Raw genomic sequence first — 226,235 nt, 5'->3', positions numbered from 1 at the left:
TCGCGGACAGCCGGGGGGACGATCCAGGCGGAAAACGGTCGGGTGACACCTCCGCCGACGGTCCGCCATCATCACAGTGACCCGCTGCGGGGCCTACCCACGGTGTACGGTGGCGCCGTCCGGCAGGTCCATCCCTGTCGGGGCGGTTTGCCGCCCGCGAAACCCGAAACGCGGACGGCGCGTTACGTTGGACATCCGGGCCGCCGGGTTCCGGCGGGTCGAACACGGCCCGAATCGGGCGCCGAACGGGTCGCGAGCAGGAGTGAGGTCGGGGAGAGACGTGCCGAGCAACGCTGGAACCACCCGTCTGGTCATCGTCGAGTCACCGGCGAAGGCCAAGACGATCTCGGGCTACCTCGGCCCGGGGTACGTCGTGGAGGCCAGCTTCGGGCATGTCCGCGACCTGCCGCGCAACGCCGCCGACGTGCCGGCCAAGTTCAAGGGCGAGCCGTGGGCCCGGCTCGGGGTGGACGTCGACAACGGCTTCCACGCGCTCTACGTGGTCTCCGCCGACCGTAAGCAGCAGATCAGCAAGCTGGTGAAGCTGGCCAAGGAGGTCGACGAGATCTTCCTGGCGACGGACGAGGACCGCGAGGGCGAGGCCATCGCCTGGCACCTGGTCGAGACGCTGAAGCCCAAGGTGCCGGTCAAGCGGATGGTCTTCCACGAGATCACCAAGCCGGCCATCCAGGCCGCGGTGGCCAACCCGCGCGAGATCGACCGCGACCTGGTCGACGCCCAGGAGGCCCGGCGCATCCTCGACCGCCTCTACGGCTACGAGGTCTCGCCCGTGCTGTGGAAGAAGGTCATGCCGAGGCTCTCGGCGGGCCGGGTGCAGTCCGTGGCGACGCGGATCGTGGTCGAGCGGGAGCGCCAGCGGATGGCCTTCCGCACCGCCGAATACTGGGACATCCTGGCCACCCTCGCCGTGCGGAACGCCGGCGAGGGCCCGCGGACGTTCAACGCCACCCTGATAGCGCTGAACGGCGACCGGATCGCCACCGGCAAGGACTTCGAGCCGACCACCGGCCGGGTCCGGGCCGGCGCGGGCGTGGTCCACCTGGACGAGGGAGGTGCCCGGGGCCTGGCGGCCCGGCTGGAAGGCCGGCCCTTCACGGTCACCCGGGTGGAGGAGAAGCCCTACCGGCGCCGCCCGTACGCGCCGTTCATCACCTCCACGCTCCAGCAGGAGGCGGCCCGCAAGCTCCGGTTCTCGTCCCAGCAGACGATGCGCACCGCGCAGCGGCTCTACGAGAACGGCTACATCACCTATATGCGTACCGACTCGGTGAACCTGTCGGAGACCGCCATCGCGGCGGCCCGCCGGCAGATTATCGAGCTCTACGGCGAGCGCAGCGTGCCGCCGGAGCCGCGCCGCTACACCGGCAAGGTGAAGAACGCGCAGGAGGCGCACGAGGCGATCCGCCCGGCGGGGGACAACTTCCGCACCCCGGGCGAGGTGGCCAAGGAGTTGTCCGCCGAGGAGTTCAAGCTCTACGAGCTGATCTGGCGGCGCACCATCGCCTCGCAGATGACCGACGCCGTCGGGTCCAGCGTCTCGGTCCGCATCCGGGCGATCTCCTCGACGAGCGAGGAGGTCGACTTCGGCGCCACCGGCAAGACCATCACCGATCCGGGCTTCCTGCGGGCGTACGTCGAGTCGAGCGACGACGAGAACGCCGAGGCCGAGGACGCCGAGCGGCGCCTGCCGACCCTGGTCAAGGACCAGCCGCTGACCGCCGAGGAGCTGGCCGCGCAGGGGCACCACACCCAGCCGCCGTCCCGCTACACCGAGGCGTCGCTGGTCAAGGCGCTGGAGGAGCTGGGCATCGGCCGCCCCTCCACGTACGCCTCGATCATGCAGACCATCCAGGACCGCGGATACGTGAACAAGCGCGGCCAGGCGATGATCCCGACGTTCCTGGCGTTCGCGGTGATCGGGCTGATGGAGCGGCACTACCCGCGCCTGATCGACTACGACTTCACCGCCAGCATGGAGAACGAGCTGGACGAGATCGCCGGCGGTGACCACGCCGCCGTCGACTTCCTCACCTCCTTCTACTTCGGCAGCACCAACGGCACCGGCGACCAGACCATCGCGCACGCGGGCGGGCTGAAGAAGCTGGTCACCGAGAACCTCAGCGAGATCGACGCGCGCAGCGTCAACTCCATCCCGCTCTTCACCGACGACGAGGGCCGCGAGGTGGTGGTCCGGGTCGGCCGCTACGGCCCGTACCTCCAGCGGGCGGTGCCCGGCGAGCAGCCCGCGCCCCCGGCCGAGGGCGAGGAGGGCGGCACCCAGGGCGACCGGGCGCCGATCCCGGAGGGCCTGGCTCCGGACGAGCTGACCCCGGAGAAGGTCCACGAGCTGTTCCTCGGCGGTGGGGGCGAGCGCAAGCTCGGCGACGACCCGGCCACCGGCGAGCCGATCCTGCTGAAGTCCGGCCGGTTCGGTCCGTACGTGGCCAGCGGCGAGCGCAAGTCGTCGCTGCTGCGCTCGCAGTCGCCCGACTCGCTCACGTTCGACGAGGCGTTGAAGCTGCTCAGCCTGCCCCGGCTGGTCGGCGTCGCCCCCGACGGCGTCGAGGTCTTCGCCAACAACGGCCGCTACGGCCCGTACGTCAAGCGGGGCGAGGAGTTCCGGTCGCTGGACTCCGAGGACAAGATGTTCACCGTCACGCTGGACGAGGCGCTGGCCCTGCTGGCCGCACCGAAGACGCGCCAGCGGCGGGCCGCCGCGCCGCCGCTGCGGGAGATGGGCGTCGACCCGCTGACCGAGAAGCCCCTGGTGATCAAGGACGGCCGGTTCGGCCCGTACGTGACCGACGGCGAGACGAACGCGTCGCTGCGGCGGGCGCAGACTCCCGAGGCGCTGACCATCGAAGAGGCGTCCGAGATGCTCGCCGAGAAGCGGGCGAAGGGCCCGGCACCGCGCAAGAAGGCGGCGGCGAAGAAGGCCCCGGCCAAGAAGGCCACGGCGACGAAGAAGGCGACGGCGACCAAGAAGACCGCGGCGGCGACGAAGTCCACCGCGGCCAAGAAGACCACCACCGCCAAGGCCACCCCGGCGAAGAAGGCCGCCCCCCGCAAGGCGGCCGCGGAGTAACCCTGTCGGGGCGGGGCGCACGGCCGGTGTCACCCGGCTGGCGCTCCGCCCGGCGGTCAGTCGCCCGGCTGCGCCTTCTGCCGCTCCTCGCGGCCCTTCTCCCAACGCTCCGCGGCGGCGCTCATCTCGTCCTGGACGAAGAGGAAGAAGTCCCGCAACTCGGCGAGTCGCGCGCCGGCCGACGAGGTCTCGTCGCCGACCGCCACCACGCCCTCGTGCACCACGTCGGCGAACCTCGTGTAGATCCCGCTCCGGATCATCGAGGTGTACGTGCTGGACCGGGCGGCCTTGTAGAGGTCCCGGCGGGATCCGGGGGCCGGCTCGCGTACGGCCATGCCGACGTGGATCAGGTAGCGCACCGCCCCGGAGACGGCGGCTGGGCTGACCCCGAGCCGATCGCTGATCTGCGCCGCGGTCAGCCCGGGCTCCTCGGCGACCATCAACGCCGCGAGCACGCGCGACGGCATGCGGGGCACCCCCATGTCGCTGAAGGTGAGAGCGAAGTGCTCGATGAAGCGTCGTACCGCTTCCTCGTCGCGTTGGCCTGCGGATTGCATCTGCTTATCTTTCACTGCTTCGTGACCGGCGGCGCGGCCGGCGTCGAGCCGGTCGCGCCGCGAACGGGGCCGCCCGTCGGATTCACGCGGCCAGGTTACGTCGGCGGAAGAGGGCCAGCCCCGCCACGCCGAGCGCCAGCGCGACGGCGGTCATGAGCACGATCGGCGCCGCCGTGGCATCGGCCGGTACAGCCGGGATGTGGCTGAACGGCGAGAGTTCCCGCACCGCCTCGGGCACGCCGAGCAGCGCCCCGTACGGGCCGGTGACGAAGCTGAGGGCGAAGCCGAACCAGGTCAGCCCGACCGAGACGCGGGGCAGGAGCCCGAAGAGCGTCAGGGCGAGCCCGGCCAGGACCAGCGCGGCGGGCAGTTGCAGGTACGCCGTGCCGGCCAGCTGCCCGATCTGCCCGCTGAGATCGTGGACGCTCGCGCCATAGACCAGCCCGATCGAGAGCGCGGCGAGCCCGAGCATCGCCACGGCTCCGGCGGTGGCGACCACGACATGACTGCCCAGCCAGGTCAGCCGGCCGGTCGCGGTGGCGAGCACCACCTCGGCCCGCCCGCTCGCCTCCTCGACTCTCGCCCGCAGTAGCGCCTGGACCAGATAGCCGGCGACCAGCGCGCCGATGGTCGCCATCATCGCGGCGAAGAAGGCGTCCATCACCTCGTGCCCGCCGCCACCGGCGAGGTCGTTGAGCGTCCCCGTGACGTTCTCGTTCACGGCCAGCTGATCCTTCACCGCGTTGGCTATCGACCCGATGATCAGGCCGAACACGGTGATCGTCACCGCCCAGCCGAGGACCGTGCCGCGTTGCAGCCGCCAGGCCAGGCCGAGCGGGCTGAGCAGCGCGGAGGACGCCCGCGTCGGTCCGGGGCGGTCCGCGAACAGGCCCATGCCGACGTCACGGCGCGCGGTCAGCGCGAAGGACACCGCTGTCATGACCGCGAAGAGCGCGAGCGGGAGCGTGAGTACCCACCACCGGTCGCCGGCGTAGGGCCGTACCTGCATGGTCCAGCCGATCGGGGAGAGCCAGGCGGGCCAGGCGCTCGTCATCGTGTAACCGTCCGGCCGTACCTCGCCGAACGCGTCGGCGAGGCCACGGACCAGGTAGGCCGCGCCGACCGCCGTGGCGGCGATCCCGTTGGCGGCGCGCGCGCCCTGGGTCAGTTGCGCGGCGGCGGCCGCGATCGCCGCGAAGGCGATGCCGGCGCTCCCGACCGCGGCGCCGGCGGCGAACGAGCTGGCGGCCGACTCGCCGTTCCCGGCGAAGGCGAGCCCGATCAGCGCGGCGAGCGCGATGTTGGCGCCGACCACGACGGCCAGGGCGGCGGTCAGGGTGGCGTGCCGGCCGACCGCCGTCGCGCCGATCATCTCGGCGCGTCCGGTCTCCTCGTTCTGGCGTGTGTGCCGGACAACGGCGAAGGTGCTCATGAAGCCCGCCATCAGCGCCAGGAACGCCAGGATTCCGAAGACTGTCATCTGGCCGTCGCTGGTGCCGGTGGGGGCGGCCCGGAACATCAGCAGCCCGGGCGTGTCGACGGCGACGCGCAGGACGGCGAGCCGGTCGGCCTCGGTCGGATACTGCGTGTCGATCGCCGAGCTGGCGAACGCCCCGAGTGCGACGGTGCTCAGGATCCAGACCGGCAGCTGTACGCGGTCGCGCCGCAGCGCGAGGCGGGTCAGTCGGGTGGCGCCGGTGAAGGAACCGCTCATCGCGCGCTCACCAGCTCGTCACCGTAGTGCCGCAGGAAGAGCTCCTCCAGCGATGGCGGGGCGCTGGAGAGCGCACGCACGTCGAACTGGGTCAGATACTCCAGCACATGGTTCAGCTCGGCGCTGTCCACCGAGAAGGTCGCGTGGGTGGCCACCCCGTCGACGTCGTGTACGCCGTGCAGGTCGGCAAGCCCGGCGACCGGACGTGTGGTCTCCACCGTGACCGTGGTGCGGGTCAGGTGTCGCAGCTGGGCGAGGGTGCCACTCTCCACCGTGCGGCCCTGCCGGACGATGCTCACCCGGTCACAGAGCGCCTCCACCTCGGAGAAGAGGTGGCTGGACAGCAGAACCGTCCGGCCCTGCCGCTTCACCTCGCGTACGCACTCCTGGAAGGCCGCCTCCATCAGCGGGTCCAGCCCCGAGGTCGGCTCGTCGAGGATGTAGAGCTCGACGTCGGAGGCGAAGGCGGCGACGATCGCGACCTTCTGCCGGTTCCCCTTCGAGTACGTCCGCGCCCGCTTGGACGGATCGAGCTGGAACCGCTGGATCAGCTCCTCCCTGCGGCGCTTGTCCAGGCCGCCCCGGAGCGACCCGAAGAGGTCGATCGCCTCCCCACCGGTCAGGTTCGGCCACAGGTTCACGTCGCCCGGCACGTACGCCAGCCGTCGGTGCAGGGCCACGGGCTCCCGCCACGGATCTCCGCCGAGCAGGTTGACCGCGCCCGCGTCCGCCCGCAGCAGCCCGAGCAGGACCCGGATGGTCGTGGATTTCCCGGCGCCGTTCGGGCCCAGGAAACCGTGCACCTCGCCGACGTCGACCTGCAGGTCCAGTCCGTCGAGCGCACTCACCCGGCCGAAGGTCTTCACCAGGCCGGCCACCGAGATAGCACTAGTCATGGCCCGAACGCTACGCCCGCTTCACAGAATCGTGAAGTCTGTGAAGCGTATAAAACGCGTTAAGAATTCGACGCCGTCGGACGGGTGCGTTGGCGATTCGGATGGGCCCGCGGCCGGCTCGTCCCGACCCGACGTCAGTGGCCGAGGACGTGGGTCAGATGGGGATTCGTGAAGACCCGGTCGGGGTCGAGGCGGTCGCGGACGGCGAGGAAGTCCGCCCAGCGGGGGTACACCGGGGCGAGCGTCGCCGCGTCGCGCCAGTGCAGCTTGCCCCAGTGCGGCCGGCCGCCCAGCCCGGCGGCGACCTGCTCGAACGCGGTGAAGTACGGCTCGTACGGCATGCCGACGTACTGGTGGACGGCGAGGTAGACGGAGTCCCGCCCGTACCCGTGCGAGAGCCAGATGTCGTCGGCGGCGGTGAAGCGCACCTCGACCGGGAAGAGCACCTTGAACGGCAGGCCGTCCACGATCCGCCGGAGCGCGTCCAGCGCCTCGGGGAGTGCCGCGCGCGGCAGCCCGTACTCCATCTCGACGAAGCGGACCCGGCGCGGGGTGCAGAAGACCTGGTCGGAGCGGCCGGTGTAGCGGCGTTCGGTGAGCGCCCGCGCGGAGACCGCGCTGATGCGCGGGGCGAGCGCGGGCACCGCCCGGCCGAGCCGGCAGGCGCCGGCGAAGACGGTGTTGGACAGGAACTCGTCGTCCAGCCAGCCACGAAGCCGGGACAGCGGGCGGTCGTCGGCGGGCACCCGGTCGTTGGTCTTGACCTGCACCCGGCTGGTGTACGGGAACCAGTAGAACTCGACGTGGTCGTGCGCCTCGATCAGCTCCGGCAGCTCGCCCAGCACCGCGTCCAGCGGCGCCGGCCGCTCGTGCGCGTGCAGCACGAACGCGTCCGCGCAGCGCAGCGTCACGTCGACCAGCGCGCCGAGCGCGCCGAGGGAGACCCGGGCGGCGGCGAAGACGTCCGGCCGCTCGTCGGCGGAGCAGTGCAGCACCTCGCCGGTGCCGGTGACCAGGGTGAGCGCCTCGACGAAGGTGGCCAGGCAGCCATACCCGGCCCCGGTGCCGTGGGTGCCGGTGGAGATCGCGCCGGCGACGGTCTGCGCGTCGATGTCGCCGAGGTTGGGCAGGGCGAGGCCGTGCCGCATGAGCACGTCGTTGAGCGCGTGCAGGGTCATGCCGGCCGGTACGGTGACGAGCCTGCGCTCCGCGTCGACGCGTACGGCGGTGTCCAGCGCGGCCAGTTCCATGCGCGCGTCCTCCGCGAGCGCGATGGCCGTGAAGGAGTGCCCGCTGCCGGCCACCCGGATCCGACCACCGGCGGCCCGGGCGGCCCGGACGGCCTCGGTGACGTCGGCGAGGGAGCGGGGACGCAGGATGGTGGTGGCGGTGCCACGCTGGTTACCGGCCCAGTTCGTCCAGGGGGCGGTGGGAGGTGCGGTGCCGACCATGGCGCTCCTCGATATGAATATGAACTGACTTCATATCAGGAACGTTGTCGCTGGTAAATACCGCAACTGAGTCCCGCTCGTTGTACCGGTAGTCACGAACTCGTGACGTGCAGATATGTTCATCCGTCGAAGGGGGGTGGCGCCGAGTGTCCACACCAGCCGCCACGACCGGGCCTCTGCGCCGGGTACCGGTGCAGGGTCGAAGTGTCGCGCGTGTCCAGCGAATGCTGGACGCCTGTGCCGAACTCGTCGACGAGGTGGGGTACGAGGGACTGACCACAACCTTGCTCGCCGAGCGTGCCGAGGTGGCGATCGGGTCGGTCTACCAGTTCTTTCCGGACAAGCGGGCGATCGTGCAGGCGTTGACCCTGCGCACGATGGAGTCCTACCTCCAGCGCCTCGACGAGCGGTTCGCCTCCGACGACCTGACCCACTGGTGGGACGGCGTCGACGCGGGCATCGACGAGTACATCACGATGCACCGCACCGTCCCGGGATTCCGTACCCTGCACTTCGGCGACGTGGTCGACCTGCACCTGCTCGATGAGCAGCGGGACAACAACGGGGTGATCGCGGACCAGCTGGCCCGCGTGCTCACCGAGCGCTTCGGGCTGACCGACGTCCCCGAGCTCCGGTTCCACCTGGAGATCGCGGTGGAGGTGGCCGACGCGCTGATCAAGCTCGCGTTCCGCCGCAAGCCGGACGGCGACGATCGGGTGCTGGCCGAGGCGAAGGCGTTGATCCGGGACTACCTGCACCGCCAGGTCGACGCCCCGGCCGACGCCCGACAGGCCGGCTGAGCCCGGCCCGCCGGCACGGTGCGGTGGCGGCGGTAGGTCAAGGCCCGGGGTGCGCCGGGCGGCGAAGCTGGGCCCGGAGGTGCGCCGGGCCGGAATGCGGGGCCCGGGGGTGCGCCGGGCGTGCGGTACCAGGGCCCGGGTGCGCCGGGCGACACCACAGCGCAAGGCGCCTCCCGGGGTGCGCCGGGCGGACGAGTCGTGCGCCGGGCCGGCGGCTCATCGGCCGGTCCGGCGGATCGTGCGCCCGCCCGGCGGGTCATGGGCCGGTCCGGCGGATCGTGCGCCCGCCCGGCGGGTCATGGGCCGGTCCGGCGGTCATGGGCCCGCCCGGCGGCTTCCGGGCCGGGCCGACCCGGCCAGCCGCACGGTCAGAGGAACGCGTTCCCCTCGCCCCGATAGGTGGGCACGGTCGCCACGACCGTGTCCCCGTCGACCAGGTGCAGCTCGTTGACGTGCTCGCACAGCTCGCCGGCCTTGGCGTGCCGGAACCACACCCGGTCGCCGACCCGCAGCGTCGCCGCCGCCGCGCCGGCCAGCGGGGTCTGCACCTCGCCGGCCCCCTCGGTGCCGATCAGGGAGAGCCCGGCCGGCAGGACCGGCCGGGGCAGTCGGCTGGCCGCCGCCTGACCGGAGGCGATCCAGCCGCCGCCGAGCACGGTCGCCAGGTCCGGCGTCGGCCGGCGCACCACCGAGCAGGCGAAGTACGCCGCCGGGGTCGGGCGCCAGGCGCGGTACGCGTCGAAGAGCGTCGGGCCGTACAGGCCTGATCCCGCGGTGACCTCGGTGACCGCGGGATCGGCGCTGGTCGCGGCCACGCTGCCTGTGCCGCCGCCGTTGACGAACTCCAGGTCGGCGTGCTCGCGGACGGCCGCCACCGCCGCGCCCCGGCGGGCCAGTAGCTCCCGGTACGAGCCGCGCTGCGCCAGCCGGATCGCCTGGCCGAGCACCGCTCCCGCCCGCCCGGGCGGCGCGTCGCCGAGGCCGGCGATCTGTGCCTCGTACGCCATCAGGCCGACCAGCCGGAAGCCGGCGCGCCCGGCGACGGCGGCGGCGAGCGCGCCGGCGGCCCGGGCGCTGTGCACCGGCGATCGGCGGACCCCGACGTGCACCCGCCCGCCGAGTGGTCGCCAGGACGCGTCCAGGTCGAGGCAGACCCGCAGCTCGGGCCGCTGGTCGGGAGCGCGTACGGCGTCGACCAGGTCGAGCTGGTCGACGCCGTCGATCATCAGCGTGACCGCCGCGGCGAGGGCTGGGTCGGCGCTCAGCTCGGCGAGCGCTCCCCGGTCCGCGGTGGGGTACGCCACCAGCACGTCGTCGGTCACTCCGGCCCGGACCAGCCAGATCGCCTCGGGCAGGGTGAAGGCCATCACGCCTCGCCAGCCCGGCCGGCGCAGTGCCCGGCTGATCAGCTCCCGGCTGCGGACCGACTTGCTCGCGAGCCGGACCGGCTTGCCGGCGGCGAGCCCGGTCAGCGCGATCGCGTTGGCATCGAAGGCGGTCAGGTCGACGACGGCGTACGGCGGGTCGAGGTGGTCGGTTGCCCGATCCAGGCGGTCGCGAAGTTTGTCGCTTTCGGTGGCCACGTGTGCACGCTAACTGTCCGGCGGTCAATGCGAAATACCCTCGCGTCTGCCCGGGTGCGGTGGGTGGTCCCGGCGGCCTAGGCTCGACGAGCAGGAGAATGTCGCGGGTGGGGTGGCTCCCCACCGGGTCTAGAGTGTTGCACCGGGGATGCCCAGCGATGGGCCGGCACGTGGAGGTACGGCCATCGAAAGCCAGAACAACGGCGAGTCGCCCGGCGTGTCGCCGTCCGGCGGCCAGCCCGGCGAGTCGGCGGGTCAGATCGGGAGCACCGCGGCCCCGGTCGGCAGCGCCGCGGGGCAGTTCAACAGCGCCACGGCCCAGTCCGGCAGTGGATCCGGCCAGCCGTCCGCGGCGACCCAGACCGACCGCTCCGGCTACAGCGCCATCCGTTCGGTGCTGCGGATCCGCCCGTTCCGCCGGCTCTGGATCGTGCTCGGCGCCGCCTCCTTCGGTGACTGGCTCGGCCTGCTCGCCACCTCCGTCTTCGCCGCCGCCCAGGTGCAGGGCAGCACCGCCAAGGGCGCGGCCTTCGGCCTCGTGATCGCCATCCGGCTGCTGCCGGCGCTGGTGCTCGGCCCGATCGCCGGCGTCTTCGCCGACCGGTTCGACCGGCGCTGGACGATGGTCATCTGCGATGTGCTGCGCTTCGTGCTCTTCGCCTCGATCCCGCTGGTCGCGCTGCTCGGCGCCCAGGGCGGGGTCGTCGTCGGCTGGGCCACCATCGCCACCTTCCTGATCGAGTCGATCACCCTGCTCTGGATCCCGGCCAAGGAGGCCGCGGTCCCCAACCTGATCCCGCGCGCCCGGCTGGAGACGGCCAACCAGCTCACCCTGATCACCACGTACGGCCTGACCCCGGTGCTCGCCGCGCTGGCCATCGCGGTGCTTGACCGCAGCGTCCGGGCGGCCACCGGCGGTGAGGTGCCCGGCTGGGCCGAACCGGCGCAACTGGCGCTGTGGTTCAACTCCTTCTCCCGGCTGGCTACCGCCGTCGTGGTGGCGTTCGGCATCAAGGAGATCAGCCAGACCCGGGCCACGGGGCACGAACGCGCCGAGCAGAGCATGACCCGGCAGTTCGCCGAGGGGTGGCGGTTCATCTCCCAGACCCCGCTGGTCCGAGGCCTGGTGCTCGGCATCTTCGGCGCGTTCGCGGGTGGCGGCATCGTGATCGGCACCGCCCGGTTCTTCGCCAACTCGCTCGGCGCCGGTGACGCCGCCTTCTTCCTGCTCTTCGGCGCCATCTTCATCGGCCTGGCCCTGGGCATCGGGCTCGGCCCGATGATCGTCAAGGAGATGTCCCGGCGTCGCTGGTTCGGGATGAGCATCGTGCTGGCCAGCGCGGCCGTGATGACCCTCGCCTTCGCCATCCACCTGTCGATGGCGATCCTCGGCGCGGTCCTGGTCGGTGCCGGCGCCGGGATGGCCTTCCTGGCCGGCACCACGCTGCTCGGCGGCGAGATCGCCGACGAGGTCCGCGGCCGGGTCTTCGCGGTGGTGCAGATCGGCACCCGGCTGGTGCTGATCCTGGCGATCGCGCTGAGCAGCCTCCTCGCCGGTGTCGGCGGCTCCCGCAAGCTGGAGATCGCCGACCTCGGGATCTCGATCTCGTCCACCCGACTGCTGCTGCTCGCCGCCGGCGCGGCCGGCATCTTCGCCGGCATCAGCGCGTTCGGTCAGATGGACGACAAGAAGGGCGTCCCGGTCCTCGCCGACCTCTGGGGCTCGATCCGGGGCCGCCCGCTCATGCCCGCCGAGCCGTTCGTCTCCAACGGCCTCTTCGTGGTGTTCGAGGGTGGCGAGGGCGCGGGGAAGTCGACCCAGCTGGCCGCGCTCGCCGAGCAGCTGCGCGGGCAGGGCCGGGACGTGGTGGTCACCCGCGAGCCGGGCGCCACCACGGTGGGCGAGCGGATCCGGTCACTGGTGCTCGAGGACTCCGGCGCCGAGGCGCCCTCGCCGCGGGCCGAGGCGCTGCTCTACGCCGCCGACCGCGCCCACCACGTGGCCACCGTGGTCCGCCCGGCGCTGGTCCGCGGCGCCGTGGTGATCAGCGACCGGTACGTCGACTCGTCCCTGGCGTACCAGGGCGCCGGTCGCACGCTCCCGGTGGACGAGGTCTCCTGGCTCTCCTCCTGGGCGACCGGCGGGCTCAAGCCCGACCTCGTGGTGCTGCTCGACATCGAACCGCAGACCGGCCTGTCCCGGGCCGCCGCCCGCAACCAGGCCGCCGACCGGCTGGAGGCCGAGTCGGTCGCCTTCCACGAGCGCGTCCGGTACGCCTTCCTCGACCTCGCCGCCGCCGACCCGAAGCGCTACCTGGTGCTCGACGCCTCCCGCCCGGTGGCGGAGCTCTCCGAGCTGGTGGCTCGGCGGGTCGACGATCTGCTCGGCGACCCGGCCGGGATCGTGCACCCACGGCCGGCGCAGGGGCCGGACACGTCGGTGCAGCCGGAGTTATCCGAATCGGAGCTCGTGACGATGGAGAAGCGCCCCTGATGCCGGACGTCTTCGCCGACCTGGTCGGCCAGGACGAGGCGGTCGCCACGCTCCGCCGGGCCGCCGCGGCGGCGGCCGCCGTGCTGCGGCAGGCCGCCGCCGACCGCGCGACCGCGCTCCTCCCGGTCGGCGCGGGCGACGAAGGCACAGCGGGTGACGACGGCACGCCGGCCGGGCCGGCCGGCGACGGAACGCCGGACGCCGGGGCGACCGGCCGCGCGCCCGACCCGGGTGCCGGGATGACCCACGCCTGGATCTTCACCGGTCCGCCCGGCTCCGGGCGCTCGGTGGCGGCGCGCGCCTTCGCCGCCTCCCTCCAGTGCGCGTACGGCACGGGCTGCGGCGAGTGCCCCGGCTGCCACACCACCCTGGCCGGCACCCACGCCGACGTGCGGCTGGTGGTGCCGGAGGGACTCTCCATCGGGGTCGGCGAGATGCGGGCGCTGGTGCTCCGCGCCGCCAGCACCCCGTCCGGCGGGCGCTGGCAGGTGGTGGTGATCGAGGACGCCGACCGGCTCACCGAGGCGGCCGGCAACGCGCTGCTCAAGGCGATCGAGGAGCCGCCACCGCGCACGGTCTTCCTGCTCTGCGCCCCGTCCACCCACCCCGACGACGTCTCGGTGACGGTCCGGTCGCGCTGCCGGGTCGTACCGCTGCGGCAGCCGCCGGCCACCGCGGTGGCCGAGGTGCTGGTCCGCCGGGACGGCGTGGCGCCCGACGTGGCACAGTGGGCGGCGGCGGCCGCCCAGGGGCACGTCGGTCGGGCCCGGCGGCTGGCCCGTGACCCCGAGGCCCGCAAGCGGCGGGACGCGGTGCTCGCGGTGCCGCGCCGACTGACCGGCGTGGGCGCGGCGTTCGACGCGGCCTCCGCGCTGATCGAGGCGGCCGAGGCGGAAGCCGAGGCGTCCGTGACGGAGGCCGACGCCGCCGAGCGGGCGGCGCTGGAGACGGCGCTCGGCGCCGGCGGCACCGGCCGGGGCGCCGCAGGTGCCATCCGCGGCGCGGCCGGGCAGCTCAAGGACCTGGAGAAGCGGCAGAAGTCGCGGGCGACCCGGGCCCAGCGGGACGCGCTGGACCGGGCTCTGGTCGACCTCGCCGGTTTCTACCGGGACGCGCTCACCATGGCGCTGCGTGCCCCGGTCGCGCCGGTGCACATCGACACCGCCGCGCTGGCCGGCGCCGGCGCGCAGAAGTGGGACGCCGAGGGTGCGCTGCGCCGGCTGGAGGCAGTGCTGGAGTGCCGCACCGCGATCGAGGCGAACGTGAAGCCCCGGATCGCCGTCGAGGCGATGATGCTCGCCCTCTGGCGGGGCTGACTCCACCCCGGGCATCGCCCCGGCCGATGCGTGCCTGACCGACAGCCCGGCCGATGCGTGCCTGACCGACAGTCCGGCCGGTGCGTGCCTGGGCGTCGCGCCGGCCCATGGTGCCTGGGCGTCGCGCCGCCCGGTGCTTGCCCGCCCGAAGCGTGCCCACGCGGTCCCGCCCGCCGGACCGCTCATCCACAGGCATCGACAGCTCCGATTGCCGTGCGGTACGGTCCGGGAATGCCGTGGTGACGGCGACGACACGCCCAGTGATGGTGAGTCCCGGGAGGAGTCCGCCGATGCCACGGGGGGAGATCGACGAGGCCTGGATCGAGGAGGCGGTGCGGCGTTACCGCCGGATCGAGTCCCTCCAGGCCGAGTTCGACCAGGCGGTGTCGACGGTGGAGGTCACCGTGCGGTCGCCCGACGGCCTGGTCGAGGTCGTCGTGACGGCCGGGGGCCGGATCACCGACGTCCGCTTCCTCGGCCCCCTGCACGCCCGCAACCCCCGCAACGTGGCCGGTTCGGTGCAGGCCGCGGTCACCGCCGCCGCCGACGCGGCCGTGTGGGCCCGGGAGAAGCTGCACAACGAGACCTTCACCGCCTACCGACCGCTCGCGGGAGCCTGACATGGACACCCTGCGCGCCCTCACCGCCCGCCTCGACCAGGCGAGCGCCACCCTCACGACCCTCTCCCACACGGTCACCGCGAGCGACCCGGCGCAGGCCGCGTTCGGCGTCGACGCGCTCGGGCGTCCGGGTGAGGTCGGCCGGGCCCTGCACCGGCAGTGGGCGGCCGCCACCGACCACCGGTCGCGGGAGGCCCGCGCGGCCGCCGGCCGGCTCAGCGCCGTCGCCGCCGCAGTCCGCGAGGCGGCCGACGGCTACGCCGACAGCGACCGGGCGGCCGGGCTGCGGCTCGCCGGGGAGGCGTGATGGACGCGCTGGACCGGCTCGCCGAGCCCGGCCTCGACCTGCTGCGTCGCGTCGACACCCTGCTCGCCGCCGGCGCCCCGGAGTCGCACCGGGTCTGGCCGCTGCTGCGCCGGATGCAGGTGCTCCCCGGTGAGGCGGTGCGCACCTTTCTCGACCTGCGTCCCGTGCCGCTGGCGGGCGCGGGGCACGCGGTGCGCCGGCTGGTCCGTGGCTACGACGACGTCTCGGCCGCGCTGACCGACCAGGTGCTCTGGTCCGGTCCGGCCGCCGAGGCGTACGGGCAGGCCCGGGCGGCGCTGCTGCACCACCTGGACGAGGGCCCGGAGAGCCTGGTCGGCCGGCTGGAGTCCACCGCCGGCTACGCCGACGCGCTGGCCGACTGGGTGGAGGGCAGCCGCCTCGCGCTGGCCCGGGCGCTCACCGAGGTGCTCCGCTCCGCCGAGGCGGTCGCGGTGGTCGCCGCGACCTCGATGGTGACCGGTGCGGCGTCCCGCTCCGGGCCGGCCGGTCCGGGCGTCGGCGAGGCGGCCGAGATCGCCGCCCGGGTGCTGGCCGTGCTCTGCGTCGCGTACGACGGGGCCGAAACTCTGCTGCGTGAGTGGGCGCCCAGCCTCGCCGAGTCGACCTGGCGGCCGCCGGTGGCCGGCCGCTCCCGCGACGACACCCCGACCCGGGTCGGCTGGTAGCGGTCCACCAGGCCCAGGGGCCGGACAGCCGACGGCGTCGCGCTCGAGCGCCCGGCCGAACCGGGCACCGGCAGCGACGCCGTGGCTTCCCCCTGCACCCCCCGCAGGTCTGCCTCCACTCAACGCCTCCGCCGGTCGTTTGTCGCCCGCGCCAGCCCGGATTCAGCCGTCCGGGCGAGGGGCAACGGCACGACGGGTTGGCCGGCGGGTCGGTCGAGTCGACCGTCGTGGATGGCTGCACGGTGTAGTCGTCCGGCGACGCCCGGCCCGCCTCCGGCCGCCGGTCCGTCGTAGGGTGGGGGCATGGGCATGCTCTGTGCGGTCAGCTTCAACCGGTACGGGCGCCTCTACTACCTCGACCCCGGCGAGCTGCGTCCGCAGGTCGGCGACCGGGTGCTGGTGCCCACGGACGACGGGCCCGAGGTGGCGGAGTGCGTCTGGGCCGCGCAGTGGGTCACCGAGGAGACCGACGGCTTCCCCAAGCTGGCCGGTCTGGCCGGCGAGGAGGACCTGCGCCGCGACGAGGCGCTGCGCCGGCGTAAGGCCGAGGCGAAGGTGGCCGCGAAGAAGCTGATCCGGGCGCACGGCCTGCCGATGAAGGTGGTGGCCGTCGACCACGTGCTCGGCTCCGGCGAGAGCAGCGGCGGTGGTGAGCGGACGACGGTCTACTTCACCGCCCCGCACCGCGTGGACTTCCGGTCGCTGGTCCGTGACCTCGGCGCCACCCTGCACTGCCGCGTCGAGCTGCGTCAGCTCTCCGCCCGCGATTCGGCCCGAGTGCAGGGCGGCATCGGTTCCTGCGGTCGGGACCTCTGCTGCGCCACGTTCCTCACCGACTTCGAGCCGGTGACCATCCGGATGGCGAAGGACCAGGATCTGCCGCTCAACCCCCTGCGCATCTCCGGGGCGTGCGGCCGACTGATGTGCTGCCTGAAGTACGAGCATCCTTTGTACTCCAGGTTCCAGGAGTCCGCCCCGGCGATCGGCGCCCGCGTCACCACGCCGGGAGGGGAGGGCCGCGTGGTCGGCCACAGCGTCCCGAGGGACGCGGTGACCGTCCGCCTGGACGCCGACGGCTCGCGCTCCATGTGCTCCCGCGCCGACGTCTGCGGCTCCCGCCGCGCCTACGAAAGCCGTGACCAATCAGGTCCGGAGGGCGCAGCGCGTTGATCGACGTGCCTCGTCGCTCACGGCTGTGATCCCGCCTCAGATGACCGAGCAGCCGTGCGGGACAGCATTTGTCTCACCCTTGCTCGTTATCATCCAGCGATGGGCATGAGGAACTATCTGATTGAAGGCGTCTCCGGCACCGGCAAGACTTCGGTTTGCAAAGAGTTGCAGCGGCGCGGCTATCATGCCATCAATGGTGACCGAGAACTGGCTTATCAAGGTGACCCGGAGACTGGTGAGCCGTCGGACGGTCTCAAGCACGAGCACCACATCTGGCACGTGGATGACGTGAGAGCTCTGGTCGCCAACCACGACGAGCCGGTGACCTTCTTCTGCGGGGGTTCACGGAACTTTCACAAGTTCATCGATTTGTTTGATGGCGTCTTTGTCCTTGACGTCGACCTGCACACCTTGAATGGGCGACTTGACGGGCGACCGCAAGACGAGTGGGGCGGAAGACCGGCGGAACGCGAACTCATCGCCCGATTGCATCGAACGAAGGAAGACATTCCGAGAAGCGGTACCGTAATCGACGCCACGGCACCTCTCGCGAGCGTCGTCGACGAAATCCTTAATCGAGTAATGCTGTCTCCGAGCAAGTAAGAGCACCCGCTCTACCAGCGGTTCCAGGAGTCCGCGCCGGCGATCGGCACCCGGGTCTCTAGCCCGGAGGGTGACGGCCGGGTGGTCGGCCACAGTGTGCCCCGCGACTCGGTCACCGTGCGGCTGGACGCCGACGGCTCCCGTTGCTCCTGCTCCCGGGCCTCCGTCTGCGGCCCCCGCCAAGCCCACGACCAGCACTACAACGCCTGACCCCCTTCGCAGGCGCCCGCCCTCACCGGCCCTCCGCGTTGATCATGAAGTTGTTGCCCTCCGCGTCGGCGTGTCGGGGCAACAACTTCATGATCAACGCGGAGAGGGCGGGTCAGGTGAGGGTGATCGGGGGTTCGGCCAGGCGCGGGGTCAGTGGGGTTTTCGGGGTCAGCCAGGAGGCGGTGGGCGTCTGGTCGGGGTTGACCTGCCAGTCCCGGGCCACCCGGTCGACCGCCACCGGGTAGACGGTCAGCGTGCCGTCCGGGTCGATGCGCATCCGGAGGAAGGACTTCGCGTCCTCGATGCCCTGGCCGGCGAAGAGTTCGTTGACGTTCACCCCGAACGCGCCGGCGATCATCAGGTACGCCGCCACCAGTTGACTCGCCACCAGCCCACTCACCGGGCCGTAGAGCACCGCGGCGGCGGCCACCGGCAGCGGCCACGGCCAGTCGTAGAACGGCAGGTGCAGCCAGGCCCAGGTGCCGGCCGCGCCCAGCCCGACGTGGGCCAGCCCGTGCCCGACGCCGAGGATCCAGTGCCGGGCGTGCCGCTTCCCGCCGGCGCTGGGCGGCTTGGCGAAGAAGGCGGCGCCGAGCAGCGTCACCACCAGCATCACCACTAGCGGGACGCTGAACAGCCGCTGCTCGGTGGTGCCCACCCGGTTCGCCGCCACCCCGGCCATGGCCAGCATCAGCAGGGTGTGCAGGGTGCCGAGCAGGGTGGCGAAGCCCGGGTTGCGCAGCGGCAGCCGGGGGAAGATCCCCCAGCCGTAGCGCCGGGAGCGGGCCGCGTCCGGATAGCGGGCCACCAGGTCGTACGGCCGGGTGAGGCTGGACCGCCGGGCGAGGGTGTCCTTCGGAGGCACCTCGATCCGCTCCGGGAGCTTGTGCGTCGGATACAGGTAGGCGCCACCGCCCCCGCATGTGATGAGCTGCCGCTCGTCGCCGGCGTACCGGGCGTAGTGGTGCAGGTCGCCGGAGACCAGCAGCCGGACCTGCGCCCCGGTCGGCGAGATGATCGTACGGATGAAGTAGTCGATCGAGTCGTACGCCGTGGGGTGGTCGACCGCCTTGACCCACGTCGGCGCCGGCACCGCCAGGATCACCCTGCTCTGCGGGCCCAGCTTCCGCGCCACGGTGTCGAAGTAGGCGAGCTGCGGATCGTCCAGGTACGAGCCGGACTGGTCGTCCAGGCCGAGCAGCCACCAGTCGGCGGGCAGCTCGACGGCGAAGTAGGAGCGGGACTGGCCGGTGCCCCAGCCGCCGAAGTGCCGGTCCCGGGACCGGACGAAGAGCCGCAGGAAGGCGGTCAGGCCGTCGTACCAGTCGTGGTTGCCCGGCACCGCGAACAGGGTGGGACGTTCGGGCGGGGCGACCGGCAGCGCCGCCTGGTACGGCCCCTTGCACCGGTCCTCGTACGCCTCGTAGGCCGCCGACGGGTAGACCTGGTCGCCCCCCATCACCAGGGTCTGCGCCCGGGGCAGGCGGTGGCCGTCGACCTCCAGCTCGCGCTGGGCCAACAGGTACGCGACCGAGTAGGTGGAGTTGAAGCCGTCGCCCAGGTCGGCCACGTAGTCCAGCCAGAGCCCACCGTCCGGCCCGACCTGCCGCTCGATCCGGGCGTCGAGGGAGTTCTGCAGCTCCCGCTTGTCCAGGTACGCCCCGAAGAGCATCGCCAGCAGCGTACGGAGACCGGTGCTGATCAGCAGGAGCGGCGCGAGCCACGGCACCGGCTTGCGCGGGGTGAAGCCCAGCTCCAGCGGATCCGTGGTCCGCGGCCGGCGGGCCGCCCGGTGGCCGGCCGGCTCGCTGGCGGCCCCGGCGCCCGGGCCGGTCGAGGGCTCGCCGGCGGTGGGGCCGCTCGGGGATCCCGCGGCGCTGCCGGCGGTAGGGTCGCTCGCGCTGCTCTCGGCGGCGGAGCCGTCCGCGGCCGGGAAGTCCTCCGGGTCGCGGGCCGGGTCGTCGGGGCGGGGGTGGTCGTCGCTCACGCGCCGCAGCGTAGTCCCGACCCGCCGTGAATGCTGTCCGGCGACCGACCGGATCGCACCCGATGTCCGGCTTGCCGAGGGCGGCCCGGGCGGGGGTATCCGGTTCGGCCGTAGCCGGGGCGTGCCGTACACTTGGCGATCGTTGCCGCCTTAGCTCAGTCGGCTAGAGCGACGCACTCGTAATGCGTAGGTCGACGGTTCGATTCCGTCAGGCGGCTCGGTACAGAAGCCCAGGTCATCGGCCTGGGCTTCGCCGTTTCCCAAGGTCGACAACCTCGCCGCCAACCGTGCCAGTCCGCAAATAGTCCGCATCCCGCGCCGCGACCGCCTCGTCCAGCCGGTTGGCAACAGCGTCCAGGTCGTCACCGAACAGCCCCGCGTACACGTCCAGCGTCATCGACGCCGAGGCGTGCCCAAGCATCCGCTGCACCGCCTTGACGTTCGCACCCGCCGCCACGGCCAGACTCGCGGCCGTGTGCCGCAGATCGTGAGGAGTCAGCCCGGCCAGCCCGACCGACGCCGCTGCCGGCGCGAAGACTCGCGACCGGAAGTTGGTGTTGCGCAGCGGCCCGCCGGCTGGCGCGGTGAACACCAGCTCGTCCCGGCGCTTGCCGGCCACGTGCGCGGCCAGCTCGTCGACGAGGAAGCGCGGGATCGGCACCGAACGGCGCTGATGGTTCTTCGGCGTGCCCTCGACCAGCTCTCCGCCAACCTCGGCGAACGCCACGGCGACCGTCACCCGACGCCGCAGGAGGTCCAGCCGCGACACCCGCAGCGCTGACGCCTCACCCCACCGCAGCCCGGTGTAGGCGAGGGCCCGCACCAGCAACCTATAGCGCCCGCACGCCTCCGCGAGCCTCGCCACCTGGTCGTGGTCGAGAAACACCGGCTCCTCCCGAACCACCCGAGGCAGCCGCACGCCCTCCGACCCAGGCAGAGCCGAGCAGACCAGGGCCAGGGCGACAAGGTCGTTCGTCCGGTAGGGCGCTCCACCTTGTCGCCCTGGCCCTGGCCCGCTCCACGGTGTGTGGGTCGGCGGCAGACGGGATGGCAGCGAGTAAGCGGCGTGGCGGCGCGCGAGAATCGGCGGATGGAAGATCTCCTGCGGTTCCTTCATGCCCGCTACGAGGCGGACAACCATGCTTATGCCGAGGTGGCCCACCGGTTCGGCGGTGAAGCTCTGCTCGACAGCCACCTGCCGATGCTCGACCTGGTCGAGATGCTGGCACGGGAGTACGAGGCGATGGACCCCTCTGACGAGCGTTTCGCTGGTCTCGCGTACGCGGTCCGAGTGCTGGCGCAGTCCTACTACGAGCACCCCGACTACCGACAGGAGTGGCGCGTGTAGCGGTGCCGAAGGGCGATGTCAGTTGGGCCTAATCGCGGGACGAGTGTGGGCGTGCCGACCAGCGGGTCAGTCCGCATCCAGTCCGCAAGAGGTCGGTGGATTGCGGGGGAGCGGTGAAAGATGCCGAGAAGCGTCTTCGCTGGTAGCTGCACATGCGGGCAGGTTGCAGACCCGCCTACCTTGATCTCGTAATGCGTAGGTCGACGGTTCGATTCCGTCAGGCGGCTCGGTACAGAAGCCCAGGTCACCGGCCTGGGCTTCGCCGTTTTCCAAGGTCGACAAACTCGCCGCCAGCAGTGCCAGTCCTTAGATAGTCCTTGTCCCGCGCTGTGACCGCCTCGTCTAGCCGGTTGGCGACCGCGTCCAGGTCGTCACCGAACAGTCCCGCGTACACGTCAAGGCGGCGCCGGCCTGGCCCCGGCCTGCTGGCGACCTCCGGCCGGCATCGGCCGGGCCGGCCGGCCATGCCTGGGGACGACCAGGACTACAAGACCTCGGGGCTCCGCCCCGAACCCCGGCCCTCCTCAGAGATCAGCCGCGCGGATCACCTCGCCGGGCACCACAAGGGCTACCAGCTTCACCGGACGGGGACGAAGGTCGTACGTCCGGCAGGGCGCTCCACCTTGTCCCCGTCCGGGGAAGCCGGAAGATCTACGACTGCCCGAGGAGGAGATCAGGTCCCAGCGGCAAGCGGCGCTGTAGCCAGGTGACGATGAGTTCGTCGAAACCCGCAGCCCTCTCGGCAGGGGTGTAGCGACCCTGCTTGACCTGCGCGGGTCCCTTGCCCGTGTAGACGCGAATGTTGTGGTCAGCACCGGGAAAGACCACCATCGCGTGATCGGTATGGCCAGCGTCCTTGAGGGTGTTGCTGATGGCGCGCACGCTCGCCTCTACCGGCACCAGCAGGTCATCTGCGCCGAAGATTGCCAGCAGCGGGCAATTTAGAGCTGCCAGTGCAGGGGCAGGGTCGTAGTCCGCGATGCCCGCGATGAATGCGATGGACCGGGGTGTTGTTCCAGCGAGTAGCGGATACCAGGGGGCGGCATGCCAGTGCGCTTGCGCGGCGTGCACTCGCGCGGGGTCGTCGCCTGACTGAACCCGCTGGACCTGGTCGCGTAGCAGAACAAGCGCCTGCTGGATGTCCGCGCTGCTGAAGCCCTCCGCCGCGAGTTGGTGGCGGAGCCGGTACTCCTCCTGAGCTCGCGCGTTCACGCCCGGACCTGACACCGTCACCACCGCCGCTATCCTGTCGTCGGCTGACGCCGCGAGTTGAGCCACCCAGCCTCCCTGGCTGCCGCCGATCAGCGCGACCGCACCGGATAGCACGTCCTCGCGGCTTCTCACCGCCCGGACCGCAGCCACAGTCTCCTCAGCGCGGTCGGCCATGGTCTGACGGGTCCAATCGCCCGTTGAGTCTCCAGAACCGGGCTTGTCATAGGCGAGGCTCGCAAAGCCGGCGGCGGCAAGCCTCGTCTGCCACGGCCCCTGGTTGCGACCACCCGGACCAGAACCTTCGACGAAGACCACTGCCGGGCACGGACCCGGCCATGGCGGCCGGACGAAATCGCCGATCAGCTCGTTCCCGTCGTCCTCGAACGACAGCTCCGCAGTCACCGGCTCGAACAACACCCCGTCAACCGTACGAGGTGCCTGCTACCCCATCCGTAGCCTCGTTGTACAGCCAACCATGCAGCCAAGCCGGCCGAAAAGCAGGAGTGGCGAGCGACGGAAGCCGACAAGTCGAGCAGGTCAGCGGCAGCGGCCGACACCAGCCGACAACAGTATTGATCTTTGCAAGGCAGGGAAGTGCGGGCGTGCCGTCGCGTGCCCGATGGGACGGGACCTGAGGGTCAACGGCGGTCAGCTCCTGGACGTGGCGGCCGGCATGGCGGCGCAGGTCAAGCCAGGTCGGCGCTCCGCGAGTGTCGGCCGTGTCCACACTTCCTAAACCGTGTAGCGAGCCCTACAACGAGTCGCTCCATGCGGGGCCGGATGGGGAGTGCACGCACTGATCTACCCAGCAGGCATCGATGTCGCCCTGCCCCCATTCGGTGCCGGGGCAACCGGCGCTGCTGCAGTGCGTTGTTTCGTCGTCATCAAGGGTCACCGTGCCGTTGCATCGGCGAGGGATCGGGGTTCCATCGACAGATCGCCCCCCAGCCACCTCCGCGAGTTGCCTGGCCTGATCCTATAGATCGAAAGGACAGCGCCTCTGCCAAGACCCCCGCAGTCCTCATCCAGTCCTCAAGACGCCGAATCGCCATCATCGCCAGTGAGAGATGTCGGAAGGTAGATCCGCAGCTCAATCAACATTTGACCAGGTAGGCGACATGGGCAACCTGAACTCGTAGGGCATCGTCTCTATCGATGAGGATTTGCGTCGCCGCCCGCAAACTCCGCCACACGACCAGGCGTCGCCGATGGTCTGACCAGGACCCCGGTGCGACGGGGAACTTTCGAGGACCTGCTGCGCCGCGGGTTCTTCCGGCGGGGACGGGCCGCCCGGTTCCACCGGGGCCTGCGCGGTTGGACCCGCCTTCTCGCCGAGCCTGCTCGGGCTACCGCTTCCGCCTGACCGGCAGAAATCTCCAGTACTCGGTACTACCGCCTAGCGGTACTCAGTGCTACCGTATACCAGTACCCGGTGCTACTAGATACCGGATTGGGGGCTGCGGTGGAGGATCTGACCGAGATGCTGAAGGGCACGCTTGAGGGCTGCGTGCTCGAAATCATCGGCCGTGAGGAGACCTACGGCTACGCCATCACGCGCCGCCTGAACGAACTCGGTTTCGCCGACGTCATCGACGGCACGGTGTACACCATCCTGCTGCGCCTGGAGCGCAACAGGCTCGTCCAGGTGTCGAAGCGGCCGTCCGAGGTGGGTCCGCCGCGCAAGTTCTACACGCTCAACGACGCCGGGCGCGAGGAGCTCGCGACGTTCTGGACGAAATGGCAGTACGTCTCCTCACGGATCGACAAACTTAAGGAGGGCGGGGCATGAGCTTCTGGGAGACCATCACGGGCAGCGATCTGACCCGGGAGTGGAAGGCGTTCGAAGGCCGGGCGCAGGCGTTGCCGGCCGACTATCAGGCCGCGTGGGGACAGATCGTGGCTCACCTCTTCCCGTACGGGAGCTTCACGGGCCGCAACCTGACCCCGATCGCCGAGGCCGCTCTCGGGTTGCTCGAGGAAGCCGCGGCCGACGGGCAGCGCATTGACGAGGTGCTCGGCGACGACATTGCCGGCTTCTCGACGGCACTGGCCGGCGGGGCGGGGGCCCGCGATTACCGCGACCGGTGGCGGGAGCAGTTGAACCGGAATGTCGCACGCAAACTGGCCCGGCTAGGAGGCTGACGTGAGCATCCAGGACATCATCGAGGGCAAGAAGCAGTGGCGGGCGCACGTCGCCCGGGTCAAGGCTCTCCCGCCCGACTATCGGATCGTCTACCAGGAGATGCAGCGCTACCTGTTCAAGGTCGGGCCGACCGACCTGCTCGACGGGGGTCTGCTCCCTGGAATCGTCGACTTCTTCGAGGAGGGCGTCGCAGCCGGCAAGGGCGTTCTGGAAGTCACGGGCACTGACGTCGCCGCCTTCTGCGATGACCTGATCAAGGACTCGCGCACCTACGCCGACGTCTATCAGGAGTCGCTCACCCGATAGCTCCAGCGTTGCGTGTACGTATAGGTGTGCGTATAGTCAGGTCATGCCCAACAAGACCATCTACGTGTCCGACGACGACCTGCCGCTTTTTCAGCGCGCCCAGGAGCTCGCCGGCGGCACCCTGTCGGCGGCCATCGCCGCCGCACTGCGTCGCTACGTCGAGGTCGAGGAGGGCCGGCAGCAGGGATACGACGATGTCGTCGTGCGCGTCGGGCCCGGGCTCGGCCGCAAACAGCGGTTCTCCGGCGTGCTGCTGGCCGAGATGGAGCGGACCGGCAACGAGCGCGACGAGACCTATCGGGTCTACCGCACCCGCAGCGAGAAGTACGTCGTTCACCTCGAGCGGTCCGAGGCGCAGGTGAACACCGGACCGAACGCCGAGAAGTACCGCACCGGCTGGCGCGCCTGGGTCGGTGACTGGAGCGCCAACCAATCCTGGACACGCATTCCCGCCGACTCCAGCCTGCGCATCGCCGACGACCTCGACGCGCTGCGCGGAATCATCCCGACCGAGCTTTACGAGCTGGTTCTCGACGCCGTCCACGAGCCGACGATCGAGGACCTCGACATCTGATCCACGCCTGACCAACCACGGACGAGCCGCCGGCTCGCCCGTCGATCACACACGTCCCGCATCACGGACGGAGCCGACGGCGGCCCGCCCGGCGATGACCCCTGCCCAAGCACAGGAGGCGGCACATGGCAACAGCCAGCCCGGCGATCCGGGTCAACGGATTGCGCAAGTCCTACAAGGAACTACCCGTCCTCAAGGGCGTCGATTTCGAGGTGGCGCGCGGCAGCATCTTCGCGCTGCTCGGGTCGAACGGCGCCGGCAAGACCACGATCGTGCGCATCCTGTCCACCCTGCTCAAGCCGGACGGCGGCACGGCAAGCGTCCACGGGTTCGACGTCGGGTCCGAGCCGCTGCGGGTGCGCGAATCGATCAGCCTGACCGGGCAGTTCGCCGCCGTCGACGAGATCCTCACCGGCCGGGAGAACCTGGTCATGGTCGGCCGGCTCCGCCGGGTCGGCAACCCCCGCGAGACCGCGGACCAGCTGCTCGAGCGGTTCGGGCTAGCCGACGCCGGCAGGCGCCGGGTCGGGACGTACTCGGGAGGCATGCGCCGGCGGCTCGACATCGCCATGAGCCTCATCGGTGACCCTCCGATCATCTTCCTCGACGAGCCGACCACCGGCCTCGACCCAGAGGGCCGCATCGAGGTATGGAACGAGATTCAGAAGCTCGCCGGCGGTGGGACGACGGTGCTGTTGACCACGCAGTACCTGGAAGAGGCCGAGAAGCTCGCCGACCGGATCGCGATCCTGCACGAGGGCACGATCATCGTCTCCGGCACCCTGGCCGACCTCCGGAAACTGCTGCCGCCGGCCAAGGTCGAGTACGTGGAACGGCAGCCCACTCTCGAGGAAGTGTTCCTCTCCGTCGTCGGAAAGCAGGCCTGACCATGACCACCCACGTTCTCAGTGACACCGGCGTGATGCTCGACCGCTCGATCAAGCACGTCACCCGCAGTCTCGACACCATCATCACCGTTACGATCATGCCCATCGCGTTCCTACTGTTGTTCCGATATGTGTTCGGCGGCGCGATCCAGGCCAACACCGACAACTACGTCAACTATCTGATGCCCGGCATCCTGCTGATCGCGATTGCCAGCGGCATCTCGTACACGGGATTCCGGCTGTTCATGGACATGAAGAGCGGCATCTTCGAGCGGTTCCACTCGATGCCGATCGCCCGGTCATCTGTGCTGTGGGGCCATGTGCTGACCTCTCTGGTGTCCAACAGCATGTCCGTGGCGGTCATCATCGGAGTCGGGCTGGTGATCGGCTTCCGCTCCTCCGCCGGGCTGCTGGCCTGGCTCGCCGTGGCGGGCATACTCACGCTGTTCACCCTCGCCCTGACCTGGCTCGCAGTGATCCCCGGCTTGACCGCGTCCACCCCGGACGGGGCGTCCGCCTTCTCGTATCCGCTCATCTTCCTGCCGTTCATCAGCTCGGCGTTCGTCCCCACCGAGACGATGCCCGGCCCGGTGCGAGCCTTTGCCGAGAACCAGCCGGTCACCGCCATCGTCAACGCCATCCGAGCACTGTTCGAGCAACAGCCGGTCGGCAATGACATCTGGATCGCGCTCGCCTGGTGCGCCGGAATCCTGGTCATCGCCTACGCGTTCGCGATGGCCGCCTACCGCCGCAAGATCGCCTGAACCGACCGGCCATGCACAACCCCCACCAAGGATGCGTCTGGTGGGGGTCGTGCATGGCCTGCAACGGGTCAACGGTGCCCTCCAAAAACCTGGCTCCGGTCACCGATCGCCGGTAAACGGATCAATGGGCCAGGTCGCCGGGTCCTCGCCGCCTGTCCAGTCGCACTCGGCGACGATCCGTCGGACCAGCGTGGGGTCGTAGCGGCCGGAGGCGGTCAGCGACAGCACGCCGTCGCCCTGGTCGGCTGCCACCTCCATGATGTGGGCGCCGCCGTCTCCGGGATGCTCCACGACCCGGGCCGGCCGGCCGCCGATTGTTTCGTTGGCGTCGGTGACTGGGCCGGACTCGGTGGTGAACAGGATATGGAACGTTCCGTTGCTCACGCTCAGCATGCTGGTGGCCGTGGTGCCTCTGAACACCACTGAACAGCTCTCCGGCTTCATCGTGGCGGGCAGCGAGCGCAGCCGGTACGGCGCCACACACCGGTAGGTGCGATCCAGCCGTACGCTGGCCGCGACCGTCAACGCATCGGTCTTGTCTCGCGCCCCCGCAACCTGTAGCCAGAGGCCGTTGGCGGCCCGCCAGCGCAGCACGGCGGACCGGCGGTCGTCGATCTTGTCGAGGGCGAACGTGCCGGATCGCCCGGCGACGCGGACGGCTTCGCGGTCACCGGCCAGCGGTTCCCAATCCTTCGTGTCGGCCCCGACCCGCACCACGAGCTCTCGTTGCTCACCGTTGTCGTCGACGCCGAAGAATGCGAGACGTTCCTGTCGCTCTTCGACCAGCTGCTGGTATTGGGCGTCAATGACCGGGAACGGCAACTGGGCCAAGCTGAGGTGCAGCAGCAGCGGCCGGCCGACTTCATCCGCCGAGTCGATCGCCGTAGCGGCACCGGCAGCGAGCGGCGGTGTCGGCAACACTGCCCTCGGCGAAGTACTTCTCGAGGGCGCGGACGGCGTCGGCTTCGCGGTCGGCGTCGGCTTCGCCGTCGGCGTCGGCACGCTCGGCCACGACCCCGGCCCCACCCCCGAGCCGGCGCTCGGGCTCAGCGCCGCCGTCAGCGACAGCACCACCGCCGCAGCGACGGCCGGCAGACCCGCCGCGCTCGCCGCGATACCGAACCGGCGCCGCCGGCGGTAGCGGACGCCCGCCGTGCGAGCCCCGGCGAGGAGCCGCTCGACGTGCACGTCCTCATCGGCGACACGGGCCAACGTCTCATGCAGCGCTCGATCCAGGTCAGTCATCGCGTTCCCTCCTTGGTGTACAGCGCCACATCAGCACCCACTTTGCCCCGCAACGTGGCAAGCGCCCGTTTCACCTGCGTACGCACGGTCACCGTCGAACAACCGAGCAACCCCGCTATCGACACATCGTCAAGGTCCTCGTAGTAGCGCAGTACCACCGCGGCCCGTTGCTTGGCGGGCAACTGCCGGACGTAACCCCACAAGACGTCGCGCTCGACAACCTCTGATTCAAGATCCACCTGGCTGGCGGAATCGCCGGTGTCCACCATGACGATCTCGCGGCTCGACAGTCGCCGCCAGCGCGTGATCGAAGCGTTGACCAGCATCCGCCGCAGGTACGCCTCCGGGTTCACAGTCGAGATGTGATTCCAGCGCGCGAACGCCCGCGCCAGCACCTCCTGGACCAGGTCCTCACCGCGATGCCGGTCGCCGGTCAACAGTCGCGCCAGACGCACCAGCGCTGCACCCCGCGCCCGCACGTAGTCGTCGAACTCCAAAACCTGTGCCACCCTCCCCGCCAAGCTGCGTACCCACACCCGGATATACGACCCCGGCACCAGCCTCTGTTGCACGGCACAGCACCCCAACCTGAGCGTTGGAACGGTTGGCGCGACTGGCCGACGATCTGGGGCAGCCGATAGTCGTGGTGCTGGCCCGGAGAGCAACCAGAACGCGACCGCAGAAGCTCGGCCACGATGGGGAGACGAAGCGTCTCCGATGCCTGGCCGTGAGAGCCATTGGCGCTGCGGAGGCGGCTAATCCATCGCCGGATGCGGTCGGCTTGGCTGGCTAGCCGGCTCCGGAATGAACTGATCAGTGACCGCCAGGCCGGCGTCCTGAGAGTCTCCAGGTCCGGGGCCACGACCGGCTCGATGCCAGGCGCGCACACGCCGTAGATCTGCGGCGCGATCACGTCGGTGAGGATGTGGTCGAAGTGGAGCGAGCCCTCGAATCCGAGCCAGACCACGCTGTCTCCCGCAGCGCACGCAATGAATCAGATAGGCGTGGAGGTCGGCCGGCAGTTCATCGAGGACAAGATCGTATTCGGTGACGCGGGAGTACGGAAACGAATCCGGATCGTCCCGCTCGAGCGGATACCGCTGCACCTCGACCGGCGCCATGCCGCCGAAGTCGAAGTTCGGCGACACCGCCGGAGTGCCCGGAACGAAGACGCTCACGACCGGCTGTGCGGCGAACCGCAGCCCGGATGCCAGATCAGCAACCACAGATGCCCCTCAGCTTCAGATCCTCGCCGCCCCACCAGGAGCCGACGCCCAGGCCGGCCGTGCCCAGTAGCACGGCGCTGAGCAGCATCGTGACACGCCGTAGCCGATGACCCACCGCACGAGAAGCGCGCAAGCCCGTCGTCAGGGCCGACGGCGCGCGAAAAGGAGGCCTCCGGGGACGCTTTGATCCAGGTCGGTCAGCATCTGCGTCTCGACCGCGAACCCGGCGTCGCGCAGCGAGGCCGCCATCTGGTCGGGCCGGCGACGATGGACGTGCACGTTCATCGGGTGGCCACCGTATCCCTGTGTCTTCAGCCGCGATCCGTCGCCGACATGAAAGCCGAGCAGCAGCAGCCCGCCGGCTCGCAACGCGCGCCAGAAGTGACCGAGGACCGTGGGCACCGCGTCGTCGGGGACGTGGATCAGCGACCACCAGGCGAGCAGACCGGCGACCGAGGAATCGGCGAGGTCCAGGTCGGTCATCGAGCCCACGTCGAACCGCAGGCCTGTGTGGTCGCGCCGTGCCACGTCGACCATCGCGGGTGAGAGGTCGATGCCGAAGGCGTCTACGCCCAAGGTGTGCAGGTGGGCGGTGACGTGTCCCGGTCCGCAGCCCACGTCCGCCACCGGCCCGCCGCCGGCGGCGTGGATCAGGTCGGCGAACAACGCCAGGCTCCCGCGCAGGTACGGCTCGTTGGCGAGAGCCTCGCGCACCTGTGCGGCGTAGCTGGCCGCGACCGTGTCGTAGGAGACCCGGGTGTCCGCCAACCAACCTTGGTCGGTCATTCCAGCCACGGTAAACGACTGAAGAGGATGCTCACCGGGCTTGATCGACCGGGGCGGAAGCCGTCGGGGAAAAACTGGTGGTGTCGCGGCTGTCGCCATTCATACACGGGGGTGTTTAGGTCGTCGGCGCGGGCCGTCAGGCCCGCGCCGGATCCGTGACCAGCAGCGGATTCGACCCGGTCATCTGGTCGAGCACCTGCCGGGTGCTCGCCTGCTGCATGCGTGTCTTCTCCTCGGGGGTGACCCCGACCGCCTGGTAGAAGGTCACCTTTCCATTGGGGGTGTCGATGGTGTCCAACTGCGGGTCGACGGTGAACGCGAAGACGGTCAGTCCCGTGTCCGGTCCGTCGGTGTGCGGATGCCCGGTGACCGGTTGCCGCAGGTCCATCCGGTGCCCGTCCTCGACGAGCACGCCCTGGCCGTTGATGAAGTTGGCGAGGTGGTTCAGCACGGTGAACGGCCAACCGGGCGCCTCGTCCTCGCTGCCCCGCACCACTCGCAGGGTCAGCTCGAAGCCCCAACCCGACCACTCCCGGTCGTCGTCGGGCCCCGGCGTGTACAGCTCGCTCAGCCCGTACGTCACGTAGTGCCAGTGCCCGGCGGCCGGATAGGACGAGCATCCCTGCAGATTGGCGCTGAACGCCGCCGGCGGTAGGTAGCCGACGTGGCGCGGTTCCACCCCCGGATACAGCAGGCTCAGCGCCGCGTCGATCGCATCCCAGCCGGGTGCCGCGTGCTCGTCCTCGACGTCATGGGTCACCCCGTCATCCTGCCGAACGCCGCCGCTCTGGGCGCACCCCGGCCGGCAGGAATCAACCTGTCATCACGACAGTCTGCCGAACTTGCCGGCGACGGCGTGGTCGGTGTCGGTCACCTCTCCCGTCTCCAGGAGTTGCTTGAGCCGGCGCAGGTTCGCGGCCACCTCGGTGGCGGGCGGCTTCCCGATCAGGATCAGCGCGGCGTGGCCCAGCCTGCCGAGGGGCGTGGTCAGCACCTCGTGCACCTCGGTCCGGGTGGGGCCGGATCCAGGAGCGAAGTGGACCGCCCACTCGGTTCTCATCCCGGGTGCGGTGCGCGTCTCGTAGCGGATCAGCTCGTTCGTGCGCTCCTCGGTCAGCCTCACCGTGGACCGCAGCCGGACGCCGAGCGGACCCTCGATCGTCCACCGGTACGTCGCCGGGCCGGTCCGCTCCACACCCAGGACGTCTCCCAGGAAGCGGGGCAGGTTCTCCAGGTCACGGTAGAAGCTGAAGACGTCCGCCACGGGGCGCTCGATGGTCACTCGCGCCTCGACCGCGTTGTCGCGGTGGCGGGATGCTGCGTCGCTCATCGCTGTCTCCGGCAGGTTCTCGCAGTCCCAGGCATCCCGGCGCGCTTGCCCGACTGCCGGTTCGCTAAACCTTGCGCCGAAGCGGGCGCGGGACAGCCGCGCTCATCGTCCGCGCCCCGATTCCTGTCGGTGCCGCTGGCTAACCTGCCGCCGTGACTAACACCGTGGACGCTGTCGGCGCGATGCCGACCATCGCCGACGAGGCGCGGTTCTGGGCCCTCGTCGAGGCCGCGTGGCAGCGGCTCGGCGACGAGCCGGCCGCGCTGCGCCGCCTCCTGATCGACCGCGACCCGATGGTCGACCCGGAGGCCGACGACGCGAGGCTGTACGCCCTCGACGACTGGCTCGACCCGTTCCTCGCCAACCTTCGCGACCTGACCGACGGCCTGTCCAGCGTCGAGCTGACCGACCTCGACCGGGTGGTGGAGCGGAAGCTCTACGACATCGACCGGGCCGACATCCAGGAGGTGACCGACGGCTCGGACGACGGCTTCCTCTACGCCCGTGGGTTCATCGTCGCGGTCGGTGAGCAGTTCTACGCGGCGGTCAAGGCCGACCCGGCCATGGCGGTGCTGGACGCCGACTGCGAGGAGATGTGCTACTTCTTCGCGCACCTGCACGAGGAGCGGTTCGGCGGTTGGCCGGAGACGGGCTCCGCGATCTCCCGCGAGTCGGTCAGCAACCCGGTGGGCTGGCCGGAGTGAGCCGTCGGCGGTGGCGGCCTCCGACCGCGGCGCCGAACAAGCAGGCCGGTGGCGAGATCGGCCGGCTCCCGGTCGGTCAGCGCGGTCGGTCAGCGCCCGGCCTCCGCGTCAGCGCCCCGCCTCCGCGTCGGCGCCCCGCCTCCGCCTCAGCGCCGGCCTCACGCTCAGCGCCCGGCCTCTGCCTCAGCGCCCCGCCTCCGCGTCAGCGGTCGGCGTCCAGCGACGAGGTGTCGCGGCCGTACTCCCGCTCGACCGTCGCCACGCGGACCCGGTAGTCCGCGTACCAGACCTCGCGGCCGCGCCGTTGGGCGACCAGGTGCGCCGCGACCCGCTTCCAACCCTGCGCCGCCGACTGGTCCGACCAGTACGACACGGTGATCCCGACGTCCTCGCGGGCGGACTCGATCCCGAGGAAGCTGGGCTGCCCCCTCGCCAGCTCCTCCATCGACGCGGCCATCACCGCGTACCCGTTGTCTCCGGGCGTGCGGACGGACGTGAAGATCACCGCGACGTACGGCGGCTCCAGCGTGTCGGCGAAGGGGTGGCTCGACATGCGCCTCAGGATGGCACACCTGACATCCGGAGCCGCTGGTGGTCGTGCCGGGCGGCAGAGCTGAGCGGGAGATCAATCGAGGTGCGGCGCGCGGCGCCCCGGCGTCAGAATGCCTCGTGATCGTCGACCACTGGCCCCTGCTGGGGCTGCGCGTGCGCACCGACCGGCTCGAGTTGCGGCTGCCGACCCAGGAGGAGCTCGCCGACCTGGCCGACCTGGCCGTACGCGGCATCCACCGGCCGGACGAACGGCCCTTCCTGACCCCCTGGACGGACCTGCCGCCACGGGAGTTGGGGCGGAAAGTGGTGCAGTGGCAGTGGCAGACCCGCGGACAGTGGACGCCGCAGGAGTGGACGCTGCAACTGACGGTCTTCGAGCACGACCGGCCGGTGGGTGTGCAGCAGATGCATGGGCGGAATTTCGCCGTGCTCCGCGAGGTGCGCAGCGCGTCCTGGCTCGGTCTGGAGCACCAGGGACGTGGCATCGGCCGGGAGATGCGCGCGGCGATGCTGCATCTGGCCTTCGCGGATCTCGACGCCGAGCACGCCGTCACCGAATCGTTCACCGACAACCCGGCCCCGCTGGCGATCTCCCGCGGGCTGGGCTACCGGCCGGACGGGATCAGCCGCGACGCGGTGCAGGGCGAGGTGCGGGTCTCGCAGCGGTTGCGTCTGACGCGGCAGGACTGGCTGGCGACCGATCGACTGCCGGTGACCGTCGAAGGGCTGGACGCCTGTCGGGAGCTGTTCGGGCTCGGCCCGACCGGCCAGCCGTAGCCGGCGGGCCGCCTCTGGAGCGCACCACGGCGCCAGCCGGCGGGCGGCCTCCGGAGCGCACCACGGCGCCAGCCGGCGGGCGTGCCGGGCCTACCGGTCAGCCGACGAGAAGGGCTGTCGGAGCGAGCCACGCCCGACCGACGGGTGTCCCGCGGCGCGGGGCGACGCGCGCCGCGGACACGGCCCCGCCGTGGTACGCGGGCGTCACCGGGTGCGCCCGCGCGGGGCCGTGCCGCGACGTCGTGCGTCCGCTCCGCGCCCCGGGTGGTCAGGCGGTTGTCGGACTGTTCATGGCCGCCACGAAGACGAGGATGAACCCGAGCACGCCGAGGATCGTGAAGATGTAGCTCAGCACGAGGCCCGCGGTGGCGAGGCCGTCGCCCTGCTCGCCGGTGCGCCGGATCTGCTTCTTCGCGACGTGGCCGAGCACGATCCCGACCGGGGAGAAGACGAATGCGAAGACCAGCGACAGGATCGCCATGACGTTGGTGCCGCCGGCCTGGGGCGCACTGGATGTCGGCCGGTCGTGCTCGGTGTACGACGGTTGACTCATCGGTCCCTCCCTGAATGTCTGCTGGGAGCCTCCTGATGTCCACCGTGGCTGATCGGCAAACATGGATCTCGATGCGCCTCGGCGACGGTCGCGGAGGCGCGCACGGTCACCCGTCGGCGGGCTCGGGCAGGTCGCGCAGACGGCGGACGGGCGAGAAGAGCACCCAGAGCACCCCGGCCAGCGCACCGACCGTGGCGATCCAGAGCGCCTCGCGTACGCCGAGGGCGGCACCGAGCGCCCCGCCGAGCAGCGCCCCGATCGGCCGGATGCCGTAGTTGATGGTGCGCCGGACACCGGTGGCCCGCGCCAGCATGGACTCCGGGGTGAGCGCGGTCTGCACCGAGCCGGTCACGATGTCGAGCATCATCACCCCGATCGCGCAGAGGAACTCGGCGGCGAAGAGCATCCCGAGGACCATCGGCGTCGGCCCGCCCGCCAGCGGGACGAGCAGCAGGGGAGCCGGGAAGAGCACGAACCCGGCGATCAGGATCGGTCCGATGCCGAACCGGCGGGTCAGCCGCCCGGTGACCGCCGCGCCGAGCAGACCGCCCACCGCGCCCCCACCGAGCACCGCGCCGAGCAGGCCGGGTGAGAGGTGCAGGTCCCGCGTGGCGTAGAGCACGAAGAGCGCGGCGAACATGAAGTTGAACAGGTTGACCGTGGTCGTGCCAAGCACGATCGCGCGCATCATCGGCGTCCGGGCGATGAAGCGCAGCCCGGCCGCGATCCCCAGACCGCGGCCGCGGGCCGGCGCCGGCTCCGTCGGGCGGATCCGCCCCAGGAAGTACGCGGACACGAGGTACGACACCGCGTCGACGACCAGGGCGATCGGCGCGGTGACCAACTGCACCAGGACACCACCGATGCTCGGCCCGGCCACCAGGGCCATCGCCCGACTGCCGTTGATGAGGGTGTTCGCGTCGACGTAGTCGGGCCGATCCACCAGGGACACGAAGAGCGGACCGCGGGCGACCTCGAACAGCACCGCGAGCGTGCCCATCGCGAAGGCCACCGCGTAGAGCTGGGGCAGCGTGAGCAGGTCCAGCAGGTATGCGGCCGGGACCGTGGCCAGCAGCAGCGCCCGGCCGAGGTCGCTGAGGATCATGAGGCGCCGCTTGTGGTGGAGCCGGTCCGCCCAGGCGCCCGCGACCAGTGAGAAGAGCAGGTTCGGCGCGAGCGCGGCGGCGGTGAGATAGCCCATCTGGGCGGGCCCGGCGTCGGTGATGAGCACGGCCAGCAGTGGCAGGGCCAGCGTGGAGATCTCGTCGCCGAAGTACGAGACGGTCTGCGCGGACCAGTACCGGCGGAACATCGCCCCGCGCAGGAGCCGGGGCAGCCAGCCGCCACGGACCGGCACACCGGCGGTGGCGGTCGGGGTGCCGGTGGGGGTCCCCACGGTCTCTTGCGCGCCGGCGGCGGCCCGGACGGTGTCCTGAACTCCGGCGGCGGCGCCGGTGCCCTCCTGGACCGCGGCGCCGGGGATGGCGGGCGCGGTGGGGGCGGCGACCGGAGGGCCGGGCACGTCACCGCTCATCGGGGGCCACCCCGTCCGGCCGTGCCGCCCTCGCCGGTGGCTGCGTCGCCGCCGGCAGCGGGTCCGACCGCCGTGCCATCGTCGGCAGCGGAGCCGATGGGTGCGCCGTGGCCGGTGGCGGGGCCGGTGGGTGTGCCGTCGTCGGCAGCAGGGCTGGTGTGCGCAGCGGGTCCGGGCGCCACGTCGCCGCCGGCGGTGGCGCCGGTTCTGACCGGTGAGAGCACGGCGAGTTGGATGAGGCTCACCCGGCGCCAGCCGGCCGGTCGTCGGGACGGGTCGGTGATCCGGTCGTCGTACTCGGCGAGCAGGGCGTCGAGCCGGGTCTGCAGCTCGGCCATCTCCTCGGCGGTGACGTAGAGCGACTGGTCGCCGAAGCCGGTGACGGCCCGCCAGGCCGCCGGTTCGTCGGGGCGTCGGGCGAGGGACTCCTGCGCCAGGCGGGTGTAGAGCGCGAGCTGAGCGCCGCTCAGTTCGTCGGTGGCCGCCCGCAGCTGCGGGTCGTCCGAGTCGTCGTCCCAGGAGGTGGCGAGCGCGGTGGCACGCCAGGGTCGCTCCCGGGCGTCGGCGCCGGGCGCCCGCTCGGCGAGGCCGTACTTGGCGAGCTGGCGAAGGTGGAAGGAGCAGCTGGGCACGCTCTCGCCGAGCTGCTCGGCCGCCCGGGTGGCGGTCATCGGGCCCTGGGTGCGCAGCAGCCCGATCAGGGCCATCCGCAGCGGGTGGGCGTAGCCGCGCAGCGCCTTCGGATCGGTCAGTTTCATCCGGGGCAGCGTCATACGCTAAAGCTATCTTTATAAAGACACCTTTAGCAAGTCGCGACCCCCCGCGATCTTGCACTTCCTGCCCCGGCATTTCGGGATGAATGCCGCGTTTGAGGGGCCGAAAGTGCAAGATCGCGGGGACTGTGCAGGGGTCAGGCGTAGATGGTTTTGATGTAGTCGGGGCCGTAGTGGCGTTCCAGGTCGGCCAGGCTCTCGGCGGGCGCCTCCACCTCCTTGATCAGGCGCGCCCGGGACGGCAGGGCGTCCGGCTGCCAGGTCTCCGGCCTCCACAGCTCGGAGCGGAGGAACGCCTTGGCGCAGTGGTAGAAGATCTGCTCGATCTCCACCACTACGGCGAGCACCGGGCGGTGTCCCTTGACGACCAGGTCGTCGAACCAGGGAGCGTCCCGGACCAGCCGGGCCCGCCCGTTGATCCGCAGCGTGTCGGTGCGGCCGGGGATCATGAAGATCAGCCCGACGTGCGGGTTCTCGAGGATGTTGCGGTAGCCGTCCGCCCGCCGGTTGCCCGGTCGCTCCGGGACCGCGATGGTCCGCTCGTCGAGCACCAGGGCGAACCCGGGCGGGTCGCCCTTCGGCGAGACGTCGCAGCTGCCGTCCGCGCCGGCGGTGGCCACCAGGCAGAACGGTGACGCGGCCAGCCACTCGCGGTCCCGCTCGTGCAGTCGGGTGCGCTCCTTGTTGGCGGCCCGCGCGTGCGGCGTGCCGAGCAACTCGCGCAGCTCCTCTGCCGAAGTGATCTCCACCGTCACGTGATCCTCCCCGGGGCGTTGACCGTTGTGGGCGGACCACCGCGCCGTGGCCCCGCCCGCCAGCCTAGGAGAGCGTGACCAGCGCGAGGTTTGCCCCTCGGGGCGGGGGGTACCGCCTCACCCGACGCGGCGCACCGACCAGTGGAGGCCGGAGATGGAGAGCCGACTCAAGGTGCTGGGCCATCCCGTCCATCCGATGCTGGTGATGTTCCCGGTCGGCCTGCTGGTCACCGCGGTCCTCTTCGACGTGGCCGACACCGTCGGCGGGCCTGACGTGCTCGGCGAGGTCGCGTACTGGAACATCGCCGTCGGTCTGGTCGGCGGCCTGCTCGCCGCGGTCGCCGGCGCGTTCGACCTGCTCGCCATCCCGGCCGGCACCCGCGCCAAGCGGGTGGCGCTCACCCACGCCGCCGCGAACCTGGCGGTGATCCTCCTCTTCGCGGCGGTCTGGGCGGTCCGGCTCAACGCCGAGTCCCGGGCCGCCGGCGGCGCGCTGATCGCCATCGAGGTGGTCGCCCTGGCCATCCTGGGGGTGAGCGCCTGGCTCGGCGGCGAGTTGGTCGACCGGCTCGGGGTGGGCGTCGACGCCGACGCCGGTCTGGACGCGCCCAGCTCACTGCGGCCCCCCGCGGCCGCGCAGCGGATCGGAGAGGTGCGATGAGGGAGGCATGGGCATGAGTGACCAGGGCGGCGGCGGGTTCGGCCGGAGCTGGCGGGGCCGGCAACAGGGTTGGGACCCCATGGGCGAACTCCAGTCGCTGCGCTCGGAGCTGCGCCGGCTGGTCGGCTCCCGGTCCGGCCCGCCCGAGGTGGAGCTGACCGAGACCCCCGACGGCTGGGAGGTGGTCGTCCGGCTGCCCGGGGTGGCGCCGGAGGAGGTGGCCGTCGAGCTCGACGACCGGGAGCTCTGCGTACGGGCCCGCTCCGAGGCGGAGGTCAACGCCGACCACGGCATCGCGGGCGGCTTCGAGACCCGTGGCTTCGAGTACCGGGTCGACCTGCCGTCCCGCGTGGACCCCACCGCGATCGACGCCGTGATGGACCACGGCCTGCTCCGCGTCCGGCTGCCCCGGGCTCCCAGGCCCACGCCGCGCACCATCACCGTCGGCCGTTCCGGGCCGCGCACCGGCGCCGTCAACGGTGGTACGCCGATGCCGGTCGATCCCGCCGCGGACCGGGAACTGCACCACCCGGATACCACGGCCGGCGAGATCGACCGGCCGTAGCGGAACCGCGTGGTCGCCCCGTCCCTGCTCGGCCCGCTCGCCGAGCGCGTGCCCGATGTCGCCCGCATCGCCGTCCTGCGCGCGAACGCGCTCGGCGACTTCATCTTCGTCCTGCCGGCGCTGGACGCGCTGCGCGCCGCGTACCCGGAGGCGGAGATCGTGCTGCTCGGCGCGCCGTGGCACGCGAAGCTCTGGCGCGACCGGCCCGGCCCGGTGGACCGGGTGTTGGTGGTGCCGCCGGCGGACGGCATCCGCCAGCCGGAGCCGGGCGAGCCGGCGGCGGCGATGGACGACTTCCTGGCCGCGGCCCGCCAGGAACGCTTCGACCTGGCGGTGCAGCTGCACGGCGGCGGCGCCAACTCCAACCCGCTGATCGCCAAGCTCGGTGCCCGGGTCACCGCCGGGGTGCGCGCCGAGGACGCGCCGCCGCTGGACCGGTGGCTCCGGTACGTCTACTACCAGCACGAGGTGATCCGCTACCTGGAGGTGGTGGCGTTGCTCGGCGCGCCGGCCACCACCATCGTGCCCACGCTGGCCGTGACCGACGCCGACCGGGCCGAGGCGGCCGAGGTGCTCGGGCCGGCGCAGCGGCCGCGGGTGGCGCTGCACCCGGGCGCGACCGACACCCGCCGGCGCTGGCCCGCCGAGCGATTCGGTGCGGTCGCCCGCGAGCTGGCCGGCGACGGGTACGAGGTGCTGGTCACCGGCACGGCGGCCGAGCAGGAGGTGGTGGACCGGGTGGTCGCGGCGGCCGGGGTGCCGGTCCGACCGCAGGTCGGCACGCTCAGCCTCGGCGGGCTGGCCGGCTGCTTCGCCGGGTGCGCGCTGGTGGTCTCCAACGACACCGGCCCGCTCCACCTGGCCGCGGCGGTCGGCGCCTCGACCGTCGGCATCTTCTGGGTCGGCAACCTGATCAACACCGCGAGCCCGCTGCGCGGCCGGCACCGGCCGATCACCTCGTGGACGGTGCACTGCCCGGTCTGCGGGGTGGACTGCACGCCGGGCATCTACCCGCACCGGCCCGGCGACGGCGAGTGCCCGCACCGGGACTCGTTCGTCACCGACGTGCCGGTGGCCGAGGTCCTGGAGGCCGCGCGGGAGCTGCTGCACCCGGAGCCCGGGGCGCCCTGACCGGGCTCACGCCGGCCGGACGCGCCGCGCCCTGACCGGGCTCACGCCCTGATCCAACTCACGCCGGCTGGGGCGCGTCCTCGTCGGCGAGCACGACCTCCCACGCCTCCACCTCCCGCTCGGTGACGGTGGTCGGCGACTCCAGGTGGTATGCCCCGCTGGGCAGCACCCCTGCGCCACCGTGGCGGGCCAGCACGGCGAGCTGGGCGGCGACGTCCTCGCCCTGGTGCTTCTCCTGCACCCGGCGCCAGAAGTCGAAGCCGCCCGAGTCGATCAGCTTCGCCCGGTCGTAGAGCACGCAGCCGCCGATCCAGGAGACCTTGTACGCCCGCCAGGCGCCGGCCGGCAGGGCCAGCTTCCCGCTGACGTGCAGCAGGTTCGCCGCGGAGTGGATCCGTGCCCGGTCCCACTCCGGGCTGCCCGGCCGGACCCGCTCCGGGACCGGCTGGCCGATCCACTCCTCGTAGTGCCCGTGCGTCTCCGGCCGTACGTCGTCGAGGTAGGACAGGCCGTGCACGGCGTTGCCCACGAACCCGCAGCCCAGCTCGCCGATAGCGGTCACCAGCCGGCGCAGCGTCCCGGGCTCCAGCCAGACGTCGTCGTCCAGGCAGAGCACGTACCGGGCGGTCGAGGCGGCCAGCAGGTACGCGCGGTGCTCCGCCAGCCCGCGTCGGGGCAGGCGGCGGGTGAGCAGCACCGGGTGTCCCCGGTGCCGCAGCGCCCGGACCATGGTGGCCGCGGCCGGGTGGGCGAACGCGGGCTCCACGTCGGACTGGTCGCTGACCACCACCCCGAAGCCGGGTACGCCCTCCTGGGCGGCCAGCCCGGAGAGGGTGACCGCCAGCTCGGCGGGGCGGTTGCGGGTCGGGATCAGCACGTCGACCTGCCGGTCGGCGCGGAACCGCTCCGGGGCGTCCGGGTCGAGCGGCCGGTTCACGACTGCCTGCTGGTCAGCGACGGGTCGGTCTCCCGCTCCTGGCTGTGCGCCCGGATCCGCTCGATGATCTGGGAGGTGGACCGGTCCGGCACGTACCCGAGGGTGCGGACCTGACCGCCCAACCGACGGACCAGCGGGGCCTCCGGCACCATCTCCGGCGGGTAGTCGCCGCCCTTGACGTAGACGTCCGGGCGGACGGTCTCGATCAGCCCGGCGGGCGAGTCCTCCTCGAAGACGACCACATGGTCCACGCAGGAGAGCGCGGCCAGCAGCGCCGCGCGGTCCTCCACCGGGTTCACCGGGCGGTCCGGCCCCTTCAGCCGGCGGACGCTGCCGTCCGAGTTCACCGCGACCACCAGCAGGTCGCCGAGCGTACGGGCCTGCTCCAGGTAGCGCACGTGGCCGCGGTGCAGCACGTCGAAGCAACCGTTGGTGAAGACGACGGTCCGCCCGGCGCGCCGGTGCTCGTCGACGACCGCCTCCAGCTCGTCCACGCCGACCACGCCCGGGCGCCCGGCGTCCTCCACCGGGAGGTCCAGGGCCGCGAGCAGGTCCTCGCGCCGGCAGACGCAGGTGCCGGTGTCCGAGACGGTGATGGTCGCGGCCAGCTGGGCGAGCTGGGCGGCGGTGGGCAGCGGCGCGTCGGCGGCCAGCGCCAGCGTCATCGCCGCCAGGTACGCGTCCCCGGCCCCCACCGCGTGGCTGGCCGGCACCGGGGTGCTGTGGCTGCGCCGCGGCTCGCCGTCGGCTCCGCCGACGACCGCGCCCTCGGTGTCCAGGGTCACCGCCACCACGTCCGCGCCGGTGTGCGCGCGCAGCTCGGCCAGGCGCGACTCGGCCAGCACCGCCCGGTCGACGCCCTCGCCGGCCTCGGTGTTCACCGTGACGCCGGTGCCGGTCACGCTCAGCCCGTCGCCGGTCATCGCCACCCGGCCCTCGCCGGGGGTGGGTTCGCCGGTCGGCCCCACCCGGTCCGTCCGAGCCGTGGCCGGGTCAACGCCGTCGTGCCGTCCGAGGTCCGACCAGTCGGCCGGCCGCGCCGGGCCGTCGGCCTCCGGGCCGTGCGAACGTGGCCGAGCGCCGGGCGCGGCGCCGACGGTCAGCTCGGACGGGCCGTCGGCCGGGTCGTCGTCCGGGTGGTCGAGGTGCAGTTCGGCGCCGCCGCCCGGGCGGGCGGTGCTGGTGGCGCGGGAGAGCAGGCGGGTCGCCTCGGCGAAGCTCGGGGTCACCACGGTGGGGGCGAGGCCGTGCCAGTCGGCGAGGTCGTGCGCGTCCAACGCGACGGTGGCGTAGCGATCCCGCTGGCTGACCAGCCAGGCGCGGACCGGCGCGGGCAGCGCGCCGAGGCCGTAGTCGCAGACCACCAGCGTCGGTGCCTCCCCGCCGGCGGCGGCGCGCAGCTCCTCGGTCGCGCAGCCCAGCGCGGTGAGCAGCCGGGCCACCCCCTCCGGGTCCAGCGCGTCGTCGGGTTCGCCGGAGTCCTCCCGGAGCAGGATCTGGTTCCCGGCCAGCATCCGCCGCTTCACCGGCGTGGGGCGGCCGGGCTGGTTGACCGTGCGGTCCCAGACTCCCGCCCGGTCCAGACAGTCGTGCAGTTCGTCGCCGGCCACGTCGGCGCCGACCGGGGCGACCAGCACGGCCCGCCCGCCGAGCGCGGCGATGTTGACCGCGGTGTTCGCCGCGCCGCCGGCCGCGGAGATCCGCCGACGGAGGGTGAGGACCGGCGCGGGCGCCTCCCGGCAGAGCCGGTCGGACTCCGCGAACCGCCAGTCGTCGAGCATGGCGTCGCCGACGACCAGGACGGGGCGTTCCCGCCAGCTGTCCACGACCGTGGCGAGCCGGCGCTGTTCCGCTGCTGCTCCTGCCATGCCTCCCCGGATCCCCCTGGCCGGTGGGGTCAAACCTGGCCGTCGGGGTCGACCTCCATCGATCCTTCGGCTACGGGCGGGCGGTGGTCGGCCTCACCGTCCGCGCTGTTTCGCCGGGGCCGTCCCGGGAAGGAATCGGACATACCCCGGAGAGGAGATGCATCGAGATGGCAACGACGACACTTCAGGGCAAGCGGATCGCCTTCCTGGCCGCCGACGGCGTGGAGGAGGTCGAGTACGTCAAGCCGCGGGAGGCGGTGGAGAGCGCCGGCGCGACGGTCGAGCTGGTCTCGCTGAAGCCCGGCCAGATCCAGTCCTTCAACCACCTCGACCCGTCCAAGCCGTACGACGTGGACGTGACGGCGGCCGACGCGGACGCCGGCGGCTACGACGCGCTGGTGCTGCCGGGCGGGGTGGCGAACCCCGACTTCCTGCGCGCCGATCCGGACGCGGTCCGCTTCGTCCGGACGTTCTTCGACGCCGGCAAGCCGGTCGGGGTGATCTGCCACGGACCGTGGACGCTGATCGAGGCCGACGTGGTGCGCGGCCGGCGGATCACCTCCTGGCCCAGCCTGCGCACGGACCTCACCAACGCCGGCGCGACCTGGGTCGACGAGGAGTGCGTGACCGACAACGGCCTGGTCAGCAGCCGCAAGCCGGCCGACCTCCCGGCCTTCTGTGCCAAGATCGTCGAAGAGTTCGCGGAGGGCGCGCACTGAGGCGCCCGGCCACAGCATCCCGTTGATCATGAGGTCTGCGGCGGAGTCGATCTCCGATTCCGCCGCAGACCTCATGATCAACACGTCGGAGTGCGGGGAGTTCGGCTGGGCGGGGCATGTTCTTCGTGGGTCGGGAAAGAGGGCGTGATGACCACGGAAGCTCACGCCGCCCCGGTGCTGAACAGCCGGCAGATCCGCCTGCTCATGCTCGGCCTGATGACCGGCATGCTGCTGGCGGCCCTCGACCAGACCATCGTCGGTACGGCCCTGCCGACCATCGTCGGCGAGCTGGGCGGCATCAACCACTACTCGTGGGTGGTGACCGCGTACCTGCTGGCCTCGACGGCGTCGACCCCGCTGTACGGCAAGATGGCCGACCTCTACGGCCGCCGCCCGGTCTTCCTCTTCTCGATCGGGACGTTCCTGGTGGGCTCGCTGCTGGCCGGGTTGTCGCAGAACATGACCCAGCTGATCGTCACCCGCGGCATCCAGGGTCTGGGCGCCGGTGGCCTGATGACGCTGGCGTTCACCATCATCTCGGACGTGGTCTCACCGCGGGAGCGCGGTCGCTACCAGGGCCTCTTCGGCGCGGTCTTCGGCATCTCCTCGGTGGCCGGCCCGCTGGTGGGTGGGTACTTCGCGGAGACCAACTGGCGGTGGATCTTCTACATCAACGTGCCGCTGGCCATCCTGGCGATCATCGTCTGCTACCACGTGATGCGGCTAATCCCGTTCGAGCGCCGCAACCACGCCATCGACTGGCTCGGCGCGGGGCTGCTGGTGGCCGGGGTGAGCACCCTGCTGCTGGCGCTGAGCTGGGCCGGCACCGAGTACGCCTGGACCTCCGGCGTGATCCTCGGGCTGTTCGCGGCCGGCGTGGTGCTGGGCGTGCTCTTCCTGATGCAGGAGTCCCGGGTCGCGGAGCCGATCCTGCCGCTGCGGCTGTTCCGGAACCGGACGTTCACGCTGGCCAACCTGGCCGGTTTCGTGCTCGGCCTGGTGATGTTCGGGTCGATCATCTTCATCCCGCTCTACCTGCAGATCGTCAAGGGCGCCTCGCCGACCAAGAGCGGTCTGCTGATGCTGCCGATGATGGCCGGCATCATCCTCACCTCGATCGTCACCGGCCAGGCGATGAGCCGGATCGGCCGGTACAAGTGGTTCCCGGTGGCCGGCTCCGCGGTCCTGCTCGCCGGCATGTTCCTCTTCACCCAGCTGCACGTGGACAGTTCGCTCTGGACGGCGTTCGGCTACATGGTGGTGATCGGCGTCGGGCTGGGTCTCTGCATGCAGTCGCTGATCCTCGCCGTACAGAACGCCGTGTCGGTCCGGGACCTGGGCGCAAGCACGTCCTCGGCGACGTTCTTCCGGTCGCTCGGCGGATCGTTCGGCGTCGCCATTCTCGGCGCGGTGCTCTCCTCCCGGCTCGCCACCGAACTGGGCGACCGGCTGCCGCCAGCGATCGCCCAGCTGCCGCCGCCGCAGCAGGCCGCCGTCGCGGCGAGTGGCGGCGCGAACATCTCGATCAACGACCCGGCGACCATCATGGCCCTGCCCGGGCCGGTGCGGGCTGCGATCCAGGCCTCGTTCGTGGAGGGGCTGCACCGGGTCTTCCTCACCGCCGGCCTGATCGCCATCGCGGCCGTGCTGGTCACGCTCGTGATGCCGAACGCCCAGCTGCGCGGCACCGGGCCGCAGGGCGCCACCGGCGGCGCGGACCCGCTCGGCGGCCAGGCCCCGGCCCCGGGTGGCAAGCCGCTGACCCGCGAGTCGAAGGAGGAGGCCGCCGCCGACATGGAGGCCAAGTCCCAGACGATGATCTGACGGCCTCTTCAACCCGGGTGATCAAGAGGTTTGCGCCAGGATCCGCCGGGCGGCTGACGCAAACCTCTTGATCAGCGGGACGGTTCCGAGGTCACTTCAGGATCAGCCGGTTGGTCTGCTCGAAGACGTCGAGGTCGGCCAGGGTCTCGGTGACCGAGGTCGAGAGCGGGGCCGGGAGCTGGTCGCGGTGAAAGAAGGCCGCGTCGGTGGTCTCGTCGGTAACCCGGGCCAGCGTGCCGTCCCACTCCTCGACCCGGAACGCGGTCGTGAAGATCTGGTACGTGTGGCCGTACATGTTGGTGTGGGTGCGGTCCGGGCCGGTGTAGAGGGCGAACGCGCTGACCCGCAGCGCCCGCAGCCCGGTCTCCTCGCGTACCTCCCGCACCGCGCAGTCGGCGATCGACTCGCCCAGCTCCATGGCGCCGGCCGGCATCGCCCACTGGCCGTTGTCCGAGCGCCGGATCAGCAGCACACGCCCGGCGTTGTCCCGCACCACCGCCCGGGCCCCGACGAACATCAGCGTCCGGTCCCCGGCGAGCGCGCGCAGCTGCCCCACGTACGAGTCCGCCCAGGAGATACTCACCCGGACAATTTACGAGGCACGGCCGGGCCCGGACGGGTTTCCGGGGTTCCCAATGTGTGACCGGCGACACTAACTTGTCACCCATGCGTAGCACGATGATGGACGCCCCCCTCCAGGTCGCCCGGATCCTCGAACACGGCGCCACCGTGCACGGCAGCGCCGAGGTGGTCACGTGGACCGGCGCCGAACCCCGTCGAATGACGTACGCCGAGGTCGGGCGGGCCGCGGCCCGACTGGCCCACGGTCTGCGCGCCGAGTGCGGCGTGACCGGCGACGAACGCGTCGCCACCTTCATGTGGAACAACAACGAGCATCTGGTGGCCTACTTCGCGGTGCCCAGCATGGGTGCCGTGCTGCATACCCTCAACCTCCGGCTCTTCCCGGACCAGGTCGCCTACATCGCCAACCACGCCGACGACCGGGTGGTGCTGGTCGACACCACGCTGATCCCGTTGCTGGCCCGGGTGATCGGCCAGATGACGACCGTGCGGCACGTGGTGGTGGTCGGCGGCGGGGACCCAGCACCGCTGGTCGAGGCGGCCGGCGACCGGATCACCGTCCACACCTGGGACGCGCTGCTCGCCGACCGCCCCGAGACGTACGAGTGGCCCGAGGTGGACGAGCGCGACGCCGCCGCGCTCTGCTACACGTCCGGGACCACCGGCAACCCCAAGGGCGTGGCCTACTCGCACCGGTCGATCTACCTGCACTCGCTGCAGGTCTGCATGCCGGAGGGCTTCGGGCTCGGGCCGACGGACCGCGAGCTGGCGATCGTGCCGATGTTCCACGCGATGTCCTGGGGGCTGCCGTTCGCGGCCTTCCTCTCCGGTGCGTCGCTGATCATGCCGGACCGGTTCCTGCAGGCCGCGCCGATCGCCGAGATGATCGCCGCCCTGCGACCCACCCTGGCCGGGGCGGTGCCGACGATCTGGACCGACCTGCTGGCCTATTTGGACGGTCACGACGTCGACACCTCCTCGCTCAAGGAGGTCATCGTGGGCGGCTCCGCCTGCCCACCGGCCCTGATGCACGCGTTCGCCGAGCGGCACGACATCCAGGTCATCCACGCGTGGGGCATGACGGAGATGTCCCCGCTCGGCTCGGTGTCCCGTCCGCCCTCCGGCGCGACCGGCGACGAGGCCTGGCGCTACCGCTACACGCAGGGCCGCGTGCCGGCCGGGGTCGAGGCGCGGATCGTCGGGCCGTCGGCCGAGCCGCTGCCCGCCGACGGCACGTCCGTGGGCGAGCTGGAGGTCCGCGGCCCGTGGGTGACCGCACGCTACATCGGCGACGAGACGCCCGACGAGGAGAAGTTCCGCGACGGTTGGCTGCGCACCGGCGACGTGGGCACCCTCTCCCCGGACGGCTACATCACGCTCACCGACCGAGCGAAGGACGTCATCAAGTCCGGCGGCGAGTGGATCTCGTCGGTGGAGTTGGAGAACGCGCTGATGGGGCACCCGGCGGTGCTGGAGGCCTGCGTGGTCGGCGTGCCGGACGAGCGCTGGGACGAGCGGCCGCTGGCGACGGTGGTGGTCCGCGAGGGCGCCACGGTCACGGCCGAGGAGCTTCGTGAGTTCCTGTCCGCGTCGGTGGCCCGCTGGCAGTTGCCCGAGCGGTGGGCCTTCATCGACGCGGTCCCGAAGACCAGCGTGGGTAAGTTCGACAAGAAGGTCGTCCGATCGCGGTACGCCGAGGGAGAACTCACCGTCCGGGAGCTGACCGCGCCGTAACGTTTTCCCGCAGGCAGTCGCCTGTAGGGGCAGGAGGCGCTCCGGAAAGACCTTCCTCCCCAGGGGCGGCCCCGGCGTTCGCACCGCGCCGGGGCCGCCCGTTCCATGCGGGGCGACCCGCAATGCCATTATTGCGAGAGTTGTTCGCCTACGTCCCGATGACGGGGAAATATCCCGGCGACCGATCCGAATCCGCCCAGATCAGGCGGCGTGGCGGACCCGTCACTGGCCGCTCGCGCTGATCAGCACCTTCCCCACCACCGAGTTCTCCACCGCCTGGTGGGCTGCCGCCGCCGCGGAGAGCGGATGGTGGTGCAGCGGCAGGCCGGCGTCCTCGCCGACCCGGATGCCACCCTGGGCGGCCGCGGCGCCGACGTCCACGAGCGCCTGCCCCTTGGCCGCCTTCGGCTCGGTGTAGACCAGAACGAACTGCCAGCGCGCGTTCGGGGTCATCAGACTCCGGACGGGCAGGGTCACCTCGGGTCCGTCGTCGTCGGCGTAGACGGAGACCGCGCCGCCGTGGTGCAGCACCTGCACGTCGACCGCCGCGTTCGTCGCCGGGGCGACCTCCACGATCGTGTGCACCCCGTCGGGCGCGATCTTGCGGACCTCCTCGACCACATCCTGCTCCCGATAGTTGATCACGAAGGAGGCGCCGGCAGCCGCCGCGAGCTGGGCCTTCTCCGCGCTGCTCACCGTGGCGATGACGGTGGCCTCGCCCCACCGGGCGAGCTGGATCGCCGCGTTGCCCACCGCGCCCGCCCCGCCCTGGACCAGCACCGTGTGGTCGGTCAGCCCACCGGCGTGCAGCGAGTCGGGCATGAACTCGCCGGCGGTCAGGCACCGGTGCGCGGTGAGGAACGGGATGCCGAGGCAGGCGCCCAGGTCGAACGAGGCGTCACCGAGGCGTACGGCGTGGCGGACCGGGACGACCGTGTACTCGGCGGTGGTGCCCCACGGGCGCTGCCAGGCGGCCTCCCAGATCCACACCCGTTCGCCGATCAACTCCTGGTCCACGCCCTCGCCGACCGACTCGATGACCCCGGCGCCGTCCTGGCCGGGGATCTGCCAGTCGGCCGGCATCGGGCCGCGCCGGCGGGACTTCACGTCCGTCGGGTTCACCCCGGAGACCGCCACCCGGACCAGCACCTCGCCGCGCCCCGGCTCGGGGACGGGCCGGTCGACCACCTGGAGCACCGACGGGTCGCCGGTGCGCTCGTACACGATCGCCTTCATCGCCGCCTCCTCGCTCCCGCACCCGTCGGCCGGCCTGGGTGCCGCGCCTGCGGTACCCGACCGATCCGGGGTCATGCCGAATCGTCACGGCCTCGCAAACCGTACATCCGGGCAGGGTCGGGATGGGAGAGGACCAGTCGGACGGGCCGGTCAGCCGAGCCGCTCTACGATCTCCGGGGTCAGGTCGTCGATCGCACGGAGGGTCACCGAGGCGAGCCCGGCGGCGTCCGGGTCCAGGGGGTACGACCCGTGCGGCACCGCCACCACCCGCATCCCGGCGGCGGCCGCCGAGCGCACCCCGTTGGACGAGTCCTCCACCGCGGCACAGCGCGCCGGGTCGACGCCCATCCGCTCCGCCACCGCGAGGTAGACGTCCGGCGCCGGCTTGCCCCGGGCCGTCTCCTCGGTGGAGAGCGTCGCGCCGAACACGTCGGTCAGCCCGGTCGCGGCGAGCGTCGCGGCGATCAGCCGGGTGGGCGAGGAGCTGGCCAGCCCCAGCGGCCACCGGGCGGCCATCCGGCGCACCACCTGGTCGGCGTCGTCGATCAGCGGTACGTGGGCCGCGTACCGCTGGGTCATCTCGTCGACCACCTCGCGGGCGACCTGGTCCGCGGTGAGCGTGACACCCAGCTCGTCGCTCAGGTAGCGGGCCCACTCGGCGGTGCTCATCCCCATCAGCCGGCGCTGGCTGTCGGGTTGCCAGGTCCCGCCGTGCGCCGCCACGTACGCCCGCCGGACCTCCTCCCAGACCGGCTCGGAGTCCACGATCACGCCGTCGAGGTCGAAGATCACCGCATCCACCACATGCCCATCCTGCCCGATCTGTCGGGCGCTGGTCGGACGGTCGGACGGTGGCGGGCGGTCGGTCGACGCGGCGCGGCGCCGCGCGCGGCAGCGCTGGGCGGTCGGGCGGCGTGGGGCGGCCGGTCTGGGCGGGACGGCGGTCGGGCGGCGGTGTCAGGCCTCGAGCGTGGGCAGGCCGATGGGGCTGTCCACCGGGATCACGGTGTGGCCGGCGCGGGCGATCGGGTCGAGCAACTCGCGCAGCCGGTCGGTGCGGTCCGGGCCGAGCGCCCGCCACGGCCGGGCCGCCGCCTCGTCGGTGGCGTCCTCGACCGCCTGGAAACCGGTCCGGCCCCGCTCGGTGGGCTCCCCGTCGCGGTCGAGCCAGTCGCGGCTCTGCAGGCGCTCCCGGGCGGCGCCCCACTGCGCCTCGTCCCAGCCCCTCCCGAGCAGGTTGTGCGCGGACATGCCCGCCGCGACCCGCCAGGCGAGCGTCTCGACCGGGTCGAGGTCGGCGGCGACCAGCGCGGCGACGTGCCCGTCGCCGCGGTGCTCGCGCAGCGTGGTGGCGGCCTGCCAGAGCCGGGCCAGCGGGTACTCGCCGAGCGGCAGCGCGGCGTTGGCGGCGCCCAGCACCCGGCCGGCGGTCTCCACCGAGCCGGCCGCCGCCTCCAGCAGATCGGCCGCCTCGACCAGGTGCGACTCGGGCAGCTCGTAGGTCAGCTCGGCCAGCGCCTGCACCGCGCCGGTGAGCCGGGCCCGCAGCGCCTCCTGCGGGGTGGCCAGCCGCCAGACGGCCGGCAATGCCCGGGTCACCATCGGCGGGGCGAAGTTGAAGAAGGCGGCGATGACCGGGGCCGCGTCGATCGGGCCGAGCGGGGCGGTGCGGCCGGCGAAGTAACCCCGCCAGTAGCCGCGCAGCCCGGCGGCCTCGTACGCGGCCCGGGCACGGGGGTGGAAGTAGGTGACGGCGTGCACCGGCTCGTAGTGCGTCCACATCAGCCGGGCGGTCCGCCCGGGGCCGTCGAGCGCCGTCACGTGCACCTCCGCGCGTCGGGTACGGGTTCACCCTGGACGGTCCGGCCGTCCAGGGTGACCACGAACCTATCGGGAGTGTGTGACGACTCGGAAGCCCTCTGTGGTCAACCGCACCGCCAACAGGTGAAGCGGGTTACTGCGCGGCGAGCACGTCCACCACGAAGCGCAGCGGACCCGCCGGCCGGCCGCCCTCGCCGCTGTCGCCGTACGCCAGGTCGGCCGGGATGTCGAGCTGCACCCGGCTGCCCACGGTCACGCCGACGAGGCCCTGGTCCCAGCCCTTGATGACCTGCCCGACACCGATCGGGAAGCTGACCGGCTGACCGCTGTTCCAGGACGCGTCGAACTCCTTGCCGTCCTTGTAGAACACGCCCACGTAGTTGGTGCTGATCGTCTGGCCGGCCTTCACCGCCGGGCCGGTGCCCTTGATCAGCGGGGTGACGGTCAGCTTCTTCAGGTCGCCGGTGCCCGCCTTGACCGTCGGCTTGGTGGCCAGCGCCGGGTCGGCGCCCTCCGGCAGCTGCGGAGCCGGCGGCGCGGTGGGCGCCGCGGCGGGGTCGTCCACCGCGGCGGACGCCGAGGGAGCGCCGGCCTGCGGGGCCGCGTCGTCGTCGTTGCGCTGCGCCACGATCACGAAGACGGTGACCAGGACCGCCACCACGGCGAGGCCGGCGAGCCCGCCCGCCCACGCCTGCCGGCGGCGCTTCGCCTCGGCCGCCTTCTGGGCCGCCAGTTGGGCGGCCAGCCGGCGCTCCGACTTGGTCCGGTTCTGCGTACGCTCGCTCACGGCGTCGACTCCCTGCTGCGAAGGTGTGGCCGGCACGGTGCCGGGGGGAAAGTCGACGCACACGGTACCCGCCCGGACGCCCGCCGTGCCCTCCCCGGAACGGTGTGGATCACCGGCCGGGCACGGTCAGCGCGGGGCCGCCTCGTCCGGCACCACCATGAAGTCGGTCACGAACGAGGTGACCCGCCCGTCGGCGGCCCGGCCGATCCAGGTCCCGTAGCAGCCGTCGCCCCACCCCGAGGTGACCGTGACCACGTTCGCGCCGGTCGCCTCGTCCAGGACCGCGGTGATCAGCCCCGGCACCGGGTCCGCCGGCAGCTCGGCCGGGATGAAGACCTCCTCCACCTGCTCGTAGTCCCAGCCCTCCAGCACACTCAGCGCCGCCGGGTCGGCCAGCGTGCCGGTGCCGGCGTCCACCCCGTAGCCGAAGTAGTCGTCCGCGCCGAGGGACGACGCGTCCTGGTCGCCGACGACGGCCAGCTCCCAGCGGACCGCCGGCTCGTCGTGCACCACCAGCTCCAGCGCGGCCACCCGCCGGTCCACCTCCGCGCCGTCGCGGGTCACCACGGCCACCCAGGCCCGGGCGGGGTGCCGCCCCGGCGGCACGGTGACCGTGAACGGGTCGGCCTCCGGGCAGACCAGCGGGTCGCAGCCGACCACCTGGCCGGTCGGCAGGACGATCTCGCCCACCGGGTGCGCCTCGATGACGTACGCGCCGTGCTCGTCGGTGAAGCGGGCGCCGGGCGTCAGCAGCCGGTCCAGGTCAGGGGTGTACGGCATGGGGGTCTCCTCCGGTGGTGGCCGGCGGAGCGTACCCGGCGGGGGCGACGGTCCCGGACCGCGCCGCGCCCCCTCGGGCACCCGGCGCGACGACCCCGCTCGCCTACCCCTCGACGTGGCGGCCCAGTGCCTGCCGCAGGTGGTTCTTGGGCCGGGACCCGACGAGCGACCCGACCAGCTCACCGCGCCGGAACACCAGCAGGGTGGGCAGCGACAGGACCCGGTAGCGGCGGGTGGTCTCCGGGTTCTCGTCGGAGTTCAGTGTGACGATGGTCAGCCGCCCGGCGAACTCCTCGGCCAGCTCGGCGAGGCTGCGGGAGATGGCGTGGCACGGCGGGCACCACTCGGCCCAGACGTCGACCACCACGGGCCGGTCGGCGGCCAGCACGGTGCCGGCGAAGGAGTCGTCGGTGACGGTGGTCAGGGTCGCGTGCGCAACCTCAGGCATGTTTCCTCCCGGTGGGCGATGGCGTGCGAGAGCTGGTCGCGCAGCTCCTGCCGGACCGCGTGTAGCCGGTCGATGCCGGCGTCGACCTCGGCGAGCTTGCGGCGCAGCACGGCGACCGAATCCGGACAGACGTGCCCGGAGGCATTGCCGGCCCGCAGGCAGGCCACGAACGGACGGATGTCGTCCAGCCCGAACCCCACCGCGAGCAGGGCCCGAATTTCGCGTACGACGGGCAGCTCGGCCTCGTCGTACACCCGGTAGCCGTTCGCCGAGCGCGCCGCGCGGACCAACCCGTGCGTCTCGTAGTAGCGCAACGCCCGGGTGCTCGTGCCGGCGCGTTCCGCCAGTTCGCCGATCAGCATCGGACCTCCCTCGCCGCTGGCGTCGCGGTCGACGCTAGACCTTGCCGCCGACGTCAAGGCAAACCCCGGACCGGCCGGGAGGCCGGTGGGGCGGCGGGCGCCTGCGGCGCGGGAGCGGGTCAGGCGGTCTTGCGGGGGGCCTTCTTCGGCGCGGCCTTCTTGGTGGCGGTCTTCTTCGCGGCCTCGCCGGTCTTCTTCGGGGCCGCCTTCTTGGCCGCCGCCTTCTTCGGCGCGGCCTTCTTCTCGGCGGCCTTCTTGGCCGGGGCCTTCGCCGCCTTCTTCTGTGCGGCGGCCTTCTGCGCCGAACGGGCCGACGAGATCGGCGTCGGCTCGCCGGCCCCGGCGCCACGCGCCGGCTGCTCGCCGCGCGCCGCCCGGGCCCGGTCCACGGACGCCTTCAGCGCGGCCATCAGGTCCACGGCCGCCGCCGGGGCCTCCTCGACCTCCTCCGGCTGGACCACCTCGCGGCCCTCGACCTTGGCGTCGATGACCTCCTGCAACGCCGCGCGGTAGTCGTCGGTGAACGCGTCCGGCTCGAAGTCGCCGGCCATCGAGTCGATCAGCGAACTGGCCATCGCCAGCTCCGGGGGGCGGACCTTCAGGTCCTCGTCCAGGAAACCGAAGTCCGGGGTACGCACCTCGTCCGGCCAGAGCATCGTGTTGAGCAGCAGCACCCCCTCGCGGACCCGCAGGGTGGCGAGCTGCTCCCGCTGGCGCAGCGCCACCTTCACGATGGCCACCCGCTCGGAGTCGGTGAGCGCGTCCCGCAGCAGCACGTACGGCTTGGTCGCCGAGCCGTCCGGCTCCAGGAAGTACGCCTTGTTGTAGAGGATCGGGTCGACCTGCTCGGCCGGGACGAACTCCAGCACGTCGATCGCATGCGAGGTGCTCAGCGGCAGCTCGGCGAAATCCTCGTCGGTGAGGATCACCATCTCGCCGCCGCCGATGTCGTACCCCTTGGCGATGTCGTCGTAGGTGACCTCCTCGCCACAGATCGAGCAGGTGCGCTTGTAGCGGATCCGCCCACCGTCCTCCCGGTGGACCTGGTGGAACCGGATGTCCTTCTCCTCCGTGGCGGAGTAGAGCTTGACCGCGATCGAGACCAGCCCGAACGAGACCGCTCCCTTCCAGATGGCGCGCATGTCGGCTCCTCTCCCCGGTACAGCCCAGGATCGCAAATGATCGAAGCGGGCGCGAGGACTTCCGCGGCGAACTACAGTCGAAAGGTGCCCGGCGCACCCCTGAAGCCGATGCTCGCGATGACCGGGCAGCTCCCGGCGGGTTCCGGCTGGGCGTACGAGTTCAAGTGGGACGGGGTCCGCGCGCTCGCCGACATCTCCGGCGGCCGGCAGCACCTGTACGCCCGCTCCGGCGTGGAGATCACCATCGCGTACCCGGAACTGGCGACCCTGCGTGACCAGGTGGGCGACGCGCTGCTCGACGGCGAGGTGGTGCTGCTCGGCGAGACCGGGCAGCCCTCGTTCACCGCCCTGGCCGAACGGATGCACGTCCGGGACCGGAACAAGGCGGCCCGGCTGGCGGCCGTGATGCCGGTGACGTACATGATCTTCGACCTGCTCCGGCTCGACGGCGAGGACCTGACCGGCCTGCCGTACGAGCGCCGCCGGGAGGCCCTCGACGGCCTGGCCCTGGGCGGTGCCCGGTGGGCGGTTCCGCCGGTCTTCTCCGACGGCCCCGCCACCTACCAGGCGGCCGGCGAGCACGGCCTGGAGGGCGTGATGGCCAAGCGGGCCGCCTCGACCTACCGGCCAGGTGTGCGCTCGCCGGACTGGGTGAAGGTCAAGCTGGAGGTGACCGGCGACTTCGTCGTCGGCGGCTGGCGGCCGGGCGCGCGCCGGATCGGCGGGCTGCTGGTCGGGGTGCCCCGCCCGGACGGCCGGCTCACCTTCCGCGGCCGGGTCGGCGGCGGCATCGGCGCGGCCATCGAGCGGCAGCTCCTCGCCGAGCTGGAGCCGCTGCGTACGTCCGGCTCGCCGTTCGCCGACGACGTGCCGCGCGAGGATGCCCGGGGCGCGATCTGGGTAACCCCCCGGGTCGTGGTGGAGGTGAAGTACGGCCAGCGCACCCCCGACGGGCGGCTACGGTTCCCGCGGGTGCTCCGGCTGCGACCGGACAAACCCCCCGAGGAGGTCGACGATGCCGGCTGACCGGTTGCGGGTGGACGTCGAAGGACGTTCGCTCGAGGTGTCCAACCTGGACAAGGTGCTCTTCCCGGCGGCCGGGTTCACCAAGGGTGAGGTGATCGACTACTACACCCGGATCGCGCCGGTGCTCCTGCCGCACCTGCGGGGCCGGCCGCTGACCCGGATCCGGTTCCCGAACGGGGTGGACGGCAACTCGTTCTTCGAGAAGAACAAGCCGGCGGCGACGCCGGACTGGGTACGGACGGAGACGCTGCCCGCGCCGGGGTCGAGCAAGGGGCGGGAGACCATCGACTACGTGGTCTGCGACGACCTGCCCACCCTGGTCTGGCTGGCGAACCTCGCCGCGTTGGAGCTGCACACGCCGCAGTGGAAGGTCGGCGAACACCCGGACATGCTGGTGGTCGACCTGGATCCGGGCGCGCCGGCGGCACTGAAGCAGTGCTGCCAGGTGGCGCTGTTGATGCGGGACCGGCTCGCCGAGGACGGCATCGACAGCTACCCGAAGACCTCCGGCAAGAAGGGCATGCAGTTGGCCTGCCCGGTCGCCGGCACCCAGTCCTCCGACGACGTGTCCGCGTACGCGCGGCGAATCGCCCAGGAGCTGGAACGGGCGCACCCGAAGCTGATCGTGTCGAAGATGGCGAAGAACCTGCGCCCCGGCAAGGTCTTCATCGACTGGAGCCAGAACAACGCCGCGAAGACGACCGTGGCGCCATACTCGCTGCGGGCGCAGGCGGTGCCGTCGGTGTCGACGCCGTTGACGTGGGACGAGGTCGAGGCGGGCGCGGCGGGCAAGCGGCCGGCGACGAAGCCCTACACCGCCGACGAGGTGCTCAAGCGGATGGACAAGCAGGGCGACCTGCTCGCCCCGGTGCTCGACGGCGGCCCCGAACTACCGGCAGCCTGAGCGCCGGTTGCAGCCATTGGCCCTTCGGGCGGGCGCCTCGGGCGGGCTCATCCGGGCGGGCGCCTCGGGGCGGCATCGGGTGCGCGTCGGCGAGCCAACGCGGTCACGCAGCGTGGTGTTCGCCCGTGAATACGCAACGTCACTGCCAATGGCCGCCACCTCGACTGCCGTTCGCTCCCTTTGCTCTGCACCCGCATACGCACCACCGCTCTGAGCTGCTGATATCTGATTGGCGTCGATGGCCCGATGATCGATGGGCGTGACCCACCGTCACTGGTGCGTATCGAGGTGCAGAGCAAAGCGTCCCGAGGTGGGTTGCGGCGGCCCGATGGGTCGTCACACTAGGTGACGCGGCGGCGGAGGGTGGCGGGGTGGCCCAGTGCGCGGAGGCGCGGGGGGTGCGGTGCTGTGTGACGGGGCGGGTGCAGGGGCGCGTTGACGCGGGTACGCAGGCAAGGCGCAGGGAGGCAGACAAGGCACGCAAGCAAGGCAGGGAGGCGGCAAGGCGCAGGGAGGCAGGCACGGCACGCAGGTAAGCACGGCACGCAGGTAAGGCACGGCACGCAGGGAGGTGGGGTCGCAGGGGTCTATGGACGCCGGGGTGACGCGCGGCCGGGTTGGGGCGGTCGAATCCGGTTGACGTTGGGGCCGGGCCTCGCGCCTACTGACTCACCGGGACGCGGCCGACGGGGTCGCGACGTGTGGGACGAGGACGACGGTGGACCCGACGATGCTCACCTGGAAGCCGTTCGGCGAGGAGCACCTGCCGGCCCTGACCGGGCTGGCTCAAGCGTGTCTTGCGGCCGACGGGGGGCTGCCGCTGTTCGTCCGGCCGCCGCTGCTGCGGGCGCGGCTGCTCCAGGCTCGTACCCTCGGCGCCTGGCAAGGCGATGAGCTGGTTGCGGCCGTCGGTGTGGGCGCCGACCGCCGACCGGTCTCGGCGACCGGTCTCGTGCACCCGGAGTGGCGCGGGCGGGGCCTCGGCGAGCGACTGCTGAGCTGGGCGGACGAGCAGGCCGGCGGCGAGGACCTGCTGGTGACCACCGAGACGTGGAGCCCGGGCGGGGAGGCCCTGTTCGCTGCGCGCGGCCTCGACCGGACGTTCCTGGAGTGGGTGCTGCGGCACGACCTCGACGCCGTTCCAGAGATCCCGCCGCCGGGCGGGGTGCGTGCTGAGCCGGTGACCTGGGAGGTCGGCCCCGAGCTGTTCGAGACGTACCGTGCGTCGTTCGCCGACCGACCCGGCTTCCGTGCCCCGGAGGCCGAGGAGTGGCTGGGCGAGCTGCGTGAGGACGACGAGTACCGCCCGGACCTGTCGATGCTGGCCCGCGGCCCGGACGGGCGTCCCGTCGGGTTCCTCAACGTCCTCGGCACGTGGATCGACCAGGTGGGCGTGTTCCCGGAGTGGCGGGGCCGGCGGGTCGGGGCCTACCTGGTGGCGACGGCGCTGCGGGCGCTGGCCGCCGAGAAGGCCGGCGCGGCCTGGCTCTGCGTCAACGACGACAACCCGGCCGCCACGCTCTACCGGCGGCTGGGCTTCACCGACGCCGGCCGCCGCGCCCGCTACCTGCGCAGCCGCCCGTGAGCGCCGTCGATCATGCACGTGTGGTGCCTCACGAGGCGGGCATACCGGGGCTGGGCGGGCGCCACAACTGCATGATCGACGAAGGCCCGGCATCCACCTCACCGTGGATGCCGGGCCTCGCGGCGGCTCCGGCCGACCGCTGCCGGGGCCGCCCTACGGGTCAGCCGCGCCCGAAGACCTTCCGGCTGGACCCGAGCCGCAGGAACACCGACTCGCCGGTGGCGTCCTGGACCGCGTCGTTGTCGGTGACCGCGTACACCTGGCCGTTGCCGGCCACGGTCAGACCCTCGAGCTTCTCCTGGGTCCAGCCGTTGTTCTCCCGCAGCGCGGGCAGCACGTCGACCGCGAGCCGCTTCGGCAGGACGCGCAGCGGGCCGGGGCCCGCAGCGGCGTCCGGCAGCGGCACGGTGTAGACCCGCTTCAGCGTGGCCGCCGGGCCGTTCAGCTTGTCCCGCTCGATCACCGCGAGCCGGTCGCCGACCACGGTGATCTCGGAGAGGCCGATCCAGTCACCGGCCACAGTGGTGCTGCCCAGCTGGTAGCCGAACCAGCTCCAGGTGCCCGCCGCGACGTCGTACCGGCCCAGCCGGGCGATCCCGGCCGGGTCGGTGGCCACCTCGCGCTGCACGGCCACCCAGACGACCTCGCGGCCGTACCGGTCGGTCGTGGCGGTGACGCCCTCCAGGCCCTGCTTGGCGAGCCCGCCGGCGACGTCCGCCGGCAGCGGCACGACCTGCTTGGTCACCCCGTTGGCGTCGAGGCGGACCAGCTTGTTCTCCGGACCGGAGGCACCCTCGACGGCCAGCCAGAAACCTCCCTGCGGACGAGCGAAGATGCCCTCGGCGTCGTAGCCGACCGGCTGGCCGGCGGCGTCGCGCACCGGCAGGGCGCCGCTGATCACGGCCGGGGTCCGCTTGGCGTCGATGGTGAAGATCCGAGTCTGGCTGTACGCGGCGTCGGTGACGCTGTACAGCTGGTCCGGCTTGCCCGGAACGGCGCTCAGCGCACCGAGCGCGCCCCAGCCGATCGGGGTGCCCTGCTTGTCGGACGCGGACACGATGCTCGGCGAGGCCGGCGCGTCCTTGCCCAGCCGGTAGAGCGAGACCGAGGCCCGGACGTTGACCGAGGCGTCGTCCTCCTCGCTGGAGATGGCGAACAGCCCGCGGGACGGAATGGGCAGCAGCCCCTCCGGCCCGTTGGTGGAGGGCAGCACCTGCTTGAACACCGGCTTCGTGGGGTTGCTCAGGTCGTAGACGGCGACGAAGTTGCTGCGCTCCGAGCCGACGAAGCCGTACCGCACGCCGTCGTACTCGGCGACGGCGACGCCCTCCGGCTCGGTGCCCTTCTTGCCGGCGCGGTCCTCGTTGTGCAGGCCGTACGTCACGGCCAGGCGCTCGAACGTGTTGCCGGCGTCCCAGGCCAGCGTGCCGTAACGGCTGTCGAAGACCGACCAGCCGCGGCTGCCGCCCCGCCAGTCTCCCTCGTTGGCGGTCGCGAGGTACCGGTCGTCGACCCAGGCCACCGCATCCGGCTCGCGCGGCACGTCGCTGATCGAACCGGTGAGGTCGATGACCCCGTCCTTCTTGGTGTCGATCCCGCTGATCGAGGCGGTCCCGGCGCCGAACACCTTCGTGATCCGGCCGGTCGGCAGGTCGATCAGGGCGACGCCGTTGTTCTCCTGGAGGGTCACCGCGAGCTGGTTGCGGCTGTTGATGGAGACGTACTCCGGCTCCGGGTCGGTCGGCTCGGCGAGGCCGGCCGCGACCAGCGCGGGCAGCGCGGTGCCGTCGGCGGCGGTCAGCGGCACCGGCCGCAGCCGCCAGTTCGCCGGCGACTTGCCGCCCAGGTCGACGATCTGCACGAACCCGGCGGGGAGCTGGGGCAGGTCGCCCTCCTCGCCACCGGGCGGGGTCGCCTCCTCGTCGCGCTCGTTCTCGATGGCGATCGCGGCGTACCGCTGGTCCTTGCTGATCGCGATCGAGTCGGGCTGGCCGCCGAGGTCGTAGCTCGCGACCCGCTTGCGGGTGGCCAGCTCGATCACATCCAGCCGGCCGGACGGCTCGGTGTAGCTGCGGCTGGTGTTGACGACCACCAGCACGTACCGGCCGACCACGGCCACCGAGGTGGGCTCGTCCTCGGCTTCGCCGAGCTGGGCGAGGGAGAGGGTGCCGAGGCCACGGGGCTTGTCGGCGTTGGAGATGTCGAGGAAACCGATCCGGCGGGACAGCGCGTCGGTGTAGATCAACGTACGGCCGTCGGGGCTGACCGCCGAGATCTCGGCGACCGTCGCGGTCGCCGGCTCCTCATCGGCCGGTCGGTTCTGGAAGACCGGGTACGTGGCGACCCGGTCGAAGGCGAGCGGCTTGCCCGGGTGGTGGTGGTGTCCACCGGCGGTCGCCGAGGTGGCGCCGGTCAGGCTGGCAGCCGCGACACCGGCTGCGGTGAGCGCGGTGAAGGTTCTTCTGAATGTCAAGGACGTCCTCCGTCTGGTCGGGGCCCGGTCGGAGGCTGACACCTGCGGGGGATCATCAGCTTGCGCGGACGTGAACACCCGACGAAGGCCGCCGCAGTCGCCACACCGCGCCGCCGATCAGGGCGACGGTGATCACGCTGATCGCGACGTCGCCGACCAGGGACGCCGCCGGCGACGCGGCGGCGTAGGGCGGCACGAGGTACGCGAACGCGGCGGCGGTGACCAGGCTCGCCGTGCCGGCGGCGACCACATGCCACTGTCCCCACCCGGCGCGGGAGGACCAGAACGCGACCAACCCTCCGGCGGTGGCGGCGAACGCCAGCGCGATGCCCACCCCGGCCCAGCCGGGCGCGAGGTCGACGCCGAAGTGGGCGGCCACGACCACCAGGGCCACCCAGATCGGGCGCGGCGCGGTCGGGTCGTTCGGGCGCGGTCGCGAACGCCGCCAGCGGGGCAGTAGGGCCACCGCGACGAGGGCGAGGATCAGCGCGGCGGCGAAGCCCAGCTGAAGCGGGCTGGCCAGGAAACCCTTCCGACCGCCATCGTCGGAGAAGATGAGCAGACTGCCCGCCAGCCAGAGCAGCGTGACCACGACCAGGCCCGGCCGGCCGAGCCAGGGCCGCAGCCGGCGAGCCTTCCCGAGGTACGACTCGACGAGCACGATCGGCGCGCAGATGCTCAGCACGATGTGGTTGCCCACGTAGTCGAACGCCTGCCGGAGGCTGAACCCGAGCCCCGGGACCAGTGTCGCCGCGGCGGCTGCCTGGGTGTCGGCGTACTCCGTGTCGTCCAGAAAGTCGGGGTTGAACAGCGACTGGTCGACGATCCCGGCCTGGAACACCCCGAACGCGGCGGCGAGCAGCACGATCGCCGGCCAGCCCGCGCCGAGCCGCCGGGCGGTCTCCCGGATCAGGATCGCGGCCCCGCCGTACATCGGGCCGAGGATGAGCAGCACCAGTGGTACCTCGGCGAGGGTGAAGCCGCCCCAGGCGCACTCGGCGGCCCAGGGCGCGAGGAAGAGGAGCGCCAGCACCGGCGCGAGCCGCCGGGCCAGCGACGGCCGGTCCGCGGGCGCGGCGGCAGTGCGGGGAAGGGTGGTCATCGACGCTCCTCGGGGCGCTCGGTGTTACTCGGCACGGTGTCCGAGCCGCCCGGCCCGCCGATACGGCCATCGGCCGACGCTCCCCGCGACCAAAGTCGACCGCGATGCGGGGCGTCGTGTCCGGCGGACCGGTGGATAGGGTGGTGACCGGCCGGCAGGAGGGTGCCCGATGACCGCCAGCACAGACGTCACCGTCACGGTCGCCGCATCGCGCGACGCAGACTCTCCGCTGCTCACCTGGCTGGACGACGCGAGCGGCGAGCGGGTCGACCTGACCGCGACGCAGCTCGGCGGCTGGGCGGCGCGCAGCGCGGGCCTGCTGCGGGACGGCTGCGGGCTGGCTCCGGGCAGCCGGGTGGCGGTGCTGCTGCCGCCGCACTGGCGTACCGCCGCGGTGTTGCTGGGCGCCTGGGCGGTCGGCCTGGCGGTGTCGTTCCGGCCGCGCGCCACCGCCGGGTTGCCGGTCCTCGAACCGGGCGGCGACCTGCCATACGACGCGGTCTTCGTGACCCCGGACCGCCTCGACGACTGGCTGGAGGACGTGCCCGACGGGACGCACCGTTACCTCGTCGGCACCGGCCCCGACCCGCTGGCCGACGTGCCGGCGGGCTGGCTCGACTGGTCCCGCGAGGTGCTGCGGCACGCTGACGCGGCCCCGGACCACGCCGCCGTCCGCCCGACCGACCCGGCCAGCCCCGACGGCACCACGTACGGCCAGTGGGGCGCGATCGCCCGCGAGATGGCCCAGACGTGGGACCTGCGCGCCGGCGACCGGCTGCTGGTCGACGCGGCCGAGCACGAGCAGCCGTTGAAGTGGCTGCTCGCGCCGCTGTCCGCCGGAGCGTCCGTGGTGCTCTGCGCCAACCTCGACCCAGCGAAGCGGGACGCGCTGGTCGCCGCCGAGCAGGTCACCCGCGTCCTCTGAGCCGCCCGCGCCTCGGGGCGCCGGTGGAGGTGACCTTCTGCGTGATCGCAATCGGGCTCGCGAGCTGCGGGTTTGCCGGGTTCCGGCAACGCACACTCTCGAAGTCGACCGGACCCTGACCTGGATCCCGAGCAGGAGCGGTCGCGACTATGTGGGCTATGACCACCGAGATGGCCGTGTTGGCCGAGGACTTGACCAAGTTCTATGGCACCCGCTGCGGCGTTGAGGGCCTCAACCTCGAGGTACGCGCCGGGGAAGTGATGGGCTTCCTCGGACCGAACGGGGCCGGCAAGACCACCACGATCCGGTTGCTGCTGGACTTCCTGCGTCCGACGCGGGGCCACGCCACTGTGCTTGGGCTGGATCCGCGCAAGGACAAGGCCGCGCTGCATCGCCAGATCGGCTACCTGCCCGGCGAGTTGGCGATTCCCGGCCGGGAGAAAGCGGCCGATCTGCTGCGCTTTTTCTGCGCCGCGCGCGGCGGGGTGGCCTGGTCACAGGTGACCGACCTGGCCGAACGCCTCGACCTGGACCTGTCCCGCCCGGTGCGCACCATGTCGAAGGGCAACAAGCAGAAGGTCGGCCTGGTGCAGGCGTTCATGCACCAGCCGGCGCTGCTGATCCTCGACGAGCCCACCAGCGGCCTGGACCCGCTCATGCAGCACGAGTTCCTGGCCATCATTCGGGACGCCCGCGACGCTGGGCAGACCGTCTTCATGTCCTCCCACGTTCTCGCCGAGGTGCAGCAGACCGCCGACCGGGTGGCGATCGTTCGGGATGGCAGGTTGGCCGCCGTCGAGCGCGTCGAATCCCTCGGCAAGCGCGCCATTCGCACTGTCGAGATCCACTTCGCTGATCCGGTCGACGCCGCCGAGTTCGGCGTCCTACCCGGTGTGACGGACGTGGTGGTGTCCGGGCCGGTCCTTCGCTGCACCGTCGACGGCCGCCTCGACCCGCTGATCAAGGCCGCCGCCCGCCACGACGTGGTCGACTTGCTGTCGGCCGAACCCGATCTGGAAGAGACGTTCCTGTCGTTCTATTACCACTCCGAAGGAGCCGGCGATGCTGCCCGCGCTCGTGCGTAAGACCTGGCGCGACGACCGCCGCGCCGTCCTCGGCTGGTCCGTCGGCGTCGCCGCGTTCACCACTATCTACACCTCGTTCTACAGCCAGTTCCAAGGGGCTGCGGAGCTGAAGCAGGACACTCTGCCCAAGGGCATGCTCGATTTCCTCGGCATCGCCGACATGCTCTCGCCGGCCGGATACCTGCAGGCGACCGTGTTCAGCCTGATCGGCCCACTGCTGGTGATCATGTGTGCGGTGACGCTCACCGGCCGCACTATCGCCCGCCCCGAAGAGGACGGCGGCATGGAGCTGCTGCTGGCCAACCCGCTGTCACGCAACGCGTTCGCGGCCCAGCGGCTGGCCGCGACCGGCGCATCGGTGACCGTGGTCGCGGTGATCCCCTGGATCCTGCTGAGCATAATCGTCCCGGCGATCGGCATGGAGATCCCGATGTCCCATGTCGCGGCCGCCTCGGCCGGGCTGGTGGCGCTGGTGTGGTGCTTCACCGGCATCGCGTTCCTCGTCGGCGCTGCCACCGGCCGGCGCGGCCACGTGCTGGCCATCACCGGCGTGCTGGCCGTCGCCACCTACATGGCCAACGCCATCGGCGGCATGTTCGACAGTGCCGGCTGGCTGAGGTGGCTTTCGCCGTTCTACTACTTCATCGGCACGGATCCGCTGCACACCGGCTGGCACGCGGCCGGACTGCTCGCCCTGGTCGTCGTCGCCGCGGCGACGACGATCGCCGGAGTGCTGCTGTTCGACCGGCGCGACGTCGGTGTCTGATACGAACCCGGTGGCCGCCGTCCGCCTACGGCGGCCACCGGTACGTGTACCGGGAGGAGCCACGATCCGCCGATGACCGACCTCGACTGGCGCCGGCTGGTAACCGGCTGCACTGAGCTGCTGGAGACCGAAGCGGGAACGGCACGGCTACACGCTGCTGGCGACCTCGGCGCCCGCACCGCCGACGCGGGATTGCAACTCCGCGACCTCGTCACCGCGATGCTTGAGGCAGCGATAGCCCGGTGGGCGGCCATCGGCCGGCACACCACCGACACCGCCACTACCGTGCACGCCGAGGCCGCCACCCTGCTCGACAGCACGCACACCGTTGTGAGCGCGGCCATCGACGGATACACCCACCGCGCCCACGCGGAGCTGGCCCGCCACGACGGCGAACGATCCGCGTTTGTCAACGACCTGCTCACCGGCCGCGCCGACCCGGGCGGGCTCGCCCAACGCGCCGAACGGTATGGCATCCGCCTTTCGGCGACGCACACAGTCATCGTCGCCCGCGCCCAGAAGCTCACCCCTGAGGTCACCCGCCGTATCGATGCCGGCCTCGCCGCCCGGTTCGGGGAAGGCAACACCCTGACCACCCTGCGCGACGCCGATCTTGTCTGCATCAGCGCCGGCGGCCTGCGTGGCGTCCCCGCCGAGCTGGCCCACCTGCTGCTCGCCGAACTCGGCACCGAGCGGTGGCAGATCGGCGTCGGACGTGCCCACCCCGGGCTTCAAGGCGTGGCCGCCTCACTGGACGAGGCCCGCAACACCCTCAACCTCGCTGCCAAGCTCGGCTTCACCGCCCCCGTCCTCAACGCGGCGGACCTTCTCGTCTTCCCGGTCCTGCTGCGCGACCGCGACGCCATCGCCGACCTGGTCACGACCGTCCTCGGCCCGCTGACCGACGCCCGCGGTGGTCCGAAGCCCTACCTCCACACGCTCGCCGTGCTCTTCGACAACCAGGGCAACTACACCGCCACCGCCCGCCAACTGCACCTGTCCGTCCGCGCGGTCACCTACCGCATCGATCGCGTCCGCGATCTGACCGGCTACCACCCCAGCGAACCAACCCAGCGCTTCACGCTCCACACGGCCGTGCTCGGCGCTCGCCTGCTCGGATGGCCGTCGAGCGCCTAGGGCTCCGGCTCCATCCGTACGCCGCACCACCGGGCGACGAGCGGCATCAGGCCGCCCTGCACGACGACCGAGAAGAGCACCACCACGAAGATGATGTCGTAGATGAGTTCGGCGTCCGGGATGGCGGCGACGAAGACGAAGGTGCCGAGCAGGATCGGCACCGCGCCCTTGAGGCCGGACCAGAGCACGAAGATCTTCTCGCCCGGCCGCAGCGCCACCGGCATCAGCAGGGGGCCGACCAGCAGCGGACGGACCACCAGGGTGAGAAGCGCGGCGAGGATCAGGCCGATCCACCAGGCGCGGCTGCTGAACAGTTCGGACAGGTCGATGGTGAGCCCGAGTACGGCGAACGCCACGATCTCGCCAAGGCTGGCCACCGAGGCGTGCACCCGCCGAATCTCGCCCTTGTGCGGGATAGGCAGGTTGCCGAGGGTGATCCCCGCGACGAAGACGGCGAGGAAGCCGGACCCGTGCGCCACGGTGGCGACGCCGTAGATGGTGGCGGCGGCGGCGATGGTGCGTACGGCATAGAGCGCGTCGGTCGGTAGCGGAACCCGGACCACGAATCGCAGGGCGTAGCCCAGGACGAGCCCGACGGTCGCACCGATAGCCATCTGGAGCAGGAACTCGCGCAATCCCTCCCCGAACGCCTCCAAGCCGGTGGCACCCGTCTCGATCACCACGAGCAGGCTGGCCACCAGGGCGATGCCGACTGGATCGTTGGCGCCGGACTCTCCCTCGATGACGGTCCCGGATCGACCGCTGATCTCCTGCTTGCCGAGCACGGAGAAGACCGCGGCCGGGTCGGTCGGGGCCAGCGCGGCACCGATGAGCAGCGAGGCCAGCCAACTGAAGTCGAAGATGAGATGGGCGAGCAGCGCGACGGCGGCGGCGGTGAGGAAGGTGCCGAGGACGCCGACGACAGCGATCGGGCCGAGCGCGGATCGGAAGCGGCGCCATCCGATGTGCATGCCGCCTTCGAAGAGGATGAAGATCAACGCGACGGTGACGATGTCCTGCACATGCTGCACGTCGAGCCCGTACAGCTCGGGGAACAGGTCGGAGGCGACGGCGGCCGCGACCAGGAAGAGCGCTGGCGCCGGCACCCCGATGGCATCGCTGATTCGGCTGGACAGGATCGCGGTCGACAACGCCACCCCGACGAGCGCTACCAGCAGGCCGAAGGTCAGGGTGTGATCCACGGCCTCACCTTCGGTAGTTGCTGCACCAGCCCGGAAAGTCGAACGTGCGGCATGACGGCTTCCATCTGGTGCCAGCCGGCCCCGAGCCAGAGCGGCAGCGTCGCCAGTACAGCACGGACGTACAGCAACGAACCGGACTAACAAGAGAAACCCGCCCGTCGGTCCTGGACGGCGCCTGCGAACCGGCGCCGTCCAGGACCGACAGGAAATGGCGAGCTAGCCGATCTTCGCGAGGCGCATCCTGCCCTGACCGCCGCCCTCGGTCACTCCGAGGAGCCGTTCGGCAGTCGCGAGGATCGGACGCACTCTGCCCGGATGCGTACGGTCAGCGAGGCTGCCACCGCTCACGCAAGGCATCGGTCTTCGGGTCACGGCGGACCAGAGTGTTGTACCAACCGAGCAGGACGGCTCCGCCCCATGCGATGAGGAGGTTGGCCACGCCAGGGTGAACCATGGCGACAATGAGGAAGGTTCCGAGCCAGATCACAACCAGGCTCGCGTCGATCAGTTTGCCGTTCATTCTGGACCCCTCGTCGACGTGATCTCTTCGCCGACCAGGCTTCCCGGCACACCTGTGAGGCAGGCTATCCCAGTCACCTGCCTTGCGGAAGCCTCACCGGGGGGCAGTTGGCCGAATGCGCATTACTTGGTCGGCCGGGGACAACGCCACATCGCCGACCTGGTGTTGATCAAGGGACGGCGGTCAGTCGATCGTCGGGAGCTCCGGGCCGAGGACGTCGTCGGCGTCCATGATGGTGGCCGCGTACCCCTGCTCGGCCAGGAAGCGCTGGCGGCGCGCCCCAGCGCCCGCACCCGCGGGACAGGCGGACCGGATGAGCGACGCCTGGGTGGCCTTCCGAGCCGGCGGCGGCAAGTAGCCGAGCCTTGCGGAGGTTGGCGGGCCGCGTTCAGCGACGCGCCAACCCCTTCTCCTCGCAGCCGGACGCGTTGACGCCTGAGTCGTTTACGACATCACTCTAAAGCGAGCACGAAGGACACCCGGTCCCGGCGCGGCACCCGCCGGGTCACTCGATCGTCGGGAGCTTCGGGCCGAGGACGTCGTCGGCGTCCACGATGGTGTACGCGTACCCCTGCTCGGCGAGGAAGCGTTGGCGGTGTGCGGCGTACTCGGTGTCGATCGTGTCCCGCGAGACCACCGTGTAGAAGTGCGCCTGCCGGCCGTCCGCCTTGGGGCGGAGCACCCGGCCGAGGCGCTGCGCCTCCTCCTGGCGGGAGCCGAAGGTGCCGGACACCTGGATCGCCACCGCCGCCTCGGGCAGGTCGATGGAGAAGTTGCCGACCTTCGAGATCACCAACGTCCGCAGCGAACCAGCGCGGAACGCGTCGAACAGCCGCTCCCGCTCCTTGTTCGTCGTCGACCCTTGCACGATCGGCGCGTCCAGGTACTCGCCGAGCTGGTGCAGCTGGTCGATGTACGCGCCGATCACCAGCGTCTGCTCGTCCGGGTGGCGGTCGACCAGCGCCTTCACCACCGGCAGCTTCGTCCGGGCGGTCGCCGCCATCCGGTAGCGCTCCTCGGTCTCCGCCGTCGCGTACGCCATCCGCTCCGCGTCGGTCAGGGTCACCCGCACCTCGGTGCACTCCGCCGGGGCGATCCAGCCCTGCGACTCGATGTCCTTCCACGGCGCGTCGTACCGCTTCGGGCCGATCAGCGAGAAGACGTCGCCCTCGCGGCCGTCCTCGCGTACCAGAGTCGCCGTGAGGCCGAGCCGGCGGCGGGCCTGGAGGTCCGCGGTGAACCGGAAGATCGGCGCGGGCAGCAGGTGCACCTCGTCGTAGATGACCAAACCCCAGTCGCGGGCGCCGAACAGGTCCAGGTGGGTGAACGCGCCGCCGCGCCGCGAGGTGAGCACCTGGTACGTGGCGATGGTGACCGGGCGGATCTCCTTGCGCTCGCCCGAGTACTCGCCGATCTCCTCCTCGGTCAGCGACGTACGCGCGATCAGCTCCCGCTTCCACTGCCGCCCCGCCACCGTGTTGGTGACCAGGATCAGCGTGGTCGCCTTCGCCTCGGCCATCGCCGCCGCGCCGACCAGGGTCTTACCGGCGCCGCAGGGGAGCACCACCACGCCGGAGCCGCCGGCCCAGAACGCCTCGGCGGCCTCCCGCTGGTACGACCGCAGCGTCCACGGCTTGCGGCCCTCCTTGCCGGCCTCGGCCAGGTCGATCGGGTGCGCCTCACCGTCCACGTAGCCGGCCAAGTCCTCCGCCGGCCAGCCCAGCTTGAGCAGCGCCTGCTTGAGCCGGCCCCGCTCGGACGGGTGCACCGCGATCGTGTCGTCGTCGATCTTCGCGCCCAGCATGCCGGCGAGCTTCTTGCTCTTGGCGACCTCGACCAGCACCACCCGGTCCAGGGCCCGCAGGACCAAGCCGTGCACCGGGTCGTTGGCGAGCTGGAGCCGGCCGTACCGGTCCATCGTCTCGGCCACGTCGACCAGCAGCGCGTGCGGCACCGGGTAGCGGCTGTACTTGATCAGCGCGTCCACCACGCCCTCGGCGTCGTGGCCGGCGGCGCGGGCGTTCCACAGCCCGAGCGGGGTGAGCCGGTAGGTGTGCACGTGCTCCGGGGAGCGCTCCAACTCGGCGAAGGGTGCGATGGCCATCCGGCAGGCCTGCGCGTCGGGGTGGTCGATCTCCAGCAGCAGGGTCTTGTCCGACTGCACGATCAGTGGTCCACCGCTCACGCCAGCGTCCTCTCCTCGGGGGTTGCCGCCAGTCGGTTACCCGGAACAGCAGGTGACCGGCCGCAGGCCGACCATCCAGTGTTGCACGCGGCCAGATGTCCGAAGAAAAATGCGCACACGATGCAACCGGTCTGGCACTTATGAACGTCTACGAAGGGGACGGCAGTGCAGGGAGGGCCCATGAAGCGCGTTCACATCACTTCCCGGCTGGTCGCCCTGGTGGTGGTCACGCTGGTCGGCGCCGGCGCGTGCGCGCTCGACCCGTCGAGCGGCGGGAGTGGTGGCGGGGGAGCCGCCCCGGCCGGAGCGGCGGAACAGGCATCGGGGGCGAGCGCAACGCCCGGCCCCGACCAGCGTGACCAGCCCGCGTCGACGACGCCGAAGCCGGCACCGAGTCGGACGACGACCGCGCCGAAGCCCAAGCCGACGCCGAGCCGCACCGCACCGAAGCCGGCGACCAGCACCACCCCGGCCGGCTGCCCGCAGGGCGAGCGCCAGCGCGAGGTGGAGACCTACCTGGCCCAGCTGGGCGGGTTCGGCGCGGTGACCGTGGACGGCAAGCAGTCCGCCGCCGACTGCGCCGCCATCAAGAAGTTCCAGAAGCGCTACGACGTCCGCCCGGCCCAGGGCCGCGCCGGCCCCACGACGTACGACGTGGCCAAGCGGCTCGCCACCACCGACACCAGCCGGTGCAAGGCCGGGTCCGGCACCACCTTCTGCATCGACCTGACCCGACAGACCACCTGGGTGATGCGCGACGGCAAGGTGCTCGTGAAGCCCACGGTGACCCGCACCGGGATGGCCGGCTACCGGACGCCCGCCGGCACCTACAAGATCAACTATCGCAACATCAAGGAGTGGTCCAACCCGTACGAGGTCTGGCTGCCCTACTGGCAGCACTTCACCCAGGGCATGGGCTTCCACGAGACCACCACCTACCTGCACAACATGTCGATCGGCTCGCACGGGTGCGTCAACCTGCTGCACGCCGACGCCGTCCGCTACTGGGAGTTGGGCAAGGTCGGCAGCCGGGTGGTCCTGATCGGGCGGCGTCCCGGCACCTGACGGCGGACGCCGTCCCGGCACCGTCGGCGTGTGCCGGGGCAGCGTCGCCACCGCATCCGGGTTTTATCCCCTGTCACTTCCGCCACGGCGGTGCCACGCTGGAGATCTGGCGTGTACCGGACGGGGGAGGCGGAGATGACAGTCGACCGCGAGGTGGTCCCCGAACACGAACAGACCCCGGCGGGCGAGGTCTCGACCGCGACCGTGATCGCGTACGCGGTCGCCGGGGTGATCCTCCTCGGCTGGTTCCTCTTCGGCTGGCTGGTGCTCCGGCAGGGCTTCGTCGACTCGGTCGGCGAGTCGGCCGGCGCCGGCTTCGCGCTGCTGCTGATCATCTCCGTCGTCGGCACCGTACGCCGCAGCCGCCGCTGAGGCGGTCAGGTGGCGAGCACCGCGGCGGTGATCCGGTGCAGCGCGAACGTGTGCAGCATCTCCGTCCGCTCGTCCTCGGCGCGCAGGTAGCCGGCGCCGATCGAGACCGGCTTGACCAGCCGGGACGCGGTTGCCCCGTGCGCGTCGACGTAGCCGACCCAGACCAGCGCCTTGTCCCGGACCGCCTGCTGGAGAACCGCGAGAGCGTCGGAATGCCCCTGCACCGGCGTCGGACCGGTCGCGCCCCGGGCACCGGCGCGGACCACCGCGGGAGCCCGCCGGGCCGCCCGCGCCGCCGCGTCGCCCCGCCGGATCTGCTCCACCACACCGAGCAGGCGCGGCATCGGCAGCTTCGGCGCGGCCAGCGGGTCGAGCGTCCGCGTGGCCACCGACACCCGGGCCGGCGCCCGGCGGATCCGCGGGCGCGACAGCACCACGGCGCCGCTCGCGTCCTCCGGCACCGGGGCGTACCCGGCGTCGCGCAACGCGCCGAGCAGCCGTCCCATCTGGTGCGGGCTGACCAGCACGGTCGGCGCCAACCGGCGCAGCGACAGCGACTCCAGCCGCCGGTCGGCGTACACCTCGGTCAGCAGCGCCTCGTCGTCGCTGCGCAGGTACGCCCCGGCGGAGCCGGCCCGCAGCCCGCCGTGCTTGCGCGCCACGTCGTCCACCAGGTACGTGAGCGACTGCGGCACCGGAGTGCGGGACCGCCGGCGGAAGAGCCCGTGCAGGTCGTCCGCCGAGTAGCCGGCGTCCAACGCCCGGCGCACGCTCGCCGTGGTGACCCGGTGCACGCTGGCCCCGCCCGCCGACTCCGGCTCGGCCACCGCCTCCAGCTCGACGGCGAGCGTCGGCTCCGGCGGGCCCGGCACCACCACGGTCAGGTCGGCCTGTACGAGGAAGTGGTCGACCGGCGCGGGCAGCAGCGCGTCCAGCGCCCGCACCGCCGTCGACGGCTCCTCGCTGTCCGCGTCCGTGTGCAGCCCCAGCGGGTCGTCCACCCGGTCGTCCGCGTCAGTGACGTCGGCGAGCAGCAGCCGCCCGTACGAGGTGAGCGCCCCCAGCCCGGTCACGCCCAGCTGGGCGGCCTCGGCGAGCACCTCCCGGTGCGCCGTCTCCCGCCCCCGGCTGCGCCGGGGCGCCCGCCAGTCGAGCAGTTCCAGCACCTCGTCCGGGGTGGGCGCGGTCGCCGGCTCCAGGTCGGCGAGCACCCCGAGGACCGCCCGTCGGGCGGCCGGCGCGCCGGCCCGCTCCGCCTCGGCGGACAGGACGGTGATCGGCCGGTCCCGGTCGTCGCGCTGCCCGACCAGCCCGACCTGCCGGGTCATGGTCAGCCACGCCCGGGCCAGCTGCTCCCAGCGCTGAGCCAGCGAGCCGGCCCGCCACACCTCGTAGCCGGCCGTCGGCAGCACCTGCTGGTCGGCGCCGTACCGCCCGGTGGTGCCGGGCAGGTCCAGCTCGCCGGTCAGCCCGGCCGCGTACGCCACCTCCAGCAGCAGCGCCGCCGTCGACTCGTCCAGCGCGCCGCCGCGGGCCAGGCGGCGCAGCTCGCGTACGCCGATCCCGCCGGAGCGGAGCACCGGGGCGGGCTCGGCGGCGAGCTGCTCGAGCAGCGTCTCGGTGTGGCGTACCACCTCGATGGTCTGCCCGGCCCCGGCCGAGTCGACCGCCTTCGCCTCGCGGGGCGCGGCGGCGACCGGCGGCGGGCTGGTCCGCAACGGGCCGAGCGGCCCGCTGTCCCGACGCAGCAGCAGCCCGACCTCCCGGGGCAGCTCCACCGTGCCGGCCGAGCCGGACTTCCCGGTCAAGACCGGCACGAGCAGCCGGTTGTCCACCAGCCAGCGCACCGGCGACCCGGTCGGCGCGCCACCGTTCGTCAGGTCCGGCGGCAGCGCGTCCTCCGCACCGAGCGGCGGCGCCTGCAGCGCGCCCGGCGGCACGCTGCCCACCGGCGGCCCGGCCGCGAGCCGGTCGAGGATCGCGCGGGCCGACGGCGGCGCCGCCAGCAGGGTTCGGCGCAGCTTCGCCGGGTCCGCGCACAGCGCGGCCGTCCGCGGGTCCAGCTCCGCCGCCGGCCGGCCCAGCCCCGCCGGGTACGGCGACACCTCGTCCACGCTCGGCACCACGGTGAGCGTGTGCTCCGGGCCGTACAGCAGGAACAGCGCGCGCAGCTTGTTGACGGCCCCCCGGACGGTGGTCGGCGCGGGTGGTCGGGGGCCGGCCGTCGCCATGGCCAGCACGGCGTCGGTCGAGGTGGTGCCGTCGGCCGGGTCGCGGGTGAGCCGGGCGGCGTCGAGGATCTGGAGGGTGAACTGGTCCAGCCCGTCCAGGGCCCGGGCCACCGAGACCCGGGAGGCGGCCCGGATGGCGAGCGCGGAGACGTCGGCCGGCACGGGTACGACGAGGTCCGGCCGCAGCTGGAGGAGGGCGGCCAGCGACTCGTCGGGCAGCGACCGCAGATGGTCGGCGAGTGAGGTGGTCATCGTCGTTCCACGCTAGCCCGGCAAGGGGTGGTCCCGCCCCTCGGACGTCCGGCTGGTCGGCTGGCCCGGCCGGGTACGTTTCTCCGCATGTCCCCACTGACGGTCGGGTTCGACCTCGACATGACCCTGGTCGATTCCCGGCCCGGCATCGCCGCCGCCTACCGGGCGCTCACCGCCCGCACCGGCGTGCCGGTGGACGCCGACGCGGCGGTCTCCCGGCTCGGGCCGCCGCTGCGTACCGAGATCGCCCGGTGGTTCCCGCCCGAGCAGGTCGAGTCGGCGGTGCACCTCTACCGCGAGCTCTACCCGGCGTACGCGATCACCCCGACCGTGCCGCTTCCTGGCGCCCGGGAGGCGATCGAGGCGATCCGGGCGCGGGGTGGCCGGGTGCTGGTGGTCACCTCCAAGCTCGGCCGGCTGGCCCGGCTGCACCTCGATCACCTGGGGCTGGTGGTGGACGAGGTGGCCGGGGACCTCTTCGCGGAGGAGAAGGCGGTGGCGCTGCGCCAGCACGACGCGACCCACTACGTCGGCGACCACGTGGCCGACATGGTCGCCGCCGCGGCGGCGGAGGTGCCCGGCATCGCGGTGGCCACCGGCCCTTGCTCGGCCGACGAGCTGCGGGCGGCCGGGGCCGAGGTGGTGCTGGACGATCTCACCGAATTCCCGGCGGCGCTCGACGGCATGATCCAGCTAGCCTTGGAGCAGTAGACGTCTCAACGAAGCAGGGGTTCTCAGGTGCCTACGGGTCGAGTGAAGTGGTACGACGCGACCAAGGGATACGGGTTCGTCACCAGTGACGAGGGTGGCGACGTGTTCCTGCCGAAGGCCGCGCTACCGGCGGGTGTCACCGACCTCAAGGGTGGTCAGCGGGTCGACTTCAGCGTGGTGGACAGCCGCCGGGGCGCCCAGGCCATGGGGGTCAAGCTGCTGGAGGCGCCGCCGTCGGTGGCGGAGCTGCGCCGCCGGCCGGCGGAAGAGCTGCACGGCCTGGTCGAGGACATGATCAAGGTGCTGGAGGCGAAGGTCCAGCCGGACCTGCGCCGAGGTCGCTTCCCGGACCGGAAGACCGCGCAGAAGATCGCTCAGCTGGTCCACGCCGTGGCGCGCGAGCTGGAGGTTTGAGGCACGAGCCCGGCGTCGGCGGCCCGGTTGAGCAGCGCCTCCACGGCGGCGAATCCCGCCTCCCCCAGGTCCGCGGTGAACTCGTTCACGTAGAGGCCGATGTGCCGGTCGACGACGTCGAGCTCCATCTCCTGGGCGTGCGCGAGCACGTAGTCACGGCTGGCCGCGGGGTCGGCCCAGGCCTGCCGGACGGATTCCCGGATCCACCCGGCCGCGGCCTCCGGGTCGACCGCGCCGCGCCGGGCCAGGATCGCGCCGAGGGGGATGGGCAGGCCGGTGTCGGCCTCCCACCACTCGCCGAGGTCGACCAGGGCGGTCAGTCCGTGCCGGTGGTAGGTGAAGCGGGCCTCGTGGATGACCAGGCCCGCGTCGTACCGGCCGGCCGCGACGCCGGGCATGATCTCATGGAACGGCACCACCTCGATCCGCGCCGGCGGGCGGTCCGCCGCCCAGAGCCGGAACAGGAGGTACGCGGTGGTCCGGTCGCCGGGGACCGCCACCGTCGCCCCGGACAGGTCGGTGCGGTCCCCGCGGGTGAGCACCAGCGGGCCGCAGCCGCGACCGAGCGCCCCGCCGCAGGGCAGCAGGTGATACTGGTCGAGCAGCCAGGGCAGCGCCGCGAAGCTCACCTTCACCAGGTCGAACGCGCCCCGCTCGGCCGCCGTGTTGGTCACGTCCACGTCGGCGTAGGTCACCTCGACCGGCGGCGCGCCGGCCACTCGACCGTGCACCAGGGCGTCGAAGACGAACGTGTCGTTGGGGCAGGGCGAAATCGCCAGAGAGAGCGCCACACCCCCACCGTAGCCCCGCCCTCAGGAGCCCGATCGGGGGCCGCCCGTGCTGTGACGACGGACAGCCCTCCCACTTGACCGGCTCGGGCATGTCGATCGCCCTGCCGTCGAGCCGGCTCGGGCATTCCGGCTGCCGTCCGTCGGGCCGGCTCGGGCGTTCCGGCTGCCGTCCGTCGGGCCGGCTCGGGCATCCCGAATGGCCTCCGTCGGGCCGGCTCGGGTATGTCGTTCGTGTCCTTTAGAGCTGATGTCGTAAACGACTCACGAGCCCGCGCTTCTCGGCTCGCACCGATCTGCGCGGTCGCGCTTGCCGGCCGTGGGCGTTCCAGGTCGTGCTTCCCGGGTCGTGAGCGATCCGCGCTTCCCGGCGTGATGACGCCAGTGACTCAGCTCTAAGGGCTTGCGACACCCCTTGTGGCCGACGAGGGGAGGCGTGCGGGCGTCGGGTTTTGCACAGCAGAGCCCGGTTGTCCACAGGGTTGTCCACAGGAACGCGGTGGTTTGTTGATGGCGTTCGTCCTAGGCGCGAGCATCGGTGTGTGGACGAGGGGGCGGAGGCAATCGATGTGGGCAGTGTGCTGCGGTCTCTGCGGCGCCGAGCGGATCTGGGCCAACGTGAGTTGGCCGAGCGGGCCGGCGTGCCGCAGGCCAGTGTGGCGCGGATCGAGTCAGGGAGGGCGCGAGACCCGAGACTGCACACCGTCGAGCGGCTGGTGCGGGCCGCGGGCGGCGTCCTGGTCATCGGTCTGCGGGCCGGCGAGGGCGCGGCGTCGGGCGAGGGCGTGGTGTCGGGACAGGGCGCGGCTTCTGTTGCGGGGGCGGCGGTCGGCGAGGGTGTGCTGGCCGGTGGCCAACCGGTGTCGCCGGTGTCGCAGGTGCCGCACGACGACCTGCGGGACGAGGCGGGTCGGTGGTACCCGGCGCATCTGGACGTGTGGGAGGTCCGGGAACCGCGGGACTGGCCGGGCGCCTGGTGGGCCGACTGGTACAGGCTGCCGCCGGAGCGGTATCCCTTGCCCCTCCCCCCGGCCACCTACGAGCTGAACCGGCGTTACCGGGACATCCGGCGGCGGTGCGCGGAAGTACGCCGGACGGTCCGCGTGCGCCGGGTAACCGCTCAGGATCTGCCCTCGAACTGCTGGCGGTTGGTCGCCGAGTTACCCGACGGCGAACTCGTCGGTGAGCTGCGGGCGCACGAGCGGAATCCGTACCTGGCGTACGAGGCGGAGAGCGAGACGGGCCGGGAGATGGTGCTCGACGGGATCCTCGTGAACCTTCGGTTACCGGCGGCTCGGCATCGGGCGTCGGTTGGTCGAGGCGCTCATCGACGGGATGCGGGCAAACGGGATCCGCAGCGCCTACGCGATCGCCGACGGCGGCGGGACCGACCTGCTGCTCGCGTGCGGGTTCCAGCTGCAGGCGAGCCGCCCGTGGGCACTGCGGCTGGGCCGGCTGGTCTGATCGCCGCTCAGCCCAGGGCCGGGGCGGCCTCGGTGAGGGCGGCGAGCGCCTCGCGCATGCGCCACGAGTTTCGGTCGCGGGGGCCGATGGGGTTGGAGATGGTGCGCAGCTCGGCGAAGGGCAGGCCGGCCTGGGCAGCGGCCACGGCCACGCCGTACCCCTCCATGGCCTCGGCCACGGCGTCCGGGTAGCGGCGGCTCAGCGCCTCGGTGCTGGCGGCGGTGCCGGTCACGGTGTTGACCGTCAGCACCGGCCCGACGATGGCGGCCGGCAGCGCGGCGCGGAGCGCGGCCAGCAGCTCCGGGTCGGCGGTGACCGTGCTGCCGGCGCCCAACAGAGCCGGTGGCATGCCGAGGGCGTCGATCGGGATGAAGCCCTCCGGCGACTCGGCGCCCAGGTCGGCGGCGATGCTCGCGGTGCCCAGCACGGTGCCGCCGACCGGGACCCGGTCGGTGAAGCCGCCGGCCACGCCTGCGCTGACCACCGCGCCGTACGGCCGGCCGGCCGCCTCGGCCAGCGTCAGCAGCCGGGCGGTGGCGGCGCCGGCGACGGCCGGGCCCACCCCCACCGGCGCGACGGTGATCGTGGGGTCGGAGAGGCCGGCCCGCACCGCGTCCGCCTCGGCCGGCACCGCGGTGACCACGAGCAGTGCCGTCACGACAGCGGCCCGCGCGGCTCCCGGCGGGACTCGTCGTCGCTGCCGCCGGGACCGCCGACGGCGGAGGACGGGCGGTAGATGTGGTAGCCGGGCGGGGCGAGATCGGGGTCGTGGCCGGCAGAGCCGTTGGTCGCCGGGGCGGGTGAGGTCGGGCGCGGGTCGTCGGCCTTCGTCGGGGCCGGTGAGGTCGGGGTCGGATCGTCGCTCGACGCCGACGCCGACGCCGACGCCGGCCCGGAATCGGCCAGCTCCTCGGCCAGTTCGTCGTCGCCGAGGGGTCGGCCCGCCAGGCGCTCGCCGCGCAACCGCCCCGCCACCAGCACGCCCCGGATGGCGGCGAGCACGCCGACCCCGGCGGCGACGGCGATGCCGGTGCGGCCGGGGAACGGGACCAGGCCGAGCCCGCCGCCGGCGACGAAGGCGAGCATCAGCACCGTCTCGGAGTGGGCGAAGGAGCTGGCTCGCAGCCGCTCCGGGATCCGTTCCTGGATCGAGGCGTCCACCGCCAGCTTGGCGACGCCGCTGAGCAGGGCGGTGACCAGGCAGAACAGGGCCACCATGGGCAGCGAGAACTTGACCACGGCGAGTACCGCGACCCCGGCCACGATGATCATGCTGCTGGACTGGATCGCGGTCGGCCGGTGGATGCGCAGACGGGTGCCCACCGCGGTGGCCAGGAAGCTGCCCACCGCCAGCGCAGCCCCGACCAGGCCAAGCGCGGCCTCGTCGCTCAACTCCCGACCGAACACGACGGTGGTCAGGTCGCCCTTCTTGATCGCGAAGGCGAGGAAGAGCAGCAGGAAGCCGTAGACCGCGCGGAGGGTCGCCGCCCCGATCAGCGAGGCGATCACCAGTCGACCCGACGGCCGGCCCCGGCCCAACGGGCGCTCGCCGGAACGCCGGCCGAACGCCCGCAGCGGACGGGGTACCCGTTCCGGCGGCTCGGAGTCCGCCTTCGGCGGCAACCGCAGCGAGATCACCATGCCGACCAGGAAGATCACCGAGGCGACCCGGAGCGGCCACTGCGGCCCGAGCCAGAACGCGGCTAGGCCGATCGGGGCGACCAGCGCCCCGGCGACCGTGCCGTAGACGCTGGCCCGGGCCCCGACCTGGGAGAGGCCCAGCCCTTCCGGCAGCAGCCTCGGCACCGCGGCCGAGCGCGCCACCCCGTACGCCCGGGAGAGCGCCAGCACCCCGAACGCCGCCGGATAGAGCCCGAACCCGTGGATGTAGTCGGAGATCAGCCAGGCCAGGAAGGCCCGGCCGAGCATGGTGGCGGCGAGCGCGTAGCGGCGGCCGTGCCGGAAGTGGTCGAGCAGCGGCCCGACCACCGGGGCGAGCATGGCGAACGGAATCATCGTCACCAGCAGGTAGAGCGCGACCTTGCTGCGCGCCTCGCCGAGCGGCACGTTGAAGAAGATCGTCCCGGCCAGGCCGATGGCGATCAGCGTGTCGCCGGCGCAGGAGACCGCGTGCAGGTCGAAGAGGCGGACCATGCCGACCTCGCCGCCGGCGCCGCGGGCCCGGGCCCGCCCGGCCCGCCGGGTCACCCAGCGCCCGCCGCCGACCGAGCCGCGCAACAGCAGCCGGAGGGCGCGGATGCCGGTGCCGACGGTCCGCCCGAGAGTGGATCGCCCGGAGCGGGAGAACAACGGCATGTGCACCATCCTCGCCCATCTGATCGGGGTACGCCGCACCAGTTGCCCAGAACGTGGTCGGGGAGTCCCTGTCAGGCGGGCGCACGCATGGGGAACAATGGTCGGGTGACCAGGCCCGCCTCCGCCCGTGCCGCCCGCCTCGACCAGATCTGCGCCGCCGCCGTCGACGTGGCGCGCGCCGGCATCACCGAGGTGGATCCCGACGACGTCGGCGAGCACCTGCAGGCCGTCGCCGAGGGCGAGCGGCTCGTCACGCACTACTTCGAGTGCCGGCTCGCCGGCTACCGCGGCTGGCGCTGGGCGGTCACCGTCACCCGGGTGCCCCGCAGCCGCAACGTCACGATCTGCGAGACGGTCCTGCTGCCGGGCACCGACGCGCTGCTCGCCCCGGGCTGGCTGCCCTGGCAGGAGCGGCTCAAGCCGGGCGACCTCGGCCCGGGCGACCTGCTGCCCACCCCGCCGGACGACGAGCGGCTGGCCCCCGGCTACGTGCTCTCCGACGACCCGGCGGTCGAGGAGACGGCGTGGGAGCTCGGCCTCGGCCGGCCCCGGGTGCTCTCCCGGGAGGGGCGCTCCGAGGCGGCCCAGCGGTGGTACGACGGCGACCACGGCCCCGCCGCCCCCATCTCGGCCGCCGCCCCCGCCGCAGCCCGCTGCGGCACCTGTGGCTTCTACCTGCCGCTGGCCGGTTCGCTGCGGCAGGCCTTCGGCGCCTGCGGCAACTTCTACGCCCCGGACGACGGCCGGGTGGTGAGCGTCGACCACGGCTGCGGCGCGCACTCGGAGACACTCATCGAGGCGGCCGAGACCTCGGTCGACGAGATGCCGACGGTCTACGACGACAGCGCGGTGGAGGCCGTCTCGGTCAGCCGGGCCCCGGGGTCGGTCGAGGCGGCCGAGCCGGCGGAGCCGTACGGCCACTCCTGACCGGGCGGGGCCGGCGCGCGGGTCAGCGGCCGGCGGCGGCCCGGCGGCGGCGACGGTTCGCGTCGTGCCGCATCATCACCGCGAGCCCGGGGAGACCCCAGAGGAACCCGGCGAGGCAGATCCAGAGCCAGTTCTGGTGATCGTGATCGGTCAACCAGCCGCGGAAGAAGACCAGCAGCACCAGCCCGACGATCGCCCAGCCGGCCATGCCGGCGAGTGCGAACGGCACCATCGGCGGGTCGAGCGGCTCGGGTCGCGGCGGCTGCTCCTTCGGCACCCGGCAAGCGTACGCGATCAACTTTCCCTGCCGGCCACTGATCTGGGACGATGCGCGCGACACCCCGAAGATCACCTGCGAGGACCTGATGGCAGTAGAGCCGCCGGAGAACGGCACACCACCTGACCCCGCTCGCCCCCGCAACGGATTCGACCGCTTCTTCGAGATCTCCGCCCGTGGCTCGACGATGGGCCGCGAGGTACGCGGTGGCCTGGCGACCTTCTTCACTATGGCGTACATCGTGGTGCTGAACCCCCTCATCCTCGGCAGTGCCGTCGACGGTGACGGCAAGACGCTTCCGATCCCGGCGATCGCCGCGGCGACCGCGCTGGTCGCCGGCGTGATGACGATCCTGATGGGAGTGGTCGGCCGGTTCCCGCTGGCGCTGGCCGCCGGGCTCGGCGTGAACGCGCTGGTCGCGTACGAGATCGCGCCCGAGATGACCTGGGCGGACGCCATGGGTCTGGTGGTGATCGAAGGTGTGATCATCGCCGTGCTTGTGCTGACCGGCCTGCGCACGGCGGTGTTCCGCTCGGTGCCGACCCAGCTGAAGACGGCGATCGGCGTCGGCATCGGCCTGTTCCTGACCATCATCGGTCTGGTCGACGCGGGCTTCGTCCGGCGCGTCCCCGACGCGGCCAACACCACCGTGCCGGTCGGGCTGGGCATCGGGGGCAAGCTGGTCAGCTGGCCGCTGCTGGTGTTCGTGGTGGGGCTGCTGCTGACCCTGGTGCTGGTGGTCCGCCGGGTCCGGGGCGCGATCCTGATCGGCATCCTCGGCTCGACCGTGCTGGCCATCATCGTCGAGGCGGTGGCGAACATCGGCCCGTCGGTGGTCAACGGTCAGCCCAACCCCAAGGGCTGGGCGCTGAACGTGCCGGAGCTGCCGAAGACCGTGGTGGACGTGCCCGACCTGTCGCTGCTGGGCAACTTCAACGTCCTCGACTCGTGGGGCCGGGCCGGCTGGCTGGTCGTGCTGATGTTCGTGTTCACCCTGCTGATCACGGACTTCTTCGACACCATGGGCACGATGGTCGCGGTTGGCCAGGAGGGCGGGATGCTCGACGAGCGGGGCACTCCGCCGAAGGCCAAGGAGATCCTGCTGGTCGACTCGATCGCCGCGGCGGCCGGTGGTGCGGCGAGCACCTCCAGCAACACGTCGTACATCGAGAGCGCCGCCGGTGTGGCGGAGGGCGCCCGGACCGGCGCGGCCAACCTGGTCACCGGCGCGCTGTTTCTGCTGGCCATGTTCCTGGCGCCGCTGGTCGTGGTGGTGCCGTTCGAGGCGGCGTCCACCGCGCTGGTGGTGGTCGGCTTCCTGATGATGACCGCGGTGCGGACCATCGACTGGACCGACTACGAGATCGCCATTCCGGCGTTCCTCACCATCGTGCTGATGCCGTTCACCTACTCGATCTCGAACGGGATCGGCGCCGGCCTGATCACGTACGTGGTGGTCAAGCTGGCCCGCGGCAAGGCCCGCGAGGTGCACCCGCTGCTGTACGGGGTGGCCGCGCTGTTCGTCCTCTACTTCCTGCGCGGGCCGATCGAGTCCGTGGTGCTCTGAGGCGGTCTCCGGGCCGGGTCCACACTGGATGCCCGGCCCGGAGCGGCCACACTTCCCGTGAGCATGGTCATATCGCATGTCGTTAGCCAGGCTCATTAGTTAAGCTAACTATCGTGACGGAGCGGACGGTGACGGCGAAACGCGTGCCACCGGCGCAGCTGGCTCCCCAGCTGCGTGATGCGATCACCCGGCTCAACCGGCGTGTCCGGCAGGCCCGGCCGATGGGCGACCTGACGGTCACCCAGCTCTCCGCGCTCACCAGCCTCAAGCTGGCGGGCGCGCTGACGCCTCGGGAACTCGCCGACGTCGAACGGGTGCAACCGCCGACGATGACCAAGATCGTCGCGAAGCTGGAGGAGCGTGGCCTCGTGCAGCGCACCCCCCATCCGACCGACGGTCGACAGGTCATCCTCGCGCCGACCGAGGGGGGACGGGCGGTGCTCGATCAGTTCGAGCGCGCCCGCAACGAATGGCTGGCCTCGCGGCTGGCCGAGCTCACCGAGGCCGACCGGGAGACCCTGCGGAGGGCCGCCGAGATCCTCCAGCAGCTCGCCCGCGCCTGACTCACGCGCCCGCGCCGCCGGGTCCGCGCCGTCCGCTGTCGATGACGCGTACGAGCGGCAAGGAGGCGCACCTAGAGTGCAGGCCAAGCTGAGCACGATGTTCCAGTCCCTACAGGTCCGCAACTACCGGCTATTCGCGTCCGGGCAACTGATCAAGCTGATCGGCGTCTGGATGATGTTCATCGCCCAGGACTGGCTCGTTCTCGAGCTCTCCGACAACTCCGCCACCGCGCTCGGCGTGGTGACCGCGCTCCAGTTCACCCCGGTTCTGCTGCTCACCCTGCTCTCGGGCCGGCTCGCCGACCGGTACGACAAGCGCTTCCTGCTCTTCGCCGCCAACACGCTCTGGACCCTGCTGGCGCTGGGCATGAGCCTGCTGGTCCTCACCGACCTGGTCCAGCTCTGGCACGTCTTCGCGTTCGCCGGCCTGCTCGGCGTCGCCAACGCGGTGGAGACGCCGGTCCGGCAGGCCTTCGTCTCCGAACTCGTCGGCACGCCCCTGCTGCCGAACGCGCTCTCCCTCAACGCGGCCGTCTTCAACTCCGCCCGGATCGTCGGGCCGGCCGTCGCCGGCCTGGCCATCGCCGCCTTCGACGTCGGCCCGGTCTTCCTCTTCACCGCGCTCAGCTCGATCGCGCCGCTGGTCAACGTGGTCCGGATGCGGACCTCCGAGCTGCATCGGGACGGCCTGCCGGCCCGTGGCGACCGGGACTCGGCCCGGGTGATCGACGGGCTGCGGTACGTCTGGCACCGTTCCGACCTGCTGCTGCCGATGGTGGTCATGTCGGTGATCGGCATGTCGCTGTTCAACTTCTCGCTCACCCTGGCCGCGCTCGCCAAGACCGTGTTCAACACCGGGGCCGCCTCGTTCGGCCTGTTCAGCACCGCACTGGCGTGCGGTGCGCTCTGCGGCGCGCTGAGCGGCACGGGGCGCCGCAGCCGCCCGTCGGTCTGGCTGGTGCTCGGCGCCGCCATCGGATGCGCCAGCTTCGGCATCCTGGTCGGCCTCGCGCCGACGTACTGGATGGTGGTGGCGCTGCTGGTGCCGACCGGCTTCTTCATGGTCTTCTTCGCCCAGGCCGCCAACCAGCGGGTCCAGCTGGGTGTGGACGCCGCGTTCCGGGGCCGGGTGATGGCCCTGTGGGTGCTGGTGTTCCTGGGGACCAACCCGGTCGGGGCGCCCCTGATCGGCTGGGTCGCGGAGACCTACGGCGCCGGCGCCAGCATCTGGATCGGCGGCGTGCTCTCACTGATCACCGCGCTGCTCGCACTGACCTGGCAGCTGCGTCGCGCCGGGGCCCGGCTCCGGTTCCGGGTGCTGCCGCTGCCCCGCTTCTACGTCACCTCCACCGACTGACGAGCGCCGTGGGGCCCCGGTCGTCGCGATCCACGCGGCCGGGGCCCTTCCGGCGTACGTGCGCCGGTGGGCCGGACCCGTCCGGTTGAGCGGATGGTGCGGATGCCGCCAATCCGGTGGCGGAGCGGCAGGATGGGGCTTAGCGTCGATGCGTGGGAGTCGGACGCGCGCTGCTGCTGGCCCTGGCGTTCCTCGCCGTGGCCAGCTTGCCCGCGCTCTTCGCCCTGATCTTCTGCGCCGACGAGATCCTCGACCGGGTGGTCTGCGGCTACACCGAATGGCGGGACCGCCGCCGGGAACGGCGCACCATCGCCCGGCTCGACCGGGCCATCGAGGCCGACGCGCTGACCCGCGACATCGACCTCTCCGCGTTCGACCGGGAGGACCGGCGGCCGTTGGAACAGCTCGCCGCCGACCTGCGCCGGCTGGGCAGCCAGCGGCTCGGCGGGAGCGGCCGGTCGATGGTCTGGCACGGCGCGGTGCTCCAGGCGTACGACGACCGGCTCCGGCTGGCGTGCCGGGCGCTCGGCATCACCGAGCACCTGAGCGAGCTGGCCGGCGTCGACCAGGAGATCGAGCGGGTCCGGGTCGAGGGGCTGCTGCACGCCGCCGGGCTGGCCCTGCCGGCCGCCCGGGCCGGCCACCGCCAGCGGCACCGGTGAGCGGCGCGGGCGGGGTGCGGGAGCCGGCTTGAGGCTCTTCGTCGCGGTCTGCCCGCCGGCGGAGGCGGTCGCTGACCTGACCGCCCAGATCACCCAACTCCGGATCGGCGCGGCGGCCGCGGCCGGCACCAATGTCCGGTTGGCCGACCCGGCGCACTTCCACCTCACCCTCGCCTTTCTCGGCGACGTCGAGGAGGGGCGGCTGGTGGAGGTGGAGAGCGCGCTCGGGTTGGCCGCCCAGTGGTTCCGCGAGGACCGGGACTCCGCGCCCCTGCTGCGGCTCGGCGGCGGCGGCCGGTTCGGCCGGGGCCGGTTCACCGTCCTCTGGGTCGACGTGCGCGGTGAGGCCGAGGCACTGGCCGTCCTGGCCCGGCTGATCCGGTCCCGGCTACGGGCAGCCCGACTGCCGCACGACGACAAGCCGTTCCGCGCGCACCTGACCATCGCCCGCCCCGGCGACCGGGTGGACCGGGCCGACCTCGACGCGGACCGGGTCGCCCTGGACGGCTACCAGGGGCCGGAGTGGCCGGCGACCGAGCTGCTGCTGGTGCGCAGCCACCTCGGCCCCCGGCCCCGCTATGACCGGCTCGCCGCCTGGCCGCTCTGACGGCCGCACGTTGCCGGTCTCCCGCGCCGGTTTCCCGCGCCTGGCCAACCCGCGCCGGTCTCCCGCGCCCGCAACCCGTCAGCCAGCGAGCGGCGGCCGGTGCGTCACCAGGCCCACGCCTCCGGACCCGGGCCGCCCTTGCCGACCGGCGGGAACAGCTCGTCCAGCCGGGCGAGGGTGGCCTCGTCGAGCCGGACGTCCAGCGCGCCGAGCGAGCGGTCGAGCTGGTCCACGGTGCGCGGACCGATGATCGGGGCGGTCACCCCGGGCCGGGAGAGCAGCCAGCCGAGCGCCACGTCCGCCGGGTCGTGGCCGAGGTCCGCGCAGAGCTTCTCGTACGCCTCGATGGTCGGCCGGTGCTCGGCGAGCGCCTCGGCCGAGCGACCGCTGGTGCCCCGCGCGGCGCCGCCCTCGGCCATCTTGCGCAGCAATCCGGCGAGCAGGCCGCCGTGCAGCGGCGACCAGGGGATGACGCCCAGCCCGTGGTGCTGCGCGGCGGGGATCACCTCCAGCTCGACGTGCCGGGTCAGCAGGTTGTAGATGCACTGCTCGGCGACGAGGCCGAGGAAGTGGCGCTTCCCGGCCGCCTCCTGCGCCACCGAGATGTGCCAGCCGGCGAAGTTGGACGATCCGACGTAGAGCACCTTGCCCTGCGCCACGAGCGTCTCCATCGCCTGCCAGATCTCCTCCCACGGCGTCGTCCGTGCGATGTGGTGCATCTGGTAGAGGTCGATCGTGTCGGTCTGCAGCCGGCGCAGCGAGTCCTCGCAGGCCCGGACGATGTGCCGGGCGGACAGGCCCCGCTCGTTGGGCCACTCGCCCATCTTGCCGTAGACCTTGGTGGCCAGCACGACCTTGTCGCGCCGGCCGCCGCCCTGGGCGAACCAGCGGCCGATGATCTGCTCGGTGATCCCCTCTCCGGTCTGCCAGCCGTAGACGTTCGCGGTGTCGAAGAAGTTGATCCCGTGCTCGAGCGCGCGATCCATGACGGCGTAGCTGTCCGGCTCGCTGGTCTGTGGCCCGAAGTTCATGGTGCCGAGGCAGAGGCGGCTGACCGACAGGCCGGTGCGGCCAAGATTCGTGTACTCCATGGGCTCAGCCTGCCACCGCGGCACTTCGAGTGCCTCACGCCGGACGGGCGGCTGCGCGCCACCCGCCCGACGCGTGGGTCAGGAGGACTCGCGGGCGGCCGGCCCGCTGCCGAAGAGCACGTCGTCCCAGCTCGGCAGGCGCTTGCGCGGCTTGCCCGAGGCGTCGGTCGACTCGCCCCCGGCGGCGGCAGCCGCCGCGCCGGTGCGACGCGGCCGGAGCACGGCCAGCGACGGCACGGCCGGCACCTCCTTCGGCGCGTCCGAGTCGTCGTCGAAGGCCGACCCGGGACCGCCGCCGAGCAGCGCTGCGGCGCCACCGCCGACCGCCCGCTGCCGCGGCGCGTCGGACCCGGCCAGGGCGGCCGGCGTGCGCGGCTCGAGGCTCCGGCCCGACGACCCGCCCAGCGGCCGGTCGAGGGAGGCGAGCAGGGCGTCCCGCCCGGCCCGGATCGGGTCGCGGCCGGGACGGGGGTGCTCGGCGGGACCGGGCAGGCCGTGCCCGCCCCGGCTCGGCTCGCCGCGCGACGGGCCCGGCAGGGCGTGCCCGCCCCGCTCCGGCGCCGGCTCCTGGCCGAGGATCGGCGTCGGGCGCTCGGCGCACAGGTATTGCGCCATGTCGTCGTGCGGGGCCACCGCCTGGCGGGTCTTGTCCAGATCCCAGACCGCCTGAGCCGTCGCCTTGCCGGACGGCCAGGTGGCGATGATCCGCCAGGTGCCGTCATCGCGCCGGTAGGCGTCCCACGAGATCTTCTCGGTGTCGATGCCGTGCTGGGCCAGCCGCCCGTTGACCACCTCGGCGAGCGGGGTCGGCTTCTCCGCGCCCTTGAGCCGGGTGCGGCGGGCGTGCTGGGCGAGCATCGCCCGCTCCTGGAGTACCGGGCCGGCGTAGCGCAGCACCCGGTCGACCGGGACACCGGCGATCCGGGCGACGTCCTCGGCGGACTCGCCGGAGCGGATCCGGGCCTGGATGTCCCGGGGGGACAGGGAGGGGGCCGGGTCGGCGGCGGCCGGCGCGACCGCGAGCGGCGGGGCGCCCGGCTCGGCGTGCAGCGCGGTGGCGATGCGTTCGTCGATGGGCAGGGCGAGCAGGCGCCCCACCTCGTCGGTGAGCACCAGGGCCTGGCCGTCCTCGGAGAGGGCGACGAAGCGTACTGGGCGCATAGCGTTGCCTCCGTCCCGCTTCGTTGGCCGCACGCCACGGGTCGGCCACCCGGGCTTCTCGGACCACCGTACGCTGATCTGCCCTGAGGTGGGAGACGCCACGCCCGCATGTCGTGGATGAGCAGCGGCGACGATCACGGTGGGTGTCCGCGGCGCGGGGCCGTGGACACCCACCGTGATCCCTGACTAGAGCCGCTCGACCACGTAGTCGATGGACGCGGTCAGCGCCTCGACGTCGGCCGGCTCGACGGCCGGGAAGAGCGCGACCCGCAGCTGGTTGCGGCCGAGCTTCCGGTAGGGCTCGGTGTCCACGATGCCGTTTGCCCGCAGCGCCTTGGCGACCGCCGCCGCGTCCACGCCGTCGGCGAAGTCGATGGTGGCGACCACGTTGGACCGCAGCGTCGGGTCGGCGACGTACGGGGTGGCGACCGCGGAGCGCTCGGCCCAGCCGTACACGATGGCGGCGCTCTCGGCCGTGCGCTTGGCCGCCCAGCTCAGGCCGCCCTGGGCGTTCATCCAGTCGGTCTGCTCGGCGGCCAGGAAGATGGTGGCCAGCGCCGGGGTGTTGTACGTCTGCTCCAACCGCGAGTTGTCGATCGCGGTGACCAGGTCCAGGAAGGCCGGGATGTAGCGGCCGGACGCCTTGATCTCGGTGGCCCGCTCCAGCGCGGCCGGCGACATCAGGGCCAGCCAGAGGCCGCCGTCGGAGCCGAAGCACTTCTGCGGGGCGAAGTAGTAGACGTCGGTCTCGCCGACGTTCACCTCCAGCCCGCCCGCGCCGGAGGTGGCGTCGACCAGCAGTAGCGAGCCCTCGTCGGCGCCGGGCACCCGGGAGATCGGCACCGCCACGCCGGTGGAGGTTTCGTTGTGCGGGGTGGCGTAGACGTCCACGCCCGCCTCGGCGACCAGGGTGGGGGCGCTGCCGGCCTCCGACTTGCGGATGGTCGGTTCGCCGAGGAACGGCGCGTCCTTGACGGACTTGGCGAACTTGGCGCCGAACTCGCCGAAGCTGGCGAACTGGGCCCGGTCGCGGATCAGGCCGAACGCGGCGACCTCCCAGAACGCGGTGGTGCCGCCGTTGCCGAGCACCACCTCGTAGCCCTCGGGCAGGGCGAAGAACTCGGCGATGCCGCGCCGCAGCCGCGCCACCTGGTCGCGGACCGTCTTCTGCCGGTGGGAGGTGCCCAGGTAGCTGGTCGCCACGTCGGCGAGGGCGGACACCGCCGCCGGACGGACCTTGGACGGCCCGCAGCCGAACCGCCCGTCGGCGGGCTTGATCTCGTCGGGAATCCGGATGGTCGGTGCGTCAGCCACGGTCTTCAAGATCCTTCCGCATGGGCCGAGAGCCCGGTGAGCTGGCGGGCGCGGACCGGCGGCGGGCGTGTGGGCGCGCGGCGGCCGGGATCCGAGCCTGGTCCGGCGGCACTGCCGAGTCTTCATCCTCCCATCTCCGGACGTTCGCCTCGCGGCTGGTCCCGACCACCGGGCTGAGGCGTACGCCACAGCCCGGCGCCCGGGACGGGACATGGAGAAGGGCCCCGCGCCGGCGCCGAGGCGCCGGTCGCGGGGCCCTTGTGGCGGAGTCTCAGACGCCGTGCGGGATGGCGTCCCAGCCCTCGACCTCCTGCGGCTTGCGCGGGGCGGGGCCGACGTAGCGGGCGGACGGGCGGACCAGCCGCTGGAGCTTCTTCTGCTCCAGGATGTGGGCGCTCCAGCCGCCCATCCGGGCGCAGGTGAACATCGAGGTGAACATGTGCGCCGGCACCTCGGCGAAGTCGAGCACCACGGCCGACCAGAACTCGACGTTGGTGGCCAGCACCCGGTCGGGCTTGCGGGCGTGCAGCTCGTCCAGGGCGGCCTTCTCCAGCGCCTCGGCGATCTCGAACCGGGGCGCGCCCAGCTCCTTCGCCGTCCGGCGGAGCACGCGGGCGCGCGGGTCCTCGGCCCGGTAGACCCGGTGCCCGAAGCCCATCAGCCGCTCGCCGCGGTCCAGCACGCCCTTGACGTACCCCTCGGCGTCGCCGCTGCGCTCGACTGCCTCCAGCATGCTCAGCACGCGCGACGGCGCGCCGCCGTGCAGCGGGCCGGAGAGCGCGCCGATGCCGGAGGAGATGCAGGCGGCGGCGTCCGCGCCGGTCGAGGCGACGATCCGGGCGGTGAAGGTGGAGGCGTTCAAGCCGTGCTCGGCGGCCGAGATGAAGTACGCGTCGACGGCCTTGACGTGCCGGGGGTCCGGCTCGCCACGCCAGCGCTTCATGAAGCGCTCGACGATGGTCTGCGCCTTGTCGATCTCCTTCTGCGGCACCGCCGGCAGGCCCAGGCCGCGGGCCGACTGGGCGACGAAGGAGAGCGCGGTCACCGACACCCGCGCGAGGTCCTCACGGGCCTGCTCGTCGGAGATGTCGAGCAGCTGGTTGAGACCCCAGTACGGGGCGAGCATCGCGACCGCCGACTGCACGTCGACCCGGATGTCGCCGGAGTGCACGGGCACCGGGAACGGCTCCGCAGGCGGCAGGCCCGGCCCGAACCGGCCGTCGACCAGCAGCGCCCACACGTTTCCGAACGAGACCTGGCCGATGAGATCCTCGATGTCGACCCCGCGATAGCGCAGCGCACCGCCTTCGCGGTCGGGTTCGGCGATCTCGGTCTCGAAGGCTACGACGCCCTCCAGCCCGGGTTTGAAATCGGCCATCTCGCGCTCCTGGATCTGGTCGGTGCGCCTGATCAGGCTCAACGCGGCCCAGCCGGCCGAGCACCTTAGGCGACCCTCAGGGATGTGTTCGGAACATCTTGCCTGCTGAGTAACCCACTACGCGACCCGTTGCGACTGTGCTGCACGCGACATCCCCCGACGCGCATCCGGGCGTCGGCTCGGCAAGACTGGGCGGTGCGGGTTCGGCCAGTCTTCCCGGCTGTGGGCCGGCCCGGCGAGGAGGAGTGGGAACGTGACGGGCGACACACCCGCCCCGTCCGCGATGCGTAACGAGTACGCCGCGGATGTGGGCCTTTCCGAGGCCGACCTGGCCGGCGACTGGCACACCCAGTTCGCCCGCTGGTTCGCCGACGCGGTGGCCTTCGGGCTCCCCGAGCCGAACGCGATGATCGTCGGCACCGCCGACGTCTCCGGCCGGCCGAGCGCGCGGACGGTGCTGCTGAAGGGGTACGGCCCGGAGGGCTTCGTGTTCTTCACCAACCACGCCTCCCGCAAGGGCACCGAGCTGGCCGCCAACCCGTACGCCAGCCTGGTCTTCCCCTGGTTCCCGATGCAGCGGCAGGTGGTCGTCGCCGGCGCCGTCGAGCCGGTGGACCGGGCGGAGACCGACGCCTACTTCGCCACCCGGCCGCGCGCCTCGCAGATCGGCGCCTGGGCCAGCCCCCAGTCCCAGGTCGTGCAGGACCGGGAGAGCCTGGAGGACCGCTACCGCGCCGCCGCGGAGCGGTTCGCCGAGGTCGGATCGATTCCCGCCCCGGCGCACTGGGGAGGGCTGCGGGTCCGCCCCGACTCGGTCGAGTTCTGGCAGGGTCGCGCCGGCCGGCTGCACGACCGGCTGCTGTTCCGTCGCGCCGCCGAGGGCGCCTGGACCGCCAACGGCCCCTGGACCGTCGAACGGCTCGCGCCGTGACGGGAGTGCAGGAGGCCCGGCAGCGCGAGGGGCGCCGCTGGGCCATTGACCTACGCCCGCTCGGGGTGCCCGCGTACCGGCGGCTCTGGCTCGGCAACGGCATCGCCATGTTCGGCTTCCAGTTCACCGCGGTGGCCGTACCGGTGGAGATGTACGCGCTCACCCACGACTCGTTCTGGGTCGGCCTGCTGGGCGTCGCCGGATTCGTCCCGTTGCTGGTGTTCGGGCTGTGGGGCGGTGCGGTCGCCGACGCGCGGGACCGGCGCCTGGTGCTGCTCGGCGGGTCCGCGCTGCTCTGGGCCTCCACGCTGGGTCTGCTGCTGCAGGCGTTGTTCCGGGTGGGCAGCCCGGTGCTGCTGCTGGTCCTCGTGGCGGTGCAGTCGACCGCGTTCGCGATCACCTCGCCGGCCCGGAGCGCCATGCTGCCTCGGCTGGTGCCGGACGACCTGGTCCCGGCGGCGAGCACGTTGAACTACACGACCTTCACCGCCGCCTCCGTGGTCGGTCCGCTCGCGGCCGGACTCATCCTCACCCACTGGGAGGACCCGCAGGTCGCGCTGCCGATCGCGTACGGGGCGGACGCGCTGCTCTTCACCGCCATGGTCTGGGCCGCGCTGCGGCTGCCGTCTCTACCCCCGGAGCCGCACCCCGACGGCGGGGCGGGCCGGACCCGGTCGGGGTTGGCCAGCGTCGTCGACGGCTTCCGCTACCTGGCCACCACCCCGGTGCTGCTGCTGTCGTTCGCCGTCGACCTGATCGCGATGATCCTGGCCATGCCCCGGGCGCTCTTCCCGGAGATCGCACACGAGCGGTTCGGCGGCGGCGGGTCGGTCGGTTGGCTCTTCAGCGCCATCGCCATCGGCTCGATGATCGGCGGCCTGACCTCCGGCTGGATCGGCCGGCTGCGCCGGCAGGGGCTCGGGCTTGTCGTCGCGGTGGTCGCCTGGGGGCTGGCCATCGCGGCGGCCGGGTTCGCCCACCAGCTCTGGCTCATGGTCCTGCTGCTCGGGGTGGCCGGCGCGGCCGACCTGGTCAGCGCGGTGCTGCGGCAGTCGATGCTCCTGGTGTACGCGCCGGACCGGATGCGTGGCCGGCTCCAGGGCGTGAACACCGTGGTGGTCGCGGGCGGTCCACGCCTCGGCGACCTGCGGGCCGGCGGGATGGCCGCCGGATTCGGCGGCGGGGTGGCGTGGGTGGCCGGCGGATTCGCCTCGGCCGTGCTGGTGGTGCTGCTCGCGGTCGCCTTCCCGGCCCTGCTGCGCTACCGGGCTGCGGCACCGTCGAGTGGTGACGAGGTCGCGGCGGCGGCCGGCGGCGAGCGGACCGTGCCGGCGTCGGACGGCCGGGCCGCGTCGAGCGGCGACCGGGACTGATTGGTTAGGGTCGCCGACATGGACACCCCTGACCAGCGTCCGCCCTCGGGCACCCAGTGGACCATCTCGTCCGGCGGCCACGAGGCCGTCATCGTCGAGGTGGGCGGCGGGCTGCGGACGTACCGGCACGACGGCGTCGAGTACGTCGACGGGTACGCCGAGGACGAGGTCTGTCCCGGCTGTGCCGGCCAGGTGCTGGCCCCGTGGCCGAACCGGATCCGCGACGGGCGGTACACCTTCGGCGAGCGGTCGCACCAGCTGCCGCTCAGCGAGCCACAGCGGCACGTGGCGATCCACGGGCTGGTCAACTGGGTGCCCTGGCGGCTGCTGGAGCAGTCGGCGGACGCGGTGACGGTCGGCTACGACCTGCCGCCCCAGCCGGGCTATCCGTGGGCGCTGCGGCTGGTCAGCCGCTGGAGCGTCGGCCCGGGCGGGCTGCGCGCCGAGCACGAGGTGCGCAATCCCGGCGGCGAGGCGGCGCCGTTCGGCTTCGCGCCGCACCCGTACCTGCAGCTGCCCGGGGTGGCGGTGGACGACCTGGTGATGCGGCTGCCGACCCGGACCCGGATGGTGGTCGACTCCCGGCTGCTGCCGGTCGCGGCGACCGAGGTGGCCGGCACCGAGTACGACTGGACCAGCCCGCGCCGGATCGGCGCCGCGCGGCTCGACCTCACCTTCGGCGAGGTGATCCGGGACGACGACGGAGGCTCGGCGGTGAGCCTGGCCGCGCCGGACGGTTCGGCGGGCGTGACCATCTGGGCGGACCGCGAGTTCGGGTGGTGGCAGGTCTTCACCGGCGACGCGCTCACCGGCGACCGGCACCGCCGCTCCGTCGCGATCGAGCCGATGACGTGCCCGCCCGACGCGTTCCGGTCCGGCAAGGACGTGATCGCGCTGAAGCCGGGCGCGACCTGGCGCGGCGTCTGGGGCGTCCGGCCCGGCGCCTGACGCGGGCGCGCCGGGTTCGGCTGGCACCGGGGCGGCGCGCGTCGGCCACTGTTCGCCCTGCTGGCGGCGGTGGGGCACTCGGCGACGGCGGTGTTCCGGTGAGCGTCGACGGGCAGGAGGAGTGGCATGGAGTTCGCCGAGGTGGTCCGGCGCCGGCGGATGGTGCGCAACTACGACCCGGACCGGCCGGTCCCGCCCGACGTGGTGGAGCGCCTGCTCGACCACGCCGTCCGCGCGCCCTCAGCCGGCTTCGCGCAGGGCTGGGGCTTCCTGGTGCTGGAGGACGCCGCCGACCGGGACCGGTTCTGGGCGGCGGCGACGCCGGGCGGCGGTGGTCGGGAGCGCTGGCTGGCCGGGATGCGGCGGGCGCCGCTGATCATCGTCCCGCACGCCAACCGGTCGGTGTACCTCGCGCGGTACGCGGAGCCGGACAAGGGCTGGGCGGACCGGTCCACCGAGCGCTGGCCGGTGCCTTACTGGTACGTGGACACCGGGTTCGCCGCCCTGCTGATGCTGCTCACCGCGGTGGACGAAGGGCTCGGCGCCTGTTTCTTCGGCATCCCGCCGCAGCGGCTGGTGGCCTATCGGGACGCGTTCGGCGTGCCGGAGGAGTACCAACCGATCGGTGCGGTGACCGTGGGTTACCGTGCCACGGACCATCGGTCACCGTCGCTGCGGCGCGGGCGCCGTCCGGTCGACGAGGTGGTCCGCCGCGGCCGGTGGAGCTGAGCGGCATGCCGGATTCGCCCGGTTGGGGATCGGGCGAGCGGTAGCGAAACTGACATCAGGGAGCAGAACGCGGTGTGCGACAGGCGGCTAGGCTGGCACGGTCATCGGTGCCGCGCCGCGCGGTGCCACGCCGCGACCCGGCACGGCGCCGTCGGTCGGCCCGGCCACGGGGAGGGGAGCGTGCCGTCGTGATCTTCAGAGCGGTCCGGGACGGGCGTCCCTACCCGGAGCACAACCTGACGCTCAAGCAGTGGGCGGAGATCCCGCCGCGGCCCCTGCGCCTGGATCAGTTGATCACCACCAAGCGCGAGCTGGCGCTGGACAAGCTCCTCGCCGAGGACTCGACCTTCTACGGCGACCTGTTCCCGCACGTGGTGCAGTGGAACGGCGGCCTCTACCTGGAGGACGGCCTGCACCGGGCGCTGCGGGCGGCCCTCCAGCAGCGCAACCAGATCCACGCCCGGGTGCTGGTGCTCTCCGAGGCGGTGGAGTGACGCACGGTCCCGCCGAGCGCTGAGCCTGCGACGCGATCGCGGCCGGCTGAGCCTGCGGTGGCCGTGGCCCGCGCCGATCCTGTGTCGCCGGTCCTGCGTCGCGGTGGTCGCGGCGCGCGCCCTGAGGCTTCGTTAGGGTGGCTGCCATGAGCCAGCGCCCCACCGCCCCGCTCGACCTGCTCGACCTGGACTCCTCGCTCAGCGAGGAGGAGCGGCAGATCCGCGCCGTCGTGCGCCAGCTGATCGACGATCGGGTACGCCCCCAGGTCGCCGGCTGGTACGAGGAGGGTCAGGTGCCCGCCCGCGAGCTGGCTCGGGAGTTCGGCAAGCTCGGCCTGCTCGGCATGCACCTGACCGGTTACGGCTGCGCCGGCGCGTCGGCGGTCGCGTACGGGCTGGCCTGCCTGGAACTGGAGGCCGGCGACTCGGGCGTCCGCTCGCTGGTCTCGGTGCAGGGCTCGCTGGCCATGTACGCGATCTGGCGCTACGGCAGCGAGGAGCAGAAGCAGCGCTGGCTGCCGTCGATGGCCACCGGCGAGGCGATCGGGTGCTTCGGACTGACCGAACCGGACCACGGCTCCGACCCGGCCTCGATGGCGACCCGGGCCCGCCGCGACGGCGACGACTGGGTGCTCACCGGCGGCAAGATGTGGATCACCAACGCCCCGATCGCCGACGTCGGGGTGATCTGGGCGCGCACCGAGGACGGGGTGCGCGGCTTCGCCGTACCGATGGACACGCCCGGCGTCACGGCCCGGGAGATTCGGCACAAGATGTCGCTGCGGGCGTCGGTGACCGGCGAGATCGTGCTCGACGACGTCCGGCTGCCGGGTGACGCGCAGCTGCCCGAGGCGGCCGGGCTCAAGGCTCCGCTGAGCTGCCTCACCGAAGCCCGGTACGGCATCGTCTGGGGCGCGCTCGGCGCCGCCCGGGACTGCCTGGAGACGGCCCTGGCGTACGCGGGCACCCGCACCCAGTTCGGCCGGCCGCTCGCCGGTTTCCAGCTCACCCAGGCCAAGCTCGCCGACATGACGGTGGAACTCCAGAAGGGTCTCCTGCTGGCGCTGCACTTGGGCCGGCTCGCCGACGCCGGCCGGCTCCGGCCCGAGCAGGTCAGCGTCGGGAAGCTGAACAACGTGCGCGAGGCGCTGGACATCGCCCGGCAGTGCCGGACCATCCTCGGCGCGAACGGCGTCTCCGGCGAGTACCCGCTGATGCGGCACGCCAACAACCTGGAGAGCGTGCTGACCTACGAGGGCACCTCGGAGATCCACCAGCTGGTGATCGGGCAGAAGCTGACCGGGATCAGCGCCTTCGCCTGAGCCGCGCCGGGCCGGCCGAGCTGCGGTGATGCCGGATCGGGTCGCTCGGCGCGCGCTTGTCGTACGGCGGACGTACCGTCATTCTCAGACGGCTTTGTCTGAGGAGGACGGTGAGGGCCATGGCCCGCGACGGTGACAGCAACGAGCCCACCAGGGAGTTTCCGGGCTACCCGACCGGCGACACACTCAAGGTCCGCTCCGACGCCGCGCCCGAGCCCGGGGCGGCCCCGGAGCCCGGCCCCCGGCCCGGCGCCGGTCCCACCCGCGGCCTGCTCTGGGTGCTCGGCGCGGCGGCGCTTGCCGTGGTCGTGCTACTCGGCGTGCAGAGCACCGGGCTCTGGCCGAGCTTCCGCAACCCGTTCGCCGAGCAGCAGACCGACCGCAGCCAACCGACGTTGCTGAAGTCGATCCAGGACCTCAGCCGCTACGTCGCGGCCGAGGGCAACTTCCAGGTCGTGGTCGACCTGCAGACCGACCGCAGATACGTGCCCGAGTTCCTGCTCAACGAGCGCACGCTCTTCGTCGGGGCGGGCAGCGTCGAGGCGTACGTGGACTTCGCGAAGATCTCCGACGGGGCCGTGGTCGAGTCGGCCGACGGCAAGTCGGTGGAGATCAAGCTGCCCGCGCCGCAGCTCGGTGAGACCAACCTGGACCTGGAGAAGAGCTACGTGTTCGCGGAGAAGCGTGGCCTGCTCAACCGGCTGGGCGACGTGTTCGCCAGCGACCCGAACCGGCAGCAGGAGGTCTACCGGCTCGCCGAGGAGCGGATCACCGCCGCCGCCCGGGACAGCGGGCTCGGCGCCCGGGCCGAGGAGAACACGCGCAAGATGCTGGAGGGCCTGCTCGGCTCCCTCGGCTACGAAAAGGTGACCGTCACCTACGTCGCCTCCTGACCTACCCGGGAAGCTCGCGACACCCTCGCCAGACGCGGAAAAGCCCGGGTCGCCAGCGCGTTGCGCACTGGCGGCCCGGGCTTCGTCCACTTCTCCCCACGTCCGGCACGGGCAGCCTGGCGGCGAGGCATGGCGCCAAGCAGTTGCCAAGGTCGCGCCGCCCCCCTTGAGGGTTGTCCGACTCGAGACGGGTGGTGCTGCTCGCCGTGGCGGCGCGAGCCGGACCAGCGCTCGGGTGCTCGCGGTCGCCGTCCCGGCGCTGCCGCGCTGGTTCTCGGTCTGGCACGGGCACGAGCTAGCTAGCCGGCGTCCGTACCGTGGCCGCGCCTTGGCCTCCGCTCGTGCCCTGGGCCCAGCTCGGCTGGCGCCGTGTCGGGCCTGCGGCCTTGGCCTCCGCTCGCCACCCGGGCACTCCCTATGATCCGTACGTGCCATCCGACAGCTCCACCCCGGCCGACAGCGCCTCGGTTGGTGTCGGCGGCGGCGTTACCTCGGTCGAGGGCGTTTCGGTTGGTGTCGGCGCCAGGGCCGCGGTCGACCGGGTCGTCGCCGGGATGACCGCATGGTGGCTGGCCTTTCCCGTCGCCCTCATGGTTGGTCTGGGCATCGTTTCCCGACCCTCTTCCCAGGCCATCTGGTTCGAGGTCGGTCGGGCGTCACTGTGGGTGGGCTTGGGCGGTGCGGCGGTGGCGCCCGCCGCCGGGATCGTGGTGGCGCTGATCGGACGGCGACGGCGCGCCTGCCTGCGCTTCGTCCTCATGGGCGCACTGTCCATCACCGGGTTCGTCTGCCTCCTGATCCTCCGGGCGCTCGCGGAATAGCCCACCGCCTCGCGACGACCTCTGGAATCCGAGACGTCGAGGACGGACGCGTTTGCCACGTCCGGGCCGCCCCGCGACCGGGCCGCCCCGCGACCGGGCCGCCCCGCGACCGGGCCGCCCCGCGACCGGGCCGCCCCGCGACCGGGCCGCCCCGCGACCGGGCCGCCCCGCGACCGGGGCCGCGCAAATGGCCCGGACCGTGTCGGCGGGGACCGTGTCCGTGGCCCGGACCGTGTCCGTGGCCCCCGACCCTGGCCGCGAGTCGCTCAGCCTCGAGCCGCTTGTGCGCTGATGATCCGCGCAACTTCCCGGATGTTGTTGTCTCCGCGTCGTCCGAGGGGGCAACTTCAGGGATGTTGTCGCCTCGATCCGAAGGCTCAGGTCCCGGGGCCGGCTCGGGCTTGATGGGGCGGCTCGGTCTCGGAGGCCGGTTCGGGCCTTGATGGGGCGGGTCGGGTTCCGGGCAGGGCTCGGGCCTGGATGGGCCCGAGCCCTGGGGAAGGATGGGGCGGCGGTCAGTGGCGGGCGGTGGCCAGGTAGCGGTCCTCGTTGGGCATCAGGATCCAGAGGACCAGGTAGACGATCACCTGGGTGCCGGGCAGCAGCAGCGACAGCAGGAACAGCAGCCGGATCATGCCGGCGGACATGCCGAACCGCTGGGCCAGGCCGGCGCAGACACCGGCGAGCATGCGCCCCTGGCGGGGCCGAACCAGTTTGCGACTCATCGTCGTACTCCCACTCTGCGGCGGTACGCCGCGTCTGACATCCACGGTAGGAAGCGGTGGCCATCGCGCCCTCAGTCGGCAGGACGATCGGTGACCCGCGTACCCGTAGGTGGTTACCCGGTCCGGCCCGCGGCGACGCCCCGCGCGGCCGCGCCCACCCGCCCGCGGCCCACGCCCGCCCACCCGCCCGCGGCCAACGCCCACCCTCCCGTGCCCACCCGCCGGTGGTCGGCGCCCACCGTCCCGGGTCGTCGGGCGGTGGCGCCCGTCCGCCCCGCATCCGACACCCGACCGCCTCGCACCCGACACCCACCCGCCTCGCACCGGGCGAGATCGCGCTGGACCATGGATGTAGTGGCCTCACCTGCGGTCGGAGGCCACTACATCCGCGAAGTAGCGCGATCTTGACCGACGACGACGGCGGCGACGGTGGCGACGGTGGCGACGGGGACGTGGGCGGACCGCCGGGCGGGGTGTGACCTGGGCGGGTAGGCTCGCCGGTCGGGCACCCACACCCCGGGCGCCCGAGCGGTCGCCCGGACCCGGGCGGCCACGACCCGGCCCGGACCCGCACCACGGGGACGACGGTGAGGAAGTGCAGCCATGATCAGTGTTTTCGACCTTTTCAGCGTCGGCATCGGGCCGTCGAGCTCCCACACGGTGGGGCCGATGCGGGCCGCCCGGACCTTTGTCACCGGGCTCAAGGCCGACGGGCTGCTCGCCACCACCGCCCGGGTGCAGGCCGAGCTCTTCGGTTCCCTCGGCGCGACCGGGCACGGCCACGGCAGCGACCGCGCGGTGCTGCTCGGGCTGGTCGGGGAGGCGCCGGAGACGGTCGACACCGACAGCGTCGGCCCCCGGGTCGCCCGGATCCGCGCCGAGCGCCGGATCAGCCTGCTCGACGCGCACGAGATCGACTTCGACCCGGACCGCGACCTGGTGCTGCACCGCCGTCGCTCGCTGCCGTACCACCCGAACGGGATGACCTTCGCGGCGTACGACGAGACCGGTGCGCAGGTGCGCTCCCGCACGTACTACTCGGTCGGTGGCGGGTTCGTGGTGGACGAGGCGGCGGCCGGCGCGGACCGGATCACGCCGGACACGACGCGGGTGCGGTACCCGTTCCTCACCGGCGCGCAGCTGCTGGAGACCACCGCGGCGACCGGGCTGTCGATCAGCGAGGTGATGCTCGCCAACGAGCTTTCCTGGCGGAGCGAGGCCGACGTGCGCGCCGGCCTGCTGGAGATCTGGCGGGTGATGCGCGAGTGCGTCGAGAGGGGCTACGAGCGGGACGGGGTGCTGCCCGGCGGTCTCAAGGTCCGCCGCCGTGCCGCCGAGCTGCGGCGCAGCCTGGAGGCGGACTCCGGCGCCAGTGACCCGCTGCGCGCGATGGACTGGGTCACCCTCTTCGCGCTGGCGGTGAACGAGGAGAACGCCGCGGGTGGCCGGGTGGTCACCGCGCCGACCAACGGCGCGGCCGGAATCATCCCCGCGGTGCTGCACTACTACAGCCGGTTCGTGCCGGGCGCCTCCGACGAGGGCGTGGTCCGGTTCCTGCTCGCGGCCGGCGCGATCGGCGTGCTGTTCAAGGAGAACGCCTCGATCTCCGGCGCCGAGGTCGGCTGCCAGGGCGAGGTGGGCTCGGCCTGCTCGATGGCCGCCGCCGGCCTGGCGGAGGCGCTCGGCGGCACCCCGGAGCAGGTGGAGAACGCCGCGGAGATCGGCATGGAGCACAACCTGGGGCTGACCTGCGACCCGGTCGGTGGCCTCGTGCAGATCCCCTGCATCGAGCGGAACGCGGTGGCTAGCATCAAGGCGATCACGGCCGCCCGGCTCGCGCTGCGCGGTGACGGGGTGCATGCGGTCTCGCTCGACAAGGTCATCAAGACCATGCGGGAGACCGGCGCGGACATGAAGGTCAAGTACAAGGAGACGGCACGCGGCGGTCTGGCCGTCAACGTGATCGAGTGCTGAGCGTGCCCCTCGCGGGGCATCCGGCGTTCACCGACTGCTAACCTGTCGTCCGTTTCGAAGGCGGGAGGCGGCGGTGACCTCTGGCGTCGCGGCGTTGTGGTCGCACCGCAACTCCCTGCGCATCCTGGTCAAGCGCGATCTCGCGGTCAAGTACCAGCAGTCCGTGCTCGGCTACTTCTGGTCGCTCATCGAGCCGCTGGGCATGGGCGCGATCTACTGGTTCGTCTTCGGCGTGCTCTACTCGCGGGACACCGGGCGGCACCTGGGCGAGGCGGCGGAGTCGTACCCGCTGTTCCTGATCACCGGGATTTTCGCCTGGATGTGGACCAGCTCGGCGTTGAGCGAGGCCACCAACGCGCTCACCGGCCAGTCCCGGCTGATCACCACCATGAACGTGCCCCGGCAGGTCTTCCCGATCGGTCGGGTCACCGGCCGGTTCGCCGAGTACGCGGCCGGCCTGCCGATCCTGGTCGCCGTCGCGCTGGTGTACGCCGCCCACAGCAAGGTCGACCTGGGGTGGTCGCTGTTCGCCCTGCCACTTGCGGTGGCCGTCCAGGGCGTCCTGCTGATCGGGCTGTCCCTGCTGCTCTCCGCGCTCAACGTGCTGATGCGCGACGTCGAGCGGTTCATGCGGCTGATCATTCGGGTGCTCTTCTACGCCACGCCGATCATCTATCCGCTGAGCCTGGTCCGGGAGTCCGGCCTGCCCGGCTGGCTCAAGGTGGCGTACGAGCTGAACCCGCTGGTCGGGATCTTCCAGCTGCACCACTCGATCTGGTACCCGGACGAGTTCCCGGACGCCCGGCTGCTCGCCACCACGATCACGGGCAGCGTGCTGGTGCTGGCCCTCGGCTGGTGGTCGTTCCGGCGGCTCGAACCCGCCGTGCTCAAGGAACTCTGAGATGGCCGACCCGATCATCGAGGCGCACGGCCTCGGCATCCGGTTCGTCCGCAACCGGCGCCGGCAGCTGCGGCTGCGCGAGCTGTTCATCCACCGCGGCGGTCGCAACGCGCCGTCCGGCCAGTTCTGGCCGCTGCGGGACGTGTCGTTCGCGGTGCGGCCGGGCGAGACCGTCGGCGTGATCGGCCGCAACGGCACCGGCAAGAGCACGCTGCTGCGGCTGATCGCCGGGGTGCTCATCCCGGACGAGGGGAGCATCCGGGTCCGTGGCGACGTGGCGCCACTGCTGGAGCTGTCGGCGGGATTCTCGAACGACCTGACCGGACGCGAGAACCTGTACCTGGTCGGCGGGCTGCACGGGCTCTCGTCGGGTTACCTGAAGCGGCATTTCGACGACATCGTGTCGTTCGCGGGCGAGCAGGTCGAACGGGCCATCGACACGTCGGTGCGGCACTACTCGTCCGGGATGAAGGTACGGCTCGGCTTCGCGATCATCTCCCACCTGCCGCATCCGATCCTGCTGATGGACGAGGTGACCGCGGTGGGCGACGCGGAGTTCCGCAAGAAGTGTTACGCGACGATCGATCGTCTGCTCGGGGAGGGGCGCACTCTGGTGCTGGTGTCACACAACGAAAAGGACCTGACGCGGTTCTGTCGGCGGGGGCTCTTCCTGGACGGGGGGCGGCTGACCCTCGACGGGACCATCACGGAGGCGCTCGACGCGTACCACAGCGCGGTTCCCCGGTGACCCTCGCGATCGTGCTCGCCGGCGGCGCCGCCGCGGCGGGCCTGCCGACCCGTACCGGGGAGACGCTCGCCGACCGGCTCGCCGCGCAGTGCCGCCGGGCCGGCGCGGAGGAGGTCCGGTTCGCCGCCGACCTGGAGCAGCTGGCCGCGTTGGCCGACACCGCCATCGGGCCGGTCCTGGTGACCGGGGGCGACCTGGTCGCGCACACCGCCGTTCTGCGGCATCTGGCCACCAGCCCCGTCGGGCCGACGGTGGCGCTGGTGCTCGCCGACCCGCCGACCGCCGCGCGGACGGCGGTACGTGAGGAGCGCGGCCAGGTGGTCGACGCGGGCCCGCCCGGCGCGCTGAACGGCGAGGCCACCGGAGTGTTCGGCGGCGCGCTCCGGGTCGGCACGGACGACCTGCCCGCGCTCGCCGCCGCCGCGCGTGCGGTGGCTGCGGGAACCGCGGCGCCGACCGCCGAGCCGGGGCGGCCGGCGGTCACCGGGCCCGCGGTGGACCAGCTCTTCGCCGGCCTCACCGTGCTCGGCACGCTGGTCTTCGCCCACCGGGTACGGCTGTTGGTCGCCCACCGGGTGACCGATCCGGTCGAGCTGACCGCGGCCGACGCGGCGCTGGCCGGGGTCGACGAGGACCGGGCCGAGCTGCGCCTCGCGGTCAAGGAGCGGGACGACTTCTTCTCCACCTACTTCGTCAGCACCTGGTCGCCGTACGTGGTGCGGGCCGCGGCCCGGCTGGGGCTCGGCCCGACCACGGTCACCGTCATCTCGATCCTGTTCGCGGTGGCCGCCGCCGTGCTGTTCGCCGTGGGCGGCAGTCGGCCCGCGCTGGTCGGCGGGGCGGTCCTGCTCTACCTGGGCTTCGTGCTGGACTGCGTGGACGGTCAGCTGGCGCGGTACACGCGGAACTTCTCCGCCTGGGGCGGCTGGCTCGACACGATGGCCGACCGGGCGAAGGAGTACGTGGTCTACGCCGGCCTCGGCTACGGCGCCACGCAGGCCGGCCACCGCTACGGCTGGGCGCTGGCGATCGCTGCGATGACGCTCCAGACCGTCCGGCACATGACCGACACCTGGTACGGCGTGCTGCACGACGAGGCGGCCCGGCGGCCCCGCCCGGCCGGTACGGGAGGCGGCGGCATCGGTGACCGGCTGAACGCCGCGTCGACCCGGGTGCAGGCCGACACCGGCTCGCTGTCGTACTGGCTGAAGCGGACCGTGGTGTTCCCGATCGGCGAGCGGTGGGCGCTGGTCGCGCTGACCGTGGCGCTGTTCAACCCCCTGGTCAGCCTCGTCGCGGTGCTGGTCTGGGGCACGCTGGCGTTCCTCTACACGGGCGCGCTGCGTACGCTGCGGGCGCGGTGGATGTGGGTGCCGGTGCTGGACACGGTCGACGCGACCCTGCACCGTGACGACGGCCCGCTGGCCACCCGGCTGCCGGTGGTCCGCCCGATGGGGCCGCTCACCCTCGCGGTGGTCGCGGCGCTCGGCCCGGTGGCGCTGCTGGTGCTGGCGCTGGTCGCCGCGTCCGGCGACGACGGGGCGGGCGGGCTGCGCTGGCTGCTGCCGGTGGCGCTGCTGGTGCTGCTGGTCGGCGGCCTGGGCGCCGGTGCGGCGCACAACGGTCCGCTGGACTGGCTGGTGCCGGCCGCGCTGCGGGCCGCCGAATACCTCTTCGCCATCGCCGTCGGGGTGATCGGGGATGTGCCACCGTGGCTGATCTTCGGCTACGTCCTCGTGCTCACCGTGCACCACTACGACCTCACCGCGCGGCTGGAGAAGCGGCAGGCGCCGCCGCCGCTGCACCCGGCCACGCTGGGCTGGGAGGGGCGCTCGGCGCTCCTGGCGCTGGCGGCAATCGTCGGGTTCGCGGGTATCGGGATGGCTACACTCGGTACGTACCTTCTCGTGGTTTTCGTGGCGAGCGTCGTCCTGGCCTGGGTCGTCCTGCCGGCCCGCGCGGCGCGGGCGTCGGCGGTGCCGGTGCGGACGGGAGGCGGCGCGCCGGGCTGACGGAGGGACGGCCGGATGACCTTGATCAGCTTCGTCGTGCCGGCCTTCCGGGTGCAGGGCTACCTACGCGAGTGCCTGGACTCGATCCTCGACCAGCCCTTCACCGACCTCGAGGTGATCGGCGTCGACGACTGCTCACCGGACGACAGCGGCGAGATCATCGACGAGTACGCGGCGCGTGACCAGCGGGTCCGCGCGGTCCGGCTGACCGAGAACGTGGGGCTCGGTCCGGCCCGCAACGTCGGGCTGGACCGGGCCGTCGGCGACTACGTCTGGTTCCTCGACGGCGACGACTGGCTGGCGCCGGGGTGCCTGCCAGAGGTGGCGGAGCGGCTGCGCGCCACCCGGCCGGACGTGCTGCTGGTCGACCACGTGCGCACGCACTGGAACAACACCGCCACCCCGAGCGCTTTGCGCGAGGTCTTCCCCGAACCGCCCGGGGCGGGGACGTTCCGGCTCCGTGGCCGGCCGGAGACGTTGCGGCTGCTGCACACCGCGTGGAACCGCGTGGTCCGCCGGCAGTTCCTCGTCGACCTCGGGCTGCGCTTCGAGCCCGGATGGTACGAGGACGTGTCGTTCAGCTATCCGGTGCTGATGGCCGCGGACCGGATCGGCGTGCTGGACCGGGTCTGCGTCAACTACCGGCAGCGCCGGGCGGGTGCGATCACCCGGACCCGGGGTGACCGGCACTTCGAGGTGTTCCCGCAGTGGCACCGGGTGTTCCAGCTGATGGACCGCTGGGGGCCGGCGGTCGACGACCTGCGCCCGGCGGTGTTCGAGCGGATGATCTGGCACTACCTGATCGTGCTCGGCAACGGGCAGCGGATCGCCCCGGAGCTGCGGCCCGCGTTCTTCGCGCAGATCACCGCCGACTACGCCCGCTGGCTGCCACCGGGCGGCTACTCCGCGCCGGACGGGGTGGAGGGGCTCAAGCACCGCCTCGTCGCCACCGGCAGGTGGCGGACGTTCAGCGCGCTGCGCGCGGCCAACCGGGCCCGGGACACGGCACGGCGCTCGGCCCGGACCGCGCGGCGGCGGGTGACACCGGTGGCCCGGCGCAACGCCCGGAGAGCCCGGGAGGTGCTGCTCCGCGAGTACTACCGGGCGGAGCTGCACCGCCCGGTCGACCCGTCGCTCGCGGTGTACGCCGCGTACTGGTACCGGGGGTACGCCTGCAATCCGGCGGCGATCCACGAGGCGGCCCGTCGGCTGGCGCCGGAGATCCGTGGAGTGTGGATCGTCCGGCGGGACCGGGTGGACACCGTGCCGCCCGGGGTGGAGTACGTGGTCGCCGGCACGCCGGCCTACTACCGGGTGCTCGCCCGGGCCCGCTGGCTGGTCAACAACGTCAACTTCCCGGACTTCGTCCGCAAGCGGCCCGGATCCGTCCACCTGCAGACCCACCACGGCACGCCGGTCAAGGTGATGGGGCTTGACCAGCAGCGCTACCCGATCGGCGCCGGCCAGATGGACTTCGGCGGGCTGCTGCGCCGGGTGGACCGCTGGGACTACAGCATCACCTCGAACAGCTTCTCGACCCAGATGTGGGACCGGGCCTATCCCGCGGCGTACACCACGCTGGAGGTCGGCTATCCGCGCAACGACCGGCTGGTCGCCGCGACCGCCGACGAGGTGCTTCGACTGCGCGCGGACCTCGGGATCGGGCTGGCCGAGCAGGTGGTGCTGTACGCCCCGACGCACCGCGAGCACCTGCCCAACTACCGGCCACCGTTCGACCCGGACCGGTTCCTCGACGCGCTCGGCCCGTCCGGCCGGCTGCTCATGCGCAGCCACTACTTCCACGACCGGGACCGCCGTCCCCGCCCGACCCCGGAACGGGAACGGATCCTCGACGTCAGCGCCCACCAGCGGGTCGAGGACCTCTACCTGGTCGCGGACGTGCTGGTCACCGACTACTCGTCGGCGATGTTCGACTACGCCGTCCTGGACCGGCCGATCGTCGTGTACGCACCCGACTGGGAGGCGTACCGGCTGGCCCGCGGCGTCTACTTCGACGTGACCGCGGAGCCGCCCGGCGCGGTGGCCACGACCTTCGCCGACCTGCTCGACCTGTTCCGCACGGGCGAGGCCCGGTCGGACGCCGCGGCCAAAGCACGCCAGCAGTTCCGGGCCCGGTTCTGCGCGCTCGACGACGGGCACGCGGCCGAACGGGTGGTCCGCCAGGTCTTCCTCGGCGAGCGTCCGGAACGGCACCGCGCCTGCTGATCGCCGCCCGGAGGGCATCGTCGGCCCTCGATAGGGGGTAACAGAGCCGTCACCGCCCGAACATGGCACGTTTACCCGATGTGCTGATGGCATGATCTTGGTCACAGTCATTCGGGGGTTCGGCCGGACGACTGGGGGAGGTGGCGGTGACCACCGTCGCGCTCAAAGATGTCACCAAGGTCTTCAAGGACGGCACGGTCGCCGTCGACAGCATCAACCTCGACGTCGCCGACGGAGAGTTCATGGTGCTGCTCGGCCCCTCCGGGTGCGGGAAGTCGACGGTGCTGCGGATGGTCGCCGGGCTCGAGGACCCGACGCACGGCGCGCTGCTGCTCGACGGTGAGCTGGCCAACGACCTGCCGCCCCGGGACCGGAAGATCGCCATGGTCTTCCAGGACTTCGCGCTCTACCCGCACATGACCGTCGGCGACAACATCGCCTTCCCGCTGCGGCTGGCCGGCGTGGAGTCGGTGCCACGCGGCGAGCGGGTCAGCGACGTGGCCGGCGCGCTCGGCATCGGCGACGTGCTCGGCCGCCGGCCCAGCCAACTCTCCGGCGGACAGCGCCAGCGCGTGGCGATGGGCCGCGCGATCGTCCGCCGGCCCGGGCTCTTCCTGATGGACGAGCCGCTCTCCAACCTGGACAGCGGGCTGCGTGCCGAATTGCGCGCGGAGATCTCCGGCCTGACGCGCGAGCTGGGCGTCACCACCATCTACGTCACGCACGACCAGGCCGAGGCGCTCACCATGGCCGACCGGGTGGCGATCATGCGGCGTGGCGTCCTGCAGGACGTCGGCACACCCACTCAGGTGTACGGCCGGCCGGCCACGCTCTACGTCGCCGCGTTCCTCGGCAGCCCGCGGATGAACCTGCTGGAGGCGTCGGTCTACGTCCACCTCGACCGGTACGTCACCCTGACCCTTGGCGAACAGGCGCTCTACCTGCCCTGGGACGACATCCGGAGTCGCGCGGTGGCGCACTACCACGGGGAGCGGATCGTGGTCGGGATGCGCGCCGAGGCACTCACGCCGGTCAGCCCGGACAGTCCGGGCGACGTTCTCCACGGCCGGATCCGCTACCTGGAGCACCACGGCCACGAGTCGCTGGCGTTCCTCGACGTCGGTGCGACCGCGATCGTGGTGGACGAGATGGGCAGCCGGGGCGGCGACCCGCTCGACGTCGGCCAGCGCGGCCTGCGCCGCTTCGGCCAGGTGATGCAGCGGCTGACCGGCCGGCAGGTGGACGCCGCGGAGCCGACCCCGGTCGGTGTCCGGACGAGCGTGCTGCCCGACTCGGGCCGGCACCGCCGGCGCCCGGCCGAGCTCGGGGTGCGCCTCGCCCCGTACCCGGCCGTCTCCGCCGGCCACGCGCTCTCGGTCCGGGTACGCATGGACGCGCTGCACTTCTTCGACGAGCGGGGCGACCGCATCGATGTGGGGTGGCGCTGAGTCGGCCGGGTGCCCTACCGTCTGCGCACCACCACCATCCATGAAGAACCGATGAGAGAGGGGCGCGCCCGTGTCGGGTGACCGTCCGAATCCACTGGTCATCGAGCGCATCCTGCGCGACCGGGAGGGCATCTGGCAGCAGATCGTGGCCGAACGCGACCTGAACGCGCTGACCGGCCGGATGCTGGTCAGCTCGGCGATCGCGCTGGCCTGCTACGGGGCGGTGCTGGGTGCGTTCCACAGCGTGCTGATGGCATTGACCTCGGCGGTCAAGCTGCCGCTGCTCTTCCTGATCACGCTGGCCATCTGCCTGCCCACGCTCTACCTGTTCAATCTGGTCTTCGGTGCCCGCCTCTCGGTACGCCAGTCGCTGGCGCTGGTGATGGTGGCGATCACGGTCACCGCGATGCTGGCCGTGGCGTTCGCGCCGATCAGCCTCTTCTTCCTGATCACCGCCCCCGACTACGGATTCTTCAAGCTGCTCAACGTGGCGATCCTGACCCTCTCGGCCTTGGTCGGGCTGCGTTTTCTGACCGGCGGCATGCAGGTGCTCAACCAGCACGGCCTGCTCGCCCCGGCAACGCCCGCCGAGGGCACGACCGCGGGCGCGCCGGCGGTTGCGGCGCCGGCGGTTGCGGCGCCGGCTGGGCCGGCCACCGTGGCGGCGCCGGCCGAGTCGGTCGCCGTGCCGGCCGGGGCGACCGCGAACGGTGCCACCGCGGGCGGGGCGACCGCGGTCGCCGTGGGCGGGGAGGCGGTCCCGGCGCAGTCCGTGCCGGCCACGCCTACCGCGCCCGCCGCGGGTCCGGCGGTGCCCGCGCAGCCGGTGCCGGCCCTGGTCGGGGCGCCGCCGACCACCACGTTCCCGCCCGGGATGCTGCCGCCCGGCTATCCGGCGCAGCAGCGGCCCTGGGCGAACCCGCCGGTCCGGCGGGGCGAGCCGAACCAGCGGCCGGCGAGCATGACCCTGCTCTACATCTGGATCCTGCTCTTCGGGTTCGTCGGCACCCAGCTCGCCTGGACCCTGCGCCCCTTCTTCGGAGACCCGGGCCAGGACTTCGCGCTGTTCCGCAGCATCGACGGCAACTTCTATGCGGAGATCCTGCGCACCATCGCCAACCTCTGACCCCGATCCGATCGTGCCGGCCGGGCCGATCCGGGCCCGGCCGGGTGGGGGACGGATCCGGCCAGCTCCGGCCGCCCGGCGCAAAGCTCTGCGGAGCCTTTAGACCTGAGTCGGTTACGACATCAGCGACCGGGTGCCCCGCGACCTCGGCTCCGCGGCCTCATCCTGCGGTCGCGGGCCGTCCATCCGGACGGTAGCGGGCCGTCCAACCGGGCGGTCGCGGGCCGTCCAACCCGAGGGGAGCAGGCTGCCCAACTCGGCCACCACCGGTCCGCCACTCTGGCGAGTGTCGCGCGATGATGACGCAAACGACTCAGCTCTATAGCGTGCCTGGAGCCGAGCAGGGGCCGGACTCGCCCACCTCCCCGCGAGGCCCATGTGCACGGGCCTGGCCCGGCGGCGTGTCGAGTCGCCACCGAACCCGCCGCTCGCCGAGCTGAGGACGAGCGCGCCATCCCCGCCTCTTGCCCGGCAAGTTACCGACGAGTAGCGTCGGGGTATGTCCATCGACTCTCGCCAGGTGGCGACCGGCATGCTCGAGGCCGTGCCGTTCGCCCGTACGCTCGGCTTCGAGTTCGTCGAAGTCGCCCCGGAGGCCGACGGCGGCGTCCGGGCGGTCGTCCGGCTGCCCGACTCGCCGGCCACCCACAACCACGTCGGCGGCCCGCACGCCGGCGCCATGTTCACCCTCGGCGAGACCGCGTCCGGCGCGGTGGTGCTGGCCGCTTTCGGTCAGCTCCTCGACCGCGCGGTGCCGCTGGCCGTCCGGGCCGAGATCGCGTACCGCAAGCTGGCCCTGGGCCCGGTACGCGCCACCGCTCGGCTGGGCCGGCCGGCGTCCGAGGTGACGGCCGAGCTGGAGTCCGGCCGGCGGCCGGAGTTCCCGGTCGAGGTCGAGATCGCGACCGAGGACGGCACGCCGACCTCGGCGATGACCGTGGTCTGGACGTTGCGTCCGCAGTGACCCCGGGCGGGCGGAAACGGGTTTGTCGGCCCGATCGGGTGGATAGATTCGTACCGTGCTGGGCCTACCTGCTCATGTGACCGCCTGTCTCTTCGATCTGGACGGAGTGCTGACGCAGACCGCCCGGGTGCACAACGCTGCCTGGACAGAGACGTTCGACGCGTACCTGAAACAGCGTGCCGCGGCCACCGGCGAGCCGTACCGGCCGTTCGACCCCGGCCCGGACTACAACCGGTATGTCGACGGGCGTCCACGCGCCGACGGGGTCCGCACGTTCCTCGCCTCCCGCGGGATCGTGCTCCCCGAAGGCAGCCCGGACGACCCGCCGGACGCCGAGACGGTGAACGGGGTCGGCAACCGCAAGAACGTGCTGCTGCTGGAGCGCCTGCGCACCGACGGGGTCGACGTCTACCCCGGCTCGGTGACCTACCTGAAGGCGGCGGTCGCCGCCGGGCTGCGCCGAGCCGTGGTCACGGCGAGCGCCAACGGCCGCGAAGTCGTCGCCGCCGGCGGCCTCCAGCCGCTGATCGAGGACCGGGTGGACGGTCTGGTCGCCCGGGCCGAGGGGCTGCGCGGCAAGCCCCATCCGGACACCTTCCTGGCCGGGGCGCGGCGGCTCGGCGTCGAGCCCGCTCAGGCGGCGGTCTTCGAGGACGCCCTCTCCGGCGTGCAGGCCGGTCGGGCCGGCGGCTTCGGCTACGTGGTCGGGGTCGACCGGGTGGGCCAGGCCGACGAGCTGCGGGCTCACGGCGCCGACGTGGTGGTCACCGATCTCGCCGAGCTGCTGGACGAAGGGCGCGCCGCATGATCAGGGAACGGGCCTATCCGGTCGAGCCGTGGTACGTCCGGGAGATCCGGTTGGACATGGACGTGCTGGCGCAGTCCGAGTCCGTCTTCGCCCTGTCCAACGGGCACGTCGGGCTTCGCGGCAACCTGGACGAGGGCGAGCCGCACGGCCTGCCCGGGACGTACCTGAACTCGTTCTACGAACTGCGCCCGCTGCCGTACGCGGAGGCCGGGTACGGCTTCCCGGAGTCCGGCCAGACCGTCGTGAACGTGACCAACGGCAAGCTGATCCGACTGCTGGTCGACGACGAGCCGCTGGACGTCCGGTACGGCGAACTGCTGTCCCACGAGCGGATCCTCGACATGCGCGCCGGCACCCTGCACCGGGAGCTGCACTGGCGCTCGCCGGCCGGCCGCGAGGTCAAGGTCCGCAGCACCCGGCTGGTCTCGTTCACCCAGCGGGCGGTGGCCGCGATCAACTACGAGGTGGAGGCGGTCGACGGTCCGCTGCGGCTGATCGTCCAGTCCGAGCTGGTCGCGAACGAGACGCTGCCGGCGCAGAGCCGCGACCCGCGGGTGGCGGCCGTGCTCGAGTCGCCGCTGACCGCCGAGGAGGAGCTCACCACCGAAGACGGTGGCCTGCTCATCCACCGGACCAAGGTCTCCGGGCTGCGGGTCGCCGCCGCGATGGACCACGAGGTGCACGGCCCGGAGCACACCACCATCGAGTCCGAGGGCTACGAGGACTGGGTCCGCACCACCATCGGCTGCGTGCTCAGACCGGGTGAGACGCTGCGGGTGGTCAAGTACCTGACGTACGGCTGGTCCAGCCGCCGCTCACTGCCGGCGCTGCGCGACCAGGTCGGCGCGGCGCTCGCCGCGGTCCGCCTCGACGGCTGGGACGGGCTCTGCCGGGAGCAGCGGGGCTACCTCGACGAGTTCTGGGACGCGTCGGACGTGCGGGTCGAGGGCGACCCGGAGGTCCAGCAGGCGGTCCGGTTCGGTCTGTTCCACGTGCTCCAGGCGGGCGCCCGGGCCGAGCGCCGGCCCATCGCCGCGAAGGGGCTGACCGGACCGGGGTACGACGGGCACGCGTTCTGGGACACCGAGATGTTCGTCCTGCCGGTGCTGACGTACACCCAGCCGAACGCGGTCCGCAACGCGCTCTACTGGCGGCACGCCACGCTCGACAGCGCCCGGGAGCGGGCCGAGACCCTGAACCTCCAGGGCGCGGCGTTCCCGTGGCGGACGATCGAGGGCCCAGAGTCGTCCGGCTACTGGCCCGCCGGCACCGCGGCGTTCCACATCGCCGCCGACGTCGCCGACGCGCTGCGCCGCTACGTCCTGGTCACCGGCGACGAACAGCTGGCGCAGGAGATCGGGCTGGAGCTGCTGGTGGAGACGGCGCGGCTGTGGCGGTCGCTCGGCCACCACGACCGGCACGGCGTGTTCCACATCGACGGGGTGACCGGGCCGGACGAGTACACCGCGGTCAAGAACGACAACATCTACACCAACCTGATGGCGCAGCGGAACCTGTTCACCGCCGCCGAGGTGGTGGGGCGCTACCGGGACGAGGCGGAGCGCCTCGGTGTCACCGACGAGGAGGCGGCGAGCTGGCGGGACGCGGCGTCGTCCATGCATGTCCCGTACGACAAGGAGATCGACGTTCATCAGCAGGTGGAGGGGTTCACCCGGCTCCAGGAGTGGGACTTCCTGCACACGCCGCCGGAGAAGTACCCGCTGCTGTTGCACTACCCCTACTTCGACCTGTACCGCAAGCAGGTGATCAAGCAGGCGGACCTGGTGCTCGCCATGCACTGGCGGGGCGACGCGTTCACCCCGGACCAGAAGGTCCGCAACTTCCTCTACTACGAGCGCCGCACGGTGCGGGACTCGTCGCTGTCCGCCTGTACCCAGGCGGTGCTCGCCTGCGAGGTCGGCCATCCGGAGCTGGGGCACAGCTACCTGCGCGAGGCCGCCCTCATGGACCTGCACGACCTGAACGAGAACACCCGCGACGGTGTGCACATGGCCTCGCTGGCCGGCGCCTGGATCGCGTTGATCGCCGGGTTCGGCGGCCTGCGCGACCACGACGGCACGCTGTCGTTCTCACCCCGGCTGTCCAGCCGGCTCAGCCGCCTGGAGTTCTCCCTGCTGTGGCGCGGGATGCGGCTGCGGGTGGACGTCCGGCCGCACCAGACGACGTACGCGCTGCGCCACGCGGAGCAGGACGACGTCGTCGAGCTGCGGCACCACGGCGAGACCCTTCGGATCACCTGCGACGAGCCGGTGACCGTGCCGGTGCCGCCGGCGCATCCCTCCGGGCCGCCGCCGGAGCAGCCACCGGGCCGGGGCCCGCTGCTCCGCCTGCCGGAGCGGGAGACGTGACCGACCCGGGACACGGCCGGTTCCCGTACGCCCGGTGAACCACGCGGCCGGGACGGTCACTCCCGCCCCGGCCGTCGTACGCGTCGACTGTCAGGTGAAGCGCTCGCCGGTCGACGGGCGACCCTCGGCGTCGCGTGGTGCCATCGTCCGCGGATCGTCGGCGGTACGCGCGTGCGCCACGTCGTCCGCCCAGTCCTTGTTGCGCTCGGCCGACCGGAGCCGGTGCTCCTCCTCGGACCTCTGCTGGTGCCGGGACGCCTGTTGCTGCCGAGACGTCTGCCGCTGCTGGGCCATGGTGATCCTCGCGATCCGTCGGGGCGCGATGCGCCGACACGGTCTGCGGTCATCCGTCGGCTACCCGGCCCGCCGATCGACAAACGCCGCCGGAGACAGCCCCGCCGATCGGCCCCGCCGGGCGGGGCTGATCCCCCGGCAAGGACGCGCTCGGCGGCGCGGGGAAGCGTGCGCTCGGCGGCACGGAGACGCGTGCGGTCGGCGGCGCGGGGTAAGCGGTACGTGGCCGGCGGCCCCGCCGGTCGGTGGGAGGTCACGGCATGGACGTGAAGATCAGCGAGGTGACGATCCCGGTCGGGGAGGCGGAGCTTCCGGCCGACCTGGTCCTCCCCAGCGACCCGGTCGGGGTGGTGCTCTTCGCACACGGCAGCGGCAGTTCGCGGCACAGCCCCCGGAACGTGGCGGTGGCCCAGGTGCTCAACCGGCAGGCGCTCGGCACCGTGCTGGTCGACCTGCTCACCCCGGCCGAGGACGCGGTGGACGCCCGCACCGCCGAACTCCGCTTCGACATCGGGCTCCTCGCCGACCGGCTGTCCGGCATCGTCGACTGGCTGGGCACCGAGCCGTCGACGCGCGGGCTCCCGATCGGTCTCTTCGGTGCCAGCACCGGCGCCGCCGCGGCCCTGGTCAGCGCGGCGGCCCGCCCCGACCAGGTGCGCGCCGTGGTCTCCCGGGGCGGCCGGCCGGACCTGGCCGGTCCCGCGCTCTCCGCCGTACGCGCCCCGACGCTGCTGCTGGTCGGCGGCCTGGACGACCAGGTGATCACGCTCAACGAGCAGGCGCGCGACGCCCTGCCGGGCTCGGTGAAGCTGAGCATCGTGCCCGGCGCCACCCATCTCTTCGAGGAGCCGGGCACCCTGGACCAGGTCGCCGACGCCGCCACCACCTGGTTCGCCACCCACCTACGCCGGTGACCCGGCGGTGCGGCGGTGCTGTTGGACGGTGTCGATGACGCGCCAGACGACGGCGGTGATCGGGACCGAGACGAAGGCGCCGGCGATGCCGGCGATCAGCGTGCCGGCGGTGACCGCCACCAGGATCACCGCGGGATGCAGCCGAACCTGCCGCTTCATGATCAGCGGCTCGAGCAGGTTGCCCTCGATCTGCTGCACGGCGATCACCGCGGCCAGGGTCAGCAGAGCCGTGGTCGGCCCGTTCGCGGCGAGCGCCACCAACACCGCGATCGCACCGGCCACGGTCGCGCCGAGGATCGGTATGAACGCGCCGATGAAGGTGATCAGCGCCAGCGGCAGGGCGAGCGGCACCCGGAGCACCACCAGCGCCAGGCCGATGCCGATGGCGTCGATCGCGGCGATCATCATCGTGCCCCGGCTGTACGCCCCGAGCGTCCGCCAGCCCATCCGTCCCGCCTCGGCGGCCACCTCCCGGTTCGGCCCGGTCATCCGGGTCAGCACCCAGCGCCACATCGTCCGGCCGTCCTTGAGCAGGAAGAAGAGCAGCACCAGGGCGAGGAGCGCGGAACCGAACACCTCGGTGAGGGTCCGGGCCCCGGCGACCGGGTCGAGCGAGCCCTGACCGATGCCCTGCCGGACCCGCTCGACGAACCGGTCCAGCTGCTGGTCGGTCACGGGAAGCGTGGAGGTGACCAGGTCGCGGGTCCGGCCCAGGCCCTGCCGCAGCTGCTGGCTCAGCTCGTCGAACTGGCCGGCGGTCAGGTTCCACGCCAGCACGCCAACCCCGACCAGGACGCCGACCAGCAGCAGGATGGTCAGCAGGGCGGCCAGCGACGCGGGCAGCCGCAGCCGGCGCAGCAGGAGCAGCACCGGATCGAGCAGCGCGGTCAGGAAGATCGTGACGGCCACCGCGATGGCCAGCGGCGCCAGCAGCACGGCGATGCGGCCCAGCAGGTAGAGCCCGGCCACGACCACCACCAGGCAGGCACTCCACAGCACCGCCGAGCGGACCAACCAGGGCAGCCCCGCCCAGGCCTGTCGCGGCCCGTTCGCGGCCTGGTCCGGCGCCGTCGCGCCGGGCGTCCGCCCGGGACCGTCGTCGTCCACGTCCACCGCCACCCTCCTAGGTCCGGCCGGGGTCTGGCCGGTCGGTACCCGTCCGACGTCCCCCCGACACCCGTCGCGCCCACGGGCTACCGGATCGGCGCGGTTCGGGACGTCTCCGCTCCGGCGTCCGCGCCAGGGGCTAAGGGCCGGCTCGTCCGGATCGACGGTGTTTGCGGCCGGGGGCCACGGGAAGGCTCCGGGTTCGAGCCGGAATCGAGGAGGACGCCGTGCGCGACTTCATGGACAAGGCCAAGGACTTCGCGAACAAGCACGACCAGCAGGTGGACCAAGGGCTGAAGAAGGCCGGTGAGATGGCCGACCGGCGCACCGGCGGCAAGTACAAGGACCAGATCGACAAGGGTGTCGACCGGGCCCAGGCACGCACCGGTGAGGGTGACCAGGTTCGCTGACGTACGACTCTCCCGGGCCGCCGCGCGACGGTGGCCCGGGAGTGTCCTGTCCGGAGGGTCGGTGCCGGCCGCTGTGCCGCGGTCGGCCTAGCTCGACGCGGCGAGGAGGGCGCCGAGGGTGTGCCGGGCGGTGCCGGCCATCACCGGGTTGGTGTCGACGTAGTAGGCGAGCGCGCCGATCGCCTGGACCAACGCCCAGCCCCGGCCGCGTTCCCAGGTCGCGTCGTCGACCCCGAGCGCGCGTCGGTAGACGCCCCGGGCGGCCGGGTTGAGCAGGTTCCACGCCGGCATGAGGTCCACGGCCGGGTCGCCGACGCACACCGCCCCGAGGTCGATGACGGCGGCCAGTCGGCCGTCACGGACCAGCAGGTTGCCCGGCATGAGATCGGCGTGCAGCCACACGTCGGGGCCGCCGTGAGCCGGCGCGTCGAGGCAGGCGGCCCAGATCCGGGCGAGCCCTGTGGTGTCGACGAGGTGCGTGCTCTCGGCCAGGTACCGGCGGACGTACCGGTCCATGTCGTGCAGCGGCCCGCCCCGGCTCAGGCCGTTCCAGGTCGCCCCGCCGGTGTCCGCCCGGTGCAGGGCGGCGACGAAGCCGGCGAGGTCACGCGCGAACCGCAGCGGGTCGTCGATGCTCGCGTCGCCCGCGATCCGGCCGGGGATCCAGCGGTACGCCGACCAGGAGCCGGGATAGCCGGGACCCGGCTCGCCGAGGGCGAGCGGTTCGGGCACGGGCAGGGGCACCTGGGGAGCGATCCGGCGAGCGTTCTCCTGTTCGCCGGTCAGCGCCTCGCGGACGTCGGGACCGGGCTGCAGCGGGAACCGCAGGACGATGTCCTCGCCGAGCCGGAAGAGCGCGTTCACCGTGCCGTGCGAGACGACCGGGCGTACGGAATGGTCGGCCCAGCGGGGGAACTGCGCGGCCACGAGGGCGGCGACGACATCGGGGGTGATGTCGACCTGGTCGGCGTGCATCTTCACCGGCCGATCGTCGCGTCCGGCGCCGCCACCACGCGACCGGTTTTCCGGGGGGCAACGGCACGATCCGCCCGGTCGGCATGATCCCGCCCGCCACGATTCACCGGGCCGGGGTGGGGTAAGCGCGACCATGGCCCAGGACCGTCCCGCCGCCGAGCCCGCGCGGTCGCCGCTCGGCGCGGTGGCCGAGCGGGGCGGTGAGCACGTGGCGCGGGCCCGGCACCTCGGCGGTGAGGCAGGAAAGATCCGGCTGCGCCAGCTTGAGGTCACCGGCGTGATCGCGGTGCAGTCCGGACTGGCGTCCGCGCTCGCCGCGCTGCTCGCCCAGCATCTACTCGGCCCCGGAGCGCACGTCTTCGCACCCGCCGCCGCGGTCGCCACCATCGCCACCGCGATCGGCCAGCGGGCCCGGCGCACCTTCGAACTGCTCGCCGGGGTGGGGCTCGGCATCGTCATCGGGGATCTGCTGCGCTTCGCGCTCGGGTCGGGTCCGTGGCAGACCGGACTGGTCGTCGCCCTGGCGATCGCCACCGCCCTGCTGGTGGCGGGCCGGGGCGGAGCGCTGGTCGGCCAGGCGGGCGGTACCGCCGTCCTGATCTCCACGCTCGCGCCGATGGAACGCGGACTCGAGGTGCCGCGGATCCTCGACGCGCTGGTGGGCACCGGGATCGGATTGCTGGTCGTGGCGCTGCTGCTGCCGGTGAACCCGATCCGGGTGCTGGACCGGGCGGCGACGCCGATCTTCGACACGGTGACCCAGCAGCTCGACACGATCGCCGCCGCCCTGCGGCAGCGGGACGCCCACCAGGCGATCGGAGCCCTGGAACGGCTGCGCGGGCTCGAGGCGGACGTCGGCCGGTTGAACGAGGCGCTCAGCGGCGCGGAGGAGGTGGTCACCCTGGCACCGGCCCGCTGGCACCGCCGCGCGCAGTACCACCGGTACGCGCGCGGCGCGACTCACCTGGAACGGTTCGCCCTGGACGTGCGGGTGCTGGCCCGGTGGTCGTCGACCGCGATCCAGTACGACGAGCCGATCCCGGAGGAACTGCCGGCCGCCATGACGCGGCTCGGCCAAGCGGCTCGCGTGCTGCGCGAAGACTGCAGCAGGGGCGAGAAGTCCGGCCGGACGAGGGCGCTCACGCTGGAGGCGGCCGACCTGGCCGGCCGCGCGTGGGCGGAGGGGGTGCGATCGTTCGGCGAGGCGCTGATCACCGATCTCCGTGCCGCCTCGAGCGATCTGCTCCGGGCCGACGGATACGAGCCCGAGGAGGCCAACCGGCTGGTGCGGACCTCGGCCGGCGCGGGCGAGGCCGCGGTGCGTCCGCCCGTACACCGCCGGCTGCACCGGACCGGCCAGCGGCGCTTCTCCACCGGTGCCGACGGCATGGCGCGGCGCTCCGCGCTCCGGGCCAGCCTTGGCCGCAGGACGGGCCGGGCCCGGGGAATCGGACGGGCCGGGCTCCCCCGGAGAGGGAGCCCGGCCCGCTGACGCCGTGACGTCAGGAGGAGTAGCCGCGCTCGGCGATCCAGTTGGCGACCTTGCCGAGAGGCATCCAGTACTCACCGTCGGTCGGGTCGGCCGGGTCGGCGATCTGGATCGCGTCCCCACCGTCCCGGTAGCCGACCAGGGTCAGGTAGTGGCCGCCCTCGTACGAGTGCGGAACGCCTTTCGCGTCCACCGCCGTGCCCTTGACGTTGGCCACCACCGGCCGGCCCGCGTCCAGCGCGGTCATCACATCGGTACGCAGCCGCTCGACCTGCTCCGGCTTGGCCACCGAGTCACGGATCTCGGTGGTCTTGTACTTGCCACCGGTCAGCTCGTTGAGCACCCGGGTGGTGTCCAGAGCCGAGGCGGTGCCGGCCTCGGTGGTCCCCAGCATGGCGGCGACGTCGTCCTGCGAGATCGCCTTGCCCTGCGCGGAGAGCGCGATCCGGGTCGCGGCCGGACCGCAGTAGTAGAAGTTCGGCTGGGCCTGGTAGTCGATGCCCAACGTCCGCTCGGCCCGCCGGTCGTGCTGGCCACCCTTGTCGGACTGGGTGGACGTCGCCGGGCCGGTCTGGGCCGGAGCCGCCTGCGCGGCGACCGCGGGACCCAGCACGCACCCGCCGGCGACCAGGAGGCCGGCGACAGAGAGGCCGCTCTTGTGAATGATCGGGTTCATGGGTCGGGCTCCAATCAGGGGGTCGGCGCCTCCGAGGGAGGCGCGAAGCACCAGGACAGGCGCTCGGCTCAGCAGCGGAACGGCCCCGGGAGCACACTGCGTCCGGGGCCTACCGGGGGATGTAACGGCCCTGCTCCGACCGGCATTCCAGCCGGGTAGGCGTCAGGACGTGGCGCTGGGCACCAGAAGTCGCCGGCGTACGGCAGGCCGCGCCGGCGGTGGTGGAAAACCGGACCGGGCGGGACGAACCGGGCAGACGGCGCCGAGGGTCAGAGACCGCCCAGCAGCCCGGTCACGGTGATCTCGATGACCACCCGGGCGGGATTCGGGCGCGGCGTGCGGTAGCGCTCCGCGTAGCGACGTTCCGCCTCCGCCACCGTGGCCGCATCCGACCGCACGACCGCCCGGCCCTCGATGGTGAGCCACCGCCGGCCGTCGACCTGGCAGACCGCCACCGGGGCGCCCTGCGCGCCCGCCGCGGCCACGTGGCGGGCCTTCCGGGAGGTTTCACTGGTGATGACCCGGGCCAGGCCGGCGGCGGGGTCGAGGGTGACCCCGACCGGTACCACGTGCGGGGTGCCGTCCGGGCGCAGCGTGGTGAGCGTGGCGAGGTGCCGCTCCCGGCAGAACTCGACGACCCGCTCGTCCCGTACGTCCAACCGGTGCGTGCTCGGCATTCGCGTCCCCTGTCGCCTGCGGTCCGTCACCGCACAGGCCGGCGGGCCCGGCCCGATTCCGGCGGCGCGTCCGGCTGCCCGGGGAGCCGACGCGCGGCCGTGCGGTGCCGGTGGGCCAGCCGCGTGAGGTAGAGCAGCGCCCCGGCGAGGACGCCCATGTCGTCGAGGTAGATCGGGTCGGGCAGCAGGTCGACGGGGAAGATCGCGTAGATCAGGGCGCCGTAGAAGGCCACCTTGCCGCTCGCGCCGAGCGCGCCGAGCATGCGGCGGGCCCGGACAATCCGGACCGCTAGCAGCACGGCACCGACCAGTGTGGCCAGCGCCACGATGCCGGCGATCACCACGACGATCCACGCCTCCCGGGACATGCGGACACGCTAACCCAGGCGGACGATGTCGGCCGGGCAGCGGGCCACGTCGCCCCGCGCACGGGTGATCCGGCCGGTCAGTACGCCGGCATGCCGGCCCGGCCGTCAGTACGCCGGCACGGCGGCGCGGCCGCGGGCCACGATCACGTTCTCCCGGGTCTGCTGCTCCACGGGACGCGCGATCTCGCCGAGCGGCAGTACCACCTGCGACTCCTCGACCCGGCGGCCGGTCGCGGCGTACGCCCCCTCGCGGAGGCTGCGGGCGGCGGCCACGGCCAGCTCGGCGGCCCGCCAGGCGGCCTGCTCCCGCTCCCGGGCGGCCTGGTGCCGGGCGAGCAGGTTGTCCCGCACCGCCCGACGCAGGACCAGTTCCTGCTCCACCGGGTGCCGCCGCGGGTCCCAGCCGCCCCGGTGGGCGAAGACGTCGCTGAGCTGCTCCACCGACAGTTCCCGCCGCCAGTACGCGTCCAGCGCGGCCCGGTGCAGGTACCGCTCGCGGTCGACGTACTCGGCCGGCGTGCGGGCGGTCTGCGGCAGCGGCATCGCCGCGGCGGCGGCCAGCCGGCGGACGTCCGCCTCGGCTGCCTCGTACGCCTGCCAGGCGTCCTCGACCGACTCCTGCGCGGCCAGCCACTCCGTCCGGCGGCGCTGCGCCGTCGCGCCGGCCCGTTCCGCGGCGACCGCGACCTCCTGCGCGTAGCGTTCCCGTTCCCGTTCCTCCTGGGCGAGCTCCAGCTGGCTCGGCATGGCCGCCTGGCGGATCCGGGCGCCCGCGTCGGTCCGGAGCCGGCCCGGCCGCAGCAGCAACAGGGCGGCGACGGTGAGGGCCACCACGGCCAGCAGGCTCAGCCAGATCACGGCGGCCCGGGGCACGTCGGGCAGGACGGCGGAGAGGACGTTCTGCATCTTCTGCACCTCGTGGTCGGTTGTCGGGAGTGGACGAGTGGACTGATAGGGGCACCCCATCGGCGCCGGCGCGCTGCGGCCCGCTCGACCGGCGCCGCCCTCGGCGGCCAGACCCGGCGTCGCCTCGCGGGCCGGACCGGAGGCCCGGGGTCCGGAGCCGGAAATGCCGGGAGCCCGGGTGGGGAGCCGGAAGCCGGGAACCTGGGTCGAGAGCCGGATGCCAACACCGGGGCCAGGCCAGGGCCGGGGCCGGGGCGGTGGCACGCCACTTCGCCGAGCGGCGACAGCCGGGGCGTGAGCCGGACGAGGAATCGTTCCCGGGTCCGCCGGTCGGCGTCAGGTGGTCGCCGTCGGGGTGTGCCCCCCGGTCAGGCGAACGGTGGCCCGCGGCGGCCCGGTGCGCCGTGGCCCGGGCCGGCGACGGGGACAGCGTCCGGGGTCGTCGCCACGGCGCCGGCCGGGGCGGCGACCACACGCCCGTGGGCCGGGCGGATCGTCGAGGCGGCGGACTCGGCCAGCCGCTCGGCGGCCGGCGGGGCCTCGGGTCGCAGGACGTCGGCCTGGCTGGTCACCGCACTCGGCTGGAGCTGGGCGACGGTCGCCGGCGGAGGCGCGACCGGCCCGGTGGTGGCGCCGCCGAGACCGACGGCGAGCGCCAGGGCGGTCACGGCCAGACGGGTCAGCTCGCGCAGGGAACGCAGCGTGGCCCGCCGGACGGAACGGGCGGACGCTACGGACAACACGTCACCAACCTATCGCCCGTTGCTGCGGGCCGCAGCGGGGCGGACGGGGTCTGTGACGTGACCCGGCCCACCCGTTCGATGTGGACACCGACCGCCCGGCACGCCCGCGCGACGACCCCGTGCCGCCGAGCCGCCGTCACCGCCGCGCGAGGACCGTGTGCCGCCGAGCCGCCGTCACCGCCGCGCGACGACCCCGCACGGCCGGGCCCGCCGTCATCGCCGTGGCTGAACGGCGACGGCCCACCCGGAGGCCGGGTGGGCCGTCGTGACGTGTCGGGACGAGAGATCAGTCGGCGGTGCCGAGCACCGGCGGCGGGGCCGCCTTGCCGTCCTGCCAGACCATCTCGTCCTCGGTCAGCCAGGTGAGGCGCTCGTCGGTCTCGTCCTCGTCGTGGCCGCGCCCACCGAGCACGCCGGGCCGGTTGCCGCCCCGGCCGGCGCCGTCGCCGCGCCGGCCGTCCATGCTGCGCCCGACGCCGGTGGCCGACCGGTTCTCCGTCGGGGCGGGGGCGCCGGTCGGGCGGCCGGAGGTCGTCGTGGGGCTGCCGGCGGAGCTGGCCAGGGCGCCGGTGCCCACCAGGCCACCGGCCGGTGCGCCACCGGTCGCGCCGAAGAGCAGACCGGTGCCGGGGTTGGCGCTGGCAACCGTGGTGCCCGGGCCGGCGCCGAGCCCGGTGCCGGACACCAGGGGGCCACCGGCGAGCTGGTTGGCGCCGGCCAGGGACGTCCCCGCGTCGGGATCCGTGGCCCCCGGGCCAGCGAGCCCGCCCGTGCCGCCACCGACGGTCGTCTCGGGCAGATCACCGCCCCGGCCGCCCTCCGGGCCGGCACCGACCCGGTCCGGGGTCGCCACCGTGGCGCCGCCGGTGTGCGGGTTGAGACCCGTGCTGCCCGGTCCGGACGCCGGCGTGCCGACGGCCGGGCCGCTGCGCGGGGTCGAGCCGGTGCCGTCGACGGCGCCCGGCGTGTCCGGGTGCGGTGGCGGGGGCGTGACGACGCGACCGTAGGCGGAGAGGTCGTAACCGGCGGCCAGCTCGGCCACCACGTTGACCATGCGCTGGTGCGCCTTCTCCTGCTCTTCCTTGTCCTGCTGGTGGCCGAGCAGCCCGCCGACCACGATGCCCGGCACGCCGAAGACCGCTCCCTTGAGCGCCCCGTTGACGGCCTGGTCGTGGTCGTCGGTCTCCTCCGGGCTCTCCGCCTGCTTGTGCGCCGTGCGCAGCTGACCGGCCATCATGGTCAGGGCCTGCTTGACGTCGTCCATGCCCTCGCCGAGGGTGCCCGCGTAGCCGACCACGAGCGTCAGCCGTCGCTGGAACTCCTGCCCGGCGGAGCCCGTCCAGGTGTTGGCCAGCTTCTCCAGGTCGCCGCTCAGATCCCGGCCGAGGCCGTCGAGGATGCCCTTGAGCGAGGACCACTGGGCGGCCACACCGTCGATCTGCTCCGGCTTGCCGGCCATCACGGCGTCGTAGAGCTCCTGGTGGCTCACGCCCTGGTAGCGCTGAACGTACTCAGACACGCGGCCCCTCCTTCGGCTTCAGCGCCTCGTCGACCCCGTTGAGCGCGGCCGCGATGTCGGCCGCGGTGGCGGCGTTGCGCGCCTCGGTGGTGCGGTAGTTGGCCAGGATCGTGCTGGTCGCCTTCTGCGCCGCCTTCACCGCCTGCCGCAGCCGCTCGGCCTGGTCCACGTAGGACTGGTGGATCTCCGAGTATCGACGGGCGTTGCTGGTGGCGTCGGTGAACGAGCCGAGCGCCGGCGGTGAGCACTGCATCTCGGTGTTGAGCTTGCGCAACACCGACTCGGCCTGGGTCAGCCGGTCGGCCAACAGCGATTGGAAGTCCTCAAGGGACAACAGATCGACTTCCGTGCGCCCGGTCATGGCAACATCCCCGTGGTGGTAATCGACAACCGTTTGCCCGCACCAGGTTAGTCGACGGCCGCGACCGGGGCGACCCGCCGTACGGGCAGGCTGCCGCGAGGCCCGGTCAGACCACCGACAGCGCCGGACCGGGCCGCGTCGGCGTCCTACGATCCGGACGGCGTGCCGCCGGTGGCCGGCGATCCGGACCCACTGGTGTCGGGAGACCCGGACGGCGTGCCACCGCTGCCCTCCGGGGCCGGCGAGCCGGTCGGCCCGCCGCTCGTCGCCGGAGCCGGTGCCGGAGCGGCCGGCGCCGGGGCGCCGGGCTCGAAGTGGGCGAGCGCGCTTTCCCGGTCGAGCGTGGGCCCGGTGGGAATGAGCGCGAGCAACGACCCGGGTACGGCGAGCGGGGTGACCCCGCCGTAGCCCAGCGCGGACAGGGCGTCGCCGGCGCGGGTGCCGAGCGGGTACCGCACGCCCTGCGGGCTGATCAGGTAGACCGTCGACCCGGGTGCGCCGACCCCGCTGTCACCGGCGCCCGGCGCGGCCTGGGCCAGCACGCCCTTGCCGCCGGGCAGCAGCACCTGCTCGGCCGTGCGGACCGCGTCCCGGGGGGTCTGCCGGACCGGCAGCGCACCGGGGCCGGTGGCGGTCAGCTCGGCCGGCGCACGGTCGAACACCTCGATCGTGGTGACCGGCGGACCGCCGCCGGCGCCCGCCCGGTACGTCGCGCAGAGCACCGACTGGCCCTCGCGCACCGGGTACAGGGCGGGCAGCGCCTGCGGCATCCCGGCCTGCTCCGCCCGCTGGTCGGTGAGCAGTTGGCCGGCCTGGTCGGGGGTGATGTCGGTGACCGCGCCCCCCTCGCGGAGCAGCAGCAGGGCGGTGACCTCACCGATGGAGGCCAGCCCTTCCCGGGTCAGCACGTAGTGCTGGCCGGCGGCCCGGTAGACCTGGCCGACCCGGCCCGGCCGGCCCGCCACCGACAACCCGACCTGCTGGTTGAGCCCGTCCAGCGTCGGTTCGCGCAGGGCCGGGCCGGCCGGCACGGCGTTCAGCAGTTGCTGGCCGACGGTGAGCGTGGGCGCGTTCGCCATCCGCAGCGCGGCGACCCGGTTGTCGCCGACCAACTGGTTCCGCGCGTTGTTGGTGAGCAGGTGCCGCTGACCGTCGACGGTGACCAGCACGGCCCGGTCGCCCAGCGGTGTGCCGCCGGGTAGCGGCCGGTCGATCACCAGCCGGGTGCTCGACCGGCGCGGATCGGCCGGATCGGGCACGTCGCAGACCGACCAGGGCAGCCCGGCCAGCGACTTGCGGTCCGGCAGCGCGTCCGGGGCGCCGACGATGCCGACCGTACGCCCGCGCGGCCGGTCCCGGATCGAGGCCTGCGACATCGTCCGGACCTCGGGGTCCGGTTTGTCGAGGATGAGCCGGGCGGACGCGTAGTTGAGCGTCGGGTGCAGCAGGCCCTCGGCGAAGACGTACGTCGCGCCGCTCTCCCGCTCGATCACCAGCGTGTTCTCCTCCAACGGAGCCGTGTTGCCGGTGAACTGCCCGTACGCGCCCGCGCCGCCGAGCACGACGGCCGCGGCGATGGCGCTGCCGAAGACCGCCATGCCGAGCCGCCGCATCGGCAGGTTGTTGGTCTCCGGATCGCCCGACAGCAGCGCGGAGACGATGCGGCGGGTGACGAAGCGGTACGCCTGCACCTGATCGCGGCGGGTCCGCATGACTTACCTCCGGCGGGGTGGATCCGCGACGATCAGGTCTGAGTCGTGTCGCGGGCTTCCCTACGATAAGGGGCCGTCGGCGGGTCACCGGGACCAGCGCCCGCGCCCGGCAGCGTACGACGTCGCGGAAAGCCGCACCGTGCAGGAGGGACAGTCACCGATGACGCAGGTTGAGGCGCCACCCGTGCGTACCGCCGTGGACCCGTCCGGCGCGCCGGGCCGGCCGGTCCCGGCACCCGACCAGCGCCGCCGCGGCCGGGTCGGCCCGCTCGTGGTCGGTCAGCTGGTCGTGTTGGAACTCTGCGCGGTGGCCGTCTGGGCCGCGCTGGGTGGGCCGGGCTGGCTGGTCGGCGTGGTCGGCGGCGTCGCGCTCCTGGTCCTGCTGGCGGTCTTCGCCCGTCGGGGCGGCCGGTGGTGGTACGAGGACGTGCTGCTGCGTCGCCGGCTGCGGGAGCGTCGGGACCGGGCCCGGGCGGCCCTCGCCGAGGGCGGCGGGAGCGATCCGCGGCTCGTGTCCCTCGCACCGGAACTGTCCTTCATCGAGCTGACCGACCGGGGCACCCGGCTCGGCATCGGCCAGGACGACGAGGGGTGGTTCGCCGCCGTGGCGCTGTTCGGCCGCTCCGGCGCCCCGGCCGGCTCGGTGGAGGCCGCCGTGGTGGACCGGGCGCTGCGGGTGCTCGCCGAGTTCAGCGGGCCGGTCACCTGCGCGCAGATGGTCTCGCACACCCTGGTGTGGTACCCGGCGCCGGGCGCGCCGCCGGCGGCGCACCGTACCGTCTGGGTGGCACTGCGGCTCTCGGTGCGGGACGCCCGGACGGAGACGGTGGCCCGCGGCGGCGGAATGGCCGGCGTCCACCGCACTCTGGCGGCCGGCATGGGGCGGCTCGGCAAGGCGCTGAACGCGGCCGGGCTCGCCCACCGGGCGCTGGGCCGCGACGAACTCCGCGCGGCGGTGGTCTCGGCCGCCGGCCTCGACCTCACGCCCGACCCGCCCGCGGAGATCTGGACCGGGTTGCGCGGCGGCGGGTGGACGCACCGCTGCCTGGCCCTCCGCGCCCGGCCGGAGGCTCCGCTCGGCGCCCTGGTGGACGCGCTGACCGCGACCTCCGCGCCCTCGCACACGGTCGCGGTGACGGTCCTGCCCGGTGGCCGCGCCGTCGCCCCGCTCCTCCGGGTCGCGGCGATGGACAACCACGTCGAGGCGCTGGTGAAGGTGATCCGGGATGTCGCACGGCGGTGCGGCACGCCGGCCCGCCCGGTCGACGGGCAGCACGGCCCGGGCGTCTGGGCCGCCACCCCGGCCGGCGCGCTGCTGGCCGGGGGCGGGTCGGTCAGGGCCGCAGGTTGACGATCCAGCCGTAGAGGCCGAGGACCCAGACGGCCAGCGGCACCAGCGCGATGATCAGCAGGATCTCCAGGATGTCCAGCAGCCGGCCCCAGACCGGCGAGATCCGCTTGCCGGCCACCGTCAGGCCGTAGATCAGGCTGACCACGGCGGCCAGCAGCAGGCCGCCGACGATCACGCCGAGCCGGACGGCCATCGCGCCGCCGGCGAAGGTGGCCGCGGCGGTCAGGCCGAGCCCGGCGGTCCCGGCGAAGAGCACCGGCGTCCGCTGGCCCCGGCCGAGGAACGGCCGGGCCCGCAGCAGCGACAGCAGGGCCAAGACCAGGCAGAGCAGCACGGCCGGCAGCCGACCGTTCAGGGCGAGCACCACCTGCGCGCCCAGCACCACCAGGGACACCGTCCACACCAGACCGGTGAGGAACTCGTCGGCGCGCTCGCTGAGCTGGAGCACCCGCCGGCCGTCGACCGACTCGGTGTCGGTCTTCAGGTCGTCCGGGCCGGTCGGGATGGAGGGGACGGGCAGCCGGGCCAGCCGGTACGAGGCCATCGGCAGGGCGGGCACCGCGCCGAAGGCGACCGTCGCCACCACCGCCGCGGCGGCGGTCGCGCTGATGCCGAAGGCCAGCGACAGCACGGCTCCGAGGCCCGTGGCCACGCCGACCGCGACCGCGCCGAAGAAGAGCGGGAGCCGGTCGCCCACGGCCAGCGCCGCCACCGCGGCGAACAGCACCACCGCGGTGGCGGCGAGCAGGACGTGCGGGCTGGCCAGCTCGGTCAGCTTCCGATCGCCGGCGAGCAGCAGCAGGCCGCCGGTGCCCGCGTAGCCCAGGCCGACCATGGCCAGCACGGCGCCGGTCCGGCTGTCGCCGGCGGCGCGGGACAGCACGGCGGCGCTGACCAGCAGGGCGACCGCCACGAGCAGGGCGGCCAGCGCACCGGGCAGCTGCGGCGGCCCGGCGAAGAGCGCGGCGACCGCGCCGGCGGCGAGGGCCGCCGCGGCGAACAGCACCGCGAAGGACCGGGTGGTGCCGGCCTGCCACGCGCCGGGCCGCTGGTTGGTCGCCGTCGCGACCGCGTCCACCACGTCGTCGAAGACCACCTCGGGAGCGGTCGCGGCGCGCGGGTTGAAGTAGAGCACCTCGCCGTCACGGATACCGAGCTGCGCGACCGTACGCCCGCCGTCGAGCGGCTGCCCGCCGAGCCGTGCCAGGCTCCAGCCCCCGTGCCGTACGCCCTCGTCGGCCAGGTCCTCCCCGGCGTAACGCAGCAACGTCGGCAGCAGGTCGGCGAGCGGCACGTCGGACGGCAGCGCGAGGTCCATCCTGGTGCGGGGCGCCACGATGGTGATCCGGCTCAGGCCACCGGTCGCCGTCTTCGTCGCCACAGTGGCCTCCTCGTGCTCTCGTACGATTACCTGGCCGGCAACATCGCCCCACGGGTCGGCGACGCCCACGGGAGATTACCTACGATGGCAGCCACGTACGATGCCCACCCGACGAGTCCGATCCGTCGCAGAACTTCATCAAGGCCGCTTCTGGGGAGGAGACAGCCGTGAGCACGGTGGTGTTCCGCCGGCTCCCGCGTCAGCCGGGACCAGCGTTGCCGCGCGGCGAAGTGCTGCTGGAGTCCCCGCCGGAGCTGCCGGAGCCGACGCCCCGCGGCATGGGGCAGCTGTTGATGATCCTGCCGATGGTGTGCGGCGTCGGCGCGATGGCGTTCCTCTACGCCGGGCGCGGCGGCGGCATGATGACCTACGTCGCCGGCGGCCTCTTCGGCGTCTCGATGCTCGGGATGGCGATCGGCTCGCTGAGCAACGGCGGCAACGACAAGGCGGAGCTGAACGCCGACCGCCGCGACTACATGCGCTACCTGGCCCAGATGCGCAAGCGCACCCGGCGCGCGGCCGAGCAGCAGCGCGCGGCGATGGCCTGGCGGCACCCCGAGCCGGACGCGCTCTGGTCGATCGCGGCGTCGCGACGGCTCTGGGAGCGGAGGATCACCGAGGACGACTTCGGCGAGACCCGGATCGCCCTCGGGCCGCAGCGGCTGGCGGTGGAGATCGTGCCGCCGGAGACCAAGCCGGTGGAGGACCTCGAACCGATGAGCGCCATCGCGCTGCGCCGGTTCGTCCGCGCACACTCCACAGTGCCCGACCTGCCGACGGCGCTGTCGGTGCGGGCGTTCAGCCGGGTCGTGCTGCGGGGCGACCGGGAGCCGGTGCTCGACCTCGCCCGGGCCGCCCTCGGCCAGTTGGCCACCTTCCACGCCCCGGACGACATGGTGATCGCGGTGGTCGCCGCGCCCGACCGGCAGCACACCTGGGACTGGGTCAAGTGGCTGCCGCACTCCCACCACTACGGTCGGACCGACGCGGCCGGCGCGCGCCGGCTGGTCTTCGCCAGCCTGGCCGAGGCCGAGGAGTCGCTCGCCGACGACCTGGCCGGCCGGCCCCGCTTCGCTCCCGAGGCGAAGCCGCTGACCACCGCACCGCACGTCGTGGTGGTGCTCGACGGCGGCGAGGTCTCGCCGACCTGCCAGCTGATGGGGCCGGGTCTGCTCGGCGCCACGGTCATGGACCTCTCCGGCACCGTCCCCCGCGACGCCGGCCGTTGGCTGCTCTGCCTGGACGCGGGCGACGGCAGCTCACTCGAGCTGGTGCGGGGTGCGTCGTCGTCCCGGCTGGGCCGGCCCGACCGGCTCGGCGCGTCGGCCGCGGAGGGCCTGGCCCGCCAGATCGCCCCCTACCGGCTCTCCCAGCAGCAGGCCACCACCGAGGAGCCGCTGGCCCGCAGCATGGAGCTGCCCGATCTGCTCGGGGTGGGCGACGCCGCCGCGGTGAGCGTGCAGCACACCTGGCGGCCGCGCAGCCACCGGGACCGGCTGCGCATCCCGCTCGGCGTCGGCCCGGACGGCAACGTGGTCGAGCTGGACTTCAAGGAGTCCGCGCACGAGGGCATGGGCCCGCACGGCCTGGTCATCGGCGCGACCGGATCCGGCAAGAGCGAGCTGCTCCGCACGGTGGTCGCCGCGCTGGCGGTCACCCACTCCTCGGAGGAGCTCAACTTCGTCCTGGTCGACTTCAAGGGTGGTGCGACGTTCGCGTCGCTCGAGGCGCTGCCGCACACCAGCGCGGTGATCACCAACCTGGCCGACGAGCTGCCGCTGGTCGACCGCATGCGGGACGCGCTCGCCGGGGAGATGAACCGCCGCCAGGAGGTCCTGCGCGCGGCCGGCAACTACGTCTCCCGGTACGAGTACGAGAAGGCCCGGGCGGCCGGTGAGCCGCTGGAGCCGATGCCCAGCCTGCTCATCATCTGCGACGAGTTCAGCGAGCTGCTCGCCGCGAAGCCCGACTTCATCGACCTCTTCGTGATGATCGGCCGGCTGGGCCGGTCGCTCGGCGTGCACCTGCTGCTGGCCAGCCAGCGGCTGGAGGAGGGCAAGCTGCGCGGCCTGGACACCCACCTGTCGTACCGGATCGGTCTGCGCACGTTCTCCGCGGTGGAGAGCCGGATCGTGCTCGGCGTGCCGGACGCGTACGAGCTGCCGAGCGCGCCCGGTCACGGCTACCTGAAGACGGACACCAGCACCATGCTCCGGTTCCGGGCCGCGTACGTCTCCGGGCCGTACCGTGCGCCCGGGCAGCAGGTCTCCCGGTCGCAGGCACTGGTGCAGCGAAGGATCGTGCCGTACGGGGTGAACTTCGTGCCGATGCAGGCGCCGCAGCTGCCGGTGGAGACCGCGCCGGAGCCCGAGCAGCCCGCCGACGGCAAGGCCGTGGCGATGCTAGACGTGCTCATCGACCGGCTCAAGGGCCAGGGCCGCCCGGCGCACCAGGTCTGGTTGCCGCCGCTGGCCGACCCGCCCGGCCTGGGCGAGCTGCTGCCGCAGTTGGCCGTGCATCCGACGTTCGGTCTGTGCACCGCGAACTGGCCCGGCCGGGGCCGGCTCGCCGTGCCGGTCGGTGTCGTGGACCGCCCGTACGAGCAGCGGCGCGACCCGATGATGGTGGACCTGGCCGGCGCGGGCGGCAACGTGGTCATCGTCGGCGCCTCACTGAGCGGCAAGAGCACGATGCTGCGGTCGCTGCTCGCCTCGCTCGCGCTCACCCACACCCCGCGCGAGGTGCAGTTCTTCTGCCTCGACTTCGGCGGTGGCGCGCTGCGCAGCCTGGAGGGGCTGCCGCACATGTCCGGGGTCGCCGGCCGCCGGGACACCGAGGCGGTCCGCCGGACGGTCGCCGAGGTGGTGGCCATCATCGACGACCGGGAGGCGCGCTTCGCCCAGCACGGCATCGACTCGGTGGCGAGCTACCGCCGCCGGCGGGCCGCGGGCGAGTTCGCCGACGACCCGTTCGGCGACGTCTTCCTGGTGGTGGACGGCTGGAACACCCTGCGCCAGGAGTACGAGGAGCTGGAGCAGACCATCACGAACCTGGCCAACCGGGGGCTGGGTTTCGGCGTGCACGTGGTCATCACGGCCGTACGGTGGGCGGAGATCCGGATCAACATGCGGGACCTGCTCGGCACCAAGCTGGAGCTGCGGCTCGGCGACGCGGCCGAGTCGGAGATCGACCGGCGGGCCGCGCAGAACGTCCCGGTCGGCTCGCCCGGTCGTGGTCTGACCCGCGACAAGCTGCAGTTCCTCGCCGCCGTCTCGCGTATCGACGGGCGGCGCACCATCGAGGACCTCAGCGAGGCGTCGATGGCGCTGGCCCGGCACGTGGCGGAGAACTGGCCGGCCCGCCCGGCGCCGAAGGTGCGGCTGCTGCCGCGCCGGCTGCCGGTGCACGAGCTCGCCCGGATCATCGACCGGTCGGCGCCCGGCCTGCCGATCGGGGTCAACGAGTCGGCGCTGGCGCCGGTCTACCTCGACCTGGCGAACGAGCCGCACCTGACCGTCTTCGGCGACGCCGAGTGCGGCAAGACCAACCTGCTCCGGCTGATCGCCCGGGGCATCACCGAGCGCTACACCCCGGCCCAGGCCCGGCTGGTGATCGCGGACTACCGGCGCGGGCTGCTCGGCGCGGTGGAGGGCGACCACCTGCTCGACTACGCGCCGTCCAACCAGGTGTTCGCGCAGGGGCTGGGGTCGATCCGCAGCGCTCTCTCGAACCGGCTGCCCGGCCCGGACGTCACCACCGCCCAGCTGCGCGACCGCAGCTGGTGGAAGGGGCCGGACCTCTACATCCTGGTCGACGACTACGACCTGGTGGCCTCGGGCGGCAGCAACCCGCTGAGCGCCCTGCACGAGCTGCTGCCGCAGGCCCGTGACATCGGGCTGCACCTGATCATCACCCGGCGGGTGGGCGGCGTGGCCCGCGCTCTCTACGAGCCGGTTCTGCAACGCCTGCGCGAGCTGGACTCTCCGGGCCTGCTGATGTCCGGCAACCGGGAGGAGGGCGCGGTCTTCGGCAACCTGCGGCCGAGCCCGCAGCCGCCCGGCCGCGGCACGCTCGTACGCCGCCGCGACGGCCAGCAACTCATCCAGACCGCCTGGTCCGAACCGACGTAGCGCGGGTCACCGGGCCCCGGTCGAGGGCTCTGGGCCCGGCCAGAGGCCCCGGACGGATCCACAATGGTGCATCGAAAGACATCGGGCCAGGGCTGCGCGCGCTGGACCCGGTCAGCTACGGTCTTCACAGGAGTGTCCGTCGGTGGGGTGATTCGCCTTGCCGCGGGGGAGGGCGCGGCAGAACCGCCGCCACAATATGACGGAAGGGTGTGAAGCATGGCGTTCGAGGTCGAAGCTGCGACTCTGCATACCGCCGCGAGTGACGTGCGGTCCACGCGCAGCGAGGTCGACGGCGAGCTGAAGAAGCTGTGGAACGTGGTCGACGATCTGGCCATCGCCTGGAAGGGTCAGGCGTCCACCGGCTTCCAGTCGCTCATGACGCGCTGGAACGAGGACACCGCGAAGTTGCTGACGGCGATGGACAACATCGCCGATCTGCTCGACAAGTCGGGGACGACGCACCAGGTCAACGACGAAGAGCAGCAGCAGATGCTGGACAAGTTCCACTCTGCCCTCAACCCGTGATCCGCAGCCAGGAGCAGAGGAGGAAGTCGTGACGATCAAGGTTGACTACGCGGTCCTCGAGAGCAGCAACCAGCAGATGCTGGCCATCTCGCGGACGATCGACGAGAAGCTGGACACGCTCCGCCAGATGCTGTCCAAGCTCCAGTGGGAGGGCGAGGACCGGGTCGCCTACGAGCAGCACCAGGCCCAGTGGGACACCGCCGTCCGGGACATCAACAAGATCCTGAACGACATCGGTGGCGCGGTCGGCATCGCCCGCGAGAACTACGTCAGCACCGAGATGAGCAACTCCAAGGTCTGGAGCAGCTGACCAGATCGCCCGCGCGGCTCCGGTCCGGTTCGACCGGGCCGGAGCCGTGGTGCGTTACGAGTCCACACCGGCCCTGGGGGAAAGTCATGCCTGCCCGGAAGCGTCTCCGACCGGTCACCCGGTCGGTCTGCGCCGTGCTCACGCTGCTCGCCGCGGTCGGCGTCGGCCCGCTGGTGGCGCCGGCGCCGGCCCAGGCCGACACGGTACGCGAACTCCAGTGGCACCTCGACACTCTCAAGATCTCCGAGGCCCACCGGCTGTCGAAGGGGCGCGGGGTCGTCGTGGCGGTCGTCGACAGCGGCGTCCACGCGGCTCATCCCGATCTGAAGGGGCAGGTGCTGCGGGGCCGGGGCCTCGGGCCGGGGGTGGCCGCCGACGGGCGGACGGATCCGGACGTGAAGGGCGGGCACGGCACCGCGATGGCCGGCATCATCGCCGGCCGGGGCGGCGGCGCCATGCACGCGCTCGGCATCGCACCCGAGGCGAAGATCCTTCCGCTCGGCCTGGGCCCCGAGGAGGCCGGCTACCGAGAGGCGCCCGCGGCCATCCGTTGGGCCGTCGACGCGGGCGCCGACGTGCTCAACCTGTCGTTCGGCGGGCAGGGCCCGGACCAGGAGACCGCCGACGCGGTCCGCTACGCGCTGAGCAAGGACGTGGTGGTCGTCGCCGCGACGGGCAACCGGGACAGCGGCTACCGGCAGATCCCCGAGCCGGCCAGCATTCCCGGCGTGATCGCGGTGGGTGCCGCCACCCGCTCCGGTGGCCTCTGGGGCGAGACCGTGACCGGCCCCGAGATGGCCCTCTCCGCGCCCGGCGAGCGCCTCATCGCGCCCGCTCCGCCCGGCGCCTCTCCGAACGGCTACCTCGTCTCCGACGGCACCAGCAACGCCACAGCCGTCGTCTCCGGCGTCGCCGCACTGGTCCGCGCCCGCTATCCGGACCTCGACGCCGCCAACGTCGTCAACCGCCTGATCCGCACCGCCCGGGACCGCGGCCCGGCCGGGCGGGACCCCGAGTACGGCTTCGGCTCCGTCGACGTGCTCGCCGCGCTGTCCCGTTCCGTGCCGGCGGTCAAGGCGAACCCGCTGGCCGCGCCCGTCGCCGGCTCGCCCAGCGCGGGCGCGCCGGCCGGCGGCGCCGAGGAGGACGGCGACGACGGGCCGGCGGTGTCGTTCGGGCTCGCGGACAACGCCGGGCTGCAGATCGTGCTCTGCCTGCTGGCCGTGCTCGTCGCGGTGGCGATCATCGTGACCCTCGTGCTGGTCAACCGCCGGGCCCGCCGCCGCGCGTCGGCCGGGCCACCGCCGGTCACCTACCCGCCGCCGGGCGCGTATCCCGCACCGGGTTCCTACCGGCCACCGGGGCCGCACCAGGCACACCAGCCGTACCCGCCACCGCCCGCCGGCTTCGGACCACCGCCGCCCGGCGGGTTCGGGCCGCCGCCCGGGCCGCATCCGTACCCGTCGACACCGGCCGGCCCGCCGGTCGCCGCTCCGCCGTACGGGGCGCCGCAGCAGCCCGCGCCGCCGGGCGTCGTGCCGCCCGCGCCGCCGCACGGTGCGCCGGCGGCACCGCCGACCGATCCGCAGCCGCGTCAGTGACCAGACCGTTCAGCCGCGCCAGGGGAGGACAGCAATGAGCGACGAGAACGACCGGGTCGAGGTCAGGACCCCGATCCCCATGCCGATCAACCCGACGCTTCCGTTCGCGGGCGACATCCGGGGAATGAGCTGGGACCGGACCGGGGTGGACCAGGCCGAGACGCCCAGTGGGCTGGTGGCCGGCTCGGGCGAGCAGGGCGTACGGACCGAGTGGGACGCGGGCAACCTGGACTCGGCCATCACCTGGCTCGAGGCGCACGCCAGCTACCTCTACCGGCTCTCCTACGACATGGTCGAGATCAAGGACAAGCTCGGCGGCGACCAGGCCGCGGCGGGCGAGGGTCCGTTGGGCGGCTTCCAGTACGCGACCCAGCTGGCCCAGCGGCACACCGAGCTGTACGCCGGCACCGAGACCGGGCTGCGCAACCTCTCGGACAGCCTCTACAACGCGGCGGACGCCCTGCGCACCGTCAAGCGGAACTACGAGGACGCCGAGGGCGCCAACGCCATGACGGCACAGGAGATGCAGCAGGCGTTCACCAAGGCCGCGAGCGGCGACCACTAGAGCGGGGGGACGGGGACATGGGCGGGAAGAGCTGGGAGGAGATGGCCCGCGAGGTGCTGGTGGCGGGCCGGCCGGACTACATCGCGAGCGCCGCGCTGGGCTGGAAAGAGCTGATCAAGAACATCGGCGAGGTCAAGGAGAGCCTCGAGAAGAACGCCAAGGACCTCGGCGTGGTCTGGAAGGGCCCGGCGTACGAGGCGTTCAAGACGCACATCGAGGGCCTGGCCAAGCAGGCCGGGAATCTCCAGGACGACATCAACAACCCGGGCCGCGGCAAGGTCAGCATCGTGACCACGTTGGAGACGGCGGCCAAGAACCTGGAGACGGCGCAGAACAGCATGCCGGTTCCGGCGGCCTGCGTCGGCGACGTGCTGGCGGCCCGCAACGGTGAGCTGACCCTCGGCATCGGCATGTTCGAGACCAAGGTCACGGCCGACCTCATGGGCAGCTGGCCGGCCGAGCAGGCGGGCAAGCTCGCCGACTGGGTGAGCGGCTGGTTCTCGGACCAAGAGGAGGACGCGCGTCGCGTCTACGACACGCTCAACGGCGAGTACCGCGACCGGGTCATGGAGACGCCGGGCAACGTCATGCCGAAGACGGCGGAGACGTACAACACCGACGTGCCCAACCTCGACACCGGGGGCGGCGGGAAGGGCGTCGGCTCGGTAGGTGACGTGGGCGGGATGCCGAAGACCGGCGGCATCGGCGACACGCCGACGGTGAAGCCGGGCGGACTTCCCGAGACCGGCAACCCGGGCATCGGCTCCGGCACCCATCCGGATCTCTCCAACGACTACCCCGGCACCGGTGCTGGTGGCCTCCCGGGTGGCGTCGGCGGCGGCGGGATGCCCGACGACTACGGCACCGGCCTGGCCGGGGCCGGCAGCGGCACCGCCACCGCGCCGGGCCTCGGCACCGGTCTGGGCGGCGGCGGCACCGGGCTCGGCGGTGGCACGGGTCTGGGCGGCGGCGGTGGCGGCGGCGCCGGGGCCGGGATGATTCCGGGTGGCGGCGGCCTGGGCCGTGCGGTCAGCCCCGGCATGCCGCCGATGATGGGCGGTGGTGCGGCCGGCGCCGGTCGCGGCGGAGGTCGGGGCGGTGGCCGGCTCGGCGCGGGCAAGCTCGGGGCCGGCGGGATGATGCCCGCGATGGGCGGCATGGCCGGTGGCGGCGCCGCCGGTCGCGGTGCCGGCGGCAAGGGTGGGGTGGGCGGCGCCCGGGGCGTGGGCGCCCGGGGCGCCGGCGTCGCCGGCATGGGCCCGGGCGGCGCCGGCTACGGCGAGGAGGAGAGCGCCCGCAACACCTGGCTCGAGGAGGACGAGGACGTGTGGGGCGCGGACGGCGACGGCGCTCCCGGCATCCTGCGCTGATCGGCTGATCGGCTGATCGGCTGATCGGCTCACTGGGCGCCGTTCGACCCCTGGCGGGTCGGGCGGCGCTCTGCCGTTCGTGCGAGGGTGAACGGCAGCGGCAGCGGCCGCGGCAGGCGGCTGCCGGCGGCAGCCGTCCGCCGGCCGGTCCGGTTGGCCGGCGGCGCGCCGCCGCCGCTCAGCCGGTGACGGGGGTGTCCACTCCGGACGAGCGGCGTCCGGGACGCCAACCCCGCCGCCGGCCCCGGACCAGGATCGGCTTGACCGCCAGCAGCACCGCGGCGAGCAGCGCGCCGACGACGGCCACCCAGATCGCCACGCTCCGCTGCCAATCGAGGTCGTCCTGCGGCGGGGCCGGGGCGGCCATCGCCCCCGGTGGCGGGTCGGTCCGGGTGCCGAGCACCGCCGTCACCGCCCGGTACGGGTTCACCACCCCGTAGCCGATCTCGGCGTTGTGGCCCTCCGGCGGGTTGTCCGCCGTCTGGGTCAACCGGTCCGTCACCTGCTGCGGACTGAGGTCCGGATGCGCGGCGCGCACCAGCGCGGCCACTCCGGAGACGTACGCGGTGGCGAAGCTGGTGCCGCCCTGCGCCACGGCGAGGTAGCCGGACCCGCCCGGCGCCGGCCCCACGATGTTCAGCCCGGGCGCGGCGATGTCGACATAGTCGCCGCTGACCGAGCTGTCGACGTGCGCGCCCTGCTCGTCCACCCCGGCGACCGCGATCACACCCGGGTACCGGGCCGGGTACGCCGGCTGGTCCTGCTGCTGCTCCTGGCGGTTGCCGGCCGCGGCCACCAGGACGACGCGCTTGCGCAGCGCGTAATCCACCGCGTCGGCGAGCTCCGGCCTCGGCAGGGTCACCAGGGACAGGTTGATCACGTCGGCGCCGTGGTCGACCGCCCAGCGGATCGCCTCCGCGATCTCCCCGGGCAGTCCCTCGTCCCGTCTGGTCTGGTTGTCGGGGAGCACTCGGATCGGCAGGATCCGGGCCTGCGGGGCGATGCCCGTGAACGGGGCTCCCGTGCCCTCCTTGCCGGCGATGATCCCAGCAATGATCGTGCCGTGCCCCGCGAGGTCGCAGCGGCCCTGGTTGGCGGGAAGATCGTTGAAGTCGGCGCCCTCGCCGACCTGGCCCGCCAGCAGCGGGTGGGTGGCCGAGACGCCGGAGTCGATGACGGCCACGGTCACGCCGGCGCCACGGGAGATCCGCCAGGCCGAGGAGGGGTCCAGCCGGCGTAGCGCCCACGGGGCGGCGGAGGGGGCTGGGTCGCCGGGCGGGCCGCAGGTCGGCGCGGCGGCGGCCGGCGACGGGGGCACGACGGCGGTTCCGAGAAGGACGGTGAACGCTCCACAGAGGACCGCCCGCGCGCCCCGCCCGGCACGGCGGACCACCCTTCCACCGTCCGGTCGCCTGCTCTCGCGCACGCGCTGAGACTACCGCCGTCGCGCCCGTCATAGGGCGACGGGAGCCCTCGTCGTGCGGCGCCGGGAGTCCGGCGTGCGGCGGCGCATGCGTCGTGCGGTGCACCGAGGCATCCGTGAGCGGCGACGGAAGCCTGGCGTGCCACGACGGATGCCTCCGTCGCGCGGCGAGGGGAGCCCGACGTGCGGCGAGGGAGAGCCCGGCATGCGAAGACGAAGCATCCGTCGAGCGGCGACGAGGGTGGCTCGGCGTGCGTCGTGGCCGGGATCAGCGCCGGTCGGGTGTCGCGTTCTCGGCGAAGAGGGCGAGCAGGGCGCCGACCTCCCGGTCCGCCTCCGCCGGGTGGCGGAACCGGCCGGCCGGGTTGAGGGTGTACTCGTTGCGGCGACCCACCCGGGTGCGGACCAGGTAGCCGCCGGCCTCCAGGTCGGCGACGATCGCCTGGGCGGCGCGCTCGGTCACGCCCACCTCGTCGGCGACGTCGCGGAGCCGGGCGGTGGGGTTTCGGGCGATGGCGAGCAGCACGTGGCCATGATTGGTGAGGAACGTCCAGTTCCGGGTGCTCCCGTACCCGCTCGCGGTTGTCGCCATGGCGGACATGGTATGACCCCGCGGCGGTTTCCGCCGTTCGTCGATCCCGCGGCGGGCCGGGGCGGCCGGTCCGGTTCCGCCATCCCGCCAACACCTGAAATGCAAATCACGTATCCCTTGACGTATCTTGCGCCGGGTGTGACCGTGGATCGCAGCCTGCGGCCGGGTTGACCAGGCCGATCACGTGGGGAGTCGAGGTGCGGGGATGAGTGGACCCGGATCGTCCGGAGCACACCCGGGCGCGCAGCGCACCCCTGGTCAGTCGGAGGGGGAGGCGGGGCTGGTCCCCGGTCCGGAGCAGGCGCTCGCCGAGCTGCGCGCGGGCAACCAGCGCTTCGTGACCGGCGCCCCCCGCCACCCGAACCAGGACGCCGGCCGCCGGGCTGCCGTCGCCGACGGGCAGCACCCGTTCGCCGTGATCGTCGGCTGCGCCGACTCGCGGCTCGCCGCCGAGATCATCTTCGACCGTGGCCTCGGGGACCTCTTCGTGGTCCGCACCGCCGGGCACACCACCGGCCCCGAGGTGCTGGGCAGCGTCGAGTACGCGGTCACCGTGCTGCGCGCTCCGCTGGTGGTGGTGCTCGGTCACGACTCGTGCGGAGCGGTGCAGGCGGCCCGGGACGCGGTCGCCACCGGCGCTCCGCCGCCGGGTCACCTCGGCGCGGTGGTGGACGCCGTTGTGCCCAGCCTCCGCCGGGCCGCCGCCCAGGGGGTGGACGACATCAACGGGATCGTCGACCTCCACATCGCCCAGACCGTCGAGGCCCTGCTCGACAACTCCGCGCTGCTGGCCGCCGAGGTGGCCGCCGGGCGCTGTGCGGTGGTCGGCATGTCGTACCGGCTCGCCGCGGGCGAGGTGCACGAGGTCGCCGCGGTGCCGCCGGGCATGATGTCCGGCCTGCCGCCGCAGCCCGGCCCGACGGCGGCCCCGGCGGTCTGAGCGCTCCGGACGTACGCGAAGAGGGCCGCCCCGCCTACGCGGAGCGGCCCTCTTCCGGGTCCGGCGGGTCGCTACAGCAGCGACATGTGTACGTGGTCCGTGTGGTTGGAGGGCCCGCTGTAGGACTTCCAGCCGGTTGCCGGGAACCAGATCTGCCGGTTCCAGATCACGTAGTAGATGCCGAGCCGGTCGGCGTTGCGGATCAGGAACGCGGCGAGGTTGTTGCCGTACATCCGGGTGTCGTTGTTGTGCCACGGTGCGAAGCCGCTCTTCTGCAGCGACCAGTCGCAGGCCCGGCCCTTCGGGTGCTCCCAGGGGCCACCGGAGCGGTAGCAGCCGACGAACCGGTTGAAGCCGGCCCGCTTGACCTCCTTGTACGCGTGCAGCGTGCGCGGCGTGACGCACCCCGACGTGGTCGGGTCGTCCTCGCTGCAGGATTCCGGCTTCCAGTCGCCGTCGGCGCTCCGGCCGGGGCCGACCCGGGCGACCGGGGACGTGGCGGACACCAGGCCGCCGGTGAAGCCCTTGCCGCCGACCAGGGCCAGCGCCTTGTCCGCGTCGCGCTTCTGCTTGGCCATGATGGCGGCCTGCTTCTGCTGCTCGCGGACCTCGGTGTCGATCGCCAGCTTGGCCAGCTCGGCGCGGTTCTTGACCGCGTTGACCTCGGCCAGCTTCTGCGAGTTGACCAGGTTCAGCTCGTCGAGGCCGTTCGCCCGCTCGACGAACGAGTCGGGCGACCTGCTCTCCAGCAGCATCGCCATCGCGCCGATCCGCCCGGTCCGGTACGACTGGGCCGCGATCTCGGAGACCTGCGGAGCCAGCGCGTCCAACTCGGCCTGGGCCCGCTCCACCTCGAGGGCCAGCTCCAGCTGGCGCTTCTTGGACTTCTCGAGCTTGGCCTTCGCCGCCGTGTAGTTGCGGTTGGTCAGCTCGATCACATCGGTGAGCAGCTTGGGCTCGGCGTCCTCCTCGTGCCCGGAGGGCGTCGTCGGGTTCGGCGCCGCGGACGCCGGTAGGGGCCCGGCGAGCACGGTGAGCGCGGCGAACACGGCCACCACAGGTGTCAACCAGCGGCGTAGGGGTGCCGTCACAGTGTTCCCTTCCGTCGACCGCCGACCGGGTTAGCTGACGGGTTCGGGGCGGAAGTGGCCCCTACCGCTGTCGCGGATTCACCCCACGTACCTGGGTTCCCGGCTCGCCAGGTGGCGATTGGGCGGCGGCACCGCAGGCGCCGCTGCGCGCCTTCGTCGGTGACCGGCAGCGAGGTTACCCGAGAGTCCTCCTGGGGATCTACGTCCGGATGCCGACTAAAAGCGTCATTTCGCCATTGCGCTGGGTGATCAGTGACGCGGTCGTCAGTCCGCCCTGCCCGCGCGATCACGCTGCGGAGTGTCACCATGCGCTGTCCGTGCTCCTGTCCGGGTCGGGCCACCCCGGGTGGGCGGCGGGGGATGGTTCCGGATTCCGTGTCGGGCCGGCCCGGCCGGCGCTGAGTGCCTCCAGCGCCTCGGCCCGGTCCGGTGCCGGCCGGGCGGCCGGTGGGGTGGGCGGCGCCGCCGCCTCGGCGTCCTCGGCCGCGTCGCCACGACCGGCCGTGGTCACCAGCGCGGCCAGCCCGGTGGTCAGCGGGACGGCGGCGATCAGACCGAGCGTGGCGACCGCGCTGCGGACGATCTCCTGGGCCAGGAACTCGCTGGTGAGGATCTGGCTCACCCCCCGCGAGTCGGCGGTCAGCAGGAGCAGCAACGGCAGGGAGGCGCCGGCGTACGCCAGCACGATGGTGTTCACCGTCGAGGCGATGTGCGCCCGGCCGACCCGGGTCGCCGCGCGGTAGAGCTGGAGCCGGGACAACCCCGGGTTCGCGTGGGCCAGCTCGGTGACCGTGGCCGCCTGGGTGACGGTGACGTCGTCGAGCACGCCGAGCGAACCGATGATGATGCCCGCCAGCAGCAGACCGTGCAGGTCCACGTCGGCCTGGAACATCGACAGCGTGGTGGCGTCCTCGCTGCCGAAGCCGGTGAGGTGGGTGGCGGCGGTGGCCACGGTGCCGAGGGCTCCGGTGAGCACCAGGCTGCCCAGGGTGCCCAGGACGGCCACCGACGTCTGCGCATTCACCCCGTGCGTCAGGTAGAGCACCACGAACATGATCAGCGCGGCGCCGACCACCGCGACCAGCAGGGGCGAGCGGCCCGCGCTGATCCCGGGCAGCACGAAGGTGAGCAGGATGGCGAAGCTCGCGGCCAGGCCGGCGAGCGCGGCCAGGCCCCGCCACCGGCCGAACGCGACGATGGCGGCGGCGAAGACCACGGCCAGCCAGATCAGCGGCTTGCCGCGCTGGTGCTCGGCGATGTTCCAGCTGCTCGACGTGGGGTCGGCCGGGTCGGTCAGCTCGACCAGGATGATCTCGTCGCCGACCTCGACGGTCGGCGCCCCGGGCCCGTCCGGGATCGGGGTCTCCACCTGCTGACCCGTCCGCGGGCCGCTGTCGACCCGTACGCCGACCGTGCCGCACGGGCCCGATCCGGTCTGCGGCGTGCCCTCCGGGCTCTCCGGAGCGGGCGGGCAGGGCTCGGTGACCACCCGGGTGACCGTGCCGTGGTACCTCGGCACGTCGGCGCCGGCGTCCGGCTCCGGCGCGTTCCACGGCCAGAGCACCAGGGCGGCGACCACGGTGGCGAGGACGAGCGGGACCACCGTCGCGACGAGGATCCGTCGCACCCGCGGCGGGGTGGACGGAGCGGGACGGGTGTGGTCGGCGCCCAATGCGAGTCTCCCAACGAATCCGAGGCGGGGTACGTGCCGGCGGGACGATCGGTTCAGCGACGCCGGACGATCGCCGGAGCGGACGCCCCACCACGGCCGAGGGTGGCAGAACGGCTGCGTACCGTGAGCGGGGCGCTCGGGCCGGACCGGCCGCGGGCGGCGGTCGGCGCCCGGCGGCGGGAGCGGGCCGGGGGGCCGGAGCGGGCCGGGCGGTACGGAATCCGGAGAGCCATCGTCGGAATGCTAACCAGGCTCGCCCCCCGACGCCGGTTCGCGCGGCCGGTGTCGGCGGTGCGGGTGGCGGGGAAGGAACCCCGCGGGCCGACCGGACGGGCATGGTGGAGTCATGTCCGCGCACCCGTCGCAGTCCTCGCCGGATCACGGCACACCGCCGCCCGCCGGCCATCCCGGGCACGGCGGCCGGGGCGCCCACGCCGGCGGCGCGGGTGCGCACGGCGCCGCTGCAGGCGGGCACGGCGGTCAGGGTGGGCACGGCGGTCGAGGCGGGCACGGCGGCCGGGGCGGGCACGACAAGCACGCCGGGCACGACCCGGAGATGTTCCGGCGGCGGTTCTGGCTCTGCCTGGTGCTCACCGCGCCGGTCGTGGTCACCAGCCACCTGGTGATGGAGTGGTTCGGCTATGAGCTGGCGTTTCCCGGCCGGTCCTGGGTGGGCCCGGTGCTGGGTTCGGTGGTGTTCTGGTGGGGCGGGTGGCCGTTCCTGGTCGGCGCCGTGCGCGAGGTGCGGGACCGGGCGCCGGGCATGATGCTGCTGGTCGCCATGGCGATCACCGTCGCGTACGTGGCGTCGCTCGCCACCAGCCTGGGCGCCTTCGACCTCGACTTCTGGTGGGAGCTCGCCGCGCTGGTCACCATCATGCTGCTCGGCCACTGGCAGGAGATGCGGGCCATCGGGCAGGCCCGGGGGGCGCTCGCCGCGCTCGCCGCGCTCCTGCCCGACCAGGCCGAGCGGGTGGCTGCGGACGGGCGGGTCGAGCCGGCCCCGGTCGCCGACCTGCGGGTCGGGGACGTGGTGCTGGTCCGGCCGGGCGGTCGGGTGCCGGCGGACGGCCGGGTGGTGGACGGTGCCGCCGAACTGGACGAGTCGATGATCACCGGCGAATCCCGTCCGGTGCCGCGGGCGGTCGGGGACCGGGTGGTGGCCGGCACCGTGGCCACCGACTCGGCGCTCCGGGTGCGGGTCGAGGCGGTCGGCGAGCAGACCACGCTCGCCGGCATCCAGCGGATGGTCGCCGAGGCGCAGCAGTCCAGCGGCCGCGCGCAGCTGCTCGCCGACCGGTTCGCCGCCGCGCTCTTCTACCTGGCCACGGCCACCGCCCTGGTCACGGTGCTGGTCTGGACGGCGCTCCACCGGGTCGACGAGGCGGTGGTCCGCGCCGTGACGGTCCTGGTGATCGCCTGCCCGCACGCGCTCGGCCTGGCGATCCCGCTGGTGATCGCGCTCTCCACGGCGCTGGCCGCGCGCTCCGGGATCCTGGTGAAGGACCGGCTCGCGCTGGAGCGGATGCGGACCGTCGACGCGGTCCTCTTCGACAAGACCGGGACTCTGACACGGGGCGAGCACGCGGTCACCGACCGGGCCGCGGTGTCCGGCGTCGACCGTGACGAACTGCTGCGGCTGGCCGCCGGCGTCGAGTCCGACAGCGAGCATCCGCTGGCCCGGGCCATCGTGGCGGCGGCGGGTGAGCGGGGCGGCGCCACCCGGGCGACGGGCTTCCGGTCGCTGCCGGGCCGCGGTGTGCAGGCCACCGTCGACGGCACGGAGTACGCGGTGGGTGGGCCGGCGCTGGTGCGGGAGCTGGGCGTGCGGCTGCCCGACGAGCTGGTCCCGGCGGTGGACCGGTGGTCCGCTCGGGGTGCGGCGGTGCTGTATCTGGTCCGGCTGCCGCGCACCGTGCTCGGCGCGCTCGCGTTGACCGACGAGGTGCGCCCGGCGGCGCGGGAGGCGATCGCGGAGCTGCGGGCCCAGGGCGTCCGGACCATCGCCATGATCACCGGCGACGCCCGCCCGGTCGCCGAGGCGGTCGCCGCCGACCTCGGCTTCGGCCCCGGTGACGAGGTCTTCGCCGAGGTGCTGCCGGCGGACAAGGACGGCAGGGTGACCGAGTTGCAGCGGCGCGGGCTGACCGTGGCGATGGTCGGCGACGGGGTGAACGACGCCCCGGCGCTGGCCCGGGCCGACGTCGGCATCGCGATCGGCGCCGGCACCGACGTCGCGATCGAGTCGGCCGGGGTGGTGCTCGCCTCGTCGGACCCGCGGGGCGTCACGGCGGTGATCCGGCTCTCTCGCGCGTCGTACCGGAAGATGCTCCAGAACCTCGCCTGGGCGGCGGGCTACAACGTCGTCGCGCTCCCGCTGGCGGCCGGGGTCCTGGCCTGGGCCGGTCTCGCGCTGAGCCCGGCGCTCGCCGCGGTGCTGATGTCCGCGTCCACCATCGTGGTGGCGCTGAACGCCCAACTGCTGCGCCGGGTACGCCTCGACCCCGGCTGAGGGTCAGCCGCGCTTCATCAGGCGGCCGACCGCGGCCATCATCTCGCTGGCCATCTCGTCGGCGCGGCCCTCGGCCGCCCCCTCGTGCATGCAGTGCCGCGCGTGCCCGTCGAGCAGGCCGAGGGCGACCTTGTCGAGCGCGGCCTGGATGGCGGAGATCTGGGTGAGCACGTCGATGCAGTAGCGGTCGTCGTCGACCATCTTCTCGACGCCGCGGACCTGCCCCTCGACGCGCCGCAGCCGCGCGAGCAGCTGGTCCTTGCTGGCGGTGTATCCGCGGATCGGAGTGGGTGTGGTCATGCGGACAAGGATAGCCTACCCCTGGGGGGTATGGTATGGTCCTCCTCGTGGCGGATACCCCCACCGGGTACCGGTACACCGACAGGGCGGAGTCCGTCCTCGCTTTACCCCTGGGGGGTATAGGCTGAGGCGGTGGAAGGGAGGGTCCGATGGTCACCACGACGTACCAGGTGCAGGGCATGACCTGCGGGCACTGTGTCAGCGCGGTCAGCGCCGAGATCGGCGCGATCGCGGGCGTCGACGACGTCCGGGTCGACCTGGCCAGCGGCCAGGTCACCGTCAGCAGCGAGAGCCCGCTGGACACCGCGTCCGTGCGCGCCGCGGTCGACGAGGCCGGCTACGACCTCGTCGACGCGTGACCGGCGCCTGACAACGAGGGGCCAGGATGAACACCACGATGAAGCTGAGCGGCTTCGCGCTCGGCCTCGCGGCGGTGTTCGGCGCGGCGTACGGGCTCGGCCAGGTGGCCGGCCCCGTCTCCCCGGCCGCCGAATCCCGCCACGACACCACCACCCGCGCCGGGCACGGCGCGACCGGCGGCGAGGAGAGCGGGTCCGGGCACCTGCCGGGCGGCCTGCTCGTCTCCGACCGCGGCTACACCCTCGCGCCGGTCACCGCACCGGCCGGCGAGTTCGCCTTCCAGATCACCGGGCCGGACGGCCGGCCGGTGACCGCGTACGACGTGGCACACGACAAGCGGATGCACCTGATCGTGACGCGCCGCGACCTCTCCGGCTTCCGGCACGTGCACCCCGAGCTGGGGACGGACGGCACCTGGCGGGTCGCCTCCCCACTCGACGGGCCCGGCGCGTGGCGCGCGTTCGCCGACTTCACCCCCACCGGGGGTGGGCCACTGACGCTCGGTGTCGACCTCACCGTCCCCGGCCCGCTGACCGAGCGGCCGCTGCCGCCGCCGGCGACCAGCACCACGGTCGACGGCTACACGGTCACCCTGGCCGGCAGCCCGCAGCCCGGCCGCACCGCGGAGCTGACCCTGACGGTCAGCCGGGGCGGTGTTCCGGTCACCGAGCTGGAGCCCTACCTCGGCGCGTACGGCCACCTGGTGGCCCTGCGCCAGGGCGACCTGGCGTACCTGCACGTGCACCCGGACGGCACGCCCGGCGACGGGCGGACCGCGCCCGGGCCGGCCGTGACCTTCTTCGCCGAGGTGCCGTCCGTCGGCGCCTACCGGCTCTACCTCGACTTCAAGCACGGCGGGAAGGTGCGCACCGCGGAGTTCACCGTCGTGGCCGGCGCCGCGGCGGCTCCCGCCGGCCCGGCCGACGCGCCGGGCAGCCCCGCGCCCGCCCCGAGCGCACCCACCCCGACCGGCGACGCCGAACACGGCGAGCCCGGTCACGGGCACGACTGAACGGGAACCGTGATGACCACCACCAGCAGTACGCCGCTGCCGACGGCACCGAACCTGATCGAGCTCGCCATCGGCGGTATGACCTGCGCCTCCTGTGCGGCCCGCATCGAGAAGAAGCTGAACCGGATGGAGGGCGTCACCGCCACGGTCAACTACGCCACCGAGAAGGCCACCGTCCGGTACGCCGACGACGTCACCACGGACGACCTGATCGCGACCGTGGAGAAGACCGGCTACACGGCGGCGCTGCCGCCCCCACCCGCCTCGGTCGGTACGTCCGCCTCCGCCGAGCCGGTCGACGAGCTGCGCGGGCTGCGTACCCGGCTCTGGGCGTCCGTGGCGCTGACCGTGCCGGTGATCGTGCTGGCCATGGTGCCGGCCTGGCAGTTCGACTACTGGCAGTGGCTGTCGCTGACCCTGGCCGCGCCGGTCGTGGTGTGGGGCGGCCTGCCGTTCCACCGGGCCGCATTGATCAACTTGCGGCACGGCGCCGCCACCATGGACACCCTGGTCTCGGTGGGCACGCTGGCCGCGTTCGGGTGGTCGCTCTGGGCGCTCTTCCTGGGCGACGCCGGGATGCCCGGGATGACGCATGCCTTCCGGTTCGACATCACCCGCTCCGACGGCGCCGGGAACATCTACCTGGAGGCGGCGGCCGGGGTGACCGCGTTCATCCTCGCCGGCCGCTACTTCGAGGCCCGCTCGAAGCGGACCGCCGGGGCCGCGCTGCGCGCCCTGCTCGAACTCGGCGCCCGCGACGTCGCGGTGCTGCGCGGCGGGGTGGAGACGCGGATCCCGGCCGACCAGCTGGCCGTCGGGGACCGGTTCGTGGTCCGGCCGGGGGAGAAGATCGCCACCGACGGCGTGGTCGACGAGGGCACGTCGGCCGTCGACGCGAGCATGCTGACCGGGGAGTCCGTTCCGGTCGAGGTCGGCCCGGGCGACGCGGTGGTCGGCGCCACGGTGAACGCGGGCGGCCGGCTGGTGGTCACCGCGACCCGGGTCGGCGCCGACACCCAGCTGGCCCAGATGGCCCGCCTGGTCGAGGAGGCCCAGAGCGGCAAGGCGGCCGTGCAGCGGCTGGCCGACCGGATCTCCGGAGTCTTCGTCCCGGTCGTCATCGCCCTGGCCGTCGGCACCCTCGGCTGGTGGCTCGGCACCGGGGCGGGGCCGACCGCCGCGTTCACCGCCGCGGTGGCCGTGCTGATCATCGCCTGCCCCTGCGCGCTCGGGCTGGCCACGCCGACCGCGCTGCTGGTCGGCACCGGCCGGGGTGCCCAGCTCGGCGTCCTGATCAAGGGACCTGAGGTGCTGGAGAGCACCCGGAAGGTCGACACCGTCGTGCTGGACAAGACCGGCACGGTGACCACCGGGCGGATGACCCTGGTGGACGTGCTGCCCGCCAACGGCACCCAGGCCGACGAGCTGCTCCGGCTGGCCGGGGCGCTGGAGGCCGCCTCCGAGCACCCGATCGCCCGGGCGGTGGCAGCCGGTGCGGCCGAGGCCGGCGCGCTGCCGCCGGTCACCGGCTTCGCCAACGTCGAGGGGCTGGGCGTGACCGGCTCCGTGGAGGGGCGTGCGGTGCTGGTCGGCCGGCTCCGGCTGCTGCGCGAGCGAGGGCTCGACGTACCCCTGGAGGTGGAGCGGGCGGCGACCGACGCGGAGGCCGCGGGCCGGACGGCGGTGCTGGCCGGCTGGGACGGGCGGGCGCGGGGCGTCCTCGCGGTCGCCGACCTGGTCAAGCCGACCAGCCGCGCCGCGGTGGCCCAGCTGCGCGACCTCGGGCTGCGTCCGGTGCTGCTCACCGGCGACAACGCCACGGTCGCCCGCGCGGTGGCGGCCGAGGTCGGCATCACCGAGGTGATCGCCGAGGTGCTGCCGACGGACAAGGTCGACGTCGTCGCGCGGCTGCAGGCCGAGGGGCGGACGGTCGCCATGGTCGGCGACGGGGTCAACGACGCGGCGGCGCTGGCCCGGGCCGACCTGGGCCTGGCCATGGGGACCGGCACCGACGTGGCGATCGAGGCGTCCGACCTGACCCTGGTCCGGGGTGACCTGACCGCCGCGGTGGACGCGATCCGGCTGGCCCGGCGCACCCTGAACACCATCCGGGGCAACCTGTTCTGGGCCTTCGGTTACAACGTCGCGGCCCTGCCGCTGGCCGCCGCCGGGCTGCTCAACCCGATGATCGCCGGCGCCACGATGGCCCTCTCCTCGGTGTTCGTGGTCGCCAACAGCCTCCGCCTCCGCCGTTTCCGCCCGGCGACCCCGTCGCCGCAACGTTGATCACACCGCCGCGTTGATCATGAGGTTCACGGCGAATTCGGTCTCCGAATCTGCCGTAGACCTCAGGATCAACCCGGCGCGGGTCGGTCGGGAGGTGGTTGGGGTGGGTGGGGGTGGGGTACCTGTCCGGTTGTAGCGATGCTTCGGACTGGAGGTGCGTGATGGGTATCGAGGACAAGATCAACAACGCCGCCGAGGACGCGGGTGGCAAGGTCAAGGAGCAGGCCGGCCGGGCCACCGACGACGAGCGGCTGGAGGCCGAGGGTCGCAACGACCAGGCCGCCGCCAACCTCAAGCAGGCCGGCGAGAAGATCAAGGACGCCTTCAAGAGCTGACCGCACCGTACGCGCGTCGGGCCGGTGACCGCCGGCCCGGCGCGCGTACGCGTGTCTCGGGTCGGCGCCGGATCGTTGGCCAGGACGAGGTGTCGCCGCTCGACTCCGTCCGCGTGCCGCCCACGCCGACCGTCCGAGCCGGACGGCCGACCTGGAACGGGAGGGGTCGATGTCCCAGCCCATCGTGACCGGCCGGTGGGCCGTCGCCGCGGTCGCGCTGGCGGCCCTGCTCGCCGGCTGCCAGTCGCCCGGCGCGGAGACCGACGGGCTCGGCGGCGCACCGACGCCGACCGCCGTGGCCGCACCCGCCACGGCGCCGTCCACCGCCAGCCCGTCGCCGGTGACCGCGGCCAACACGGTCGCGGTCTGTCAGGCCGTCGACCGGCTCATCATCGCCAGCAGTCGGAGGATCGCCACGGAGTCGGCCGCGGCGACCGAGCGTGAACTGACCGGCGAGCAGATCGCCGACCAGCTCCGGCGGAACCTCGCCGAGCTGGCCGACCACGTGCGGGCGCAGGCCCGCCGCGCCGAGGACCCGCGGATCGGGATTCTGGTCCGGGGCGTCGCCGACCGGATCGACGCCGGTTCCCGGGCCGCTCGCCCGACCGCGTGGCTGAGCGACACCTTCACCCGGATCCCCGCCGATCTGATGCGGGACTGCCGCCCCTGACCCGACCGCCGGCCCGAGGGCGGGCCCGCAGGAACGGCCCGGCGGACAGGACGGCCGGCCCGAGGGCGGGCCCGCAGGAACGGCCCGGCGGACAGGACGGCCGGTCCGAGGGCAGGCCCGCAGGAACGGCCCGGCAGAGCCCGGAGCGCACGCACTCCTCCCTGTGCGGGGTAACCCGGAACTCACCCTGATTGATTCGTCCGGGCCGTGCATCGTGGACCGACACCCGCTAACTTTCTTTTGCATGTGCAAGGGCGCGTCATGAGTGGCGATCCGGCGCTGTCGGGAGACGACCTGGTCCGGGTGCTCGGCACCCTCGCCAACCCGCACCGGCTGCGGGTGATCGCCGCGCTGGCCCGGGAGCGGGCGTACGTCAGTCGGCTCGCGCGGGATCTCGGCATCAGCCGTGCGCTGCTGCAGGTCCACCTGCGGAAGCTGACGGCGGCCGGTCTCGTGTCCGCCCATCTGGAGTTGTCGGAGGACGGGAAGGCAATGAAGTACTACGAGGTGGAACCGTTCGCACTCCGGCTCACCCCGGACGTCATCGCGGACGCGGTCCGGACGCTGACCCCGCCGGCCGCCGAGGATCGGGACGGTGACGAGCGGTGACCGGAATGAGCGAACACGACTGGACCGAGGTGGTCGGGGCGATCGGCATCTTCGCCCTGCTGATCAGCGTGATCACGGTGACCGTGGTGCAGTTCGCGAAGACCCGGCGGGCCCGTGTCCTCGGGATCCGCGAGGAGGAGTACCGCCGGCTCGCCGAGAGTGCCGTCCGGGCCCAGGAGAGCAACGAGCGTCTGCTCGCCGCGTTGGACGGCCGCCTCGGTGGGATGGAGGACCGGATGGCCGCGCTGGAACGCGTCCTGCGAGACGTCGACTAGAGCCCGCCGCGGGTCGGCCCGGGGCTATGACACAGGCCCTGGCCCGGCGCCGGAGGTTCCGGGCCGCCGAGGGGCAACTCGACGGCCCGGGTGTAAAGCAGCATCACCTCGCCCACGGGCGAGTTCTCACCGCAATGCCCCTTCGAGGAGAGGACAGCATCTCGTGCTGCGCGTACGCAAATCCGTCGGCTGGACGCTGGCGGTCGCGACAGCGGTCGCACTGATCGGGGCGGGTGGTCCGCCGGCCGCGGCGGCCCGTTCCGGATCGGAGCCGACCATCACCTGGCGCCCGTGCGACCAGGACCGGACCGCCGAATGCGGGACGCTCTCCGTCCCGGTCGACTGGAGCCGACCGGACGGCGAGCGGTTCGACCTGGCGCTGGCCCGCCGCACCGCCACGGACCGCGCCGAAAGGGTCGGCTCGCTGGTGTTCGGACCCGGTGGCCCGGGCGACAGTGGCGTGGACCGGGTGGTGACCGGCATGCACCGGTTCAGTGATGACCTGCGCCGACGGTTCGACATCGTCAGCTTCGACCCCCGTGGCGTCGGCCGGAGCCACCCGGTCGTCTGCGCCACCGCGCTGCTGGCCGCACAGCCGCAGGTCATCGAGGACCAGGCGCAGTTCGCTGCCACGCTGGCCGGCAACGCCCGGTTGCGGGCCGACTGCCGGGCGCGGACTGGCCCGCTCTTCGACCATGTGGACACCCTGAGCGCGGCACGTGACCTGGAGGCGGTCCGGGTCGCGCTGGGCGAGCGACGGTTGACCTTCCACGGCAGTTCCTACGGGACGCTGCTCGGTCTCACCTACGCGGAGCAGTTCCCGCACCGGGTACGCGCGATGGTGCTGGAGGCCGCGGTCGACCACAGCCTCGGCACCCGGTCCTTCCTGGACACCCAGGCCGCCACGGTCCAGGACTCGTTCGACGAGTTCGTCGCCTGGTGCGCGGCCGAGCCCCGCTGTGCGCTGCACGGGCGGGACGTCCGAGCCGTCTGGGCCGGCCTGTGGGCCCGGGCCGAACAGGGCGAGCTGGCCGATCCCGATCGTCCTGCCGTACGGCTGACGCCGTTCCTGCTCAGCCGGCTCGCTCAGAAGGCGCTGTACGGGCCGGACTGGCCCGGCCTGGCGGCGGACATCCTCACCATGACGTCGGCACCGGCACCGGCACCGGCACCGGCATCGGCACCGGCACCGGGCACCACGGCGGACACCGCGGTCAGCCCGAACCCCCTGGCCGTCTTCTGCCAGGACTGGGCCCTGCCCGTGCGCGACCATCGGGAGTACGCCGCCCACCTGCGCCGGGCCGCCCGGATCGCGCTCGACCTGCGGTATCCGCAGGCGGTGCTCGCCATCTCGACCTGCCTGGGCACCCCGACGCCGGTCGCCAACCCGCAGCACCGCCTCCGGGTCCGCACCGACGTGCCGCTGCTCGTGGCGGCCACCCGGCACGATCCGGCGAGCGGCTTCAACTGGGCGACCAACGTGGCGCGGCAGCTCGGCCGGCACGGCGTCCTGCTGACCTACGAGGGCTGGGGGCACGGCAGCTACACGACCACCCCGTGCGTGGGTCGGGCCGTCGACCGGTACCTCGTCGACGTGGTGGCGCCGGCCCGGGGCGCCCGGTGCCCGGCGGTGAACCCGACCGCCTGACCCCCCGTGCGCCGTCCGGTCGCCGTGGCAGAGCCCACCGCGGCCGGGCGGTCGCCGTGGCAGGGCCTGCCGCAGCCGGACGCGCCGGGCGGTCGCCGCGGCAGGGCCCACCGCGGCCGGACGCGCCAGGCCCCGGTCCCGCGTCAGCAGTCGGACAGCCGGGCGGCCCGCAGCTCCAGGTAGCGCCGCTCGGGAATGCTGGTGGTGGCGCGCGCCGCGGCCAGGTACGCGTCCCGCGCCGCACCGGGCTCGCCCGCCAGTTCCAGCAGGTGGGCGCGGACGGCGGCGAGGCGGTGGTGGCCCGCCGTGCGGTCGTCCTCGTCCAGCGGCGTCAGCAGGGCCAGCCCGGCGCCCGGGCCGTCCACCATCGCCACCGCGACCGCCTGGTTCAGAGTGACCATCGGGTTCGGGGTGACCCGGGCGAGTAGCCGGTAGAGCGCCACGATCTGCGGCCAGTCGGTCGCGGCGGCCGACGGCGCCTCGGCGTGCACCGCCGCGATGGCCGCCTGCAGCTGGTAGGGGCCGGGCGGCGACCAGGTCAGCGCCTCGGTCACCAGGGCGACGCCCTCCGCGATCGCGGCCCGGTCCCACCGGTCCCGGTCCTGTTCGGCGAGCGGCACCAGCTCGCCGCCCGGCCCGACGCGGGCGGCCCGGTGCGCGTCGGTGAGCAGCATCAGCGCCAGCAGCCCGGCCACCTCGCCGTCGTCGGGCAACAGCCCGTGCAGCATCCGGGTGAGCCGGATCGCCTCGGCGGTCGGCTCGGCCCGGTGCAGGTCGGGCCCGCTGGACGCGGTGTAGCCCTCGTTGAAGATCAGGTAGAGCACCTGGAGCACCGCGCCCAGCCGGTCGTCGCGCTCGGCTGGCGACGGCATGGTGAACCGCGCCCCGGTCGCCTCGATCCGCTGCTTGGCCCGGCGGATGCGCTGACTCATCGTCGCCTCCGGCACCAGGTACGCCCGGGCGATCTGCGCGGTGCTGAGGCCGCCGACCGCGCGCAGGGTCAGCGCGACCTGCGCGGACCGGGGCAGTGCCGGGTGACAGCAGAGGAAGAGCAGCCGCAGGGTGTCGTCGCCGGCCGGCGACTCCGCGTCCGCCGGCGGAGCGACCAGGGCGTACGCCGGCTCGCGGACGGCCACCGCGACCTCGCGGTCCCGGCGGGCGCACTCGCTGCGCCACTCGTCGGCGAGCCGGCGGGTGGCAACGGTGAGCAGCCAGGCGCGGGGGTTCTCCGGCACGCCCTGCTCCGGCCACTGCAGGGCGGCCGCGAGCAGCGCCTCCTGGACCGCGTCCTCGCACCGGTCGAACTGGCCGTGCCGTCGGACGAGCAGGCCGAGGACCTGCGGCGCCAGCGGGCGCAGCAGCTCCTCGACCTCGCCCGCCCCGGTCGTCACATCTCCGTCCCCGCGTCGTGCATGATCGCGCGGACCTCCATGACGCCGCCGTAGCGCACGTCCGGCCAGCGCGCGGCGATCTCGGCCGCCCGCTCCGGGCTGTCGCAGTCCACCGCGACGTACCCGGCGAACTGCTCCTTGCTCTCCATGAACGGCCCGTCGACCACCTCCGGGTGCCCGCCGGCCAGCCGGACCGTACGCGTCTGCGACGGATCGGCCAGCGCCTGCCCACCCACCAGCTCGCCGGACTCGGACAACTCCTTCATGATCTCGTCGACCTCGCCGAAGAGCGTGACCCGTTCCTGCTCGGACAGCTCCTCGACGAAGCCGGGCCGGTTCCAGATCAACAGCATGTACTTCACGACCTGCTCCTCGCGTCCTGGCCGCGCCGATCGGTGGCGCGGCTCGCCGAGGGGTCGGAGCCGACACCCCGTTCCCTACATCCGTACCGAAGAAGGTCGCAGAAATTCCGGCGGAGCGTCGGCGCCCACGCCGGGCGGATCAGCGGGGACGGCGCTCCCCGCCGCGGACCTGTCGGCCCGGCCGGGTGCCGCCGCCCGGGTGGAGCGACGCCCGGTCGGCCGCCGACGTGCCGGACGCCCAGCCCTCCGCGTCCCGGACGGTCAGCCGCTGCCGGGTGACCCCCGGGAACAGCGTCTCCAGCCGTTCCTGGACCGCCTCGCTCCGGGCGGCGAGCACCGGGAGCAGCCGCTCCGGACCGGCGGCCTCCGCCGCCTCCCGGTTCGCCGCCGCGCTGGCCGCCCGCAGCCGCTCCCCGATGCGCAGCGCGAACGCGTGCAGGAAGGACTCGTCGTAGCCGCGGGTACGCCGGCGACCGGCGGCCGCCCGGCGCTCGCCCCGGCCGCGCAGCATCGCGGTGGTGGCCTGCACCAGCAGCGACGTGTAGAGCAGTTCGACCGCCTCGAGGTCGGCCGGCCAGCCGAGCACCGTGGCGAAGCCGAGGTCGTCCGACCAGACCGACTCGCAGCCGTTCGCCGCGGCCACCTCCTGCACGAGCAGCGCCTTCGCGCCCGCGTACGGGGGGTCGGTGCCGAGCCGCACCCCGCCGGGCAGGTCGGTGCGGGGCGCCTCGGCCGCCAGCAGCGCCTCGTCGAGGCTGTGCCGGGCCATCAGCTCCTGTGCCTTGCCGGTCAGCGCCTCGGCCTCCGCCGGGAAGGTGGTCGACTCCGCCTTGGCGAGCAGCGCCCGCACCCGGTCCAGGATCCGCGAACCGCCGCGGCTGACCGGACCGGTCGTCGCCGATCCACCCGCCGGCGCGGTCGTCGCCGATCCGGGTGGCGGGCGGAGCACGGCGATCGGCGGCAGGCTCTCCACGAGCGCCAGCGCCTCGACCGCCTCCCGCAGGGCGGTGATCCGGTCCACCCCTTCCCGGGCGGCCCAGGCGGTGAGGTGGCGGGCGTCGTCGTCCCACCACACCCGGGCGTCCAGGTCGCGCAGCTGGTCGTCCCACCAGGACGGGACCGGGCCGGGATGGTCGCGCCGCTGCGCGGCCGTCGCGTTCCGCAGCAGCCGGGCCGGCCGCGCACCGAGCCGCCGTCCGGCCAGCCGGTCGAGGTCGGCCGGCTGCCAGCCACGCGGCCAGAGCCGTCCGACGGCCCCGGCCAGGCGACGCAGCAGCGCCGCGTCCACCGCCGTCGCGCCGTCCGCGGTGCCGGTGCCGACCACGAGCAGATCCAGCCGCCGCTCCGCGAGGCGTACGTCGGTGCCGCGGGAGGCCGCCACGGCGGCGGTGATGAGCTCCTCGGCGTCCGGCACGGTCGCGTCCCCTCCTCGGTTGTCCAGCGGTGTACGACGCCGCCATCAGTCATGATCATGCCCGTCGCGCTCCCCGGGCTCCGGAACCGGGCAGTTCCCGCCGGCGGGGCGACCCGGGGCAGGGTCCGGTCCGGTCCGCGGGACGACCGGCCGGGTTGCGCAGCCCGGTCTCCGCACCGCCGCTCAGGTGGGCCGGTACTCCACCTCGGGCCGGCCCGGCGTGCCGTACCGCGGGGTGCGGGTGAGTCGACCGGTGTCGACCAGATGCTCGAGGTAGCGGCGCGCGGTGACCCGGGACGTTCCGGTGCGCTCGGCGACCTCCGAGGCCGACAGCCCCGGCTGCCGGCGCAGCACGTCAAGCACGGTGTCGAGCGTCTGCGCGCCCAGCCCCTTGGGCAGGGTGTCCGGCGCGGTCCCGCGCAGGGTGGCGAACATCCGGTCCACCTCGTGCTGGGCGGCGACCGCCCCGCCCGCCGACGCCTGCCGCCGGTACGCCGCGTAGCGCTCCAGCTTGTCGCGGAAGGCCGCGAACGTGAACGGTTTGAGCAGGTAGTGCGTCACCCCGAGGGCCACCGCCGCGCGCACCACCGTCAGGTCCCGGGCCGACGTCACGGCGAGCACGTCGGCGCCGCTGCCCGCCGCCCGCATGGCTCGGCAGAGGTCCAGGCCGTGCACGTCGGGCAGGTGGAAGTCGAGCAGCACCAGGTCGACGGCGTCGTCTCCGGTACGGCGCAGCACCCGCATCGCCTCCCGGGCGTTGTGCGACACCCCGACCACCCGGAACCCCGGCACCCGCTCGGTGTACGCGCGGTGCGCCTCCGCGATCAGCTCCTCGTCCTCGACGACGAGCACCCGGATGGCGCTCAGGTCGCTCCGCCCGCTGATGTCGGTTCGCTCGCTCATGTCGGCCGCCCCGCCGGGACCGGCAGCCGGACCCGGAACACCGTCCCGCCCTCCGCGCCGGTCGCCACCTCGTGCCGGCCGCCGTGCCGGGCCAGCACCTGGGCGACCAGGGCGAGCCCGAGACCTCGCCCGCTGGCCTTGGTGGACCAGCCTCGGCGGAACGCGTCGGCGACCCGGTCGGTCGGGAGCCCCGAGCCGCTGTCGGTCACCTCGACCAGCACCTCGCCGGCCGTCTCGGCCACGTACACCCGGACCCGGCGGGGCGGTTCACCGGACGCGACCGCCTCCAGCGCGTTGTCGACGAGGTTGCCCACGACGGTGAGCAGGTCCCCGGCGGGCAGGGTGCCGACGTCGAGCCGGGAGGACGGGTCGACGGTCAGCTCGACGCCCCGCTCGGCGGCCTGCGCCGACTTGCCGAGCAGCAGCGCGGCCAGCGCCGGCTCGGTGATCGCGCCGACGACCTGGTCGGTGAGCTGTTGGGCCAGTGCCAGCTCCCGGGTGGCGAGCCGGACGGCCTCCTCGGTGCGGCCCAGCTCGACCATGGTGAGCACGGTGTGCAGCCGGTTCGCGGCCTCGTGCGCCTGTGACCGGAGCGCCTCGGTGAGCCCGCGGACCGAGTCCAGCTCGCTGGTCAGCGCACGCAGGTCGGTGTGGTCGCGCAGGGTCAGCACGGTGCCGAGGGCCCGGCCATCGGCACCGGTCGGCCGGAGGTTGGCGACCAGCGCGCGGTCGGCGGTCAGGATCAGCTCGTCCCGGGCGGCCCGGCCCGACGTGATCAGCTCGGTCAGGGCGGCCGGCAGGTCGACCTCGGTCACCGGCCGGTCGACCAGCGGCGCGTCGGCGGGCAGCCCGAGCAGGCGGCGGCCCTCGTCGTTGATCAGGCCGATCCGCCGGTCCGGCCCGATCACCACCAGCCCCTCGCCGACCGAGTGCAGCACCGCGTCGTAGTACTCGTACATCCGCGTCATCTGCACCGGGCCGAGACCGTGGGTCTGCCGGCGCAGCCGCCGGCTGAGCAGCCAGGACCCGGCGGCGGCCAGAGCCAGCGCGGCGGCGGTGCCGACGAGCAGCAGCGGGGACCTGTCGAGCAGTTCCCGGTTGATCGCCTCGGTGGTGATGCCGACCGACACCAGCCCGACGACCGTGCCGTCCGACTCGCGTACCGGCACCACCGCCCGGACCGACTCGCCGAGCGTGCCGGTGTTGACCACGGTGAACGGTTCCCCGGCCAGCGCCGGGCCGATCTCGCCGATGAACGGCCGGCCGATCTGCGCCGGGTCCGTGTGCGAGTGGCGGGTCCGGTCCGGGGTCATCACCACCACGAAGTCCGTTCTCGTGGCGGCCCGGATCGACTCGGCGTACGGCTGGAGGGTGGCCGACGGGCGTGGGGTGCGCAGCGCGGCGGCCACCTGCGGCGAGCGGGCGACCGTCTCGGCCACCGCGAGCACCTCCTCGCGGGCCGCTGCCCGGGCGTCGGCGCGGGCAACCAGGGCGACCCCCGCGGTGGCGGCCGCCACGAGCAGCGTGACCACCACGACCTGGAGGGCGAACAGCTGCCCGGCGATGCTCCACTTCCGTCCGGTCATGTCTCCTCGTCGTGACGGGTCACCCTGGTTCGCCGACAGTTCAGGTCGGTGAACAGAATGAACGCAAGGCTGATTCCGGTTGAGATCTGCGCCACAGTCTCAGCCATGCAGACCCCCACCACCAGCACACCGGCCACGCGGCCCCGGCGGGACCGCACCCATCTCCTCTACCTCGCGGTGATCGTCGCTGTCCTGGCGGGCATCGTCCTCGGCTTCGTCGCACCCGACGTGGCGCAGGAGCTCAAGCCCCTGGGCACCGGCTTCGTCGCGCTGATCAAGATGATGATCAGCCCGGTCATCTTCTGCACCATCGTGCTCGGCGTCGGCTCCGTCCGGCAGGCCGCCAAGGTCGGCAAGGTCGGCGGCCTGGCGCTCGGCTACTTCCTGATCATGTCGACCGTCGCGCTGGCCATCGGCCTGGTGGTCGGCAACCTGATCCACCCCGGCGCCGGACTGCAGCTGAGCAACGAGCTGGCCGAGGCCGGTCAGAAGGCCGCCGGCACCGAGAGCCAGGGGACCGTCGACTTCCTGCTCGGCATCATCCCGACGTCGCTGCTCTCGGCGCTGACCGGCGGCGAGGTGCTCCAGACCCTGCTGGTCGCCCTGCTGGTCGGCTTCGCCGTCCAGGGCATGGGCAGGCGGGGCGAGCCGGTGCTGCGGGCCGTCGGCACGATCCAGCGGCTGGTCTTCAAGATCCTCACCATGATCATGTGGCTGGCGCCGGTCGGTGCGTTCGGCGCGATCGCCGCCGTGGTCGGCGCGACCGGCGTGGACGCGTTGAAGAGCCTGGCGCAGATCATGCTGGGCTTCTACGCGACGTGTCTGATCTTCGTGCTGGTGGTGCTCGGCGCGATGCTGTGGCTGGTCGCCCGGATCTCGATCTTCTCGCTGCTGCGCTACCTGGGCCGCGAGTTCCTGCTGATCGTGTCGACCTCCTCGTCGGAGTCGGCGCTGCCCCGGCTGATCGCCAAGATGGAGCACTTCGGGGTCAGCAAGCCGGTGGTCGGCATCACGGTGCCGACCGGGTACTCGTTCAACCTGGACGGCACCGCGATCTACCTGACCATGGCCTCGCTCTTCATCGCCTCGGCGATGGGCGACCCGCTGTCGGTCGGCGAGCAGATCTCGCTGCTCGTCTTCATGATCATCGCCTCGAAGGGTGCGGCCGGCATCACCGGCGCGGGCCTCGCCACCCTGGCCGGCGGCCTCCAGTCGCACCGCCCGGACCTGGTGGACGGCGTCGGCCTCATCGTGGGCATCGACCGGTTCATGTCCGAGGCGCGGGCGTTGACCAACTTCGCCGGCAACGCGGTCGCCACCGTCCTGGTCGGCCGCTGGACCGGCGAGTTCGACCGGGACCAGGCCCAGGCGGTGCTCGCCGGCGAACTGCCGTTCGACGAGGCCACCATGCTCGACGACCACCACGACGAGCCCGACCCAGACCCCACCCTCACCACCCCCGCCACCCCGACCCCGGAACCGGTCACCGCAACCCGCTGACCGCCGGGATCTTGGTTGGAAACGGCCCCTCCAGGGGCCGTTTCCAACCAAGATCTGCTCAGCGGGTCAGGCCGACCACTCCTCGATCACCGTCGACACGGGCAGCAACTCCCGGTCCGGGTCGGGCGCCGGGGTCGGCGGTGCCGCCGGCGTACGCCCGAACCGGGGCGCCGGGGCTGGCTGGACCTCCCCGCCGACCTCGACGAAGGTGCCCCGGGCGGCGTTGTGCGGGTGCCGGTGCGCCTCGGCCGGGGCGAGTACCGGCGCCACGCAGGCGTCCAGGTCGGCGAAGACGGCCGTCCACTCGTCCCGGGTCCGGGTCGCGAACCGGTCCGCGAACCGGCGGCGCAGCTCGTCCCAGCCCGCCGGGTCGTACTGGGCCGGCAGGTCGGGGTCGTCGGCCAGGCCCAGGCCGGTGAGGAGGGCGGCGTAGAACGCCGGCTCCAGCGCCCCGACCGCCACGAAACCGCCGTCGGCGGTGCGGTACGTGTCGTAGAACGGCGCCCCGCCGTCGAGCAGGTTGCGCCCACGCCCCGCGGACCAGAGACCGGTGCCGAGCATTCCGTGCAGAAACGCGGTGAGCAGCGCGGAGCCGTCGACCATGGCGGCGTCCACCACCTGCCCGACGCCGGAGCGTTCCCGTTCGAGCAGCGCGGCGAGCACGCCGACGGCGAGCAGCATCCCGCCACCGGCGAAGTCCCCGATCAGGTTCAACGGCGCGTGTGGACGCTCGTCGGCCCGGCCCAGCGGCTCCAGCGCGCCGGCCACGGCGATGTAGTCGATGTCGTGCCCGGCCCGGGGCGCCAGCGGGCCGTCCTGCCCCCAGCCGGTCATTCGGGCGTACACCAGTCGGGGGTTGTGGGCCCGGCAGGTCTCCGGCCCGAAGCCGAGCCGCTCGGCCACCCCCGGCCGGAACGCCTCGACGAGCACGTCCGCGCGCTCCACCAGGCGAAGCAGGTCCGCCACCCCGTCTGGCGACTTCAGGTCCAGCGCGGTGACCCGCCGGCCGCGCTGCAACGGGCCGCCCGGCGGCGCGGCGAGCCGGCCGGCGGCGGGGCCACCGGGCCGGTCGACGCGGACCACGTCGGCGCCGAGGTCGGCGAGCACCATGCAGCCGAACGGGGCGGGGGCGAGGCTGGCCAGCTCGACCACCCGTACCCCAGCGAGCGGCCCGCCGGTCACAGGAGCCCCACCGCCCACAAGAGCCCCGCCGCCCACACCGGGCCCGTCCGCCCCCGACCCGACTGGGCCCGACCCGGCCGGGACCGGTCCTGGACCGCCGTCAGAGGGCACGCGCGATCAGCTCCTTCATGATCTCGTTGGTGCCGCCGTAGATCTTCTGGGCCCGGGCGTCGGCGTACATCCGGGCGATCGGGTACTCGGTGGTGTAGCCGTAGCCGCCGAACAGTTGCAGGCACCGGTCGATCACCTCGCACTGCCCCTCGGTCAGCCAGTACTTGGCCATCGCGGCGGTCGCCACGTCCAGCTCGCCCCGGGCGTGCCGGGCGACGCAGTCGTCCAGGAAGACCCGCCCGGTGCGGGCCCGGGTGGCGCACTCGGCGAGCACCATCCGGGTGTTCTGGTGCCCGAGCAGCGGCTTGCCGAACGCGGTGCGCGCCTTGGTGTACGCCACGGTCAGCTCGACGGCCCGCTCCATCGCGGCCACCGCGCCCACGGCGAGCACCAGCCGCTCCTGCGGGAGCTGCTGCATGAGCTGGACGAAGCCGAGCCCCTCGGCGTCGCCGAGCAGGTTCGCGGCGGGCACCCGGAGCCCGTCGAAGAACAGCTCCGCGGTGTCGTTGGCGTGCAGCCCGATCTTGGCGAGCAGCCGGCCGCGGCGGAAGCCCTCGGGATCGCCGCTCACGTCGCAGACGAGCAGCGAGATGCCGGCCGCGCGCTGCTCCGGGTCGGTCTTGACGGCCACGATGATCAGGTCGGCGAGGCCACCGTTGCTGATGAAGGTCTTCGCCCCGGTCACCACGTAGTCGTCGCCGTCGCGCACCGCGCGGGTGCGCATCGCCTGGAGGTCCGAGCCGCCGTCCGGCTCGGTCATCGCGATGGCCCCGACCAACTCGCCGCTGCACAGCCCGGGCAGCCAGCGCCGCTTCTGTTCGTCGCTGCCGTACGCCACCAGGTAGCCGGTGACGATGCCGCTGTGGACGGCCAGGCCCAGGCTGGCCTCCCCGGCGTACGCCTGCTCCTGCAGCACGACCGCCTCGTGGGTGAAGCCGCCGCCCCCGCCGCCGTACTGCTCCGGCACGGAGAGACCGAGCAGGCCCAGCTCGCCGGCGCGGCGGTAGTGCTCGCGGTCCGGGTGCCCCTGGGCGGCCAGTCGGTCGGCGTGCGGCAGCACTTCCTTCGTGAAGAAGGTGCGGGCGAGGTCGGCCAGGTCGTCGTGCTCCGGCTCACGCCAGGGCGAGGGGTGGCGGTCGGGCGTCGGCATGGCCCCACCCTCGTGCCCGCCCCGCGGTGTGTCAACAGATCCGGAACGCGCCCGGGGCGGCCGTGTGCCGGCGGCCGAAAGGGCGTCCACCCACCAGGGCCGGGTGTCACGCCCCGGCCGGAGCGTCCGTGGGCGCGACTCGATTCGGCGCGGGCACCGGGAAGCGCATCCGGCAGACGATCGCGTCACTGTCCCGGCGGACCGCCCGCTCCAGCACGGCACCGCGGTTGTTCCGCAGGATCCGCTCCCACCGCCGCTGCGGCGCGACCTCCGGGATGACCACGAACACGTGCCGTCCCGGGTAGTGCCGCCGGAGGTGCTCGACCACCGGCCGGCCCAGGTCCCGGTCGGTCGACTCGACGACCGCCACCGGCACATCCGGGTGCCAGGCCTCCCACCTCCCGCGGAACCGGTCCGCGGAGCCCGGCTCGTCCGCGTACGTGACGTGGACCGCGGTGACCTCGTCGCCCAGGGACAGCGCGGCGGCCAGGGCCCGCCGGGTCAACTCGGAGACGTCGCCGACCGGGACGACCACCACCGACGGCCCGGGCCGGGGCGGGGCGGGCGTCTGGCCGAGCCGGAGGCTCACGCCGAAGCGCTGGTACGCCCGGTGCACCCACTCGAAGCCGAACACCAGCAGCGGCAGGGTGAGCACGATGAGCCAGGCGCCCTCGGAGAGCTTGCTGGCGGTGGTGACGATGGCGGCGGCGAAGGTCAGCACGGCGCCGAAGCCGTTGAGCGCCAGCTTCCACCGCCAGCCCTGACCGCGTTCGAGCAGCCAGTGCCGGACCATCCCGTACTGGGCGATGGTGAAGCCGACGAAGACGCCGATCGCGAAGAGCGGGACGAGCGTGTTCATCTGGCCGTTCGCGGCCACCAGCAGCACACCGGCGACCGCGGACAGCACCAGGACGCCGTAGCGGTGCACCTGGCGGCGGGCGCGCAGGGCGAACACGTGGGGCAGGTAGTTGTCCTCGGCCAGCAGCCGGGCCAGCACCGGGAGCCCACCGAACGACGTGTTCGCGGCCAGCGCGAGCAGCACCATGGTGGCGAACTGCACGACGTAGAAGCCGACCCCGTGCCCCAGCGCGGCGTCGGTGAGCTGGGCCAGGACGGTCACCCCCTCGACGGGGTGAAGCTGGAATCGCCCGATCAGCGTGGCCAGACCGATCAGCATGACGCCGAGCAGGGCGCCGAGCGCGACCTCGGCCCGCTGGGCGCGTCGGACGGCGGGCTCGCGGAACGACGGGACCGCGTTCGCGATCGCCTCCACGCCGGTCAGCGCGGCGCAGCCGTTGGCGAAGGCCTTGAGCAGCAGCAGCGCACCGACCGCCTGTAGCGGCCCGGCGGCCGGAGCCGCCTCGCTCAGGTGCGCCGGTTCGCTCCGCAGCAGACCCGCGACGATCACCGTGAAGATCGCGCCGACGAAGATCGCGGTGGGCACGATGAACGCCCGGGCGCTGGCCGCGATGCCGCGCAGGTTGACGGCGGTGATCAGCACCAGCACGCCCAGGCAGAGCTGCACGGTGTACGGCAGCAGCGCCGGGAAGGCCGAGGTCAGCGCGGCGACGCCGGCGGCGACCGACACGGCCACGTTCAGCACGTAGTCGACCACGAGGGAGGCCGCCGCGACAAGGCTGGTACGCCGGGACAGGTGCCGCTTAGCGACGGCGTAGGCGCCGCCGCCGTCGGGGAACGAGGCGATCACCTGCCGGTAGGAGAGCACGAGCACCGCGAGCAGGCCGGCGATCGCCAGGGTGACCGGCAGGGTGAGGCCCAGGCCGGCGCCGCCCGCGGCGGCGAGCACCAGCACGATCGCCTCCGGGCCGTACGAGACCGACGCCATCGCGTCCAGCGAGAGCGCGGCCAGGCCGCCCGACACGGATAGCCGATCCCGGCCCGCCGTGTTGCGGTCCCGTCGGCCGACCGGCCACCGGCGACCGCCGGGGGTGGCGGCACCCGGTGGTGGGGTGGTCGGGCGGCGGGGTTCCTCGGCCTCGGTGCCGGGCGGGGTGAGAGAGCTGACCATGCGACTCACGATGCGCCGCGCGGGATGGCCAGTTCCTCCTCCGATACATGTTCTTTACGGCGCGGCCGCGAATACGTACGGCACTTTCACGCCGGCCGTCCGGCGCTCCGCCGCGCGTGGTGAACCGGCGTTATGGCGCCGTCAAGAAATCCGCTTCCGGCGTCACGGGTGCGTGAAAACCATCGACGGTGGCCCGGCCGCCGGATTGGTATGGCGACGTACGGGCCCGGACGGCGGGCTCGCGTTCGGCGGAGGCGTGCCGTGAGCGGCGATCATGACCGGGCAACCGGGACGGAGGACTGTCGGACCCCGACCGGGATCAACATCGCGGTCGGTGCCCTGCTGGTGATCGGTGCGACGCTGCTGGCGGCGGCGCTCTTCCCGCCGGTCGATCTGCCCGGGCGGCTGCTCGTGGTGGCGATCGCCGTCGGCGGGTTCGCCGCCGTCGTACCGGACCTGCGGGCGGTGGCCGCGGTGACCGTGCTGGGCGCGCTGACCTTCATCGGGTTCCTGGTCAACCAGTTCGGCGAACTCGTCGACACGTCCACCTCCGCCTGGGCCTACACCGCCGTGATCGGGTTCGCCGCCGCGCTGGGGACCGGTTACCGCCACATGCGCTCGTCCGTGCCGGCACCGGGGCCGTCGCCGAGTCCGGCCCCGACCGTCGTGCCCCGCCCCCTGCCGTCGACCACCCAGCCGGTGGTCGCGCCGCCGGACGGTCCCGCCGGGTTGCACCGTGCGGCCTAAGGCCGGACCGTCCGGCGGCGTGCTTCCCGCGCCGCCGGACGCGTCGTTGTCGATCTCGGTCGAGCTGGTGACCGGGCGGGGCCGGGACTGGTGGCCGCGTCCCGGCCGGGTCTTCCTCGCCGGCAGACGGCACACCTTCGCCCAGTTGGCCGAGGCGATCGACGTCGCGTTCGGCCGCTGGGACCTCGCGCACCTGCGCATGTTCGTGCTGCCGGACGGCACCGACGTCAGCTGGTCGGCCTGGCGCGACGGCCCGGCCTTCCCGGGCACCCGCGACGGCCGGACCAGCCATCTCGACCTCGTTCCGGTGGGCGCGTCCTTCGCCTACGTGTTCGACCTGGGCCAGGACTGGACCCATCTCTGCCGGGTGCGGCAGCCATCGGGAGAGACCCCCGAACCGCGGCCGGCGGACTCGCCCCGGCCCTACCGGGGCTGGGGTGATCTCCCCGACCAGTACGGCCGGCAGCAGGCCGACGACCCGGCCGCCGCCCCGTCGGCGCGCGGCTCGTCGGCGCTCCTGGCCGATCTCCCCCCGATCCTGCCCAGTTGGGGCGCGCGCGCCTGACCCCCGTCGGAGGGGTGCGTGGCTCTTGTGGCCCGCTTCACCTGATGGGGGACGGGCTGTGAAAAGAGCGTCAAGAAAGCGCCGGACGCCGTCATGGTCGCGTTATGGACCCTGTCGCCGCGCACCCCGTGGCGCTTTGATTGCCCGGCGCGACCGGCAGGCGGTCGCGACGACCCTTTCCGTACGAGGAGTCAGCGTGTCTGACGTGGTGTTCGTGGTCTTGACGGTGGCGCTGTTCGCGGCGCTCGCCCTGGTGATCCGGGCGGTGGAGAAGCTGTGAGCGCGGTCAACGCTGTCGGCTTGGTGCTGGCGATCGGCCTGGGGATCTTCCTGGTCGTCGCCCTGCTGTTCCCGGAGCGCTTCTGATGACCATGACAACAGCCGGCGTCATCTTCGTCCTGTCGCTGGTGGTGGCGCTCGTCGCCGTCTACAAGCCGTTCGGCGACTACATGTACCGGGTGGTCTCCGGCACCCGGCAGTCCCGCGTCGAGCGCGGGATCTACCGGCTGGTCGGGGTCAACCCGGCCGCCGAGCAGACGTGGGGTGTGTACGCCCGCAGCGTGCTGGCCTTCTCGGCCGTCTCGATCCTCTTCCTCTACCTGTTCCAGCGGGTGCAGAACAAGCTCTGGCTGTCGCTGGGCTTCGACGCGGTGGTGCCGCACGGCGCCTGGAACACCGCGGTGTCGTTCGTGACCAACACCAACTGGCAGTCGTACTCCGGTGAGTCGACCATGGGCCACCTGGTGCAGATGGCCGGCCTGGCGGTGCAGAACTTCGTCTCCGCGTCGGTCGGCATCGCGATCGCGGTCGCCCTGGTCCGTGGCTTCGCCCGGCACCGCACCGAGCAGCTGGGCAACTTCTGGGTCGACCTGACCCGGATCACGCTGCGCATCCTGCTGCCGATCGCGGTCCTCGGCGCAATCGCGCTCATGATCGGCGGCGCGGTGCAGAACCTCTCCGCCGGCACCGACGTCAGCACGCTGACCGGTGGCAGCCAGACGATCACCGGCGGGCCGGTGGCCAGCCAGGAAGTGATCAAGGAGCTGGGCACCAACGGCGGCGGCTTCTACAACGTCAACAGCGCCCACCCGTTCGAGAACCCGACCACCTGGACCAACTGGCTCGAGATCTTCCTGATCCTGGTGATCCCGTTCAGCCTGCCCCGGGTCTTCGGCCGGATGGTCGGCCAGAACCGGCAGGGGTACGCCATCGCCGCCGTGATGGCGATCCTCGCGCTGGCCAGCATCACGCTGACCAACGTCTTCGAACTGGCCGGGCACGGCACCGTGCCCCAGGCGGTCGGCGCGGCGCTGGAGGGCAAGGAGGTCCGCTTCGACGTGTCGAACTCGGCGACCTTCGCCGCGGCGACCACGTTGACCTCGACCGGCGCGGTCAACTCGTTCCACGACTCGTACACCGCGCTCGGCGGCATGATGCCGCTCGTCAACATGATGCTCGGCGAGGTCGCCCCCGGTGGTGTCGGCGCCGGCCTCTACGGCCTGCTGATCCTCGCGGTGATCACGGTGTTCGTGGCCGGGCTCATGGTCGGCCGCACGCCGGAGTACCTGGGCAAGAAGATCGGGGCGCGGGAGATCAAGTTCGCCTCGATGTACTTCCTGATCACCCCGACGCTGGTGCTGATCGGCACGGCCGCGGCGTTCGCCACCGGCAACAACGCGACCGCGCTGAACGTCGGCCCGCACGGGCTCTCCGAGGTGCTCTACGCGTTCACCTCGGCCAGCAACAACAACGGCTCCGCGTTCGCCGGCATCACGGTGAACACGACCTGGTGGGACACCGCGCTCGGGCTGTGCATGCTGCTCGGCCGGTTCCTGCCGATCATCTTCGTGCTCGCCCTGGCCGGCTCGCTGGCCCGGCAGCAGCCCACCCCGGCGTCCGAGGGAACCCTGCCGACCCACCGGCCCCTGTTCATCGGGATGGTCGTCGGCGTCACGGTGATCCTCGTCGCGCTGACCTTCCTGCCCGCACTCGCGCTCGGCCCCCTGGCTGAGGGGCTGTGAACTCCATGAGGAACGAGAACATGTCCGTCACGTCGGTGACATCCGGGGCCGGCGAACAGCCGACCGCGGGCACCCCGGCCACCCAGGGCAACCGGGTCGGCGGGGGCCTGCTCGACCCGAAGCAGCTGTTCCGGTCCCTGCCGGACGCGCTGCGCAAGCTCGACCCGCGCACGCTGTGGCGCAACCCGGTCATGCTGATCGTCGAGATCGGCGCCGTCTTCACCACCGTGCTCGCGATCGCGGACCCGTCCGTGTTCGCCTGGGCCATCACCGTCTGGCTCTGGCTGACCGTGCTCTTCGCCAACCTGGCCGAGGCCGTGGCGGAGGGCCGGGGCAAGGCGCAGGCGGCCAGCCTGCGCCAGGCGAAGCGGGACACCATCGCCACCCGGCTGATCGGCTGGGCGCCGGGCATGCCGGCGAACCGGTACCGGGACGAGGCCGTGCCCGCCCCGGAGTTGAAGCAGGGCGACATCGTCCTGGTCGAGGCGGGTGGCACCATCCCCGGCGACGGCGACGTCGTCGAGGGCATCGCCAGCGTCGACGAGTCGGCCATCACCGGTGAGTCCGCGCCGGTGATCCGGGAGTCCGGCGGCGACCGCAGCGCGGTCACCGGCGGCACCAAGGTCCTCTCCGACCGGATCGTCGTCAAGATCACCCAGAAGCCGGGCGAGAGCTTCATCGACCGGATGATCGCCCTGGTGGAGGGCGCCAACCGGCAGAAGACGCCGAACGAGATCGCGCTGAACATCCTGCTCGCCGCGCTCACGGTGATCTTCCTGCTCGCGGTGGTCACCCTCCAGCCGCTGGCGATCTTCTCCAAGGGCTACCAGGCCGCCGCCACGGACACCGGCGCGATCACCGACTCCGGGGTCACCGGCGTGGTGCTGGTGTCCCTGCTGGTCTGCCTGATCCCCACCACGATCGGCGCGCTGCTGTCGGCGATCGGCATCGCCGGCATGGACCGCCTGGTGCAGCGCAACGTGCTCGCGGTGAGCGGCCGAGCGGTCGAGGCAGCCGGCGACGTGAACACGCTGCTGCTGGACAAGACCGGCACGATCACCCTCGGCAACCGGCAGGCCGCCGAGTTCCTCCCGGTCGACGGGGTGGCGGACGCGGACATGGCCGACGCCGCCCAGCTCTCCAGCCTCGCCGACGAGACCCCGGAGGGGCGCTCGGTGGTGGTGCTCGCCAAGAACGAGTACGGGCTGCGTGAGCGCGAGCCCGGCGTGATGCCGCACGCCACCTTCGTGCCGTTCACCGCGGAGACCCGGATGAGCGGCGTCGACCTCGGTGCGGAGAGCGTCGACGGTGGCGTCCGCCGGATCCGCAAGGGCGCCGCGTCGGCGGTGATGAAGTGGGTACGCGACAACGGTGGCCACCCGACCGCCCAGGTCGGCAGCCTGGTCGACGCGATCAGCGGCACCGGTGGCACCCCGCTGGTGGTCGCCGAGCACCTCGACGGCCAGCCGGCCCGCGCGCTCGGCGTCATCCACCTGAAGGACGTGGTGAAGTCCGGGATGCGTGAGCGGTTCGACGAGATGCGCCGGATGGGCATCCGGACCGTGATGATCACCGGCGACAACCCGCGGACCGCGAAGGCGATCGCGGACGAGGCCGGCGTGGACGACTTCCTCGCCGAGGCCACGCCGGAGGACAAGCTCGCCCTGATCAAGAAGGAGCAGGAGGGCGGCCGGCTGGTCGCGATGACCGGTGACGGCACCAACGACGCGCCGGCGCTCGCCCAGGCCGACGTCGGCGTGGCGATGAACACCGGTACGTCGGCCGCCAAGGAGGCCGGCAACATGGTCGACCTCGACTCCGACCCGACGAAGCTCATCGAGATCGTCGAGATCGGCAAGCAGTTGCTGATCACGCGCGGCGCGCTGACCACCTTCTCGATCGCCAACGACGTCGCGAAGTACTTCGCGATCATCCCGGCCATGTTCGCCGGCCTCTACCCGAGCCTGGACGCGCTGAACATCATGCGGCTCGCCAGCCCGGAGTCGGCGATCCTGTCCGCCGTCATCTTCAACGCGATCATCATCGTCGTGCTGATCCCGCTCGCCCTGCGTGGCGTGCGGTACCGGCCGGCGAGCGCGTCGAAGCTGCTCGGCCGCAACCTCTGGCTCTACGGCCTCGGCGGTCTCGTCGTGCCGTTCGTCGGTATCAAGCTCATCGACCTGCTCATCCAGTTCATCCCAGGGATCTCGTGATGCGCCTACCCAACTGGCTCGCCCAGCACCTCGCTGCCCTACGGGCCCTGCTCGTCTTCACCGTCCTGCTCGGCCTGGCCTACCCGCTCGCCCTGGTCGCCGTCGGCCAGATCCCCGGCCTCGCCGGCAAGGCGGACGGGTCCCTCGTCACGGTCGACGGGCGGACCGTCGGCAGCAGCCTGATCGGCCAGTCGTTCACCGACGGCGACGGCAACCCGATCTCGCGCTACTTCCAGAGCCGCCCGTCCGCCGCCGGCGACGGCTACGACCCCACCGCGACCGCGGCCAGCAACCTCGGGCCGGAGAGCGTGGTGGACACCATCGCCGGCGACCCCGAGGAGTCGACGCAGAGCCTGCTCACCCAGGTCTGCGAGCGCAGCAAGGCCGTCGGCGAGCTCAACGGCGTGGACGGCGGCCGCGCGTTCTGCACCTCGGACGGGGTCGGCGCGGTGCTGGCCGTGTTCCGGGCCGACGGGCTCACCGGCCCGGTGACCCGGGTGGTGAGCGTCAACCAGACCGCCCCGGCCACCCCGTTCCTCGCCAGCTACCAGGGCGTGCCGGTGGAGCTGGCCCAGCCGGACCAGGACTACGTGGCCGAGGGCGGGATCATCACCCCGATCCGCGGCGACGCGCCCGCCGACCCCGCGGTGCCCGCCGACGCGGTCACCGCCAGCGGCAGCGGCCTCGACCCGCACATCAGCCCGGCGTACGCCGAGCTGCAGGTGAACCGGGTCGCGCGTGAGCGCGGCGCGGACCCGGCGGCGGTCCGTCGCCTGGTCGACGCGCACACCACCGGCCGGAGCCTCGGGTTCATGGGTGAGCCCGGGGTGAACGTGCTGGAGCTCAACCTGGCCCTGGACCGGGAGTTCCCGGCCCGCTGACCCACCGCGCAGACGGGGCGAGACCACCACGGGGTGGTCTCGCCCCGTGGCGTCACCGCCCGACGGGGCGGCACCGGAGAGGATGGACCCGTGCCACGAGGAGAACTCCGCATCTACCTCGGCGCCGCCCCTGGCGTCGGGAAGACCTACGCCATGCTGGAGGAGGCCCACCGCCGGGCCGAGCGGGGCACCGACGTGGTGATCGGGCTGGTCGAGACGCACGGTCGCAAGCACACCGCGGCGATGATCGGCGATCTGGAGCAGGTGCCCCGCCGCAGCCTGGAGTACCGCGGCGCCGAGTTCACCGAGATGGACCTCGACGCGGTCGTCGCCCGCCGGCCCGAGGTCGCCGTCGTCGACGAGCTGGCGCACACCAACGTGCCCGGCTCGCGCAACGGCAAGCGCTGGCAGGACGTCCAGGAGCTGCTCGACGCCGGCATCGACGTGCTCACCACGGTCAACGTGCAGCACCTCGAGTCGATCAACGACGTGGTCACGCAGATCACCGGCACCGTCCAGCGGGAGACCGTGCCCGACGAGATCGTCCGCGCCGCCGAGCAGGTCGAGCTGGTCGACATGACCCCGGAGGCGCTGCGCCGCCGGATGGCGCACGGCAACATCTACCGTCCCGACAAGATCGACGCGGCGCTGGGCAACTACTTCCGGGTCGGCAACCTCACCGCGCTGCGCGAACTGGCCCTGCTCTGGCTGGCCGACAAGGTCGACGAGCAGCTCGGCCGCTACCGCAGCCAGCAGGGCATCGCCGAGACCTGGGAGGCGCGCGAGCGGGTGGTGGTCGCGCTCACCGGCGGGCCCGAGGGCGAGACCCTGATCCGCCGGGCGGCCCGCGTCGCCGCCCGCAGCAAGGGCGCCGACCTGCTCGCCGTGCACGTGGCCCGCAGCGACGGCCTGGCCGGCGCCGACCCGGCGCAGCTCGCCCGGCAGCGGGTGCTGGTCGAGAGCCTCGGCGGCACCTACCACCAGGTCCTCGGCACCGACGTGCCGGCCGCGCTGCTCGACTTCGCCCGCGGCGTCAACGCCACCCAACTGGTGCTCGGCGCGAGCCGCCGCGGCCGGTTCGCCCAGATCCTCTCCCGCGGGGTCGGCGTGACCACCACCGCGAACTCCGGCGCCATCGACGTGCACCTGGTCACGCACACCGAGGCGGGGCGCGGTCGCCGGATCGTCGCCCTGCCGGCGGCGCTGTCCCGGCGCCGGCGGCTGTTCGGCTTCGGCCTCGCCGCGCTCGGCATGCCGCTGCTGACCCTGCTGCTGACGGTGCTGCCCGACCTCACCCTGGCCAGCGACATCCTCCTGTTCCTCGCCGGTGTGGTCGTGGTCGCGCTGGTCGGCGGGGTCTGGCCCGCGCTGGTCGCCGCGCTCGGCGGGACGCTGCTGCTCAACTGGTTCTTCACCCCGCCCTACAACACGCTGACCATCTCCGAGCCGGACAACCTGCTCGCTCTGATCGTCTTCGTGGGCGTGGCCCTCGCGGTCAGCTGGATCGTGGACCTCGCCGCGCGGCGTACGCGGGAGGCCGCCCGCGCCGCCGCCGACGCGCAGACGCTCGCGGCGGTGGCCGGCGGGGTGCTGCGGGGCGAACGGCCCCTGATCGCGCTGCTTGACCAGCTCCGGGAGACGTTCGGGCTGCGCGCGGTCAGCGTCCTGGAACTCGCCGAGGAGGCCGCCGGCCGCCCGTCCCGGGCCCGGGAGGAGCGGGCCTGGTGCGTGGTGGCCAGCGTCGGCGACCAACCCGCCACCACCCCGGACAGCGGCGAGACGGCCGTACCGGTCGACGAGCGGATCACCGTGGTGCTCTGCGGCCGCCGGCTGGAGGCCGCCGACCGTCGGCTGGTCGAGGCGTTCGCCGCCCAGGCGGCCGTGGCGCTGCGGCAGGAGCGGCTGGCCGAGGAGGCGGCCACGGCCCGGCCGCTCGCCGAGGCCGACCGGATGCGGACCGCGCTGCTCGCGGCGGTCAGCCACGACCTGCGTACGCCGCTGGCCTCGGCGAAGGCGGCGGTGACCAGCCTGCGGAGCCCCGACGTCGACTTCGATGAGGAGGACCGGGCGGAGTTGCTGGCCACCGCCGAGGAGTCGTTGGACCGGCTGGCCCGGCTGGTCGCCAATCTGCTGGACATGAGTCGCCTCCAGACCGGCGCGCTCGGCCTCACCCCGGCCGTCATCGGTCTTGAGGACGCGGTGCCGCTGGCCCTGGACGAGCTGGGCCCGCCGGCCGCCGACGTCACCACCGACATCCCGGCCGACCTGCCCGCCGTCACCGCCGACCCCGGCCTGCTGGAACGGGTCCTGGTCAACATCATCGCCAACGCGCTCCGGTACAGCCCGCCCGAACAGCCGCCGACGGTGACCGCGAGCGCCCACGCCGGTCAGGTCGAGCTGCGGGTCATCGACACCGGCCCGGGCATTCCCGAGGACAAGTGGGAGCACGTGTTCCTGCCGTTCCAGCGCCTCGGCGACCGGGACAACCAGACCGGCGTCGGTCTCGGGCTGGCGCTCTCCCGCGGACTCGCCGAGGCGATGGGTGGGAGCCTCACCCCGGAGACCACCCCGGGTGGTGGACTGACCATGGTGCTGCGGCTGCCCGCCGCGACCCACAGCATGGCGGAGGGACCTCAGGAATGACCCGCATCCTGGTCGTCGACGACGAGCCGCAGATCCTGCGGGCCCTGCGGATCAACCTGCGCGCCCGCCGGTACGACGTCGAGGTCGCCGACACCGGCGCCGGCGCGCTGAAGGTGGCCGCGAGCCACCCGCCGGATCTGGTCGTCCTCGACCTCGGCCTGCCGGACATGGACGGCGTCGAGGTCATCCGCGGCCTGCGCGGCTGGACGACGGTGCCGATCATCGTGCTCTCCGGCCGGGCCGGCAGCGACGACAAGGTCGAGGCGCTGGACGCGGGCGCGGACGACTACGTGACCAAGCCGTTCGGCGTCGAGGAACTGCTCGCCCGTATCCGGGCGGTCACCCGGCGGCTCGGCGCCCCGACCGACGCCACCGCCACCCTCCAGCTGGGCCGGAACACCGTCGACCTCGCCGACCATACGGTCGTGCGGGACGACGGCGTCGAGGTGAAGCTGACCCCGATCCAGTGGGCGGTGCTGGAGAAGCTGCTGCGCAACCCCGGCAAGCTGGTCAGCCAGCGGCAGTTGCTGCACGACGTGTGGGGGCCGGAATACCAGAACGAGAGCAACTACCTGCGCCAGTACCTGGCCCAGCTGCGGCGCAAGCTGGAGGACGACCCCGCCCGTCCCCGGCATCTGATCACCGAGCCGGGGATGGGCTACCGCTACCGTCCCTGACGGGGGATCGGTCAGTCGGTGGTGAGGCGCATCCGCTCCGGCGCGTCGAGGCGGTAACCGACGCCGTGCACGGTGGTGATGACCGGTCCCCGGCCGGCCAGCTTCTGCCGGATCCGGCGCACGTGCACGTCGACGGTGCGGCCGCCGAGGCAGGCCTGGTAGCCCCACACGTCCCGCAGCAGCTGGTCCCGGGTCAGCGCCTGGTAGGGGTGGCGGGCCAGGAAAAGCAGGAGGTCGTACTCGCGGCGGGTCATCGTCACCGCGACCCCGTCCAGCAGGGCGGTCCGGCGGGACGGCCGGAGCACCAGGCCGGCGCCGGCCGGGCCGGGGGCGACCCGGAGGTGTCGCGGCGACGGCCCGCGGACGGGTCCGGCGTCCGGCGCCGGGCCGTCCAGGACGAGCCCGCGCGAGCGGGGGTCGACGCCCGGGCGGCGACGCGTCGGCGACGACCGCGGAGATGGCTTCCACGAGGTCCCGGGCGACCTCCGTCGCGGCGCCGGAGGCCCGGACCACCACGGAGATCTCGACGGTCACACCCGACCCGGTGGCGTCGGGCGCGGAGCCGACGGGGTCGGACGGCGGCAGCACGGTGAGGGTCGACATGTCAGACCGGCCGGGTGCCGGCGAGCGCGGCGACGGGACGCACCGGGACGGGCGCGCTGGGTCGTTCGGGCGCGACCGGCGGCGCGACCAGGAGCGGGTCGACCTGGATGCGGTGGATGCCCAGCGGCGTCAACATGGCCCTCAGGGCCGACTCACAGAGCCGGGTCCACTGCTGGTCCGCGCCCATGGCGCTGGCGAGCTTCTCCGGGCTGGTGAACGCGAGACCGACCCGCTCCCCCTGCGGGAGCCGGGCGGTCCGCACCGTCGACGCCTGCCGTCCCGGCACGGTGTGCACCGGGACGGCCCAGGTATCCGGAACCTCGTCCATCGTGTTGCCTTCCTTCTTTCGAGATGACCGACCGGGCGGAGGGCCCGGTCAGCGGGAGAATCGATCGACGGCACGACCGAACCGGCGGATCGTGTCGGCGTGCGCCCAGTCCGGCGCGGGCACCGTCACCACCGGGACGGCCGCCCGTTTCACGCAGTACCGGGTGACGTGGCCGCCGCCCGTGCCGAACCGGCCACGGTGCGGGCTGCCCACCACGAGCAGGTCCGTTTCCCGCCAGGCGTGGTCGACCAGCACCTGACCGGCATAGCCCTGCTCGTCGACGACGCGCACGGTCACGTCCCGGGGCACGCCGCCGAGGGCCGCGTTGAAGGCGTCCCGCACGTAGCAGCGGGCCGCCCGGGCGAACTCCTCCTGCCAGAGCCAGGGCATGGTGCCGGGGCGCCAGAGCGGCACGAACGTCCACGCCCGGACCGCGTGCAGCGGGGCGCCGTCGCGGCGGGCCAGGCGTACGGCGGTGCGCAACGCCTGCAACCCGGCGAAGGACCGGTCGACACCGACCACGATCCGGCCGGCGGCTGACGGGCGGCTCATGCCGGTGACGGCAGGCGCGCCGGGACGGTCGTGATGGTGGTCTGGTCGGCGCCCGAGAGGTCGAGCGGACGGAGGATGCTGTGCGTGGCGACGACCTCCGTGCCGCCGCGCCGCTGCAGGTCGGCCACGGCGCGGTGCAGCACGGTGAGGCTGCTGGCGGAGAGCCGGACCACGGCGTCGATGTCGGCGGCGATCCACCACGCCTCCACGGCGCAGGGTTCGGTCCGCAGGTAGTCCAGGAGGTGACTGCCGGGTGTGGCGGCGGTCAGCCGGACGTCGACGAGCACCTCGTGCCGTCGTTCCGGCTCGTCGGATGGGGCTGGGAAGGCAGGCGGCGGCCCGCCGACCGGTCCGACCGTCCGCCGGGCGTTCCGCCACCCGGCGTCCGCCGGTACCGGCTCGCGATCCCGCTGCCGCAACCGTCGTGACGTCATGTCGCCATCGTGACGAGCCGACGGCGGAGGAGCCCGTGCCGATACGGCGATTTGACGGAGGCTCCGGCAATCTTGACGCGTCGTTGACGCCCTAGCCGGCTCCGGCGGCGGGCGGGCGGGCGAATGCCGGTTCCGTAGGCCGCCGGTGCGGGTCGGGCGCGTGCCGTTCGGTCCAGGAGTGCAGGGCGTCCCGGTCGGTTCCGGCGTCCAGGTTGAGGGCCGCCTCGATCAGCGCGAGGTGGGTGAACGCCTGCGGGTGGTTGCCGAGGGCCGTGCCGTCGGCGGCGAGCTGCTCGGGGTAGAGACCGAGCGGACCGGCGTACCCGCGGAGCCGGTCGAAGATCCGTCGCGCCTCGTCCCGACGGCCGCCCAGCGCCAGCGCGGAGACGAGTTCGAAGCAGCAGAGCAGGAACGCGCCCTCCTCGCCCGGCAGCCCGTCGTCCACCACGTAGCGCCGGACCAGACCGGGCTCGACGCCGAGCCGTTCACGAATCCGGTCGACGGTGCCGACGACCCGTGGATCGTCGCCGGGCAGGAAGCCGACCACGGGAATGCGCAGCAGCGAGGCGTCCAGGTCGCGGGACCCGTACGCCATCACGAAGGTGCGTAGCTCCGGGTCGTAGCCGCGGTCGCAGACCTCGGCGTGCAGGGCGTCGCGGGCCTCCCGCCACCGCCGCACCGGCGCACCGCGGTCGCCGAGCAGGTCGGCGAGGCGGATGCCCCGGTCGAGGCAGACCCACGTCATCACCTTGCTGTTGACGTAGTGTCGCCGCGGCCCGCGGATCTCCCAGACCCCGTGGTCCGGTTCCCGCCACCGGTAGGCCATGGCGTCGACGTGCCGGCACAGCATCCGCCACTGGTCGGCGGTCAGCTCGCCGGTGAGCTCCTGGTACGCGTGCGCGGCGTCCAGCACGTGCCCGTACGTGTCGAACTGCACCTGCTCGGCGGCCTCGTTGGCGATCCGGACCGGTGCCGAGTCGGCGTACCCGGACAGGTGCGGAAGCTCCCGCTCGTCCGTCGTCGCGCCGTGGATGCCGACCAGCGGCGCCAGCGTGTCCCCCGCCGCGGCGCAGACGTCGAGCAGGAAGCGCAGGTAGCGCCGGCCCTCCTCGGCGTGGCCGAGCCGGAACAGGGCGAGCAGCAGCAGCGCGGCGTCCCGGTGCCAGGTGAACCGGTAGTCCCAGTTCCGCATCCCGCCGATCTCCTCCGGCAGGGACGTGGTCGCGGCGGCGAGCAGCGCGCCGGTCTCGTCGAAGGAGAGGCCGCGCAGCACCAGCGCGCTGTGCCGGACGGCGTCCGCCCCGAAGCCGGCGTAGTCGCTGCGGGCCGACCAGTCCCGCCAGGTGCGGCGGGTGTGGTCCAGCAGTTCCTCGGGCGCCGGCGACCCCGACCGGTCCCCGTAGCCGACGAGCACCGTGGCCGTCGTCCCTTCGGGCAGCTGGATCTCGCCGCGCAGGGCGCCACCGTCGTCGACGAGCGGCAGCGTGGACCACACGTCGAGCGGGACGCCGCGGGCTCGCCATCGACCGTCGACCGCCGTCCACTCGGCGGTCTCGGCGCCGTAGCCGGGTCGCGGCTGCACCCGGACGGCCAGCCGCACCGTGCCGCGCTCGACCGTCACCCGCCGGACCAGCAGCTTCTCGGCCCGGATCGGCCGCTCGGGGTCGCCGGGACGGACGGCCAGGAAGTCCTGCCCGACCGCCGTGCCGGTGGGCGCGCGGTACCGGCTCTCCAGCACCAGGGCGTCGGACAGGTAGCGGCGGACCGGCGTCGGGCAGCCCGCCACGGAGAGCGCGAACGCGCCGCCCATCCGCCGGTCGAGCAGGCGCGCGAACACCGCGTCGCCCTCGGCGTGCGGCACGCAGAACCACTCGACGGCGCCGTCGGGGCCGACCAGCGCCGTGGTGTGCGTGTCGGAGAGGAAGGCGTACGAGTCGATGGGGGGTTCGGTCATGTGGGCTCCGGCCGGACGGTGGTGGCCCGCGCGGCGCCGGCCAAGCGCAACCCGAGGGTCGACACGTGCTCCTCCTCACCGTGCGTGGGTGGACCGCGACTACCCGGCGCGGCGGCGGGTAGTCGCCGGGAGGAGGGCGGAGGCCCGCCGGCCGGTGCGGCGCGCCGTCCCGGCCATGAGGCATGGACTCGAACGGGCCGGGTATGGCCGGTCGGGAGCGATGCGGACATCGATCGGAGGCAACCGGCCATGGCGAGCGTGACGATGTCGATGCTGGAGACGTACCCGAAGTCGATCAACCTGGACCGGGCGAAGCTCGCCGCGGTGATCGACACGATCAACGCGTGCGCCCAGGCCTGCACGGCGTGCGCGGACGCCTGCCTGAGCGAGGACATGGTGGTCGAGCTGACGAAGTGCGTCCGCTCGGACCTGGACTGCGCGGACATCTGCACCACGACCGCGCGGGTGCTGTCCCGGCACACCGGCTACGACGCCAACGTCACCCGGAGCATGCTGGAGGCGTGCGCCATCGCCTGCCGGTCGTGCGGTGACGAGTGCGCCCGGCACGCCGACAGGCACCCGCACTGCCGGGTCTGCGCGGAGGCCTGCCGCGACTGCGAGCGGGCCTGCCAGGATCTGCTGGCCGCGATCGGCTGACGCGAAGGACCGCCGGCCGCCCAGGGGTCACCCGAGCGGCCGGCGGGATGGTGGGACGTCAGCGCTTGGCCTGCTGCTTCGCCATCTTCGGGTCCATGCCCTTGGAGACCTTCTTCATGGCGTCCCGCAGCTGGCTCTCGGTCATCTTCGAGTTGCCCGGGATGCCCGCGTTGTGGGCCTGCTGACGCATGTCGTGCAGTTGTTCGCGGCCGGTCATCTCCGCCTCCGTCCGTGGGTTGGGCACGAGGCTCGGCCTCGCGCCGGGCACCACACGCTTCCCCGGCCCGCCGGGGAAGGTAACCGGGGCGGGCCGACGGGTTCGGATCCGGATGGTCGGGTGGAGATGACCGGATTCGGGGAGATAGGGCGCGACAGCGGGGTCAGTGCGGGTTTCCGGCGGTGAGCCGGAGCGTGAAGCCGCCCGCGGGGTCCCGGTGCAGGGTCACGTGGTTGCACGACTGGTAGGTGATCCAGAGGCCGAGGCCGCCGGTGGCGCCGGTGCCGGAGGGGAGCAGCCCGGCGAACGGGTCCTTCGGGCCGGCGCCGCCGTCGCGCACGGTCACCACGATCCGGTCGGTGCCGGCCCAGATGCGCAGCCGGACCGGGGGTCGGCCGTGCCGCAGCGCGTTGGTGACCGTCTCGCTGACCGCGACGACCAGGTCGTCCACGTCGTCGGGCGGCAGGACGCCCTGGTCGATGGCGTGCACCGCGGCGCGGGCCTCCGCCGCCGTGGGATCGGTCAGCTCGACGAGCGGCGGCGTGGCCTGCAGCGGGTCGGGTGGCGCCGCCGGGTGTTCGCACAGGTACGTCGTCGGTTCGGTGTACGCCGGGCTGGGCAGGTGCCGGCCGTCCGGGGTGGCGAACCGCGGGTGGGTGCGGGCGACCTCGTGCAGCACCCCCGGTGGGGTGGTCCGGCTGTCGTACGCGCACATGCTCCACAGCGGGAAGTCGTCGTACGCGTGGTTGATCGCCGACTCGTACCGGGCCCACCAGTCGAACGTCGCGCCGAGCGCGACCCGGGGCAGTTCACCGATGATCCGGATCTGACCGGCGCCGGCCGCCACCTGGGCGGCGAGCAGCTCCCGGTAGGCGCGGATCGCGGCGGTGGGTCGGGCGTAGACGTCGCCGCCGGGCAGAAACTCCACACCCGATCCGGCGGGCAGCACGGCCCGGACCAGCCCGCCGGTGCGCTCACCGAGCGCCACGAACGTCGGTTCACCGGCCTCGATGCCGCCGCGCAGGAACGGCAGCACGACCGCGAGCAGTTCGTCGTCCGAGTCGTAGCACACGGCCTCGTGGTAGTAGCCGTGGTGCCCGGCGGCGGCTCCCGTCCTCATCGGGTCACCTCGACCTCGAGCCCGGACAGGTTGAGGAGCGCCGCCAGGCGGGCGGCGGCGGCGCGCGGGGTGCGGAGCGTCACGGTGGCGGCCCGGCGCCGGCCGTAGTCGCGCAGCAGCAGCAGCGTGTGGTGGTCCACGAAGCGCAGGTGCGGCGCCTCCAGCACCAGCCGGCCGTCGACCGGCCGCAGGTCGGCCCGCTCCAGCGCGGTGGCGAACAACTCACCGCTGCTCGGGTCCAGCTCGCCGGCGAGCCCGGCGCGGTCCTCGGCCGGTGCGCACGCGTACAGCTGGAACCGTGCCTCGACGGCGTTCGTCGTCGGGTGCAGGCAGGCCAACTCCGCGGCCGCCGCGCCACCCAGCTCGCGCCGGTCGTAGCCGCACATCGCGGAGAAGGGCCGGCCGCGCATGTAGCGGTCGACCAGGTGTTCGTAGCGGGCGAACGCGTCCCGCTGGGCCGGAGTGCGGACCAGCGGTGTGGCCTCGGCGACCACCCGCAGCCCGCGGTAGCCGGCGGCCAGGGCGGCGTCGGTGGCGGCCGCGTACGCCCGCACCTGCTCCGGGCCGTCCACGACGGCGCCGGAGCGGTAGGTCCCCTCCAGTGACACCACCTCGCCGACTCCCCGGGCCAGCGCGTCGCGCAGCGCCGGCGCGGCGGAGAGCCGCGCCAGGACCGGATCGACCGGACCGGCGGTGACATACCAGAGCCGTTCGCCGGCGGCGAGCCCGGCGGTGAGGAACGCCCGGGCCTGCCGGTGGAACGGGGCCGGGTCGTCGTGGACCCAGCAGACGTGTGCGTACGGCGCCGCGGGCAGCATCTCGCTGGTCACGCCGGCCGCCTCATGCCGGGATTCTATGTCGGTCAACGCGATCACGGCGCCTCGGCCGGGCAGGTCTGCTGGAGGCGCGCCAGCACGACGGCGGCGGCCTCGTGCAGGGCGTCGACCTGCGCCGGGGCGAGCGGGTGGAAGAACAGCTCGCGGACCAGGGCGGCGTGGGCCTGCGCGGCGGCCCGGCCACGGGCCAGGCCGGCGTCGGTGAGCCGGACCATCGCCGCCCGGCCGTCCTCCACGCACTCGTGCCGGGCGACCAGGCCGCGCTGCTCCATTCGGCGGATCTGGTGGGCGAGCCGGCTCTTCTCCCACTGCAGTTCGGTGCGCAGCGTCCGGGCCCGCATGGCGTGGTCGGGGGCGTCGGTGAGCGCGGCGAGCACCTGGAAGTCGGCCTCGGAGATGCCCGCGTCCTGCTGGAGGTGCTGGTTCAGGGCGAGCGCGAGCTGGTCCCGCATCCGGCGGAAGGTCCGCCAGACGTGGTCCTCGCGTTCGTCGAGCCGGTCACCGGATTCGCCCATCGGACCAGCGTAGTTCGCCGTCCCGGGCCCGGCCGGGGACGGAAAACGCCGGCCGGTCGGGGATGACCGGGATCACACGCACGTCGAGAGTGAGCGCCGTACCCTGGTTGACGCATCAACCTATGGGGGAGTCGTGTCCGGTACCTATCGCCACCGCCTCGAGTTCGGCACGTTCGTCACGCCGGTGAACGCGACCCCCGATGCTCCGGTGGCCCTCGCCCGGCGGAGCGAGGAACTCGGCTACGACCTGGTCACCTTCCAGGACCATCCGTACCAGCCGGCGTTCCTGGACACCTGGACGCTGCTGTCCTGGGTCGCCGGGAAGACCGAGCGGATCCACCTGGCCGCGAACGTGCTCAACCTCCCGCTGCGGTCCCCGGCGGTGCTGGCGCGCTCCGCCGCCAGCCTGGACCTGCTCTCCGACGGGCGTCTGGACCTCGCCCTCGGCGCCGGCGCGTTCTGGCCGGCGATCGAGGCGATGGGCGGCCGGCGGCGGAGTCCCGGCGAGGCGGTCGACGCGCTCGCCGAGGCGATCGACGTCATCCGCGCCCTGCTCGACGCCGGCGAGCCCACGCCGGTGCGCTACGCCGGCGAGCACTACCGGCTCGACGGCGCGCAGCCCGGCCCGCTGCCGGCCCACCACATCCCGATCTGGCTCGGCGCGTACCGGCCGCGCATGCTGCGACTGGTCGGTGCGAAGGCCGACGGCTGGCTGCCGACGCTCGGCCCGATCGGCCCCGGAGACCTCCGCGCCGGCAACGAGACCATCGACGAGGCGGCCCGGGAGGCGGGCCGCGACCCGGCGGAGATCCGGCGGCTGCTCAACATCTCCGGGCGGTTCGCGCCCACCCGCCGGGGCCTCCTGGACGGCCCGGCCGAGAGCTGGGTCGAGGACCTGCTGCCCCTGGTCGTCGAGGACGGCATCGGCACCCTCATCCTGATGACGGACGACCCCGACACCATGGAGCGGTTCGCGCACGAGGTGGCTCCGGCGCTGCGCGAGGCCGTCGACCGGCAGCTCCCGGAGCCGCTGCCCACCACCGCCCGGCGCAGCGTCACCGTCCGCGCGAAGCGGCGCCCCGGCATCGCGTACGACCAGGTGCCCGCCTCGCTCGCGGACACCGCCGTGGAGCCCGGCGACGTCGGCTACCCCCGGGTGAAGTCGACCTACCTGCGCGGCGGCGCGCCCGGCCTGGTCCTGCGACCCCGCACCCCGGCCGAGGTGGCCGACGCGCTCGCCTTCGCCCGGGAGCACCGGCACCTGCCGCTGGGCGTCCGCAGCGGCGGGCACGGCATCAGCGGCCGGTCCACGAACGACGGCGGGATCGTGATCAGCCTCGCCCGGATGAACGACATCGAGGTGCTCGACGAGTCGACCCGCCGGGTCCGGATCGGGCCCGGCGCGCGGTGGATGGACGTCGCCGCGGCGCTGGAACCGCACGGCTGGGCGCTCACCTCCGGCGACTACGGCGGGGTCGGCGTCGGTGGGCTGGCCACCGCCGGCGGTGTCGGCTGGCTGGCCCGCAAGCACGGGCTGACCATCGACCACCTGCGCGCGGTCGAGCTGGTCCTCGCCGACGGCACCCCCGTGCGGGCCAGCGACACCGAGAACCCGGACCTGTTCTGGGCGGTACGCGGCGCCGGCGCCAACTTCGGGGTGGTGACCGCGTTCGAGTTCGAGGTCGACGAGGTCGGTCCGGTGGGCTGGGCCCAGTTCGTCCTCGACGCCAGCGACCCGGCCGGCCTCCTGGCCCGCTGGGGCGCCGCGGTCGAGGCGGCGCCGCGCGACCTGACCAGCGCGCTCCTCATGGGCCCGCCCCGGCTGGGCCAGCCGTCGGTGGCGCAGGTGATGGCGATGGTCGACTCGGACGATCCGGCGACGATCGTCGCGGCGCTCCAGCCGGTCGCCGACATCGCACCCGGCTACGACCAGCAGGTGGTGATCACCTCGTACGCCTCGGTGCTGGCCAACGCGAGCGAAGGCCCACACCACGGCCAGGGGGAGCCGATCTCCCGCACCGGCCTGATCGAGCACCTCACGCCCGACTTCGCCACGGCCGCCGCCCGGCTGCTGGCCAGCGGCGAGGTCTTCTTCTTCCACATCCGGTCGGTCGGCGGGGCGGTCACCGACGTCGACCCCGACGCCATGGCGTGGAGCCACCGGAGAGTCAACTTCCACGTCAGCGCGTTCGGGCGGCACCGCGACCGGCTCGACGCCCTCTGGGACGGTCTGCTCGCCGGGCACCTGCGCGGCACCTACCTCAGCTTCGAGACCGACCAGCGGCCGGAACGACTGGCCGAGGCGTTCCCGCCCCGCACCCTCGCCCGGCTGCGCACCCTGAAGGAGCGGTACGACCCGGACGGCCTCTTCCGGGACAACTTCGCCATCACACCCGACTCCGCATCGAGGACGACGTCATGACCGACTACGGGCACGATCTCCTGTTCGGCGCCTTCGTCACGCCCACCGCCCAGCCCGTCCGGCACGCCGTGGACCTGGCCGTGGTGGCCGACCGGGCCGGGCTGGACCTGGTCACCTTCCAGGACCACCCGTACCAGCCCCGGTTCCACGACACCTGGACGCTGCTGAGCTACGTGGCCGCGCGTACCGAGCGGATCCGGCTCAGTGGCAACGTCCTCAACCTGCCGCTGCGGCAGCCGGCCGTGCTGGCCCGCAGCGCCGCGAGTCTCGACCTGCTCAGCGGCGGCCGGTTCGAGCTCGGCATCGGCGCGGGCGGGTTCTGGGACGCCATCGAGGCGATGGGCGGCCGGCGGCTCGCCCCCGGCCAGGCGGTCAAGGCCCTGGACGAGGCGATCCAGGTGATCCGCGAGGTCTGGGCGGCCGACAAGCCGGGCGGGGTCCGCGTCGACGGCGAGTTCTACCGGGTCGCGGGTGCGAAGCGGGGGCCGGCGCCGGCCCACCCGGTGAACATCTGGATCGGCGCGTACAAGCCGAGGATGCTGCGGCTGACCGGGCGGGTGGCCGACGGCTGGCTGCCCACCCTCCAGTACCTCCAGGGCGGGCCGGCCGACCTGGTGGCGATGAACGAGCAGATCGACGAGGCCGCCGCCGGGGCCGGGCGCGATCCCGCCTCGGTCCGCCGGCTGCTGAACATCGGCGGCCAGTTCGCCGCGACCGGCCGGTCGTTCCTCAACGGCCCGCCGGAGCAGTGGGCGGAGGACCTCGCCGGAGTCGCCCTGGAGCACGGGGTGAGCGCCTTCATCCTGGCCGGCGACGACCCGGCCGTGATCGAGCTGTTCGCCAACGAGGTCGCCCCGGCCGCCCGCGAGCTGGTCGCCGAGGAGCGGGCCCGCGCCGCCGGCTGACGAGCGACCCCGTCAGCCGCCGACGGCGGCGTTCCGACCCGAGCCGACGCCCTGACGGCGGGCGCTCAGTCGCCCTCGACGGCGTTCCGGTCGGCGGGCGCTCAGTCGCCTGCGGCGGCGCTCCGGCCGGCCGGTTCGATCTCGGCGAGCCGGCGGCGCAGGTGCGCCCGCTCCGGCTCGGTGCCGGCCAGGTCGAGGGCCTCCCGGTAGGCCGCCGCCGCCTCGGGCCGGCGACCGAGCCGGTGCAGCAGGTCCGCCCGGGCGGCCGGGTACGGGGCGTACCCGCGCAGCTGCGGCTCGCCGGCCAACTCGTCGAGCAGGGCCAAGCCGGCCGCCGGGCCGTCGCGCATCGCCACCGCCGCGGCCCGGTTCAGCGCCACCACCGGCGACGGCGTCAGCGCGACCAGTACGTCGTAGAGCGCCACCACCTGCGGCCAGTCGGTGGACGCCGCGTCGGGCGCCTCGTCGTGCAGGGCGGCGATGGCCGCCTGCACCCCGTACGGGCCGGGTGGGCCGCCGGTCAGCGCGGTCAGCACCAGGGACCGCCCCTCCTCGATCATCGCGCGGTCCCAGCGGTCGCGGTCCTGCGCGTCGAGCAGCACCAGCTCGCCGGCCGGGCCGATCCGGGCGTCCCGCCGGGCATGGACCAGCAGCATCAACCCGAGCAGCCCGGCCACCTCCCGCTCGGCGGGGAGCAGCCGGCGCAGGATCCGGGCCAGCCGGATCGCCTCCTCGGCGAGGTCGAGCCGCTGGAGGTGCGGGCCGGCGCTGGCCGCGTACCCCTCGGTGAAGATCGAGTAGACCGCCTGGAGCACACCGGGCAGGCGCGCGGGCAGCTCGTCCGGCTCGGGAACCCGGAACGGGATGCGGGCCTCGCGGATCTTCTTCTTCGCCCGGACCAGCCGCTGGGCCATCGTCGCGGTCGGCACGAGGAACGCCCGGGCGACCTCGGGCGTGGTCAGCCCGGCGAGGTACCGCAGGGTCAGCGCCCCGCGGTCCGCCGCCGGCAGTGCCGGGTGGGCGCAGGTGAAGAAGAGCCGCAGCCGTTCGTCGGGCAGGCCGCCGTCGGTGTCCGCCGGCGCGCCCGGCCCGGCCCGGTCGGCCTCCGCGGCGAGGATGGCGAGCCGGGCGGCGTACGTCTGGTCGCGCCGGAGCCGGTCCACGGCCCGACGCCGGGCCGTGGTGAGCAGCCAGGCGCCGGGCCGGGTCGGTACGCCGTCGACGGGCCAGTGGATCAGCGCCGCCTCGATCGCCTCGGAGGCGACGTCCTCGGCCAGGTCGAGGTCGCCGAAGCGGTGAGCGAGGGCGGCGAGCAGCCGGCCGCGTTCCTCGCGGAACACCGCCTCGACCGAGGCGCGGGTGCCGGCCGCCCGCTCGTCCGTCACGTCCGGCCCTAGAACTCGGCGACCGGCCGCACCTCGACCGCCCCGTTGCCCCGGGAACCCGGGCAGCGGGCGGCCCAGTTCAGGGCGACGTCGAGGTCCGGCACGTCGATGACGTAGTAGCCGCCGAGCACCTCCCGGGTCTCCGCGAACGGGCCGTCGGTGACCGTCCGCTCACCGGTCGGGCCGACCTGAACGGTGGTGGCGGTGGTCAGATCCGCCAACGAGTGGCCGCCGACGAGGATCCCCGCCTCCTGGACCTCCTTGTCGTAGGCCATCCAGTCCTCGACAGTGCACGGGTCCGGCGCGTCCTTGGAACCGCTGTAGATGAGCAGCATGTACTTCATGTCCGACTCCTGTCGTCTCTTCGGGCTGCCGTACGACCTGACGACGAACGGGACCGGCGCGGATCGACACGGCCCCGTGAAAATTCTCTCCCGCCCCGGACCGACCAGCTGCCCCGCCGCGCGGCGGCTACCGGGCCAGCAGCGCGCGCAGCTCGGCGACCACCTCCGCCGGCGCCTCCTCGGCCATGAAGTGACCGCTGGTGACCGTACGGTGCGCCAGGTCCGGAGTCCACGCCCGCCAGAGCGCCGCGGCGTCGTAGCCGAGGGCGGCGCCCCAGTCCTGCTGGAGGACGGTCACCGGCATCCGCAGCCGGTTGCCGGCCTCGCGGTCGGCCCGGTCATGCACGACGTCGATGCCGGCGGTGGCCCGGTAGTCGGCGACGATCGAGGTGACCGCGGCCCGGGAGGCCGCCAGGTACGCCGCCCGCACCTCGGCGGGGATCGCCTCCGGGTCGCGGGTCCAGGCGTCCAGAAAGTGCCCGAAGAACGCGTCCGCGCTCGCGCCGATGAGCTGCTCGGGCAGGCCGGGCGGCTGGGCCATCAGGTACAGGTGGAAGCCGACCGCGGCGGTCGTGCCGTGCAGGACGTCCCACATGTCGAGGGTGGGCAGCACGTCGAGCGCGGCCAGGTGGGTCACCGCGTCCGGGTGGTCGAGGCCGGCCCGGACGGCGACCAGGGCGCCGCGGTCGTGACCGGCGAGGGCGAATCGCTCGTGCCCGAGCGCCCGGGCGAGCGCGACGACATCGTTGGCCATGGTCCGCTTGGCGTACCGGGTGCCGTCGGTGTCGGCGGGCTTGTCGCTGGCGCCGTAACCGCGCAGGTCGGGGCAGATCACGGTGTGGTCCGCCGCGAGGTCGGCGGCCACGTGCCGCCACATGAGGTGGGTCTGCGGGAAACCGTGCAGGAGCACGACCGGCGGACCGGAGCCGCCGACGGCCACCGCCAGGGCCACGCCCTCGTCGACCGTGACGCGCTGGTAGTCGAAACCCTTGATCCTGGGGTCCACGTCGCACCTTTCTGGGAGCGGAGGTCCGGGTCGCGGGACAGCACCCGCACCCGGCGTACGGGTCGAGCGTGCCCGGGAGCGATCAGCAGCGGATCAGCACCGAATAAGCGGAACCCTTTGGTCGACGCCGTGATCTCTGACGTTCCCGCGACCCGACACGCCGTCCGGCGACTCCCTCAGCCGTCACCGATCGGCGCCGCCGGGTCGGCGCGGCGGGCCGGCTGCCTAGATTGGGTTGGTGACCAGTCCCGGGGTGAGGTTCGGCGTGCTGGGGCCGGTGCAGGCCGTCGCCGCCGGTGACCCGGTGCCGCTGCGCGGCGCCCGCCAGCGGGCGGTCCTGGCCCGGCTGCTGGTCGCCCGGGGGCGGGTGGTCCCGGTCGAACGGCTGGTCGACGCCCTGTGGCCGGAGCAGTCCCCGGAAGCGGCGGTGGCGGCGATCCGTACCTTCGTCGCCGACCTACGCCGCGCCCTGGAACCGGACCGGCCGCCCCGCCGGCCGGCCCGGCTGCTGGTCACCGAGCCGCCCGGGTACGCGCTGCACTCGGCGCCGGACGCGGTGGACGCGTGGCGGTTCGAGGCGGCCGTCCGCGAGTCCGGCGAGCTGCTCGCGACCGGGGCTGCCGGGCCGGCGCTGGCCCGCCTCGACGCCGCGCTCGCCCTGTGGCGCGGCCCCGCCTACGCCGAGTACGCCGACCAGCGCTGGGCCCGCGCGGAGATCGGCCGGCTGGACGAGCTGCGCATGCTGGCCGTGGAGCGGCGGGCCGAGGCGCTGCTGGCGGTGGGCCGGGCCGCCGAGGCCGCGTCCGAGCTGCGGGCGTACGCCACCGACCAGCCGCTGCGAGAGGACGCCTGGCGGCTGCTGGCGCTCGCCCTGTACCGCGCGGGTCGGCAGGGCGACGCGCTGGCCGCGCTGCGCCGTGCCCGGGAGACGCTGGTGGCGGAACTCGGGGTCGACCCGGGGCCCCGACTGCGGCAGCTGGAGGCGGACATCCTCGCCCAGGCCCCCCACCTCGCCGCCCCCGCGACCCCGCCGGCCCCAGCTACTCCGCCGGCCCCAACGTCCCCGCCGGCCCCCGCGACGCCGCCCGTCCCCGCGACCCCGAATGGTGTGCGGCGGCCGTTCGTCGGGCGCGGCGATGAGTTGGACCGCCTCCACCAGGCGGCCGACCAGGTCGTCCGGGACGGCGTGCCGGCGCTCGTCCTGGTCTCGGGGGACGCGGGCGGCGGCAAGTCGGCGCTCGCCGAGGCGCTGACGGAGCGGCTGACGGCGGACGGCTGGACGACGGCGTGGGGGCGCAGCCCCGAGTACGAGGGCGCCCCGGTGGCCTGGCCGTGGCGGCAAATCGCCGACGAACTGGCCGCGTCGGGCGGACCCACACCGGCGAGCGTCGACGAAGGCGCACCCACCCCGCCGAGCCCCGACGAAGGCGCACGCACCCCGTTGAGCGCCGACGGCGGCGCAGGCACCCCGGCGAGCGCCGACGGCGAGCCGACGGACGCCATCGACGGCGACCCGGCCGCCGCCCGGTTCGGGCTGCATCTCGCCGCCGCCGCGCAGGTGACCTCCGCGGCCGGCCGCGCGCCGGTGCTGCTGGTCCTCGACGACCTGCACCGGGCGGACGAGGGCACCCTGGACCTGCTGACCGCCCTGTTCACCGAACCCTCCCGCGTCGACGGTCCGGCGCTTCTCGTCGGCACGTACCGGGCCACCGAGATCACCCCGGAGCTGACCGCGGCGCTGGCGCGGCTCGCCCGGCTGGAACCGCTCCGGATCTACCTGGGGGGCCTCGCCGAGGTGGCTACCGGTGATCTCGCCCGGGCCGTCGTCGGGCGGGACCTGGACGCGCCCGCCGTACGCCTGATCCACCGGCGCAGCGGCGGCAACCCGTTCTTCGTCCGGGAGCTGGCCCGGTTGCTCGCCGCCGAGGGGGACGCGGCCCTGGAGCGCGTGCCCGCGGGGGTCCGGGACGTCATCCGGCACCGGCTCGCCCGGCTCCCCGAACCATCGCAGGACGTGCTGCGGCGGGCCGCGGTGCTCGGCCGGGACGTCGACCCGGAGATCCTAGCCGCGCTGGCCGCGGGCGCGGGCACGACGCACGCAGCGCCCACCGGCGCCGGCACCCGGTCCGCTGCGCCCACCGGCGCCGGCAGCCAATCCGCGGCGACCGCCGGCGCCCGGTCCGTCGCGGCGGCCGACACCGACGGCGCTCTGCTCGACGCGCTCGACCACGCGCTGCGCGCGGGTTTCCTCACCGAGCAGGGGGACGGCGGTCTGCGGTTCACCCACATCCTGGTGCGCGACACGCTCTACGGCGACCTGTCCGCACCGCGCCGGGCCCACTGGCACGCCGCTGCCGGCGCGGCGCTCGAACGGCTGCACCCGGACGACGTGGTCGCCCTCGCCCACCACTTCGATCGGGCCGGCACCCGGGCCACCGCCGGCCGGGCGGCCCGCTACGCCCGGGCCGCCGCCGAGCAGGCCGAACGCCGCGCCCACCCGCACCAGGCGGCCCGCCTGTGGCAGCAGGCGGTCGACGCCCACGACCGGGGCGGCGACGACGTGCCGGGACGGCTGGTGGCGGTGATGGGGCTCGGCCGCGCCCTCGCCATCACCGGGGACCTGGATCGCACCCGCCGGTACCGGGCCGAGGCGATCGGCACGGCCGAGACGCTGGACGATCCGGCCCTGACCGCGGCCGTGCTCACCGCGTTCGACGTGCCGGCCGTCTGGACCCGCAACGACGACGAGGAGCTGTCCCACCGGATCGTCCGGGCGGCCGACCGCGCCCTGGCCGCGACCGGCGAGGACGACCCGGAACGGCGCAGCCGCCTGCTGAGCACGCTCGCCCTGGAGTCGCGCGGCACGACCACCGACCGGGGGTACCGCGCGGCGGTCGAGGCGGAGGCGCTGGCCCGGCGGCTGCGGAACCCGGCGTTGCTGGCGTTCGCGCTGAACGCCCGCTTCATGCACAGCTTCCGGCGCACGGGACTCGCGGCCGAGCGCGCCCGGGTCGGGGCGGAACTGGTCGACGTCGCCGCCCGGCACGACCTCGTGACGTTCGAGGTGCTCGGCCACCTCATCCTGGTGCAGGCCCACGCCGCGCTCGCCGACCTGTACACCGCCGACGCGCACGCCGGCGCCGCCGACCGCCTCGCCGCGCGGCACGACCTGCCGCTGGTCGGGGTGTTCACCCAGTGGTACGCCGCGCTGCGCCTCGCCCTCACCGGGCGTCCGTCCGAGGCGGAGGTGGCGTACCGCGTGGCGCAGGAGCGCCTGCCCGCCGGTGCGATGCCCGGTCTGGAGCAGGGCCTGCTGCCGCTCGCCCTGCTGTCGCTGCGCGTGGCCGACGCGCCGCCGAGTGCACCCGTCGACGTGCCGGGGCACCTGGATTGGGAGCCCTACGCGCCCTGGGTCGAGCCGCTGGCCCGGGCCGCCGCCGGCCGCCGCGACGAGGCCGTCGCCGCGCTGCGCGCCCAGCCGGAGTCACCGCACGACCTGCTCCGCGAGGCCCGCCTCTGTCTCACCGCCCGCGCCGCGCTCGCCGCCGGCGACGAGCCGGCCATGCGGTACGCGTACGCCGAGCTGCTGCCCGCCGCCGGCGAGCTGGCCGGGGCGGGCAGCGGCCTGCTCAGCCTCGGCCCGGTGGCCCGGCACCTGGCCGACCTCGCCACCGCCCTCGGTCAGGACGACGAGGCCGCCACGCACCTCCGAACGGCGCGTGCCGTCGCGGAGCGCGTCCGGGCCGCCGGGTGATCCGTTTCGGTGCCCCGGGCCACCACGGCCCGGGGCATCCGCACGTCAGACCTTCCGGAGCCAGAAGGTCAGGCTCAGCGACTCGTCGGTGAACGGCTGCGCGTCGGGCCACGACGGATCGCCCTCGGCGCAGTCCGTCGCCAGCACCTCCTCGGCCACCAGCTCGCGGTGCTCGGCGAGGGCCCGCGCGGTCTCCTCCCGGTCGCTGCGGTACCGCAGCTCGATCCGGTCGGTCACCTCGAGGCCGCTGCTCTTGCGCGCCTCCTGGATCTGCCGGATCGCGTCCCGGGCCACGCCGGCCCGGCGCAGCTCGTCCGTCAGGTGCAGGTCGAGCGCCAGGGTCGCGCCAGCGTCGCTGGCCACCGCCCAGCCCTCCCGCGGCGTCTCGGTCACGACCACCTCGTCCGGGCCGAGCGTCACCGTCTCGTCGCCGACCTGGACGGTCGCCGACCCGGTGTCGCGCAGCGAGTCCCGCAGGGTGGCGGCGTCGGCGGCCGCGATGGCCTTGGCCACCTGCTGCACCGTCTTGCCGAACCGCTTACCGAGGGTGCGGAAGTTGGCCTTGGCCGTGGTGTCGACCAGCGAACCGCCGGCCCCGCCCACGGCGTCGACCGTGCCGACGTTCAGCTCGGCGGCGATCTCCGCGAGCAGTTCGGGGGACAGCTCCTCGAAGCCGCCCGCCGAGGCGAGCGCCCGGGACAGCGGCTGGCGGACCTTCATCCCGGAGTCGGCGCGGGCCGCCCGGCCCAGCTCGACCAGCCGGCGGGCGAGCGCCATCTGCCGGGACAGGGACCGGTCGATCAGGGCCTCGTCGACGACCGGGTACGGCGCGAGGTGCACCGACTGCGGCGCCTCCGGGTCGACCGGCACCACCAGGTCCTGCCAGACCCGCTCGGTGACGAACGGGGTGAGCGGCGCCAGCAGCAGGGTGACGGTGGACAGCGCCTCGTGCAGGGTGGCGAGCGCCGCCCGGTCGCCCCGCCAAAACCGCCGCCGGCTGCGCCGGACGTACCAGTTGGACAGGTCGTCGACGAACTGGGCGAGCAGCCGGCCGGTCTGGTGCGTGTCGAAGTCGGCCATGGCCGCGTCGACCTGCTGGACGAGCGTGTTCAGCTCGGAGAGCACCCACCGGTCCAGCACCGGGCGGTCCGCCGGAGCCGGGTCCGCCGCCGACGGGGTCCAGCCGGCGGTGCGGCCGTACAGGGACTGGAAGGCGACCGTGTTCCAGTAGGTCAGCAGGATCTTGCGGACGACCTCCTGGAGCGCGGTGTGCCCGACCCGGCGGGCCGACCACGGCGAGCCGACCGCCGCCATGAACCAGCGCACCGCGTCCGCGCCGTGCTGGTCCATCAGCGGGATGGGCTCCAGGATGTTGCCCAGGTGCTTGGACATCTTCCGGCCGTCCTCGGCCAGGATGTGGCCGAGGCAGACGACGTTCTCGTACGCCGACCGGTCGAACACCAGCGTGCCGACCGCCATGAGCGTGTAGAACCAGCCGCGCGTCTGGTCGATGGCCTCGGAGATGAACTGGGCCGGGTAGCTCTTCTCGAACAGGTCGGCGTTGCGGTACGGGTAGCCGAACTGCGCGAACGGCATGGAGCCCGAGTCGTACCAGGCGTCGATGACCTCGGGGACCCGGCGCGCGGTCTCCCCGCAGTGGCAGGCGAAGGTGACGTCGTCGATGAACGGCCGGTGCGGGTCGAGGCCGGTCACGTCGGAACCGGTCAGCTCGCTCAGCTCGGCCAGGGAGCCGACGCAGGTCAGGTGGTCGTTGGCGCACCGCCAGATGGGCAGCGGGGTGCCCCAGTAGCGCCGCCGGGACAGCGCCCAGTCGACGTTGTTGTTGAGCCAGTCGCCGTAGCGGCCGTACTTCACCGTGGCGGGCTGCCAGGTGGTGCGCTCGTTCTCGCGCAGCAGCGCGTCGCGGATCGCGGTGGTCCGCACGTACCAGGACGGCTGGGCGTAGTAGATGAGCGCGGTGTGGCAGCGCCAGCAGTGCGGGTAGGTGTGCTCGTACGGCACGTTCTTGAACAGCAGGCCGCGCAGCTCCAGGTCCTCGATGAGCGGCCGGTCGGCCTCCTTGAAGAACCGCCCGCCGATCAGCGGGATGTCCGGCTCGAACCGCCCGTTCGACTGCACCGGGTTCACCATCGGCAGGCCGTACGTCCGGGCGGTGGCGAGGTCGTCCGCGCCGAACGCCGGCGCCTGGTGGACCAGGCCGGTGCCGCTGTCCGTGGTCACGTACGACGCGAGGACCACGAAGTGCGCGTCGGGCACCTCGACCAGGTCGAAGGGCGGCCGGTAGGTCCACCGCTCCAGTTCCTTGCCCTTGAACGACTCGCCGGTGAGCTCCCAGCCGTCGCCGAGCGCGTACGCCAGCAGCGGCTCCGCCACCACGAGCTGCTCGTTGCCGTCGCTGGCCACCACGTACCGCACGTCGGGGTGCACGGCGACCGCGACGTTCGACGGCAGCGTCCAGGGCGTGGTCGTCCAGACCAGCAGCGCGGCCCGGTCGGCCAGCGGCCCCGAGGTGAGCGGGAACCGGACGAACACCGACGGGTCGACGACCGTCTCGTAGCCCTGGGCCAGTTCGTGGTCGGAGAGCCCGGTCTCGTCCCGCGGGCACCACGGGGCGACCCGGAAGTCCTCGACCAGCAGGCCCTTGTCGAAGATCTGCTTCAACGACCACCAGACGGACTCGATGTACTCCGGGTCCATCGTCCGGTAGGCGTCGTCGAGGTCCACCCAGTAGCCCATGCGCTCGGTGAGCTCGGCGAACGCGTCGGTGTGCCGGGTCACCGACTCACGGCAGCGCGCGTTGAACTCCGCGATGCCGAACTTCTCGATGTCCTGCTTGCCGGAGAAGCCGAGCTCCCGCTCGACGGCCAGCTCGACGGGCAGTCCGTGACAGTCCCAGCCGGCCTTCCGGGCGACGTGGAACCCCTTCATGGTCTTGTAGCGGGGGAAGACGTCCTTGAAGACCCGGGCCTCGATGTGGTGGGCGCCCGGCATGCCGTTCGCGGTCGGTGGCCCCTCGTAGAAGACCCACTCCGGCCGGCCCTCGGACTGCTCCAGGCTGCGCTTGAAGATGCTGTTGGCGTGCCAGAAGTGCAGGACCTGGTGATCGAGGTCGGGCAGGTCGACCTGGGTCGGTACGCTGCGGTACATCGCTCCTCCGTCGGCGCGTGTGCTGAAGCTCCGCCGGAGGGACGAGGCCGTGGCCCCGCGGTACCACCCTCCTTGGCCGTGGAACGGCCCTCTCGTTCGGGTGTGGTCGGGTCTACTCGGCCTCACGGCCTTTCTTCCGACGGCTCCGGGGTGATCTTCCCGCCGCGCACACCCCCGGGCTTCCACCATCCCCGGGTCGCTCATGGCTGCGTGCGACGGTACTCGTCCCCATCTGCGCCTTCCGCACGCATCGTATCCCAGCCCCGCTGATCATGACGACGACGGCGGGAACGACCGGCCGTCCGCCGTCCGCCGTCCGCCGACCCGTCCGGCCGACGCTGGTCGGCTTCGCGCCACGAGACCGGGACCAGGTCAGAACGACAGCAGCCGGAACGTGCCCACCGTGCGGAAACCCATCCGGTCGTAGACCGGCTCGCCGGCGGCGGTCGCGGTGAGGGCCGCCACGCGTACGCCCTCCTCGCGGGCCCGGTCGAGCGCGGCCCGGGTCATCGCGGTGGCGATGCCCTGCCGGCGGTGCGCGGGCTGGGTGCCGACGTAGTACAGGGTGACCAGGCCGTGGCTCAGCCAGGCGACCGCCGTCGCGGCGATGGAGCCGTCGTCGAGGCGGCCGGCCAGCCGAATCACGGTGCCGTCGCCGGTGAAGCCCTTCTCCCGTTCCACGGCGGTCACCACGCCCTCGGCGGGGATGCCGGACACGCGGGCGTAGGCCGACACGAACTCGTCCATTGCGGTGGCCTCGGCGATGTCCAGGCCCGCCGGCGTGGGCGTGACGGCCACCCGGTCGATCGGCGCGGTCATGATCGGCAGGTCGGCGACCGGGACGGCGCCGAGCGACACCAGGGCGTCGGCCGAGCCGGCGTCACTGTCCGGGCCGGCCCACCAGACCCGGGGTGCGCCGTCGAGCCGATCCCGGGCCTCGGCGAGCGCGTCCCGCGGGTCGCGCCCCGCCACGCGCAGCACCCCGTTCAGGGGCGCGTGCGGCACCTCGCTGCGGTAGGTGAGCAGGTCCGGGCCGCCGGCCGCGCCGACGTTCCAGCCGAGGAGGTACGCGCGGTGCGCGGCGAGCAGCAGATCCAGGGACTCCACGAGCCGACCCTAACGAGCAGGGCTCGCCGGGCGCTGTGATCCACCCCGCCCGAACAGCCGGCCCCGGCGCGTGATCACCGGCCAGTCCTGCCACCCCGGCCCGACCGGCAGGTCGCTAGACTGAGCCCTCGCGCCCTCGTAGCTCAGGGGATAGAGCAACGGTTTCCTAAGACGACGCTCTATCTCTACCCGAAGGCTGACTACCTGCGGGTTCCTATTTTGTCTTCGTGTTAGTAGGTCGCACACGCGCGTTGCTGTCCTCGCTTGCCGAAGATCAGCAGACGGGCGTAAGTCCTGCTCAGGCCGCGCCTCGTTCGGTTCGACGCGTCCTTGCCGGGATCCGGTGAAGTTGCCGCGCCGCGTCAGTCTACGGTGCCGCGAGAGCGTGGGCCAGCAGCGTGGCGAGTTTGGCTGCGCGTGCCGGATGGTGATGACCGACCCAGAGAACTCGTCCGATGAGGTATTGGGCGAAGTCGGGGTGGCCGGTCCGGTTCTGCGCGGCGAGACCGGTGCGGGCGGCGTTGTGGAGGATGGCGCGGAGCTGGTCGTATTCGTCGCGGGGTGTGGCGGGGTGTTGGTTGACGACGAGTCCGGCGAGGAGTTGCCGGTCGGCTCGGCTACGGACGCGTGTCTTGGCGGGGTGGACTTGGAAGCCCTCGTCGCGGGCGATGTCGGTGACGGCGGCGATCAGGTCATCGATGCGGCGGGTGGTGAGGTCGCCGGAGAAGGCGAGGTCGTCGGCGTACCGGGTGTAGGTGATCTCGAAGGCGTCGGCGAGGCCGGTGAGGCGTCGGTCGAGTCGGTAGGCGCACAGGTTGGCCAGTGCGGGTGAGGTGGGCGCGCCTTGGGGCAGGTGGCCGGTGCGCAGCGCTGCCAGCCGGGTTGTCCGGTGCGGTAGGTCGGCGGGTGCTTGGCGGAGGACGGGGGACGTTGTGCGGGTGGTGCAGAGTCCGGTGAGGGCGTGGGCGACAGCTTCGGGGTAGCCGGCGGTGCGGAACAGGCCGTGGACGCGGGTGGCGGTGATGTGGGTGAAGAAGGCGAGAAGGTCGATCCGGACGACGACCGGCTGCGCGGCGTGAGTGGCGGCGAAGGTGTGTGCGGAGCGGCCGGGTACGAAGCCGTGGGCGGCGGGGTGGACCGGGATGGGGCCGAGGACCTCGGCGAGGAGCCGGCGTTGCAGGGCGCGGAGCCGTGATTTCGGTGCCTCGATCAGCCGGCCCCGGTCGGCCCAGCGGTAGTGGTAGTGGTGCAGCCGGTGGGCGAAGGCGCGTCGGTTCATGGCACGTCGGTCGGCGTACCAGTCGAGGTGCTCGATGCTCAGGTCGAGCATCGCGGCCAGATCGCCGACGGTGTCGATGACCGGGGTGCGCCAAGGACGGCGGACGGTGCGGGTCGGCGTCACGGGCCGCGCGCGGATAACGATCGGCCGCTGGTGCTGGCGGGCGGTGGCGACTGCCGCACGGAGCGGGTCGAAGGTGCTCAGGAACGTGGCCAGCTCGCGTGGCCGGTCGGTGGGTGGGCGCGGGTAGGCGACCAGCACCGCGTCGGCGACCGGCCACAGCCATCGCCGCCGGACCCCGAGGACGAGCCCACCCTGGTTGACGAGATCGGCGCGGCGCCAGCCGTCGCCGGCAAGGAACGCGTCGGCGAGCGCGGTGGCCAGGGCGTGAAGGGTGGTCACGATCGGGCCGGTGGTGGCAGCGTGTCCCGACGATGCCCGGTCGTGCGGGTGCACAGGCTCGCGGAGCGTGCCGACGCACCTGTGGTGTGGTGCCGAGGTGAGTATCGCGTCCCGGGGGTTGCCCCGGAGAGACCGTGACCGCACCCCGTGTGAGGGGCCGGCCTGGTCAGCTCGGGACACGCTGCCATAGGAGCAGCGTAGAGAACGGAGACTGTCATCGGTGTCCGCGATGCGTGTGGCGCGGCGCAGAGAACCGTTTCGCCGAGCACCATCGGAGCACCGTCGCGGCCGGTGATCGGCGGCGGCTTCCTGCTGGGATTCCTCTTTACCGGGCGCTGGGAGATTAGCTGGCGGAGCCGTCAGGTCGCGGGGGTTCCTTCTCGCTGAGTAGTTGGCGGCGCCATTGGGTGAATCGGCTTCGGAGATTGTCGAGCGCTTGGCCGGTGACGCCGTACTGGGCGAAGTCGTCGGGGTCGAGCTGGGCGGCTTGTCCGAGGGCGTCGGCGAAGATGCGCGGGTCGAAACCGCGGTCGGCGCGTTGGGCGAGGGTGAGGAGGGCGTCGCGGGTGTAGCGGCCGGATCGGAGGGTGGCGTCGATGTCGATGAAGTCCCGGGCGAACGCTCGTCCGTAGAGGGCGCTCATCTTGTTCGCGACCGCGTCGTCGGGGTGCAGTACCGGTCCGATCGCCATGAGGATCGGTTCGTTGGCGCGCCAGTCCACGCCGAGTTCGACCTTGGCAACCCGCACTCCGTCGGTGACGGCCAGCCGGGCGAACGTGTCGTAGTGCCGCTCGGTCTCGACGGTGAGGCCGTCGTCTCGGTAGGCGTGCACGACGGCGTTGACCGCGGCGGTGAACTCGCTGCGGCGGTCCCAGGCGGTGAACAGGTCGACGTCCTCGCTGGGCCGCTCGAGAAGTCCGGCGGCCTGGACCGCGTAGCCGCCGGCCAGCGCGAAGCCGTATCGTTCGGCCGCCGCGAGCCCGGTGCGGGCGAGGCGTTCGTGGAAGGGGTCCACCGCTACGCCGCATCGCTGCGGGTCGCGGCGAGTTCGGGGAAGGCTGCCTCCCAGCGCTGGCGGAGCTGGGGTGGCAGCCAGAGGGTGGGCCAGAGCCGCCGGAGGAGGCCGGCGTCGAGCCAGGTGTTGAGATCTTCGACCGTGCTGGCTTCGGTGAGCACTACCTTGTACATGCTGGCCAGGCGTGCGGGCCGGTTCAGGTCGTACTCGGCGTGCCCGGACCAGTCGAGATGACGCGGAAGCGTCACCGTGCCCGCGGTCGGGCCATGCAGATCGGCGAGAGTCTCGGCCACCACGTAGGGCTTCCGGTCGCCGTAGGGCCGGTAGTCCGCCGGCGGCTGGGGTGACGTCCTGCGTCGGCTGAGATTGGTCGCCCGCCGGACCTCCGGTCGGAGCGCCTGACGGATCGTCTCCCGGCTGTACCCGGTGACCCGCTGCAGATCCACCGGCCGCCAACCGGCGGCATGAAACGCCCGCAGCTGCTCGTCGCGTTCGGTCAACGCCTGCGCGCGCGTCGCCTCGTACCGGGAGACAACCGCGTGCAGCTCATCCTCGGAGAACCGGCCCATGCCACCAGTCTACTACGCTAGGCCAAGCATGCTTGGCTCCTTGCGCCACGCTCGTTGTCGGTGTCATGAACCTGAGCCGGCTGTGGCGAGCATGCTGCACTGGGCTAGTTCAGATGTAGTGCTACCGAAAGTGGAACCTGACGGGCGCAACGGTCATAGGAGAGTGTGAGCGAGACGGCGGACATGATCCGGGCCGACGACGGCGAGCTGTGGCAGAGAGCGCGCCACGGGGAGGCCGAGTGCTTCGGTGTGCTCTTTGACCGGCACGGCGGGGCCGTCCGGGCATTCTGTGCCCGCCGGACTGGCTCGATCGACGCTGCCGATGATCTGGTCTCCATCGTGTTCCTGGAGGCGTGGCGTCGGCGGGGTGAGGTCGAGCTGGTCGACGGCAATGCGCTGCCGTGGTTGTACGGGATCGCACGCCGGACGATCCAGCATCGCTGGCGGACCGCGGTGCGGCATCGACGGGCGCTGGAACGGCTGGCTCCCGCTTCGGCCACGCCCGACCACGCCGAGGAGGTCGCCGGCCGGCTCGACGACGAGCGACACCTGGCCCGGTTGCGGGCAGCCCTTGAGCGACTGAGGCCGGCCCAGCCGGTGTGCAGCCGTCCGGCGTAGCGGCGCAGCGCCGGCATCGCCAGGGCGACCGCGGCGATGACCCAGGCGGGACCGTCGAGACGGGCGCGGCGGACCAGCTCTCGCCACACGACGTCACGGACCGTGTAGGCGCGGGGGTGCTCCAGCAACCACTGCCGCAACGCCGGCAGGGCGATGACACCGCCGGGCAGACCGCTGTCGTCGCCGAGCTGATCGGCCAGCGGGTCGAGGTCCAGTGACAACGGGTCGGGGTCGCAGGTCAGGTCGGCGAACGCGGTGTCCACGGCGTCCAGCGGCGAGTCGGGCCAGTCCTTGGCGGACGCGGTCATGTCACGAACTCCCATGTCAGAGACGAATGTCGATGACGGGCCGGAGGTGTACGGCCGGCGCGCGCCTGACCGCCATTGCGCCACCTCGGTCTCACCGGCCCCTGACAACGCAGGCCAGCAGGCATGAGTCCTCGGCTCGACAGCACCAGCCGCCACCGGCCACCCGCTGACTGACGACCGACGCCGGCGCGCGTCACCGTTCTGACAAAGCCGCGTTGACCTGCGCGTTGACACGACAGGAGGCGAAGGGCACGGGACAAGGCCGTGAGGGACACGACACCGGCCGAGGAGTCTGACAATGAGGGCCCAGCCGGTCTCACAGCGTCTAACAGCGCCCCGCGGGCGGCACGGTGTCAGATCGCGACAGGCTGACACTGCAGCCGAATGTCATCGTCAACCCTGCGCGCCGCGGTGGCACGCCGTCTCGGTAGTTGTCAAGTCAACCTGAGACAGGTTGTCGTTAGCGAGCGGGGGGTTGTTCTTGCCGGGCGGGGTTGTTGATCCAGGCGCTGTCGGGTGCCTGGGGTGCTCGCGGGCGGCGGGTGAACCGGTCCGGGTGAGCGGTGTAGGCCTGGTCGAGGGTGGTCTGTCGCTGCGCGCGGATCTGCTCGGCGGTGCCGAAGTGGACTGACGCCGGGGTGTGCCAGCCGATCCCGGAATGGCGGTGTTCATGGCTATAGGCGGTGAAGAAGCTGTCGCAGAAGGCGCGGGCGTCGGCGAGGGAGCCGAACCGGTCGGGGAAGTCGGGCACGTATTTCATCGTCTTGAACTGCGCTTCGGAGTGCGGATTGTCGTTCGACGTCCGCGGTCGTGAATGCGAGCGGAGCACGCCGAGGCTCACCAGCATCTCGGACACCGGTCTGGACACCATGACACCGCCGCGGTCGGCGTGCAGAGTGTGCGGCTCGATCCCGTTGCGCCAGACCGCGTCGGCGAGGAAATCGCGGGCCACGACAGCGTCTTCGCCGGCCGCGACGAGCCACCCGGTCCCGTAACGGGAGTAGATGTCGATGACCACGTAGCAGCGATACCAGATGCCTTTGACCGGTCCTTTCAACGCGGTGATGTCCCACGACCACACCTGCGACGGGCCGGTCGCGACCAGCTCGGGACGCACCCGTGGCGGGTGGGTGGCTTGCCGGCGTCGTTCGCGGACCTGCCCGGCCGTGCGGGCGATGCGATACATCGTCGACAGGGAGCACCAGTACCGGCCCTCGTCGAGTTCCCGAGCCCAGACCTGCGGAATCGCCAAATCGGCATACGCCGCACTGTTGAGCACCTCGAGGATGCGGACCCGTTCGGTGTCCGACAGCGCCGACGGCGGCGGGGTCCGCGGCAGCCACGGCCCGTGCACCGGCCCCAACCCGCTGCGGCGGCGGTAGTGGGTCGCGCGGGAGGTCCCCGTCAACTCGCAGCCGCGTTGCACCCCTATCCCCGCCGAACGCAGGTCGGTCAACGCCGTGGTCAGGATCTGCTCGGCGGCGGATCGTTGTCCGCGCTCTCGGAGAGTTCTTCCAAGAGCGCGTGCGCTTTTCCCATGATGTCCAACGCCATCCGGGTCTTCTTCAGATCAGCCTGCAGTTTCTCGTTCTGTCGGCGCAGCTTCTCCAACTCGATCTGCTCAGCCGTCTTCCGAGCCGGCAGCGGGCGATCCCGAGGATGAATCCCCGTCGCTGCGGCTGCCAGTCAGAGCCCCGGCGTCGCGGGCTCTCGCCCACTCGATCAGATGCGACGAATACAACCCCTCCCGCCGCAACACCGCCGATTTCTCCCCATGCGGGGCATTCTCATATTCGGCAAGGATCCGCAGCTTGAACTCCGGACTGAACGCCCGCCGCGACGGCCGCGGCGCCGGATCAGACCCACCCGGCACGGGCTGGTCCGCAGAAGATGTCGACACGTACACCAGGATCTCCGATCCCGCCCTCGGTCAGCACCCCGCACTCACACGCGGTGTCTCACACCATCCTGACCAAGAGGGCAACGCCGTCCACATCTGGAGACCACTAGTCATGCCCTGACCATCGCATCGACCGAGGCGCACAGCCTCCCTTGCCAGAGCGATCCCTCTCCCCTGCCGAGTCCGCGGCCTTGCTTAAGGCGCAAACCGTGTCACGGAACGTGACACCGCGACTGACCGTCCGTGGGGAATCTGAACTGGCCGCTGTCACCTCGTCCGCCGTGCGTGTGGTCCAGGTCCCTCTTCCCCCGCGCGAGTGATCCGTTCCCCTCTCGAGGGGATGCGTGGGGCCCGGCGTAACTGCGATCTTGAAACAGGAACGCTAGGCATTGCCCACCAGCTCGCGGGATGCACCCGGCCATCCGCAACGATCTACGTTTGGACAAGGAGATTTCCCGATGACCGCTCGCACCATCCTGATGAAGCTGCACGGCCGGACGGCAGTGGGCGTTCCCCGCTGGGCCATGCTGGCCGCATACGCCGCCGCCCTGACCACGCTGCCCTCCACCATCTGGCGGATCACGGCCTTCGTCATCGAGGCTCCGCTCGTGAAGCGCATGGACGCCCCGCCGCCCGGCCACGGTCCGATCCTGTTCCAAGGGGTCTGGTACGTCATCATGCTCAGCCTGGTCAGCGAGGTGCTGGCATTCCTCGCCCTCGGGCTGGTGTGCGAGTGGGGCGAGGTGTGGCCGAGGTGGATCCCGGGCCTGCGCGGCCGCCGGGTACCGACCCTCGCCGCCGTCATCCCCGCCAGCCTCGGTGCGACCGCCCTGCTGATCTTCCCGTACGCGCTGGCCATGATGGCCTCTGGCCGGATGCTCAACGGCAGCCCGAACACGCCGATCACAGAGGGCTGGCAGAGCGTCGCGTTCTGGATCACCTACCTGCCGCTGGTCGCCTGGGGACCGCTGCTCGGTATCTTGACCGTTCACTACCACCGGCGTCGCCGAGCTGCCCAGTCCGCCGCCGCCGGGTCCCGGGAGGCCGAGGTCGCCCTGGCCGGATGACAGGCCCATCCGAATAGGCTCACAGCGTGCTCGATCATTTATCCGAATCACCATGCCCATGATTCGTGGCAGGGGCTGACGTCGTCCGTACATCGGCGGGTGCTGCTGGCCGGAGAGCGCCGCGGTTTCGCAATCATCGGGTGCGGCGGGCCACGGGTGTTCGGGAGCCAGGCGGTAGTCCACGCTGAGGGCAAAGCCGCAAGCCATGACGGAGCAGAGAATGACGACAACGGTTCTGGTTACCGGCGGTACCGGACGACTCGGACGCACCCTCGTGCCGCAGCTGGCCGACGCCGGCCACGAGGTGCGCGTACTGACCCGCGAGGAACGCAAGCCCGCCGTGTGGGCGTTGGCGGTCGGTGATCTGCGCACCGGACGCGGAATTGCCGAGGCGGTCACGGGCGCCGAGGTGATCATCCACTTGGCCACTACCAACGGGCGCGGCGACGTGGCCGCGACGCGTAACCTGATCACCGCGGCGAGGGCTGTCGGGAGACCGCATCTGGTGTACGTGTCGATCGTCGGTATCGAGGACGTCGCACTCGGCTACTATCGCGCGAAGCTGGCCTGCGAGCGACTGATTGAGGAGTCCGGGCTGCCGTGGACGATCCAGCGCACGACCCAGTTCCACGACCTGATCACCGCGATCTGCAATGCCCAGCGCGGGCTGCCTGTGACGATGATGCCATCGAAGGTGAGCTTCCAACCGATTGACGTCATCGAGGTCGCCGATCGGCTCGGCGCGATCGCCGCGGCGCCCGCCGCGGCACGGGTGCCCGATCTCGGCGGGCCGCAGGTGCGTGACGCGGCCGAACTGGCCCGCGCCTACCTCCGGGCGATCGGACGCCGCCGCCCGGTGTGGTCGATTCCCATGCCGGGAAAGGCGATGCGGGACTACCGCGCGGGCAACCACCTCACCCGGGAGCGGGCGGTCGGACGGATCACGTTCGATGAGTTCCTTGCCGGGATCGCGTGCGAACGGAGCGGCCGATGAACCGGTGGCTGCGTGCCGGTATCGGGTTTCTCGCCGCGAGCCAAGTCGTCGTCGGCGCCTGGGCGTTGTTCTTTCCGGCGCGCTTCTTCTCGCTCGAGGTCGTCGGCATGGGAATGGCCTACAACGTGCACCTGATGCGCGACTACGGCGCCATGACTCTCGCCAGCGCGGTGGTGCTCGGCGCCGCAACCGTCCACATCAAACGGATGTTGGCGGTTGTCGCGCTCGCCATGTACCTGACGTGGGCGGTTCCGCACTGCGTGGTGCACGTGACGATACTCGACCACCTCGCGCCATCGACGGGCGTGCTGCTGATCACGGCGCTCGGATTCACGATCGCCCTGCCAGCCGCGCTGCTAGTGCTCACGGTGTCACGCGGCGGCACACGCAGCCCGGAGTGATGGAGTCAGGCTCCTCGACGATGGCGAGAAATTTGGAGGCGCGTCGTTGTCAGTTATCCGACGTGATCGCAAGATGCTGACGACGATCGCGCGCCGATAACCGGATCCGATCCCGAGCGGATGAGGCAACGTGGACACGCTCGGATTGCTGCGAACACAGTGGCCAGCAGCGGCCTCGTCGTCACCAACGGCGAGGCGTCCAAGCCGTCCGACGACCAGGGCCGCCTTGCGCCTGTGACGGCGTAAGGGGCCGGCCCGTGCGTAGCGCCGCGGACCGCTGCAGCGGAGGAGAGCAAAAGGTGGGCCAATGAACTCGTCAAAGCTGTCCGTGATGGATATCGCCGTGGCCAGCCGGCGCAGCGCCTACCTCGCGTTCGCTTGGGTCGTGGTCTTCGTGGCCTGGCACGTCGTTTGGTACTTGACCGGTCTCGGTATCCCGGCACCGTCCGATCGGAACGGCCCGGCACGAGTTGCCGTTGCGCTGTTCCAGGTCGTAGTCATTGTCATGGCTACTGTGGGAACAGTGCTGCCGCTGGCCTTCGCGATGTCGTGGGGTCGGCGACTTCCCAGGTGGCTGGTGGTGGTGTTGGGCTGGATCGGGTTCGCCGTGCTCGCAGTGCGCGCCATGGCCGGAGTCGTGGACACGCTGCTGCGCGTCGCCGGCCGGGCCATCGGGTTGACCGGGCCTGACCGTCAGCGAGGGCATGGCGTTGAGAATCCCGGCGCGTGGGACTGGATCGCCAGCTACACCACCGATGCGCTGTTCGTCGCCGGCGCCGTCGCATTCGGCGTCGCCACACGGCGCTTCCAGCGGGTCACCCGGTTCTCCGCCCACATCGGAGTCCAGCCAGCTGGTGTCAAGCAGCGCAGTCGCAGCGCACGCGGCAATGACTTGCCGCAACACCACCCAGCGGCGCACGCACCTACACCAAGGAGAGTTCCGTGACCTACCAACCGGACAAGGATTCGTTGGATGCACGACCAATTCCGGACTGGTACCGCGACGCCAAGCTCGGGATTTTCGTCCACTGGGGACTCTACTCAGTACCGGCCTTCGCCGAGCGCACGGACTCTGACTACAGCGCCTTCATGCGTGACCTGATGGCGGGAAAGGGCACCGCCGACCGGATCCCCTACGCCGAGTGGTACCTCAACGGTCTTCGGGTGCCAGGGTCGCCGACAAACGTACATCACGTGGCCACCTATGGACGAAACTTCTCCTACTTCGACTTCCGTACAGAGTTCGAAACCCACGCCGATCGGGTCGACTTCGCGGACTGGGCGAGGTTGTTCTCGGAGGCAGGTGCCCGGTACATAGTCATGGTCACCCGCCACCTAGACGGGTACCCACTTTGGCCCACGCGGGTCGAGCATCCGCACATGCCCCGTGACTACCGGCCGCGGCGGGACCTGGTCGGCGACCTCACGAAAACCGTCCGCGAGCACGGCATGCGGATGGGGCTTTACTACGGCGGCGGCATCGACTGGACATTTCTCACCAAGCCAATCAAGACCATGACTGATCTCATGCGACACCAAGCCCTCGGCCCGGACTACGCCCATTATGCCGCAGCCCAGTGGCGAGAGCTGATTGACACGTATCAGCCGTCAGTGGTCTGGAACGACATGGGCTGGCCGGCGGACTACGACCCCCACCAGCTCATGGCCCATTACTACAACTCCGTGGCCGACGGAGTGGTCAACGATCGCTGGACCCAGCTCAAGATGCCTCGCAACCGCTTGGCCCGTTCGCTCTACCTGAGATTCGTCGGCCAGGCGCTCAAGGCCATGGCCAAGCGCGGCCGCTCCATGCCCGAACGACCACCGACCTTCCACTACGACGTGGCCACGCACGAGTACGCCGCACCCGCCACCGTGCCCTCCGGCGCTTGGGAGCTCACCCGCGGCCTGGGAAAATCGTTCGGCTACAACGCACAGGAAACCAGCGCGGACACCTTGACTGGCAAAGAACTGATCCACCTGCTCGCCGACGTGGTAGCAAACGGCGGCAACCTGCTGCTCAACGTCGGCCCAGACGGCGAAGGCCGTATCCCCCACATTCAGCAGGCTCCGCTGCGTGCACTCGGCACCTGGCTCGGCCGCAACGCGCAGGCCGTGTACGGCACCCGTCCCTGGACCCGCAACGCGGCGAACACCACCAGCGGCGACGAGGTCCGATTCACCCGCAACGGCCGAACAACCTACGCAATCGTGCTCGCCGACCAACCCGCCGGCAAGGTAATCATCCGTGACTTCAACGCTCCCGAGACCAGCAGGATCAGTGTGCTAGGCGGCGCCCACACCGTGCCATGGCAGCACAGCGACACCGGCCTGCAAATCGAGCTACCCCCGGAACAACAGCCACAAAAGGACGCCTACGTGCTTTCGATCACCCCCGCCTGAAAGCCTCGGCAATTCCGGCAACCGAATCTGCACCTTCCAACTGCGAACATATCAACGACAACGCTGGCGGAAGAAACTCGAGACGGCGGGCCACCTTCTGCCAACCGGGCTGCGCCGGGTGCTGATCGCTAGCATGCCCGGTACATTGAACTCAATGAGCTCTCGCCCCTGTCGCCTGCCGCAATTGCTGGCGTGTTCGACGTGGATGTTGCCGCGCCAGAGAAGATTTGGGAGGGAGCTGCGCGCCGACAGGATCTTATGAATGAGGTAATTGCAACCCTATGGCGTGAAGCTAATGATGACCGAGAGATCGCCCGGTCCGGAGGCATGCTTGATGTTACGGCCATGAGGTATCTGCTGAGAGAGAAGCTAGATCCTGACCCGGAAGAAATTCAGGAGGTTCTGACCTTCCTTTCGTCTCCGCTCCTCGGTTCTGTTCGCCGGAAAGGAGACAAATGCCTGCCCGTTGAGCCTCCTGCGATTACAAGCGCGAAACCCAGTGCTACGGCTACGACGGCCTCGCCCGCCTCACCGAAGCCTGGACCGCCACCGACAACTGCGCCACCACCCCCACCGCCACCAACAAGACCATGGTCGGCAACACCATCGGCGGCGGCAGCGCCTACTGGACCAACTGGACCGTTGACGCCATCGGCAACCGCACCGAACAGGTCGAGCACAACCTGACCGGCGGTACCGACACCACCACCACCTACACCTACAACGGCAACGGCCAGAACAAGCCCCACACCTTGACCTCCACCGCAACAAGCGGCGGCGCGACCGGGTCCGCCTCCTACACCTACGACGCTGCCGGCAACACCACCGGCCGCAACGCCGCACAGGGCAACCAGGCCCTCACATGGGACGACGCCGGCAAGCTCACCGGAGTCACTGGCGGCACCAGCGGCGACAACACATTCATCTACGACGCCGACGGCAACCTGCTCATCCAGAAGGAACCGGGGAAGAGCATCCTCTACCTACCCGGACAACAACACACCCTCAACACCACCACCGGTACGATCAGCGGAAACCGCTACTACCAACTCCCCGGCGGCGGAACCTGCATCCGCTCCGGCACCGGCACCGCCTACACCTTCACCATCACCGATCACCAGGGGACACCGTCGCTCTACCTCGACAACACCGCACAGAACCCCACCTGGAGGCAATACACCCCGTACGGTGGGGCCCGTGGCGCGACAGTCAATTCTCCGGACAATCACGGCTTCTTGAACAAGCCGATGAGTCCCACTGGCCTAAGTATCGTAGGTGCCCGCGCCTACGATACGGCAGTTGGCCGATTCGTCTCGGTGGATCCTTTGCAAGATCTGGCAGCCCCCCAGCAATGGAACGGTTACGCCTACTCTCACAACAGCCCTGTGACCTTCAGCGATCCTACCGGTCTCATTGACACCGATTGCCTGACCGTTGCAAGCTGCCCGGATTACCGTTGGGGTGACGAGAAGGGTAATAGGAAGAACAAAGCCCGTATGAGCAAGGAGGCCGGCAAGTCTTGCTGGCCGCGATGCTCTGGTTCAAAGGATCTCCGCAAGCCGGAACGGGTCTACCCGTTTGGAACGTGTGCGGGTCGTAAGCGCGAGATGTGTGAACTCAACGACGACGAAGCGAAGGCCAAGGGGCAGTTGGACGGGATGCTCATGCAGTATGGTGCAGACCCCAACTTTTGTTTGCCCTTGAAACTCTACTGCCAATACGGTGGAGATCGGCCCGGCGTTCACGAGATCGCGATGTGCCGGAAGATGGGGATGCTTGATTGCAAGGCTATGCATGAGGCGTTTGAGTGGGCGGAACAGCTCGCCGGGCCGTCACCGAAGAGCGGTGCGAAGGCTTTCGATCCCAAATGGAATGCCGAACACCATAGCTTATGGATGGCGTTGGCAGTCGTGAACGGGGTCGATCCGGACGATGCGCGCCTGATGGGGCTTGCGCATGAATTGGACGGTCCGGCAACAGGGGCCCCACGGCTGGGTAGTGTCGATTCCCGTATCGATCTAGCCAACAACGATGCAGGAATCAAGATCGGAATGGCGGCACGGGGGTCAACACCTCCCGGACGTGGTGTCTCGGATCGAGGAATAGCCGCCTTTTTCATCCACACGGCATTGGCGCAGGATAATGAATGTATCCAGCTTACCTGCCTACACCTCGGGGCGAGGCCATGAGTAGACGCCGTCTTTTTGTATGGGGGCTGCCGCTGTTGGTCGTGGTGGCGGCTGCCGCCATATATCTTGCGTTCCGGGCAGCCGAAGTGCGGTTAGCTGGTGTGCCGATAGGACCTGTGATCCCGGACTCACGTGGTCAACTGGTGGGATCGCCGGTTGGCCTGGCGGATGGTGAGGTCTTCCTCCTAATGAGCGAGCGTGGCGGATCGGATTCGCCGCAGGCGCTATTCGCCGTGCATGGCGGTGGCGGTGACCTCGTGCGGGTGCCCTACTGGGACTGGGAGATGCCGTGTCCAGATTTCTACTCCGTGGAGAGCATCGCTAGCCGCGCAGGTAACGATATGTTTGCTGCTGCCTACTGCCATGGGGCGCGGCAGGAAGTTGATGTCTTGAATCCGGCCCGCACGACCGTTGAGCGCTGGGGCGAGTTTGATGCAGTCGAACGCGTTGCTGTGGCCGACAACGGGACCGGTGCCTTGTTGGCCAAGCCGGCGGGTGCGCGATGCCTCTCGATTCTTCGCGGCTCGACCGGAAAGTGGGAAGAGGTTGTAAGCGGGGCAGGAGGAAGTGTTGCAGCGGAGACCCAAGGTGGATGCCGCTTTGAGGAGTCCCGGCCACTCTTTCTCGGCGTTCTCGGGAACGAAGGCGAAGGCGTCTACGCTGTTCAAGGGCAAGCGCTCTGGCTGTCAAACGACCGCGGCGGCTTGGTCAAGCGGACGCTGCCATTTGAGGTGATCCGGGGCGTGGCAACGATCGGGGGCCAGCGGTTGGCGGTAAGCGGCCGTTTTGAGGGGCGGGACGGGCTTTGGCTCTACTCGCTGGACAGCAAGGTGGTAGACCTGCGGGTTCCTGGCCGGTTCGGTGAGCTGTCCGGGGTCGATGGTGGCAGAGGCCTATTGACTGGACAGTCGGTCCGTGGCGGGACGCGGATCGTAAAGATCGCAATGCAGTGAGCCCCAACAATTCAATCAACTTGCTTCGAGGCTAAAGGACGTCTCGTAACTCGGTGAAGGCGTTGCCCGGTAGGGGGCGGGCGGTCACCCTGCCAGGATGATGTTGTGCAGGTGGGCGATACCGGAAGCGGTGTCGGCCAATGTGCGGGCGGCGCGGCGGTAGTCGCGCGGGATCTTGAAGCACTTCATCCTGGCCAGGGCGTGTTCGACCTGCGCTCGGACGGTGCGGTGCTGGGCGTTGAGGTCTTGCTTCCAGCCCGGTAGCGGGCTGCCGTCGCGTGGCTTGCGGTACGGCATGATCACCTCGCGGTTGCCCTGGTAGCCGCCGTCGGCCATGACCGGTCGCCCGTCCAGCATCTGATCAATGCCCGAGGTGCGGTAGACGATCGTGTCGTTGCGATTGCCTGGCTGCGGGTCGCCGAGGGCGATGGCCAGGCGGGTGCTGGCGTCGATGGCAACCTGCAGGTTCGTCGAGTAGCGGTAGTTCTTGCTCGGCGCGGCCAGTCGGTGGTCCCGGGTCGGGATCAGGGTGCCGTCGACGATGGCGATCTGCTCGGCCGGCCGCCGCCGCGCCGGCGCCAGTGCGAGGAGCGGGCCGAGGGTGTCGATGACCCGGTGCGCCGCAGAATGCGACACCCCGAACAGCGGGCCGATCTGTCGCATCGTCAGGTTGGTACGCCAGTACGCGGCAACCAGCAGCACCCGGTCGGGCAGGTCGAGTGTCCACTGCCGGCCCGGCCGGCCGTCCGCGATGGCATCCCCGCCCCGCTCGGCGACCAGGCGGACCAGCCGCCGGAACTGGGCGGGCTGCAGCCCGGTGAACGGAAAGATCCACTCGGTCCGGGCTGCGGAGATCACCTGCACACAGGCATCCTCGATGATCGTCCCTACCAGACAGACACCGGGGTTACGAGACGTCCCTTAGTTAGTACGGCAGCCGCCAATTGCTAGCTGACCAGGGCGTAGTCCCGGTTCAGGCGTGTGCGTTGGTGGAACCAGCGTGCGCGGGCCTGGTGACGGCGTCGCCAGGTGAGCCAGTGCGTGTCGTGGCCGGGCGGTTTCGGATGGCGGAGGGCGTTGGCGAGTAGTCGTTTGACCTCGGGGACGGTCAGCGGGATCATTCCGGGTTCGGGTGGCGGTGGCTGGGTCAGGTGTGCTCGGCGGCGGCGCTTGGGTGTCGGTGCGGTCGGCGAGGCAGGCGGCGGTAACCGCGCAGACCGCGAGGGCGGCCAGCACCGTGTGCCGCTGGATCGCGGTGTAGAGCCTTGCCTGGCACTGGTCCAGGCCGAAGTGGTCCTTGCTGAACTCGAAATCCTCCTCGACCGGCCAGCGCAGCCCGGCAGCGCGGATCAGCCTCGTCTTGGTCAGGATCTGCCCCTCGGGCACATGGCAGTAGTGGAAGGCCAGCTCACCGGTGCGCAGGTGACGGCGGACCAGCAGATGATGGCGGGGCGACGCGGTGACGATCCACGCCCAGGCGTACCAGCGCTGTCCCTTCGACCCGCTACCGGCCGAGCGGACCTCCCACCGGCGCTTGTCCCTGACCAGCAGCTTGACTGCCTGCGCGCAGGTCAGCTTCGCCTCGGAGGGCAGGCCGATCATGAAGGTGGAGGCGACCCGCAGGACGTACGCCTGCCCGTGCTGCTCGAAGAACTCCCGCAACTGTGTGCAGTTGCCGTACACCTCGTCGCCGCAGGCGAAGTCGAACACCAGACCGTCGGCGAATGCATCAGCACAGATATCGATGGCCAACTGGCCCTTGGTGCGGAACTCCACCTCTGGCGGCAGTCCCATAGCGGCCGAGGTCACCGGGTCGGTGATGTGCTCGGCCGGGATCCACTGACGCGCACCGATCAACGCGTGCCCCGTCTTTTCCCGAACGTAGGACAGGTGCACAGTGTTGATCCCGTTCGCGACTCGACCCGCGCACCCCATGTACTGCCGCTTCACCCCACACGTCGCGATGCCCTGCTTCGGCTGGCCCGTCTCGTCCAACGCACCGACCACCAGGCCACGCCGCCGCCGACGGCTCGCCGCCTCGTCCAGACCCGCAGCGGCGAACCGCCGGACCTGGCTCATCGCGGCCGTCGTGTCCCAGACCGCCCGGTTCAGCAGCCGCTGAGTACGGTCCGGCGTGGCGTCCCCGATCTGCTCGGCGATGGTCCATCCGTTGCGCTTGGGCACCTGACTGACCAGCGCGGACATGTATCTTCCCGCATGCTGCCACGTCTGCGTCCGAGCGAAGCACGACCGCAGCCGCTGCAACAGCCCGGCCCGCGCCCGCACCGCACACCCAGCCGCTACCCTGGCAGCAGCAGCCGCCTTCGATCTTGTAGTCCTCACAAACACATGATCGACAGGCGGCTGCGTCCACGTTGCACACCCCCACCGCATTCCGCGAGGTCGGGTCTGTCAGAAAGATCGTGTGTGAGGCGGTGATCCGGCAGGCTGGAGCGGTTGCTTCGGCCGGGAAGGATCACCGTTGACGAACAAGGACACCGCTGCCGAGGGCGCGGGTGCTGGCGAGGGTCAGGCTTCGGCGGGGTTGGACGTGCGGATTGCCCAAGAGCTGATCGATCAGGCCCGGGCGCAGGGTGTGTCGCTGGTCGGGCCTGGTGGCCTGCTCAGCCAGGTCATCCGCACGGTGCTGCAGGCCGCCCTTGAGGCGGAGATGACCGAGCACCTCGGCTATGAGAAGGGCGGTCCGGCCGGGTGGGGCCGGGGCAACCACCGCAACGGCAGTTCGCCGAAGACGGTGCAGACCGAGGTCGGTCCGGTGCAGTTGCAGGTGCCGCGGGATCGGGCCGGGGTGTTCGAGCCGCAGATCGTGCCCAAGCACGCCCGCCGGGTCGAGGGTTTCGACGAGGCCGTCATCTCGTTGTATGCCACGGGCCTGACGATCGGGGAGATCCAGGCGCACCTGGGCGACATCTACGACGTCGACGTCTCCCGCGACCTGAGCTCCCGGGTCACCGACAAGGTCGTCGACGAACTGAACGCCTGGCAGTCGCGTCCACTCGACCGGATCTACCCCGGTGGTGCTGATCGACGCGATCGTGGTGAAGATCCGCGAGGGCCAGGTCGCCAACCGGCCTGTGTATGTCGCGGTCGGTATCAATCTCGCCGGCGAACGCGACGTGCTGGGCCCATGGGTGGGCACCGGCGGCGAGGGCGCCAAGGCGTGGATGGCCACCCTCGCCGAGCTGTGTATCCGCGGGGTTGAGGACGTGTGCATAGTGGCGTGCGACGGGCTCAAGGGCCTGCCGGACGCGATCGGCGAGATCTGGCCCCTGGCGACGGTGCAGCTGTGCGTGGTCCACCTGGTCCGCGCGAGGCTGCGCTATGCGTCCAAGGCGCACTGGAGCCAGATCACCAAAGCGCTACGGCAGGTCTACACCGCCCCGACGGTCGAGGCCGCCGAGCAGCGGTTCGCCGAGTTCGACCACGTATGGGGCACGAAATACCCGGCGATCATCCGGTTGTGGCGCTCGGCGTGGGAGCAGTTCACTCCGTTCCTAGCGTTCCCGCCGCAGATCCGCCGGGTTGTCTACACCACGAACGCGATCGAGTCACTCAACGCCCGGTTCGCCAGGCCACCCGCCGTCGCGGGCACTCCCCAACGAACAGGCCGCGCTCAAGGTGCTCTACCTGGTCATTCGCAGCCCGCGGCCGAACCGGGCTAACGTCACCGGCAAGACCGGCGGCTGGAAGCAGGCCCTGAACTCCCTCGCCATGTTCTACGGCGAGCGCATCACCGGAAACTGAGAACGCGATCACCGCCTCACACACGAAGATCCGGACAGTCCCACGAACTCGACCACGCCCGTGACCTGCTCGCCCTCGCCAATGGTGACCGGCGTCGCCGTACCGAGATCGCCGAACTGCTGCAAGCCGCCGTACGCGCCAAACGTCCCTTGCCCGAGGTCGACCGCATCCGCGAACGGCTGCGCGGTGACGGTGCGCTGGCCGACATGCCCACCGTCGCCGAGTACCTCACCGGATGGCTGACCCACCTCACGATCGACGCGAACACGCAGCGTGCCCGGCGCGGTACGCCTGACTCGCAGCGCGGGCTCGCTGTGCTTGTGGCGTCGGGGAACCCCCGACCGGCTCATCTGCAGCGGGTCCACGTACGCTGCGGACGGCTACAAGCTCACACTGGATATCCCTCTGGCTGCGGGGAACAACAACGTGTCGGCGCCGAGTGGCTTCGTTCTTGATCTCGACCGTGCACCAGGGCTGCACTATCGGCGACGGTCTGACTGACCGATAGTTCCCTCCCGGCACGCTGTTGCCGGTAACCGGGTCAGGCGCGTTGATCGCATACCGGTCGGTGAGCCGAATTGGATTTGCAGTAGCAGTCTGCTGCGGCCTTCGATCGTCGACATGTCGGGCTGAGCCGCCGTACGACATGTCGTACGTGTTCTGCGGATCGGGATACGGGTGCCTCCAGAGTAAGTGCGGGCGATCAGCGTTGGCCATGAGACTCGCGGCATGCTGAACCACGAACTGTGCTGAGGCCGCGGCCACTGGTGCCTTCTCCGCACAGCGCCGTGCTGGTTGAACCCCACGACAGTGGCCCTTCGAGGCAGCCAGCCGCCCGATTGCGGGTAGCCCCACATGATCTTCGATGATGTGCGCGGTGTGTGCTCTGCAGCGCATGCCAACCCGGGTCAACCGATGTCAACGCGGGTCACCGCGGCCGACCGCCGGTCGCAAACCGGGGCCCGTGTGCTCCGGGTGTGCTCCTGGGCTGGGACAACGCCGGTTCGGGGAACGTGGGTGAACGTGGGCGACTCCCTGCCACCCCAGGTGAACCCCCAGGTCGCTAGACTGGGCCCTCGCGCCCTCGTAGCTCAGGGGATAGAGCAACGGTTTCCTAAACCGTGTGTCGCAGGTTCGAATCCTGCCGGGGGCACCAGGTCACAGCTTTGATCACCGATCACTCATCCGCCTCTCGGGGCTCGTGTGCCCGCGGTGTGCCCGATCGCCTCGCCAGCTTCGCCCTGCTCGCGTCAAGCTGCCCGCGACGCGGGCCGCGCCGGCCCGGCCCCGGCCTGCTGGCGACCTCCGGCCGGCATCGGCCGGGCCGACCGGCGACGCTGACGGACGACAAGACCTTTGAAGGCACCGGGGCTCCACCCCGAACCCCGGCCCTCAGAGATGCCGCCGCACAGTCCGTGAGGATGCAAGATCCCATCCCGCGCCAGTTCGACGGTGCACAGCCTGCTAGGTACCCCTGCTGCCACTTGGGCTAGTTCCGTTCACGGCGGCCGTGGTCTCGGTGGCGAGGCCGTTCGGTTTCTGCCGCCTTGCGAGAACGATCAAACCGGCCAGCAGAAGCACAAGCCACAGCGGCACCAGCAGGGGACCGAGTGACCGCCAGATGGGCCACACCGGCTCGGCGAACCGGTACGTGAACAGGTCCGCCCAGGTGAGTGCGGCCCCCGGGAGTAGGGCGACCGTCACCAGCGTGCGCACTAGCCGGGGTACGGGCGGACGTCGCCGCGCCACCAGCCAGAAAAGCGCCGTGCCGGCGGCGGCGCCGAGGAGGGTGCCAGTGAGCGTGGAGGTGAGGAACCTGTCCGGCGCGGCCGGCATGACGTTCAGCGTCGACCCGGTCGCCCGATGGGTGAGCGTGACCATCAGACCGTCCGCCTCGGCTCGCCAGCCGTCGCACGGGTCGCCCGGAACGCGATGGAGGTCCTGCCACCCCCGCGATTCGGCGTTGCGCCGTAGCTGGTCTGAGAGCGCGCAGTCGGCGCGGACGCCGTAGCCGTCGCCGTAGTGGAAGTTGGCGTGAGCGGAACCGAAATCATCTGTGGCTAAGAAGACGCCGTACCGAAAGGCACGGTGGAGCATGGTGCTACCGGTTGGCTCGGCCCCGGGCAGCAGCTCCGCTGCCACCTCCTGAGCCCGGTCGGAGCTGAGCGGTACGGTGCCGCGACCGCCATACCAGGAGCCGATGCTCAGACCGGCCGTGCCTAGTAGCACCGCGCCGAGCAGCAGCAATGCGACGCCCCACAGTCGATGTCGCACCGACTCTCCCCTTGCTAGGTGCGGCACAGCGTAGCCCTGGAGATCCGTTCCTGGTGCCCCGCGAGCCCAGCCCGCGCCGTGTCGTGGGCAGCGCCCCACCGCCATTCGTACAGCCAAGGCCGCAACCAGCGCCGACGTGATCCGACAGTGACGGACGGCTTGAGCAGGGGCGGGTTACCGTGACCAGTCATCCGCGATCTTCTTCTAAACAAAAAGGCCGTGCGGTGCCTGGTAGAACGGGCGGCATGGAGGTCAGTGAGTTGGACCGGGCCTTGGACGAAGTCTTCGACCAGGCGGTGATGTACCACGCCTACACCGACTACATGCGCGACTACGAGGTCGTGGTCTACGCGGCCGCCGACCCGAGGACGGGCATCGAGCCGGCGCATCTCCGTTACCTCTTCACGTGCTGCGTCGTGGCCGAGGCGACCACGGCCCTGAGCCCGGATACCTGGCGCGGTTCCTTGGACAAAGGTCTGACGGACCCGGAGAGCGGGCCGGATCTCGACGGCTACGTGTGGGCGGTGAGATGGCAGGCCATCTACCCCGGAGCACAGCGGATCGCCGATTCGCAGCGCGCCCAGGAGTGGGCCGAGCGGGTCGGAATCGACTTCCACGAGGTTCACATTGAGATGAACGGACACAACCTCACCTTGATTTTCAATGACCTAGAAGTGATGCGGCTTCCCATCGGCTACGCGCCCTTTCGGGTGACCGAGGGGAAGTAGCTGGATGGGTGGCAGGCTGTCGGCCGGGTGAGTCGCGCTCGACCCCTCAGCTGTCGCCGGTCCGCATCTGGGTCCGCAAGAGGCCGGCGGATGGCGGGGGACTGGTGTGAGATGTCGAAAGGCGTTTCCGCTGTTAGCCCACCATGTGCCCAGGTCATCGATGCCGGCATCTTGATCTCATAATCCCTCGGCCGCTGACAGTCGACCCGTGCCCGTTGCGTGCCCGTTGGGATGGGCGACGGCGGCCAACGGCGGTCAGCTCCTGGACGTGGCAGCCAGCGTGGCGGCGCAGGTCGAACCAGGTCATTGCCGAGCGGCTTCCGCCCGTGTCCACACTTCCTAAACCGTGCGTCGCAGGTTCGAATCCTGCCGGGGGCACCACCTCGTTGCCTTGATCACGATCGATGTTCTTCCGTTCGAGGCCTCCGTGCCCGTCGTGCCGGTGCCGATCCGGCGTGACGCGTGTGGCTCACCCCTGAAGTCCGATGGCATGCCGTCGCCGAAGTGGCTCCCGAACACCGGAGTCATTTCGTCGTTCGCCGTCTGCTCGGCTTGCGTTTCGTCCCGACCCTGGCAGGCCCGATCTCCTGTCGGCGCTGATCTCGTTGTTGCCGTTGCCGGTCGCGTTGTCGGCGGTCGCGCCGTCGCCGGTCGAGGCGGGTGAACCCGACGAGCACCATCGATCCGGCCAGGATCAGGCCCGCCGCGCCGATCACCCCCTGGACCCGGCCCCGATGCCCGCTCAGCGTCCCGAAATCGGTCACGAAGTCACCCGGGTCTTCGGGGTCGACCCAGATCCGCACGGGAGTGCCGGCCGGAAGACAGACCTCCCAACAGCCGACCTCGGCCCGCCGCTCGGCCCCTCCGAACTCGTAGCGCAGGTGCATCGTGTCGCTTTTGCGTCCCTTGTGGATCAACTCGTCGATGACGGCCTGGACCGGCACACCGTCCGCTCGCAGCCGATCTTCCCAGGCATCGTTGTCGTTCCCGGTCTTGACGGGCAGCCACATCATGACGAGCCCGACCAGGATGCCGACCGCGTAGACGGGGTAACGCACGCGCCACCAGGCCCGCAAGATCTCCACGGCGGCCATGGTGGCAGCCGATGTCCACCTATCCAATGGCTCTTCGTGCCGCACGTTGCACGCTCGACGCGACACCAGAGCGATCATGTAAACCATCAATCGGGGCCACCGTGTCAACCATCAACCGCAGGACAGTTGACTGCCGGCGTGTGATCCGACAACTGAGGTGCGACGCGGCTCCGCCAGGTGATGCGCGTCAGATCCAGCGAGCCTAGGGGCGACAGGATGGCCGCCGACGCAAGGTCCTGTCATGTAGCCGAGAACATCGCACCCACCTAGGCTTGGGTATCGAGCAGCAGACCTGGCGGCGGCTGGCCCGGGGAGTGGCTGAACACGGGAGGTGTCGTGAATTCAGCGCCGCGCAGGTCGACGATGCCGCCGGCGAACTGCGCGTCACGGAAACTGGCGTTGGCCTGAAAGCGGGCGCGTTCGAGGTGCAGTACTCCGCCGGTGAACCGTGCGGCGGCGAAGCTGACTGTCTTGCCGGCGAAGACGGCCTCATCCAGGTCACCGCCGTCGAAGACGGTGCCGGTGAAGTCAAAGTTGTGGTCTTGCCAGCTTGTCCGGGCCGACGGGCGGAGGTGGTCGCCGATGATTCGGATGATGGACAGGCGGACCTCGCGTTCCCCTGGCCTCCACCCGTCGGCGTCCCGGTTCGGTTCGTAGGGCAGGCGTAGGTAGGCGCAAAGCACGTCGACGCAAGTGTGAAGATGGTCGGGCGAGTCGTCGGCGAGTTCGGCCATCGCGTAGACCCCAGCCAGACGTACCGCGGCGCTGTCATGGCCGAGTTGTGCGCTGGCGGCGATGAACCGATCGTTGAACAGCTTCCCGCTCTCCCGTACTTCGGCTTGCTCGTGGAGTCGTTGCCGGCGGTAGGCAACGACGAGCGCGACGACGCCACCGATCCCGCCTGTGATCACTAGGGCGATGCGTGTCAGGTCGAGCAGTTCGGTGGCGCCTAGCGGCGCTCGCCGCGCTACGGGGGGATGACCGAGACCGATCCATAGCAACAGACCGGCGGTGACCGCGACCGCCACGCTGAGCAGAACGACCGCCGTGAGCGCAGCCCAGAATGGCCATAGCCGCAGCCGGCGACGAGGACGAAGTCCGTTCATGACCACATTGTTCAGGCTCACCGGCATGCCTGGCTCGAACCTCTCCCGGAGGATCACCGGGTCGAAATTTGGTGCACATGTAAGAAAGGGCGTGCCCGAGACATTTCCTGGTGACGGAGAACCCTGACAGGAAGGGCCGAAGCCAGTGCCAGAGCCCCAACCGGACGATCATTTCACCGCTCTGTATCGGGCGCACCACCGACAGGTGTACGCGTACGCCGTCACGCGCGCCGGACGCCAGCTGGCCGACGAGGTGGTCGCCGAGACGTTCCTGGTGGCGTGGCGGCGGTTGCCTGACCTGCCGAGGGCAACGCCGCTGCCATGGCTGCTCGCGGTCGCTCGCAATGTGGTGGGCGAGCGATACCGCGCGGAGGAGCGGCAGCAGGCCGTCGCCGCCGAGATGCGCGCGTGGATCATCGACGAGGAGCTGTCCGTCGGCGACGTGGCGGACGGCGTCGCCGAGCGGGCCGCGGTGCTCACGGCGCTGGCCAGACTGTCCGACGACGACCGCGAATTGTTGACGCTGGTCGCCTGGCACGGGCTGGCGCCAGGTCAGGCAGCTCGGGTCCTCGGCTGCTCCACAGCGACGTACTACGTGCGCCTGCATCGCGCCCGACGTCACCTGAAGGACGCCATGGCCGCCGCCACCGAACCGAGCAGGCCCGTGCGCACCATCGCCCCGCTCGCCCCGAAGGAGTCGATCCGATGAGCCGTACACGAGATGTTCTTGACCTGCTTGCCGAGGCCCGGCCGGCACGACTGGACCCCCCGCCGAACCGGGTCGAGCACACCGCGCCGGCCGTCGTCGGCCTCGTGGCGAACGCGTCAGCCCTCGACGGGCGTACCACGCGCGACCAGCGCAGGCCCAAGCGCCTACGGATGGCCTTCCTCGGGACGGTGGGGGCGGCCGCGACGGCCGTCACCGCCGTCGTCGTGGCGGTGGCCGGTCCAGGCGCCGCTCCGCGCGATGCGCCCGGCGCCGTACCCGACGCCGCATCGCCCGCCACACAGGCGCCGATGGACTCCAGCCGGTTGCTGCTCGTCGCGGCCGATCGCAGCGACAACGCCCCGCAAGCCGGCCGGCGCTATCAGACGATCCAGACGGAGAGCGGCTTCGCGGTGCCGGTCAAGACCGCTGACGGTACGTACACCATGTTCAACAGGAGCGGTGGCCAGTACTGGCTGGCCCGGTCCAGCGCCGACAGCAGCTGGGTGTTCGTGCAGTTGCTCGGCGCTGTGCCGGCCGCGCCCAGCGACGAGGCCGCCTGGCGCCGCAACGGATCCCCGGCCGTCATCAAGGTCAGCAAGCCGAAGCCGTACGACCTGCAGATCGCCCCGGGCAAGATCCACGGCAATACCGTCGACCCGGCGCACCTCTTCGCCCTTGGCGACCGAAACGTGTCGCAGGCACAGCTCGATGCGCTGCCGAGCGACCCCGCGGCTCTCCGCAGCGCGCTACTCAGCCGCTTTGACGGCGGAGGTAGCGACATGCCCACCGACCGCGACCAGTGGCTGTTCACGGTCGCCGCCAGTGTGGTGATCGACCTGCCGGTCAGCAACGAGGTCCGCGCCGCCGCATACCGCCTGCTCGCCACGTTGCCCGGGGTGCGTGGGCTGGGAGCTGTTCACGACATGCGGGGCCGACGCGGGCAGGCGATCGCGTTCGCGCCGGCCAGCCACGGGACCGGCCTCGAGGTGCGTCTGATCATCGACCCCGACACCGGGCAGGCGCTGGCCAAGGAGATGCGCGTGGTGGAGCCGCGTGACTCGTGGTCGTGGCTGGCGCCGGGCGCGCTGTACACGTATGACCTGGTGCTGGTATCGAAGAACACCAACGACGACCCGCCGACGGCGGACGTCGAGAACTGACCTCTGGACACCCGGCCGGCGGCGGCACGACACCGCCGCCGGCCGTCGTCCGCCCGTCCCTACTGGCCGAACGTGTACCGCAGGTTCGCGTTGATCAGCTGGTTGATCCGCTTGCGCAGGTGCCCGAGCAGCGATGGTTCCGGCAGGGGCTCCTCGAGGAAGAGAGTCCATCGCAGGTCGGTTCCCGTCGCGCCGTCCGACGGCAGGTCGAAGCGCACCTCCGCGTCTGGTCGCTTGGGCCAGATGGAGGACCACACGACGAGGTGTGGCTCCTGAGCCCGCAGTGTGCGCGGGGGCTGCTCGTCGTCGAGGAGCAGCAGCCACGGCCGGGCCGGGTCGCCGTCCGGTTCGGTCAGCGCCGCGAAGACGACATGAGGGGGCGCTGGTTGGTTCCGCTTCCGCGTTCCGGCTTCGCGCACCCATCGAGGCTACGGGCCCACGATGCCGTCACGTCCTCAACTGAGCGACCATCGTGTCCGCGTTCTCGAACGACTCGACCGTGCGAAAGCCCTCGCTGGCGTACAGGCGCGCGGCGAAGTTCAACGCTCCACGCTCAACGACACCGCCCGCAGACCACGTTCGCCTGCCGCGAGCAGGACAGCGCGCAGGAGCGGCCCGGCCCACGCCGCGGTTGCGCCAGGATTCCGCCACGCCGATCGTCAACTCCGGCACGTCGTCACTCACGTACCCGTAGCCGGGGTCGGCGGCGGTCAGGTATCGGCACCAGGCCGCGCCGACCGGTCGATCGGCCGCGTTCACCGCGATGGAGCCGAAATCGCCGGGCTGCCTCCATCCGGTGACATAGTGGGCCAGCTCGGGCTTTGCCATGATCTCCTCGCGGGACCAGGTGCGCTCAGGCAGCCAGTTCATGGCCTCTATGAGCATGTCACCCAGGAACCCGGCGTCGGCCGACGTGGCGGTCCGGATGCTGAAGTCGGTCACCGCCGAAGCCTCGCACGAACAAGCCTCCGATTCTGACGTCCACCCCGCGGCAGCGACCACGACCGAAGGGCGTTCGTGTGCCACGCTGTGCCACCGGTCAGTACCGGAACGTCAGGTCCGGACGGGGAGGTGGCAACGCTCTCGGCCGTACGCCTGCCTGCTGCTACGGTCGGCACGTGATGGTCGAGGAGCACTGGTGGAACGGGGACGCGACGCCGCGAGGACGTCGCGACATCTACATCCGTACCGACGGTGTGCGCTGGGAAGTGCAGGCGCAGATCGGCGGCGCGCACGGCCGTTCAGAGGTGCTGGAGTGCGCCAGCCGCAGCTCGGCGAGCATCCTCGCGGGGGCCTGGCGCGGGGGCAACCCGGCCTGGCGCGAGCTGCCCCGCTGAGCGTCACGGCCTTGCGGAACCGTAGCGCGCGAGCGCGTGCCGGCTACTGCGCGGCGATGGCGTCGAGCTGCGCGACGGCCTCCGCGGGCAGCTTCAGGCCGGCGGCGGCGATGTTCTCGCGCAGGTGTGCCCGCCGGGACGTGCCGGGGATGACGACCATCGTCGGCGAGCGCTGCAGCAGCCACGCCAGCGCGACCTGCTGCCGGGTGGCGCCGACCTGCGCCGCCACGGTGTCCAGCACATCGGACTGGAACGGGTTGAAGCCACCGAGCGGGAAGAACGAGACGTAGGCAATCCCCTCGGCGGCGGCCCGGTCGACGAGGGCGTCGTCCTGCCGGTTCACGAGGTTGTAGAGGTTCTGGATCGCGACCACCGGGGCGATGGCCTGCGCCTCGGTGAGCTGGGCCGACGACACACCGCTCAGCCCGAGGTGCCGGACGAAGCCGTCCTGCTGCAGCTCGGCCAGGGCGCTGAAGGGCGCCGCCACCGACGCGTCCGAGGCGCCCACCCGCAGGTAGACGACGTCGAGGACGTCCAGGCCGAGGTGGTCGAGGTTCTCGTACACCTGCGCCCGGAGGTCCTTCGGCTCCAGCGACGGGAACCACGAGCCGTCGTCGGCCCGGCGGATGCCGACCTTGGTGGAGATGTGCAGCGTCTCGGGGTAGGGGTGCGCGGCCTCCCTGATGATCCGGTTCGTCACGACCGGGCCGTAGCCGGCGGCGGTGTCGATGTAGGTGACGCCCGACTCCACCGCCTCCTTGACGACCGCGAGAGCCTCCGGCCGGTCCTTGGGCTCGCCCATGGCGCGGGGGCCGGCGAGCTGCATGGCGCCGTAGCCCATGCGGCTGACGACCAGGTCGTCCGCGAGCTTGAGGGTCTCGATTGAGGTGGTCATCGGGCATGGCCTTTCTGGGGAGACGAACTTTTACCTAACTCGTTAGATACATGGTACGGCCCTCCGGCGGCGGATGTCAACGTCTGGTTACTTCTGCTAGGGTCCGCCCATGTCCCGACCAGCGAACGTCCGCCGCGAGGGCCGTCCCCGGGACTCGCACGCCACCAAGGAGCTCCTGCTCGCGGCCGCGACCGAGGAGTTCGCCGAGTACGGCTTCGCCGGTGCCCGGATCGACCGGATCGCCGAGCGCGCCGGGGCGAACAAGCGGCTCCTCTACGTCTATTTCGGCGACAAGGACCAGGTCTTCGACGCGGTCCTGCAGCGCCAGATCGGCGCGCTCGTCGAGGCGATGCCCCTCGACCCGCGCGATCTCGCCGGGTTCGCGGCCGCCCGCTTCGACTACATGCTCGCCAACCGGCAGGTGGCACGACTCGTCGCCTGGCGCACCGTCGAGCGGACCGAGCCCATCGAGATCGAACTCCGCAGCTACCAGGCGAAGCTCGAAGCGATCGCCGGGGCGCAGCGTGACGGCGAGGTCTACGCCGCGGTTCCCGCGGTGGACCTCTTCGCCATGGTGCTCCGGATCACCGAGAGCTGGCTCAACGCGCCGCAGGCCCTCAGGGCGCTGGCCGACGACGAGCCGGACTCGCCCGACCGTCTACGGGAGCACCGCGCGGCGCTGGTCGACGCGGTCCGCGCCATCGCCGACCCGCGTCGGGCGGGCCCCGGGGCAGGCCGGTCCTGATGGTCGACATCCTCGTCCGACCCATGATCCCGGAGGACGCGGACCGGGTGTTGGCGATCTACCAGGCCGGGCTCGACGGCGGGGACGCCAGCTTCGAGATCGTGGCCCCGACCTGGGCCGCGTTCGACGCGGGACGGCTGGCCGACCACCGGTTCGTGGCCGTGGACGGCGACGGGCTCGTGGTGGGGTGGGTGGCCGTCTCCCCGACGTCGACCCGGGCGGTCTACGCCGGGGTGGTCGAGCACTCGATCTACGTCGACCCGGCCGCGCAGGGGCGCGGGATCGCCCGGCGGCTGCTCGACACCCTCGTCGCCTCGACCGAGGCGGCCGGCGTCTGGACCATCCAGTCCGGGGTGTTCCCGGAGAACCGGGCGAGTCTCGCCCTGCACGCGCGGGCCGGCTTCCGGGTGATCGGCACCCGCGAGCGGGTGGGCCGGCACCACGGTCGCTGGCGGGACGTCGTTCTGCTGGAACGCCGCAGCCCGGTGGTCCACTGACGCGCGGGCACGGGGCAGCGGGAACGGCGCCGTCATCCGCCGGCTCGCGGTCCAGCGGCTATCGGGGAAACCTCATCGGCCAGGCCTGCGGGCCACCAGGTACGCCTGCGGCGTGGACTCCGTTCCGCCCGCGTAGGGCTCGGGCTCGCGTACGAGGCGGGCGCGCAGCTGGAACCCGACCTCGGTCAGCAGTGCCGCGACCTGCTCCGGCCGGCGCCGGCGGAGTGTGAGCGAGATCGGCTGGCCGAACGCCTCGGTGCGTACCAGTTCCTCGTCGCCCACCTGGAAGGCCACGGCGAGGTGGCCGCCCGGTGCGAGGGCCCGGTGGAACCCGGCGAACGTCGTGGCCAGCAGGTCGTCGGGCACATGGATGATCGAGTACCAGGCCGCGATCCCGGCGAGGCCACCCTCGGGCAGGTCCAGCGCGGTCATCGAGCCCTCCTCGAACCGCAGCTCGGGATGGTTACGCCGGGCGAGCGCCACCATCTCCGGCGAGAGGTCGATGCCGAAGACGTCCAGGCCGAGGCCGGCGAGGTAACCGGTGACCTTGCCCATGCCGCAGCCGACGTCGGCGACCGGCCCGTTCCCGTCGCGTCGCACCAGCTCGGCGAAGGTGGTGAGGATGGCCCGGTCGTAGGGCTTGCTGGCCAGCTCGTCGCGGAACTGTCGGTCGTACGACGTGGCCACGGCGTCGTAGGACGCCCGGGTCTCGCGCAGGAAGTCCGGTTCGATCACCCCGGGCACGCTACGCCGCGCCGCCCGGGCCGGGGGACCGGCGCGGGCGGCGCGGGCCGTCAGAGCGCCGCGCGGAGAGCCTCGGCCAGGGTGACCGGGGCGCGGCCGATCAGCCGGGCCAGGTCGTCACCCTCGACCGCCAGCTCGCCCAGGGCGAGACCGCGGTCGCCGTCGGCGAGGACGGCGGCGAAGTCGGCGGGTACGCCCGCGCCGACCAGCACCTCGACGTACTTCTCCTCCGGGAGGTCGGTGTAGGTCACCGCACGGCCGGTCTGCCGGGACAGCTCCTCGGCCAGCTCGGTCAGGGTGAACGACGCGCCGCCCAGCTCGTACGTCTGGTTGGCGTGACCGTCGGTGGTGACCACCGCGGCGGCGGCCTCGGCGAAGTCGGCGCGGGTGGCCGCGCTGACCCGGCCGTCCCCGGCGGCTCCGGCGATCCCGTACTCCAGGTACGTCGGGATCTGCGGGGTGTAGTTCTCGAGGTACCAGCTGTTGCGGAGCAGGACGTACGGCAGCCCGGAGGCGGCGATCTCCTGCTCGATCGCGTAGTGCTCTTTCGCGAGGATCAGGCTCGAGGTGTCCGCCTTGGTGATGCTGGTGTAGGCGATCAGGCCGACGCCCGCCTCCGTGGCGGCGGCGATCACGTTGCGGGCCTGCTCGACCCGGCGGCCGAGTTCGTCGCCGGAGACGTACACCAGCTTCTCGGCGCCGGCGAAGGCGGCGCGCAGCGACTCGGGGTCGTCGTAGTCGGCGCGCCGAACGGTCACCCCGCGCTCGGCGACGTCGGCGAGCCGGCCGGTGTCCCGGCCGAGCGCCACGATCCCGTCGGCGGGTACGCCCCGGCTGAGCAGCGATTCCACGATGAGCCGGCCGAGGTGGCCGGTGGCGCCGGTGACGACGATGGACATGCGAACTCCCTCGGAAGTGGGTCGGACCTCAGCTCCAACGGGAAGCGTTCTGGCTTACTTCCCGTTGGAGAGTAGGCACCTTGAAGTGCGTAAGCATCCCGTGGGAGAGTGGTCCGGTGAAGCCCGACGTGTACGACCGCAAGTGCGGCAGCCGGCAGGTCCTCGACCGGATCGGCGACCGGTGGAGCGTCCTGGTGGTGCTCACCCTCGCCGACGGCACGAAGCGCTACGGCGACCTGGCCAAGCGCATCGACGGGGTGAGCCAGAAGATGCTCACCCAGACGTTGCGTGGGCTGGAGCGCGACGGGCTGGTCACCCGCGAGGTGTACGCCTCGGTCCCGCCCCGGGTCGACTACGCCCTCACCGATCTGGGCCGTAGCCTGCTCGACCTGGTCTCCGGTCTCGAGTCGTGGGCCACCACCCACCTCTCCGAGGTGGAGGCCGCCCGGGCCCGCTATGACGCCCGGGTGATGTGACAAGAACTGACGGGAAGACGCTGCGCCCCGAACCCGGGCGCGGGATTCCCCACGCGCATAGGCTCCGCCTACCGAGTATCGACACGCCGTGGCATTCCCATGACAGATGTCGGACGCGAGTGAGGGGGCGTGTCCGCCGCCGCCCGTCGGTGCTCGGTCGACCTGCTCCGACGGGGTGCGGCGGCGGCCGGCGGGACCATCGCCGGCCGCCGCCGGTGTTCAGCCCGCCGGAAGCTCGTCCACCCCGGTGATCACCTGGTCGATCAGCCCGTACTCGCGGGCCTCCTCGGCGGTGAACCAGCGGTCCCGGTCCCAGTCCCGCTGGATCTCTTCGAGCGTCCGCCCGCTGTGCCGGGCGATCAGTTCCTGCATGCTCCGCTTCACGCGCAGCATGTTCTCGGCCTGGATGGTGATGTCCGCGACCGTCCCGCCGAACCCGCCGGACGGCTGGTGCATCATGATCCGCGAGTGCGGCAGCGCGTACCGCTTGCCGGCCGTTCCCGCGCAGAGCAGGAACTGCCCCATCGAGCCGGCGAAGCCGATCGCCAGTGTGGCCACGTCGTTCCGGACGTACCGCATGGTGTCGTAGACCGCCATGCCCGCGCTCACCGAGCCGCCCGGTGAGTTGATGTAGAGGTAGATGTCCCGGTCCGGGTCCTCGGCGGCGAGCAGCAGGATCTGCGCGCAGATCTGGTTGGCCGACGCGTCGGTCACCTCGGTGCCGAGGAAGACGATCCGCTCCTTCAGCAGCCGCTCGAACACCTGGTCGCCGAAGGACGGCTGCCCGCCGTCCAGCATCCGCACGCCGTCGTACCCGATCATCACGTCCGCCTTCCACCGCGCCGGCGGGCGGCGGGACCGCCCGGGAACCGGTCCTTCCAGCGTGCGTGCGGCGATGGTGACGCTCCCAGCGATTCTGCCGGCGGCAGATTCGCCGCCAGCAGAACCCGGCAGAACTAGACCGCGGTCAGCCGCCGCCGGCCCGTCCGGGCACGTCCGCAGCCGAGCAACCCGGCGGTACGCGGACCGGGGCGCCCGGCCGGCGGAGAACCGAACCGGCCGACCCGCACCGTCGGGCCGCCCGCCCCCGGACCGCGGTGCAGCAGCGCGCGGGGAGTACGCGGACCGAGCGGAACGCCCGGCCCGTCGTCGCGCCGGGGCGCCGGAACGGGCTCCAGCGTGGCGAGCCGGGCGCGAGGTGCGGTCGGCACGCGGGGCTCGACCTGGCGCAGGTCGTCCCGGGCCTCTTCGAGCAGTTCGGAGAGGTGGATGCCGAGCGCCCGGCAGATCGCCGCCAGCACCTCCGAGGAGGCCTCCTTGCGCCCGCGTTCCACTTCGGACAGGTAGGGCACCGAGACGCCGGCGGCCTCGGCCACCTCGCGCAGCGTGCGACCCTGGCGCAGCCGCAGCCGCCGCAGCACCCCACCGATCACCCGTCGCAGCAACGACATGCCGGCCTCACTCTCACGGTCGTCGTCCCGGGGACACCCCCATCATGCCCGCTACCGGCCGCCGGGGCGGGCCGGGCGACACCGGTGGGTCCGGTTCCCGCCGGTTGACGGGGGTGGTGCGGCCGGTCGCCCCGGCTCGGCGACCCGGGCGTGCGAATTCCGGCGTACCCGCTATGTTGTGGGCGTGCAGGCGACGGAGCAGGTGCGACGGTGATCCATTTTCCCGCGCAGCGTCGGGGTCCCCTCAGCGCGCTCAGCCTGCGGTTGGCGGCGGCGATCGGCCTGGTCTTCGCCACCGTGACGGTCGTCTACCTCGACCGGGACGGCTACCGCGACGTCAACGAGGACGGCATCACCCTCCTCGACGCCTTCTACTACACGGTGGTCACCCTCTCCACCACCGGCTACGGGGACATCACCCCGTTCAGTGCGAGCGCCCGGCTGGTCAACGTCGTGTTCATCACCCCGGCCCGGGTGCTGTTCCTGATCATCCTGGTCGGCACCACCCTGGAAGTCCTGACCGAGCAGTACCGGACCGGCCGTCGCCTGACCCGGTGGAGGAAGACCGTGAAGGACCACGTCATCATCTGCGGCTACGGCACCAAGGGTCGCAGCGCGGTCTCCGCTCTGCTGGAGAACGGGCTGGACAAGTCGCGGATCA

Annotated in this window: 212 protein-coding genes, 2 tRNA genes, 5 pseudogenes and 1 riboswitch (1 of these 220 cut by a window edge); of the genes and pseudogenes, 115 read left to right on the top strand and 104 right to left on the bottom strand. The window is 72.5% G+C overall.

The genetic code is table 11. The features are described from left to right. Positions 1-280 precede the first annotated feature (280 nt). On the top strand, positions 281-3,106 hold the full coding sequence (gene topA / locus O7603_RS19525) for a type I DNA topoisomerase (RefSeq protein WP_281571244.1): 2,826 nt from the start codon (positions 281-283) through the stop codon (positions 3,104-3,106). 56 nt (positions 3,107-3,162) lie between these two features. Here the strand turns inward: topA and O7603_RS19520 are convergent, their stop codons facing one another. From O7603_RS19520 to O7603_RS19505, 4 genes are all read right to left on the bottom strand, one after another. Then, on the bottom strand, positions 3,163-3,663 hold the full coding sequence (locus O7603_RS19520; protein WP_281571243.1) for a MarR family transcriptional regulator: 501 nt from the start codon (positions 3,661-3,663) through the stop codon (positions 3,163-3,165). A gap of 82 nt (positions 3,664-3,745) precedes the next feature. Continuing rightward, complete coding sequence (locus O7603_RS19515) at positions 3,746-5,377, bottom strand: anibiotic ABC transporter (RefSeq protein ID WP_281571242.1); 1,632 nt, start codon at positions 5,375-5,377, stop codon at positions 3,746-3,748. Further along, positions 5,374-6,273, bottom strand: coding sequence for an ABC transporter ATP-binding protein (locus tag O7603_RS19510; protein ID WP_281571241.1), 900 nt, complete (start codon positions 6,271-6,273; stop codon positions 5,374-5,376). Before O7603_RS19510 ends, O7603_RS19515 begins: the two co-directional genes overlap by 4 nt. A gap of 134 nt (positions 6,274-6,407) precedes the next feature. Continuing rightward, positions 6,408-7,724, bottom strand: coding sequence for a D-arabinono-1,4-lactone oxidase (locus O7603_RS19505; protein ID WP_281571240.1), 1,317 nt, complete (start codon positions 7,722-7,724; stop codon positions 6,408-6,410). Positions 7,725-7,948: 224 nt separating this feature from the next. On the opposite strand from O7603_RS19505, the gene O7603_RS19500 reads away from it, so the two are divergent. Continuing rightward, positions 7,949-8,524 (top strand): TetR family transcriptional regulator, encoded by a 576-nt coding sequence (locus tag O7603_RS19500; RefSeq protein WP_281571239.1) that lies wholly within the window; start codon positions 7,949-7,951, stop codon positions 8,522-8,524. 368 nt (positions 8,525-8,892) lie between these two features. Here the strand turns inward: O7603_RS19500 and O7603_RS19495 are convergent, their stop codons facing one another. Next, positions 8,893-10,107: an amino acid deaminase/aldolase gene (locus tag O7603_RS19495; RefSeq protein ID WP_281571238.1), complete on the bottom strand. Its 1,215-nt coding sequence runs from the start codon at positions 10,105-10,107 to the stop codon at positions 8,893-8,895. A 148-nt stretch (positions 10,108-10,255) separates the two neighbouring features. Between O7603_RS19495 and tmk the strand changes: the two genes are divergently transcribed. From tmk to O7603_RS19455, 8 genes and pseudogenes are all read left to right on the top strand, one after another. Continuing rightward, entirely contained in the window at positions 10,256-12,601 is a 2,346-nt protein-coding gene (gene tmk, locus O7603_RS19490; RefSeq protein WP_281571237.1) for a dTMP kinase, read from the top strand. Next, complete coding sequence (locus tag O7603_RS19485) at positions 12,601-13,917, top strand: DNA polymerase III subunit delta' (protein ID WP_281571236.1); 1,317 nt, start codon at positions 12,601-12,603, stop codon at positions 13,915-13,917. Before tmk ends, O7603_RS19485 begins: the two co-directional genes overlap by 1 nt. Before the next feature lie 290 nt (positions 13,918-14,207). Next, the gene (locus O7603_RS19480) at positions 14,208-14,537 is read left to right on the top strand and encodes a YbaB/EbfC family nucleoid-associated protein (RefSeq protein WP_281571235.1); all 330 of its coding nucleotides are present in this window, start codon (positions 14,208-14,210) and stop codon (positions 14,535-14,537) included. A gap of 1 nt (position 14,538) precedes the next feature. Further along, the gene (locus O7603_RS19475; protein WP_281571234.1) at positions 14,539-14,844 is read left to right on the top strand and encodes a hypothetical protein; all 306 of its coding nucleotides are present in this window, start codon (positions 14,539-14,541) and stop codon (positions 14,842-14,844) included. Next, positions 14,844-15,530 (top strand): hypothetical protein, encoded by a 687-nt coding sequence (locus O7603_RS19470; RefSeq protein WP_281571233.1) that lies wholly within the window; start codon positions 14,844-14,846, stop codon positions 15,528-15,530. Before O7603_RS19475 ends, O7603_RS19470 begins: the two co-directional genes overlap by 1 nt. Before the next feature lie 303 nt (positions 15,531-15,833). After that, entirely contained in the window at positions 15,834-16,700 is an 867-nt protein-coding gene (gene ricT, locus O7603_RS19465; protein ID WP_281571232.1) for a regulatory iron-sulfur-containing complex subunit RicT, read from the top strand. A 99-nt stretch (positions 16,701-16,799) separates the two neighbouring features. Then, the gene (locus tag O7603_RS19460; RefSeq protein ID WP_281571231.1) at positions 16,800-17,303 is read left to right on the top strand and encodes an AAA family ATPase; all 504 of its coding nucleotides are present in this window, start codon (positions 16,800-16,802) and stop codon (positions 17,301-17,303) included. Further along, a pseudogene (locus O7603_RS19455) lies at positions 17,304-17,513 on the top strand (regulatory iron-sulfur-containing complex subunit RicT); the annotation flags it as partial. A 112-nt stretch (positions 17,514-17,625) separates the two neighbouring features. Here O7603_RS19455 and O7603_RS19450 read toward each other — a convergent pair. Then, positions 17,626-19,500 (bottom strand): metallophosphoesterase, encoded by a 1,875-nt coding sequence (locus tag O7603_RS19450; protein ID WP_281571230.1) that lies wholly within the window; start codon positions 19,498-19,500, stop codon positions 17,626-17,628. Between the two features lie 144 nt (positions 19,501-19,644). Between O7603_RS19450 and O7603_RS19445 the strand changes: the two genes are divergently transcribed. Then, positions 19,645-19,718, top strand: a tRNA-Thr gene (locus O7603_RS19445). A gap of 17 nt (positions 19,719-19,735) precedes the next feature. Here the strand turns inward: O7603_RS19445 and O7603_RS19440 are convergent. Then, on the bottom strand, positions 19,736-20,617 hold the full coding sequence (locus O7603_RS19440; protein WP_281571229.1) for a site-specific integrase: 882 nt from the start codon (positions 20,615-20,617) through the stop codon (positions 19,736-19,738). Between O7603_RS19440 and O7603_RS19435 the strand changes: the two genes are divergently transcribed. Further along, the gene (locus O7603_RS19435) at positions 20,591-20,848 is read left to right on the top strand and encodes a DUF6221 family protein (protein ID WP_281571228.1); all 258 of its coding nucleotides are present in this window, start codon (positions 20,591-20,593) and stop codon (positions 20,846-20,848) included. The genes O7603_RS19440 and O7603_RS19435 overlap by 27 nt on opposite strands. 651 nt (positions 20,849-21,499) lie before the next feature. Here the strand turns inward: O7603_RS19435 and O7603_RS19430 are convergent. Beyond that, positions 21,500-22,477, bottom strand: coding sequence for an alpha/beta hydrolase (locus O7603_RS19430; RefSeq protein WP_281571227.1), 978 nt, complete (start codon positions 22,475-22,477; stop codon positions 21,500-21,502). A gap of 1,045 nt (positions 22,478-23,522) precedes the next feature. Here O7603_RS19430 and O7603_RS19425 point away from each other — a divergent pair. From O7603_RS19425 to O7603_RS19400, 6 genes are all read left to right on the top strand, one after another. Continuing rightward, positions 23,523-23,849 carry a PadR family transcriptional regulator gene (locus O7603_RS19425; protein ID WP_281571226.1) on the top strand — a complete coding sequence of 109 codons (327 nt, stop codon included), beginning with the start codon at positions 23,523-23,525 and terminating at the stop codon, positions 23,847-23,849. Then, a complete protein-coding gene (locus O7603_RS19420) occupies positions 23,846-24,202 on the top strand; it encodes a DUF1048 domain-containing protein (RefSeq protein WP_281571225.1) in 357 nt (118 codons plus the stop codon). Before O7603_RS19425 ends, O7603_RS19420 begins: the two co-directional genes overlap by 4 nt. A 1-nt stretch (position 24,203) precedes the next feature. Further along, complete coding sequence (locus O7603_RS19415) at positions 24,204-24,509, top strand: DUF1048 domain-containing protein (protein WP_281571224.1); 306 nt, start codon at positions 24,204-24,206, stop codon at positions 24,507-24,509. 64 nt (positions 24,510-24,573) lie between these two features. Continuing rightward, the gene (locus O7603_RS19410; protein WP_281571223.1) at positions 24,574-25,083 is read left to right on the top strand and encodes an EXLDI protein; all 510 of its coding nucleotides are present in this window, start codon (positions 24,574-24,576) and stop codon (positions 25,081-25,083) included. A gap of 125 nt (positions 25,084-25,208) precedes the next feature. Continuing rightward, positions 25,209-25,970, top strand: coding sequence for an ATP-binding cassette domain-containing protein (locus tag O7603_RS19405; protein ID WP_281571222.1), 762 nt, complete (start codon positions 25,209-25,211; stop codon positions 25,968-25,970). 2 nt (positions 25,971-25,972) lie between these two features. Further along, on the top strand, positions 25,973-26,734 hold the full coding sequence (locus O7603_RS19400; protein WP_281571221.1) for an ABC transporter permease: 762 nt from the start codon (positions 25,973-25,975) through the stop codon (positions 26,732-26,734). Between the two features lie 99 nt (positions 26,735-26,833). On the opposite strand, the gene O7603_RS19395 is transcribed toward O7603_RS19400, so the two are convergent. The 6 genes from O7603_RS19395 to O7603_RS19370 all read right to left on the bottom strand — a co-directional run bounded on the left by O7603_RS19395 (position 26,834) and on the right by O7603_RS19370 (position 31,321). Continuing rightward, positions 26,834-27,979, bottom strand: a complete 1,146-nt coding sequence (locus tag O7603_RS19395; protein WP_281571220.1) for a hypothetical protein — start codon at positions 27,977-27,979, stop codon at positions 26,834-26,836. Beyond that, complete coding sequence (locus tag O7603_RS19390; protein WP_281571219.1) at positions 27,976-28,476, bottom strand: SigE family RNA polymerase sigma factor; 501 nt, start codon at positions 28,474-28,476, stop codon at positions 27,976-27,978. Before O7603_RS19390 ends, O7603_RS19395 begins: the two co-directional genes overlap by 4 nt. Before the next feature lie 258 nt (positions 28,477-28,734). Then, positions 28,735-29,205, bottom strand: a complete 471-nt coding sequence (locus O7603_RS19385) for a hypothetical protein (RefSeq protein WP_281571218.1) — start codon at positions 29,203-29,205, stop codon at positions 28,735-28,737. A gap of 141 nt (positions 29,206-29,346) precedes the next feature. Then, positions 29,347-29,991, bottom strand: a complete 645-nt coding sequence (locus O7603_RS19380) for a class I SAM-dependent methyltransferase (protein WP_281571217.1) — start codon at positions 29,989-29,991, stop codon at positions 29,347-29,349. A 136-nt stretch (positions 29,992-30,127) separates the two neighbouring features. Next, positions 30,128-30,751, bottom strand: a complete 624-nt coding sequence (locus O7603_RS19375) for a suppressor of fused domain protein (protein WP_281571216.1) — start codon at positions 30,749-30,751, stop codon at positions 30,128-30,130. Between the two features lie 63 nt (positions 30,752-30,814). After that, positions 30,815-31,321, bottom strand: a complete 507-nt coding sequence (locus O7603_RS19370) for an SRPBCC family protein (RefSeq protein ID WP_281571215.1) — start codon at positions 31,319-31,321, stop codon at positions 30,815-30,817. A 152-nt stretch (positions 31,322-31,473) separates the two neighbouring features. Between O7603_RS19370 and O7603_RS19365 the strand changes: the two genes are divergently transcribed. After that, a complete protein-coding gene (locus O7603_RS19365; protein WP_281571214.1) occupies positions 31,474-32,025 on the top strand; it encodes a hypothetical protein in 552 nt (183 codons plus the stop codon). Between the two features lie 202 nt (positions 32,026-32,227). On the opposite strand, the gene O7603_RS19360 is transcribed toward O7603_RS19365, so the two are convergent. Then, complete coding sequence (locus tag O7603_RS19360; RefSeq protein WP_281571213.1) at positions 32,228-32,578, bottom strand: antibiotic biosynthesis monooxygenase; 351 nt, start codon at positions 32,576-32,578, stop codon at positions 32,228-32,230. Positions 32,579-32,694: 116 nt separating this feature from the next. On the opposite strand from O7603_RS19360, the gene O7603_RS19355 reads away from it, so the two are divergent. After that, a complete protein-coding gene (locus O7603_RS19355) occupies positions 32,695-33,354 on the top strand; it encodes a GNAT family protein (protein ID WP_281571212.1) in 660 nt (219 codons plus the stop codon). Positions 33,355-33,622: 268 nt separating this feature from the next. On the opposite strand, the pseudogene O7603_RS19350 reads toward O7603_RS19355, so the two are convergent. The 4 genes and pseudogenes from O7603_RS19350 to O7603_RS19335 form a co-directional block, all read right to left on the bottom strand. Then, a pseudogene (locus O7603_RS19350) lies at positions 33,623-33,859 on the bottom strand (DUF4190 domain-containing protein); the annotation flags it as partial. Positions 33,860-34,013: 154 nt separating this feature from the next. Continuing rightward, positions 34,014-35,219 carry an MFS transporter gene (locus O7603_RS19345; protein WP_281576737.1) on the bottom strand — a complete coding sequence of 402 codons (1,206 nt, stop codon included), beginning with the start codon at positions 35,217-35,219 and terminating at the stop codon, positions 34,014-34,016. 218 nt (positions 35,220-35,437) lie between these two features. Beyond that, a complete protein-coding gene (locus tag O7603_RS19340) occupies positions 35,438-36,199 on the bottom strand; it encodes a helix-turn-helix domain-containing protein (protein WP_348651026.1) in 762 nt (253 codons plus the stop codon). Between the two features lie 152 nt (positions 36,200-36,351). Continuing rightward, on the bottom strand, positions 36,352-36,969 hold the full coding sequence (locus O7603_RS19335) for a pyridoxamine 5'-phosphate oxidase family protein (protein WP_281571211.1): 618 nt from the start codon (positions 36,967-36,969) through the stop codon (positions 36,352-36,354). Positions 36,970-37,123: 154 nt separating this feature from the next. On the opposite strand from O7603_RS19335, the gene O7603_RS19330 reads away from it, so the two are divergent. Genes O7603_RS19330 through O7603_RS19320 form a run of 3 tightly spaced genes read left to right on the top strand, consistent with a single transcriptional unit; the run spans position 37,124 to position 39,326 of the window. After that, positions 37,124-37,630, top strand: a complete 507-nt coding sequence (locus O7603_RS19330; protein ID WP_281571210.1) for a DUF2231 domain-containing protein — start codon at positions 37,124-37,126, stop codon at positions 37,628-37,630. Positions 37,631-37,643: 13 nt separating this feature from the next. Then, on the top strand, positions 37,644-38,195 hold the full coding sequence (locus O7603_RS19325) for an Hsp20/alpha crystallin family protein (RefSeq protein WP_281571209.1): 552 nt from the start codon (positions 37,644-37,646) through the stop codon (positions 38,193-38,195). Between the two features lie 9 nt (positions 38,196-38,204). Continuing rightward, positions 38,205-39,326, top strand: coding sequence for a glycosyltransferase family 9 protein (locus tag O7603_RS19320; RefSeq protein WP_281571208.1), 1,122 nt, complete (start codon positions 38,205-38,207; stop codon positions 39,324-39,326). Between the two features lie 58 nt (positions 39,327-39,384). Here O7603_RS19320 and O7603_RS19315 read toward each other — a convergent pair whose 3' ends face one another. Together O7603_RS19315 and rfaE2 are read right to left on the bottom strand one after the other, a co-directional pair. Beyond that, positions 39,385-40,263: a glycosyltransferase family A protein gene (locus O7603_RS19315; RefSeq protein WP_281571207.1), complete on the bottom strand. Its 879-nt coding sequence runs from the start codon at positions 40,261-40,263 to the stop codon at positions 39,385-39,387. Beyond that, the gene (gene rfaE2, locus O7603_RS19310; RefSeq protein ID WP_281571206.1) at positions 40,260-42,131 is read right to left on the bottom strand and encodes a D-glycero-beta-D-manno-heptose 1-phosphate adenylyltransferase; all 1,872 of its coding nucleotides are present in this window, start codon (positions 42,129-42,131) and stop codon (positions 40,260-40,262) included. The genes O7603_RS19315 and rfaE2 overlap by 4 nt, the downstream gene beginning before the upstream one ends. A 167-nt stretch (positions 42,132-42,298) precedes the next feature. On the opposite strand from rfaE2, the gene O7603_RS19305 reads away from it, so the two are divergent. Beyond that, positions 42,299-42,850: a type 1 glutamine amidotransferase domain-containing protein gene (locus O7603_RS19305; protein ID WP_281571205.1), complete on the top strand. Its 552-nt coding sequence runs from the start codon at positions 42,299-42,301 to the stop codon at positions 42,848-42,850. Between the two features lie 147 nt (positions 42,851-42,997). Further along, the gene (locus O7603_RS19300; protein ID WP_281571204.1) at positions 42,998-44,674 is read left to right on the top strand and encodes an MDR family MFS transporter; all 1,677 of its coding nucleotides are present in this window, start codon (positions 42,998-43,000) and stop codon (positions 44,672-44,674) included. A gap of 91 nt (positions 44,675-44,765) precedes the next feature. Here the strand turns inward: O7603_RS19300 and O7603_RS19295 are convergent, their stop codons facing one another. Continuing rightward, positions 44,766-45,257 carry an NUDIX domain-containing protein gene (locus O7603_RS19295; protein WP_281571203.1) on the bottom strand — a complete coding sequence of 164 codons (492 nt, stop codon included), beginning with the start codon at positions 45,255-45,257 and terminating at the stop codon, positions 44,766-44,768. A gap of 98 nt (positions 45,258-45,355) precedes the next feature. Here O7603_RS19295 and O7603_RS19290 point away from each other — a divergent pair, with 98 nt between their 5' ends. After that, entirely contained in the window at positions 45,356-46,990 is a 1,635-nt protein-coding gene (locus tag O7603_RS19290) for a fatty acid--CoA ligase (RefSeq protein WP_281576736.1), read from the top strand. A 222-nt stretch (positions 46,991-47,212) separates the two neighbouring features. On the opposite strand, the gene O7603_RS19285 is transcribed toward O7603_RS19290, so the two are convergent. From O7603_RS19285 to O7603_RS19250, 8 genes are all read right to left on the bottom strand, one after another. Then, positions 47,213-48,226 carry an NADPH:quinone reductase gene (locus tag O7603_RS19285; RefSeq protein ID WP_281571202.1) on the bottom strand — a complete coding sequence of 338 codons (1,014 nt, stop codon included), beginning with the start codon at positions 48,224-48,226 and terminating at the stop codon, positions 47,213-47,215. A 150-nt stretch (positions 48,227-48,376) separates the two neighbouring features. After that, positions 48,377-49,030, bottom strand: a complete 654-nt coding sequence (locus O7603_RS19280) for an HAD family phosphatase (RefSeq protein WP_281571201.1) — start codon at positions 49,028-49,030, stop codon at positions 48,377-48,379. A 153-nt stretch (positions 49,031-49,183) separates the two neighbouring features. Beyond that, the gene (locus O7603_RS19275) at positions 49,184-50,008 is read right to left on the bottom strand and encodes a hypothetical protein (protein WP_281576735.1); all 825 of its coding nucleotides are present in this window, start codon (positions 50,006-50,008) and stop codon (positions 49,184-49,186) included. A 172-nt stretch (positions 50,009-50,180) separates the two neighbouring features. Further along, positions 50,181-50,870 (bottom strand): FKBP-type peptidyl-prolyl cis-trans isomerase, encoded by a 690-nt coding sequence (locus O7603_RS19270; RefSeq protein ID WP_281571200.1) that lies wholly within the window; start codon positions 50,868-50,870, stop codon positions 50,181-50,183. Positions 50,871-50,960: 90 nt separating this feature from the next. Then, positions 50,961-51,614, bottom strand: a complete 654-nt coding sequence (locus O7603_RS19265) for a DUF4241 domain-containing protein (protein ID WP_281571199.1) — start codon at positions 51,612-51,614, stop codon at positions 50,961-50,963. A gap of 103 nt (positions 51,615-51,717) precedes the next feature. Beyond that, positions 51,718-52,062: a thioredoxin domain-containing protein gene (locus tag O7603_RS19260; protein ID WP_281571198.1), complete on the bottom strand. Its 345-nt coding sequence runs from the start codon at positions 52,060-52,062 to the stop codon at positions 51,718-51,720. Then, positions 52,035-52,424 carry a MerR family transcriptional regulator gene (locus O7603_RS19255; RefSeq protein WP_281571197.1) on the bottom strand — a complete coding sequence of 130 codons (390 nt, stop codon included), beginning with the start codon at positions 52,422-52,424 and terminating at the stop codon, positions 52,035-52,037. Before O7603_RS19255 ends, O7603_RS19260 begins: the two co-directional genes overlap by 28 nt. Before the next feature lie 119 nt (positions 52,425-52,543). Further along, positions 52,544-53,566 (bottom strand): Ku protein, encoded by a 1,023-nt coding sequence (locus O7603_RS19250; protein WP_281571196.1) that lies wholly within the window; start codon positions 53,564-53,566, stop codon positions 52,544-52,546. Between the two features lie 84 nt (positions 53,567-53,650). Here O7603_RS19250 and ligD (O7603_RS19245) point away from each other — a divergent pair, with 84 nt between their 5' ends. From ligD (O7603_RS19245) to O7603_RS19235, 3 genes are all read left to right on the top strand, one after another. Next, the gene (gene ligD, locus O7603_RS19245) at positions 53,651-54,592 is read left to right on the top strand and encodes a non-homologous end-joining DNA ligase (protein WP_281571195.1); all 942 of its coding nucleotides are present in this window, start codon (positions 53,651-53,653) and stop codon (positions 54,590-54,592) included. Continuing rightward, on the top strand, positions 54,582-55,496 hold the full coding sequence (gene ligD, locus O7603_RS19240) for a non-homologous end-joining DNA ligase (protein ID WP_281571194.1): 915 nt from the start codon (positions 54,582-54,584) through the stop codon (positions 55,494-55,496). The genes ligD (O7603_RS19245) and ligD (O7603_RS19240) overlap by 11 nt, the downstream gene beginning before the upstream one ends. Before the next feature lie 718 nt (positions 55,497-56,214). After that, on the top strand, positions 56,215-57,081 hold the full coding sequence (locus O7603_RS19235; RefSeq protein ID WP_281571193.1) for a GNAT family N-acetyltransferase: 867 nt from the start codon (positions 56,215-56,217) through the stop codon (positions 57,079-57,081). Positions 57,082-57,241: 160 nt separating this feature from the next. Here the strand turns inward: O7603_RS19235 and O7603_RS19230 are convergent, their stop codons facing one another. Both O7603_RS19230 and O7603_RS19225 read right to left on the bottom strand, forming a co-directional pair. Further along, on the bottom strand, positions 57,242-59,554 hold the full coding sequence (locus O7603_RS19230) for an esterase-like activity of phytase family protein (protein WP_281571192.1): 2,313 nt from the start codon (positions 59,552-59,554) through the stop codon (positions 57,242-57,244). A 55-nt stretch (positions 59,555-59,609) separates the two neighbouring features. Continuing rightward, on the bottom strand, positions 59,610-60,656 hold the full coding sequence (locus tag O7603_RS19225; RefSeq protein ID WP_281571191.1) for a hypothetical protein: 1,047 nt from the start codon (positions 60,654-60,656) through the stop codon (positions 59,610-59,612). A 169-nt stretch (positions 60,657-60,825) separates the two neighbouring features. Here O7603_RS19225 and O7603_RS19220 point away from each other — a divergent pair, with 169 nt between their 5' ends. From O7603_RS19220 to O7603_RS19205, 4 genes are all read left to right on the top strand, one after another. Then, the gene (locus tag O7603_RS19220) at positions 60,826-61,581 is read left to right on the top strand and encodes a TIGR03089 family protein (protein WP_281571190.1); all 756 of its coding nucleotides are present in this window, start codon (positions 60,826-60,828) and stop codon (positions 61,579-61,581) included. Positions 61,582-61,739: 158 nt separating this feature from the next. Further along, on the top strand, positions 61,740-62,666 hold the full coding sequence (locus O7603_RS19215) for an ABC transporter ATP-binding protein (RefSeq protein WP_281571189.1): 927 nt from the start codon (positions 61,740-61,742) through the stop codon (positions 62,664-62,666). Then, a complete protein-coding gene (locus O7603_RS19210) occupies positions 62,644-63,432 on the top strand; it encodes an ABC transporter permease subunit (protein ID WP_281571188.1) in 789 nt (262 codons plus the stop codon). Before O7603_RS19215 ends, O7603_RS19210 begins: the two co-directional genes overlap by 23 nt. A 72-nt stretch (positions 63,433-63,504) precedes the next feature. After that, positions 63,505-64,569, top strand: a complete 1,065-nt coding sequence (locus O7603_RS19205; RefSeq protein WP_281571187.1) for a helix-turn-helix domain-containing protein — start codon at positions 63,505-63,507, stop codon at positions 64,567-64,569. Here O7603_RS19205 and O7603_RS19200 read toward each other — a convergent pair. The 4 genes from O7603_RS19200 to O7603_RS19185 all read right to left on the bottom strand — a co-directional run bounded on the left by O7603_RS19200 (position 64,566) and on the right by O7603_RS19185 (position 68,476). Further along, positions 64,566-65,771 carry a cation:proton antiporter gene (locus O7603_RS19200; protein ID WP_281571186.1) on the bottom strand — a complete coding sequence of 402 codons (1,206 nt, stop codon included), beginning with the start codon at positions 65,769-65,771 and terminating at the stop codon, positions 64,566-64,568. The genes O7603_RS19205 and O7603_RS19200 overlap by 4 nt on opposite strands. Positions 65,772-66,096: 325 nt before the next feature. Next, positions 66,097-66,291, bottom strand: coding sequence for a hypothetical protein (locus tag O7603_RS19195; protein ID WP_281571185.1), 195 nt, complete (start codon positions 66,289-66,291; stop codon positions 66,097-66,099). A gap of 183 nt (positions 66,292-66,474) precedes the next feature. Beyond that, positions 66,475-66,645, bottom strand: a complete 171-nt coding sequence (locus O7603_RS19190) for a hypothetical protein (RefSeq protein ID WP_281571184.1) — start codon at positions 66,643-66,645, stop codon at positions 66,475-66,477. A gap of 151 nt (positions 66,646-66,796) precedes the next feature. Further along, positions 66,797-68,476, bottom strand: a complete 1,680-nt coding sequence (locus O7603_RS19185; RefSeq protein WP_281571183.1) for a DNA repair helicase XPB — start codon at positions 68,474-68,476, stop codon at positions 66,797-66,799. A gap of 180 nt (positions 68,477-68,656) precedes the next feature. Here O7603_RS19185 and O7603_RS19180 point away from each other — a divergent pair, with 180 nt between their 5' ends. Further along, positions 68,657-69,541, top strand: a complete 885-nt coding sequence (locus O7603_RS19180) for a L,D-transpeptidase family protein (RefSeq protein ID WP_281571182.1) — start codon at positions 68,657-68,659, stop codon at positions 69,539-69,541. 135 nt (positions 69,542-69,676) lie between these two features. Beyond that, positions 69,677-69,913 (top strand): hypothetical protein, encoded by a 237-nt coding sequence (locus O7603_RS19175; protein WP_281571181.1) that lies wholly within the window; start codon positions 69,677-69,679, stop codon positions 69,911-69,913. 5 nt (positions 69,914-69,918) lie between these two features. Here the strand turns inward: O7603_RS19175 and O7603_RS19170 are convergent, their stop codons facing one another. Continuing rightward, a complete protein-coding gene (locus O7603_RS19170; protein ID WP_281571180.1) occupies positions 69,919-72,396 on the bottom strand; it encodes a helicase-associated domain-containing protein in 2,478 nt (825 codons plus the stop codon). An 87-nt stretch (positions 72,397-72,483) separates the two neighbouring features. On the opposite strand from O7603_RS19170, the gene O7603_RS19165 reads away from it, so the two are divergent. Together O7603_RS19165 and O7603_RS19160 are read left to right on the top strand one after the other, a co-directional pair. Next, a complete protein-coding gene (locus tag O7603_RS19165) occupies positions 72,484-73,107 on the top strand; it encodes an HAD family hydrolase (protein WP_281571179.1) in 624 nt (207 codons plus the stop codon). 27 nt (positions 73,108-73,134) lie between these two features. Beyond that, the gene (locus tag O7603_RS19160; protein ID WP_130321396.1) at positions 73,135-73,521 is read left to right on the top strand and encodes a cold shock domain-containing protein; all 387 of its coding nucleotides are present in this window, start codon (positions 73,135-73,137) and stop codon (positions 73,519-73,521) included. Here O7603_RS19160 and O7603_RS19155 read toward each other — a convergent pair. Next, entirely contained in the window at positions 73,482-74,312 is an 831-nt protein-coding gene (locus O7603_RS19155) for a 1,4-dihydroxy-6-naphthoate synthase (RefSeq protein WP_281571178.1), read from the bottom strand. The two genes, O7603_RS19160 and O7603_RS19155, sit on opposite strands and share 40 nt — an antisense overlap. A gap of 1,308 nt (positions 74,313-75,620) precedes the next feature. Here O7603_RS19155 and O7603_RS19150 point away from each other — a divergent pair. After that, positions 75,621-75,773, top strand: coding sequence for a hypothetical protein (locus tag O7603_RS19150; RefSeq protein ID WP_281571177.1), 153 nt, complete (start codon positions 75,621-75,623; stop codon positions 75,771-75,773). Between the two features lie 7 nt (positions 75,774-75,780). Here O7603_RS19150 and O7603_RS19145 read toward each other — a convergent pair whose 3' ends face one another. Beyond that, positions 75,781-76,431, bottom strand: a complete 651-nt coding sequence (locus tag O7603_RS19145) for a futalosine hydrolase (protein WP_281571176.1) — start codon at positions 76,429-76,431, stop codon at positions 75,781-75,783. Continuing rightward, a complete protein-coding gene (locus O7603_RS19140) occupies positions 76,428-78,089 on the bottom strand; it encodes an MFS transporter (RefSeq protein WP_281571175.1) in 1,662 nt (553 codons plus the stop codon). Before O7603_RS19140 ends, O7603_RS19145 begins: the two co-directional genes overlap by 4 nt. Before the next feature lie 87 nt (positions 78,090-78,176). Between O7603_RS19140 and O7603_RS19135 the strand changes: the two genes are divergently transcribed. Further along, positions 78,177-79,016 carry a DUF3027 domain-containing protein gene (locus O7603_RS19135; RefSeq protein WP_281571174.1) on the top strand — a complete coding sequence of 280 codons (840 nt, stop codon included), beginning with the start codon at positions 78,177-78,179 and terminating at the stop codon, positions 79,014-79,016. 22 nt (positions 79,017-79,038) lie between these two features. Here O7603_RS19135 and O7603_RS19130 read toward each other — a convergent pair whose 3' ends face one another. After that, positions 79,039-79,293, bottom strand: coding sequence for a DUF2530 domain-containing protein (locus tag O7603_RS19130; RefSeq protein WP_281571173.1), 255 nt, complete (start codon positions 79,291-79,293; stop codon positions 79,039-79,041). 88 nt (positions 79,294-79,381) lie between these two features. Here O7603_RS19130 and O7603_RS19125 point away from each other — a divergent pair, with 88 nt between their 5' ends. From O7603_RS19125 to thpR, 5 genes are all read left to right on the top strand, one after another. Beyond that, positions 79,382-80,860: an NCS2 family permease gene (locus O7603_RS19125; protein ID WP_281571172.1), complete on the top strand. Its 1,479-nt coding sequence runs from the start codon at positions 79,382-79,384 to the stop codon at positions 80,858-80,860. A gap of 113 nt (positions 80,861-80,973) precedes the next feature. Further along, the gene (locus tag O7603_RS19120; protein WP_281571171.1) at positions 80,974-81,423 is read left to right on the top strand and encodes a MarR family transcriptional regulator; all 450 of its coding nucleotides are present in this window, start codon (positions 80,974-80,976) and stop codon (positions 81,421-81,423) included. Positions 81,424-81,499: 76 nt separating this feature from the next. Further along, positions 81,500-82,780 (top strand): MFS transporter, encoded by a 1,281-nt coding sequence (locus O7603_RS19115; protein ID WP_281571170.1) that lies wholly within the window; start codon positions 81,500-81,502, stop codon positions 82,778-82,780. A gap of 152 nt (positions 82,781-82,932) precedes the next feature. Beyond that, on the top strand, positions 82,933-83,442 hold the full coding sequence (locus tag O7603_RS19110; RefSeq protein ID WP_281571169.1) for a hypothetical protein: 510 nt from the start codon (positions 82,933-82,935) through the stop codon (positions 83,440-83,442). A gap of 28 nt (positions 83,443-83,470) precedes the next feature. Further along, positions 83,471-84,049: an RNA 2',3'-cyclic phosphodiesterase gene (thpR, locus tag O7603_RS19105; RefSeq protein WP_281571168.1), complete on the top strand. Its 579-nt coding sequence runs from the start codon at positions 83,471-83,473 to the stop codon at positions 84,047-84,049. A gap of 104 nt (positions 84,050-84,153) precedes the next feature. Here the strand turns inward: thpR and O7603_RS19100 are convergent, their stop codons facing one another. The 4 genes from O7603_RS19100 to O7603_RS19085 all read right to left on the bottom strand — a co-directional run bounded on the left by O7603_RS19100 (position 84,154) and on the right by O7603_RS19085 (position 88,993). Beyond that, a complete protein-coding gene (locus O7603_RS19100; protein ID WP_281571167.1) occupies positions 84,154-85,140 on the bottom strand; it encodes an aldo/keto reductase in 987 nt (328 codons plus the stop codon). Between the two features lie 78 nt (positions 85,141-85,218). Continuing rightward, positions 85,219-86,301, bottom strand: a complete 1,083-nt coding sequence (sepH, locus tag O7603_RS19095) for a septation protein SepH (RefSeq protein ID WP_281571166.1) — start codon at positions 86,299-86,301, stop codon at positions 85,219-85,221. A gap of 186 nt (positions 86,302-86,487) precedes the next feature. Next, on the bottom strand, positions 86,488-87,615 hold the full coding sequence (serC, locus tag O7603_RS19090; protein WP_281571165.1) for a phosphoserine transaminase: 1,128 nt from the start codon (positions 87,613-87,615) through the stop codon (positions 86,488-86,490). Between the two features lie 271 nt (positions 87,616-87,886). Continuing rightward, positions 87,887-88,993, bottom strand: coding sequence for a citrate synthase 2 (locus O7603_RS19085; RefSeq protein WP_281571164.1), 1,107 nt, complete (start codon positions 88,991-88,993; stop codon positions 87,887-87,889). Positions 88,994-89,276: 283 nt separating this feature from the next. Here O7603_RS19085 and pdxH point away from each other — a divergent pair, with 283 nt between their 5' ends. The 8 genes and pseudogenes from pdxH to O7603_RS19045 all read left to right on the top strand — a co-directional run bounded on the left by pdxH (position 89,277) and on the right by O7603_RS19045 (position 96,504). Continuing rightward, the gene (gene pdxH / locus O7603_RS19080) at positions 89,277-89,924 is read left to right on the top strand and encodes a pyridoxamine 5'-phosphate oxidase (RefSeq protein WP_281576734.1); all 648 of its coding nucleotides are present in this window, start codon (positions 89,277-89,279) and stop codon (positions 89,922-89,924) included. Then, positions 89,921-91,213: pseudogene (locus O7603_RS19075) on the top strand (MFS transporter); the annotation flags it as partial. The gene pdxH and the pseudogene O7603_RS19075, both read left to right, overlap by 4 nt. A 102-nt stretch (positions 91,214-91,315) precedes the next feature. Next, on the top strand, positions 91,316-92,245 hold the full coding sequence (locus O7603_RS19070) for an aldose 1-epimerase family protein (protein ID WP_281571163.1): 930 nt from the start codon (positions 91,316-91,318) through the stop codon (positions 92,243-92,245). Between the two features lie 126 nt (positions 92,246-92,371). Then, positions 92,372-92,974 carry a nitroreductase family protein gene (locus O7603_RS19065; RefSeq protein ID WP_281571162.1) on the top strand — a complete coding sequence of 201 codons (603 nt, stop codon included), beginning with the start codon at positions 92,372-92,374 and terminating at the stop codon, positions 92,972-92,974. Between the two features lie 188 nt (positions 92,975-93,162). Continuing rightward, complete coding sequence (locus O7603_RS19060) at positions 93,163-93,468, top strand: type II toxin-antitoxin system VapB family antitoxin (RefSeq protein WP_091593012.1); 306 nt, start codon at positions 93,163-93,165, stop codon at positions 93,466-93,468. A 146-nt stretch (positions 93,469-93,614) separates the two neighbouring features. Then, a complete protein-coding gene (locus O7603_RS19055; protein WP_281571161.1) occupies positions 93,615-94,790 on the top strand; it encodes an acyl-CoA dehydrogenase family protein in 1,176 nt (391 codons plus the stop codon). Between the two features lie 119 nt (positions 94,791-94,909). Further along, positions 94,910-95,683 (top strand): DUF4230 domain-containing protein, encoded by a 774-nt coding sequence (locus O7603_RS19050; protein WP_281571160.1) that lies wholly within the window; start codon positions 94,910-94,912, stop codon positions 95,681-95,683. 428 nt (positions 95,684-96,111) lie between these two features. Continuing rightward, complete coding sequence (locus O7603_RS19045; protein ID WP_281571159.1) at positions 96,112-96,504, top strand: hypothetical protein; 393 nt, start codon at positions 96,112-96,114, stop codon at positions 96,502-96,504. A 515-nt stretch (positions 96,505-97,019) separates the two neighbouring features. Here the strand turns inward: O7603_RS19045 and O7603_RS19040 are convergent. Further along, positions 97,020-97,229, bottom strand: a complete 210-nt coding sequence (locus tag O7603_RS19040; RefSeq protein ID WP_281571158.1) for a PspC domain-containing protein — start codon at positions 97,227-97,229, stop codon at positions 97,020-97,022. A 603-nt stretch (positions 97,230-97,832) separates the two neighbouring features. Between O7603_RS19040 and O7603_RS19035 the strand changes: the two genes are divergently transcribed. The 10 genes from O7603_RS19035 to O7603_RS18990 all read left to right on the top strand — a co-directional run bounded on the left by O7603_RS19035 (position 97,833) and on the right by O7603_RS18990 (position 111,805). Further along, positions 97,833-99,203: an L-serine ammonia-lyase gene (locus O7603_RS19035; RefSeq protein ID WP_281571157.1), complete on the top strand. Its 1,371-nt coding sequence runs from the start codon at positions 97,833-97,835 to the stop codon at positions 99,201-99,203. Positions 99,204-99,276: 73 nt separating this feature from the next. Next, on the top strand, positions 99,277-100,104 hold the full coding sequence (locus tag O7603_RS19030; RefSeq protein ID WP_281571156.1) for an ABC transporter permease: 828 nt from the start codon (positions 99,277-99,279) through the stop codon (positions 100,102-100,104). Between the two features lies 1 nt (position 100,105). After that, positions 100,106-100,852, top strand: a complete 747-nt coding sequence (locus O7603_RS19025; RefSeq protein WP_281571155.1) for an ABC transporter ATP-binding protein — start codon at positions 100,106-100,108, stop codon at positions 100,850-100,852. A gap of 41 nt (positions 100,853-100,893) precedes the next feature. After that, the gene (locus tag O7603_RS19020; protein ID WP_281576733.1) at positions 100,894-102,864 is read left to right on the top strand and encodes a DUF5941 domain-containing protein; all 1,971 of its coding nucleotides are present in this window, start codon (positions 100,894-100,896) and stop codon (positions 102,862-102,864) included. A gap of 15 nt (positions 102,865-102,879) precedes the next feature. Then, positions 102,880-105,090, top strand: a complete 2,211-nt coding sequence (locus O7603_RS19015; protein ID WP_281571154.1) for a bifunctional glycosyltransferase family 2 protein/CDP-glycerol:glycerophosphate glycerophosphotransferase — start codon at positions 102,880-102,882, stop codon at positions 105,088-105,090. 146 nt (positions 105,091-105,236) lie between these two features. After that, entirely contained in the window at positions 105,237-106,538 is a 1,302-nt protein-coding gene (locus tag O7603_RS19010; protein ID WP_281571153.1) for an ABC transporter ATP-binding protein, read from the top strand. A 70-nt stretch (positions 106,539-106,608) separates the two neighbouring features. Further along, complete coding sequence (locus O7603_RS19005; RefSeq protein ID WP_281571152.1) at positions 106,609-107,664, top strand: hypothetical protein; 1,056 nt, start codon at positions 106,609-106,611, stop codon at positions 107,662-107,664. 499 nt (positions 107,665-108,163) lie between these two features. After that, positions 108,164-108,628, top strand: coding sequence for a DUF4442 domain-containing protein (locus tag O7603_RS19000; protein ID WP_281571151.1), 465 nt, complete (start codon positions 108,164-108,166; stop codon positions 108,626-108,628). Positions 108,629-108,683: 55 nt separating this feature from the next. Continuing rightward, positions 108,684-109,436, top strand: a complete 753-nt coding sequence (locus tag O7603_RS18995; protein WP_281571150.1) for a beta-phosphoglucomutase family hydrolase — start codon at positions 108,684-108,686, stop codon at positions 109,434-109,436. Beyond that, positions 109,433-111,805, top strand: a complete 2,373-nt coding sequence (locus O7603_RS18990; protein WP_281571149.1) for a glycoside hydrolase family 65 protein — start codon at positions 109,433-109,435, stop codon at positions 111,803-111,805. Before O7603_RS18995 ends, O7603_RS18990 begins: the two co-directional genes overlap by 4 nt. Positions 111,806-111,895: 90 nt before the next feature. On the opposite strand, the gene O7603_RS18985 is transcribed toward O7603_RS18990, so the two are convergent. Then, positions 111,896-112,099, bottom strand: coding sequence for a hypothetical protein (locus O7603_RS18985; RefSeq protein ID WP_281571148.1), 204 nt, complete (start codon positions 112,097-112,099; stop codon positions 111,896-111,898). Between the two features lie 260 nt (positions 112,100-112,359). Here O7603_RS18985 and O7603_RS18980 point away from each other — a divergent pair, with 260 nt between their 5' ends. Beyond that, the gene (locus O7603_RS18980; protein ID WP_281571147.1) at positions 112,360-113,013 is read left to right on the top strand and encodes a dienelactone hydrolase family protein; all 654 of its coding nucleotides are present in this window, start codon (positions 112,360-112,362) and stop codon (positions 113,011-113,013) included. Here the strand turns inward: O7603_RS18980 and O7603_RS18975 are convergent. Next, entirely contained in the window at positions 113,002-114,126 is a 1,125-nt protein-coding gene (locus O7603_RS18975) for an AI-2E family transporter (protein WP_281571146.1), read from the bottom strand. The two genes, O7603_RS18980 and O7603_RS18975, sit on opposite strands and share 12 nt — an antisense overlap. A 221-nt stretch (positions 114,127-114,347) precedes the next feature. On the opposite strand from O7603_RS18975, the gene O7603_RS18970 reads away from it, so the two are divergent. Then, positions 114,348-114,530, top strand: coding sequence for an antitoxin (locus O7603_RS18970; RefSeq protein WP_281571145.1), 183 nt, complete (start codon positions 114,348-114,350; stop codon positions 114,528-114,530). 87 nt (positions 114,531-114,617) lie between these two features. Here the strand turns inward: O7603_RS18970 and O7603_RS18965 are convergent, their stop codons facing one another. Beyond that, positions 114,618-115,505 (bottom strand): aminoglycoside phosphotransferase family protein, encoded by an 888-nt coding sequence (locus O7603_RS18965; RefSeq protein WP_281576732.1) that lies wholly within the window; start codon positions 115,503-115,505, stop codon positions 114,618-114,620. A 133-nt stretch (positions 115,506-115,638) separates the two neighbouring features. Between O7603_RS18965 and O7603_RS18960 the strand changes: the two genes are divergently transcribed. Beyond that, the gene (locus O7603_RS18960) at positions 115,639-116,997 is read left to right on the top strand and encodes an FUSC family protein (protein WP_281571144.1); all 1,359 of its coding nucleotides are present in this window, start codon (positions 115,639-115,641) and stop codon (positions 116,995-116,997) included. Between the two features lie 10 nt (positions 116,998-117,007). On the opposite strand, the gene O7603_RS18955 is transcribed toward O7603_RS18960, so the two are convergent. From O7603_RS18955 to eccB, 8 genes are all read right to left on the bottom strand, one after another. After that, positions 117,008-117,670 (bottom strand): C39 family peptidase, encoded by a 663-nt coding sequence (locus O7603_RS18955; protein ID WP_281571143.1) that lies wholly within the window; start codon positions 117,668-117,670, stop codon positions 117,008-117,010. Positions 117,671-117,939: 269 nt separating this feature from the next. Beyond that, positions 117,940-118,347 carry a TIGR03618 family F420-dependent PPOX class oxidoreductase gene (locus tag O7603_RS18950; RefSeq protein WP_281571142.1) on the bottom strand — a complete coding sequence of 136 codons (408 nt, stop codon included), beginning with the start codon at positions 118,345-118,347 and terminating at the stop codon, positions 117,940-117,942. Positions 118,348-118,373: 26 nt separating this feature from the next. Continuing rightward, positions 118,374-118,715, bottom strand: coding sequence for a YkvA family protein (locus tag O7603_RS18945; protein WP_281571141.1), 342 nt, complete (start codon positions 118,713-118,715; stop codon positions 118,374-118,376). Between the two features lie 105 nt (positions 118,716-118,820). After that, entirely contained in the window at positions 118,821-119,621 is an 801-nt protein-coding gene (locus tag O7603_RS18940) for a hypothetical protein (protein ID WP_281571140.1), read from the bottom strand. A gap of 368 nt (positions 119,622-119,989) precedes the next feature. Further along, positions 119,990-120,364, bottom strand: coding sequence for a hypothetical protein (locus O7603_RS18935; protein ID WP_281571139.1), 375 nt, complete (start codon positions 120,362-120,364; stop codon positions 119,990-119,992). A gap of 286 nt (positions 120,365-120,650) precedes the next feature. Continuing rightward, on the bottom strand, positions 120,651-121,883 hold the full coding sequence (locus O7603_RS18930; protein WP_281571138.1) for a WXG100 family type VII secretion target: 1,233 nt from the start codon (positions 121,881-121,883) through the stop codon (positions 120,651-120,653). Then, positions 121,876-122,244, bottom strand: coding sequence for a hypothetical protein (locus tag O7603_RS18925; protein ID WP_281571137.1), 369 nt, complete (start codon positions 122,242-122,244; stop codon positions 121,876-121,878). Before O7603_RS18925 ends, O7603_RS18930 begins: the two co-directional genes overlap by 8 nt. Positions 122,245-122,390: 146 nt before the next feature. Further along, entirely contained in the window at positions 122,391-123,956 is a 1,566-nt protein-coding gene (eccB, locus tag O7603_RS18920) for a type VII secretion protein EccB (protein WP_281571136.1), read from the bottom strand. Positions 123,957-124,116: 160 nt separating this feature from the next. Here eccB and O7603_RS18915 point away from each other — a divergent pair, with 160 nt between their 5' ends. Further along, positions 124,117-125,307, top strand: coding sequence for a type VII secretion protein EccE (locus O7603_RS18915; RefSeq protein ID WP_281571135.1), 1,191 nt, complete (start codon positions 124,117-124,119; stop codon positions 125,305-125,307). Here O7603_RS18915 and eccD read toward each other — a convergent pair. Then, positions 125,291-126,688: a type VII secretion integral membrane protein EccD gene (gene eccD / locus O7603_RS18910; protein ID WP_281571134.1), complete on the bottom strand. Its 1,398-nt coding sequence runs from the start codon at positions 126,686-126,688 to the stop codon at positions 125,291-125,293. The two genes, O7603_RS18915 and eccD, sit on opposite strands and share 17 nt — an antisense overlap. A 167-nt stretch (positions 126,689-126,855) precedes the next feature. On the opposite strand from eccD, the gene eccCa reads away from it, so the two are divergent. From eccCa to O7603_RS18880, 6 genes are all read left to right on the top strand, one after another. Further along, on the top strand, positions 126,856-130,818 hold the full coding sequence (eccCa, locus tag O7603_RS18905) for a type VII secretion protein EccCa (RefSeq protein ID WP_281571133.1): 3,963 nt from the start codon (positions 126,856-126,858) through the stop codon (positions 130,816-130,818). Positions 130,819-131,034: 216 nt separating this feature from the next. Next, positions 131,035-131,343, top strand: a complete 309-nt coding sequence (locus O7603_RS18900) for a WXG100 family type VII secretion target (RefSeq protein ID WP_281571132.1) — start codon at positions 131,035-131,037, stop codon at positions 131,341-131,343. Positions 131,344-131,371: 28 nt separating this feature from the next. Further along, on the top strand, positions 131,372-131,653 hold the full coding sequence (locus tag O7603_RS18895) for a WXG100 family type VII secretion target (RefSeq protein ID WP_091592955.1): 282 nt from the start codon (positions 131,372-131,374) through the stop codon (positions 131,651-131,653). An 86-nt stretch (positions 131,654-131,739) separates the two neighbouring features. After that, positions 131,740-133,254, top strand: coding sequence for a S8 family serine peptidase (locus O7603_RS18890; RefSeq protein WP_281571131.1), 1,515 nt, complete (start codon positions 131,740-131,742; stop codon positions 133,252-133,254). A gap of 34 nt (positions 133,255-133,288) precedes the next feature. After that, the gene (locus tag O7603_RS18885) at positions 133,289-133,819 is read left to right on the top strand and encodes a hypothetical protein (protein ID WP_281571130.1); all 531 of its coding nucleotides are present in this window, start codon (positions 133,289-133,291) and stop codon (positions 133,817-133,819) included. A gap of 17 nt (positions 133,820-133,836) precedes the next feature. Beyond that, on the top strand, positions 133,837-135,189 hold the full coding sequence (locus O7603_RS18880) for a hypothetical protein (protein ID WP_281571129.1): 1,353 nt from the start codon (positions 133,837-133,839) through the stop codon (positions 135,187-135,189). A gap of 178 nt (positions 135,190-135,367) precedes the next feature. Here the strand turns inward: O7603_RS18880 and mycP are convergent, their stop codons facing one another. Beyond that, complete coding sequence (gene mycP, locus O7603_RS18875; protein ID WP_281571128.1) at positions 135,368-136,507, bottom strand: type VII secretion-associated serine protease mycosin; 1,140 nt, start codon at positions 136,505-136,507, stop codon at positions 135,368-135,370. Between the two features lie 373 nt (positions 136,508-136,880). Then, positions 136,881-137,213, bottom strand: a complete 333-nt coding sequence (locus O7603_RS18870; RefSeq protein ID WP_281571127.1) for a helix-turn-helix domain-containing protein — start codon at positions 137,211-137,213, stop codon at positions 136,881-136,883. Between the two features lie 196 nt (positions 137,214-137,409). Between O7603_RS18870 and O7603_RS18865 the strand changes: the two genes are divergently transcribed. Further along, on the top strand, positions 137,410-138,144 hold the full coding sequence (locus O7603_RS18865) for a carbonic anhydrase (protein ID WP_281571126.1): 735 nt from the start codon (positions 137,410-137,412) through the stop codon (positions 138,142-138,144). 71 nt (positions 138,145-138,215) lie between these two features. Here the strand turns inward: O7603_RS18865 and O7603_RS18860 are convergent, their stop codons facing one another. Together O7603_RS18860 and O7603_RS18855 are read right to left on the bottom strand one after the other, a co-directional pair. Further along, complete coding sequence (locus tag O7603_RS18860) at positions 138,216-139,235, bottom strand: hypothetical protein (RefSeq protein WP_281571125.1); 1,020 nt, start codon at positions 139,233-139,235, stop codon at positions 138,216-138,218. A 4-nt stretch (positions 139,236-139,239) separates the two neighbouring features. Next, positions 139,240-139,370, bottom strand: a riboswitch (cyclic di-AMP (ydaO/yuaA leader). 166 nt (positions 139,371-139,536) lie between these two features. Then, positions 139,537-140,907, bottom strand: a complete 1,371-nt coding sequence (locus tag O7603_RS18855; protein ID WP_281571124.1) for a YibE/F family protein — start codon at positions 140,905-140,907, stop codon at positions 139,537-139,539. A 556-nt stretch (positions 140,908-141,463) separates the two neighbouring features. Between O7603_RS18855 and O7603_RS18850 the strand changes: the two genes are divergently transcribed. Next, positions 141,464-143,419 carry a heavy metal translocating P-type ATPase gene (locus O7603_RS18850; RefSeq protein ID WP_348651081.1) on the top strand — a complete coding sequence of 652 codons (1,956 nt, stop codon included), beginning with the start codon at positions 141,464-141,466 and terminating at the stop codon, positions 143,417-143,419. Positions 143,420-143,422: 3 nt separating this feature from the next. Here the strand turns inward: O7603_RS18850 and O7603_RS18845 are convergent, their stop codons facing one another. Next, positions 143,423-143,719, bottom strand: a complete 297-nt coding sequence (locus O7603_RS18845) for a metal-sensitive transcriptional regulator (RefSeq protein WP_281571122.1) — start codon at positions 143,717-143,719, stop codon at positions 143,423-143,425. A gap of 149 nt (positions 143,720-143,868) precedes the next feature. Here O7603_RS18845 and O7603_RS18840 point away from each other — a divergent pair, with 149 nt between their 5' ends. From O7603_RS18840 to O7603_RS18805, 8 genes are all read left to right on the top strand, one after another. Beyond that, on the top strand, positions 143,869-144,078 hold the full coding sequence (locus tag O7603_RS18840) for a cation transporter (RefSeq protein WP_281571121.1): 210 nt from the start codon (positions 143,869-143,871) through the stop codon (positions 144,076-144,078). Between the two features lie 26 nt (positions 144,079-144,104). Next, positions 144,105-145,091 (top strand): hypothetical protein, encoded by a 987-nt coding sequence (locus O7603_RS18835; protein ID WP_281571120.1) that lies wholly within the window; start codon positions 144,105-144,107, stop codon positions 145,089-145,091. Between the two features lie 12 nt (positions 145,092-145,103). Then, complete coding sequence (locus O7603_RS18830) at positions 145,104-147,377, top strand: heavy metal translocating P-type ATPase (RefSeq protein WP_281571119.1); 2,274 nt, start codon at positions 145,104-145,106, stop codon at positions 147,375-147,377. Between the two features lie 161 nt (positions 147,378-147,538). Then, positions 147,539-147,712, top strand: coding sequence for a CsbD family protein (locus O7603_RS18825; RefSeq protein WP_281571118.1), 174 nt, complete (start codon positions 147,539-147,541; stop codon positions 147,710-147,712). Positions 147,713-147,881: 169 nt separating this feature from the next. After that, a complete protein-coding gene (locus O7603_RS18820; RefSeq protein WP_281571117.1) occupies positions 147,882-148,382 on the top strand; it encodes a hypothetical protein in 501 nt (166 codons plus the stop codon). A 261-nt stretch (positions 148,383-148,643) separates the two neighbouring features. Beyond that, a complete protein-coding gene (locus O7603_RS18815) occupies positions 148,644-148,991 on the top strand; it encodes a helix-turn-helix domain-containing protein (RefSeq protein ID WP_281571116.1) in 348 nt (115 codons plus the stop codon). 5 nt (positions 148,992-148,996) lie between these two features. After that, a complete protein-coding gene (locus O7603_RS18810; protein WP_281571115.1) occupies positions 148,997-149,266 on the top strand; it encodes a hypothetical protein in 270 nt (89 codons plus the stop codon). Between the two features lie 163 nt (positions 149,267-149,429). Then, a complete protein-coding gene (locus tag O7603_RS18805) occupies positions 149,430-150,914 on the top strand; it encodes an alpha/beta hydrolase (protein ID WP_281571114.1) in 1,485 nt (494 codons plus the stop codon). A 143-nt stretch (positions 150,915-151,057) separates the two neighbouring features. Here the strand turns inward: O7603_RS18805 and O7603_RS18800 are convergent, their stop codons facing one another. From O7603_RS18800 to O7603_RS18780, 5 genes are all read right to left on the bottom strand, one after another. Further along, positions 151,058-152,305 (bottom strand): DUF6596 domain-containing protein, encoded by a 1,248-nt coding sequence (locus tag O7603_RS18800; protein WP_281571113.1) that lies wholly within the window; start codon positions 152,303-152,305, stop codon positions 151,058-151,060. Continuing rightward, entirely contained in the window at positions 152,302-152,658 is a 357-nt protein-coding gene (locus tag O7603_RS18795) for a YciI family protein (protein ID WP_281576731.1), read from the bottom strand. The genes O7603_RS18800 and O7603_RS18795 overlap by 4 nt, the downstream gene beginning before the upstream one ends. A gap of 148 nt (positions 152,659-152,806) precedes the next feature. Continuing rightward, complete coding sequence (locus tag O7603_RS18790; RefSeq protein ID WP_281571112.1) at positions 152,807-154,081, bottom strand: DUF2786 domain-containing protein; 1,275 nt, start codon at positions 154,079-154,081, stop codon at positions 152,807-152,809. 183 nt (positions 154,082-154,264) lie between these two features. Further along, the gene (locus O7603_RS18785) at positions 154,265-154,984 is read right to left on the bottom strand and encodes a response regulator (RefSeq protein ID WP_281571111.1); all 720 of its coding nucleotides are present in this window, start codon (positions 154,982-154,984) and stop codon (positions 154,265-154,267) included. Beyond that, positions 154,981-156,570, bottom strand: a complete 1,590-nt coding sequence (locus tag O7603_RS18780; RefSeq protein ID WP_281571110.1) for a sensor histidine kinase — start codon at positions 156,568-156,570, stop codon at positions 154,981-154,983. The genes O7603_RS18785 and O7603_RS18780 overlap by 4 nt, the downstream gene beginning before the upstream one ends. 105 nt (positions 156,571-156,675) lie before the next feature. On the opposite strand from O7603_RS18780, the gene O7603_RS18775 reads away from it, so the two are divergent. Next, entirely contained in the window at positions 156,676-158,070 is a 1,395-nt protein-coding gene (locus O7603_RS18775) for a cation:dicarboxylase symporter family transporter (RefSeq protein WP_281571109.1), read from the top strand. Between the two features lie 66 nt (positions 158,071-158,136). Here the strand turns inward: O7603_RS18775 and O7603_RS18770 are convergent, their stop codons facing one another. The 3 genes from O7603_RS18770 to O7603_RS18760 all read right to left on the bottom strand — a co-directional run bounded on the left by O7603_RS18770 (position 158,137) and on the right by O7603_RS18760 (position 162,542). Further along, positions 158,137-159,252 carry a CaiB/BaiF CoA-transferase family protein gene (locus O7603_RS18770; RefSeq protein WP_281571108.1) on the bottom strand — a complete coding sequence of 372 codons (1,116 nt, stop codon included), beginning with the start codon at positions 159,250-159,252 and terminating at the stop codon, positions 158,137-158,139. 100 nt (positions 159,253-159,352) lie between these two features. After that, positions 159,353-160,513: an acyl-CoA dehydrogenase family protein gene (locus tag O7603_RS18765; protein WP_281571107.1), complete on the bottom strand. Its 1,161-nt coding sequence runs from the start codon at positions 160,511-160,513 to the stop codon at positions 159,353-159,355. Between the two features lie 106 nt (positions 160,514-160,619). Then, positions 160,620-162,542 carry an APC family permease gene (locus tag O7603_RS18760; RefSeq protein ID WP_281571106.1) on the bottom strand — a complete coding sequence of 641 codons (1,923 nt, stop codon included), beginning with the start codon at positions 162,540-162,542 and terminating at the stop codon, positions 160,620-160,622. A gap of 261 nt (positions 162,543-162,803) precedes the next feature. Between O7603_RS18760 and O7603_RS18755 the strand changes: the two genes are divergently transcribed. The 9 genes from O7603_RS18755 (at position 162,804) to O7603_RS18715 (ending at position 172,289) form a co-directional block, all read left to right on the top strand. Then, positions 162,804-163,289, top strand: a complete 486-nt coding sequence (locus O7603_RS18755; protein WP_281571105.1) for a hypothetical protein — start codon at positions 162,804-162,806, stop codon at positions 163,287-163,289. A gap of 19 nt (positions 163,290-163,308) precedes the next feature. Further along, positions 163,309-163,854: a hypothetical protein gene (locus tag O7603_RS18750; protein ID WP_281571104.1), complete on the top strand. Its 546-nt coding sequence runs from the start codon at positions 163,309-163,311 to the stop codon at positions 163,852-163,854. A 136-nt stretch (positions 163,855-163,990) separates the two neighbouring features. Beyond that, on the top strand, positions 163,991-164,134 hold the full coding sequence (locus O7603_RS18745; protein WP_281571103.1) for a hypothetical protein: 144 nt from the start codon (positions 163,991-163,993) through the stop codon (positions 164,132-164,134). Beyond that, positions 164,131-164,220 carry a K(+)-transporting ATPase subunit F gene (gene kdpF / locus O7603_RS18740; protein ID WP_091592907.1) on the top strand — a complete coding sequence of 30 codons (90 nt, stop codon included), beginning with the start codon at positions 164,131-164,133 and terminating at the stop codon, positions 164,218-164,220. The genes O7603_RS18745 and kdpF overlap by 4 nt, the downstream gene beginning before the upstream one ends. After that, positions 164,220-165,875, top strand: a complete 1,656-nt coding sequence (gene kdpA / locus O7603_RS18735) for a potassium-transporting ATPase subunit KdpA (RefSeq protein ID WP_281571102.1) — start codon at positions 164,220-164,222, stop codon at positions 165,873-165,875. Before kdpF ends, kdpA begins: the two co-directional genes overlap by 1 nt. Positions 165,876-165,895: 20 nt before the next feature. Beyond that, positions 165,896-168,088, top strand: coding sequence for a potassium-transporting ATPase subunit KdpB (gene kdpB / locus O7603_RS18730; RefSeq protein ID WP_281571101.1), 2,193 nt, complete (start codon positions 165,896-165,898; stop codon positions 168,086-168,088). Further along, the gene (locus O7603_RS18725) at positions 168,088-168,969 is read left to right on the top strand and encodes a potassium-transporting ATPase subunit C (protein WP_281571100.1); all 882 of its coding nucleotides are present in this window, start codon (positions 168,088-168,090) and stop codon (positions 168,967-168,969) included. Before kdpB ends, O7603_RS18725 begins: the two co-directional genes overlap by 1 nt. Positions 168,970-169,059: 90 nt before the next feature. Then, a complete protein-coding gene (locus tag O7603_RS18720; RefSeq protein ID WP_281571099.1) occupies positions 169,060-171,612 on the top strand; it encodes a DUF4118 domain-containing protein in 2,553 nt (850 codons plus the stop codon). Then, positions 171,609-172,289: a response regulator gene (locus O7603_RS18715; RefSeq protein WP_281571098.1), complete on the top strand. Its 681-nt coding sequence runs from the start codon at positions 171,609-171,611 to the stop codon at positions 172,287-172,289. Before O7603_RS18720 ends, O7603_RS18715 begins: the two co-directional genes overlap by 4 nt. 11 nt (positions 172,290-172,300) lie before the next feature. Here the strand turns inward: O7603_RS18715 and O7603_RS18710 are convergent, their stop codons facing one another. The 5 genes from O7603_RS18710 to O7603_RS18690 form a co-directional block, all read right to left on the bottom strand. Then, positions 172,301-172,594: a winged helix-turn-helix domain-containing protein gene (locus O7603_RS18710; RefSeq protein ID WP_281571097.1), complete on the bottom strand. Its 294-nt coding sequence runs from the start codon at positions 172,592-172,594 to the stop codon at positions 172,301-172,303. A gap of 299 nt (positions 172,595-172,893) precedes the next feature. Further along, the gene (locus tag O7603_RS18705) at positions 172,894-173,220 is read right to left on the bottom strand and encodes an SAV_915 family protein (protein ID WP_281571096.1); all 327 of its coding nucleotides are present in this window, start codon (positions 173,218-173,220) and stop codon (positions 172,894-172,896) included. 48 nt (positions 173,221-173,268) lie between these two features. Continuing rightward, complete coding sequence (locus tag O7603_RS18700) at positions 173,269-173,772, bottom strand: universal stress protein (protein WP_281571095.1); 504 nt, start codon at positions 173,770-173,772, stop codon at positions 173,269-173,271. Continuing rightward, the gene (locus O7603_RS18695) at positions 173,769-174,206 is read right to left on the bottom strand and encodes a hypothetical protein (protein WP_281571094.1); all 438 of its coding nucleotides are present in this window, start codon (positions 174,204-174,206) and stop codon (positions 173,769-173,771) included. The genes O7603_RS18700 and O7603_RS18695 overlap by 4 nt, the downstream gene beginning before the upstream one ends. Before the next feature lie 91 nt (positions 174,207-174,297). Beyond that, positions 174,298-176,160 (bottom strand): glycoside hydrolase family 15 protein, encoded by a 1,863-nt coding sequence (locus O7603_RS18690; protein WP_281571093.1) that lies wholly within the window; start codon positions 176,158-176,160, stop codon positions 174,298-174,300. 249 nt (positions 176,161-176,409) lie between these two features. Here O7603_RS18690 and O7603_RS18685 point away from each other — a divergent pair, with 249 nt between their 5' ends. Beyond that, positions 176,410-176,817, top strand: a complete 408-nt coding sequence (locus tag O7603_RS18685) for a four-helix bundle copper-binding protein (protein ID WP_281571092.1) — start codon at positions 176,410-176,412, stop codon at positions 176,815-176,817. 58 nt (positions 176,818-176,875) lie between these two features. Here O7603_RS18685 and O7603_RS18680 read toward each other — a convergent pair whose 3' ends face one another. From O7603_RS18680 to O7603_RS18665, 4 genes are all read right to left on the bottom strand, one after another. Continuing rightward, positions 176,876-177,034, bottom strand: a complete 159-nt coding sequence (locus tag O7603_RS18680; RefSeq protein ID WP_281571091.1) for a hypothetical protein — start codon at positions 177,032-177,034, stop codon at positions 176,876-176,878. 163 nt (positions 177,035-177,197) lie between these two features. After that, positions 177,198-178,154 (bottom strand): anti-sigma factor RsbA family regulatory protein, encoded by a 957-nt coding sequence (locus tag O7603_RS18675; protein WP_281571090.1) that lies wholly within the window; start codon positions 178,152-178,154, stop codon positions 177,198-177,200. After that, complete coding sequence (locus tag O7603_RS18670) at positions 178,151-178,984, bottom strand: MEDS domain-containing protein (RefSeq protein ID WP_281571089.1); 834 nt, start codon at positions 178,982-178,984, stop codon at positions 178,151-178,153. The genes O7603_RS18675 and O7603_RS18670 overlap by 4 nt, the downstream gene beginning before the upstream one ends. 41 nt (positions 178,985-179,025) lie before the next feature. Beyond that, positions 179,026-179,505 carry a helix-turn-helix domain-containing protein gene (locus O7603_RS18665; RefSeq protein WP_281571088.1) on the bottom strand — a complete coding sequence of 160 codons (480 nt, stop codon included), beginning with the start codon at positions 179,503-179,505 and terminating at the stop codon, positions 179,026-179,028. A gap of 133 nt (positions 179,506-179,638) precedes the next feature. On the opposite strand from O7603_RS18665, the gene O7603_RS18660 reads away from it, so the two are divergent. Beyond that, positions 179,639-181,927 carry an LLM class flavin-dependent oxidoreductase gene (locus tag O7603_RS18660; protein ID WP_281571087.1) on the top strand — a complete coding sequence of 763 codons (2,289 nt, stop codon included), beginning with the start codon at positions 179,639-179,641 and terminating at the stop codon, positions 181,925-181,927. After that, positions 181,924-182,832: an LLM class flavin-dependent oxidoreductase gene (locus tag O7603_RS18655; protein ID WP_281571086.1), complete on the top strand. Its 909-nt coding sequence runs from the start codon at positions 181,924-181,926 to the stop codon at positions 182,830-182,832. Before O7603_RS18660 ends, O7603_RS18655 begins: the two co-directional genes overlap by 4 nt. Before the next feature lie 101 nt (positions 182,833-182,933). Here O7603_RS18655 and O7603_RS18650 read toward each other — a convergent pair whose 3' ends face one another. The 3 genes from O7603_RS18650 to O7603_RS18640 all read right to left on the bottom strand — a co-directional run bounded on the left by O7603_RS18650 (position 182,934) and on the right by O7603_RS18640 (position 185,567). Then, a complete protein-coding gene (locus O7603_RS18650; protein WP_281571085.1) occupies positions 182,934-184,217 on the bottom strand; it encodes a DUF6596 domain-containing protein in 1,284 nt (427 codons plus the stop codon). 8 nt (positions 184,218-184,225) lie between these two features. Continuing rightward, positions 184,226-184,561, bottom strand: coding sequence for a YciI family protein (locus O7603_RS18645; RefSeq protein WP_281571084.1), 336 nt, complete (start codon positions 184,559-184,561; stop codon positions 184,226-184,228). A 127-nt stretch (positions 184,562-184,688) separates the two neighbouring features. Further along, positions 184,689-185,567, bottom strand: coding sequence for an alpha/beta hydrolase (locus O7603_RS18640; RefSeq protein ID WP_281571083.1), 879 nt, complete (start codon positions 185,565-185,567; stop codon positions 184,689-184,691). Positions 185,568-185,805: 238 nt separating this feature from the next. On the opposite strand from O7603_RS18640, the gene O7603_RS18635 reads away from it, so the two are divergent. Next, positions 185,806-189,321 (top strand): BTAD domain-containing putative transcriptional regulator, encoded by a 3,516-nt coding sequence (locus tag O7603_RS18635; protein ID WP_281571082.1) that lies wholly within the window; start codon positions 185,806-185,808, stop codon positions 189,319-189,321. 45 nt (positions 189,322-189,366) lie between these two features. Here the strand turns inward: O7603_RS18635 and ileS are convergent, their stop codons facing one another. The 5 genes from ileS to O7603_RS18610 all read right to left on the bottom strand — a co-directional run bounded on the left by ileS (position 189,367) and on the right by O7603_RS18610 (position 196,861). Beyond that, positions 189,367-192,489: an isoleucine--tRNA ligase gene (gene ileS / locus O7603_RS18630; protein ID WP_281571081.1), complete on the bottom strand. Its 3,123-nt coding sequence runs from the start codon at positions 192,487-192,489 to the stop codon at positions 189,367-189,369. Positions 192,490-192,861: 372 nt separating this feature from the next. Next, a complete protein-coding gene (locus O7603_RS18625) occupies positions 192,862-193,596 on the bottom strand; it encodes a GNAT family N-acetyltransferase (RefSeq protein ID WP_281571080.1) in 735 nt (244 codons plus the stop codon). Positions 193,597-193,963: 367 nt separating this feature from the next. Then, positions 193,964-195,277 carry a reverse transcriptase family protein gene (locus O7603_RS18620; RefSeq protein ID WP_281571079.1) on the bottom strand — a complete coding sequence of 438 codons (1,314 nt, stop codon included), beginning with the start codon at positions 195,275-195,277 and terminating at the stop codon, positions 193,964-193,966. Positions 195,278-195,620: 343 nt separating this feature from the next. After that, complete coding sequence (locus O7603_RS18615; protein ID WP_281571078.1) at positions 195,621-196,292, bottom strand: nucleotidyl transferase AbiEii/AbiGii toxin family protein; 672 nt, start codon at positions 196,290-196,292, stop codon at positions 195,621-195,623. Between the two features lie 2 nt (positions 196,293-196,294). Next, positions 196,295-196,861: a hypothetical protein gene (locus tag O7603_RS18610; RefSeq protein ID WP_281571077.1), complete on the bottom strand. Its 567-nt coding sequence runs from the start codon at positions 196,859-196,861 to the stop codon at positions 196,295-196,297. Positions 196,862-197,026: 165 nt separating this feature from the next. On the opposite strand from O7603_RS18610, the gene O7603_RS18605 reads away from it, so the two are divergent. Continuing rightward, entirely contained in the window at positions 197,027-197,479 is a 453-nt protein-coding gene (locus O7603_RS18605) for an RNA polymerase sigma factor (protein WP_281571076.1), read from the top strand. Between the two features lie 768 nt (positions 197,480-198,247). On the opposite strand, the gene O7603_RS18600 is transcribed toward O7603_RS18605, so the two are convergent. Then, positions 198,248-199,243, bottom strand: a complete 996-nt coding sequence (locus tag O7603_RS18600) for a DDE-type integrase/transposase/recombinase (RefSeq protein WP_281571075.1) — start codon at positions 199,241-199,243, stop codon at positions 198,248-198,250. A gap of 8 nt (positions 199,244-199,251) precedes the next feature. Further along, positions 199,252-199,398 (bottom strand): hypothetical protein, encoded by a 147-nt coding sequence (locus O7603_RS18595; protein ID WP_281571074.1) that lies wholly within the window; start codon positions 199,396-199,398, stop codon positions 199,252-199,254. 747 nt (positions 199,399-200,145) lie between these two features. Here O7603_RS18595 and O7603_RS18590 point away from each other — a divergent pair. Next, positions 200,146-200,754: a hypothetical protein gene (locus O7603_RS18590; protein ID WP_281571073.1), complete on the top strand. Its 609-nt coding sequence runs from the start codon at positions 200,146-200,148 to the stop codon at positions 200,752-200,754. A 111-nt stretch (positions 200,755-200,865) separates the two neighbouring features. Here the strand turns inward: O7603_RS18590 and O7603_RS18585 are convergent. Next, positions 200,866-200,943 (bottom strand): annotated as a pseudogene (locus O7603_RS18585) (alpha/beta hydrolase fold domain-containing protein); the annotation flags it as partial. 31 nt (positions 200,944-200,974) lie between these two features. Between O7603_RS18585 and O7603_RS18580 the strand changes: the two are divergent. The 6 genes from O7603_RS18580 to O7603_RS18555 all read left to right on the top strand — a co-directional run bounded on the left by O7603_RS18580 (position 200,975) and on the right by O7603_RS18555 (position 207,694). Continuing rightward, positions 200,975-201,748 (top strand): NAD(P)-binding oxidoreductase, encoded by a 774-nt coding sequence (locus O7603_RS18580; RefSeq protein ID WP_281571072.1) that lies wholly within the window; start codon positions 200,975-200,977, stop codon positions 201,746-201,748. Continuing rightward, a complete protein-coding gene (locus O7603_RS18575) occupies positions 201,745-202,149 on the top strand; it encodes a hypothetical protein (protein ID WP_281571071.1) in 405 nt (134 codons plus the stop codon). The genes O7603_RS18580 and O7603_RS18575 overlap by 4 nt, the downstream gene beginning before the upstream one ends. Positions 202,150-202,456: 307 nt before the next feature. After that, positions 202,457-203,095: a hypothetical protein gene (locus tag O7603_RS18570; RefSeq protein ID WP_281571070.1), complete on the top strand. Its 639-nt coding sequence runs from the start codon at positions 202,457-202,459 to the stop codon at positions 203,093-203,095. Beyond that, positions 203,092-204,552 (top strand): alpha-L-fucosidase, encoded by a 1,461-nt coding sequence (locus O7603_RS18565; protein ID WP_281571069.1) that lies wholly within the window; start codon positions 203,092-203,094, stop codon positions 204,550-204,552. Before O7603_RS18570 ends, O7603_RS18565 begins: the two co-directional genes overlap by 4 nt. Positions 204,553-205,142: 590 nt before the next feature. After that, positions 205,143-206,741: an RHS repeat-associated core domain-containing protein gene (locus tag O7603_RS18560; protein WP_281571068.1), complete on the top strand. Its 1,599-nt coding sequence runs from the start codon at positions 205,143-205,145 to the stop codon at positions 206,739-206,741. Next, a complete protein-coding gene (locus tag O7603_RS18555) occupies positions 206,738-207,694 on the top strand; it encodes a hypothetical protein (RefSeq protein WP_281571067.1) in 957 nt (318 codons plus the stop codon). The genes O7603_RS18560 and O7603_RS18555 overlap by 4 nt, the downstream gene beginning before the upstream one ends. 84 nt (positions 207,695-207,778) lie before the next feature. On the opposite strand, the gene O7603_RS18550 is transcribed toward O7603_RS18555, so the two are convergent. Both O7603_RS18550 and O7603_RS18545 read right to left on the bottom strand, forming a co-directional pair. Continuing rightward, positions 207,779-208,558 (bottom strand): transposase family protein, encoded by a 780-nt coding sequence (locus O7603_RS18550; protein WP_281571066.1) that lies wholly within the window; start codon positions 208,556-208,558, stop codon positions 207,779-207,781. Between the two features lie 57 nt (positions 208,559-208,615). Next, positions 208,616-209,899, bottom strand: coding sequence for an IS701 family transposase (locus tag O7603_RS18545; protein WP_281571065.1), 1,284 nt, complete (start codon positions 209,897-209,899; stop codon positions 208,616-208,618). A gap of 346 nt (positions 209,900-210,245) precedes the next feature. On the opposite strand from O7603_RS18545, the pseudogene O7603_RS18540 reads away from it, so the two are divergent. Next, positions 210,246-210,668 (top strand): annotated as a pseudogene (locus O7603_RS18540) (transposase); the annotation flags it as partial. 61 nt (positions 210,669-210,729) lie between these two features. Further along, positions 210,730-211,377, top strand: a complete 648-nt coding sequence (locus O7603_RS18535; protein WP_281571064.1) for an IS256 family transposase — start codon at positions 210,730-210,732, stop codon at positions 211,375-211,377. 90 nt (positions 211,378-211,467) lie between these two features. On the opposite strand, the gene O7603_RS18530 is transcribed toward O7603_RS18535, so the two are convergent. Further along, positions 211,468-211,824 carry a hypothetical protein gene (locus O7603_RS18530; protein ID WP_281571063.1) on the bottom strand — a complete coding sequence of 119 codons (357 nt, stop codon included), beginning with the start codon at positions 211,822-211,824 and terminating at the stop codon, positions 211,468-211,470. A 715-nt stretch (positions 211,825-212,539) separates the two neighbouring features. On the opposite strand from O7603_RS18530, the gene O7603_RS18525 reads away from it, so the two are divergent. Beyond that, positions 212,540-212,615: transfer RNA gene (locus O7603_RS18525), tRNA-Arg, on the top strand. A gap of 308 nt (positions 212,616-212,923) precedes the next feature. Here the strand turns inward: O7603_RS18525 and O7603_RS18520 are convergent. Then, complete coding sequence (locus O7603_RS18520) at positions 212,924-213,706, bottom strand: hypothetical protein (RefSeq protein ID WP_281571062.1); 783 nt, start codon at positions 213,704-213,706, stop codon at positions 212,924-212,926. 272 nt (positions 213,707-213,978) lie between these two features. On the opposite strand from O7603_RS18520, the gene O7603_RS18515 reads away from it, so the two are divergent. Beyond that, complete coding sequence (locus O7603_RS18515; protein WP_281571061.1) at positions 213,979-214,461, top strand: hypothetical protein; 483 nt, start codon at positions 213,979-213,981, stop codon at positions 214,459-214,461. A 524-nt stretch (positions 214,462-214,985) separates the two neighbouring features. Here the strand turns inward: O7603_RS18515 and O7603_RS18510 are convergent. Both O7603_RS18510 and O7603_RS18505 read right to left on the bottom strand, forming a co-directional pair. Continuing rightward, positions 214,986-215,555, bottom strand: coding sequence for a DUF3592 domain-containing protein (locus tag O7603_RS18510; RefSeq protein WP_281571060.1), 570 nt, complete (start codon positions 215,553-215,555; stop codon positions 214,986-214,988). A 266-nt stretch (positions 215,556-215,821) separates the two neighbouring features. Further along, on the bottom strand, positions 215,822-216,688 hold the full coding sequence (locus tag O7603_RS18505) for a pentapeptide repeat-containing protein (RefSeq protein WP_281571059.1): 867 nt from the start codon (positions 216,686-216,688) through the stop codon (positions 215,822-215,824). Positions 216,689-216,806: 118 nt separating this feature from the next. On the opposite strand from O7603_RS18505, the gene O7603_RS18500 reads away from it, so the two are divergent. Beyond that, entirely contained in the window at positions 216,807-217,370 is a 564-nt protein-coding gene (locus tag O7603_RS18500; RefSeq protein ID WP_281571058.1) for an RNA polymerase sigma factor, read from the top strand. Continuing rightward, on the top strand, positions 217,367-218,530 hold the full coding sequence (locus tag O7603_RS18495; protein WP_281571057.1) for a CU044_5270 family protein: 1,164 nt from the start codon (positions 217,367-217,369) through the stop codon (positions 218,528-218,530). Before O7603_RS18500 ends, O7603_RS18495 begins: the two co-directional genes overlap by 4 nt. 59 nt (positions 218,531-218,589) lie before the next feature. Here the strand turns inward: O7603_RS18495 and O7603_RS18490 are convergent, their stop codons facing one another. Continuing rightward, a complete protein-coding gene (locus O7603_RS18490; protein ID WP_281571056.1) occupies positions 218,590-218,949 on the bottom strand; it encodes a hypothetical protein in 360 nt (119 codons plus the stop codon). A gap of 28 nt (positions 218,950-218,977) precedes the next feature. Then, positions 218,978-219,472, bottom strand: a complete 495-nt coding sequence (locus tag O7603_RS18485) for an N-acetyltransferase (protein ID WP_281571055.1) — start codon at positions 219,470-219,472, stop codon at positions 218,978-218,980. A gap of 179 nt (positions 219,473-219,651) precedes the next feature. Between O7603_RS18485 and O7603_RS18480 the strand changes: the two genes are divergently transcribed. Continuing rightward, the gene (locus tag O7603_RS18480; RefSeq protein ID WP_281576730.1) at positions 219,652-219,867 is read left to right on the top strand and encodes a hypothetical protein; all 216 of its coding nucleotides are present in this window, start codon (positions 219,652-219,654) and stop codon (positions 219,865-219,867) included. A 43-nt stretch (positions 219,868-219,910) separates the two neighbouring features. Here the strand turns inward: O7603_RS18480 and O7603_RS18475 are convergent, their stop codons facing one another. Continuing rightward, positions 219,911-220,762 (bottom strand): oxidoreductase, encoded by an 852-nt coding sequence (locus tag O7603_RS18475; protein ID WP_281571054.1) that lies wholly within the window; start codon positions 220,760-220,762, stop codon positions 219,911-219,913. A 109-nt stretch (positions 220,763-220,871) separates the two neighbouring features. On the opposite strand from O7603_RS18475, the gene O7603_RS18470 reads away from it, so the two are divergent. Next, the gene (locus tag O7603_RS18470; RefSeq protein ID WP_281571053.1) at positions 220,872-221,507 is read left to right on the top strand and encodes a TetR family transcriptional regulator; all 636 of its coding nucleotides are present in this window, start codon (positions 220,872-220,874) and stop codon (positions 221,505-221,507) included. Beyond that, complete coding sequence (locus tag O7603_RS18465) at positions 221,507-222,004, top strand: GNAT family N-acetyltransferase (RefSeq protein WP_281571052.1); 498 nt, start codon at positions 221,507-221,509, stop codon at positions 222,002-222,004. The genes O7603_RS18470 and O7603_RS18465 overlap by 1 nt, the downstream gene beginning before the upstream one ends. Before the next feature lie 72 nt (positions 222,005-222,076). Here the strand turns inward: O7603_RS18465 and O7603_RS18460 are convergent, their stop codons facing one another. After that, a complete protein-coding gene (locus O7603_RS18460; RefSeq protein WP_281571051.1) occupies positions 222,077-222,739 on the bottom strand; it encodes a class I SAM-dependent methyltransferase in 663 nt (220 codons plus the stop codon). Positions 222,740-222,798: 59 nt separating this feature from the next. Further along, positions 222,799-223,647, bottom strand: coding sequence for an SDR family oxidoreductase (locus tag O7603_RS18455; RefSeq protein WP_281571050.1), 849 nt, complete (start codon positions 223,645-223,647; stop codon positions 222,799-222,801). 116 nt (positions 223,648-223,763) lie between these two features. On the opposite strand from O7603_RS18455, the gene O7603_RS18450 reads away from it, so the two are divergent. Then, positions 223,764-224,123 carry a helix-turn-helix domain-containing protein gene (locus O7603_RS18450; RefSeq protein WP_281571049.1) on the top strand — a complete coding sequence of 120 codons (360 nt, stop codon included), beginning with the start codon at positions 223,764-223,766 and terminating at the stop codon, positions 224,121-224,123. Between the two features lie 219 nt (positions 224,124-224,342). Here O7603_RS18450 and O7603_RS18445 read toward each other — a convergent pair whose 3' ends face one another. Both O7603_RS18445 and O7603_RS33055 read right to left on the bottom strand, forming a co-directional pair. Then, positions 224,343-224,945 carry an ATP-dependent Clp protease proteolytic subunit gene (locus O7603_RS18445; RefSeq protein WP_281571048.1) on the bottom strand — a complete coding sequence of 201 codons (603 nt, stop codon included), beginning with the start codon at positions 224,943-224,945 and terminating at the stop codon, positions 224,343-224,345. Positions 224,946-225,079: 134 nt separating this feature from the next. Beyond that, positions 225,080-225,574, bottom strand: a complete 495-nt coding sequence (locus O7603_RS33055) for a helix-turn-helix transcriptional regulator (RefSeq protein WP_348651025.1) — start codon at positions 225,572-225,574, stop codon at positions 225,080-225,082. 210 nt (positions 225,575-225,784) lie between these two features. Between O7603_RS33055 and O7603_RS18435 the strand changes: the two genes are divergently transcribed. Further along, positions 225,785-226,235, top strand: partial view of a potassium channel protein gene (locus O7603_RS18435; protein ID WP_281571047.1) — the 5' portion only. The gene runs 563 nt beyond the window's last position; the window shows 451 of its 1,014 coding nt (coding positions 1-451); the start codon lies at positions 225,785-225,787; its stop codon lies beyond the right edge, outside the window.

Origin of the sequence: Micromonospora sp. WMMD812 (assembly GCF_027497215.1) — a bacterium.
Lineage (GTDB): Bacteria > Actinomycetota > Actinomycetes > Mycobacteriales > Micromonosporaceae > Micromonospora.
The sequence above is the reverse complement of the archived record's forward strand: the minus strand, read 5'-3'. Positions and strand labels throughout refer to the sequence as shown.

Bases quoted from the DNA above. Each gene is read 5' to 3' on its own strand.
- O7603_RS18705 (WP_281571096.1), bottom strand. From the start codon at position 173,220: ATGGACGAGGTTCCGGATACCTGGGCCGTCCCGGTGCACACCGTGCCG.
- O7603_RS19380 (WP_281571217.1), bottom strand. From the start codon at position 29,991: ATGACCGACCAAGGTTGGTTGGCGGACACCCGGGTCTCCTACGACACG.
- O7603_RS18515 (WP_281571061.1), top strand. From the start codon at position 213,979: ATGGAGGTCAGTGAGTTGGACCGGGCCTTGGACGAAGTCTTCGACCAG.
- O7603_RS18820 (WP_281571117.1), top strand. From the start codon at position 147,882: ATGTCCCAGCCCATCGTGACCGGCCGGTGGGCCGTCGCCGCGGTCGCG.
- O7603_RS18880 (WP_281571129.1), top strand. From the start codon at position 133,837: ATGGGCGGGAAGAGCTGGGAGGAGATGGCCCGCGAGGTGCTGGTGGCG.
- eccB (WP_281571136.1), bottom strand. From the start codon at position 123,956: ATGCGGACCCGCCGCGATCAGGTGCAGGCGTACCGCTTCGTCACCCGC.
- O7603_RS19505 (WP_281571240.1), bottom strand. From the start codon at position 7,724: ATGGTCGGCACCGCACCTCCCACCGCCCCCTGGACGAACTGGGCCGGT.
- O7603_RS19125 (WP_281571172.1), top strand. From the start codon at position 79,382: ATGGCAGTAGAGCCGCCGGAGAACGGCACACCACCTGACCCCGCTCGC.
- sepH (WP_281571166.1), bottom strand. From the start codon at position 86,301: ATGCGCCCAGTACGCTTCGTCGCCCTCTCCGAGGACGGCCAGGCCCTG.
- O7603_RS18760 (WP_281571106.1), bottom strand. From the start codon at position 162,542: ATGGTCAGCTCTCTCACCCCGCCCGGCACCGAGGCCGAGGAACCCCGC.
- O7603_RS18555 (WP_281571067.1), top strand. From the start codon at position 206,738: ATGAGTAGACGCCGTCTTTTTGTATGGGGGCTGCCGCTGTTGGTCGTG.
- O7603_RS19065 (WP_281571162.1), top strand. From the start codon at position 92,372: ATGGAGTTCGCCGAGGTGGTCCGGCGCCGGCGGATGGTGCGCAACTAC.
- O7603_RS19515 (WP_281571242.1), bottom strand. From the start codon at position 5,377: ATGAGCGGTTCCTTCACCGGCGCCACCCGACTGACCCGCCTCGCGCTG.
- O7603_RS18480 (WP_281576730.1), top strand. From the start codon at position 219,652: ATGGTCGAGGAGCACTGGTGGAACGGGGACGCGACGCCGCGAGGACGT.
- O7603_RS19085 (WP_281571164.1), bottom strand. From the start codon at position 88,993: ATGGCCGATTTCAAACCCGGGCTGGAGGGCGTCGTAGCCTTCGAGACC.
- O7603_RS18465 (WP_281571052.1), top strand. From the start codon at position 221,507: ATGGTCGACATCCTCGTCCGACCCATGATCCCGGAGGACGCGGACCGG.
- O7603_RS19470 (WP_281571233.1), top strand. From the start codon at position 14,844: ATGGACGCGCTGGACCGGCTCGCCGAGCCCGGCCTCGACCTGCTGCGT.
- O7603_RS19215 (WP_281571189.1), top strand. From the start codon at position 61,740: ATGACCACCGAGATGGCCGTGTTGGCCGAGGACTTGACCAAGTTCTAT.
- O7603_RS18980 (WP_281571147.1), top strand. From the start codon at position 112,360: ATGGACGTGAAGATCAGCGAGGTGACGATCCCGGTCGGGGAGGCGGAG.
- O7603_RS18645 (WP_281571084.1), bottom strand. From the start codon at position 184,561: ATGAAGTACATGCTGCTCATCTACAGCGGTTCCAAGGACGCGCCGGAC.
- O7603_RS19440 (WP_281571229.1), bottom strand. From the start codon at position 20,617: ATGAAGGAACCGCAGGAGATCTTCCATCCGCCGATTCTCGCGCGCCGC.
- tmk (WP_281571237.1), top strand. From the start codon at position 10,256: ATGCCCAGCGATGGGCCGGCACGTGGAGGTACGGCCATCGAAAGCCAG.
- O7603_RS19420 (WP_281571225.1), top strand. From the start codon at position 23,846: ATGAGCTTCTGGGAGACCATCACGGGCAGCGATCTGACCCGGGAGTGG.
- O7603_RS19290 (WP_281576736.1), top strand. From the start codon at position 45,356: ATGGACGCCCCCCTCCAGGTCGCCCGGATCCTCGAACACGGCGCCACC.
- O7603_RS18675 (WP_281571090.1), bottom strand. From the start codon at position 178,154: ATGAGGACGGGAGCCGCCGCCGGGCACCACGGCTACTACCACGAGGCC.
- O7603_RS19460 (WP_281571231.1), top strand. From the start codon at position 16,800: ATGGGCATGAGGAACTATCTGATTGAAGGCGTCTCCGGCACCGGCAAG.
- O7603_RS19050 (WP_281571160.1), top strand. From the start codon at position 94,910: ATGGCCCGCGACGGTGACAGCAACGAGCCCACCAGGGAGTTTCCGGGC.
- O7603_RS18725 (WP_281571100.1), top strand. From the start codon at position 168,088: ATGCGCCTACCCAACTGGCTCGCCCAGCACCTCGCTGCCCTACGGGCC.
- O7603_RS33055 (WP_348651025.1), bottom strand. From the start codon at position 225,574: ATGTCGTTGCTGCGACGGGTGATCGGTGGGGTGCTGCGGCGGCTGCGG.
- O7603_RS18960 (WP_281571144.1), top strand. From the start codon at position 115,639: ATGGCCCAGGACCGTCCCGCCGCCGAGCCCGCGCGGTCGCCGCTCGGC.
- O7603_RS18870 (WP_281571127.1), bottom strand. From the start codon at position 137,213: ATGTCCGCCATGGCGACAACCGCGAGCGGGTACGGGAGCACCCGGAAC.
- O7603_RS19325 (WP_281571209.1), top strand. From the start codon at position 37,644: ATGAGTGACCAGGGCGGCGGCGGGTTCGGCCGGAGCTGGCGGGGCCGG.
- O7603_RS19205 (WP_281571187.1), top strand. From the start codon at position 63,505: ATGACCGACCTCGACTGGCGCCGGCTGGTAACCGGCTGCACTGAGCTG.
- ligD (WP_281571194.1), top strand. From the start codon at position 54,582: ATGCCGGCTGACCGGTTGCGGGTGGACGTCGAAGGACGTTCGCTCGAG.
- O7603_RS18940 (WP_281571140.1), bottom strand. From the start codon at position 119,621: ATGCAGAACGTCCTCTCCGCCGTCCTGCCCGACGTGCCCCGGGCCGCC.
- O7603_RS19300 (WP_281571204.1), top strand. From the start codon at position 42,998: ATGACCACGGAAGCTCACGCCGCCCCGGTGCTGAACAGCCGGCAGATC.
- O7603_RS19520 (WP_281571243.1), bottom strand. From the start codon at position 3,663: ATGCAATCCGCAGGCCAACGCGACGAGGAAGCGGTACGACGCTTCATC.
- O7603_RS19055 (WP_281571161.1), top strand. From the start codon at position 93,615: ATGAGCCAGCGCCCCACCGCCCCGCTCGACCTGCTCGACCTGGACTCC.
- O7603_RS18545 (WP_281571065.1), bottom strand. From the start codon at position 209,899: ATGTCCGCGCTGGTCAGTCAGGTGCCCAAGCGCAACGGATGGACCATC.
- pdxH (WP_281576734.1), top strand. From the start codon at position 89,277: ATGCGTAACGAGTACGCCGCGGATGTGGGCCTTTCCGAGGCCGACCTG.
- O7603_RS18955 (WP_281571143.1), bottom strand. From the start codon at position 117,670: ATGAACCCGATCATTCACAAGAGCGGCCTCTCTGTCGCCGGCCTCCTG.
- O7603_RS18680 (WP_281571091.1), bottom strand. From the start codon at position 177,034: ATGACCGGCCGCGAACAACTGCACGACATGCGTCAGCAGGCCCACAAC.
- O7603_RS18700 (WP_281571095.1), bottom strand. From the start codon at position 173,772: ATGAGCCGCCCGTCAGCCGCCGGCCGGATCGTGGTCGGTGTCGACCGG.
- O7603_RS19070 (WP_281571163.1), top strand. From the start codon at position 91,316: ATGGACACCCCTGACCAGCGTCCGCCCTCGGGCACCCAGTGGACCATC.
- O7603_RS18830 (WP_281571119.1), top strand. From the start codon at position 145,104: ATGACCACCACCAGCAGTACGCCGCTGCCGACGGCACCGAACCTGATC.
- O7603_RS19170 (WP_281571180.1), bottom strand. From the start codon at position 72,396: ATGACCACCTCACTCGCCGACCATCTGCGGTCGCTGCCCGACGAGTCG.
- O7603_RS18505 (WP_281571059.1), bottom strand. From the start codon at position 216,688: ATGCCGGTGAGCCTGAACAATGTGGTCATGAACGGACTTCGTCCTCGT.
- O7603_RS19475 (WP_281571234.1), top strand. From the start codon at position 14,539: ATGGACACCCTGCGCGCCCTCACCGCCCGCCTCGACCAGGCGAGCGCC.
- O7603_RS18885 (WP_281571130.1), top strand. From the start codon at position 133,289: ATGAGCGACGAGAACGACCGGGTCGAGGTCAGGACCCCGATCCCCATG.
- O7603_RS18945 (WP_281571141.1), bottom strand. From the start codon at position 118,715: ATGTCCCGGGAGGCGTGGATCGTCGTGGTGATCGCCGGCATCGTGGCG.
- O7603_RS18900 (WP_281571132.1), top strand. From the start codon at position 131,035: ATGGCGTTCGAGGTCGAAGCTGCGACTCTGCATACCGCCGCGAGTGAC.
- O7603_RS19140 (WP_281571175.1), bottom strand. From the start codon at position 78,089: ATGCCGTTGTTCTCCCGCTCCGGGCGATCCACTCTCGGGCGGACCGTC.
- O7603_RS18470 (WP_281571053.1), top strand. From the start codon at position 220,872: ATGTCCCGACCAGCGAACGTCCGCCGCGAGGGCCGTCCCCGGGACTCG.
- O7603_RS19305 (WP_281571205.1), top strand. From the start codon at position 42,299: ATGGCAACGACGACACTTCAGGGCAAGCGGATCGCCTTCCTGGCCGCC.
- O7603_RS18965 (WP_281576732.1), bottom strand. From the start codon at position 115,505: ATGCACGCCGACCAGGTCGACATCACCCCCGATGTCGTCGCCGCCCTC.
- kdpA (WP_281571102.1), top strand. From the start codon at position 164,220: ATGACCATGACAACAGCCGGCGTCATCTTCGTCCTGTCGCTGGTGGTG.
- O7603_RS18990 (WP_281571149.1), top strand. From the start codon at position 109,433: ATGATCAGGGAACGGGCCTATCCGGTCGAGCCGTGGTACGTCCGGGAG.
- O7603_RS19480 (WP_281571235.1), top strand. From the start codon at position 14,208: ATGCCACGGGGGGAGATCGACGAGGCCTGGATCGAGGAGGCGGTGCGG.
- O7603_RS19100 (WP_281571167.1), bottom strand. From the start codon at position 85,140: ATGGAGTACACGAATCTTGGCCGCACCGGCCTGTCGGTCAGCCGCCTC.
- O7603_RS19180 (WP_281571182.1), top strand. From the start codon at position 68,657: ATGAAGCGCGTTCACATCACTTCCCGGCTGGTCGCCCTGGTGGTGGTC.
- O7603_RS18890 (WP_281571131.1), top strand. From the start codon at position 131,740: ATGCCTGCCCGGAAGCGTCTCCGACCGGTCACCCGGTCGGTCTGCGCC.
- O7603_RS19260 (WP_281571198.1), bottom strand. From the start codon at position 52,062: ATGCCTGAGGTTGCGCACGCGACCCTGACCACCGTCACCGACGACTCC.
- O7603_RS18665 (WP_281571088.1), bottom strand. From the start codon at position 179,505: ATGGGCGAATCCGGTGACCGGCTCGACGAACGCGAGGACCACGTCTGG.
- O7603_RS19025 (WP_281571155.1), top strand. From the start codon at position 100,106: ATGGCCGACCCGATCATCGAGGCGCACGGCCTCGGCATCCGGTTCGTC.
- O7603_RS18475 (WP_281571054.1), bottom strand. From the start codon at position 220,762: ATGACCACCTCAATCGAGACCCTCAAGCTCGCGGACGACCTGGTCGTC.
- O7603_RS18690 (WP_281571093.1), bottom strand. From the start codon at position 176,160: ATGACCGAACCCCCCATCGACTCGTACGCCTTCCTCTCCGACACGCAC.
- O7603_RS18765 (WP_281571107.1), bottom strand. From the start codon at position 160,513: ATGCCGACGCCCGACCGCCACCCCTCGCCCTGGCGTGAGCCGGAGCAC.
- rfaE2 (WP_281571206.1), bottom strand. From the start codon at position 42,131: ATGGCAGGAGCAGCAGCGGAACAGCGCCGGCTCGCCACGGTCGTGGAC.
- O7603_RS18915 (WP_281571135.1), top strand. From the start codon at position 124,117: ATGACGCAGGTTGAGGCGCCACCCGTGCGTACCGCCGTGGACCCGTCC.
- O7603_RS18825 (WP_281571118.1), top strand. From the start codon at position 147,539: ATGGGTATCGAGGACAAGATCAACAACGCCGCCGAGGACGCGGGTGGC.
- O7603_RS19000 (WP_281571151.1), top strand. From the start codon at position 108,164: ATGTCCATCGACTCTCGCCAGGTGGCGACCGGCATGCTCGAGGCCGTG.
- O7603_RS18695 (WP_281571094.1), bottom strand. From the start codon at position 174,206: ATGACGTCACGACGGTTGCGGCAGCGGGATCGCGAGCCGGTACCGGCG.
- O7603_RS18835 (WP_281571120.1), top strand. From the start codon at position 144,105: ATGAACACCACGATGAAGCTGAGCGGCTTCGCGCTCGGCCTCGCGGCG.
- O7603_RS18795 (WP_281576731.1), bottom strand. From the start codon at position 152,658: ATGCTGTTGATCTGGAACCGGCCCGGCTTCGTCGAGGAGCTGTCCGAG.
- O7603_RS18845 (WP_281571122.1), bottom strand. From the start codon at position 143,719: ATGACCACACCCACTCCGATCCGCGGATACACCGCCAGCAAGGACCAG.
- O7603_RS19400 (WP_281571221.1), top strand. From the start codon at position 25,973: ATGACCACCCACGTTCTCAGTGACACCGGCGTGATGCTCGACCGCTCG.
- O7603_RS18815 (WP_281571116.1), top strand. From the start codon at position 148,644: ATGAGTGGCGATCCGGCGCTGTCGGGAGACGACCTGGTCCGGGTGCTC.
- O7603_RS18840 (WP_281571121.1), top strand. From the start codon at position 143,869: ATGGTCACCACGACGTACCAGGTGCAGGGCATGACCTGCGGGCACTGT.
- O7603_RS19360 (WP_281571213.1), bottom strand. From the start codon at position 32,578: ATGTCGAGCCACCCCTTCGCCGACACGCTGGAGCCGCCGTACGTCGCG.
- O7603_RS19500 (WP_281571239.1), top strand. From the start codon at position 7,949: ATGCTGGACGCCTGTGCCGAACTCGTCGACGAGGTGGGGTACGAGGGA.
- O7603_RS18590 (WP_281571073.1), top strand. From the start codon at position 200,146: ATGACCGCTCGCACCATCCTGATGAAGCTGCACGGCCGGACGGCAGTG.
- O7603_RS19015 (WP_281571154.1), top strand. From the start codon at position 102,880: ATGACCTTGATCAGCTTCGTCGTGCCGGCCTTCCGGGTGCAGGGCTAC.
- kdpB (WP_281571101.1), top strand. From the start codon at position 165,896: ATGTCCGTCACGTCGGTGACATCCGGGGCCGGCGAACAGCCGACCGCG.
- O7603_RS18775 (WP_281571109.1), top strand. From the start codon at position 156,676: ATGCAGACCCCCACCACCAGCACACCGGCCACGCGGCCCCGGCGGGAC.
- O7603_RS19275 (WP_281576735.1), bottom strand. From the start codon at position 50,008: ATGTGGACGCACTACGAGCCGGTGCACGCCGTCACCTACTTCCACCCC.
- O7603_RS18570 (WP_281571070.1), top strand. From the start codon at position 202,457: ATGAACTCGTCAAAGCTGTCCGTGATGGATATCGCCGTGGCCAGCCGG.
- O7603_RS19435 (WP_281571228.1), top strand. From the start codon at position 20,591: ATGGAAGATCTCCTGCGGTTCCTTCATGCCCGCTACGAGGCGGACAAC.
- O7603_RS19340 (WP_348651026.1), bottom strand. From the start codon at position 36,199: ATGAAACTGACCGATCCGAAGGCGCTGCGCGGCTACGCCCACCCGCTG.
- O7603_RS19035 (WP_281571157.1), top strand. From the start codon at position 97,833: ATGATCAGTGTTTTCGACCTTTTCAGCGTCGGCATCGGGCCGTCGAGC.
- O7603_RS18685 (WP_281571092.1), top strand. From the start codon at position 176,410: ATGGCGAGCGTGACGATGTCGATGCTGGAGACGTACCCGAAGTCGATC.
- O7603_RS19165 (WP_281571179.1), top strand. From the start codon at position 72,484: ATGTCCCCACTGACGGTCGGGTTCGACCTCGACATGACCCTGGTCGAT.
- O7603_RS19255 (WP_281571197.1), bottom strand. From the start codon at position 52,424: ATGCTGATCGGCGAACTGGCGGAACGCGCCGGCACGAGCACCCGGGCG.
- O7603_RS19265 (WP_281571199.1), bottom strand. From the start codon at position 51,614: ATGCCGTACACCCCTGACCTGGACCGGCTGCTGACGCCCGGCGCCCGC.
- O7603_RS18810 (WP_281571115.1), top strand. From the start codon at position 148,997: ATGAGCGAACACGACTGGACCGAGGTGGTCGGGGCGATCGGCATCTTC.
- O7603_RS18950 (WP_281571142.1), bottom strand. From the start codon at position 118,347: ATGCCGAGCACGCACCGGTTGGACGTACGGGACGAGCGGGTCGTCGAG.
- O7603_RS19135 (WP_281571174.1), top strand. From the start codon at position 78,177: ATGGGGAACAATGGTCGGGTGACCAGGCCCGCCTCCGCCCGTGCCGCC.
- O7603_RS19330 (WP_281571210.1), top strand. From the start codon at position 37,124: ATGGAGAGCCGACTCAAGGTGCTGGGCCATCCCGTCCATCCGATGCTG.
- O7603_RS18785 (WP_281571111.1), bottom strand. From the start codon at position 154,984: ATGAGCGAGCGAACCGACATCAGCGGGCGGAGCGACCTGAGCGCCATC.
- O7603_RS18610 (WP_281571077.1), bottom strand. From the start codon at position 196,861: ATGGGCCGGTTCTCCGAGGATGAGCTGCACGCGGTTGTCTCCCGGTAC.
- O7603_RS18575 (WP_281571071.1), top strand. From the start codon at position 201,745: ATGAACCGGTGGCTGCGTGCCGGTATCGGGTTTCTCGCCGCGAGCCAA.
- O7603_RS19285 (WP_281571202.1), bottom strand. From the start codon at position 48,226: ATGAAGGCGATCGTGTACGAGCGCACCGGCGACCCGTCGGTGCTCCAG.
- O7603_RS19510 (WP_281571241.1), bottom strand. From the start codon at position 6,273: ATGACTAGTGCTATCTCGGTGGCCGGCCTGGTGAAGACCTTCGGCCGG.
- O7603_RS19370 (WP_281571215.1), bottom strand. From the start codon at position 31,321: ATGAGCGACGCAGCATCCCGCCACCGCGACAACGCGGTCGAGGCGCGA.
- O7603_RS19395 (WP_281571220.1), bottom strand. From the start codon at position 27,979: ATGACTGACCTGGATCGAGCGCTGCATGAGACGTTGGCCCGTGTCGCC.
- O7603_RS18655 (WP_281571086.1), top strand. From the start codon at position 181,924: ATGACCGACTACGGGCACGATCTCCTGTTCGGCGCCTTCGTCACGCCC.
- O7603_RS19220 (WP_281571190.1), top strand. From the start codon at position 60,826: ATGACCGCCAGCACAGACGTCACCGTCACGGTCGCCGCATCGCGCGAC.
- ileS (WP_281571081.1), bottom strand. From the start codon at position 192,489: ATGTACCGCAGCGTACCGACCCAGGTCGACCTGCCCGACCTCGATCAC.
- O7603_RS18510 (WP_281571060.1), bottom strand. From the start codon at position 215,555: ATGGCCGCCGTGGAGATCTTGCGGGCCTGGTGGCGCGTGCGTTACCCC.
- O7603_RS18850 (WP_348651081.1), top strand. From the start codon at position 141,464: ATGTTCCGGCGGCGGTTCTGGCTCTGCCTGGTGCTCACCGCGCCGGTC.
- O7603_RS18780 (WP_281571110.1), bottom strand. From the start codon at position 156,570: ATGACCGGACGGAAGTGGAGCATCGCCGGGCAGCTGTTCGCCCTCCAG.
- O7603_RS19210 (WP_281571188.1), top strand. From the start codon at position 62,644: ATGCTGCCCGCGCTCGTGCGTAAGACCTGGCGCGACGACCGCCGCGCC.
- O7603_RS18495 (WP_281571057.1), top strand. From the start codon at position 217,367: ATGAGCCGTACACGAGATGTTCTTGACCTGCTTGCCGAGGCCCGGCCG.
- O7603_RS19195 (WP_281571185.1), bottom strand. From the start codon at position 66,291: ATGAACGGCAAACTGATCGACGCGAGCCTGGTTGTGATCTGGCTCGGA.
- O7603_RS19040 (WP_281571158.1), bottom strand. From the start codon at position 97,229: ATGAGTCGCAAACTGGTTCGGCCCCGCCAGGGGCGCATGCTCGCCGGT.
- O7603_RS18715 (WP_281571098.1), top strand. From the start codon at position 171,609: ATGACCCGCATCCTGGTCGTCGACGACGAGCCGCAGATCCTGCGGGCC.
- O7603_RS18925 (WP_281571137.1), bottom strand. From the start codon at position 122,244: ATGACCGGGCGCACGGAAGTCGATCTGTTGTCCCTTGAGGACTTCCAA.
- O7603_RS18580 (WP_281571072.1), top strand. From the start codon at position 200,975: ATGACGACAACGGTTCTGGTTACCGGCGGTACCGGACGACTCGGACGC.
- O7603_RS18560 (WP_281571068.1), top strand. From the start codon at position 205,143: ATGGTCGGCAACACCATCGGCGGCGGCAGCGCCTACTGGACCAACTGG.
- O7603_RS19250 (WP_281571196.1), bottom strand. From the start codon at position 53,566: ATGCGCGCCATCTGGAAGGGAGCGGTCTCGTTCGGGCTGGTCTCGATC.
- O7603_RS19485 (WP_281571236.1), top strand. From the start codon at position 12,601: ATGCCGGACGTCTTCGCCGACCTGGTCGGCCAGGACGAGGCGGTCGCC.
- ricT (WP_281571232.1), top strand. From the start codon at position 15,834: ATGGGCATGCTCTGTGCGGTCAGCTTCAACCGGTACGGGCGCCTCTAC.
- O7603_RS19405 (WP_281571222.1), top strand. From the start codon at position 25,209: ATGGCAACAGCCAGCCCGGCGATCCGGGTCAACGGATTGCGCAAGTCC.
- O7603_RS18985 (WP_281571148.1), bottom strand. From the start codon at position 112,099: ATGGCCCAGCAGCGGCAGACGTCTCGGCAGCAACAGGCGTCCCGGCAC.
- O7603_RS18865 (WP_281571126.1), top strand. From the start codon at position 137,410: ATGAGTGGACCCGGATCGTCCGGAGCACACCCGGGCGCGCAGCGCACC.
- O7603_RS18455 (WP_281571050.1), bottom strand. From the start codon at position 223,647: ATGTCCATCGTCGTCACCGGCGCCACCGGCCACCTCGGCCGGCTCATC.
- O7603_RS18445 (WP_281571048.1), bottom strand. From the start codon at position 224,945: ATGATCGGGTACGACGGCGTGCGGATGCTGGACGGCGGGCAGCCGTCC.
- O7603_RS19175 (WP_281571181.1), top strand. From the start codon at position 69,677: ATGACAGTCGACCGCGAGGTGGTCCCCGAACACGAACAGACCCCGGCG.
- O7603_RS19225 (WP_281571191.1), bottom strand. From the start codon at position 60,656: ATGACCACCCTTCCCCGCACTGCCGCCGCGCCCGCGGACCGGCCGTCG.
- O7603_RS19345 (WP_281576737.1), bottom strand. From the start codon at position 35,219: ATGTTCCGCCGGTACTGGTCCGCGCAGACCGTCTCGTACTTCGGCGAC.